Origin of the sequence: Streptomyces sp. NPDC005774, assembly GCF_042871645.1 — a bacterium.
Taxonomy (GTDB): Bacteria; Actinomycetota; Actinomycetes; order Streptomycetales; family Streptomycetaceae; genus Streptomyces; species Streptomyces pratens.
Genome location: NZ_JBIAIV010000003.1, coordinates 1 through 225,631, shown reverse-complemented (window position 1 = coordinate 225,631; position 225,631 = coordinate 1). Strand labels below are relative to the sequence as shown.

The following is a 225,631-nucleotide window of genomic DNA, read 5'->3' as shown; positions in this document are numbered from 1 at the left end:
GAGCCTGTTTTCAGCTGACGCCGCCATGTCCTTTCCCTTGGCGCGCGCGCTGCACCGAGAGGTAGAAGACTCAATTTTCCGAACGTGGGACGCCAGGCGCAAGTGGCTAAACGCTGCTTTCGACATCAACGTATCCGGAGATAAAGCTTCTCAGGACTTTGATGCAGTCATCGACCTACGAAATAGCATCGTGCATGGCGACGGCCAACTTACCGATCTACAGGTAAGTAAGTTTAAGGATCTTTTTCGCTTGAAAGAACAGTACTCGCGTGTCCTATCCGCCCAAGTGAACGGAAGGATAATCACCTTTTCTTCCGAAGTGGCGGTCAGGTCTGCTATTGTGTCGCGAGATTTCGTCCTACATTTCGACAAGGTATTACTGACCAAGTTTCCAACTATTGCGGTTCCCGTGTCCTGACGCCTAAAGGGAACTCGCCGCAATCAACGAAGCCGGTTACCATTCCGGAAGAAGCTCTACCTGTCCACCCGCGCCAAAAATGCTAATGGGAATGGTGTCCTCACTTACGATCGTCCATCCACTACTGCTCATGATTCGGTAATCGATAGAGTCTGTTCGACTCCTCCATTCTGCGAAGCCTTCGTCGTCGAGGCCTGCGTCATCTATTGCTCTACTGCCGTGCCGCAGGGAATACAGCAGAGCGTCGAAACAGGCTCCAAGAACATCGGCTGTACCCGCAGAATCATCGACGGAGCTGAAGGTAAATTCCACATGATGAGGATGACTTACGAGCATGTGAACAATTAGAGGGCGGATTCCTCGAAGTTCATTCCACAGGTGACGAACATCAACCGCGCGGTCTCGCGAGTAGAAGTCTGCATGCCAGAACAGTCCCTCGGCGTTCTCAAGGTCTTCCGGCCACGATGCCCACGGGCGCCGGCTAACTCTTACTTCTAGACCTACCCCATACTGAATATCTGCGTGCCGAATGAGGCGTTGCGCAGTAGAATGCTCTCCTGCAATCCATCCGGCCGTCATGGCATCTCTGAACTTTTCCGGACTCGGCAGGATGCGTTTATTGTATGCATCGCAAGCGATAAAAGCGCCCCGCTCTAGATCGCGAAGAGTCTGCTCAATGCGACCCAGGTCATCCCTATGCGGTTTGCGAATATGGCCAATCCGGTGGCGCACCCTCTTCAACTCCTCTTGGCGCCCACTCCAAGAGCCACTTTCCAGTAGCGCATACTCAAACTGCCCCCAATGATTTTCGATAACCTGCAAAAGTTGACTATAGTCAAGATAGGCGAGCGGGTTTTCACTATCGGCAGTTGGCATGTGTTTGTATGCTGCGTCTTGCGCCTGTCGGCCTGACGCAGCCCGCAATTTATCAAGCCAATTCGCGCCATACAGAGCACGTAGCTCTACATAGATGAGTTCCCGCAGCCACGCTTCCAACTGCCACCACCGGGCGTAGAGAGCCAAGGACTGCGCAGGCATAACGCTGGGAACGACAGCACGCAAGGCGTCGTAGCTGTCCGAGCCGAGCCAACTTTCCAGCTGTCGACGTTGTTCTTCGATCGGGTATCCGGCACTCATAGCATGTTTCTACTACACAACTACGGCCGATGTGCGCTGTTTTGACCGACGCGATCGATCATAGGCGGCTCCAGACACGTCAGTTCATGGGTTCAAGAGTGCAGCCAGCCCCTACAGTCCGGCGGCCCGGTGCTCTACAAGCTGGAGGACGTCGGCCGGCGCACCTGTCGGTCGCTGTGGAACTGTGCCGAACGGCACCTCTGGTGGACGTGGGCAGACCGGCCACCCGAACCGTTGGAGGTCTGCCCGGTCCCCAGCCTGTTCCGATGACATCCAGCGCTGACGCCAACGAGGGCGGACGGCGGCGGCTATCGCACCCAGCGCTGCCTCCACTGTGGTGCAGCTCAACGGCTGTTCCCGCGCTACCGTGTTGAGATGGCTGTATGCCTGGGTTGGGCTGGGGAAGAGGGGGAGCATGCCGCAGAGCGCCGGTAGCAAGAAGATCAACCCGCGTGCCTACATAGCACTGGCCGACGCACTAACGGTGATCTTCTGGAACAAGCCGCCCTTTGAACGGTACCTGCGGGGGATGCTGCAAGAACACAGCGAGTTGTTGGCGCGGCTCGACTTCAGCACTACCAAGCGGGAGACGTCCGGCCACCTCGTCGACCTCCTCCGGGTCAATGAAGCCAGGTACCGCGATCTGACCATCAAGCTCATGCTCGACGTCGCGGAGATGAAACGGTTCCCGAACCTGGAGCAGCAGGTAGATCGGGATGAGATGGTGGCCCGTGCTGAAGCGGCCGTGGCCGATCTGCGCGAGTGGACTGAACACCAACGGTCAGTCATCCAGGAGCACGAGGAGCACGCCGCCACCATCGCAGACAGCGCCAGGCAGGCTGAGCAAGCCCGGCTGTTCAATGCCGATCACGAGGCCCTGCAACTGCGCTTCTTCGAGATGCACGCTGCCGCCGACCCGCACAAACGTGGTACCGACTTTGAGCGCTTCATCAACAAGCTGTTTGGTCTCTACGACCTTGAGCCCCGGGCGTCCTACAGCCTTGACCATGAGCAAATCGACGGGGCCTTCACCTACGCCACCGACCACTACGTCCTTGAAGCCAAGTGGTGGAAGGAACCCATCGGCCGCTCCATGCTGGACATCTTCAAGAACAACATCGAGCGCAAGGGCAAGAACACGCTGGGCCTGTACATCAGTATGAGTGGCTTCACCTCCGATGCCCTGGCCGTCTACAGCTACAGCACACCCTTCATCACGATGGACGGCAGCGACTTCATGGCGGTACTGGAGCAGCGCATCCGCTTGGACGACCTGATCGCCCGGAAGCGGCAGCACGCCAGCCAGACCGGCCACTGCTACTTGCCGGTGTCGGCCATCTTCTCCGGCACGGACTGAGCCAGCAGCCCAGCGTGGTGGGAAGCCGCGCGGAGCTGGCGCACCACAAACGCACCAGATCGAGCGGGGAACCACGGTGAAAGCAGCGGTGCCAGGCCGAGCCCCTTGTCGAGCGTTCGCCCAGGCCAGCGCTCGAACCGGCCACGAATGATCGCAGCTTCCCAAGCTGAGGGCTCAAAGCTGTCGGCACGGGCCTGCCCTGCGGCTTGCTCTGGTCCGCGAGCACAACGGTCACAAACGTCATGCCCAGGGGGGGCGTTGCGCACTAGTCTCCGACTATGGCAAGCACGACATGCGGATGGTGCGGACGGCTGGCTCACATGAGACCGGTCGGCGGTGCCGAAGTGGTCCCCGATCAGGACAGCCGTCTCAACATGGGATTCGAAGCCTATCGATGTGCCAACTGCCACCGGCTGGTCCTCGCCTACGGGTGGACCGACTTCAAGCCTACGAATGATTGGGACGACGCATCTTCTGATCTCTGGGACCATCCTCAGGCCCAGCAGCCACGATGGCTTCCCCCGGCGAAGTCCAACAGGACGTTCCCAGATGTCCCCGCAGCAATCGAGTCGCTCGCGGTTGAAGCGCACGACTGTCTCAGCATCAAGGCTGACCGAGCTGCCGTGGCACTTGCCCGTGCAGTGGTCGAGGCGTCCGCGAAGGAAAAGGGTGTCATCAGAGGGAGCCTGATCGCGAAGATCGACGAGCTCCACCAACTAGGGCTGCTACGCGGGCACATCAAGGAAGCAGCACACGAGGTGCGCTTCGGCGGCAATGAGGTAGCCCATGGCGATCTCACCCCCGTTGATCACGAGGCGGCCGAAGAAATCTTGACACTCATGGATGAGGTGCTGAACGACCTGTTTCAGTCCCCGGCTCGCGTGGCCCGTGCCCGTCAGCGGCGCCTGGAACGGTCCCAAGCAGGCCCTGCATCGGTGAACACCACCGCGTCAGAAGGACAGCCCAGCACCTGAGCTCTTGACGCAGCACTCACGGCAAGTTTCCACGGACCATCGCAGCCGCTCAGTGGTGCATCTCGTCGCGAAGAGGTCGCGTGCCACAACCGTGCCAGATGCAGGGGTCAGCCACGGTCAACACCGGTGCTTCATGAGCGAGTACCCGCCCGCTTCCTGGCCCGGTGAAGTCGCAGCTCAGGAGGGAAATCACCCAGCCTCTCTCCTAAAGCGGGTGTCAAGGCCCGACGTCATTCCGCGCGGTGCTGAGCGAATACCTGCTGCTGCTCGTCCCGCCAGCTCCAGGTGGCCGGCCGGGAGAAGGGCAGGCTTCGGGCAAGGCCGGAGAACTGGTCGGACGGCTCCCGGCTGGCCTTGTTCACCACGATCGCCGAGAGCATCGGTGCTCGTCCGTCCTCGTTGCGGTGGAGGCAGACATCCTTGAGCAGGTAGGTCATGACTCCGCGGTGAGGCGGGACGGAGTCGAAGCCCTGTGCCGCCAACTCGGCGCTCAGCTCCCCGTACGTGATGGTCTGTCCCTGCCGGGCCCGCTTCCGCAGGATCTCCACAGCCGCTTCGACCGCTGCCGGGTACTCCGGGTCCTTGATCCTCATTGCCCCTCTCCCATCGCGTGGACACTGCCCAGCCCGCGCATGGTACCGACCAGGCACCGCCCCGTACTGCTGGAAGCGGACGAAGAGCTCGTGCCAGACCGTGCAGGGAACCATGGGGGAATGGCGGGGACCAGGGCGCCAGCCAGTCAAGCCCCAGGGCCGCTCCATCACAGGTCGGCTCAGCAACCACTCACGGACAACCCAAGCTTCCCAAGAACAGAGGCCGTCGCTGCCGATAGCCTGGGCTTGTGCCGGTAGATCAGGCGCAGATGGGCGCCTTCCAGTTGCAGTGGGACCTTGTGGGGCATGGTTGGGCGAGGTGTTACCTGGCCGATGACTCCAACCATGTATCACTGACGGTCAGTTACTGCACCGACGCGTTGGCCGATCTCGTGGCAGCGACAAGCGGGTTGTACGGGCAGGGACGTTCATCCCGGTTCTTCTTCGACGCCGAGCCGCAGGAGTTCCGCTGGGTTCTCCGCCAAGCCGAGGAAGCCATCGGCGTGACCATCTACAAGTTCCCTGATGTCGCGGTGAGCCCCGACCTACCAGACTCCGACGGCACGGTGATCTGGGAATCAGCGTATCCGCGTCGCGTGTTCTCCCACGCCGTCCTGGACGCCGCCCAGAACGTGCTTTCGGAGCACGGTGAAGCCGGCTATCGCGCAAAGTGGGTACTCCATCCCTTCCCCATCGGCCTGGTCCAGGACCTCCGCAGATTGCACCTTCGCGACGACGTCTGCGACCTGCCCCATGACCTGGCGCGACCCTAGGCGACCGTACGACCGTCATACGCTGCGCTCATAGGGCTGCAGCACCCTGGAGCGCAGAGTTGCCCCGACTGCCGCACCACAACCGCACCAGATCGAGCGGGGAACAGCGGGGAACCACGGTGAAAGCAACCGGGCCCGACGAGGCTGCATAACAGCCGTTCGCCCAGGTCAGTGCCCAAACCGGCCGCGATTGATCGCAGCTTCCCAAGCTGAGGGCTCAGGAAGCGTCGTCAAGGGCTGGCCATCCTGGCTTGCTGTGGTCGACGGCAGCGCCAGCGCGGTGCAGGCCGGTGGGGGTGCAGCGAGACATACGCGTGCGTGGTCGGTCGGCGCACCCGCCGTCGTGGCTGACTGTCGTCGACTGAGGGTGCGGACGGGTCATATCGAAGTGCCGACCGTCAGCCGAGCGCGCCGAAGCTGGGCCGTCTCTGGGCCGTCCGAGGCCGCTCGGCAGTGGCCAATGACGACCACCAAGCGCACGGGCCCACCGTCTCTGAGCAGGGAAGACGCAGGTCGCCAAGATCCCCGACAAGACCCAGGGCAAGAAGACACCTGTGAGAGAAGAACCTTGCCCACGTGTGACCGCGCAGGTCACGAGCGGCTGTCCAACGGCACAGCGTGTGCATCATGAGGCATGGGGATTGATCTGGAGCTGCACTCATCACGGCCGGCACGCAAGAACTGGCGCGCGACACTCCTGCAGAGCTCCTACGGGCATGGCGACGCTCTGGCCGACGCCCTCGGCTCGCTTCAGTTCCTCGGAGTACCCGGGAGGCTCACTGCCGTCGATCTGTACGGGGATACGTTGATGAACGAGCAGGAGGCCGCAGCCGCCGTCCGCGAGATTCGCGATCTGAAGCAACGATGCGGTGACGAGCGTCAGCTCGCCGCATTGGACGACCTCGCAAGGATGCTGAGTGAGTGCGCAGCTACTCGAGGCAGTTACCTGTGGTTCGCGGGCGACTGAAGCTCACCTCACGCCTGCCGGAAGACTGTCTAACTGCGTGACAACGCCGACGGACGGCGGCGGACAAGCGCGGACACCTGCGGACCATCGGATCAGGTGAGAGGCACACCGACCTGAGTCAGACGCCTACCCAAGTTACTTCGGGACGAAGAGGGCGTGGGTTCACGTATCAGCGTAGAGGCTTCCTGCGCAGCTTGGGGAGGGGCTTGGCGGGACCGAACTGCCAGTCGAGACGGCTGCCAGGATTCTTCTCGACCTTCAGCATGACCGACTGGGAAGCGGAGAACTTGAGGACAAGTCCAGCGCGGAACCTTCCATCTGCTTGCCTGTCCCAGACAAGATCACTGTTTGTCCTGGCCCACACCGCCGCATCCACGAACCGTGAGAGCAAGGGTGGTAGCTCGGCGTCCTTCTTCTTGTCCTCGTCCATCAACTCTTCCCCCACGCTTCTGAAAGATCGGCACCTTGACGATCTCAACGTTCGTACGTCTCTCGGCTTCCAGCTCCCGCTTCCTGGTCTCGGACGCGCTCGCACTCTAGGACACGACAGACCGGACCCGCTGACGATTCCGGGCAGTTCCGCTCTACCGTGGACTTGTCCACGTTGTCGACGAGTTGGCTGCCCTCCTGGTCGGCGAGCAGGAGCCTGATAGCGAGCCTCGCTGGGCCGTGACGACGGACAGCCCGATCGCGGTGTGTTCGTCGACCCACAGCCCCCGCCACATTCCGCTCGCCCTCGGTATCACACTAGGCCAAGCCTGGTCCCTCGCGGACGCGCTTAGCCGACGTGGTTGACATCCCCGGCTGACATCAACGACGACATACGTGTGTACTCCGGGGCGGCCACTCGTGGTCGTCCCGTCCTGGGGGTGCCCCGGGCTTACTGGCCGCAGATCGAACTCCTAATGCGGTGGTCACGCATACCTGCGGCCTGCCGTTCGTCCGGGCTGCGGCGCTGGGGCGCCGGTCCCGGCCGAGCGGCAGGCCGAGGGACGCATCGAGAGGCGCAAGGACAGCGACGAGCCCCTTGCGGCAGTGCCAGGGCACAATGCCGCAAGGGGCCAGATCTTCTGATCGCGGGCCTGCGTTCGAATCGCGCCCACCAGGCGTCCGAGGTGCAGCTCAGGCCGCAGGTGCTTCCCGCCGGGTGGTCATAGATGCTTCGGCCGCCGTGCCGCATCGCTCAGCTTCCAGTCCTACCATGATCAGCTTTGCCAACATTTCCGCTGCCTCAGGGCGAACTGTACCGAGTTGCACCAGGCCGTCACCGAAGACGTTCACGTCGGCGACCAGACCGGGGAAGTCGGTGTCTAACCCGAGCAGCACCAGCTGATCGGCCAGAGTGCCGGCGCTTCGCCGGGCACGGTTCCAGCCGCGGACATACGACACGCCGGGTGAGAGATCTTCCGCGCGCCGGGCCACCACTCCTCGCCGGTCGGTCATGACGTCAATTCCTTTCCTCGTGTTCGTTGGTGGCAGTCGGCGTGTGCCCAGGGTCCTCACGGTCCACGCGGAAGCCGCTTGCGAGCGCCAGGCGCAGGAGTTCTGCGAGGCGTTCGGCCGTGCCGGGGGATACCCGGCCCAGCTCGACGAGGCCGTGTCCGAAGGCGTTCAGGTCCGCCCGCAGGTAGGGGAAGTCCTTCTCCAGGCCCGCGCGGACGAGGGCGTCCCGTAGTGCGGTGGTCGCGTTGCGGGCCGCGTACCATCCGTCGCTGTCGAGGGGCGACCAGGTGGCAGCGTCGTGCCCGCTGGTCGGCTCACCCTGCATCGGTGGTCGGCTCCTCGGGGAGCGCAGCGACTGCCGCGTACGGAGTCGGGTACTGCTCGTCGAAACGGTCAAGCCTGGCGAGGAGTTCTGCGGAAGCCACCAGCGCAGTCGCCATGGCGACCGGTCGCAACGGGTTGGCTTCCGGTCGGCGCATCGGTGCGCGGAGCCACTGGTAGCGGTCGCCGGACAACGGGATCGGGCCGGGCACGACGACGGCGCACCCCTGGCCGAGGTACCGGTAGGCCGGCGGGGAGGAGGTCTCTCGTGCGAGGTAGTGCGTGAAGGACTCGTGGCTCTTCGAGCCGAGGAAGAAGCCGACGCGCTGTGCCTTGCGGTCGATGACCGAGGGCCCGAACGGCAAGCCGCTGCGCATGAGCCGGTCGAACATCTCCAGCCCGAGGCGCTGTTCCACGCTCACCACGTCGAAGAAGCGGCCGGTTGCCAGCAGGCAGGGCGTTCGCGGGTCGTCCGCCCACATTTCTCGGCACGCCGCCGGATCGTCCGCCGCCGCAGACAGCCACTCGATGCCCCGCCTGGTCATCCTCTGCACGTTGTCTCACCCTCAGTAGGACTACGGTGCGGCCCTGGTGCCGCTGTGCGTCCAGATTCGTGGGCCAGCCCTTGACCTGGGCAGATGACGAGAGGTGACGGGGGATGACGCGGATGGGCATGACGCGTCACCCCCTGTCCTCCCCGTTCCTCGCAGAGGATCCCTGGTTACTGCCTGCACGAAGCGATGGCCAGCACGTACAGTCAGTGACGGAATCCCGAGTCGTCACACCGGCATCACGCGAGGAGTGAAGGCCGCCTTGAAGCCGACCAGTGTCCGCTTACGTGAAGCTCGCACGGGCCGGGGCTGGAGTCAGCCGCGGTTGGTCAGGGAGTTACGTCAGGCCGCTGCCCAGCGTGGCCACCAACTCCCGTCGGACGCCAGTGTGAAGCGGCGTATCGCGAGTTGGGAGAACGGCCACAGCGCCCCGGACGACTTCTACGGCCCGTTGCTGTGCGACGCGTTCGCCGCCAGTGCCGTCGAACTCGGCTTGAGCCACGGCCAGCCCCAGGACAGCGCCCTACTTGATGCCGCGTATCCCGCCAGCCCGGACGACGCCATCCAGACGGTGCGCCAACTGTGGCGTGCCGACCTCAACCAGTACGACCCGTTGCTCACGGCGGAGCCGTCCGAGCCGGCGTGGAATGAGGCATCCCTGCGGTGGCTGGTCGCGCCCGAGCCCGGCGTACCCCGGCAGCGGACCGAAGGCACCCGGGTCAGTCTCGGCGACGTGGCAGCCATAAAGACCACCGCGGACATGTTCGCCCAGCTCGACGACCAGTTCGGCGGAGACCACGCGCGTCATGCGGTGATCCAGTACCTCAGCAACGACGTGGCCCCACTCCTACGGGGCCGATACACCGAGCAAGTGGGCAAGGCCCTGTTCTCCACCGTGGCGGAGGCGACCCTCCTTGCCGGGTGGATGTCCTACGACGCCTGTCACCACGGACTCGCCCAGCGGTATTTCCTCCAGGCCCTCCGGCTCGCCCAGGACGCCAACGACCGCCGGCTCGCGGGAAGCATCCTCTCCGCGATGAGCCATCAGGCGACGTTCCTGGGGCGGTATACCCAGGCCGCCACCCTCGCCCGTGCCGCTCTCATGGGGATCTCTCCGGTAGCCACGCCGACGTTGCGTGCGCAGTTCCACGCGATGGAAGCCCGCGCACTCGCGCGTACCGGTGACGTCGCCGCCTGCGAGGCCGCCCTGAGCGCGGCGACCAAGGCTCTCGAAAGCCGGAACAACGAGGACGAGCCGGAGTGGATCAGCTACTTCGACGATGCCGAGCTTGCCGCTGAGGCCGCCCACTGCTTCCGGGACGTCAACAGCGCCCGCCGAGCCGTCGTCCACGCAGAGAACGCCATGAGCGGCAGCCACGTACGGAGCGACTTCTTCGCGACCATGGTCCTGGCGGATGCCCATCTGCGGGCCGGGGACGTCGAGGAGGCGTGCCGGGTGGCACTCGATGCGCTGGATCTCGGGGAACAGCTCAAGTCGGCGCGATGCGTCAGCTACCTTGCCGAGTTCCGCCGGAACCTGAACGCCTCCGGCCAGAGCAGCGCAGCCCGTGACCTTGCAGAGCAGGCCGGAGAGAACAGGTTATGGACTGCTGCGGGGTGATAGGGCCGCGCCGCACCAGAGCTACCGATCACGCCGGGAGTGACAGCCGCTCCTCAGAAAGGGCCCCACTCCTTACGTCCCTCTCCCGTCCGCAGAGAGCGGACCCGTCGAGCAAACTCGGCCGCAGAGCGCTCACTCACGCCGACCTGGTGACCGAGCCACGCCACCATCATCAGTTCCCGGAGGTCGGCCAAGGTCTCGTAGCCGGGCCAGTTCATGAGGTCGAAGCCGTACCGGTGCACGAAGTCGGTGTACTCCGCCACCGTGTGCCAGCCGTACCGGTCGTAGAAGAGCGGGGTCTGGATCAGGTCCCACTCGCGTGGAGCGAGGGCGAATCCGTCCAGGTCGATGAGGACGGCGTGACCGTCCCGGTGACGAAGGATGTTCCCGATGCTGGCATCCCCGTGGATCATCCCGTAGGGGAGCACGAAGTCCAGCCGGTCGTACTCCTTGCCGAGCCTCGCCGTCCGCTCCTCCAGGAAGGAGCGGTCTCCTTCGGAGACGGCATCCAGGCCGTCCAGCGAGGCGGACAACTTGGCCATAGGGTCGAAGTACGGCAGGCCCAGCGACTCGGGTTCCTCCAACCAGTGCAGTCGGCGGAGCAGGCCCGCCAGCTCGCCGACCGTCGCGTACTCCTCGCGCTCCTGGACGCTCTCCCAGAAAGTGACGACCAGGCCGCGGACGACGATGGGCTGAGCCATATCGGCCGGTACCCGGGTGGCGGGGAAGTCGACCGTTTCCAACCAGCGCGCCACGGCCACGGCCCGTTCCATCTCCGGCAGGACGGCGGGATCACGGGCGATACGGACGATGATCGGTAAGGAGGCCAGTCGGTAGACCGCGTTGGAGCCCAGTCGCAGCAACTCCGCCCCGGTCGCGTCTAGTCCGGCCGCCTCGCACGCCTCGCGCAGGACGACTGCCACGCCCTCCGCCGTGAACTCCATACCGCCGCCGACCGGTCCCCCGCTACTGCCCGAGATCATGCCTCCGACGATACGGCGCAGCCGCACCCCCGGACAGGGCGCCCGCGTAATAGGGACGTAATGATCTTGAGCGGGGCGGCGCTTATCTCCCGCTCCCCCGCAGGTCAGCGCACCCGGAGCCCTTCGCACTCCCCTGGCCTCCGGAGCCGTGTGCGCAGGTTCGAATCCTGCCGGGGGCACCTTGCATGAGGCGCCCAAAGACCCCGTCACCAGCGGAAACGCTGAGGCCGGGGTCTTCGCGTTTGTGCAGGCGGATGCCGCCCGGCTCTGGCGCTTCTGCACAGTCCGATAGACAGCAGGCCCGACTAAGTGGTCGGCTCCGGAAATCCTTCGGGGGTTGATCAGGCGGCCAGGGCAACAGAGGATTCTTCTGGCCGGTCGGCGGGTGCGTGCCGGTCGAGTCGGGCCAGCAGATCGTCCAGGTCGGTGGTGGTGAACTTCCACTGGAACGGCTGTGCCGTGGCGTTGTAGCGGTCTTCGAAGGCGCGAAGACGGTTCCGGACCTGGGACAGGTCCGTGAAGTCGTTGGGTTGGACGACCTTTCTCTGGACGATGGAGAAGAAGATCTCTATCTGGTTAGTCCAGGAGGCGTGTACGGGGGTGTGGACCATGACTGCGTTCGGAAAGGCCGTGGTGAGACGGTCGATGGCCTTCTTCCCCCGGTGGGAGGAGCCGTTGTCGACGATCCAGAAGACACGTCTGGCGCTCGCGTAGGGCTCCTGGGCCATGACCTGGGTGACCAGGGTCATGAAGGGCACGACTCCGGTTTTCGGCTCGCAGCGGCCGAAGACCTTCGCGCGGTGGACGTCGTAGGCAGCCAGGTAGGCCAGCGCACCGCCGCGGCCGTACTCGTGGTTGACCCGCATCGCCCGGGCCTGCCCCGGGGCCAGCGTCGGATGGCAGCGGCAGCGGGCTTGGACGGAGGTCTTCTCGTCGCTGGAGATGACGTACTCGTTCGGCCCGAGCGGGACACCCTCGAACGTACGGGCGTACAGGTCAAGGACACGCCGGGCCTTCGCGCGGAAGTCCGGGTCACGGATGAAGATCCAGGACCGGTACTGCCAGGGCTTGAGCACGTCCTCGCGCAGCCAGCGGCGGACCGTGGACGCGGAGACGGTGTCGGTGATCCCGCGCGCGGTCAGCTCGGCGGCCAGTTCCGGGCAGGACCAGCGCGACAGCGGCACACCGGTCTCGGCGGGTAACTGGCAGGCCAGCGCCTTGGTCTCGGCGATCTGCACGGGGGTGAAGCGAGCCGGGCGTCCTGAGCGTTTACGGTCGGCCAGGGCCGACAGGCCGCCGTGGGCGAACCGGCCGCGCCAGGCACGAACCGTGTCCAGGTGCAGGCCGGTCTCGTGGGCGATGCGCGCGTTGGAGCGTCCCCGTGCCGCGTGCAGGACGATCTGCGCACGGCACCGCAGCCGGTGTTCGGTCTTGTGGCCATAGGCCAACTTCTTCAATCGCTCGCGCTCGGCAACGGTCAGGACGATCGGGCAGGCCGATGCAACGGGCATGTCAGACGGGCCGATCGGGAGAAGCGGAAGACGACGGGTCGCGGCTCTCCGGGCCTGCGCCAACAGCCAACAGAACTCAGCTTTCCGCGACCGCCGACTCGAGCAGGGACAGCGTTTGGTTGTCCGCGTCCACGTCTGCGCGGACGCCGAGAGGCAGCGGCAGGTTCGGCGAGGTGTGGCCGAAGTCGACCTGGGCGAGGACGGGGATGTCACGCTGCGCCAGAACGTCGAGCACAACGTCGCGCAGACCCACCTGGTCTCCGCCGCCCTCGTAGGGCGTGACCTCTCTCGGGATGCCGACCACCATGCCCGCGATCCGGTCCAGCACCCCGGACAGCCGCAAGACATGCAGGTCGTTCCAGATCCGCGTGACCGGCCGCTGTAGCTCTTCCCAGAACAAGACGGCGCCGTCGAACCGTTCGGCGGGCAGAGCGAACGGTGTCGCCTGCAGCTGGACCAGGCGGTTCAGCAAGCCGCCGACCAGTGGTCCCTGCGCGCGGCCCGGCCGCCAGGTTTCCCAAGCCTCCCTTGCCGGCAGCGCGCCCGGCGCCTCGGCCTTGGTGAGCACACGGGCGTAGAGGTCGACGAGTTCGGACCGACGGGCCTCGTCGCCCAACGTGTACCAATCGCTGCCGAAACCGTGGGTGACGATGTCGGCGTGGAAGCCGACGAGGCCGGTCTTGGCGTACAACGCCATGTGCAGCACCGAGATGTCGCTATAGCCGAGGATCGGCTTCGGGTCGGCCCGGATCGCGTCCAGATCGATCAAATCGAGATAGCCGATGGTCGCCTGTCCACCGGTATGCGCGACGATGGCCCGCACCTCCGGGTCACGGAGTAGACCATTGAGCTCGGCGGCCTGCTCCGCCGGAGTGCCCGACGCCCACCAGCGATTCTGCGCTGGGTCGACCATTGGGCTGACTCGCACGCGGAAACCCATCCGCTCCAATATCGCCACACCGCGGGCGAGCAGTGGTTCCTCACCCGGCTCAAGCTGGCCCGAGGGCGCGGTAACGACCACGAGGTCGCCGGAACGTAGCGTGCGGGGCCGAAGGATCACAGACATGGGGCCTCCTTGTTGATCAACGATGGCGAGCAACAAGGCCAGTGCCGCCGATATTCCGCCTCCCCGACGTGATCAAAGCCCCGGAACCCGGCTGGGCCCACCGACCGCCTCCACGCGGACACCTTCGACTGTGCCTGACAGCCCCACTTCGCCACCCCAGACACAACGGACTGATGTGGAATCGCGCCCCGATGTCAACCCCCGAAGGATTTCCGGAGCCGACCACTAAGCTTCGCTTTTATCCCTGAGGGTGGTGGGTCGCGGGTCTTGCGGCTGTTTTGACTGCGGGATGGCGGGCTGACGGACCACTGAGGCGTGCACTCGCCCGGGACCCGCAGCACGTCCACGCCCACGACGGACGCCGTCAGCGCCGGCGAAGTTCCTCAAACCAGCCCTGAAGCTGGTCGGTGAGGGCGAACTTGTCGCCGCAGGCGACTGTCTGCAGGAGCATGGCAAACACGGTCGCTGCGGCAGGGAGGCCGGCCGGGCTGCCCAGGACGGGGAAGACGATGCGGACGCGGTTGGCGACGTTCGGCTGGAGCAGTGTGTAGGCAGTAGTGCATGCCGGCATCGAAGCCCCGCGGAGCTCGGCCCCTCCCCTCCCAGTCATCGCCTGAGCCTGCCGAGTCCCGTCTGGAGGCTGTTTGGACTCAGCCGCCGCTCTTTCGGCGGAACGACCGCTGGCTCGCGGCCGGGCCGCGCGCGCCGTGGACCTTCGACTTGCCGGTGTTCGCAGCGAGGTCGGCGGCGTCCGCCTGCAGACCACGCTTGCGCGCCAGGGCCTCCCGAAACTTGCGCTTCAAGTCGTGCTGGCCGTCGTCGTCGGGCGTAAGGGCAGGGCTCTCGCCGTCGACCGGCTCCGTACCTTCGGGCGATGGAGACTCTGCAGCCATGGTGACCTCCTGAGGCCGGGCAGTGGAAAGCACAGCTTGTCATGCCGGGCACTGCTCGAGACACCCGCGTCAGGTGATGCGGTGGGTGTCGACGTGGGCCTTCTGCAGTTGGGGCAGGACGTTCATACGCCGCACCACTTCCAGGCGGTGCCGCGGATGTCGATGGGGTAGCCGCCACCGTGCACGGTGCCCGCCCTCTCGACGACGGTGACGTCGAAGCCTTAAGCCGCCTGTTCCCGTAGAGCGTCGATGGCCTCCGCGATGTCCCTGACCACGATGTCGGGCTCGCGGAGGTCACTCGCCCAGCTCCGACCCGTGCTCACCCACATCAGTTCGCAATCCCACCTCTCGCGCCCCTTCAATGAGCGACTCTGTCGGGGATCTTGGGACTTGGGTTCATTTCCCTTGCCGCCACCAGCATTCCCAGGTCAGGGTCTGTCAAACGAACGGCTCTGTCTCACATGCGGTGGTAACGGCAAGTGGCTGCCGTGGCCGGCAGTAACACTCCCAGACCAGCACGGGTGACGCGACCGTGGACACCGTGCCCGTCCCGCTCGACGGCGCGTCTGCCACTGCTCTCCTCGGAGCTCGGACCAGGCACATCAGCGATGACGCTCTGTCACCACCGCGTGTGGGACAGAGCCGAACATTTTACAGTCCCTGTGCGGGGATGCAGCCGAGGCCGCGTTGCACCGTGCAGGGTTCGAGACGCACTCATTCGACACGAAGGCGGAGGTGTATCACGCCGCGTTCATTGCCCTGTCCAAGGCTGAAAATGTCCATGCCGGCCGGGCCCCTCGCACGCGCCACGCTCGGCGTTCTCAGCGCAGACCCGCTGCGGTGCTCCGACGTGATTCGCACCCGTGGCCGCGCTCCCTTCACCTACGAGACCACCGTCCCCCTTACCGGTCCCGGGACACGCCTTGCCATGGCCGCTCGTCATGCCGCGCGCGATGGCCACCGCATCTGCCGTCAGGTTCAGCGGAGACGAGCAGTGGCACGAAGCCGCCAGCCTCATGGTGGAGGCCGTCTGGTACATGAGTGTGGCCGCTGGGCTCCCATCGCTGCACAACCGTCGCGGATACCGGGAGTTCCATTCGTCCCACATGGACGGCTCACTCCCCACATAGTCCTGACTCCTGCAGCAGGGGCGCAGGCGGCGGCAAGACCCCGGAGCCGTGTGCGCAGGTTCGAATCCTGCCGGGGGCACCTTGCATGAGGTGCCCAAAGACCCCGCCATCAGCGCTTTCGCTGAGGACGGGGTCTTCGCGTATGTGCGGGCGGACGCGGCTCGATATCGCGCCCGCCGCCTACGGCCCGCCTTCGAAGAAGCCGGACTTCAGGTCCCCGATGACGGCATCGAGTGGATGCCCACTGACGATCAACGGTCCGCTCCAGGGCGCGCTGAGTGCGAAGAGCAACGCCAGGCTCAGCCCGACCACACTCGCCACACCCACGACGAGCAGTGACGTTCGCAGGCTGCTGCGGAAGACCAGTGCGCCGGAGTTCACGATCAAGGCCAGTCCGCTGACCAGAAGCGTGACGACGTAGAGCGTGGGAACGTCGCGCGAGGCGGCCGCGATGCGGGCGCGACGACTATCGGTGACACCGTCCAGGGAAACCACCAGCTCCGTGCCTGTCGTGCTTCCCACCTCGGGCCGGGCTGCCTCGGTGCGCACGCTCCGCTCCAGCCGTGCGATCGCGCGAGCGGTGGCCGGGTCGTCACCGGACGCCGCTGCTGGACTCTTCCATTCCTTGGCACGCGTGGTCTGCAAGTAGTCCAGCAGCGCCGCATGGACCGGCTCCGACTGGACTCGCGGACTTGTCGCCGCCCATGCCAGGCGGGAGGCCGCGGCCGCCTCGTCGCTCACCAGCCCCTCGGCTGCGCGCAGGTAGCCGGCCTCGCTGGCCAGTGAGAGTGCCGCAAAGATCGCGAAGGCAGCGCCGAGTGTCGGCATCAGGGGCGTGGCGATCTGCGGCACCCGGTCCCGTTCCTCGACCGGTACGAGCATCCGGACGCCGATCCGCGCCACGGCCGCGACCAGTAAGGCAAGTAAGAGCCCGCCCACAACCAGCACCACCGCCGGCAGCGAGGTCAACCAGTCCACCACATCACCTCCAGCACGTTTCCACGAGCACCCCACGCGGCGACACATCGGCCCCCGTGGTCTGGAGCTCCTCGTCGATCACTTTTGATGAACGCTCCATGGTCACAGGTCGAAGGTCTTCGACGCTCGCGACGCCCGGCACGGCATCTCGCTTCGTCGGCCAAACAGCCGAGTACGGCCCAGTACGAGGCTGTACTGACAACGACCGCCGCGCCCGTCTCACTTTCCGTCTCATTCAGCCTGGCTCACCGTCGTTCGGCCGAGACCGGAAGCCGGTCCCCATCCGGTGGCGAGCCGCCCATGAACGCAGGTGAACGCCCCCGTACACACACCCACACCCAGCCAGCACAGTTGGAAAGGGCTGCGTCGGCTGATCCTCGCACCCCTTCATCGGCTGTCACGGCAGCTGCAGTTCCTGCTCGCCTGCCCGTTCGTGCTGGTTGACTGGGTGCGAAGGTGGCTCCGGGCGCGGAAACGGCCACCGCGACGATGACCGTTTGTGAAGACGGATCAGGACGTGGTGGCCGTGGAGGTCACGGTAGCCGGTGCGGCGTGGCGCGGTGGCGCGAGTGCCTCGGGGCGGTGGCGGCCGCGGTGGCCGGCTGTTTCCCCCGACGGGAGTCCCGGCTGTGGGCACGGGAGTTGGCCGAGGCCATGGCCATGGACCTGGGCCTGGACCTGGACCTGGACCTGGACACCCGCAACTGCTGGACGCTCCCGGAGACACTGGGACATGCCGGCCCGTCCCCGGCTGCAGCGTTCATGGCGCGAAGGCCCTGCGGCGGCGGGTGCGCCTCCCACCGCCGCAACGAAGGGGAGGGCCGGACGGTCCGGCCCTCCCCCTGTGTGTGCCGGGAGTTACTCGGTGACCTCGTGGTCGTGGCCCTCGTGCAGGCCGCCGCCACTGCCCGCCGAACCCTTGGTGTTCCGCGGCGCCACCGGCTTGCTCAGAAGACCGGTGTCCCAGGCGTACTGGCCCGCCGCGTTGGCAATGACGTCGATGTTGACGTCGAACGCCTTCATGTTGATGTTCTTCAGGTTGTCGCAGGCGGCGTGGTAGCAGGCGTCGTACGCGACACCGGCCTTGCCGCCGTACACCTTTTTCTGCTCGGCCGTCTTGACGCCCTCGGCGCCGGTGAAGGTGCCGCCCGAGGGGATGCCCACCTCGATGAACGGCCCGTAGTCCGACCGGCCGGTGAAGTCGGTGCCCTCGTGCGGGGTGCGCCGGCTGTCCAGGTAGTCGGTGATCTGCCGCTCCAGCTGCGCCGAGCCCTCCGGGCCGGGGCCGGCACCGACCTGGTCGGAGTCGTCGCCGTCGTAGACGAACTGGGCGTAGTTCGGCGAGGCGATCATGTCGAAGTTCAGGTACAGCTTGACCTTCGCGAGGTCCGCCGCCGAGAGGCTGTTGACGTACGCCTCCGAGCCCAGCAGGCCGAACTCCTCAGCCGACCACCAGGCGAAGCGCACCTTGTTCTTGGTCTTCTCGTGGGCGAGGTTCAGGGCCACCTCGAGGATGCCGGCGGAGCCGGAGCCGTTGTCGTTGATGCCCGGGCCGTCCGCCACCGAGTCCAGGTGGGCGCCGAACATCACCACGTTGTCGGCTGCGCCGCCCTTGGTCTCGGCGATCACGTTGTAGGTGCGCCGGGTCTCCGAGAAGGTGCGGACCTCCAGGTTGACGGTCACTGCGCCGGCGGCGGCCTTGGCCGCGAGCGCCTCGCCGTCCGCCTGCGTGACGCCGCCTGTCGGGATCTTGGCGACGGACGGGTCTCCCAGGGTGCCGCTGAGCGCGCCCTCGGTGTTGTTGTAGATGATCGCGCCGACCGCGCCCGCACCGGCGGCGGTCTCCTGCTTCTCCGCGAAGGTGCAGCCGCCGCGTTTGATCAGCGCGATCTTGCCGGTGAAGGTCTCGGAGGCGTAGTCCCCCGGCTCGCAGCCGGTGGTGTCGTCGACCGGCACCACCGCGACCGGGGCGGTGATGCCGCCGACCGGACTGTTGGCGGAGTACGTCATGGCGGTCACCGGGACGTCCTGCTGCTGCGGCGACACCACCCGCAGGCTCTGCGCCAGCGTCTCGGTGAACGGGAAGTCGAACGCGTTCCGGGTCACCGAGTACCCGGCCTTCCGCAGCAGGCCTTCGACGTACTCGGCCGACTTCCGGTGCCCCTCCGACCCGGCCACCCGGGTGTTCCCGTTCTTGTCGGCTATCCGCTGGAACTGCTTCAGATGCTCGTAGGCATCCTTGGCGTCGCTCTTCTTGACGAGCTTCTTCGCGAGCTTGGCAGCCTCCTTGGCAGGGTCGCTGTGGGCGGAGGCGGTGCCCGAACCGATCAGCAGCAGCGGCGTTATGAGCCCTGCGACGGATACGGCGACTACCGTGGTGCGGCGGTTCCGAGCGTTCAAAGCGCTTCCTTTCGGCGGTCCATGAGAGAGGGGCGTAAAAACCGAAAACAGGCCGAACGACGTGCAGCGGTACTCCGGGCAGGCAGGCAGGGATGGCTGGATCGCTCTGTCCCCTGCCACCGGCAAGGAGAAAGGTATCTGCTCACTAAACGCTTGGTAATGGGTTGACGGGAATCTTCGGCGTCGCCGCCACCCGTGCGCACCGATCGGCCGCCGACCCGACGAAGTTGACTGGGAGTCACCGGTGCTGACCAGTGCCGCATCGGGCAACGTTCGCCCCGTGGTGATGTGTCGCCCGGTTGCCGTGCCGGGTGGTGCCGGACGGCCGGAATGATCACGTCGCTGAACATGTGTGGGTGGCGACCACGACGATCACGGTGCTCGCCATGACGACGGTCTCGCCCAGCGGCATGCGCTTGAGGGGCTCGGGCCGGATGGAGTGCCGGTCGAAGGTGGCCACCGACACCATGGCTATGACCATGACGGCGACGAGGGTGACCATGGGGACGTCGGAGACGACGGACGCCCGAAGACGATGCGCAGCACCGTAGAAGGCGCCGACGAGGAACGTGGACAGGCGGGTCCGGGCGCCTGAGCCGCTCCGGACGCCGCACCCTGTGCCCTGTGCCCTGCGGAGAGGTCTGTCAGGCCGCCCCGGCGGCGGTGAGCACCTCGTCCGCCAGCGGCTTGTCGAGGGCCGCGTGGACCAGGCCGTCCGCCAGCCGCGGCATCTCGCGGGCGGGGACGAGACTGCTCAGCCTGTCGGGTGAGGTCGGCAGCCCGAGCCGTCGGGCGCCGTCCAGGGCTTTGCGGTCGATGTACGGCGCGTACTCCGGCCACACGCCCTGCACATCACGCAGGAAGATGTCGGCCCCGGTGGGCCCGATCCCGGGTATGTCCAACAGGGCCTTCTTCGGGTCGGGTTCCTCACGCAGTCGGCGCAGATCGCCGCCGTAGCGCTCCCACAGCAGTTCGGCTCCCTTGCCCAGCATCGTGGAGGTCCGCTCGTCGTAACGCCGATAGCCGCCCTCGCCGAGTGCGTCGACGCGCTGCTGCCAGGACGCGTCCGCCATCGCCCGCGGGGTGCGCATTCCGGCGTCGAACAGCGCCCTGGCCGCTGCCACAGCGGTGTCGGACCTGATGGGAGCGCTGAGGAGCACCGCGAGCACGAGCGTCTGGTACAGCGGCGCGGGGGTGTTGCGCAGTCGGATGCCCGCCTGCGCCGCATAGGTCCGCCGCTGTCGGTCGAGCAGTGCGCGCGCCACTGCTTCGTCCGTCGCGCCGGTCGTCTTTTTGCCGGCCTTCCCCGTGGTTTTCGTCGTCATAGCCTGGTCACCTATTCGACAGTTCAACGGTTCACCTGTTCGACGGTTCACCGGTTTTCCCATGCGAGGCATCACCCACCTTGTTCGAGTACCCCACCTCGTTCGATGAGTTCCGGCCGGGTCGCGGGTCTGTTCCGGTGACCGTCACAGGACGTCGTACGACGGCGTCCGGCACGAGAGACCCCGGAGGACACCATGACGACCACACCGAGTGACCCGGCCACCGCGCTGCAGTGGCTGCTGGCCCAGCGGGTCCGGCGGGCCCAGGAGTTGCTGGAGACCACTGACGACAGCGTGGGCACCGCGACGACGCTGCGCCGGCACTTCAACCGCACCGTCGGGGTCCCTCCGGACACCTACCGCCGCGCCTTCCACAGCGCACGGTCCGGCGGGGAGCACGCCGGCGGGGAACATTTCGGCTCCGCGCCGCGCTGACCATGATGTCCGGCCGGATATCACGGACAGGACACACTCATTGGGCACAGCGGACAGGACACCAGCCGGAGTTACCGGGCCGGCCGGCGCGAAGGAGTGCGAGACGGATGACGACGACAGGGAGTGACCTGCCCACCGCGACCGAGAACCCCTCGTTCGTGACGGCGTGCGGGCGCAGGATCGCGGTGCGGTGTCTGCGGCTCGCACCCGCGGACCGTCCTATCAGCAGGGTCACCCTGGACGTCGGTCAGTACCAGGGGGGCGAGCCGGGGACATGGGCGGCGCTCACCGCCGACGAGGCGCGTGCCCTGGCCCGTCTGCTTCTCCGGCACGCCGGACTCGCCGAGCGGGGCGACGGCGCCATGGAGCCGTCGCGGCAGGGTGTCGTCTCCTCCTGATTCCAGGACGTCGCCTCCCGGGGAACCGGCGGCGCGCGCACGCGGCCCGGCGGTCGGCGCGGGGCGGGCGAACACGCTCAGGCCACGGTGACCACGGCTTTGCCGCGGGCGTGGCCCCGCTCCACATGGCGCACCCCCTCGGCCGCGTCGGCCAGGGGGTAGCTCCGGTCGACCACCGGGGTGAGCGTGCCGGCCTCGATGAGCGCGGTGACGGCGAGCAGGTCCTCCTGGGTCGGCCCGGCCGGAGCCGCCGGGAGGATCGGACGCAGCCGCTGCCGGACGAACGCGTCGACCGTGCTCACCTGCAGCAGGAAGCCGACGGCTCCGAACACGCGGCCGGGTGATCCTCCCCCGTTGGCCACCAGGGTCCCCGTCGGGGTGAGCGTTCGGCGCAGGCGGCTCAGTGGGCGGTTGCCCACGTTGTCCAGGATCACGTCGTAGCGTGCGCGGCCGTCGGTGAAGTCCTCGCGGGTGTGGTCGACGACGTGTGCGGCACCCAGTGAGCGCACCAGCTCGACGTTGCGGGTGCCGCACACCCCGGTGACCTCCGCACCCAGAGCCGCGGCGATCTGCACGGCGAACGTGCCCACGCCGCCGGCGGCCCCGTTGACCAGTACCCGCTGCCCCGCCTGCGCCCGGCCCACGGTCCGGATGCCGCGCAGGGCGGTCACCGCGCCCATGGGCACGGCCGCGGCCTGCTCGAAGGTCAGGCTCGCCGGCTTGGGCACCAGCAGGTCCGCCGTGGTGCGCGCGTACTCGGCGAAGGAGCCCGCGCAGAAGCCCAGCACCTCGTCGCCGGGGCGGAGCCCGCGCACGCCTGCGCCGACCGCCTCCACCTGTCCGGCCGCGTCGATCCCGGCGATCCGGGACTTCGGGCGGGTCAGTCCCACACCTCCCAACAGCCGTGCCACGTACGGGTCGCCGCGCAGCATGTGCCAGTCGTAGGGGTTGAGCGCGGCCGCGCGCACGCGCACCAGCACCTGACCGGTCCCGATCTCGGGCCGGTCGGTCTCCGCCAGTCGCAGGATGTCCGGCGGGCCGAACCGCTCCTGAACGATCGCTCGCATCGGGTCTCCCCCACTCCCCATCACCTGGTGATCGATCACGGTTCACCGTCCTCGTCGGGTACGACGCCGGACGACCAGCGGTGAGCATCAGCGACGGCACCAGGGATGACATCAGAGGTGTACGGCGTACACCTTGGGCGCACCATAGGTGTACGCCGTACACCCGTCAAGGAGGAAGGGGAGACCTGCGGCGAAGCGCGTCGCGCGGGCGGCCGTCGACACGGACGGACGGACTGACCCCGCCGGCAGGTGCCGCAGGGCCCTTCGGCGATGGGTCAGGAAGCGTCCCGGAGCCGGAGCCGCTCGAGACCGTCCAGCGTCAGGTCCAGAGCGAACTCGAACTCGAACTGGTCGTCGCAGCCGGCGCCGACGACGGACTCCTGGTCGTGGGCGACCGCCCTGGCCAGTGCCGTGATGTGGGGGTAGCGGGCGGCCATGTCCTCGGGCGGCATCGCGTCCGGATCCGGCTCGCGGCCGGGGGTGCCCTCGAACAGCTCCTGGGAGAAGCCCAGCAGGCGGCTGCCCATGACGTGCATCGTGTGATGGACCAGGTCGATCGAGAAGCCACCGGTCCGGAAGATCCCGATCATCGAGTCCAGGTACTCCATCACCGCCGGGGTCGGGGTGGCCCGCGCCTTCGTCCGTGACTCGATGACCGCGGGCGCCCACGGGTGGCGCAGCAGCATGCGGCGGGCCGACAGTACCCGGTGGCGGACGGCGGTCTTCCAGTCGGCGTGACCGGCCGGCGGGTCGATCTCACCGACGAGGACGTCGATCATGCCGTCCAGCAGCTCGTTCTTGTTGGCCACGTGCTTGTACAGCGCCATGGGCACGACCCCGAGCGCCTGCGCGATCCTGCGCATGCTGAGCGCGTCGACCCCGCCCTCGTCGGCGAGGGCGACGGCGGTGCCCAGAATCCGTTCCCTGCTCAAGGGGGTGCGCTGCCGTGCGGGGGCGTCGGCCTGCGTGCTCGTCTCCACCATTCCCTCTCGTGCGGGCAAGGCCCGGAGCCGGGCCGTCCTCCCCCATGGGGACGGGTACGGCGTACGCCGCGCACCCTTTCCTCCGCCCGCGTTCGAGTCCACAGGGACGGACACCGGGACGGACGGCGCGCGGCCATGGTAGCTCCCGGCCGCCACGACGATGCCCGGCGACCGTGTGCCGTCCCGTCAGGAGGTGTGACGGCCGAGGTGGACGAGTTCCCGGTTCAGTTCGGCGAGGAAGCGGGTCACTGTCGTCAGTTCCTCGCGGGTGAAGCGGGAGCGGGCGGTTTCGGTGCTCCGGGCCAAGGGGCGGAAGAAGTCTCCGGCGACGACTCTGGCCGCCTCCTCGTAGTGCAGATGGACCACACGGCGGTCACCCAGGGCGCGTACGCGGCGGAGGTGGCCCGCTTTTTCGAGGCGGTCGATGCACGCCGTCACCGCGCCCGAGGTGAGGTCGAGCCGGTCGCGCAGTCGACCGGGAGTCATGGGGCCTTCGGACGGGTCGGCGTCCAGGATCGCGACCAGTGCCTGGACATCGGTGAGGTGGAGGCCCTGTTCCTGGGCGAACTCGTGGGCGATGCGGTTGAACTCGGTGTTCATCCGGCGCAGCAGCACCGCGAACGCCTGCATCCCGGTGGGGTCGTCTCCCGGAAAGGACGAGGAGGGGGTTTCGGTGCCGGACATGCGGTCAGTATATATTCATTCAACCATTGAGATACTTGATGGTTGAGGTTTACTTTCCCGTTCTGTTCCGTTCTGTTCCGTTCCGATGCTGCTTGGGGATTCGATGAGAACCACACCACGCTGGGGCCGGTGGCTCGTGCCGCTCGTCCTGCTGATCGTCTGGCTGGGTGTGGGCGGCATGCTCGGCCCCTACGCGGGCAAGCTGGGCGAGGTCTCCACCAACGACCAGGCCGCGTTCCTGCCGCAGAGCGCCGAGTCGACCAAGGTGCTCGAAGCGGGTGAGTCGTTCGAGCAGGCCGGGGCGTCGCGGACGGTCCCCGCCATCGTGGTGTGGACGGTCGACAAGGGCGGGGACGGCACGGTCACCGAGGCGCAGCAGGAGGCGGCCACCCGGGCGGTCGGCAAGCTCGCCGGGCGGCCCGGGTTCGTCGGGGCTCCGTCGCCCGCCCTCGTCTCCGACGACAAGCAGGCCATGCAGTCCGTCGTCCCGCTGAAGCCCGACCTCGAGGACGACCTGTCCAAGGTCCTGGACGAGATCCGGGAGGCGGCGAACAGCGTGCCGGGGACCACGGCGCAGATCGCGGGGCCGGCGGCGAGCCAGGCCGATCTGTCGGACGCGTTCGCCGGGATCGACGGACTGCTGCTGGGCGTGGCGCTCGCCGCGGTGCTGGTGATCCTTCTGCTGGTCTACCGGAGCGTCCTGCTGCCGTTCCTGATCATCCTCGGGTCCGTCTTCGCCCTCGCCCTCGCGTGCGCGGTCGTGTACGCGCTGGCCGACCGGGACGTCGTCCGGGTGGACGGCCAGGTACAGGGCATTCTCTCCATCCTCGTGATCGGCGCCGCCACGGACTACGCGCTGCTGCTGACCGCGCGCTTCCGCGAGGAACTCGCCGCGCGCGGGGACCGGGTCGCGGCCGCGGCGGCCGCGGTGCGCCGCTCGTTCGGGGCGATCACGGCCAGCGCCGCGACCGTGGCGCTCGGCCTGCTGGCCCTGCTCGCCAGTGACCTCACCAACAACCGCGCTCTCGGGCCGGTCGGCGCCATCGGCATCATGTGCTCCGTGCTCTCCACGCTCACCTTCCTGCCGGCCGTGCTGGCCCTGCTGGGGCGCAGTGCCTTCTGGCCCTCCCGGCCGAAGGAGGCCGACAGCGCGCCCTCCGTGGACGGCTCCGTGGACGGCTCCGTGGAGAAGCCCGGTGTGTGGCAGCGGGTCGCCGCGACCGTGGACCGGCGGCCGCGTGCGACGTGGGTGGTGACCGCGTTGGTGCTCGCCGTCTTCGCGGCCTTCTCCCCGGCCCTCTCCTCGAAGGGCGTCCCGCTCGACGAGATCTTCGTCGGCGAGGCCTCCTCGGTCTCCGCCCAGGAGACGCTCGGCAAGCACTTTCCCGGCGGCTCCGGCAATCCCGCCGTCATCGTCGCCGACGCCGACCGTGCCGCTCAGGTGACGGCCGCGGCCGAGAAGACCGAGGGCGTGGCGTCGGCCGCCACGATCTCCGCCTCGGGGCGCCCCGGGGGCGAGCCGCTCGTCGCCGACGGCCGCGTCCAGATCTCCGCCACCCTCGAGGCCGGGGCCGACAGCGACGCCGCCAAGGAGACCGTCGAACGGCTCCGCGAGAACGTGCACGCGGTCTCGGGGGCCGACGCGCTGGTCGGCGGCTACACGGCACAGCAGTACGACACCCAGGAGACCGCCGCCCGGGACCGTACGGTGATCGTGCCGATCGTGCTCGCCATCATTCTGCTGATCCTCGTCCTGCTGCTGCGCTCGCTGCTCGTACCGGTGCTGCTGGTGGCGACCGTGGGACTCAACTTCCTGGCGACGCTCGGGGTCTCGGCACTCGTCTTCGAGCATCTCCTCGGGTTCTCGGGCACGGACGCCTCGGTACCGCTGTACGGGTTCGTGTTCCTGGTGGCGCTGGGCGTCGACTACAACATCTTCCTGATGTCCCGGGTCCGGGAGGAGGCGCTCACGCACGGCAGCCGGCAGGGCGTGCTGCGCGGGCTCACCACGACCGGCGGGGTCATCACCTCGGCGGGTGTCGTCCTCGCGGCGACGTTCGCGGCCCTGATGGTGATTCCCCTGGCCTTCCTGGTCCAGATCGCGTTCATCGTGGCCTTCGGCGTCCTGCTCGACACCCTTGTGGTCCGCTCGCTCCTGGTGCCCGCGCTGGTGATCGACATCGGTCCGCGGGCGTGGTGGCCGAGCGTCCTGGCCCGCAAGGGCGACGCGGGGGCCGGTGCGGGCTCCGGGACCGGAGCCGGAGTCGGTGCCGGTCCCGTCTCCGACGCCGGATCCGGTTCCCGGTCCGGCTGAACGGGCGCGGACACCGCGCTGCCGCCATGATCGGACGAGAGGAAGCGGAAAGCGGCCTCGGGCGAGCGCGGAGGAGACGGACGTGGGCACCGACGCGGGGATGAACGCGGGTAGGGACGCGGGCTCGGACGGACAGCGGGACGGGGGCGACGCCGAGCGGTTGCACTGCCTGGTCACCGGCGCCTCCGGATACGTCGGCGGGCGACTCGTACCGGAGCTGCTGCGGGCCGGCCACCGGGTGCGGTGCCTCGCCCGCACCCCCGGCAAGCTCCGCGACCATCCCTGGGCGGGCGACGTCGAGACCGTCCGGGGCGACGTCACGGATCCCGGTTCGGTCGCCACGGCCCTGCGCGGGATCGATGTCGCCTACTACCTGGTGCACGCCCTCGGAACCGGCTCCGGGTTCGAGGAGACCGACCGGCAGGCGGCCCGGACCTTCACGGAGGAGGCCCGGGCCGCCGGCGTACGGCGCATCGTCTACCTGGGCGGGCTGACCCCGCGCGGTGTCCCGGAGCGGTCCCTGTCCCCGCATCTGCGCTCCCGCGCCGAGGTGGGGCGGATCTTCCTCGACGGGCCGGTGCCCGCCACCGTGCTGCGGGCCGCGGTCGTCATCGGGTCGGGGTCGGCGTCGTTCGAGATGCTGCGCTATCTGACCGAGCGGCTGCCGGCCATGGTGACCCCCAGCTGGGTGCACACCCGGATCCAGCCGGTCGCAATACGCGATGTGCTGCGGTACCTCGTCGGCTCGGCCGGCATGCCCGCAGAAGTCGACCGGGCGTTCGACATCGGGGGGCCGGACGTCCTCACCTACCTCGAGATGATGCGGCGGTACGCCGTCGTGGCCGGACTGCGGCGGCGGCTCGTCGTGTCGGTGCCGGTGCTCACGCCGGGGCTGTCCAGCCACTGGATCGGGCTCGTCACCCCCGTACCCGCCTCTCTGGCCCGGCCGTTGACGGAATCGCTGCGCCACGAGGTCGTCTGCCACGAGCACGACATCGCCCGGTACGTGCCCGACGCGCCGGGCAGTCCGCTGCCGTTCGACGAGGCGCTGGCCCTGGCGCTGCGGAGGGTGCGGGAGGCGCAGGTCGCCACACGCTGGTCGTCCGCGAGCCTGCCGGGGGCGCCCAGCGACCCGCTGCCCACCGACCCCGACTGGGCCGGCGGCAGTCTCTACCAGGACGAGCGCCAGATGCCGGTCGAGGCATCCGTGGAGTCGCTGTGGAAGGTGATCGAGGGCATCGGCGGGGACAACGGCTGGTACTCCTTCCCCCTCGCCTGGGCCGTACGGGGCTGGCTGGACCGGTTCGTCGGCGGTGTCGGCCTGCGGCGCGGACGGCGCGACGCCGAGCGGCTGCGGGTCGGGGACTCGCTGGACTTCTGGCGGGTCGAGGAGATCGAGCCCGGCCGGCTGCTGCGGTTGCGGGCCGAGATGCGGCTGCCGGGCCTGGCATGGCTGGAGATGTACGCCGGCACGGACGACGAGGGCCGCACCCATTACCGGCAACGCGCCCTGTTCCACCCGCGGGGGCTGCCGGGCCACGCCTACTGGTGGTCCGTCGCCCCGTTCCACGCCGTCGTCTTCGGCGGCATGGCCCGCAACATCACCCAGGCGGCCGCGAAGGGCATGAGCGCGCACGGGGCCGATGCGCGCAGGGGACGCCGCGAAAGCCACGAGCCCGCACGGGGCGTACGGGGCGTACGGCGCGCCCGGCGCCTGCGCCGCGGGTGACGAGTCCGGCGGCAGCGTGCCCGGCTCCGCATCCATGGGCCGGGAACAGCCCGAAGGGACGACGGGAAAACAAACAAGGCCTCATGCACGACCAGGAGCAGCCCCATGACCGTCGCGGTCGTCCTGTTCACCTCGGATCTGCGTCTGCACGATCACCCGCCGCTGCGCGCCGCGCTCGCCGCGGCCGACGAGGTGGTGCCGCTCTTCGTGCGCGACCCCGGTGTCCACGCGGCCGGCTTCGACGCGCCGAACCGCGCCGCCTTCCTCGCCGACTGTCTGCGGGATCTCGACGCCTCACTGCGCCGGCGCGGCGGCCGGCTGGTCGTGCGTACGGGGCCGGTGGTCCGGGAGGTCGGCGCGGTCGCCGCGGAGTGCGGGGCCGCGGAGGTGCACATGGCGGCGGGCGTCAGCGGCTACGCCCAGCGGCGGGAGGAGCGGCTGCGGGAGGACCTCGGCCGGCGCGGGGTGGCGCTGCGGGTGCACGACGCCGTGATCACCGCCGTCGCCGCCGGGGCCGTGACGCCCGCCGGGTCCGACCACTACGCCGTGTTCACCCCCTACTTCCGCCGCTGGTCGCAGGAGCGGCTGCGGGGAAGCTGCCCGGCGCCGCGCACCGTGCGGGTCCCCGAGGCGGTGCGCGGCGAGCCGTTGCCCTCCCGTGACGGTCTGCCCGGCCTCTCGCCCGGCCTCCCCACCGGGGGCGAGACGCGGGGGCGTGAACGGTTCGCCCGATGGGCCCGGTCCCGGATGCCGGCGTACGAGGAGGGGCACGACGATCTGGCGGGCGACGCGACCTCCCGGCTCTCGCCCTACCTCCACTTCGGGGCCCTCTCGCCGGTGGAACTCGTCCAGCGGGCCCGCTCGCGGGGTGGAGCCGGGGCGGAGGCGTTCGTACGCCAGTTGTGCTGGCGCGACTTCCACCACCAGGTTCTGGCGGCGCGGCCCGAGGCGTCCTGGCGGGACTACCGCCCCCGGCACGACCGGTGGCGGACCGAGGACGAGGCGGCCGAGGACGTCGCCGCGTGGCGGGAGGGCCGTACCGGCTATCCGGTCGTGGACGCGGCGATGCGCCAACTGCTCCACGAGGGCTGGATGCACAACCGGGCACGGCTGCTGGCGGCGAGCTTCCTGACCAAGACGCTGTACGTGGACTGGCGGGTCGGCGCCCGGCACTTCCTGGACCTGCTCGTGGACGGCGACCTCGTCAACAACCAGCTCAACTGGCAGTGGGTCGCCGGGACCGGCAACGACACCCGCCCGAACCGCGTCCTCAACCCCGTTCGCCAGGGCCGGCGTTACGACCCGGGCGGCGCCTACGTACGGCGCTGGGTACCCGAACTGAAAGACGTGGACGAGCGGAACGTGCACGAGCCCTGGCGACTGCCGGAGGACCGGCGTGCCGCCCTGGACTACCCCGCTCCGCTGATCGGTCTCGCCGACGGGCTGACCCGCTTCGCACACGCCCGCGGCCTCGACTGAGCCCGGGCTCCGTACTCCGCGCCTCGGGGTGAGGACTCGGAAACGGGGCGTTCACCGCGCGGGGAATCCCGGGGGCAAGGGATTCCCCGCGTCTGCAAGCGCGGACGGGCCGATCGAGCGGGGCGACGGCGGTCGCTTCGTCCCCCTCCCGGCCTCGTCCGGCCGAGGACCTCTGCGAACTCCGGATCACCCTGGAGCCGGGCGGTTTCTCCGGCGCGATCGAGGATCCCTCCGTACGGCACGATCCGGCGGTCGTCGCCACCGGACCGGAGCGCCGGTACGCGCTGCGCGAGCGGCCGTCGGCGCCGGATCCGCGTGTCACGGTCCAGGACGAGCGGTTCCACGCCTCGGCCTGGTGGGTGTTCACGATCCGGTTGTCGCCCATGTGTCCATGGTGGCGCACAGGGCTTCCGACCGGACCGTGCCGCCCCGATGGCACCTCGCTCCCACCCCCTGCTCGCACCTCGCTCGCACCCCCGCTCGCCCCGCCGTCGGCACGACCGATTGATCGCCGATCACACCCTGACGGTTCATGTATATAAATGCTGTTCACTGTCTTGATGAGGTGGGCTGTCTGTGCGTAGAGTCCGGTCACCTCGCCCGTACGCACTGGACGGAGCCACTCGTGTCCAAGCAACTCCGTAAGCCAAGAGGAGGGCGGCAGGCCGGCGTTCTCGCCGCCGTTCTCGCCGTGACCGCTGCCACCGCCACCGCTTGTTCCTCGGGCGGCACAGCCCAGCAGGACGACTCCCAGCCCTTGGAGGTCTGGATCCGGCAGGACGCCGGGAGTCCCGCCGCGGAGTCGGCCGAGACCCTCACCAAGGCCTTCACCAAGGAGAGCGGCATCGAGGCGAAGCTGGTCGCCGTCGGTGTGACGGACTTCGAGACCAAGCTTCAGCAGCGCACCGCGCAGAAGGACCTGCCGGACGTCGTCATCAACGACACGGGCCAGCTGGGCAACCTGGTGACCCAGGGGCTGGTCCGCGAGGTCGACCGCGAGGGTGTGGCCGGGAGCGCCGATCTCGCCGACCGCGCCTGGGAGGCCGCGCAGGGCTACGACGGCAAGTACTACGGCGTGCCCTTCAACTCGCAGGCCTTCGCGCTGCTGGTGCGCAAGGACTGGCGGGAGGCCGTGGGCGCCGACGTTCCCAAAACCTGGGACGAACTCACCGAACTGGCCGTGAAGTTCACCGACGACGACCCGGACGGCAACGGCAAGAACGACACCGCCGGCATGGTGATACCCGGGAGCACCACCCGCGGCTATCTGACCTGGTGGTTCTCGACCATGCTGTGGTCCGGGGGCGGCGACTTCGTCAAGGAGCGGGGCGAGGGCTACGTTGCCGCGATCGACGAGCCCGCGTCGGTCGCGGCGGTCGAGAAGCTCCAGGCGATGTTCTGCGACTCCAAGGTCGCGCAGCCGGGCGCCAGTACCGCCGACTCCTCGGCCACACACACCTTCTTCGAGAGCGGCAGGGGCGGCATCTACCTGACCGGCCCGTACATGCTGCCGCGCTTCGACGGGTCGCTCGGCAAGGACAAGTACGAGGTGATCGCGCCGCCGCCGGGTGCCGGCGGCGAGGCCGTCCTGGCGGAGGGCGAGAACGTCTACATGATGGCCGGCTCCGGCAACGAGAAGGGCCAGCAGGCGTACGCCGAGTTCGCCGCCTCCCCGGCCGGCCAGAAGATCGGTCTCGGCGTCGACAACGGCGGCATCATCGTCCGGCTGCCGGTCAACACCACGGTCGACGGGGCCGCCGAGCGGAAGGACCCGCGCTGGGAGACCTTCCAGGAGGTCTACAACGAGTCCGGACGCAACGCGCCGGCCCTGCCCAACTGGTCCGCCGTCCGGCAGATGTCGTCCGAGGGCCTGAACGGCGTCGTCTCCACATGCTCGCGCGACGCGGGCAAGGCGATGGGCGAACTGGCGGGCGAGCTGGACGCCGAGCTCGAGAAGCAGGGGGCCAAGGGCGAATGACGGTGCCCGAGGCACGGACGTCACCAGGTCCGGACACTCGGCGTCCGCTCCGCGCGGGCCCGTCGGCGAAGGTGCGGCTGCGACGGGCCGCGACACCGTGGCTCTTCCTGGCCCCGGCCCTGCTGCTCTTCGTGTACTTCAAGTTCATCCCCATGGCACAGGCCGTGCGGATGAGCTTCGAGGAGGTCCGTCCGTTCCTCGGCAACACCTATGTCGGCGGCGCGAACTACACCGAGATCGCGGGAAGTTCCGACTTCGGCGCGGCGGTGTGGCACACCCTGGTCCTGGCCGCGGCGACCACCGCCGGGTCGATCGTGCTCGGCCTCGCGTTGGCGCTGCTGCTGGAGGGGCAGACCCGGAGCCTGTGGTTCGTCCGGTCGGCGATCTTCCTGCCGGTGGTCACGGCCATGGCGGTGGTGGCCGAGGTGTGGCGGGTCATGTACTACCCGGCCGAGGGCGGGGCGCTGAACTCGGTGCTGTCCGTCTTCGGCCTGGGGCCGAGCGAGTTCCTCAACTCACCGGACAGCTCACTGGCGTCCATCGCCTTCGTCGGTGTCTGGCGGGGCGCCCCCTACGACATGATGATCTTCCTGGCGGGGCTGGCCGGTGTGGACCGGGTGCTGTACGAGGCGTCGGCGGTCGACGGCGCCTCGCGCTTCCGCCGGATCTGGCACGTCACGCTGCCCGGTCTGCGGCCGGTGTTCGCGATCCTGCTGACCCTGGCGGCGATCCGGGGCCTGCGGATCTTCACCGAGGTGTTCCTGCTCACCAACGGCGGGCCGGACGGCTCGACGGAGGTGCTGCTGACGCTGACGTACAAGCTCGGACTCGAACGCAACGAGCTGGGTGTGGCGGCGGCCGGAACCGTGCTGCTGTTCCTGGTTCTGCTGGTGCTGACCGTCGCGTCGCGACTGCGCAGGAGGGAGGCCCGATGAGGAACGAGACCGCGCTCGGCCTGCAGGAGGCGCGCGGGCCATGGGCCCGGGCCGCCCGGTTCGTCCTGTACACCGTCCTTTTCGTGATCTTCGCGGGGCCGTTGCTGGCGCTGATGATCGGCGCCTTCACCCCGACCGTGGACCCGACGCAGTTCACCCTGTTCCCCGACCGGCTGTCGCTCGACAACCTGGAACGGGCGATCGACCGGGGCGTCCTGGACTACCTCCTCAACTCCTTCATCGTGGTCGGCGGCGGCCTGGCCCTGCAGGTCCTGGTCAGCGTCTTCGCCGGCTACGCCCTGGCCCGTAAGCGCTTCCGCGGTTCGGCGACGGTGCTGGTGATCGTCCTGGCGACGATGATGCTGCCGGAGGAGGTGCTGGCCGTACCGCTGTCGGTGCTGCTGGCGGATCTGCCGGTGGTGCACATCAGCCTGGTCGGCTCGCTGGCCGGCATGATCGTGCCGGTGGCGGCGTGGGGCTTCTCCATCCTGGTCATGACCGAGTTCATGAAGGAGATCCCCAGGGAGCTGGAGGAGTCGGCGAAGCTGGACGGCGCGGGCGAGTTCCGCATCTTCTGGCAGGTCGTGCTGCCCCTGTGCCGCCCCGCGCTGGGCGTCATCGGCATCTTCGGTTTCACCATGATCTGGGACCAGTACATGCTCCCCCTGCTGGTCGCCACCGATCCGGCCCAGTACACCCTGCCGCTGGCCCTGCGCTCCATGCGCTCGGACGACCAGGTGGGCATCGGCGTACTGCTCGTGGGCGCGTTCCTGGCCATGCTGCCGTCGGTACTCGCCTTCCTGGCCCTCCAGCGCTCGTTCATCCGGGGGCTGACGTCGGGGGCGGTCAAGGGGTAGGGGGAGGGGGGAGGGACGGTCGGGGGCCGTCCCTCCCCCCTCCCCCACGCAGGGCGGGCCGGCGCGCTCCCGCTCCCCGGCCCGCACAGGTGCTCCGGGAGAACCTGGGCATGGCATCGGTGGTCTCCCGGGAGGAGGGTGCCGAACGGCGCACCGCGCGTCGCCGCAACGCCCCCGGGCCAAAGACCGCTGTCGGCGCGGTGGGTGACCGGGATCGGGAGCGGAGGGACATGAGCGAGTGGCAGGTGAGCGGAAGGTTCGCCGGTTCGGCCGGGGAAGTGCGCTGGGGATCGTGGGGCGAACCGGGTCAAGATCCCGTGGTGTTGCTGCACGGGACGCCCTGATCCCGCACGCACGCTGGGAGAACCGATCGCCGGCGCCGGGCATCTCGTCCAGGAGGACGCCCCGCCGGACTCACCGTCATCCTCAGCTCGTTCCTCCGAGAGGTGGTCCGCTGACCCGGTTCCGGGTCCGGTCAGGTCCGTGACCGGAAGGTTGCGGTTCCGGGTCCGGTTTCGGGAGCCGGCCCGGTCGGGTTCGACATCGGGGCGGGCGGGGCCGGGGTGGTCGTGGAGGCGATCTCGACGTGTTCGCCCTGCCGGATGCGGGTGTAGAACCATCGCGCGTCGCTGACGCTCAGGCCCAGCCAGCCCGTTCTGGCGTCGAGGGCGCCGAGGGATCTGGTGTCGAAGGCGAGGGCGCCCGCGTAGACCGGCGGCCGGTCGCCGGTGCGCAGCTCCACCACGTACGGGACCTTGGCCTCGTAGCGGTTCTCGGCGCTCACGTCGCCCCGCAGCAGCATGACCTCGTGCTTGGCCCGCACGGTCAGTTCGCGGCCGGGTGTCAGGAGGGTGGCGAAGGAGCGCGAGTCGACGCGCATGACACGGCCGTCGAACGTGAGGGTGTGACGGCCCAGATCCAGGACGGCCTCCTCTGTGCCGGCCGGCCGGTCGGTCGCCGCCTCAGGGGCCCGAGGGCTGGACGTCGGCGTGCCGATCGTCGCGGACTCGGCCGAGGTGCGCGGGTCGCGGCCGGGTTCCTCCGCGTGCACGGTCAGTCCGACCGTCGCCAGCATGCCGGCCACCGAGGTCGCCAGGCCGAGGCGGACGGTGGTCCGGCGACGGCGGGAGCGGCGTCGCGCCCGGGCGCGGACCTCGGCGGCCGGTACGGGCGGCGGAGCCTCATGCGCCTCCGCCAACTCGCGCAATACTGCGGCGAGTTCATCCGACACGGCCGCCCTCCCTCCAGGCCGGCTCCTCGGCCTCGTCCACCGCCAGCTGTTTGGCCAGTGCCGCCCGTCCCCGGGACAGCCTGGCCTTGACCGTTCCCACGGGTGCACCGGTCTCGGAGGCTACCTGTTCGACACTGAGGTCGCACAGATGGTGAAGGACGACCGCCATGCGCTGGTGCTCGGGCAGTTCGCGCAACGCGGCGACCAGCGCGGCGCGTTCGGGGCCGGGACCGGGGGTCGTTTCCGGCGGCGCGGAATGGCGCACCAGTTCCACCCAGCGTCGCGCGCGGCGCCAGCGGCTGACCGCGAGACGCATGGCGACCGTGCGTACCCACGCCTCGGGCGCCCCGTCGGCCTGAAGCTTGTGGCGTCGGTCCCAGGCCCGTACGAACGCCTCCTGGACCACGTCCTGAGCCTCGCCCAAGTCCCCGGTGAAGGCGAAGAGCTGCCCGGTCAGACGGGGGAACGCGGCCGCGTAGAAAGCGTCGAACTCGTCCTCGGTCATGCCCTCCACCGGTGTCCGTGAATGTGCTTACGACCGGCCGCCCCTGACATGCACACAGGTCCAACAGATCACGCACATGGAAGCACAGCCCTGGAGGAAGACGCGGAACACGGGTCCCGGGATCCATCAACCGCCATACGGGTGAATATCGTTTCCCTGTCCCGCAACCGTCCATGACCGTGGGCGACCGTCCATGACCGTGGGCGACCGTCCATGACCGTGGGCAGCCGTCCACGGTCGTCTGCCGCCGGGCCCGTCCGCCCGCTCAGCCCGCCCGCTCAGCCCGCCCGGCCCACCCCGCTCAAAGCCGGGCCCACGTCTTCCGGTCCCGCGCCATCGCGTGCAGGGCCTCCACGTCGGCCGGCTTCAGTGCGCCCCCCGGATCACCCAGACGCTCCACCTCGTCGTCCGTCAGGACGCACACCTCGCGCGGTGGGGTCCTCACCGTCACGCGTGACGCTCCGACCAGGACGAGCACCGGGCGGACCTCCGCGGTCAGGGCGTACGAGACCCGGTCGGCGTCGGCGCGGACGCGGCGCAGCACGGGGTACGGCTCGCGGCGGCCGAGGGTGACCAGCGGGTCGGCGACCGTCACCCGCTGTCTACGGGCGTACACGGCGTGTACGGCGTACAGGCCGCCGGGCCCGATCGCCAGGTGATGGACGCGGTCGCCGCCGGGGAGCGGAATCGAGTGCAGGACGCGTAGCCCCAGGCCGTCCATGCGGTCCAGGGCCTCGCCCACCGTCCGCTCCGCCTCGAGGGCCCGGTGACGCGGGTCGGGGCGGAGGCGGTGGGCGAGGCCGGGGTCGTGGTCGCGGTCGCGGTCGAGAGCGACCAGAAGAGCCTCGCCGGGGCGGTTCGGGGCGAGGTCGTCGTCGGGGTGGAGGGTGAGTCGCGCCAGCTCGGCGGGGGTGGGGACCGGGGGCGGGCCGACCGCGACCGGGCCGGTGAGGAAGGGGCCGAGCGCTTCGAGCACCTCCGCCTCGCGGTCCTCGCCGAGCAGGTTGACCCTGGCCGCGTCACGGTCGTACCAGGCGACGTTCCTGCCGTCCGGGAGGCAGACGTACAGCCGCTCCTGGCCGTGCCGCCAGGTCGGTACGACGCGCAGACCGTTCATGCACCAATCACCCCACCCTCCATGGGAACAGGCGGGGTGCTCCAGGGGCAAGAACACGGCTATTTTGAGAGGACTTGGGCGGTGACGCTGGGGAGGCACCGTTGCATACCCGCAGGAAGCAACCCGACGTACCCGCACCGGGTACTCCATGGGACGAGATCGTGCCCGGTCTGTGGATGGGAGGGCACGAGTTCAGGGGCCGGGCCGGACAGCTGGAGCTCGCGGCGGTGCGCCAGGAGTTCGATCTTGTACAGACGCTGCTGCGGCTGCCGGGGCACGGACCGGCCCCCGGGGTCGAGCACCACGTGTGGCCGATCCCGGACGGGCCGCTCGACGGGACCCAGCTCCTGGGGGTCATCCGGCTCGCCGAAGCGGCGTGCGAGGCGCTGGACGACGGCCGCAAGGTCCTCGTGCGCTGCTATCACGGATACAACCGCTCCGGTCTGGTCGTCGCACACGCGCTGATACGCCGGGGCAGCTCCGCCGAGGAGGCGATCCGGCTGATCCGGGCCCGCCGCTCGGTCTGGGCCCTGCACAACGAACTGTTCGTCGACTACCTGCGGACCGGGCTGACGACGGCCAGGCTGCTGGAAGAGCTGTCGGAGTAGGGGGCGGGACGCCGTGGGGTGTACGCGTCACGCCGGCAACCCTGGCGTTCCCTCAGCACGAGGCTGTCACCAGCGGTGATACGCGGCGACCCGGACGGCCGTCCCCGATGGCGCACCAAGGCGGGCGAGGGCGGAGGGCTGCTCCTAGTGTGGCGATTGATCACCTTGGACACTTTCGCCCACATATGGAGGTGCTTCATGTCACGGCCCTCCCCGCACTCACCGCGCGCGTCGCGCTCCCTCCTTCTCCGCCGCCTGCCGATGACACCGGCCGCCGGCGCCCTGGCCCTCGCGACCGCCGTCGCCCCCGCCGCCGCGAGCGACGCGCCGGACGACGGCGACCCGTCGGGCTGGAGCCAGCAGGGCGGCAACGGCGACGGCGGCACCGGCGAGGGGAACCATGACGGGGTCGGCGGCAACGACGGCGGCAACGACGGCCACCAGGCCGGCGGCAACCACGGCGACCACGGCCGGTACAAGGATGTCGGCACCGCCCAGTCGCTCGCCCTGCGCACCTCGCCGGACCGCGGCGCGAAGGTCATCCGGTACGCCCACAAGGGCGATGTCGCGTCGATCTACTGCAAGGTCGGCGGGGACGACGTCCAGGGCAATCCGCTCTGGTACCTGCTCACCGACGGCACCTGGGCCTGGGGCGCCGCCCGCCACATCGACAACATCGGGCCCGCGCCACGCTGGCGCTGACGGGCACAGCACGCAAGAGGGCGCATGTGGGTAAGTTCCGGACATGAGCAAGGCCGGAATCTCCCTGGCGACGGCTGATCCGCCCACGCCCACCGCTCCCCTCCCCCGGCGCCGTGGCGTCGAACTCGCCCTCATCGTCCTGGCCGTCCTGCTGTCGGTGTACGGCTACTGCGCCGCCGGCTTCGCCAGGAACGGCTCCGTCCCGCCCGGCGCCGCCGGTTACGGCGCCGGGCTCGGCGTGCTCGCGCTGGTCGCGCATCTGGCGGTGCGCCTCCGGGCACCCTGGGCCGACCCGCTCCTGCTCCCCATCGCCGTCCTGCTCAACGGGCTCGGCCTGGTGCTGATCTACCGGCTCGATCTGGAGACACCGGGCGACGAGGCCGCCCCGACCCAGTTGGTGTGGTCGACGCTGGGCGTGGCGCTGTTCATCGCGGTCGTCCTGCTGCTGCGCGACCACCGGGTGCTGCGGCGCTTCACCCGCGTGTGCGCCGCCTCGGGGCTCGTCCTGCTCACGGCGCCGATCCTCTTCCCTCCGGTGAACGGGGCCCGTATCTGGATCCGGGTCGCCGGGTTCTCCATCCAGCCGGGAGAGTTCACGAAGGTGCTGCTCGCGGTGTTCTTCGCGGCGTACCTGGCGGAGAACCGCGGTGCGCTCACCTACGCCGGCCGCCGGTTCTGGCGGCTGCAACTGCCCACCGGGCGGGTGCTGGGACCGATCGTCGCCGTGTGGCTGGTGAGCGTGGTCGTGCTGGTACTGGAACGGGATCTCGGCACGTCGCTGCTGTTCTTCGGTCTGTTCGTCGTCGTGCTGTACGTCGCCACCGGCCGTACCGGCTGGCTCGCCGTCGGCCTGCTGCTGGCGTCACTGGGCGCGGTGGCCGTGGGCCGGCTGGAACCGCATGTGCACAGCAGGATCGAGACCTGGCTGAATCCGTTCGCCTCGATCGAGGCGGGTGAGGGCCCGAACCAGCTGGCGCAGTCGCTGTTCGCCTTCGCGGAGGGCGGACTGCTCGGCACCGGGCTGGGGCTCGGGCATTCCGTGCTCATCGGCTTCGCGGTCAAGTCCGACTTCATCCTGGCCACGGCTGGTGAGGAGCTGGGTCTCGTCGGGCTCTCCGCGATCTTCCTGCTGTACGGGCTGCTGGTGGAACGCGGCTACCGGACCGGCCTCGCGCTGCGCGACCCGTTCGGCCGGCTGCTCGCCGTGGGGCTGGCCGCGATCGTGGCCCTCCAGGTGTTCGTGATCGCGGGCGGGGTGACGGGGCTGATCCCGCTGACCGGAATGGCCATACCGTTCCTGGCGCAGGGGGGTTCGTCGGTGGTCACCAACTGGGCGATCGTGGCGCTGCTGGTCCGGCTGAGCGATTCGGCACGCCGCCGGGGGGACGGATGGCCTGTGCCCGACGGGTCGGGCGGGGGCGCGGGTTCATGACGCGGCACATCCGGCGGGCCGCCGTGTTCTGCGCGCTGCTGCTGTTCGCCCTGCTGGTGAACGCCGCCCGCGTCCAGGTGCTGCACGCCGATGCCTACGACGACAACCCGGCCAACCGCCGCGACACCATCGCCCGTTACCACCAGCCGCGCGGGGACATCCTGGTCGACGGCCGCCCGGTCACCGGCGCGCGGGACACCGGGGAGCATCTGCGCTACGAACGGACTTACACCGAAGGCCCGTTGTACGCGCCGGTGACCGGCTTCGCCTCGCAGGAGTACGGGACGACCCTGCTGGAGCACACGGAGGACGGACTGCTGGCGGGCACCGACCCGCTGCTTCAGCCGCTGCCGCTGTGGAACGACTTCACCCGCTCCCGCAACGCGGGCGGCGACGTCGTCACGACGATCCACCCGGCCGCCCAGCGGGCCGCGTACGAAGGGCTGCGCTCGCGCAAGGGCGCGGTGGCGGCGGTGGAGCCGTCGACCGGGCGGATCCTGGTGCTGGTGTCCGTCCCGTCCTACGACCCGGAGCTGTTGTCCGGGAACGGAGCGGCGGCACGGCGGGCCTGGGCCCGGCTGAACGCCGATCCGGACAAACCGATGCTGAACCGGGCCGTACGGCAGACGTATCCGCCGGGTTCGACGTTCAAGGTGGTCACCGCGGCGGCGGCGCTGGACGCGGGCACGGTCACCGACCTGGACGCGCCGACGGACTCCCCCGACCCGTACACCCTGCCGGGGACGACGACACGGCTGACGAACGCGTCCCGGGGCTGCGCGGACGCCTCGGTGCGGGAGGCGTTCACCTGGTCCTGCAACACCGTGTTCGCCAAGCTGGGGGTGGCCACGGGGCTGACGGACCTGACGGCCACGGCGGAGGGCTTCGGGTTCAACGAGGAAGGGCTGCGGGTGCCGTTCCCGGTGGCGCACAGCACCTTCGACACCACGATGGACCGGGCGCAGCTCGCACTGTCGTCGATCGGTCAGTACAACACGCGGGCCACTCCCCTGCAGATGGCGATGGTCGCGGCGGCCGTCGCCGACAACGGGCACGTGCGGGAGCCGTATCTGGTGGAGCGCACGACCCGGGCGAGCGGCGGCACGGTGTCGGCGGCCGGCCTTGGGCAGTCCCGGCAGGCCATGTACCCGTCGACGGCGCAGCGGATGCGGGACCTGATGCGGGGTGTGGTGGAGGAGGGCACGGGCACGAACGCCGCGATCCGCGGCGCCGTGGTCGGCGGCAAGACCGGCACCGCCCAGCACGGCATCGGCAACTCCGGTACACCGTACGCCTGGTTCGTGTCCTGGGCGCAGGGCGACGGGGACGCGGAGGCGAAGGTCGCGGTGGCGGTCGTGGTGGAGGACGCGGCGGCCGGCCGCCGGGAGATCAGCGGCGGCGGCACGGCGGCACCGATCGCCCGGGCGGTGATGGAGGCGGTGCTGAGGTCGTAGGCATCGCCGTGCGGATCACCTGTTGAGATGAGGACTGCCGAACCCGCCCCTCCCCGTCTACCGTTCGGCCCATGACGGAAGCCACCACCGCGCACGAACTCGCCCAGGTCGACATCGCCCGGCTCAAGTCCCCACTGGATTCCCCGCAGTTGAAGGACTTCGTCGACAACCTCGACCCGGTGAACGCGGACGCCGAGGCCGCCGAAGGCTTCCTCTGGCGGCTGCTCAGCGAGGGCGGCAACGCCACCGACGTGTCCGTCTTCGGCGACCCGTGGCTGATCGTGAACATGTCGGTGTGGCGGGACACCGACACCCTGACGGCTTTCATGTACCAGGGGCGGCACCGGGAGATGCTGGAGCGGCGCAGGGTGGGGGTCTCCCCACGCCCTTGAGGCAGTGGGGGAGGTTCGAGCAGGTGCGGGAGGCGATGACGACTCTGTGGTGGGTCCCGGAGGGCCACCGCCCCACGGTGGCGGAGGCGCGGCTGTTGCACCTGCGCGCCCACGGCCCGACGCCCTACGCGTTCACGCTCCGGACGTCGTTCCCGCAGGGAAGTGCGGAGCCCGTCCCTGGCGAGGTGCCGGACGGGCCGGGCTGCCCGGTTTGGCGCGGCCTAGCGACGACGGTCGACGGCGGTGAGGTCGATGTCGACGGGGAAGGGAACGGTCAGCTTGAGGCGGTTGCGGAAGATGCCCGTGGGTACGTACGACGTGGTCGCCGGGTCCAGCTCGTAGACGTAGACGACGGGGAGGCCGTCGTTCTCCTCGACACGCCAGAAGTGCGTGATACCCGCGGCGGCGTACTTGCGGGGCTTGGTCTCGCGATCGCGGTCGACCGAGTCCTCGGAGACCACCTCGACGGCCAGGATGACCTCCTCGGGCAGGAGCCGGGTCCGTTTGGGCCCGGTGTCGGCACCGGCACGGGCCACCAGCACATCGGGCTCCGGACGGTTCCGTTTACCGAGCGTCACCGTGAATTCGCGGTAGACCTCGAATTCGTCCGGCACCTGCTCGAAGAGTGAATTGTCCAGCAGGCGGATCGTGCGCATGTGGAAGATGGTCTGCGGACTCGTCAAGACGAGGTTCCCGTCAATCAGCTCCGTGTGCGGAGGCAGGTGGGGAAGCTCGTCGAGGTCGTCCGCCGTCCAGCCGCCCTGGGGCGGGCGCGGCCACTGGTAGTCGTCGTCCAGGTCGGAGTCGCGTACGGCGCTCATCATTGCTCCCATGCGCTGGAGTCTGACCGGCACCGTCAGCGTACCCAGGGCGAACGCCGATACGGCGCTCCATGAGGTGATCCGGCGGGTGCGCCATTGACGCCCGCGCGCGGGAGCGTCCGCCGACAAGTCGCGCGCAGGGGATTGACGGGCTTGCTGACAAGCAGTCTCATAAGTGACGTGACCCGCCGGTAACCCGCTACGCCCACGAGGTGGAACCGCCATGACGACCCAGCCGCTGACGGATGCCGACGCCCTCGACGGGCTGCGCGACGCGCTCGGCCTGCTCAAGGACCGGGAGCAGGTGGCCGAGCGGCTGCTCGACGCCTCCGCCAAGCACTCCTTCGACCCGGACAAGGAGCTGGACTGGGACGCGCCCTTCGCGGAGCGCCTGTGGTTCTGGCCGCCGGAGCTGGTCTCGCTGTACGGCACCCCGCTGTGGAAGCGGATGAGCGAGGAGCAGCGCGTCCTGCTGTCGCAGCACGAGGCGGCGGCGCTCGCCTCGCTCGGCATCTGGTTCGAGCTGATCCTGATGCAGCTGCTCGTGCGGCACATCTACGACAAGGCGGCCACGAGCGCGCATGTGCGGTACGCGCTCACCGAGATCGAGGACGAGTGCCGGCACTCCAAGATGTTCGCCCGGCTGATCACTCGCGGCGGCACCCCCTGGTACCCGGTGAGCCCGGTGCACCAGCACCTCGGACGGCTGTTCAAGACCATCTCCACCACGCCCGGCTCCTTCACCGCGACCCTGCTCGGCGAGGAGGTACTGGACTGGATGCAGCGGCTGACCTTCCCGGACGAGCGCGTCCAGCCGCTGATCCGGGGCGTCACGCGCATCCACGTCGTCGAGGAGGCCCGGCACGTGCGCTACGCCCGTGAGGAGCTGCGGCGCCAGATGGTGACCGCGCCGAAGTGGTCGCAGGAGTTCACCCGGGTCACCTCCGGCGAGTTCGCCCGCGTCTTCTCGGTGGCGTTCATCAACCCGGACGTCTACACGAACGTCGGGCTGGACAAGCGTGCGGCCGTCGCCCAGGTCAGGGCCAGCGCGCACCGGCGGGACGTGATGCAACAGGGCTCGAAGCGGCTTACCGACTTCCTGGACGACATCGGTGTGCTGCGCGGGACCGGACGGCGGCTGTGGAAGTCGTCCGGACTCCTGGCCTGAGCGCTGCCGGCACAGGCGCCGGGCGGGCGCCGGAACAGCCGTCGAGGGCGGGCGGTTACGCTGCGGGGCATGACCCCGCCGGCCCCCACCCCCGCCTACCGGCGCCTCGGCGTCGAGGAGCGGCGCAGACAGCTGCTCGACGCCGCGCTGTCCCTCTTCGCCCACCGCGCGCCCGACGAGGTGTCACTGGACGACGTGGCGGAGGCCGCCGGGGTGTCGCGGCCCCTGGTGTACCGGTACTTCCCGGGCGGCAAGCAACAGCTGTACGAAGCGGCGCTCCGGTCCGCCGCCGACGAGCTGCGGGACTGCTTCGACGAGCCCCGCGAGGGCCCGCTGCTGCCCCGGCTGGCCAGGGCGCTCGACCGGTACCTCGCCTTCGTCGACGGGCACGGCACCGGGTTCAGCGCGCTGCTGCAGGGCGGGAGCGTGGTGGAGACCTCCCGTACGACCGCCATCGTCGACGGGGTGCGCCGGGCCGCCGCCGAGCACATCCTCCGCCATCTCGGGGCCGCCGAGCCGGGGCCCCGGCTGCGGATGACCATCCGGATGTGGATCACCGCCGTGGAGGCGGCCTCGCTGATCTGGCTCGACGAGGACAGGCGGCTGCCCGTCGGTGAGCTGCGGGACTGGCTCGTGGAGCAGTTCCTGGCCGCCCTGGAGGTGACCGCGCGGCGCGACGCGGAGACCGCGGTCCTCGTCCGGGCCCTGTCGGAGGACGGCTGACCCGTCGGACGGACGGCCGGTGGACGCCCTGCGTGGGGGCATGGCCGACACTGGTGCCGTGAAAAGTCAGGACACCCCCTTCGAGGGCGGGCCCATGGACGGGCGCGTTCTGCCCGTGCTGCTGGGCATCACCGGGCACCCGCCCAAGACGTACCGCATCCCCGTCCCGGCCCCGGACTGCGGCCCGCCCACGGTGCTGGTCTACCGGCGCGTGCCCCTGAGGCAGAGCGGCCGGCTCGGGCTGCCCCAGGGGTGGAAGTACCTGTACGACCCGGACGGGGCGGCGACGGCCGACCGCCCGAGGTGGCCGTGGTCCGGGCGCACCCGCGATCCGGCCGCCGATCCAGACGCCACGCCGCGTGGCAAGCCGGACGACGCCGACGGGTGACGTCGTTGCGCCGAACCGCGCACATCCGGCGAGCGGACCCGGCCGGGCCGCCGGATGCTCACGGTGCGGAGCGGAGGAGCCGCCCGCGTCGGAGGTGATGACGTGTCAGGAATGCTTCTACGTCTGGCGTGTACGGCGGCGGTCGCGGTCGGCACCGTTCTCGCACCCGGGCCCGCGACGGCCCTTCCCCAGCCGCCGGGGAGGACCGCGGCGGATTTTTCCGGGGACAGTGCGGCCGCCACCGGGGCGACACCGCCCGCCGACCGGTCCGTCGCCGAACTGCTGACGGACCTTCAGCGGCTGTACCACGAGGCCGGGAAGGCCACCGAGGCCTACAACGCCACCGAGGAGCGGCTGGCGAAGCAGCGCGCCGAGACACGACGGCTGGACCGTGCCCTCGCCGCCGCCCGGCTCTCCCTGCACGACAGCCGGGGTGCCGCCGGGCGGCTGGCCCGGCAGCAGTACCAGAACAGCACCGGGCTCTCCCCGTACGTACGGCTGCTGCTGGCCCGCGATCCGCAGCACGCGCTCGACCAGGGGCATGTGATCGGGCGGCTGGCACGCAACCGCGCGGACACGGTGGGCCGGCTGACCGGCAACGAGCAGCGGGCCGCGGCGCTCGCCCGGCAGGCCCGCAAGGCGCTCGACGACCGGCTCGTCCTCGCCGAACGGCGCGGGAAGCAGCGCGACGCGGTGCGCGAGCGGCTCGACGAGGTCGAGGAACTGCTCGCCTCGCTCACCCCGGGCCAACTGGCGGCGCTCGCCGAGCTGGAGCGGACCGAAACGGCCGAGGACCAGGCGGAGTTCATGGCTTCCGGAGCCCTCGGCGCGCCGAGCCCTCCGGGCACTCCGGGCACTCCGGGTGCTCCGGGTGCTCCGGGTGCTCCGGGTGCTCCGGGTGCTCCGGGTGCTCCGGGTGCTCCGGGCGTTTCGGGTGCTCCCGGTGTTCCCGGTGTTCCCGGTGGCGGGCGCACGCCCTCCGCGGTGGGCGACCGGGCCCTGCGGTACGCGGTGGAGCAGATCGGGAAGCCGTACGAGTGGGGCGCCGAGGGCCCCGAGGCGTACGACTGCTCGGGGCTGACCTCCGAGGCGTGGCGGGCGGCCGGGACGCCGGTGCCCCGGACCAGTCAGGAGCAGTGGGCGCGGCTGGACCGGGTACCGCTGGACGGACTGCGGCCGGGTGACCTCGTCGTGTACTTCCCCGACGCCACGCACGTCGCCCTCTACCTCGGCGACGGGATGGTGGTGCAGGCGCCGCGTCCCGGCGCACGGGTGAAGGTCTCCCCGATCGCGGCCAACCCGGTCCTGGGCGCCGTACGCCCCGACCCGGACGTGGAGCCCTTGCGGCACTATGTGCCGCCCGAGCTTCCCGAGGGGGCGACGGAGGGACCCGACCAGGGGGACGCGCCCGGTTAAGCTCCCACGGCCCCCGAGACCTCCGCCAGGTAGGCACCGGCCTTGTCCGGGTCGTAGAAGAAGTTCTCGAGGTCGGCCGGGTCGTCGAAGCAGTTGACGAACCGGTCGGCGACGGGCTGGAGCCCGCCGGCGGCGCCGAGGACGTCGAGGACGTGCTCGGGCGGCGGGGCCAGCATGGCGTTGGTCCACTTGGTGACGTGCTGGGCGGTGTCCCAGTACCGGTCGAAGGTCTGCCGCATCCACGCCTCGTCGAACGGCGCCTCGCCGCGCTCGACGATGGAGGCGAGGTAGGAGGCGGCGCACTTGGACGCGGAGTTGGAGCCCTGACCGGTGATCGGGTCGTTGGCCACGACCACGTCGGCGACGCCGAGGACCAGGCCGCCGCCGGGCAGCGTGCCGACGGGGTTGCGGACGGTCGGGGCGTAGCGGCCGGCGAGGGTGCCGCCGGCGTCGGTCAGTTCGACCTTGGTGGCCCGCGCGTACTCCCAGGGGAGAAACGTCTCCATGAGTTCCAGGGTCAGGGAGAGGTGCTCCGCCGGGTCCTTGACCTCCTTGAAGGCGTCCAGCGGGCCGCCGGGTATGCCCTCCCAGAACAGGATGTCGGCGCGGCCCGACGTGGTGAGCGTCGGCATGATGAACATCTCGCCGACGCCGGGGACGATGTTGCAGCGGACCGCCTCGGTGTCCGGGTGCTCCGGACGCGGGTCCATCCCGTGGACGTAGGCCACCGCGAGGGCACGCTGCGGCTCGGCGTACGGGGAGCGCGAGGCGTCGCGGCCGAACATCTGCACGAGCTCGCCCTTGCCCGCGGCGACGAGCACGAGGTCGTACGTACGGGAGAAGTAGTCCAGGTCGCCGACGGCCGCGCCGTGGATGACCAGCTGGCCGCCGCGCTGCGCGAACGTGTCCATCCAGCCCGCCATCTTCACCCGCTGGTCGACCGACTGCGCGAACCCGTCGAGCCTGCCCAGCCAGTTGATCGCGCGCTGCGTCGGGCCCGGGTCGTGCGAGCCGGGGGCCGCGACCGAGACACCGAGCCCCTGGATCTTCGGGGCCTGGGACTCCCAGAAGTTCAGCTGGAGATCGCGCTCGTGCTGCAGGGCCGTGTGGAACATGCACTGCGTCGACATCACCCGGCCGGTGCGGATCTCGTCCGCGGTCCGGTTGGACATCAGGGTGACCTCGTACCCGTGCGACTGAAGGCCGAGGGCGAGCTGGAGACCGGACTGGCCGGCTCCGACGACGAGTATCTTCCGCATACGGGGTTCTCCTGGCTGGACGAGGGCTTCCGGTGACCGGGCGGGGTTCCCCGGCTGCCGGGCGAGGGCTTCCGGCAGCCGGACGGGACTTCCGGCTGCCGGGCGGGACTTCCGGGCTACTCCGGGGTTTCCTCGAGCGCGTGACCCACCAGGGACAGGAGGGTCTCGATGACCGAGATCCGGCGCCGCGCATCCATGATCATGACAGGTATGCGGGAGGGGATGGTAAGCGCCTCCCGCACGTCGTCCGGCTCGAACAGCTCGGTCTCGTCGAAGTGGTTGACCGCGACGACGTACGGCAGTCCGCAGCTCTCGAAGTAGTCGAGTGCCGGGAAGCAGTCCTTGAGCCGGCGGGTGTCGGCCATGACGACCGCGCCGATCGCACCGCGCACCAGGTCGTCCCACATGAACCAGAACCGCTGCTGACCGGGGGTGCCGAAGACGTAGAGCACCAGGTCGTCGTCGAGCGTGATCCGGCCGAAGTCCATCGCCACGGTGGTGGTGAGCTTGTCCGGCGTGGCGGTGAGGTCGTCGGTCTCCGCGCTCGCCTCGGTCATCAACGCCTCGGTCTCCAGAGGCCTGATCTCCGAGACGGTCCTGACCAGCGTGGTCTTGCCGACACCGAAACCGCCGGCCACCACTATCTTCGTGGCGATCGGGGCGCGGGTACGGTCCGTCTGCCAGGGCAGCAACGGTTCGTCGCCCTCGTCGAGCGGAGTGACGCCTTGAACGGCCTCAGAGACGGCGGAGTCCACTCAGCACCCTTTCCAGCAACGCGCGGTCCGGGCGGCCCGTGCCGTGGCCGGTTCCCGTTCCGTAGACACGGATCTTTCCCTGGTCCGCGAGGTCGCTCAGGAGCACGCGGACCACGCCGAGCGGCATCTTCAGCAGCGCGGCGATCTCGGCCACCGTTCGCATACGGCGGCACAGTTCGACGATGGCCCGCAGCTCCGGCATCAACGTCGACTTCAGCGAGCCCTTCGGCAGCTCCTTGCGCTCCTCGGCGGCCTCCAGCTCGGCGGTGCTCGCCACGAAGGTCTCGACGAGGAGCACATGCCCGAAGCGGGTACGGCCGCCGGTGAACGAATAGGGGCGGACCCTCGCGGGTTTGCGGTCGCCGCCACGGACCGGGAGGTTCTTCCTGGGCTTACCGCTCAACGGGGACTCCCGGTGGACTCGTTCTCCAGGGCTGTGTTCTCCATGGCTGTGTTCTCCATGGAGATGCGCAGTTCGCTGCGGAGCTCGGGGGTCAGGACATGGCCGGCCCTGCCCACGAACAGCGCCATGTGGTACGCCACCACGCTCATGTCGACGTCCGCGGAGCCGTGCACACCGAGCAGCGAGCCGTCACTGATCGACATCACGAACAGACTGCCCTCGTCCATCGCCACCATGGTGTGCCGGACCTGGCCGTAGTCCATCAGCTTGGCGGCGCCGATGGTGAGGCTGCAGATACCCGAGACGACGGTGGCCAGATCGGCGGCGGAGCCGCGCGGGCCGGTGCGCTTCCCCGCCCGCACTCCGGGCGCCCCGGCGGTCCGGGCGCCCTCTCCCGAATCCGCCCGGGTCTTCGCATGATCTGGGTCCGAGGAAAGCAGCAGCAGGCCGTCGGAGGAGACCACCGCGACCGAGAGGATGCCGGGAACCTCCTCGACGAGATTGGTCAGCAGCCAGTGCAGGTTGCGGGCTTCACTGCTCAGTCCGAAGGTACTTGGCGCGGTCAACTCGTTGCCTCCTCGACGGTGCCCCCCGTGGCTTCTTCGGATGTGGCGGCGTCCGCGGTGGACGGCGGTCGGTGCGGGCCCGTCTCCTCGGTGATCTCCACCTCGACGTCCCGGCGTCCGGCGTCCGCCCCCCGGCGGAAGCCGCCGAGACGGCGGCGCAGGGCTTCGGCGTCCACCGAGCCGCTGCGCTGCCGGGGTGTCTCGACGGGTGCGGTGATCTTCGGTGTGCGCTTGGGCAGGCCCTTGTCGGTGACCGGTTCCGGGGCGTCGGACACGCGCGTGTGCTCGGCGACGGGGGCCGGTGCGGAGTCACGCGCGGGTACCGGTGCGGGCCTGGTCGGCGGCACCGGAGCGGGCCCGGACCCGGGTTCCGGCGTGGGCTCCGGCCGGGCGGCGGGAGCGGGGACGGCCGCGGCCTGCGGGTCGGCCGTGAGGTCGACGGCCACGGGGGCGTCGTCGACCGGGTGGCCGGGGTGGGCGGCCGGGGTGTCGGCGCCGGGGACCGCTGCGGTCCCGGCAGGCCTGGAGGCCCCGGCGGCCGGCCGTGCGGGCTGCTCGTCGGCCGCCTGCGCGGGCGCCGGGATCAGCAGCTCCATGGTGATCTCGGCGGGCCGTTCGTGCGTCGCGTCCAGGCCTTCGGCGGTGCCGTCGACGGCTTCGGCCGCGTCAGCCGTCACGGAGGCGGTCCCAGGGGCAGTCCCGGAGGGGGGCCGGGAGGGCGTCGGCTCCGTGGCGTCGTCCGTCGCGGGCTCCGCGGACCGCTCCCCGGCGCGCTCGTCCGCGGGCTCGTCCGCGGCAGGTTCCTTCGCCTCGGCTTCTTTCGCCGCGGCTTCCTTCGCCTCGGCTTCCCGCGAGGCGGGCCGCTCCCCCGTGGCGGGTTCCTCCGCCGCGGGCTGCTCCTGCCGTCGTACCGTCTGCTCCGCCAGGGCGACCAGCGGGTCGCCCTCCTCCGTGCGGCCGTGCAGGACGTTGGAGTTGGCCTCGGCGTCCGCGCCGGGCAGGGAGACACGGGGTGAGCCGTCTGCGACGGGACCGGAGGCCGGTACGGCTCCCGGGGTGGCGGCGGCCAGCAGGGTCATGGGCAGGACCACGACCGCGGCGACACCGCCCTGCTTCTGCTCCCGCAGCTGCACCCGTACCCCGTGCCGCTGGGCGAGCCGGGCGACGACGTACAGGCCGAGCCCGAGGCCGTCCTCGCCCTCCTTCTCGTAGGGTGCCTTCGGGTCGAAGTCGGACAGGCGGGCGTTGAGCCGCTCCAGCCGCTCCCCGGTCATGCCGATGCCCTCGTCCTGCACGGAGAGCATGACCTCGCCGCTCTCGAGGAGCCAGCCGGAGACTTCGACGGGCAGGTCGGGCGGGCAGAACGAGGTCGCGTTCTCCATGAGCTCGGCGAGCAGATGGCTGACGTCGTCGGCGGCGAACCCGGCGATGTGCGCGTGCGGCGGCAGCGAGGCGATGCGGACCCGCTCGTAGCGCTCGATCTCGCTGACCGCGGCCCGTACGACGTCGACGAGCGGTACCGGACCCGCCGAGTGCTGGACGTGTTCGGTACCGGCGAGGACGAGGAGGTTCTCGCTGTGCCGGCGCATCACCGTGGCGAAGTGGTCGAGCTTGAACAGGGTGGCCAGGCGGTCCGGGTCGTCCTCGCGCTCCTCCAGGCCCTCGATGACGCCGAGTTGCCGTTCGACCAGGCCGAGGGTGCGCAGCGCCAGGCTGACGAAGGTGCCGCCGATGCTGCTGCGCAGCTGCTCCAGGTGGGCGGCTGACTCGGTGACCTGGGTGCGCAGTTCCTCGCGGGCGTCGGCCATCCGCTGTCGCTGCGCGACGAGATGCTTGCGGTCGGCCTCCAGCGTGCTGATCCGCCCGGTGAGCTGTGCGGCGTGCGCGTGCAGGGCGTTGACGGAGCGGACGACCTGGGCGAACTCGTCGTTGCGCCCGGTGAACGCGACCGGTTCCTCGCCGACGGGGTTCTCCGCACCGGCGAGCCGGGCGGAACCGCGGCGCAGCACGGACAGCGGACGGGTGAGGGTGCGGGCCATGGCGGTGGCGACGCCGACCGTGAGCAGCATGAGAGCGCCGAGGAGGGCGACGCGGATCTCGAGCGCGGTGACATCGTCGTCGCGCAGCTGGGCGAGGTCCTTGGTGCGCTGGTCGAAGAGGGCGGACTCGACTCCGCGCATCGCCTCGACGCGGGCGGTGAGTGCGGCCGCCAGTTTTTTGGAGCTGGTGGCGAGTTCCTCGTCGGAGAGGGTCGGCTCGTCGGTGAGGTTCTTGAGGTACTTCTCGGCGGCGTCGACCTCGGGGCCGGTGACCGTGGAGTCGTACGAGGCGCGGGTGGCCTTGGGCGCCGTCTCGCGGAAGCCGGCGAGCGCGGCGTCGGAGCGCACGCGGGCCTGGAGGGCGGCCGCGGTCAGTGCGTCGCGCCGCTCGGCGTCGGCGTCCGACGTGGAGGTGGCCGTGATGGGCAGACCGGTGATGGGGTCGATCACGGTCTGGGTGGTGCTCGGCACGTTGAGGGCGGCGAGCAGCAGCCCGCGGGTGGCGGCGGCCTGCTGGACGGCGGTGTCCAGCTCGGCGAGCGCGTAGGAGCCGGAGCCGGCCCGGGGCGGGGTCTCCTCCGCGAGCTGCTCGGCGAGCCGGTGCAGCTGGGTGATGGCGGTGGAGTACGCCTGGTGCGCCTCGATCGCGCTGCTCTTGCCGGTGAGTGCGGCCCTGCGCAGGGCCGCGATGGCCTCGAGGTCGTCGCGCATCGCGGCCGGGGTGCCGGGGTCGGCGCGCAGTTCCTCGACCTGCCGGTCGACGCGGGCGCTGTGCTGCTCGGCGGGTGCCTTGGCCTTGGGGCGGCCGGCCGCGATGTAGGACGTCACGTCGTCCCGCTCGTCGGCGAGCGAGTGGGCGAGGGCGAGGGCGTCCTGGGTCTGCTCGGCCCGGGTCACCAGGTTCTGGGAATCGCTCAGCTGCCCGGAGGCGGTGAGCAGGGAGGGCGCCCCGGCGCCGGCGATCGCCGCGGCCACGACCGCGACGGCCACGATGAGCCGGTTGCGCACGTGGGTGGGGCGGCCCCGGCCGACGGTGGGCTTCTGCTCAGCGTCCCCCGCGGGGGACGTCTGCTTGCCTGTGCGACGAGGCCGCGTCTTCTGCACCGGTGCTCGCATTCCTGACTCGTGTACCCGGGGGTCGGGGTGACGTTCCGTCAACAGGTGCCTACGCCCTGCCCGTGTCGAGGGCATACGCCCCGGCGGACGGCCGGTCGCGTTCGGGCAGCGAGACGCCCCCGTCGCTCCCCGACCCTCCCAGTGCCCATGGGCACCGCACGCGCATCACCTGACCCGCCACTCGAAGGAGTGAACATCGGAGGTGAGTTGGGGAGCAAGTCGCGCGACCTCTCGCAGCGGCCCTTCGCAGCACGCCGGTTGGACGTCTGCGGCGGCCGGTGGCAGGATTCGCCGCCACGCGCTTGCGGAGCACTGCAATCCCACCCAAACGCGGCGTCTGACCTGCACGACTGCCGGTATTCGGCGAGCAGTGGGGGCCTTTGGGGTCCCTTGTGGAGGGGTCGTGCAGACTGGCCGGATGCGTACGGAACTTGTCTCGGAGCCCAGTGACGCGGCCCGCCCCAACGAGGACTTCGCGAGCGTCGGGCTTCCGGCCTCCGGGCAGGGCGGTTCACTGGTTCTGCTGGACGGGGTCACGCCGCCACGGGACGGCGCGGGGTGCCGGCATTCGGTCCCCTGGTTCACCGCGCGTCTCGGCGGGGCGCTGGCCGAACTGACCGTTTCCCTCCAAGATGTCCCCCTGGCGGACCTGCTGTCCCGGGCCGTTTCCCGTACGGCCGCGGCACACGCGAAAACCTGTGACCTTTCTCACCCCCGTACGCCCCAGGCGACGGTGGTGCTGGCGCGCTGGTCACCGGAGTCGGTCGAGTACCTGGTCCTTTCCGACTCGGCCCTGCTCGTCGAGTCCCCGGGCGGCACGGTCACCGCACTGCTGGACGACCGGCTGGCCCGGCTGCCCCGCTCGGCGCTGGCCACGGACACGCTGGTGGACTCCACCCTGCGCAACAGGGAAGGCGGCTTCTTCACCGCGGCGGCCGATCCGTCGGTCGCGGTGCGCGCGGTCACGGGGACGCTGCCGCGCGCCGAGGTGCGCGCCCTGGCCGCGCTGACGGACGGGGCCACCCGATGGGTGGAGAGGTTCCGCGAGGGCGACTGGGCGGACTGTCTCGCCCTCGTCCGCAAGGAGGGGCCGCAGGCGCTGGTGGACCGCGTCCGGGCCCTGGAGCGGGCGGACACGGACCGGGTGGTGCTCGGCCGGAGCAAGACGCACGACGACGCGACGGTCGTGTACGTGGAGTTCTGAGCCCCGGCTTCGCGGGAGCTCCCCCCTTTCTCCCGCTCCCTCACCCGGCCTCCGCTACTTCTCCATTCCCCGGTTCAGCTGGTGCAGCAGCCGGGCGAGTTCCGTGACCTCGCCCGGGTCCCAGTCGGCGAGGCCGCGGGCGTAGCGCGCGCGGCGGGCCTCGCGGACCCTGCTCGTCCGGCTCCGGCCCTCCGGGGTGAGGTCGACCAGCCAGGCGCGGCCGTCGGCGGGGTCCGGTTCGCGGGTGACGAGCCCGAGTTCCTCCAGCGCGTGCAGCTGGCGCGACATGGTCGCCTTGCCGACTCCGATGAAGGCGGCGAGTTCGGTGGCCCGCTGCTTGCCGCACTCGTCCAGACGGACGAGCAGCCCGTACGCGGACGGCTCCAGGTCCGGGTGGACCGCGCGGGACATCTCGCCCTGGCTGGCCCTGGCGCGGCGCAGCAGAACCGTCAACTCCCGTTCCAGGGCGAGGAAACCAGGCTGGTCCACACCGCTGTCGGGCACCTGGGACGAGGTGTCCTCGCCGCCGCTGTTTCCGCCTTCGTGCACGTCAGTCCCTGCCTCGGTTTCACCGGTCGTCCATGTCTGCGCCAGGTGGCGATGCCACTGGGGTTCCGCAAGTATTTCGCAGACGTGGGTTGCGGCAGGACATCGCGGCCGGCCACCGCCTCGTCACCGGGACGGCCGACCGGGCGGGGGCACCGGCCGATGTCCGTGCCCCGCGCCGTCGTCCGGGCTGCCGCACGGCGACGGCCCGGATCCCGTGAGGGAGGTCCGGGCCGCCGCCCGTCCGGTGACGCCGTCACACCGCCACCGGAACCTCCGGCGCCGCGCCGTTCGTCGCCGGCGAGAGCGCCAGCTCCAGGACCTGGCGGACGTCGGTCACGGCGTGGACGTCGAGCCCGTCCAGCACGTGAGCGGGGACGTCGTCCAGGTCGGGTTCGTTGCGCTTGGGGATGATCACGGTGGTGATCCCCGCCCGGTGCGCCGCGAGCAGCTTCTGCTTCACCCCGCCGATCGGCAGCACCCGGCCGGTCAGCGAGACCTCACCGGTCATCGCCACGTCCGTACGGACCAGGCGGCCGGAGAGCAGCGAGGCCAGGGCGGTGGTCATCGTGACGCCGGCGCTCGGGCCGTCCTTGGGCACCGCGCCCGCCGGGAAGTGGATGTGCGCACCCCGCTCCTTCAGGTCGCCGACCGGAAGCTCCAGTTCGGCGCCGTGGGACCGCAGGAAGCTCAGCGCGATCTGCGCCGACTCCTTCATCACGTCGCCCAGCTGACCGGTCAGGGTCAGTCCGGCGGCGCCCGTCTCCGGGTCGGCCAGGGACGCCTCCACATAGAGGACGTCACCGCCGGCGCCGGTCACCGCGAGCCCGGTGGCGACACCGGGGACGGCGGTGCGGCGCTCGGCCGGTTCCTGGGCGGACTCGGGCACGTGGTGCGGCCGTCCGATCAGAGCGCGCAGATCACCGTCCCCGATGGTGAGGGGCAGCTCCCGCTCGCCCAGTTCGTGCTGGGCCGCGACCTTGCGCAGCAGCCGCGCGATGGACCGCTCCAGGGTGCGGACGCCCGCCTCGCGCGTGTACTCACCGGCGAGTCTGCGCAGCGCGCCCTCGTCGAGGGTGACCTCGTCGGGGGCGAGCCCGGCGCGCTCCAGCTGGCGCGGGAGCAGGTGGTCGCGTGCGATGACGACCTTCTCGTCCTCGGTGTAACCGTCCAGACGGACGATCTCCATCCGGTCCGCCAGCGCCTCCGGGATGGCCTCCAGGACGTTGGCGGTGGCCAGGAAGACGACGTCCGAGAGGTCCAGCTCTACCTCCAGGTAGTGGTCGCGGAAGGTGTGGTTCTGCGCCGGGTCCAGCACTTCGAGGAGGGCGGCGGACGGGTCGCCCCGGAAGTCCGACCCCACCTTGTCGATCTCGTCGAGCAGCACCACCGGGTTCATCGACCCGGCCTCCTTGACGGCCCGCACGATCCTGCCGGGCAGCGCGCCGACGTACGTACGCCGGTGGCCGCGGATCTCGGCCTCGTCGCGGACGCCGCCGAGGGCGACCCGGACGAACTTGCGGCCCATCGCGTGGGCGACGGATTCTCCGAGGCTCGTCTTGCCGACGCCGGGCGGGCCGACGAGGGCGAGCACGGCTCCGCCGCGGCGGCCGCCGACGACCCCGAGCCCGCGCTCGGCACGCCGCTTGCGCACCGCCAGGTACTCGGTGATGCGCTCCTTCACATCCGTCAGACCCGCGTGCTCGGCGTCGAGCACGGCCCGGGCGCCCTGGATGTCGTACGCGTCCTCGGTGCGCTCGTTCCACGGCATCTCGAGCACCGTGTCGAGCCAGGTGCGGATCCACGAGCCCTCGGGCGACTGGTCGGAGGAGCGCTCCAGCTTGTCGACCTCCTTGAGCGCGGCCTCGCGCACCTTCTCCGGCAGGTCCGCGGCCTCGACGCGGCTCCGGTAGTCGTCGGACTCCTCGCCCTCCTGTTCGCCGTTCAGCTCACGCAGTTCCTTGCGTACGGCTTCCAGTTGGCGGCGCAGCAGGAACTCGCGCTGCTGCTTGTCGACGCCGTCCTGGACGTCCTTGGCGATGGACTCGGCGACGTCCTGCTCGGCGAGGTGGTCGCGCAACTGCTGGGTGGCGAGCTTCAGCCGGGCCACCGGGTCGGCGGTCTCCAGCAGGGCCAGCTTCTGTTCGGTGGACAGGAACGGTGAGTAACCGGAGTTGTCGGCGAGGGCGGAGACGTCGTCGATGGCCTGGACGCGGTCGACGACCTGCCATGCGCCGCGCTTGCGCAGCCAGGCGGTGGCGAGCGCCTTGTACTCGGTGACCAGCTCGGCCACCTGGCCGGGGTAGGGAGCTCCCTTGTTCGAGCGAGGTGAGGAACCAGGGGAGGGCTCCGGCACGGTCTCGTCGATCCGGGTGCCCTCCACCCACAGCGCGGCACCCGGTCCGGTCGTCCCGGCGCCGATCCGCACCCGGTCCCGGCCCCGGATCAGGGCGCCCGGGTCGCCGTCGGCCAGCCTGCCGACCTGCTCGACCGTGCCCAGGACGCCGGTGGCGGCGTAGGTCCCGTCGATGCGTGGCACCAGCAGGACCCTGGGCTTCCCGGGCTCCGACGTGGCGGCGGCCTGGGCGGCCTCCACCGCGGCGCGCACCTCGGAATCATTCAGGTCCAGCGGGACCACCATCCCGGGCAGCACGACCTCGTCGTCGAGCGGCAGCACGGGCAGGGCGAGCGATGTGGACTCAGTAGCCATGATCTCCCCTTCGGCAGTCAAGTTGAGTTATACCGACTCAATGGTCCTGAGCCCTTGATTGTTCCCGGGCCGCGCGCGGTCGCGTTCGCTCTCAGCGATCATCCGGCGGCATCCGGCGGCCGGGAAGCGAGGAGCGCCCCTTCGGACTCCCGGGGACCGCCGGGCGCCGCCCGGGACCGCTGGGCGCCGCCCGGAATACCCCGGAACGACGGGGGGCGTCCGGCTGGACGAGGAGTGCTGCCAGGATGAACGCATGTCCACCCCCTACGACATTCCCGAAGTCCTGGACCGCCGCGAGGGCCCGTACGGGGAGGTGGTGCTCCGCCGGCACGGCGGCCTGCTGCAGATCATCGCGAACGGCTGCTTCCTGATGGACACCTCCGACGGCCGCTCGGAGCGCCGGCTGGTCGACGCCGCCCTGACCGCGCTCGATGCCGCCGACACTCACGCGGGGCGCGGTCCGCGAGAGGACCCGCACGTCCTCATCGGCGGACTCGGCGTCGGCTTCTCCCTCGCGCACGCCGCCGCCGCACCCCGCTGGGGCCGCATCACGGTGGTGGAGCGCGAACCCGCCGTCATCGACTGGCACCGCGCGGGTCCCCTGGCCGAACTCTCCGCGCGTGCTCTCGCCGACCCCCGCGCGAAGATCGTCGAGGTCGATCTGGTGACGTACGTCCACGAAACGTCCGACACGTTCGACGTGCTGTGTCTCGACATCGACAACGGCCCCGACTGGACCGTCACCGAGGGCAACGACGGGCTCTACGCCCCCACCGGACTCCGGGACTGCGCGAGGGTGCTGACCCCCGGCGGAGTACTCGCGGTGTGGTCCGCCCGGCCGTCCACCGATTTCGAGGGAACCTTGCGGAATGCCGGGTTCCAGCAGGTGCGTACCGAAGAGATCCCCGTTGCCCGGGGCGTTCCTGACGTCGTGCACCTCGGCGTCCGCCCTGGATAGCAAAGCCGCGATGACTCCCCGTACGCTGCTGCACGGACGCGGATCATTCAAGCGTCAGTCGCAGTCATGCGCAGAGACGGATTCACCCCACGGATTCCGGAAAGCACACTTCAGGGGCGGGCGATGGAGCAGACACACACCTCCCACAACGGCACGGCGGCGGCCACACCGGGCGCACAGCGCCGGGTCCTGGTGGTCGAGGACGACGCGACGATCGTGGACGCCATCGCGACCCGCCTTCGTGCCGAGGGATTCCTGGTGCAGACGGCGGGCGACGGTCCGTCCGCCGTCGACACGGCGGAGGCCTGGCAGCCCGACCTGCTGATCCTCGACATCATGCTGCCGGGCTTCGACGGCCTGGAGGTCTGCCGGCGCGTGCAGGCCCAGCGGCCGGTGCCGGTGATGATGCTGACCGCGCGCGACGACGAGACCGACATGCTGGTCGGGCTGGGCGTCGGCGCCGACGACTACATGACCAAGCCGTTCTCCATGCGGGAACTCGCGGCACGCGTGCATGTGCTGCTGCGCCGTATGGAGCGGGCGGCCCTGGCGGCCTCCACCCCGCGCAGCGGCATCCTGCGCCTGGGCGAACTGGAGATCGACCACGCTCAGCGCAGGGTGCGGGTACGCAGCGAGGACGTTCATCTGACGCCCACCGAGTTCGACCTCCTGGTATGCCTGGCGAACACGCCCCGCGCGGTGCTCTCCCGGGAGCAGTTGCTCGCCGAGGTCTGGGACTGGGCGGACGCCTCCGGCACCCGGACCGTCGACAGCCACATCAAGGCGCTGCGCCGGAAGATCGGTGCCGAGCGCATCCGTACCGTGCACGGCGTGGGCTACGCCCTGGAGACGCCGACGCCATGAGCGACGGGCCGGCCGCACGGAGAGGCCCCGGGGACCCCGGCCCCTGGGGCGGCGTCCGCCCGTTCTCCATCAAGACCAAGCTGGGTGCGCTGGTCGTCATCTCGGTACTGATCACCACCGGGCTGTCGATGATCGCGGTGCAGACCAAGACGGAACTGCGCTTCATCACGATCTTCTCGATGATCGCCACCCTGCTCATCACGCAGTTCGTGGCGCACTCGCTCACCGCGCCGCTGGACGACATGAACGCGGTGGCCCGGTCCATCTCGCACGGCGACTACACGCGCCGGGTGCGCGAGCACCGCCGGGACGAACTGGGCGACCTGGCCCAGACCATCAATGTCATGGCCGACGAGCTGGAGGCCCAGGACCATCAGCGCAAGGAGCTGGTGGCCAACGTCTCGCACGAGCTGCGCACTCCCATCGCGGGTCTGCGCGCGGTGCTGGAGAACATCGTCGACGGCGTCACCGAGGCCGACCCCGAGACCATGCGCACGGCGCTGAAGCAGACCGAGCGGCTGGGACGTCTCGTGGAGACGCTTCTCGACCTGTCCCGCCTGGACAACGGGGTCGTCCCGCTGCGGCGGCAGCGGTTCGAGGTGTGGCCGTACCTGTCCGGCGTACTCAAGGAGGCCAACATGGTCGCCTCAGCGCGCGCGGGCATGACCACCGGCTCCGGCGGCCATACACGCACGGACGTCCACCTGAGCCTCGACGTCAGGCCGCCGGAGCTCACCGCGTACGTCGACCCGGAGCGCATCCACCAGGTCGTCGCCAACCTCATCGACAACGCGGTCAAGCACAGCCCGCCGCACGGCCGGGTGACGGTCAAGGCACGGCCCGGCCCGCAGCCGGACTCGCTTCGGCTGGAGATCCTGGACGAGGGGCCCGGCATTCCGCGGACCGAGTGGCACCGCATCTTCGAGCGGTTCAACCGCGGCAGCGTCAATCTGCCGCACGGTCCGGGCAGTGACGGGGGCACCGGTCTCGGCCTGGCGATCGCCCGCTGGGCCGTCGATCTCCACGGCGGACGGATCGGGGTGGCCGAATCCGAGCGGGGATGCCGAATTCTTATCACTCTTCCGGGAGTCTCTCCCTCGTCAGGTTGACGTAAGGTGCCAAGCGGAGCCGCAAGATCCATCTGTGTTCGCGCTGCGTTCGCGCTGATGGACACGTGTGATCAGGCTCGGATGCGAGCACAGGCCCGTGGAGCGAGTGCGCCGGGTCGCGGCCGACCTGTTCCCGATGCGCCCCGACCGTGCGGAACCACGTTTGTTTCCCGCCATTTCCTGCGCCGAAACACCCTCCGAGATGTGACTTGCGCGACGTTGAACGGGCCTGGCCTGACCTTCTCGGTCGGGGAGGCGTAGCCTTAATTTCCGCTGTCCATCATCTTGTGAAGCGGAAGAGGGCGGTTGACGCCGTGTCGCCACAGTCCCCCAATAACTCGAGCATTTCGACCGACACCGATCACGCGGGCAAGAACCCTGCCGCGGCCTTCGGTGCCAACGAATGGCTCGTCGACGAGATCTACCAGCAGTACCTCCAGGACCCGAACTCGGTCGACCGGGCCTGGTGGGACTTCTTCGCCGACTACAAGCCGGGCGCCCCTCAGGCCTCGGCTCCGGTGAACAACGCGGTGCCGGGGACCGCTGGCACGACGACGGCCGCGCCGGTCACTCCGGCCCGGCCCGCCGCCACGCCCGCGCCCGCTGCACCGCAGCCGGCCGCCGCACCGCCGGCTGCCCAGCCGGCAGCGAAGGCCCCGGCGCCCGCCCCGGCGAAGGCCGCTCCGGCCGCCGCCAAGCCGACCGCCGCGAAGTCCCAGGCCCCCAAGGCGCAGCCCGCCGGCGGAGCCAAGCAAGGCACCGAGCAGGTGACGCTGCGCGGTCCGTCCGCGGCCGTCGCGAAGAACATGGACGCCTCCCTGGAGGTGCCCACGGCCACGTCCGTGCGCGCGCTCCCGGTGAAGCTGCTGTTCGACAACCGCATCGTCATCAACAACCACCTCAAGCGTGCCCGCGGCGGGAAGATCTCCTTCACGCACCTCATCGGCTACGCGATGGTCCAGGCCATCAAGGCGATGCCGTCGATGAACTGGCACTACGCGAAGGTGGACGGCAAGCCCACCTTGGTGAAGCCGGAGCACATCAAGTTCGGCCTCGCCATCGACCTGGTCAAGCCGAACGGCGACCGCCAGCTGGTCGTCGCGGGCATCGAGAAGGCCGAGACGCTGAACTTCTTCGAGTTCTGGCAGGCCTACGAGGACATCGTCCGTCGCGCCCGCGACAACAAGCTGACGATGGCCGACTTCACGGGCGTCACGGTCTCGCTGACCAACCCCGGCGGCCTGGGCACCGTCCACTCCGTGCCGCGCCTGATGCAGAACCAGTCGGTGATCCTGGGCGTCGGCTCCATGGACTACCCGGCGGAGTTCCAGGGCACCAGCCAGGACACCCTGAACAAGCTCGGCATCTCGAAGGTCATGACGCTCACGTCGACCTACGACCACCGGGTGATCCAGGGTGCCGCCTCCGGCGAGTTCCTGCGCGCCCTGGCGAACCTGCTGCTCGGCCAGGGTGGCTTCTACGACGACATCTTCGAGGCGCTGCGCATCCCCTACGAGCCGGTCCGCTGGCTCAAGGACATCGACGCGTCCCACGACGACGACGTCACCAAGGCCGCCCGTGTCTTCGAGCTGATCCACTCCTACCGGGTCCGCGGCCACGTCATGGCCGACACCGACCCGCTGGAGTACCGCCAGCGCAAGCACCCCGACCTGGACATCACCGAGCACGGGCTCACCCTGTGGGACCTGGAGCGCGAGTTCGCGGTCGGCGGTTTCTCGGGCAAGACCCTGATGAAGCTGCGCGACATCCTGGGTGTGCTGCGCGACTCGTACTGCCGCACCACCGGCATCGAGTTCATGCACATCCAGGACCCGAAGCAGCGCAAGTGGATCCAGGACCGCGTGGAGCGCGCGCACTCCAACCTGGAGCGCGAGGAGCAGCTGCGCATCCTGCGCCGGCTGAACGCGGCGGAGGCCTTCGAGACCTTCCTGCAGACCAAGTACGTCGGCCAGAAGCGCTTCTCCCTGGAGGGCGGCGAGTCCGTCATCCCGCTGCTCGACGCCGTGCTGGACTCGGCCGCCGAGTCCCGTCTCGACGAGGTCGTCATCGGCATGGCCCACCGCGGCCGGCTGAACGTGCTGGCCAACGTCGTGGGCAAGTCGTACGCACAGATCTTCCGCGAGTTCGAGGGCAACCTCGACCCGAAGTCGATGCACGGCTCCGGCGACGTGAAGTACCACCTGGGCGCCGAGGGCACCTTCACCGGTCTCGACGGCGATCAGATCAGGGTCTCCCTGGTCGCCAACCCCTCCCACCTGGAGGCGGTGGACCCGGTCCTGGAGGGCGTCGCGCGCGCCAAGCAGGACATCATCAACAAGGGCGGCACGGACTTCACCGTCCTGCCGGTGGCGATCCACGGCGACGCGGCCTTCGCGGGCCAGGGCGTGGTGGCCGAGACCCTGAACATGTCGCAGCTGCGCGGCTACCGCACCGGTGGCACCGTCCACGTCGTCATCAACAACCAGGTCGGCTTCACCGCCGCGCCCGAGTCCTCGCGCTCGTCGATGTACGCGACGGACGTGGCCCGCATGATCGAGGCCCCGATCTTCCACGTGAACGGCGACGACCCGGAGGCCGTGGTCCGCGTCGCGCGGCTGGCCTTCGAGTTCCGCCAGGCGTTCAACAAGGACGTGGTGATCGACCTCATCTGCTACCGCCGCCGCGGTCACAACGAGTCGGACAACCCGGCGTTCACGCAGCCGCTGATGTACGACCTGATCGACAAGAAGCGCTCGGTGCGCAAGCTGTACACCGAGTCCCTCATCGGTCGCGGCGACATCACCCTGGAAGAGGCCGAGCAGGCGCTGCAGGACTACCAGGGCCAGCTGGAGAAGGTCTTCACCGAGGTCCGCGAGGCGGCGTCGCAGCCGACGGCCGTGGAGCCCTCGGAGCCGCAGGCCCAGTTCCCGGTGGCCGTCGAGACGGCGGTCACCTCGGAGGTCGTCAAGCGGATCGCCGAGTCGCAGGTCAACATCCCCGACCACGTCACCATCCACCCGCGTCTGCTGCCGCAGCTGCAGCGCCGGGCGGCGATGGTCGAGGACGGCACGATCGACTGGGGCATGGGCGAGACCCTCGCGGTCGGCTCGCTGCTCCTGGAGGGTGTCCCGGTCCGGCTGTCCGGCCAGGACTCGCAGCGCGGCACCTTCGGCCAGCGCCACGCGGTCGTCATCGACCGTGAGACGGGCGCCGAGTTCACGCCGCTGCTGTACCTGTCCGAGGAGCAGTCGCGGTACAACGTCTACAACTCCCTGCTCTCCGAGTACGCGGCGATGGGCTTCGAGTACGGCTACTCGCTGGCCCGCCCCGACGCGCTGGTGATGTGGGAGGCGCAGTTCGGCGACTTCGTCAACGGCGCGCAGACGGTCGTGGACGAGTTCATCTCGTCGGCCGAGCAGAAGTGGGCCCAGACCTCCGGTGTGACCCTGCTCCTGCCGCACGGCTACGAGGGCCAGGGCCCGGACCACTCCTCGGCCCGCCCGGAGCGGTTCCTGCAGCTCTGCGCGCAGAACAACATGACGGTCGCGATGCCGACCTCGCCGTCGAACTACTTCCACCTCCTGCGGTGGCAGGTGCACAACCCGCACCACAAGCCGCTGGTCGTCTTCACCCCGAAGTCGATGCTGCGCCTGAAGGCCGCGGCCTCGAAGGCGGAGGAGTTCACCACGGGCCAGTTCCGCCCGGTCATCGGCGACGACTCGGTCGACCCGGCCGCGGTCAAGAAGGTCGTCTTCTGCACCGGCAAGGTCTACTACGACCTCGAGGCCGAGCGGAAGAAGCGCGGCGTGACGGACACGGCGATCCTCCGCATCGAGCGCCTGTACCCGCTGCCGGGTACCGAGCTCCAGGCGGAGATCAAGAAGTACCCGAACGCCGAGAAGTACCTGTGGGCCCAGGAGGAGCCGGCGAACCAGGGTGCCTGGCCGTTCATCGCGCTCAACCTGATCGACCACCTCGACCTGGCGGTCGGCGCCGACGTCCCGCACGGCGAGCGTCTGCGTCGCATCTCGCGCCCGCACGGCTCGTCCCCGGCCGTCGGTTCCGCCAAGCGGCACCAGGCCGAGCAGGAGCAGCTGGTGCGTGAGGTGTTCGAAGCCTGACGGGCTTCTGCCCGACGGGCCTTCACCCGACGGGCTTCTGAGCGACGCCGTCACGGGTCCCGCGTGACCGGGCCGCATTCCCACTCCGGGGGTGCGGCCCGGTCACGTTTTCACGCTCCGGGCCGGCCCGGGCCGGCCCGGGCCGGCGCCCACATATTCTTGTCCTCATGTACTTCACGGACCGTGGCATCGAGGAACTGGAGAAGCGGCGCGGCGAGGAGGAGGTCACCTTCGAGTGGCTCGCCGAGCAGTTGCGGACGTTCGTCGACCTCAACCCCGACTTCGAGGTGCCGGTGGAGCGCCTGGCAACGTGGCTGGCCCGGCTGGACGACGACGAGGACGAGGAGTAGGAGGAGGCCCGGCGGGTGTGCCGCGTGGGCGGGTGCGCCCTCGCCGCGCGCGGGTCCAGTCGCGCGAGGCCGCCTGTCGTGTGGGTTCAGTCGCGCGGGTGGGTGAGGGTGTGGCTCGCCAGTGCGAGGGCGCCGTGGGCCAGCAGAAGCGTCCCCGCGACGATCCAGCCGCCGCTGTGGTGCCGTAGGCCCCAGACGGCCAGCGGCAGGCCCGCGGCCATCTGGGCGAGGGCCAGGGCGGGCACGGCGGGCACGGACGACGGGCTGCCCGCGCGGGAGGGCCACAGCACGGGATGCCTGGCGTCGGTGGTGCCCTCCGGCCGGTCCGCCTCCCTCGCTTCGTATTCCCTCTGCTGCTTCTGTTCCCGGGTCTGTTCCTGGGCCTGTTCCCGGGTCTGTTCCTGGGCCTGGCCCCCGCGCTCGTCCTCGCCCGCAGCGCTCTTCTCGCCCGCCGCGCTCCTCCCTCCGCTCCCGTCCGCCTCGATCCGGTGGGTGTCCGGCTGGAGCCGGGCCGCTTCGAGCAGTCCGTCGGCGTTCTCACCGGGGACGAGTCCCGGGGGCAGGGATACGCCCGCGCGAGTGAGAACGGCGAGGACTGCGCTCAGCCGCGCGGAGGCGTCGGCGGCGGAATCGGGCTTGGTCAGCTCTTCCAGGGCCTGCATGTCCAGGACCGGGTCGAGGCCGAGCCGGCCCGCGAAGGTGCGCATGGCCTCCTCCATGCCGGCCGGTGTGCCGTCGGCCAGCCACACATAGCCGACCGGGCGGCGGAAGCCGGCGGCGAGCGTGAACCCGGCCCGTTCGCCGTCCCACCACAGGGCCAGCACCGGCCAGGAGACGCCGACGGTGAGCGCGACGGCCCAGCCGTTGGCCACCCGGTCCACCGGGTCCGTGCCGGACCGCCAGGGCCCGCCCTCGGGGACGAGCACGCTCCAGTCATCGCCGGCCCGAGCGAGCAGCATGCGTTCGTGCAGCAGCCGGGCGGCGGGAATGACGGAGCCGGGCTCCGCGCGGCACAGCAGCAGAGCTCCCGATACGGGACGGGCCCGGCCGGCGACCTGGGATGGTTCCGTCGACATAGTCACACCGTAGGACAATTCACCCGACGCGCATGGCGACCGATCACCGAAACGAGCGTCTTGACTTTCATCGACCGCGATATATCGTGAATTACGCGAGACGCGATATGGCGCGTTGGGGTACGCGTGCGGCCATGTGCCGTACTCCTCGTCCCGTCATTTCGCCCTCCGGCAGTCAGACAAGACAGTCCCGGCAGCCCGGCCCAGGAGGTTCCACCATGTTCGAAAGGTCCGTCTCGGGGCCCGAGAAGCTCACTTTCGACGACCCGGTGGCCGAGCTCCACGTCCGCATCGTCAACGGAACGGTGAACGTGGTGGGCACGGACGAAGGTTCCGCCCGGCTGGAGGTCTCCGAGACCGAGGGACCGCCCCTGGTGGTGACCCAGCGGGACGGCGTCCTCACGGTGGCCTACGAGGACCTGCCCTGGAAGGGCTTCCTCAAGTGGCTGGACCGCAAGGGCTGGCGCCGCAGCGCGGTGGTCTCCCTGGCCGTTCCGGCGCATACGCGGGTCGAGGTGGGTGTGGTCGGCGCCGGTGCCGTCGTCTCCGGGGTCAAGGGGCCGACCGTGGTGAAGGGCGTCACGGGCGACGCGACCCTGGTCGCCCTCTCCGGCCCGGTCCGCGCGGACACGGTGTCCGGGAACGTCGAGGCCCAGTCCGTCACCGGCGACCTCCGCTTCAACTCCGTCTCCGGCGACCTCACCGTGGTCGACGGCTCCGGTTCCACCGTGCGCGCGGACTCGGTCAGTGGCTCCATGATCGTGGACCTCGCTCCCGACGGCCCCACCGATATCCGGCTGACCAGCGTCTCCGGTGAGATCGCGATCCGACTGCCCGATCCGGCGGATGCCGAGGTCGAGGCCAACACGGCGAGCGGCGCCGTCTCCAACACCTTCGACGGCCTGCGGGTTCACGGCCAGTGGGGCGCCCACAAGATCACCGGCCGGCTGGGCGCGGGCACCGGCAAGCTGCGGGCCACCACCGTCTCCGGCTCCATCGCCCTGCTGCGCCGCCCGCCCCACGAGGAGGAGAGCGAGCCGTGGGACGCGCCGCCCGCCGCCGGAGGCGGACCGGACACACCCGCGGATACGCCCGTGGAGGGACCTGCGGACCCGGGCGGCCCTGGGAGCCGGCCACGGGACAACCCGGGGGACGATTCCGTCCCCGCTCCGGACCCCGGCTCCACCGACGCCACACCCGGCGGCTCCACCGGCGGCCCCACCGACAAGAAGGTGTTCTGACATGCCTCCCGTCTTCGCCCACGGACGCCTCCGCCTGTACCTGCTGAAGCTGCTGGACGAGGCCCCGCGCCACGGCTACGAGGTGATCCGTCTGCTCGAGGAGCGCTTCCAGGGGCTCTACGCGCCGTCGGCGGGCACGGTCTACCCGCGCCTGGCCAAGCTGGAGGCGGAGGGCCTGGTCACCCACACCACCGAGGGCGGCCGCAAGGTGTACTCGATCACGGACGCCGGCCGTGCCGAACTGGCCGACCGCAGCGGCGAACTGATCGACCTGGAGCTGGAGATCCGGGAGTCGGTCGCCGAGCTGGCCGCCGAGATCCGGGCCGACGTCCGCGGTGCGGCGGGTGACCTGCGCCGCGAGATGCGCGCCGCCGCTGGCCAGGCCCGCAAGGGCGGCCATGACGCGGGGGCGCCGGGCGAAGCCGATGCGGGGACAGGCGATTTCACGGGCCTCGGCGAGAAGGAGGCCTGGCGTGCCGCGAAGGAGGAGATGCGCCGCGCCAAGCAGGAGTGGAAGGAACAGGCCCGGCGCGCGAAGGACGAGAGCCGCCGCGCCCGCGACGAGGCGCAGCATGCCCGCCGTCAGGCCAAGGAGGCCCAGGACCGGGCCGCCGCCCAGGCCCAGGAGGAAGTGCAGCGCATCGCTCGGCGGGTCCAGGAGCAGGTGCAGGACCACTTCTCACGGGGCGACTGGCCGACGGGCCTGCGTGAGGGCCTGGGTGAGCTGGCCAAGGAGGTGGGCGAGTTCGGCAAGGACTTCGCCTTCGGCCGTACCGGCACGGAGAGCGCCACCCCGGAGCCCGGACCGCCTTACTCCCGGACCCCGGAGGACTTCCCCGCCGACTACACCCCGGACTGGGCGCACGAGGGCGCCACGGAGGACTCCACCGGCGACCCCGCGCGCGACCTGGACCGTCTGCTGGACCGCTTCAGGGACGACATTCGCGACGCGACCCGCGACCACGGCGTCACCCCGGACCAGCTCCGCGAAGCCCGCCGCCACCTGTCCACGGCCGCAGCCCGGATCGGAGCTCTCCTGCACACCCCGAAGCCCTGACGAGGATCTCCGGCGAGCCGGCCAGGACATCGCCGGGACCGGCCGGACGCCGACGGGCCCCGGTCGTGGGCCGGGCAGGCCCGGTCCCGCCCGGCCCACGACCGCAGGCAACCCGGCCCACCTCGGCCACCATGCAGGTGCACACCTCGACCGGCTCCACGACGCCCCCTGCCCGCCACCACCCGTCCACGGCGGAACTCATGGCTGGGCCCATGTCGGCGTCCTGACGGGCGGCCGGGACCCATCCGCCGGTCCGGCGGTCCGACGGTCCGGACCCGACGGTCCGCCGGCCCGGCCCCGATGGCCGCTCAGCCCGCCTTGGCCTCCCCGGCGCCGTATAGGACCCTCGTCAGGGACTCGTACGTGACGCCGTGATCCGCGAGGGCTTCTGCCGGGACGCCGGGGCGGACGGTCAGCGCCAGCAGGAGGTGTTCGTCGCCGATGTGGCGGTCGTGACGGTCGGTGGCGACCCGCAGGGAGCCCGCCAGGGCGTCCTTGGCCTCCCGGGTGAAGGGCCGGTGCCCCGAGCGCCACCGGCCGGCGCTCCTCCCGTCGCGGGACATGGCTCCGGGGCCGTGCACGTCCTCCACCCTGGCGACGATCTCCGTGACATCGATGCCGAGCCCGGCCAGCGCGTCGGTCTCGGCCTGGGTCAGTCCGGCCCTCCGCCGCGCCTCCCCCACCGCGGCCCGCACCGAGTCCCGTCGCTCGGCGAGTCCGAGAGCGGCCAGCGCGAACGAAGCCCGGCTGCCCTCCCGGTCGATCAGGGCCAGCAGCAGATGGTCGGCACCGACATACCGTGCTCCGGCCTCCTCGGCCTGCTCGACCGCTCCCTTCACCACGGCGCGGGCATCCTTCGTGAACCGTTCGAACATCAATGCCTCCCGTACTTCTTGTGCGCGGCCTGCCTGCTCACTCCGAGCTCGTTGGCGATCTCCTGCCACGACCAGCCGTGGTTGCGCGCGTTGCGCACCTGCACGGCCTCCAACTGCTCCAGCAGTCTGCGCAGCGCGGCGACGGCCCGCAGGCCGACCCGCGGATCACGGTCACCCGCCCGCTCGGCAAGATCGGTTGCTTCGGTCATACCGTCAACGTATGTTGACAATACGCCGCGCGTCAACCTTGATTGACAGGTAGACAGACAGACAGACAGACAAACGACCGGCCCGGAAACCGGACTGGCCGTGAACACCCACCACCAGAGACGGCAGGACTGAGTGGTGTACCGCCGCGCGATTACGGAGCAGTGAGCACGATCTTCCCGAACTGCCCGCCCGTCTCCATGCGCTCGAACCCTTCCCGGGCCCGGTCCATGGGCAGCACCTCGTCGATGACGGGCCGCACACCGGCGGCGGCGCAGAAGGCGAGCAGGTCCTCCAGTTCGTCCTTGCCGCCCATCGTCGACCCGACGACCTTGAGTTCCAGGAAGAAGATCCGGGTCAGCTCGGCGTGCGAGGGCCGGTCGCCGCTGGTGGCACCGGAGATCACCAGCGTGCCGCCGGGCCGCAGCGACTTCACCGAGTGGGACCAGGTCGCGGCCCCCACCGTCTCGATGACCGCATCGACCCGCTGCGGCAGCCGCGCCCCGGGCTCCAGCACCTCCACCGCGCCCAGTTCCAGGGCCCGCTTCCGTTTCGCCTCGTCCCGGCTGGTGGCGAACACCCGCAGCCCCGCGGCCCTGCCCAGCACGATCGCGGCGGTGGCGACGCCCCCGCCGGCGCCCTGCACCAGGACGGAGTCGCCGGGCCGCACCCCGGCGTTGGTGAACAGCATCCGGTAGGCGGTCAGCCAGGCCGTGGGCAGGCAGGCCGCCTCCTCGAAGGACAGTTCCTTCGGTTTGGGCAGGATGTTCCAGGTGGGCACGGCGACCTGCTCGGCGAACGTGCCGGGGTAGCGCTCCGTCAGGATCGACCGGGGCTCCCCGGGGCCCACCCCGTGGCCGGTCTGTCCGATCACGGAGTGCAGGACGACCTCATTGCCGTCCTCGTCGATCCCGGCGGCGTCGCAGCCGAGGATCATCGGCAGCCGGTCCTCCGGGAGGCCGACGCCCCGTAGGGACCACAGGTCATGGTGATTGAGGGAGGCGGCCTTCACAGTCACGGTGCTCCAGCCGGGACGGGCCTCGGGAGCCGGACGCTCCCCCAGCTCCAGACCGGAAAGCGGCTGGTCACGGTCGATTCGGGCGGCATAGACAGAGAACATGACCTTGACGATAGGTCGCCCGCCCCCCTGACGGAACAACGCGGCGCTGTGAGACACGCCTTCTTGCCGGTGCGCCCCGGCACGCCCCGGCACGGCCCGGCACGGCCCACCCCGGCGCTCCGGCCGGCGGCCCCGGCACCGGCCCTCAAGCCCCAAGCCCTCGCCCGGCGAGCACCCCCACAAGGGAATCGGCCCCGTCCACCCGAGGACGAGGCCGACACCGACACACCTTCGCGCGCCTCAGCGGCGGGCGACGCCCTCCGCACGGGCCGCCGCGGCGACTGCCGCGGTCACCGCCGGCGCGACCCGCTCGTCGAACGGGGACGGGATGACGTAGTCGGGCGCGAGATCGTCCCCCACCACCGCCGCCAGCGCCTCGGCCGCCGCCAGCTTCATCCCCTCGGTGATCCGCGAGGCCCGCACCTGCAGCGCCCCGGCGAAGATGCCGGGGAACGCCAGCACGTTGTTGATCTGGTTCGGGAAGTCCGACCGCCCGGTGGCCACGACCGCCGCGTACTTGTGCGCGATCTCCGGGTGCACCTCGGGCTCCGGGTTGGCCATGGCGAAGACGAAGGCGCCCTTCGCCATCGACGCCACCGCCGCCTCCGGGACCGTACCGCCGGAGACGCCGATGAAGACGTCGGCCCCGGCCAGCGCGTCCTCGAGCGATCCGGACAGGCCCGCCTTGTTGGTGAACGCCGCCAGTTCGCGCTTGATCGGTGTGAGGTCCTCCCGGTCCCGCGAGACGACGCCCTTGCGGTCGGCCACCGCGACATCGCCGACGCCGGCCTCGACCAGCATCTTCGCGATGGCGACACCGGCCGCTCCGGCGCCCGAGATCACGGCCCGCAGCTCGCCCAGGGTCCGCCCGCTCAGCCGCGCCGCGTTCCGCAGCGCCGCCAGCGACACGATCGCGGTGCCGTGCTGGTCGTCGTGGAAGACCGGGATGTCCAGCCGCTCCTGCAGACGCTGTTCGATCTCGAAGCACCGGGGTGCCGAGATGTCCTCCAGGTTCACGCCGCCGAAGGACGGGGCGAGCCGGACCACGGTCTCGATGATCTCGTCCACGTCGGTGCAGTTCAGAGCGAGCGGGATCGCGTCCACGCCGCCGAACTGCTTGAAGAGGATCGCCTTGCCCTCCATCACCGGGAGGGAGGCCTCGGGTCCGATGTCACCGAGTCCCAGCACGGCCGTACCGTCGGTGACGACGGCGACGACCGAGGACTTCCAGGTGTAGTCGTGGACGAGGTCCGGCTGCTCGGCGATCGCGCTGCACACTTTCGCGACGCCGGGTGTGTACGCCAGGGACAGATCGTCCCGGTCACGGAGCGGCACGGTGGCCTGCACAGCCATCTTGCCGCCGCGGTGCAGCGCGAATGCCGGGTCGAAGGAGTCGAGGGGCTCCGCCCCGCCGTCCTGCTCGGTATGACCGGTTCGGCCTTCGCTGTCGCTGCGAGGATTCACAATCTCCGCTGCCACTTGGTTGTACCCCTTAATCGATCATGGTTTGAGGGTTGCCGCTCCGGGTGAGGAGCGGGCGGGACCGCGCAGAGCCCGGTGGGTGGATGCGTCGGGCTCGGACGCGACGGGCGCGCCGCACACGCGCCCTGATCCCCGGATGAGGGGTGTAAAACACCTTCTTACCGGACCGACGCCTTCAGCGACGAGTCCATAACGCAAAGGTCACATGCGGGCGCCAGGACCCATCGACCAATTTCAGGACAAGACCAGGACGAACACTCGGCAAGTGCTCAAGGTCCGGCAAGTCCGGCGGCCGACCGCTCCATACCCCCTCTACGACCGGAGATCTTCCGGCCGTAATGGTGTAATCCCGCAGGCTGTCCGGCCATGGTGGAGCGGATGCGTGCGGTTCGAGCGTCACCTGTTATCCGATTTTGACATGGCGAGCCCACTGGACGGCGCAGTCCGAATGGCAAGATGCGGTAATCACACGAGGTCGCGACACTCGAAGACGTGTGCTCCCGTCGACCTGCGGCACTGCCGATCCCCATCAGCAGTGGCCGACCCCATCGGCATCCCACCCTTCCGCCGGAGGAACCACCATGACCGCACGTATCACCCGTCGCTCCCTCGCCGCCAAGTCCCGACTGGCAGCGGTGGGCGCGATCGCGGTCGCAGGCTCCCTGCTCGTCACCGGCTGCGGTGACCAGACCAAGGACAACGGCTCGGACAGCGGCGACACCGCGTCCAGCAGCACCGCCCCGCTGGCCGACAAGCTGCCCAAGTCGATACGCGACAAGGGCGTCATCAAGGTCGGTTCGGACATCGCGTACGCCCCGGTCGAGTTCAAGGACGACTCCGGCAACACGGTCGGCATCGACCCGGACCTCGCGAACGCCATGAGCAAGGAGCTCGGCGTGAAGTTCGAGTTCCAGAACGGCACGTTCGACACCCTCGTGGGCGGTCTCGCGTCCAAGCGCTACGACATCGCGATGTCGGCCATGACCGACACCAAGGAGCGGCAGGAGGGCATCGACGCCGACACCGGCAAGAAGGTCGGTGCCGGCGTCGACTTCGTCGACTACTTCACCGCGGGCGTTTCGCTCTACACCAACAAGGGCGACGACCAGGGCATCAAGACCTGGGACGACCTGTGCGGCAAGACCATGGCGGTCCAGCGCAACACCTTCTCCCACGACCTCGCCAAGGACCAGGCGAAGAAGTGCGAGGAGGACGGCAAGAAGACGCTGAAGATCGAGGACTTCGCGACCAACCCCGAGGCCGAGACCCGGATGCGTTCCAAGGGCGCGAACGTCGTCTCCGCCGACTTCCCGATCGCCGCTTACTCCGTGAAGAACTCCGGCGGCGGCAAGTACTTCGAGATCGTCGGCGACCAGGTCGAGGCGGGCCCGTACGGCATCGCCGTCGCCAAGGACAACACCGAGCTGCGCGACGCCCTGCAGGCGGCCCTCCAGGCGGTCATCGACAGCGGCGAGTACAAGAAGATCGTCGAGAAGTGGGGCGTCGAAGACGGCGCGATCACCGAGGCCAAGATCAACGGCGGCTCCTGAACCGGCCCGTTCGACGCGGCTCTGAAAGGCTCCATTCGTGACTGCTGACGTCAACAAGACGGCCGGTCCCGACGCGACGCCCCCCGCCGGGCCGGAGGCCATCAAGGCCGTTCCGGTCCGGCACCCGGGGCGGTACGTGTCCGCGGCCGTCGCGCTCTTCCTTCTGGGCGCGGTCATCTACGCCTTCGCGCAAGGCAAGATCAACTGGGATGCGATCCCCGAGTACTTCTTCGACCACCGCATCATCGACGGCGTCCTGAACACCCTGCTGCTCACGGTGCTGTCGATGGTGATCGGCATCGCCGGCGGCATCCTGCTCGCCGTGATGCGCCTGTCGAAGAACCCGGTGACGTCGTCGATCGCGTGGTTCTACATCTGGTTCTTCCGCGGCACACCGGTCCTGGTCCAGCTCTTCGTCTGGTTCAACCTCGGCCTGGTGTTCGAGTACATCAACCTGGGCCCGGTCTACAAGGACTACTGGTCGTCCTTCATGACGCCGCTGCTGGCGGCGCTGCTCGGCCTGGGGCTCAACGAGGCCGCCTACATGGCCGAGATCTGCCGCGCCGGCCTGCTCTCGGTCGACGAGGGACAGACCGAGGCGTCGCACGCCCTGGGCATGAGCCACACGAAGACCCTCCGCCGGATCGTCATCCCGCAGGCCATGCGCGTCATCGTGCCGCCGACCGGCAACGAAGTGATCAACATGCTGAAGACGACCTCGCTCGTCTCGGCGGTGCAGTTCTACGACCTCTTCAAGGAGGCGCAGGACATCGGCCAGAACGCGGGCTCGCCGGTGGAGATGTACTTCCTGGCCGCCGCCTGGTACCTGATCATGACCTCGATCCTGAGCGTCGGGCAGTACTACGTCGAGCGGTACTACGCCCGCGGTTCGAGCCATTCCCTGCCTCCGACACCGCTGCAGCGCTTCAAGGCCGCGGTGCTTCCCACGCGCCGCCCGAAGGGAGTCGCGGTATGAACCAGTCCTCCCCCGCCATGGTCAAGGCCGAGGGCGTCCACAAGTCCTTCGGCCTCGTGGAGGTCCTCAAGGGCATCGACCTGGAGGTGAAGTCCGGCGAGGTGTTCTGCCTCATCGGCCCCTCCGGCTCCGGCAAGTCCACCTTCCTGAGGTGTATCAACCACCTCGAGAAGGTCAACGCGGGACGTCTGTACGTCGACGGGGAGCTGGTCGGTTACCGCCAGAAGGGCGACAAGCTGCACGAGCTCAAGGACGGCGAGGTCGCGCTGAAGCGCCGGGACATCGGCATGGTCTTCCAGCGCTTCAACCTGTTCCCGCACATGACCGCGCTGCAGAACATCATGGAGGCGCCGGTCCAGGTGAAGGGCGTGAGCAAGGCGCAGGCCCGGGAGCGCGCGGGGCAGCTGCTGGAGCGCGTGGGCCTGGCCGACAAGGCCGCGAGCTACCCCTCGCAGCTCTCCGGCGGCCAGCAGCAGCGGGTGGCGATCGCGCGGGCGCTCGCCATGGACCCGAAGCTGATGCTGTTCGACGAGCCGACCTCGGCCCTCGACCCGGAGCTGGTCGGTGACGTCCTCGACGTCATGCGCGACCTGGCCGAGTCGGGCATGACGATGGTCGTCGTCACCCACGAGATGGGCTTCGCCCGTGAGGTGGGCGACAGCCTGGTCTTCATGGACGGCGGTGTGGTGGTCGAGTCCGGCCTCCCTCGGGACGTACTGACCGACCCGCAGCACGAGCGGACGAAGTCGTTCCTGTCCAAGGTGCTCTGACGCCGCGCGGGGCACATCGCACGCGAGGCGCATCACATGCGGGGCTCAGGGCGCAGGGGCGGTACGGAGGTCATCCGTACCGCCCCTGCCCATGTGGTCCCTGGGTGCGGCCGGCCTCACTTCAGCGCGAGCAGCAGGGTGTCCGAGGGCGAGCACCACACGGGGCGGGCCTCGGCGAACCCCTTCTCGCGCAACACCCGGGCCTGCCACGCGGCGGACGGCATGTCGCCGTCGGCGTGCTCGCCGTAGATCTCGAAGCGGCGGGCGGTGGGCTCGGCGAGGACGGGGTCCGCGGCCGCGGCCTTCCACCATTCGGCCCAGTCGAGGACGCCGTCCCGCTTGGCCTGGCCCATGTGCGCGTGACGCAGGACGCGCTCGGCCGCGTTGATCCGGGGGGTCGTCTCGTCGATCATGCGGTCCGCGTTCATGAAGACACCGCCGGGGCGGACCAGCCGCGCCACCTGTCCGTAGAGGTCCGCGAGGGGTTCGCTGTGCAGCCAGTGGAGGGCGGTCGCGGTCAGTACGGCGTCATAGGAGTCGTGGGGAAGCTCGGCGGGCCAGTCGGGGTCCTTGAGGTCGGCCGTGACGAAGGAGACCCGCTCGTCGCCCGCGAAGGTGCCCTCGGCGATGGTGAGCAGCGCCGGGTCCAGGTCGACTCCGGTGCTGGTGGCGTCCGGGAACCGGGCGAGCAGCCGGGCGGTGATGGTCCCCGTGCCGCAGGCGAGGTCCAGGACGCGCGGGGAGGTGCCGACGACGGCCTCCACCATGTCGAGCATGACCCGCAGCCGCTCCTCGCGGTCGGGCATGTACCACTCCTGCTGCCGGTCCCAGCTCTCCTGCCAGGTCTGCCAGTCGACCGTGGACGTACTGGTGTTCGCGGCCATGGTGAAACCCCTCCCGCATCGCGAAACGTAATACCCTTTAACTGTGATCGCCTGTTACCTGATCACGGGTACGACCATAGACCTCCGGAGTAAGGACTACAAGTGCAACTGGCCTATTACTCGGACTATGCCGTGCGCCTCGTCAACACCGAGGAACCGGCCCGGGGCACGGACACCCTGACCTCGGTGGAGGCCGTCCGCGGCCTGTTCGGCGCCAACCAGTCCGCGGCACGGCGCGCGACCGAGGCGGACGTGACCCGGTTCCGTTCCGTCCGGGCCCGGCTGCGCGCGGTCTTCGAGGCGGCGGACGCGGGCGACGAGACGCTCGGCGTCGACCTGCTGAACTCGCTGCTGCTGGAGTTCCCGGTGAGCCCGCAGATCTCCGGACACGACTTCCGCGACGACGACGGCCGCCCGCTGTGGCACATGCACCTGGCCGACCATCCGTCCAACGCGACCGCCGGCTACGCCGCCATCGCCGCGATGGGCCTGGCCTTCCACCTCACCGAGCACGGCGTGGACCGCCTCGGCCTGTGCGAGGCGCCGCCCTGCCGCAACGCCTATCTCGACACGTCGACCAACCGCTCCCGGCGCTACTGCTCGGACCGCTGCGCCACCCGCGCCAACGTGGCCGCCTACCGCGCCCGCAAACGCCTGGAGGCCGAGCGGACGGAGAACACCGGCCGGGCCGCCGACAGCGCCCAGCCCACCACGGCCAGCGGTGACCGCTGATCCGGTGTGCGCGGCCGGTAGCGCAGGCGGACCCGGCCGAGCACCAGTTCGTCGGGCACCACCCCGTAGTCGGTGCTGTCGCCGCCGGCGTGCCGGTTGTCCCCCAGCACCCACCAGCCGCCCTCGCGCCGCTCGGCGGCCCGTTTGACCACGAGCAGATCCTGCTGGAACGGGTGCCGCAGCACGATGACGCACCCCGGCCCGACCCGGGCCCCGTAGTGCACCAGGAGCCGGTCCCCGTGGTACAGCGTGGGCACCATGGACGGTCCCGTCACCTCGGCCACCCCGAAGGGCAGCGGCGCCCCCGCCCGCCCGACGTCCTGCGACAGCTCCGGCATCACCCGGCACCTCCCCGGTTCTTCCTCCACCAGTCCCAGTCTGACCCCGGACTTTTGTCCTAAGCCCCCGGGGGCACTCGCGAAATCCACTCCCCCACGGAGTAATGTCCCCTGTGAGAAGACGATCACGAGGAAGGATGCTCCATGCTTTCCCGCCTGTTTGCCCCCAAGGTCAAGGTCAGCGCTCACTGCGACCTCCCCTGCGGCGTGTACGACCCGGCCCAGGCCCGCATCGAGGCAGAGTCGGTGAAGGCCGTCCAGGAGAAGATGGCCGGCAACGACGACCCTCACTTCCAGGCCCGCGCCACCGTCATCAAGGAGCAGCGCGCCGAGCTGGCGAAGCACCACGTCTCCGTCCTGTGGAGCGACTACTTCAAGCCCCCGCACTTCGAGAAGTACCCGGAGCTGCACCAGCTGGTCAACGACGCCCTGAAGGCTCTGTCGGCCGCCAAGGCTTCGACCGACCCGGCCACCGGCCAGAAGGCGCTGGACTACATCGCCCAGATCGACAAGATCTTCTGGGAGACCAAGAAGGCTTGATCTTCGATCATGCTGCTTGACCTGCGATTCCACTGGTCGCCTGGTCCACCTGTCCGCACCCGGCCCGCAGACCGCCGAACACGGCGTCCATGACGGTCCGGGTGCGGTCGTCTCCGGCGACGGTGGACAGGGACGGGAGCCGTCCCCCGCACGGCAGACGCCGGCTCATGAATAGCCTGCGGCCTCATGACGCGTGCGTGGATTCTGCCCATGCTGCTGGTGCCCAGTGGCTCAGTCGTGGCGACTTCGCCCGCCCTCAAGGGGAAACCCGGCTCAGCCGTGGCACTCCTCCTGCTGTTCGCACTGCTCGCGGGCGTGAACTCGCCGCTGGTCCTCCCGAGGTCGATCAGCGCGCTGCAGGCGCAACGCCGCAGCGAGGCAGACGGCCGGCCGGTCGTCTTCTGGCGGCCGGGCTGCGCCTACTGTCTGCGTCTGCGCCTGCGGTTGGGCCGCGGCGCCCGGCGGCTGCACTGGGTCGACATCTGGCGCGACCCCGCCGGCGCGGCAGCTGTGAGGGCCGCCAACGGCGGCAACGAGACCGTGCCCACGGTCGTCGTGGCAGGCCGGCCTCACGTCAATCCCGACCCCGAGTGGGTACGGGAACAGCTCACGCGTTCCGCGTGATCGGGAGCCGTTCTCGCCTGCCCGGGGTCAGCCCGGGCCCGCTTCCGGTGCGGGGGCCGTGCTGCCGGTGTGCTCGGACCGGGGGGAACCGGCGGGTTCGCGGTCGGGGTTCTTGTCGCAGTCCGAGGTGCCGCACGGTCCTGGGACCCAGGTCGGGACCCAGGCGCCCAGCGTCTTGTGACGCCGGACGACCGTCTCCGCCGGCTGTCCGCAGGAGGGACAGATCGATTCGGCGCTGCCCATAACCCCCAGGGTGGGCCCGGCTCCGGTTCAGCGCTTCCTGCTGTACGTGCGCACCAGCACCCCGTTCTTGAACGTACGCACCGACTCGAGGGCGAACTCCGTCACCGAGAAGCCCGCGCCGAACATCGGCATGCCGGCGCCCTGCACGATCGGGTACGTCTTGATGACCAGCTCGTCGATTTCGTCGAGCAGCTCACCGGCGAGCACGGAGCCGCCGCACAGGTAGATGCCGAGCTCGCCGTCCTCGGCCTTCAGCTCCCTGACCCGGCTCACCAGGTCGTCGGCGATGATCTCGACGTTCGGGTCGGGCGACTCCTTCAGCGTGCGCGAGGCGACGTACTCGCGCAGGTGGGCGTATGGGCTGGTGATGCCGCCCTTCAGCACGATGTCGTAGCTGGCGCGGCCCTGGACGACCGTGTCGAACCGCCGGTTCGGCAGATCGTCGATGCCGAGCGGGCGGCGGCCGTGGGTCGGGAGGGTCTCCGGGTATTCCGTCTTGAGGAACGCGAAGAACTCCTCGTCGACGAAGCGCATCATCGCCGACGCGTCGCCCTCCGGATCCCCGATGAAGCCGTCGATGGAGCAGGCGATGAAGTAGGTGAGCTTTCGCAACGCGGTCTCTTTCCGTAGGCTGCCTCGTCCGTGAACCACTCCAGTTGTAGTACTTCAGTTGTAGTGGTTGCAAGGGATTTACCGCCGCGGGCCGGAGGTCGAATCAAGTGAGGAAAGGGATTCCACATGGTCGCCAACCCTGAACGCCGCACGGCCCTGGTCGATGCCGGGGTCGAGGTGCTCGCCCGCGAAGGGGCCCGGGGACTGACGTTCCGCGCGGTGGACGCGCAGGCCGGGGTGCCGGTGGGGACCGCCTCCAACTACTTCGGCGGACGGGACGACCTGCTGCGCCAGATCGACGCCCGGCTGCACATACGGCTCGCGCCCGACCCCGCGATCGTCGCCGAGCTGTTGGCCCGGCCGCGGGACCGCTCACTCGTCGCCGCGTTCATGCACGACCTGATGGCTCGTGCGACCGGTGACCGCACGAGCTGGCTGGCCCTGCTGGAGATGCGGCTGGAGGCCACCCGGCGCCCCGGGCTGCTCGCCTCCTACACCGCCTCGGTCCGTGGCGACCTCGTGGAGGGCATGGAGTTCCAGCGGGCCGCCGGGCTTCCGGGCGGCGACGAGACGGTGGCGGTGCTGTACCTGGCCATGCTCGGGCTGATCCTGGAGCACCTGACGCTGCCGGGCGTCCTGGACGGCGTACTGCCCGGGGTGAGCGTGCCGGACGGGCTCGTGGAACGGATCGTGGCGACGATCGTGCCGGAGGCGGCGGAGAAACGGGTGGGGGAACGGACTCAGGAATAGTGCGTGCCGGGCGGTTCCGCGGCCTCCCTGACGGGGAGGGCGGCGGGAGGGGCGGGTATGGCCTCTCCCGCCCCGCGTTCGGCTCCCGTGGGCCACACGACCTCCACGGGGATGCCCCGGGCTCGGGCGTACGTCACCAAGTGGGCGGTGGCATCACGGCCGTTGGACGGGGACCCGTCCCAGACCGCCAGGAGCAGGCCGCTGGTGGCGATCATCCGCTCGTCCGCGCCGACGCAGGAATCCCGGTGGTTCGGGTCGTACGACAGGAGCCTCGCCTGGTCGGCGAGGTTCAGCAGTTCACCGGTGGCCATCCGGTCGCGCCGGGGCGGCATGGCGGGGACACCGTTGTGTGTGGGGATGACCACGACCAGGCGGTGGCCCGACGCACTCGCCGCCCGGCCGAACGCCAGCGGCGCTCCCGCACCGCAGCGCACCATGACCGGCCCCGGCTCGACGTGCCGTTCCCGTCGCTCCAGCCGCTCCAGCCGCTCCAGCCGCTCCAGGAACGCGGACTCCACCAGCGCGAGTGCGTGCGGGGTCAGGTCGGCGTGCCCGACCGCCGCGATCTCCCGGCCCGCCGCCCCGCCGCCCGGCACCTGGTCGCCTGCCGCCCCGTTGTCGCGTGCCGTTGTGCTCATCTCGCCCCTGACAGTCCTCGCCGACCGGTCCTCGCGAGAGCCAGTGAAGCGGGGACGCACGCCGGCAGCCAGGGCCGAACGTCCCTGATGGGACGGAAAACCGACTCGACCGGGCGCGGGCGTGCTCAGCCTGGCCCGGGCGGGCGCGGGCGGGGCGCCGGCCGGTCACGGGGTGCGGGGTTCTCGCCACATCGGCCACATGTGGGGGCCGTCCGGGAGTGGCAGAGGCTCGCCGGCGGGGACGAAACCGAGGCGTTCGTACAACAGGCGGCTGCGGGCACTGCTCGCCTCCAGATAGGCGGGCAGCCCCTCACGGTCGCAGCGGTCGAGGACCGAACCGATGAGCGCGGTGCCGAGCCCCTCGCCCTGACGGCCGGGCGCCACGCCGATCATCCACAGGTACTCGTGGGCCCGCCCGGTGGGGTGGACGTCCGCCGTCAGCCGGCCGATCATCTCCACCCGCTCGTTCTCCGGGTCGACGGCCCGGCGCACCTGCGCCGGCCCCTCGTCGTCCGCCGGGTCCCCGGCGCCGTGGTCGTCCGCCGGCATCGACATCCACAGCGCGCACGCCGAGCCGTCCTCCGTGACGTCGATGCGTCCCCCGGCGAGCACGATGTCGGTGAAGGCTCCCATCAGCCTGTGGTGCGTCGTACGGCGGTACTCCGTGCCCGGGAAGACCCAGCCACTGACCGGGTCGTCCTGGAACGCCTCGTCCAGGAGCCGGACCAACAGCTCCCGGTCCCCGTCCCCGGCCGTCCGGATCGCCACACCCATGTCCGCCCCTCCGTCTCAACCCTCGCCTACCGTACGGGGGTTGACCCTATCGGGACGACGATCCCCGAAGGGAGGACGGCTACGGCCGCCCGCCGGAAGCCCTCTGCCCTGCCGCGACAGGGCAGAGCCAGAAGACGCCGCAGGGCCCCGCACACCGTGGGGAAGTGCGGGGCGCCGCGGCCCGGGCCGCCTAGGTGGTGCGCCGTGTCACGAACTCGGCGAGGGCCAGCAGTCCGCCCGCCGCTTCCGGGTCCGGCACCGCACGGGCGAGTTCCTGCATCACCCGGGCCATACGGTCGGCGGCCTGGGCCTGCGCCCAGTCGCGGCCGCCCGCCCGTTCCACGGTCAGGGCGATGTGCTCCAGGTCCTCCTCCGCGTGCGGGGCCGCGTACAGCGCGGCGAGTTCGGACGCCGCCGGGGTGCCGGAGGTGAGCGCGGCGACCACCGGCAGGGACTTCTTGCGGGCGGCCAGATCCGCGCCGGCGGGCTTGCCGGTACGGCGCGGGTCCCCCCATATGCCGATCACGTCGTCGATCAACTGGAAGGCCAGCCCCGCCTCACGGCCGAACGCGTCCAGTGCTGCCACGTCCGCCGCCCCGGCATCCGCGTACAGCGCGCCGAGCGCGCAGGCGCAGCCGAGCAGCGCGCCCGTTTTCGCCTCGGCCATGGCCAGCGTCTCGTCGAGGGTGACCTCGTCGGGAGCGCGCCCTTCCATGGCTGTGTCCACCTGTTGTCCCGCGCACAGTTCCACGACGCAGTCCGCGAGCCGGGCCACCGCGGCCGGGGCCGACGGGTGCGCGTCCTGCGCGAGCAGCCGCAGGGCGAGGGCGTGGAGGGCGTCCCCTGCGAGGATCGCGTCGGCATCGCCGAACACGGTCCATACGGTGGGCCGGTGGCGCCGGGTGGTGTCCCGGTCCATCACGTCGTCGTGCAGCAACGTGAAGTTGTGCACCAGTTCCACCGCGGCGGCTGCCCGGACGGCCGTCGCCCGTGCCGCGGGACCGCCGAGAGCGGAGGCCGCGGCGAGAACCAGGGCGGGGCGGATCGCCTTGCCGGAACCACCGGTGGCCGGGGTCCCGTCCGCGTGCTCCCAGCCGAAGTGGTAGCGGGCGATCCGGCGCAGCGGGCCGGGCAGCGAGCCGATGGCGGCCCGGAGCACCGGGTCGACCTCGGCCCGCGCCCGCTCGAGCAGAAGCGTCGCCTCGTGGCCCTCGACGGGAGAGTGCTCGTCCTCCGTCTCCGTTGTGAGCCCGGTCACGGACTCCGTCATGAACTCACCTCTGGACGCGTCTCGGAGGATGGCCGGAGGTGGCGCTTCCGCCGGCGTCGCGCGCGTACCCCCGGGGTGTACCCGCCCGGACGGGCGGGGACACGGCGTGCGAGCCGAGAGATCCCTGAAGGTCACCGCCAGCGACCGATCTCGACGTTCTCCAGGACGCCGAGCGCGTCCGGCACCAGGACCGCGGCCGAGTAGTAGGCCGTGACCAGGTACTTGATGATGGCCTGTTCGTTGATGCCCATGAACCTCACGGAGAGGCTCGGCTCGATCTCGTCGGGGATGCCGGAGGCCCGCAGACCGATGACGCCTTGCTCCTCCTCACCGGTACGCAGGGCGATGATGGAGGTCGTACGCTCTTCGGTGACCGGGATCTTGTTGCACGGGAAGATGGGCACGCCCCGCCAGGTGGGGATGCGGTTGCCGGCCATGTCGATGGTCTCCGGGACCAGTCCCCGCTTGTTGAGTTCGCGGCCGATGGCGGAGATCGCGCGCGGGTGGGCGAGGAGCAGCTTGGTGCCGCGCCGCCTGCTGAGCAGTTCGTCCAGGTCGTCGGGGGCGGGTACGCCGTCGTGCGGCTGGATCCGCTGGTCGTACTCGCAGTTGTGCAGCAGGCCGAAACTCCGGTTGTTGACGAGTTCGTGCTCCTGGCGCTCCTTCAACGCCTCGACGGTCAGCCTGATCTGCTGCTCCGTCTGGTTCATGGGCTGGTTGTAGAGGTCGGCCACGCGTGAGTGGATGCGCAGCACGGTCTGGGCGACGCTCAGTTCGTACTCGCGGGGCCTGGCCTCGTAGTCGACGAAGGTGTGCGGGATGTCCGGCTCCCCGCTGTGGTCGGCCGCGAGGTCGATCTCCTTCTCGCCGTACTTGTTGGTGCGTTGGCTGGGGACGGAGCGCTGCTGCTGGAGGTGCCCGCGCAGGGTCTCGGACCGCTCGGCGACCTGCTCGACGGCGTCACGCGGCAGCACGAGCACGGTGCAGGCGGTCAGGGTGCGGGTGGTGTATTCCCAGATGGCGCCCTCGTCCAGCAACGCCTGGTCGCCGAAGTAGGCGCCGTCGGCGAGGACTCCGAGGGATTCGTCGTCGCCGTAGGGGCCGGTCCCCACCTTCTCGACCCGGCCGTGCGCCAGCAGGAACACCTCGTCGGCCGGGCTGCCGAACGAGGCGATCACCTGGCCGGCCTCGATCTCCCGCTGCCGGCAGCGGGCGGCCAGCTCCGAGAGCACCTCCTCGTCCTCGTACGACCGCAGGGCCGGCAACTCGCCCAGCTCGGCCGGGATGACCTCGACGCGGTCGCCGGTCTTCACGAACGTCACGCGTCCGTCGCCGACGGCGTACGTCAGCCGCCGGTTCACCCGGTACGTCCCGCCCTGCACGTCCGCCCAGGGCAGCATGCGCAGCAGCCAGCGCGAGCTGATCTCCTGCATCTGCGGTACGGACTTGGTGGTGGTGGCCAGGTTCCGCGCCGCGGCCGTGCCGAGGCTCTGCTGCTGCCGGGTCTGCTCGGTGCGGACCTCTTCGCCTACCGACATAAAGAATTGCCCTCCCAGTTGTGACCGGCGCCCATCCGTGCCGGGCGTCGGTCTCCGCGGCAAAGCTTTCCTCACGGAACGTGCCCGCGGTATTACCCGAATGAGCGGGAATGGATCTTCGCCTGTGTGGGCATTCATGGGGATTCCGTTCAGCGGCGCTCCCGTGGCCGGACATTGTCCGGATCGGCTCGCACAGGGACCGAACGATTGGTTGCGTTCGCTCCGTTTAGGTACAAGCACCGGTACGAGGCGGCTGCGACCGGCAGTCGTCGCGCTGCGAGAAGGAGGCGCGGCTCATGGCCCCACCCATGTCCGCGAGCGCGTTCCTGAGCGCTCTGAAGGCGGAGGGTCTCACGGTCGTCCAGGTCGGCGACTGGCGCGATCACAACCGCAATCACAAGGGTCCCTGGGGGCCGGTGCACGGCGTGATGATCCACCACACGGTCACCCAGGGCAGCGCCCGGACCGTGGACCTGTGCCGCAAGGGCTACTCGGGCCTGCCGGGGCCCCTGTGCCACGGCGTCATCACCAAGGACGGCAGGGTTCACCTCGTCGGCTACGGTCGCGCCAACCACGCCGGCCTGGGCGACGACGACGTCCTGCGCGCGGTGATCGCGGAGAAGGGGCTGCCCGCGGACAACGAGCAGAACACCGACGGCAACCGGTACTTCTACGGCTTCGAGTGCGAGAACCTGGGCGACGGGAAGGATCCCTGGCCCGCGGCGCAACTGGAGGCCATCGAGAGAGCCGCCGCCGCGGTCTGCCGCCGCCACGGCTGGAACGAGCGGTCGGTGATCGGGCACCTGGAGTGGCAGCCCGGAAAGGTGGACCCGCGCGGATTCACGATGGCGTCGATGCGGGAGCGGATCCGCGACCGGCTCAAGTGACGCACACGGGCCCACCCGCGTACGGGAGGAGGAGGGCCGGGACCGGGCCGGCGACAATCCGTCGGAAACTGTCGCCCGGCCCCCTGGGGACGCGGCGCACACGCTTCTAGCGTGGTGAGTCGTCCCAGGTCCTCCCAGGTAAAGGCCCCGCCATGCAGTACGTCGCCCCCGTGGTCATCGGTGTTCTCTACGCACTGCTGATGTCCTTCGTCCGCGAGCCGCACCGGCGGCGCCTGAACGCCGTCATGCTCGCCGGTGCGGGCGCCGCCTACCTCAGCGGGGGCGGCCTGGGCGGCTGGGAGTTCGCCTTCACCGCGCTGATCACCTACATGGCGTTCCGCGGCCTGGACTCGTGGACGTTCATCGGCATCGGCTGGCTGCTGCACACCACATGGGACGTCGTCCACCACCTCAAGGGCAACCCCATCATCCCGTTCGCCCACACCTCGTCGCTGGGCTGCGCGATCTGCGACCCGGTGATCGCCCTGTGGTGTCTTGGGGGAGGCCCGTCCCTGATCGGCCTCGTCCGCCGTCGACGGCGCGGGCATCGCCCCGGCACCGGGCAATCCACACCCGCCGGGCACCCCGGCACCGGCGCGCCGGCCCCGAGCGGCAGTTCGGGCTGACGGCGCACATCGGCCACGCGTTCGCCCGGGTCCGGGTCGACAACGGCGAAATCCGGCCATGCTCGCTCCCCGGTCCGACCCACCCGGCGCCCCGCCGCCCCCACCCGGCGCCCCGCCGCCCCCGCCGGGCGACAATGACCCCGTGACCAGCCCGGACATCCCCGATCCCGACACCGGCCCGACGCCGGACACCCGCACCGCCCCCGATCCCGCAGCCTCCGCCGCCCCGGCCTCCGCATCCTTCGCCGCCCCCGCCGGTCACGGAGGTCTCGCGGGCCTGCGCCCCCGGCTGCCCTCGCCGGTGCAGGACGTCGTGGACGAACGGTTCGAGCGGCGCGGGGTCCGGCTGGTACTGAAGCGGGACGATCTGATCCACCCGGAGCTGATCGGGAACAAGTGGCGCAAACTCGCGCCGAACCTGTCGGCGGCGACCGGACGGACGGTGCTCACCTTCGGCGGCGCCTACTCCAACCATCTGCGGGCCACCGCCGCCGCCGGACGGCTGCTGGGGCTGCCCACGGTCGGCGTGGTGCGCGGCGAGGAACTCGCCGGCCGCCCCCTCAACGCCTCGCTGGCCCGGTGCGTGGCCGACGGCATGCGGCTGCACTTCGTCGACCGGGCGACCTACCGCGGCAAGACCGCGTCGGCGGCCCTCGCGGTCATGCTGCGCGAGGCGGACGCCGAGGACGCGTACGTCGTCCCCGAGGGCGGCAGCAACGCCCTCGCCGTGCGCGGCTGCCAGGTGCTCGGGGAGGAACTGGCCGGCCGGGCGGACGTGGTCGCGACGGCGTGCGGCACCGGCGGGACGCTCGCCGGGCTGGCCTCCGGACTCGGCCCGGACGGGCGCGCGCTGGGCGTTCCGGTGCTCAAGGGCGGCTTCCTGGCCGCCGGGATACGGGGACTGCAGGCCGAGGCGTTCGGCGGTCCGCGCGGCGACTGGAGTCTGGACGATCGCTTTCACTTCGGCGGCTACGCCCGGACCACCCCGGAACTCGACGCGTTCGCCGCGGACTTCGAGCACCGTCACGGCGTACCCGTCGAACGTGTCTATGTCGCCAAGTTGCTTTACGCCCTTGTCGCCCTGGCGGAGGAAAACGCGTTCCCGCGCGGGAGCACGGTCGCGGCCGTCGTCACCGGGCGCCCTTTCCCGTGAGCAGGCGAGCCTGTGGGCAAGGGCTTCCGGACGTCTTCCGATATGCCCCCGAGAGGACTCCGGTACCGGACGGTTCGACCGTCTGACGTCTGGGTACGTCAATCCGGCGCGCGCTCTTCCCATTCGGGCCCACAGACCCCTAGCCACGGAACGTATCCATAGCTTTACTATGGGTAATCACATCGGGTCGGGGTCCCGGGGACAGGACCATCCGGAGCGCGGTAGCGTCACCGCTGAACCACGTATCGCGTTATCCGGGGGCGACCCCGATCCTGAACGCTTGTACCACCTTGGAGGTGAGGGTGTCCCAGATCGCAGGCGAGCCCGCGACCCAGGACTTCGTGGAAGTCCGGCTGCCGGCCGCGGGGGCCTACCTGTCGGTGCTGCGTACGGCCACGGCCGGCCTCGCGGCCCGTTTGGACTTCACCCTCGACGAGATCGAGGACCTGCGCATCGCGGTCGACGAGGCCTGCGCGATCCTGCTTCAGCAGGCCGTGCCGGGTTCGGTGCTCAGTTGTTTCTTCCGCCTCGTCGACGACTCGCTCGAGGTCACCGTCTCGGCGCCCACCACGGACGGCCACGCCCCTGCGCGTGACACCTTCGCGTGGACCGTGCTGTCCGCTCTCGCGGGCAAGGTCTCCTCCGCCGTGGACGAGGACAAAACCGTTTCGATCAGCCTCTACAAACAGCGCGGCGCGGGACCCGGGCCGGCGTGAGGAACGAGGACGGGCCGGTGCGGGACGAAGAACGCGGCACGCGCGAACTGCCGGCCGAGCGGATTCCGGATGGCATCGACGGCATCGACGCCATCCCGGAACAGGCCCGGCCGCATCCGGAGGACGACTCCGCGGTGGCCGGTGCTCCGGACGGCGGGCAGCACGACGCCGCCGCGCGGAGCAGGCCCGGTGCCGGGTGGCCCGGTGCCTCCCCCGGCCACAGGAGAGACCGGGCGCGTGCGGAGCCGACGGCGGGGGACGAGGCGAGCGCTCGGGGAAGGGCGACGGGCGGAACGATGAACGAGCACGAGCGACACGCCGAGAGTGAGGTGCCGCGGACGCCGGGCGCGCCGGGCGCACGGCGCACGCCGGACTCCCCGGGCACGCACGGCGCGCAGCGCGACCCGCAGGACCGCAGCGGGGCGCGTGCTCTGTTCCTCGAGCTGCGCACATTGCAGGACGGCACTCCGGAGTACGCGGAGCTGCGCAACCGGCTGGTCCGCATGCATCTGCCGCTCGTCGAGCATCTCGCGCGCCGCTTCCGCAACCGCGGAGAGCCGTTGGACGACCTCACCCAGGTCGCCACCATCGGCCTGATCAAGTCGGTCGACCGCTTCGACCCGGACCGTGGCGTGGAGTTCTCGACGTACGCGACCCCGACGGTCGTCGGCGAGATCAAGCGGCACTTCCGCGACAAGGGCTGGGCGGTACGCGTCCCCCGCAGACTGCAGGAGCTGCGGCTGGCGCTGACGACGGCGACGGCCGAGCTCTCGCAGCAGCACGGCCGCTCCCCCACGGTCCACGAACTCGCCGAGAAGCTGGCGATCTCCGAGGAGGAGGTCCTGGAAGGCCTGGAGTCCGCCAACGCGTACTCCACGCTGTCCCTGGACGTTCCCGACACCGACGACGAGTCCCCGGCGGTCGCGGACACCCTGGGCTCGGAGGACGAGGCGCTGGAGGGGGTGGAGTACCGCGAGTCGCTGAAGCCGCTGCTCGAGGACCTGCCTCCGCGCGAGAAGCGGATTCTGCTGCTGCGCTTCTTCGGCAACATGACCCAGTCGCAGATCGCCCAGGAGGTGGGCATCTCCCAGATGCACGTCTCCCGGCTGCTGGCCCGCACGCTGGCCCAGTTGCGGGAGAAGCTGCTCGTGGAGGAGTGAGTCCCGAGAGGCGGCCCGGGCCGTGCCCCGGGCCGTGGGGCGTTACTTCTCTGCGTTCCCGGGGCCCCGGATACCGAGGGCCCGGGTCGTCTCGGGGTTCAGCAGCAGAACCAGGGCCGTGACGGCCACCACCGCGAGCACGATCCCCGCCGGGATGGCCACGCTGTCGGACTGCAGCAGGTTGTAGGCCACCGGCAGGGCCAGGAGTTGGGTGATGACGGCCGGGCCGCGGCTCCAGCCGCGGCGGCCGAGCAGCCCGCGCGCGGCAAGCAGCGGCAGCAGGGCGAGAGCCGCGAGCGTCACTCCGCCGGTGACGGCCTGCTGCCGGTCGTCCGGCTCTCCCATGAGCCCGAAGACCAGCATCCAGACCCCGCCGATCAGCAGAGCCAGCCCTTCCAGGGCGGCGAGCCCCGCGGCGTACGTCAGGCGGCGCGGGCGGGGGCCGGCGGGGGCCGGGGCGGTGGTGGGGGTCTGCTCGCTGCTCACCCCTGAAGGGTAGCCCTCGCCCCGCGCGCCCCCGTGTCGAGGTTCACGCCCCTCCTCCGTCCGTGCCGTCCCTGACTCCGTCCCCGGTTCCCCCGGCCCTGTCCCGGTTCGTCCCGGACCCGTCGCTGGTCGCGTCTCCGGGCCCGCCCTGTCCCCGCTCCCGACCTCACCTCGGGCTGGGCCCCGGTACCACCCAGTAGGTACCCTGCAACGCATGCGTGCACTTCTCGTGGTCAATCCGGCGGCAACCACCACAAGTGCGCGCACGCGCGATGTGCTGATCCACGCCCTCGCCAGCGAGATGAAGCTGGAGGCGGTCACCACCGAGTACCGCGGCCACGCGCACGACCTGGGCCGGCAGGCGGCGGAGAGCGACGACATCGACCTGGTGGTGGCTCTCGGCGGCGACGGTACGGTCAACGAGGTTGTCAACGGCCTGCTGCACGCCGGCCCCGACCCGGAGCAGCTGCCCGGTCTCGCCGTGGTCCCCGGCGGCTCCACCAACGTCTTCGCCCGTGCCCTGGACCTGCCCAACCACCCCGTGGAGGCCACCGGCGCCCTGCTGGACGCCCTGCGCGAGGGCCGCGAACGCACCGTCGGCCTGGGCCTGACGTCGGGCACACCGGGAACGGACGACGAAGGCGTGCCACCCCGCTGGTTCACCTTCAACGCGGGGCTGGGCTTCGACGCCGGGGTGGTCGGCCGGGTGGAACAGCACCGGGAGCGCGGCAAGAAGTCCACTCACGCGCTGTACATGCGTCAGGTCGCGCGTCAGCTGATCGGTGAACCGCACCGCCTGCACGGCGTGATAACGCTCGAGCAGCCGGGTGAGGAACCGGTCAGGGACCTGGCGCTCTCCATAGTCTCGAACGCCTCCCCGTGGACGTTTCTCGGCAATCGCCCGATCTACGCGTCACCTAAGGCCTCGTTCGATACTGGCCTCGACATCTTCGGTCTGAAGCGGCTGTCCGCCTCCGCCCTTGCCCGGTATGGCACCCAGTTGCTCACTTCGTCCCCCGAGCGCGGACCCCGGGGCAGGCATGTGACCGCGAGGCACGATCTGACCCAGTTCACCTTGCATTCGAAGGTGCCACTGCCCCTCCAGATGGACGGTGACCACCTCGGACTGCGAACCAGCGTGACGTTCACAGGCGTTCGCCGTGCACTGCGTGTGATTGTGTGAGCGGAAAACGCTAAAGTCCTTTCACTCGAACGTTTAGGCCAGGATCCACCCCATGGAAGTACGGCTGTGACCTAGTCGACACCGATGAATCAAAAAAAACTTTCCGGAAGGGGTTGTATCCGTCGCCGAGGTTTGCGAGTCTCTACATGGCGATCGGGACGGCCCGCAACACCAGCCTCCACAGATCACCGGAACCCCTCTTCAATCCCAAGGACCACGCCAGGGAACCTGGCGTTCGGCCCTTCACTTGTTGGGGGATTCGTGAAAGCGTTCACATTCACAAGCCACATGTAGTTCATACCAAGGAGAGGTAGCAGCCATGGACTGGCGTCACAACGCCGTTTGCCGCGAGGAAGACCCCGAGCTCTTCTTCCCCATCGGCAACACCGGTCCTGCGCTGCTGCAGATCGAGGAAGCCAAGGCCGTCTGCCGTCGCTGCCCGGTGATCGAGAGCTGCCTTCAGTGGGCACTCGAGTCCGGTCAGGACTCCGGCGTCTGGGGTGGTCTCAGCGAGGACGAGCGCCGCGCAATGAAGCGCCGCGCCGCCCGCAACCGGGCCCGTCAGGCCTCCGCCTGACAACCCACCCCTGCTGACAGCCTGAGCTTGGCGGCGCGTACAGCGCGTACGCATATCCCGCCCCCGAGCCGCAGCACGCAGTCCCCCGGTGCTCCCCGAGTCCCGGCTCATCTCGAGCCGGAGGGGAACCCATCAGTCAAGCAAGAGCCCCGGACGGGTACCCGTCCGGGGCTCTTCGCTGCTCGCCGACATCACGGACCCACGTCACCCACCCATGTCCGTGGCCCGTCTCGGCGGTCCACGCCACCGGTCCACATCACTGGCGCACGTCACTCTTCGTTACTTGTCCATGGCCACCGGCACGTCCAGGATCACCCGCGCGCCCCCGTCCGGGGCCGTCACCATGTCGAAAGTGCCGCCCAACTCACCCTCGACCAAGGTCCGTACGATGTGCAGCCCCAGGTTTCCGGCGGTGTGCGGGTCGAAGTCCTCGGGCAGGCCGACGCCGTCGTCCTGGACGGTGACCAGCAGGCGAGCCTCCTTGGTGGTGCCGCCGCGGACCGCGGTCACCTCGACCGTGCCGGTGTCACCCTCACGGAAGCCGTGCTCCAGGGCGTTCTGCAGAACCTCCGTCAGCACCATCGACAGCGGGGTGGCGACCTCCGCGTCGAGTATGCCGAAGCGGCCGGTGCGCCGGCCGGTGACCTTGCCCGGTGAGATCTCGGCGACCATCGCCAGGACACGGTCGGCGATCTCGTCGAACTCCACCCGCTCGTCCAGGTTCTGGGAGAGCGTCTCGTGCACGATCGCGATGGAACCGACCCGGCGCACCGCCTCCTCCAGCGCCGCGCGGCCGCGCTCGGAGCCGATCCGCCGGGCCTGGAGGCGCAACAGTGCCGCCACCGTCTGGAGGTTGTTCTTCACCCGGTGGTGTATCTCCCGGATGGTCGCGTCCTTGGTGATCAACTCCCGTTCACGGCGGCGAAGTTCGGTGACGTCCCGGAGCAGGACCAGCGAACCGATGCGGGTTCCCTTCGGCTTGAGCGGGATCGCCCGGAACTGGATCACCCCGCCGGGCGCCTCGATCTCGAACTCGCGCGGCGCCCAGCCGCTGGCGACCTTCTCCAGCGCCTCGTCCACCGGCCCACGGGAAGGCGCCAGTTCGGCGGTGGTCCGGCCGAGGTGGTGGCCGACCAGGTCGGCCGCCAGACCCATCCGGTGGTAGGCGGACAGGGCGTTCGGCGAGGCGTACTGGACGACCCCCTCGGCGTCGAGCCGGATCAGTCCGTCCCCCACACGGGGCAGCGCGTCCATGTCGAGCTGCTGGTTCGCGAACGGGAAGGCACCGGCCGCGATCATCTGCGCGAGGTCGGAGGCGCTCTGGAGGTAGGTGAGCTCCAGCCGGCTGGGAGTACGCACGGTGAGCAGGTTGGTGTTGCGCGCGATGACCCCGAGTACGCGACCCTCCCGCCGTACGGGAATGGACTCGACACGGACCGGCACCTCCTCGCGCCACTCCGGGTCGCCCTCGCGCACGATCCGCCCCTCGTCCAGGGCCGCGTCCAGCATGGGGCGGCGACCGCGCGGGACGAGATGGCCGACCATGTCGTCCTGGTACGAGGTCGGGCCGGTGTTGGGCCTCATCTGGGCGACGGAGACATAGCGGGTGCCGTCACGGGTGGGGACCCACAGGACCAGGTCGGCGAAGGAGAGGTCGGAGAGCAGCTGCCACTCCGAGACCAGCAGATGGAGCCACTCGAGATCGGATTCGTCGAGAGCGGTGTGCTGGTGTACGAGTTCGTTCATGGAGGGCACGTCAGCGAGCGTACCCGGGACGTCGCACCCTCCCCCGGAAGCACCCGCGGGCCGCGGCGCCTGAGAGGGACCCTCAGCCCTCCCGGCACCGCAGCCCGGAGCGACATCGGCCGCGGGGTGTGCGGTCCCGTTCGGCCGAGGGATGAGGATCCGGGGCAGTCAGGGCAGAGAGCTCCGGGTCCTCGGTCCACCTTCCTGTGCGGGGAAGGCAGGCTTGCGTGCGCTGTACTGTTACGCATTGTGGACTAGACCACTACCCGTGTCCACGTGTCGGGGACTGTTCATTGTTGTCTTTTTTCGTGATCACGCGATCGTGTGATCACATGCTCACACGCCCATCGGGGAAACGGATGAGCGGAACAACGGATGAGCGGGCATAAGGGCATCCGCCACGCACCCTATCCCGCAAGCGTGCGCCGGGGAACGGAATCGCATGGTCATTCCGGTCGGCGGGCCGCGACCGCCCGCGCCGGGACGCCGAGAAGAGGCCGGGAGCGGACTCCCACGGGAAACGCCGCCACCTTCGCCCGGGAGCGGACTCTCCGCTCTGCTAGATTGAGATTGGTCTAAACCACATGGCTGCCCCGCTCCCCTCCGGGGCCGGCCCCAGACGATTCCCCTCCCAGAACGGCAGGCTCAGCGTGGAAGTTGTCATCGTTCCGGACGCCAAGGCCGGCGGCGCACTCATCGCCGGGGCCATGGCGGATCTCCTGCGGCGTACCCCCGACGCCCTGCTCGGCGTGGCCACCGGCTCAACACCCCTGCCCGTCTACGAGGCACTGACGGCCCAGGTGCGCTCCGGCGCCGTGGACACCTCCCGGGCAAGGATCGCCCAGCTCGACGAGTACGTGGGGCTGCCCGCCGACCACCCCGAGTCCTACCGCTCGGTGCTCCGGCGCGAGGTCCTGGAACCGCTCGGCATCGGCACGGACGCCTTCATGAGCCCCGACGGCACGTCCGAGGACGTACTGGCCTCGTGCGAGGCGTACGACAGGGGGCTGGCCGAGGCCGGCGGCGTCGACCTGCAACTGCTCGGCATCGGCACGGACGGGCACATCGGGTTCAACGAGCCGTGCTCCTCGCTCGTCTCGCGCACCCGGATCAAGACACTGACCGAGCAGACCCGGGTGGACAACGCGCGCTTCTTCGGCGACGACATCGACCAGGTCCCGCACCACGTCATCACCCAGGGCATCGGCACCATCCTGGAGGCCCGCCACCTGGTCCTGCTCGCCACCGGTGAGGGCAAGGCGGACGCGGTCGCCGCGACCGTCGAGGGCCCGCTGGCCGCGGTGTGCCCGGCGTCCGCGCTGCAGTTGCACCCGCACGCCACGGTCGTCGTCGACGAGGCCGCCGCGACCAAGCTCAAGCTCGCGGACTACTTCCGGCGCACCTACGCCGGCAAGCCGGACTGGCAGGGGATCTGACCGGAAGCCCCGGGCACTCCCCGCTCCGCTCCCCGGCCCCGGGCCGCCCCGTGGCCGCCACGCCCCCGGGCGGCCACGGTGGACTAGACCAACCCCCGGCTCGGCGGTATACAGAGGGGATCACGGAGCGTACGGGGAACATCCCCGGCCGCGGTCGTGCCACGATGTGGGCCGGGACCGATGGGGTGTCGGCCGTTCGGCACTCGGAGCCGGGAAGGCAGAGCATGAGCACCGACGTCAGCAGTACGGAGAACGAGGGCGGGGCCACGGTCCGTACGGCGCGCGTGCCCAAGTACTACCGGTTGAAGAAGCATCTGCTCGACATCACGGAGACGGCTCCTCCCGGTACCCCGGTCCCGCCCGAGCGCACCCTGGCGGCGGATTTCGACACCTCGCGCACCACCGTGCGCCAGGCGCTCCAGGAGCTGGTGGTCGAGGGGCGTCTGGAGCGCATCCAGGGCAAGGGCACCTTCGTCGCCAAGCCCAAGGTCTCGCAGGCGCTGCAACTCACCTCGTACACCGAGGACATGCGGGCACAAGGTCTTGAACCCACCTCGCAACTGCTGGACGTCGGCTACATCACCGCCGACGACGGGCTCGCCTCACTGCTCGACATCACCGCCGGCGGGCGGGTGCTGCGTATCGAGCGGCTGCGCATGGCGAACGGCGAGCCGATGGCCATCGAGATCACCCACCTCAGCGCGAAGCGCTTCCCGGCACTGCGCCGCAGCCTGGTCAAGTACACCTCCCTCTACACCGCGCTCGCCGAGGTGTACGACGTCCATCTGGCGGAGGCCGAGGAGACCATCGAGACCTCCCTGGCCACCCCGCGCGAGGCCGGCCTGCTCGGCACCGATGTGGGGCTGCCGATGCTGATGCTCTCCCGGCACTCGCTGGACCGGGCCGGGCAGCCGGTGGAATGGGTGCGCTCGGTGTACCGCGGCGACCGGTACAAGTTCGTGGCCCGGCTGAAGCGCCCGCAGGACTGAGCCCGAAGCCGGACCCCACCCACCGCCGAATCTCACCGCCGGCCCCCGCAGCCGGACCCCGCAGTCCGGAGCACCCGGAGAGGCGGTGGCGAGTCGTGGGCGGAACAGCACAAGCCGGACGGTTGATGGAGAATCCACCGCTCTTGAGTCAGCCTTCCGTGGAGTTTAAGTACGCAATCCCCACGAGGGGTTCCGCCCCGCTCCGGCGCTGACCTAGATTTCCTGCGCATTGCGCAGCGCAGGCGATCAGCGAGGGGACGGAGTCGTTCGATGTCGCAAGCCCCAGAATCCAGCAGAGGTCCGGTGGTGACGCCCACGCGCGTCGTCATCGGCGTCTGCCTTTTAGCACCGTTCGTGGCCATGCTGTGGGTCGGCTCGTACGCGAAGACCGACCCCGCCTTCATCGGCATCCCGTTCTTCTACTGGTACCAGATGCTGTGGGTGCTGATCTCCACCGCACTGACGGTGATCGCGTACAAGCTGTGGCAGCGTGATCAGCGCGCCCGCGCGGCGGCGAAGGGCGGTGCCGAGCGATGAACGACGGCGTGAACGGCGTGGCGCTCGCCGTCTTCATCTTCTTCTTCGTCCTCGTGACGGCGATGGGCTTCCTGGCCGCCCGCTGGCGCAAGGCGGCGAACGAGCACAGCCTCGACGAATGGGGCCTGGGCGGAAGGTCGTTCGGCACCTGGGTCACCTGGTTCCTGCTCGGCGGCGACCTGTACACCGCGTACACCTTCGTGGCCGTACCGGCGGCGATCTACGCGGCGGGAGCGGCGGGCTTCTTCGCCGTGCCGTACACCATCCTCGTCTACCCGCTGATCTTCACCTTCCTGCCCCGGCTGTGGTCGGTTTCGCACAAGCACGGCTATGTGACGACGTCCGACTTCGTGCGCGGCCGGTTCGGCTCGAAGGGGCTGTCGCTGGCGGTGGCGGTCACCGGCATCCTGGCGACGATGCCGTACATCGCACTCCAGCTGGTCGGCATCCAGGCCGTGCTGGACGTGATGGGCGTCGGCGGCGGCGAGGACACCAACTGGTTCGTCAAGGACCTGCCGCTGCTGATCGCCTTCGGTGTGCTGGCGGCGTACACGTACTCGTCGGGTCTGCGGGCCCCCGCGCTGATCGCGTTCGTGAAGGACACGCTGATCTACCTCGTGATCGCGGTGGCGATCATCTACATCCCGATCAAGCTGGGCGGCTTCGACGACATCTTCGCCAAAGCGAGCGAGGCGTACAGCGAGACCAACCCGGCCACGGGCGCGCCGCGCGGTTCGCTGGTGCCGGGCGAGGCGGGGCAGTGGACCTACGCCACGCTGGCGTTGGGCTCGGCGCTCGCGCTGTTCATGTACCCGCACTCGATCACCGCGACGCTGTCCTCGCGCAGCCGTGAGGTGATCCGCCGCAACACCACGCTCCTGCCGCTGTACTCGCTGATGCTGGGCCTGCTGGCGCTGCTCGGCTTCATGGCGATCGCGGCCGGGGTCGAGGTCAGCAACGGGCAGCTGGCGATCCCGCAGTTGTTCGAGAACATGTTCCCGGCCTGGTTCGCCGGCGTGGCCTTCGCCGCCATCGGCATCGGGGCGCTGGTGCCGGCGGCGATCATGTCGATCGCGGCCGCGAACCTGTTCACCCGCAACATCTACAAGGACTTCATCAAGCCCGACGCGACACCCGCGCAGGAGACCAAGGTCTCCAAGGTGGTCTCGCTGCTCGTGAAGGTGGGTGCGCTGGCCTTCGTCCTCACCATGGACAAGACGGTCGCCATCAACTTCCAGCTCCTTGGCGGCATCTGGATCCTGCAGACCTTCCCCGCCCTGGTGGGCGGCCTGTTCACCCGCTGGTTCCACCGCTGGGCGCTGCTCGCGGGCTGGGCGGTCGGCATGGTCTACGGCACGGTCGCGGCGTACGGGGTGGCCTCGCCGACGCAGAAGCACTTCGGTGGCTCGTCGGGGGAGATCCCGGGTATCGGCGAGATCGGCTACATCGGCCTCACCGCCTTCGTGATCAATGCCCTGGTCACGATCGGCCTGACCTTCGTCCTGAAGGCCGTCAAGGCTCCCGAGGGCATCGACGAGACCCGGCCGCAGGACTACACGGCGGACGCGGGCGCTCCGGGCGTCAGCACCGAACTGCCCCTGGACACGGCCGACACCGCCGACACGGCCGCCGACGGCAAGCACTGACGCGGTACGCGGGTACGACAACGGGCCGCCGGACGTCTCCGGCGGCCCGTTGTCGTACCCGTGGGGCACACTCGCCCCACGGACATCGTCATCCGGCCGGTGGAGCCGTACGAGTTCGAGGAGCTCGGCGAGATCACCGCGCAGGCCTACCTGCGTGACGGGCTGCTCGACTTCGGGGAGAGCGGCGCGTACCTCGGTGAGCTCAGGAACGTCGCCGGGCGGGCCGCGGCCGCCGAGGTACTGGTCGCCGTGGAGGGGACCGGGTCGCTTGCCGGGGCAGCGGACGGCACGGCGGAGGCGAACGACGCGGGGAGAGTGCTGGGCGGGGTGACGTTCGTACCGCGCGGCGGGCCGATGGCCGACATCGCCGGCCCCGGCGAGGCGGAGATCCGGATGCTCGCGGTCGCCCGCGCCGCCCGGCGCCGGGGTGTCGGGGAGGCCCTCGTCCGCGCCTGTGCCGACCGGGCACGGGCCACGGAGGGATGCGTACGGCCCACCGCGTCTACGAGCGTCTCGGTTTCGTCCGCTCTCCCGGGCGGGACCGGAACCCTGTTCCGCACCTGGACGACATCACGCTGCTCACCTACGAGCTGACGCTCTGACACCACGGTGGCTCTGCGCCGCAGCACCCACCGAGACACAAGATATGGGCATGCCGAAAGCGCCCGGCACAAGATGTATGCTCATGCTCGCTGTCGCCGCAGGGGAATCCGGTGCGAATCCGGAACTGTCCCGCAACGGTGTACTTGTGCGTGTTCGCGTTTTCCGCGTGCCCGCACGGGCTTCAGTCCGAGGACCTGCCGACAGTGCGCCCGGCCGTCCGGTCCGGGTGCCTGACGTCCGGGCCTCGCGGAATGGGCCGGTGGACGCGAGGCCCGTTCGCGTGCCCGTGTGCTGCCCCCTGCCCTCGCCGAGGCCCCGTGCCGAGCGAGGGAGAGCCCCACGTGACCATCGCGCCAGCCGATCCTGCTTCAGCGGTCGCCGTGACCGACATGAGCGACGCGAACGACGTGAGCGACGGCCCCGGTGCCGCGCTGCTGCGGACCCTGACCGAGCTGACCGCCGACCTCCCCGGCGCCGACCCCGGCCGGGTCGCCGCCGCCGCGCTGCGCGGCCGGTCCGCCCATGCGGACGAGGCCGAACTGCGGGAGCTGGCCACCGAAGCGGCGGCCGGGCTCATCTCCGAGGACCCCGTCTACTCCCGGCTCGCCGCCCGGCTGCTGACCCTCGGCCTCCGCGCCGAGGCCGCCTCGCAGGGGGTCACGTCGTTCACCTCGTCGATCGCCGCCGGGCACCGCGAGGGCCTCATCGCGGACCGGACCGCCGAGTTCGTCCGGCTGCACCCGGACCGTCTGGACGCCCTGATCGACCCCCGCGCGGACGACCGCTTCGGCTACTTCGGGCTGCGCACCCTGTACAGCCGCTATCTGCTGCGGCATCCGGTCACCCGCAAGGTCGTCGAGGCGCCGCAGCACTTCCTGCTGCGGGTCGCCGCCGGTCTCGCCGAGGACGGCACCCCCCGCTCGGTGGACGAGGTCGCCTCTCTGTACGGCCTGATGAGCCGCCTGGAGTACCTGCCCTCCTCCCCCACCCTGTTCAACTCCGGTACCCGGCACCCCCAGATGTCCTCCTGCTACCTCCTCGACTCCCCCAAGGACGAGCTGGACTCCCTCTACGACCGCTACCACCAGGTGGCCCGCCTCTCCAAGCACGCCGGCGGCATCGGCCTGGCCTACTCCCGCATCCGCTCCCGGGGCTCGCTGATCCGCGGCACCAACGGGCACTCCAACGGCATCGTCCCGTTCCTGAAGACCCTGGACGCCTCCGTCGCCGCCGTGAACCAGGGCGGCCGGCGCAAGGGCGCGGCGGCGGTCTACCTGGAGACCTGGCACTCGGACATCGAGGAGTTCCTGGAGCTGCGCGACAACACCGGTGAGGACGCCCGCCGTACGCACAACCTGAACCTCGCGCACTGGGTGCCGGACGAGTTCATGCGCCGGGTCGACGCCGACGCCGCCTGGTCGCTGTTCTCCCCGTCCGACGTCCCGGACCTGGTCGACCTGTGGGGCGAGGAGTTCGACGCGGCCTACCGGGCCGCCGAGGCCGCGGGCCTGGCGCGCAAGACCATCCCCGCCCGGGAGCTGTACGGGCGCATGATGCGGACCCTCGCCCAGACCGGCAACGGCTGGATGACGTTCAAGGACGCCGCCAACCGCACCGCCAACCAGACCGCCGAGCCCGGCCACGTCGTCCACTCGTCCAACCTGTGCACCGAGATCCTCGAGGTCACCAGCGACGGGGAGACGGCGGTGTGCAACCTGGGCTCGGTCAATCTCGGCGCGCTCGTCGACCCGGCGGCCGACGACCTGGACTGGGAGCGGCTGGACGCGACCGTGCGCACGGCCGTCACCTTCCTCGACCGGGTCGTGGACATCAACTTCTACCCGACCGAGCAGGCGGGCCGTTCCAACGCGCGCTGGCGCCCGGTGGGGCTGGGAGTGATGGGCCTCCAGGACGTCTTCTTCGCCCTGCGCCTGCCCTTCGACTCGCCCGGGGCCCGGCGGCTCTCCACCCGGATCGCCGAGCGCATCATGCTCGCCGCGTACGAGACCTCCGCCGACCTCGCCGCACGCCCCCGAACGCCCGCGACGGACTCCGGGGCAGGATCCGGGGCGGACTCCGAAGCAGCGGGGACCCCCGTCGGCCCCCTGCCGGCCTGGGAGCTGACGCGTACCGCCCGGGGCGTGCTGCACCCCGACCACTACGACACCGAACTCGTCTGGCCCGAGCGCTGGGCGGCGCTGCGCGAACGTATCGCCTCCGTCGGCATGCGCAACTCGCTGCTGCTGGCGATCGCGCCGACCGCCACCATCGCGTCCATCGCCGGCGTGTACGAGTGCATCGAGCCTCAGGTGTCCAACCTGTTCAAGCGCGAGACGCTGTCCGGTGAGTTCCTCCAGGTCAACTCGTACCTGGTGAACGACCTGAAGCGGCTGGGCGTGTGGGACGCGCGGACCCGCGAGGCGCTGCGCGAGGCGGGCGGCTCGGTGCAGGGCTTCACCTGGATCCCCGAGGAGGTGCGCGGCCTGTACCGGACCGCGTGGGAGATCCCGCAGCGCGGCCTGATCGACATGGCCGCCGACCGCACCCCGTTCCTGGACCAGTCGCAGTCGCTGAACCTGTTCATGGAGACGCCGACCATCGGCAAGCTCTCCTCGATGTACGCCTACGCCTGGAAGCGGGGCCTGAAGACCACGTACTACCTGCGCTCCCGGCCGGCGACCCGCATCGCCCGCGCGGCCCGGGCGCAGCCCACCGCCGCCACCGGCCCCGCCCCCGCCCCTGTCCCCACCCCGCAGCCGGCCGCCGACCCCGAGGCCGTCGCCTGCTCCCTTGAGAACCCCGAGTCCTGCGAGGCCTGCCAGTAATGACCACCGCTCCCCGTACCCGGAACCTGCTCGACCCGGGTTTCGAACTCACCCTGCGCCCCATGCGGTACCCCGACTTCTACGAGCGCTACCGGGACGCGATCAAGAACACCTGGACCGTGGAGGAGGTCGACCTCCACTCGGACGTCACCGACCTCGCGAAGATGAGTCCCGCCGAACAGCATCTGATCGGCCGTCTGGTGGCCTTCTTCGCCACCGGCGACTCGATCGTGGCCAACAACCTGGTGCTCACCCTCTACAAGCACATCAACTCCCCGGAGGCGCGGCTGTACCTGTCGCGGCAGCTCTTCGAGGAGGCGGTGCACGTCCAGTTCTATCTGACCCTGCTGGACACCTACCTGCCCGATCCGGAGGACCGGACGGCCGCGTTCGCGGCGGTGGAGAACATCCCGTCCATCCGGGAGAAGGCCGAGTTCTGCTTCAGGTGGATGGACTCGGTGGAGAAGCTCGACCGGCTGGAGACGCGGGCCGACCGCCGTCGCTTCCTCCTCAACCTGATCTGCTTCGCCGCGTGCATCGAGGGCCTGTTCTTCTACGGGGCGTTCGCCTACGTGTACTGGTTCCGCAGCCGGGGCCTGCTGCACGGTCTCGCGACCGGCACCAACTGGGTGTTCCGGGACGAGACGATGCACATGTCCTTCGCCTTCGACGTGGTCGACACCGTCCGCAAGGAGGAGCCGGACCTGTTCGACGACGAGCTTCAGCAGCAGGTGACGGACATGCTGCGCGAGGCGGTCGAGGCGGAGCTGCAGTTCGGGCGCGACCTGTGCGGTGACGGGCTGCCGGGCATGAACACCGAGTCGATGCGGCAGTACCTGGAGTGCGTGGCCGACCAGCGGCTCACCCGGCTGGGCTTCGCTCCGGTGTACGGCTCGGACAATCCGTTCTCGTTCATGGAGCTCCAGGGGGTCCAGGAGCTGACGAACTTCTTCGAGCGGCGTCCGTCCGCGTACCAGGTCGCGGTGGAGGGCACGGTCGACCTGGACGAGGAGTTCTAGAGCCGGTCCGGCCCGGGGAGCTCTCTCCTCCCCGGGCCGGCCGCCCGGGTGCCGCCCCGCCGGTTCCCGCGCCTCACGCCGCGCGTGCGGTGCGGTGCGGGGCGGCACTCCGCGCGGGGCAGGACCCCGGCATCCGCTCCGGCCGGGACGGCCCGGCGGGGGCGTGACGCCGCTCTGCCGCGGCGCGGTCGGTCCCGGCCCGCTTCAGCTGCCGGTCGATCCTCCGCTCGTGCGCGATGCCGACGGCGGCGGGGAGGGCCATCAGGACGAGCAGTCCGAGAACGGTCAGCATTCCGATCAGCGCTTCCACGTATGTCGTCTCCATGGACACCACTGTCGCGCCGGACACTCCTTACCGAACAGTGGCAGGACTGCCGCACACCCTCGATTTACTGCCAGCGACGGTGCACACTGGAGCCATGCTCCGCAATGTTGCCGCCGTCCTGCTCGACCACGTGAACCCCTTCGAACTCGGCGTCGTCTGCGAGGTCTTCGGCGTCGACCGCAGTGACGACGGCCTGCCCGTCTACGACTTCGCGGTCGCCTCCGCCGAAGGCACCTCGCTGCGCAGCAACACGGGCTTCTCGCTCCAGGTCGAGCACGGCCTGGAGCGGCTGGAGGCCGCGGACCTCATCGCCGTGCCCGCCGGGTCGTGCTATGAGACGCGGGACTTCCCTCCCGAGCTGCTGGACGCGCTGCGCCGGGGCGTGGACCGCGGGGCCAGGGTGCTCAGCGTCTGCTCCGGCGTGTTCGTCCTCGCCGCCGCCGGTCTCCTCGACGGCCGGCGCGCCGCCGCCCACTGGCGCCACGCGGACGCGCTGACCAGGAGGTACCCCCACCTGACCGTCGAACCGGATGTGCTCTACGTCGACGAGGACCCGGTGATCACCTCCGCGGGCACCGCCGCCGGGATCGACGCCTGTCTGCATCTGGTGCGCAAGGAACAGGGTCCCGAGGTCGCCAACCGGATCGCCCGGCGCATGGTGGTGCCCCCGCACCGCGACGGGGGCCAGGCCCAGTACATCGAGCGCCCGCTGCCGTTGCCCGGCGGCGACACCGTGTCCGAGGTGCTGGTGTGGATGGAGCGGCATCTCGACGAGGAGGTGACCGTCGAGCAACTCGCGGCCCGCGCCCACATGTCCCCGCGCACGTTCGCCCGCCGCTTCCAGCAGGAGACCGGCACCACGCCGTACCGCTGGATCCTGCGCCAGCGGGTGCTGCTCGCCCAGCGTCTGCTGGAGGGGACCGACGAGACCGTGGACGCGGTCGCGGGCCGTACGGGATTCGGCAACGCGGCCGCGCTGCGCCACCACTTCGTACGCGCCGTGGGGACGACCCCGAACGCCTACCGGCGGACGTTCAGGGGCCCGGAGGCCGCCCGAACGTCCGCCGCGTGGCCGGTCAGCGGGGCAGTGCCCGCAGCATCAGCCGGCGCGGCCGGAGGGTGATGCCGATCCGGGGCCGGGTGTCGGAACCGGGCTCGTGCTCGAACCGGTAGGCGGAGGCGACCGCCGCGGTGATGAGCGTGAGCTCGGCCATCGAGAAGTGGTCACTGGGGCATTTCCGGTTGCCCACGCTGAACGGGCTCATCGCGTGCCTGGGCACGTCCTTGGCCCGCTCCGGAAGCCAGCGGTCCGGGTCGAACTCCTCGTTCCGCTCGTACGACCGCCCATCGCGCTGGATGGCGTACGGACTGTAGATGAGGTCCGCCCCCCGGGGAATGCGGTATCCGCCGAGTTCCGTGTCGGCCACCGCCCGGCGCGTCAATATCCATACGGCCGGATACAGCCGCAGGGTCTCGGTGACGACATTCGCGGTGTACGTCAGCTTTCGGACGTCCTCGAATGCGACGGGGCGGTCACCGACGACGGTTTTCACCTCGTCGCGGATCTTGTCGCCGAGTTCCGGGTGCTCGGTGAGAACCAGGAAGAGCGACATGACGGTGGCGCCGATGGTTTCACTGCCGGGGGTGAGGATGGCGATGACCTGATCGTGGATCTCCTGTTCCCCTATGGACTCTCCATTCTCGTCCTTCGCCTCAAGCAAAGCCGTCAGCAAATCGTCCGGTTTTTGACCGCTTGCCCGTCGGTCGGCGACGATCTCGTCGACCAGGACGTGCAAATCGGCCAGCGCCCGGTTGAATTCGCGGTTGGCCGGAAGCGGCACCTTATAAAGCGGTCCGAGCGGTACCACCATGCGTTGGTACATACCGCTGAACAGCGTGGCGAGGTCGATGCAGATGCGCTCGGTCCGCGCGTCCATGTAGCTGCCGCGCATCAGGCAGCGGGCAGCGATCCGTACGGCCACGCGGAAGGACTCCGCCGTGACGTCCAGTACCTCGCCGGAGCGCCAGCGCTCCACGAGCGCGTACGACTCCTCCGCCATGATCGGCCCGTACGCGGGGAGCGCATCGAGCCGGAACGCGGGCTGGATGGTGCGGCGCTGGCGCCGGTGCAGCGGGCCGTTGGCGGTGGCGACGCCCTCCTCGCCGAGCAGGTCCTCCAGGGACTCCCACAGTGGCCCGGCGATGATGTAGTCGGGGCTCAGCGCCACCGCCCCGGTGAGGGCGGGGGTGGTGACGGCGTACACCGTCTTCGGTCCGAGCTTGATGCGCACGACGTCGCCGTGATCGCGCAGTTGGGCCATGAAGGCCAGCGGATCGCGCGCCAGTTTCCAGCCGTGGCCCAGGAGGGGGACACCTCCGCCGGCCAAGGGCGGCTCGCGCAGCGCGGTCGCCGCGGACGCTCCGGGTTCCACCGACTCGACGGTCATTTCTCACCTGCCGCTTCGTTGTCGACGTACGGGGGCGTGGACCGGTCGTCCCAACTGTCGACCATGTACCGGCCGGACTCGTGGTGGAACCAGTAGACGGAACTGAACCAGTTCCGCATGTTTCCGAGGCAGGACCGCACGGCCGCGCCCCGTTCCTTTCCTCCTACCGTGCCGTCGTCGAGACCGTCGGCGAAACGTAAGGTTTCCTTTTCTGCGTCGAGGAATTCGTTGATGCATTTCTCGACACGGCACCTCACATCGACGAGCGCCTCTTCAAGGGTCAGCCCTTCGTGGACGATGAGACTGATTCCGAGATTGTGCACCTCGTTGCCCGCCAATTCCTTCGGGAGTGAGCAGAGGTCGTTGTACCAGGCGGCGAATTCCTGACTCAGCAGGGCCGCCTTCCGATAGGACGGGTCCTTCCGTACGGCGTCCGGAAGTTCACAGCCCGCGCTCGGCTCCAGGAGATCGGTCCAGATCCAGTGTGCGAAGGTGAGCCGGCGCAGTTCCAGATATTCCTCGACGGTGGGGACGATCCCCTCCGTGCGATTGCGGAATTCCCGGTCGTACGCCTCGATCACCGTGTGGAAGTGCCGGGCGAACCGGGCGTTCCACGTGTCCGGAAGGAACGAGTACAGCCGCCGCACACTGTCCGCGAACCCTGCCACCAGTGCGTCCTCGTGACGCAGGTGGTCCGTGGGCCTGTCGAGGGCCGTGTGCAGATGGTCCTTCAGCCGCTGCCAGGCGTCGGGGCGGCCGTGCACGATGTCGCGGTCGTGCCGGTCGTCCCAGACGAAGAACCACGCGCTGTAGTCCGCTATCGCCTGGAGGACCTCGTCGGCGGCGCCTGTGTAGTAGCCCGCCATGAGGTCCGTATAGCACAGTCCATCGGCATATTCCTCCACCTTGTCCGCGGGCATGAGCCGCTTTTCGAGCAGCCACGCACGGGTTTCCTCCTGGAGCTTCGGCCAATACGGATGGAGTTGCCGGGGAAACGCCGCCTCGATCACCGGAAGAGACAGCGCCGGTGGAACTGCGATGGTGGTCGGTTTCGATGTGGTGCCGTGTGACAAATCATGCACGAACAATCCCCTCTCAGCCGCCAGTCGGCGTGCGCCCCTTCCCCCGTACCGGGCGCACGCCCGTGCGTATCCCCACCCCACCATTCAGCACTACAACTGACCCTTCTGGGAACGCATTTGCCTCTTTCGCTACCCCACGGTGCCGAAATCCTCCCCTTACGTGTCCGATTTCGCACGAACAACCCGTCGAGGGATCGAACGTCTGACGAAAGGACGAACGGCGCCCGTTCCGGAGGGGGTACCGGAACAGGCGCCGTGCGCGAGGGAGTTCTGCGAACCATGGGGCCGAAGAACCCTGGCGGTCATGAGGGTGACAGGAGGTCAGTCGTTGGCGACCACGGGATAGCGCGACTCGTTCTCGGCCATCTGCCGCAGCGCGTCCTTGCGTTCCCGCTTGGAGAGCCGGTCGATGTACAGGTAGCCGTAGAGATGATCCGTCTCGTGCTGCAAACACCGTGCGAAGTAGCCGGTGCCGCGCACCTTGACCGGGTTGCCCAGCTCGTCCTGACCGGTCACCTCGGCATAGTCGGGGCGGGCCAGCGGCGCGTACGCGGTGGGGACCGACAGGCAGCCCTCGTTGGAGTCGTCCAGCCGGCGATCCTCGGCGGGCAGTTCGACCAGCTTGGGATTGCAGACCACGCCGACGTGGCGCGCGCCGTCGTCGTCCGGGCAGTCGTAGACGAAGACCTTCAGGTCGACGCCGATCTGGTTGGCGGCCAGGCCCACGCCCTCGGCGGTGCGCTGGCTGGCGAACATGTCCGCGACCAGCTGCTGGAAGTCCGGGCCGAAGTCGGTGACGTCCCGGCACTCCTTGTGCAGCACCGGGTTGCCGACCACGGTGATCGGCCGCGAGGTGCCGCGCTCGACCCAGGCGGCCTCGCGCTCCGCGCAGCCCTCCGTGTCGATGACGTACCCCTCCTCGTCGAGGGGGAGCACGCCCGCGTGCTGCTGATCGGTGTCCTGCTGAGCCATGACCGACGTACGCCTTCCTGGAAAACATGGGGTGTGGTGCTGTTACAGGGTACGGCGAACGGCCTGCCCGCCGACCGGTCCGTGTCCTGCCCGCCGACCGGCCCGGAAAATGGCCTAGCAGACCTCTTCGAGGTCCCGCCAGTCCCGCGAGTCCGGGCTGTCCGCGACCCATCCGTCCAGCAGGCCGCGGACCAGTGAGGGCGGCGCGGCGAGTCCGCACTCGCGCTCCGGCACCCACAACTGCCCGTCGGTGCGGTGGCCGAGCGGCCCGGGATGTCCCGGCTCGCTGTGGTCGTGCGGGTCGAGATGCTCGCCCTCGCCCTCGTCGGACGGCATCCGGGACTCCGAGCACATCCGGCACAGCAGCCGCACCGACGACGACCAGTCCTCGGCGGCGAACCCGGCGTCCGCGGCCAGCTGCTCCAGGGCGTCCCGGTCGGCCTCGCTCGCGGCCTCCAGCAGCACCACCCAGGTCGGCACCGGCGAGGGCGCCCACAACTCGATCTCGTCGAACACCGGGTAGGTGTGCCCGGCTGCCGTGCTCCGCTCACCGTGCGGCACCCCGTCGTGCAGGACGACCTCGCCCCAGCGGCGGCCGGAGGACGGCAGCGGAATGGACAGCACCTCGATCCGGGCGGGGTCCAGCCGCCGTCCCCAGACGACCTCGGCCTCCCCCTCCGGAGACAGCCGTACCGCCGCACTGCCCAGGTCCATGCCGAGCGGCTCGCCGGAGTCGGTGGGGTTCCCGGGCACCTTCAGCCCGTAGGCCTGCCAGGCGCGGCGGGCCAGCGGCCAGTCCTGCAGGGCGGTGGCGGCGATGCCGACGTTCCACCAGTCCGGCGCCCCGGAGTCCCGGTCGAGCAGGGCCACGGCCCTGAGGCCCGCCGCCCGCGCCTGCTCCCAGTCGTGCCGGAACTTGTGCAGCAGCGCGAGGTTGAACCAGGACTCCGACAGCCAGGGCTCCAGATCGGCGGCCCGGGTGAGCAGCGCGCCCGCGTCCTCGTAACGGCCGTCGCCGATGAGTGTGAACGCGCGGTCGGTGGCCTGCCGCCAGGAGGCGGAGGGCCTGTTCCGTCCCTTGCCGAAGATCCTCACGATTCCCGCCTGCCAGTTCCGTGCGGTGGGCGGCCTAGCCCCCGGACACCGTCTCCTTCGCATCCAACCACGTACGGCTGGAAGGTCGCTCATTACTCATGGGTTACCCCGGACCCGCCCGGGTCAGACCGTCCCGTTCGCGGCTCTCGCCGCGCTCGGGCGCCTCTCCTCACGCCGGTCCTCGCGCCCCTCCTCCCGGCGTTTCCCCAAGGCGTCCTCATCCCCTGTTCCCCAGGTCGTCCTCATCCTCACATTCCGGCCCCCGCACCGCCCCGGCGGCCTCCCACTGCCTCACGACCCGCCACCTCCCTCGTCGTACCCGTCTCCGTGCGCCCTTGCCCCGGCTGCCCTGGACAGCACCCGGGCCAGGGATTCGACGACCTGGGGCGCGTACTCGCCGGCGGTGCCGAGGCGCAGTTCCTCCAGTGCCGTCAGGGGCCCGCCGGGGCCTCCTGCCCGGGACTTCTCGTCGTACGCGTTCACCACCCGGACGATCCGCGCGGCCAGCGGCTGCTCCTGGTGGGGTTCGGCCTGCCGCTCCACGATCCCGGCCACCTTCGGGTCCACCCCGGTCCGGCGGACCACGGCGCCACCGAGCAGGGCGATCCGCCGCTGTTCCGGGGCCGGCAGGGCGGCGGTGGCACCCGCCGGCACCGGGTCGACAAGGCTGAGCTGGCCGATGTCGTGCATCAGGGCCGCGTACTCCAGCACCATCAGGTCCGGCTCGCTCAGCCCCAGGTCCCGGCCCACCGACCGGCTGAGGTCGGCGACCCTGCGGGCATGCCCGGCCGGAGTGCAGCCGGCGATCTCGGTGGCCCGCGCGAGGGAGGCGATGGTCTGCCGGTAGGTGGCCCGGACGGCCGCGTACCGCCGGTAGGACAACTGCGCGAGCAGCAAGGGCACGGAGAGCAGGGGCAGCGCCCACAGCCCCACGACCGCGACGCCGAGCGCCATCACCGCACCCGTCGCGACGACTGCGGCCCCGATGCCGGGCAGCGCCCGCAGTTCGTCGCGCAGCACCGGGGGGAAGGGCCAGCCGGTGCGGGAATGGGCCAGCGCGGCGGCGAGCACGGCGTCGCACAGTGCGGACAGCGACAGCAGGGCGAGCAGCAGCAGCGCGTGGGCGGGGCCGCCCCAGTCGTCGAGCGTCCCCCGGCCGTACAGCGGCTGGAAGCACACGGCGACGAACCCGACGGTGAGGGTCCGGCGGGCCAGCCGGTCGCGGGTGGGACCGCGCCCACGCCCGATGTGCGGCACGCTGCCGAGCAGCGAGGCGGCGAGGACCACGGCGACGACCTGGGCCGCGCCGTGGTGGCTGGGCCGCCCGCCGGCCTCGCCGAGCAGCGCGTACGCCAGTGACCCGGCGGCGGCGAGCGGCGCGGCCTGCCGGATCCGCGGTCCGTCGCGGGGCTGTGTTCCGGCGCCAGGCGGCGCTCCTGCGCCGGGCTGCCGTCCGTCGCGGGGCCGCGGTCCGTGGTGCCGGGTGAGTTCGCCGAGGGCGACGAGGACGCCGAAGGCGAGGGCGGCACCGCGTTCCGCGATGCCGTGCCACAGGGTGGCGCCGAGACAGCCGGCGGCGAGCGCGGCGGCGCAGGCGTGCACGAGGGTGTGCGGCCGGAGGGTCATCGGCGTACCCCGGGCGGATCGGCGACCGGAGCGGCGGCCCGATCGACAAGCGGCTCGTCGACGGGCTCGGCGACCGGCGGGACGGGCTGCGGGACGGGAAGGACGGGAGGCTGCCGGACGTCCTCGGCCGTCACCGCGGGATGCCAGCCGGCCCGGCCGATCGCCCGTACCAGCGCTTCCACCATCCGCGGGTCGAAGTGGTCGCCCGCACACCGCTGGAGCTCGTCCAGCGCCACGGGCACCGGCCGGGCCCTGCTGTAGGACCGGTTGGAGGTCATCGCGTCGAAGGCGTCGGCGACCGCCACCACCCGCGCGGACTCCGGAATCTGACCGCCCGCCAGCCCGTAGGGGTAGCCGCTGCCGTCCAGCCGCTCGTGATGGTGCAGCACCGCCGCGCGGGCCTCGCCCAGGAAGGAGATCCCGCGCACCATCTCGTGCCCGTACTCGGGGTGCAGTTCGATCACCCGCCGCTCCTCGGGGGTCAGCGGCCCGTCCTTGGTGAGCAGCCGGGTGGGCACCCCGAGCTTGCCGACGTCGTGCAGAATGCCCGCGAAGCGCAGCACCTCGGTCCGCTCGTCGTCCATGCCGAGCTCACGCGCGATCATCGTGGAGGCCTGACCGACCCGCTCGCTGTGCCCGCGCGTGTACCCGTCCTTGATGTCGACGGCCTGCACGAGCGCGCGGATCGTCGCCTGATGGGCGGCCCGCTCCCGGTGGTACTGGGCGAACGCCCACCACGAGACACACATCGGCAGCAGCACGAGGAGCGCGGCCACCGGCCCGTAGGGGCTGCGCCACAGCAGGGCCATCATCAGTCCGGCGAGTCCGTGCACGGTGACCGGTGCGAGCGACCGCAGGAACAGCCGCCACCAGGTCGTCTGCCGGGTCTTCCGCCGGGTTGCCCGCGGGGTCCTCCGCCAGGTCGTCCGCCGGGGCCCCGGACCGGACGCCCGGTTCCCGTTCCCTCGCCGAAACGGCACGCCGCCCGCCAGCGCCAGGATGCCGCGGTCCAGCAGCGTGAGTATCAGGCAGAACACCAGCACCGAGGCCCCGGCTGCGCCCAGGGCCGCCGCAACGTCGCCGTCCGCGACCGCTCCCCGGCCGCCGGCCGCGAGGTGCGTCCGGCTCGCGGCCCACACGGCGAGGGTCAGTTGTCCGGCCCGCCAGATCCGCCGCGCGAGGAACGGCCGCTGCTCCACGGGGGCGAGCAGCGCGCCGGGCAGCGCGACCAGCGCGGCGGCGGACGGCGGCAGCAGAAAGGCCGCGGCGAGCAGCACGGGGTGGAAGGTGCCGCCCGGGTTCGGGGCACCGAGGTGCCGGGACCGGGCCAGGCGTTCGCAGCCGGCGTACAGCACGGCGAGCGATGCGACGGCCCCCCAGGGGGCATCGGGACCGGCCGCGGCCGACAGCGGCCATATCCGTGGCAGCGGCGCCGCAGGCAGGGGCATTGCCGGCAGCAGACAGAGCAGGCCCGCCACGGCGACACCGGTCACGTACATGCGGGCCCGTGCCGGTAACGCCTCCATGAGCCCCTCCCCCGACCGTGCGGACCGCGCTCGGCCTGCCGCCTGTCAGGGTCTGGAGCCTAGGGGAACGAACGGCGCCTCCGCGGGCCCACGATCCGTGGATTAGCACGTACGAGTGACGACGCTCCCCTTTCGGGGGGTGCCTTCCGGGGCAACCGTTCGCAGGATGTTCGAACAGCGGGAATCAGAGACTCAGAGACTCAGAGGCCTCAGAGGCTCAGGACTCCTGCGGCGCCGGAGCGGCCTGAGGCTGTTCGGCCGTCTCGGAGACAGCGACGTCCTGGTCGGGAACGGCCTGCCCCGAGCGGATCACGTCGATCCGGCCCATGACCTTCGCGCGCAGGTCGCTCGGCACGTCGTCCTGCCCGCAGCACCGCTTGACCAGCTTCTTCACCGCCTGCTCGAGCCCGTACTTCTCGAGGCAGGGCGAGCATTCCTCGAAGTGGTGCTCGAACTTCGCGCAGTCGGAATCCGGCATCTCACGGTCGAGGAACTCGTAGAGATGATCGAGGATTTCGCTGCAATCCGTCTCATGCGGCTCTCCGCAGCTCATGACCTCGAGCCTTTCGCTTCGTTCGACTCTCCGGCACCCGCCGGAACCAGTCCGCGCTCGCGCGCGTAGTCCTCGAGCATGCCGCGCAGTTGGCGACGGCCACGGTGCAGCCGGGACATCACGGTACCGATGGGTGTGCCCATGATGTCGGCGATCTCCTTGTAGGCAAAGCCCTCGACATCCGCGAGGTACACGGCAATGCGGAACTCCTCGGGAATCGCCTGGAGCGCTTCCTTGACGTCCGAGTCGGGAAGGTGGTCCAGTGCCTGCGACTCCGCGGAACGCAGACCGGTCGACATGTGCGACGCGGCACGCGCGATCTGCCAGTCCTCGATCTCCTCGGCCCCGCTGCGCTGCGGTTCCCGCTGCTTCTTGCGGTACGAGTTGATGAACGTGTTGGTGAGAATCCGGTACAGCCACGCCTTGAGGTTGGTGCCCTCGCGGAACTGGTGGAAGGACGCGTACGCCTTGGCGTACGTCTCCTGGACCAGGTCCTCCGCGTCCGCCGGGTTGCGCGTCATGCGCAGGGCGGCCGAGTACATCTGGTCGAGGAACCCGAGCGCGTCCCGCTCGAAGCGCGCGCTGCGCTCGGCGGCCGATTCCGCCCGCTTGTCGCCCTGGCCCTCGGGCTGCTCCGCCTGGCCGTGATCGGTCCCTGCGTCGGTACCGGGAACCGGACCCACCTCCTCCGTTGTCGTGAGACCAGGAACGGCCTCACTCGAATCGGAGGATAGACGACGATCCGGTCCGTCCGCCGCCCGAAGAGGGACGGTCCTGGCCGTGTGCAGCACCGTCCAGTCCAGGTCGGTGCGGCCCTTGCGGCTCGGGCAGAAGGTCGAACCCATGCGGCGGACTTCCTCTCCTACGACTACGACGGCTGTGCCGGAGACCGGCGGACACGTCGGCGTCAACAGCGGAGGGCATCCGAACATTCCCGAAGCTTTACCCGGGCGGGCCGGGCGGCCGCCGCCGGGGGAGAGAGGCGACCCACTACTGCGGGAGGGAGCCGACCCACCGCACGACGGCGTCCGTGACGACCGTCAGAGCCTCCTCCTGCGTGATGTCCGCCCGCTTGGGAACGGCGAGGCCGTGATCGCCGTGCGCCACCTCCACCAGTTCGTACGCCCACCCGTCTCCCGCCACCGCCCTTGCACCGACGCTCCCCCAGAGCTGAACGCCAGGGGGGACCCCCATCGCGCGGCCCCTCCTGTACTCGGGGAACTCGCCGGGCCTGCCGAAGGGGTCGTTGCCGCCCTGTACGACGAGGGTGGGCACCCCGGCCCCGAGCAGCTCGTCGGCGCGGGACTTCTCGGGCCTGCCCGGCGGGTGCAGGGGGAAGCCGAGGGCCAGCACGGCATGAGCACCCAGTTCACCGGCGGTCCGGCAGGCGACACGGGCTCCGGCGCTGCGCCCGCCGGAGATCACCGGCAGACCCGGCTGCGTCAGCGCGGGCCAGAGGCCGCGCCAGCCGGTGTCCAGGGTCTTCGGCGCGGGGGCCACCTTCTTGCCGGCCACCCTCCAGGGTTGCTCCACCAGCGCCACGGTCACGCCGTGCGCGGGCAGCACGGTGGCCAGGGCCTTCAGGTCCCGCGCCTCGATGCCGCCACCGGCGCCGTGACCCAGCGCGAGGACGAGGCGCGCGGCGGGCCGGGCGGGGTGCCAGGTGATGCGGGCGGGGCCCGCGTCCGTCTCCACGGTCTCGGCCGACGGTTCCGCCGTGCCGGCGGCAGCAGGGGTGTTCTTCCCGCTCTTCGTATTCTTCGCGCTCTTCGCGTTCCTCACATGCGTCACGTCAGAAGAGTGTGCTCTCTTCCGGTGCTTCCAGTTCCTTCAGCAGGTCCGGACCGTTGTTGCGGACGTTGCTGACCGCCGTGGAGACCGGGAAGGCGCGCATCAGACCGGAGGGCGGCGGTGCGAGCAGCCCGCGCAGCTCCTCGGTGTCCGTGCGGGCGGGGTCGAGCCAGGCGTCCCAGCGGTCCGGTGTGAGCATCAGCGGCATCCGCGGGTGGATGTCGGCCAGGGTCGTCGGGCCGTCCGCCGGCGCCACCGCGAGCGGCGTGGTCTCCGCCTCGGTGGTGATGACGGAGCACGTCGCCCACCAGGCCCGCGGATGGTCGTCCGGCAGGGTCCGGTCCCGCCAGAACTCGTACAGACCCGCCATCGCGAACACCGAGCCGTCGGCCGGTGTCACGAAGTACGGCTGCTTGCGGGGACGCTTCCGCTTGCCCTCGACCTCCAGGTCCCGCTCCTGCGTGCCGGTGACCCACTCGTAGTAGCCGTCGGCGGGCAGGACGCAGCGCCGGGTGGCGAAGGCGCGACGGAAGGACGGCTTCTCGTGGACGGTCTCCGCGCGGGCGTTGATCATCCGGGCTCCGCCCTCGGGTGTCTTGGCCCAGGACGGCACGAGGCCCCACTTCAGCTTCCGCAGCTGCCGAACCGGCCGCGGGTCGTCCGTGTCCCTCAGCGCACGGTCGAGTACGGCGAAGACCTCTTTGGTGGGCGCCACGTTGTAATCGGGCTCCAGGGCCTCTTCCGGCTCCCACCGCTGTATCTCAAAGACTTCTGCGAGCTCCTCGGGCCTGCGACTCGCTGCATAACGTCCGCACATACGTGCAACACTGCCAGGCCCACCCGTCTCCCGGCCACCGCCCCTGTCAATGAGGCGCTTCGCGCCGCCCCCTCGGTTCGCGACCACGAGGAGCCCCCTCCGACCATGGACAGCACCGCATCCGCCTCGCTCGCCTCCCTCTGGGACGAGGTCACGGGCACCCAGCCCGACCCCGACCTGTGGGTGGTGATCGCCACCCTGGCCGCCGCGCTCGTCGTCGTCACGCCGCACGGGCTGTGGAGGCTCTCGCGCAATGCCATCACCATCGCCCACGAGGGCGGCCACGGCATCGTGGCGTTGTTCACCGGCCGCACCCTCACGGGGATACGCCTCCACTCGGACACCAGCGGCCTGACCGTCAGCCGGGGCAAGCCGACCGGTATCGGCATGATCCTCACCGCCGCGGCCGGCTACACCGCTCCCCCGCTGCTGGGCCTCGGCGGGGCGGCGCTGCTGGGCGCCGGGCGCATCACGCTGCTGCTGTGGCTGGCCACGGTGCTGCTCGTGGCGATGCTGGTGATGATCCGCAATGCGTACGGGGCGCTGACGGTGCTGCTCACCGGCGGCATGTTCGTCCTCGTGTCCTGGTTGGCCGGCCCGCAGGTCCAAGCGGCGTTCGCGTACGCCGTGGTGTGGTTCCTGCTGCTCGGTGGGGTGCGCCCGGCGTTCGAGCTCCAGGCCAAGCGGGCGCGCGGGGGCGCGGGCGACTCGGACGCGGACCAGTTGTCCCGGCTGACGCACGTACCGGCGGGGCTGTGGTTCTTCCTGTTCCACGCGGTGTCGCTGTGCTCGCTGCTCGGCGGAGGACGCTGGCTGCTGGGGCTGTGACGCCGCAGGGGTGACCCGGGGACGGTGGTTGTTGACACCTCAACAGGGATGCACACGCGCGGAACCCCACCCGTGCTCCGCCGAGGACACCCGGTGGAATGGCTCGACCAGGAGGGCGGCGGGCCTGCGGCCCGGTCCGCCGGGCGGTCCCGGGCACGCCCGGCGGACCGGGCCGCCACTAAAGTGGTGCACATGACCGCTAATTCCGCGCCCGTCCCCCTCTGGCCCGCCCCGCACGCGAGCGGAGCCGTCGACGCGACGGTCCATGTGCCGGGGTCGAAGTCGGTCACCAACCGTGCCCTCGTGCTCGCCGCGCTCGCCTCCGAGCCCGGCTGGCTGCGCCGCCCGCTCCGCTCGCGCGACACACTGCTGATGGCCGGCGCGCTGCGGGCCATGGGTATCGAGATCGAGGAGGGCGTGGGCCCCGACGGCACCGGTGAGGCGTGGCGGGTGCTGCCCACCGGCCTGCGCGGACCGGCCACCGTCGATGTCGGCAACGCCGGCACGGTGATGCGGTTCCTCCCCCCGGTCGCCGCCCTGGCCGACGGTCCCATCCGTTTCGACGGCGACCCGCGGTCGTACGAGCGTCCGCTGAACGGCGTCATCGACGCGCTGCGTCACCTCGGTGCCCGGATCGACGACGACGGCCGGGGCGCACTGCCGCTGACCGTGCACGGCGGCGGTGCCCTGGAGGGCGGCACCGTGTCGGTGGACGCCTCCTCGTCGTCGCAGTTCGTCAGCGCGCTGCTGCTGTCCGCGCCGCGTTTCAACCAGGGCGTCGAGGTCCGGCACACCGGCGCGACACTGCCCTCCCTGCCGCACATCCGGATGACCGTCGACATGCTCCGCGCGGTGGGCGCCCAGGTGGACAGCCCGGAGTCGGGCGGCGAGCCCAACGTCTGGCGGGTCACCCCGGGGGCCCTGCTCGGACGGGACCTCACCATCGAGCCCGATCTGTCCAACGCCCAGCCCTTCCTGGCGGCGGCGCTGGTGACCGGCGGCCGGGTCGTCGTCCCGGACTGGCCGGCCCGTACCACCCAGCCCGGCGACCGGCTGCGGGAGATCTTCACCGAGATGGGTGGTTCCTGCGAGCTGACCGAGCAGGGGCTGGTGTTCACCGGTTCGGGGTCGGTCCACGGCATCGACGTGGACCTCGGTGAGGTCGGTGAGCTGACGCCGGGCATCGCGGCCGTCGCGGCGCTCGCGGACTCTCCGTCCACGCTGCGCAATGTGGCCCATCTCCGGCTGCACGAGACGGACCGTCTGGCCGCGCTCACCAAGGAGATCAACGAACTCGGCGGCGACGTCACCGAGACCGCCGACGGCCTGCACATCCGCCCGCGCCGGCTGCACGGCGGCGTCTTCCACACCTACGAGGACCACCGCATGGCCACCGCGGGCACGGTCATCGGCCTCGGGGTGGAGGGCGTGCGGATCGAGAACGTGGCGACCACGGCGAAGACACTCCCGGACTTCCCCGAACTGTGGGCCGGGATGCTCGGGGCCTAGGACCAAGACGATGCGCCGCTACGGCAAGCACACCGACGAGGACGACATCCGCTCCCGCCCGAACCGCAAGGGCAACCGGCCGCGCACCCACATCCGGCCCAAGCACGAGGACGCCGCCGAGGGCATGGTCCTCACCGTCGACCGGGGCAGGCTGACCTGCCTCGTCGAGGACCGCACGGTGTTCGCCATGAAGGCCCGTGAGCTGGGACGCAAGGCGGCGGTGGTCGGCGACCGGGTGGCGATCGTGGGCGACCTGTCCGGCCAGAAGGACACCCTCGCGCGGATCGTCCGCATCGAGAAGCGGACATCGGTGCTGCGCCGTACCGCGGACGATGACGACCCCTACGAGCGGGTCGTCGTCGCCAACGCCGGCCAGTTGGCCGTCGTCACCGCCCTCGCCGACCCCGAGCCCCGCCCTCGTCTGATCGACCGCTGCCTGGTCGCGGCGTACGACGGCGGACTGACCCCGCTGCTCGTCCTGACGAAGTCGGACCTCGCGCCGCCGGACAAGCTGTTGGAGCTGTACGGCGACCTCGACATCCCGTACGTCGTCACCAGCCGTGAGGAACTGGAGAACGGCACGGCGGCCGACCGGGTGCGGGAGCAACTGGCGGGCCGGGTCACGGCGTTCGTGGGGCACTCCGGGGTCGGCAAGACGACGCTGGTGAACGCGCTGGTGCCCGAGGAGCGGCGGCGGACGACCGGGCATGTCAACGCGGTGACGGGGCGGGGGCGTCATACGACGACGTCCGCGCTGGCGCTGCCGCTGGCGGGCGCCGAGGGGTGGGTGGTCGACACGCCCGGGTTGCGGTCGTTCGGCCTCGCCCATGTCGACCCGTCTCGGGTCATCCACGCCTTCCCCGACCTCCAGCCGGGTACGGAGGGCTGCCCTCGCGCGTGCAGCCACGACGAACCGGACTGCGCGCTGGACGCGTGGACCGCCGAGGGACACGCGGACCCGGCGCGGCTGTACTCGCTGCGGCGGCTGCTGTCGACCCGGGAGCGCACGGAAGGCGACTGACCCGGAGCGGCCCGGCAGCAGCCCCGGAGCGGCCGGGCCCGGGGGCCCTGACGCAGGATCGTCGGCCCTCGCGTGTTTGTCATGGCCCGCGGGCGGTAAGTGCATAATCGCACCGAGCCGGATCCGAAGCCGCCGAACCAGGCGAAACAGCCACTGCGCGTGAAAGCGGTCACTGCACGTGGGGACAACGGAAGGACGACACATGGCGTGGCTGCTGGTCGTGGTGGCCGGGTTGCTCGAGACCGGTTTCGCCGTGTGCCTGAAGCTGTCCCACGGCTTCACGCGGCTCTGGCCGACGGTCGCCTTCTGCGTGTTCGCGCTGGGCAGCTTCGGCCTGCTCACTCTGGCCCTGAAGAAGCTGGACGTCGGGCCCGCGTACGCCGTGTGGACGGGGATCGGGGCCGCGGGCACGGCGATCTACGGGATGGTGTTCCTGGGCGACCTGGTGTCGACGCTGAAGATCGTCTCGATCACCTTCGTGATCGTCGGCGTGATCGGGCTGCAACTGTCGGGGTCTGCGCAGTGAGCACTGCCTGCCGGTGAGCGCGGGGACGCTACGGCACCGGCCGACGGTGCAGGGCACTGCGGATCAGGTCGGCGACACCGCCCTCGGCCGGTGGCGCGGCGACGCAGGACAGGGCGAGGCGCACCACCAGTTCACAGGCGCGGGTCAGCTCCGCGGTGTCGGCCGCCCCTGGCACACCGGGGCCGGTCAGGACGGCCACCGCGCGGTCGCGGACGAGCACGACGAGGTCGCCGGGCGAGGGCAGCGGACCGTCGGCGCGGCGCTGGGCGGGGACGGCGGAGCCGGACCGGACCGGTGTCAGGGCCGGGGAGGGCAGGCGCTCACTCCAGCAGCCGGTGAGCATGGCCCGGACGAGGGCGTTCTGGCGGGCGGCGGCGGCGGTCCACTCGGCCGCCGCCGTGAGCCGGTCGCGGGGATCGTCGTGGACCGCGAGGGCGCGGTCGACCCCGGCGAGGTAGCCGTCGGTTTCCCTGCGCACCAGAGCCCTGGCCAGCCCCTCCTTGCTGCCGAACTCGTTGTAGAGCGTCTGTCGGGACACTCCGGCCGTCGCGGCCACGTCCACCATCCGTACCGCGGACCACGGGTGGCGCGCGAGTGCCACGCAAGCGGCGTCCAGCAGAGATTCCCGCGCTGCAGGCATCAACGCCTCCCTCGGGGCGGGCGAGCGGCTCTGCGCTTCAGATTTGACGCGCCGTCGGGCACTGTCAAGGGTTCGCGTGGGGTGCGGATTCCCGGTGCCCGCGCGGTGTGGGGGCTTTCGGCCCGCGCACGGGCCGAAAGCCCCCTGTGGCCCTGGCCCCACCTCGGCAGATACGGTTCGTTGCATGCCCGACTACCTTGACGACCTGCGTCTCGCCCACGTCCTCGCGGACGCCGCCGACGCCGCGACGATGGACCGGTTCAAGGCCCTCGACCTCAAGGTGGAGACCAAACCCGACATGACGCCGGTGACCGAGGCGGACAAGGGTGCGGAGGACGTCGTCCGAGGCCACCTGAGGCGTGCCCGCCCGAGGGACGCGGTCCTCGGCGAGGAGTACGGGGTGGAGGGCACCGGACCGCGGCGCTGGGTGATCGACCCGATCGACGGCACCAAGAACTACGTGCGCGGCGTCCCTGTCTGGGCCACACTGATCTCCCTGATGGAGGCCGGTGAGGGGGGCTTCCAGCCCGTCGTCGGCCTCGTCTCGGCTCCGGCGCTGGGCCGCCGCTGGTGGGCGGCGAAGGGCCACGGCGCCTACAGCGGCCGCAGCCTGACCTCGGCCTCCCGGCTCCAGGCCTCCCGGGTCTCCAAACTCGCCGACGCCTCGTTCGCGTACTCCTCGCTCAGCGGCTGGGAGGAGCAGGGGCGCCTGGACGGCTTCCTGGATCTCACGCGTGAGGTGTGGCGTACGCGCGCGTACGGCGACTTCTGGCCGTACATGATGGTCGCCGAGGGGTCGGTCGACATGTGCGCCGAGCCGGAGCTGTCGCTCTGGGACATGGCCGCCCCCGCGATCATCGTCACCGAGGCCGGCGGCAGTTTCACCGGACTCGACGGTCACCCCGGACCGCACAGCGGCAACGCGGCCGCCTCGAACGGCCTACTGCACGACGAGCTGCTGGGCTACCTCAACCAGCGTTACTAGCATTGTCGGGGTCACCGACGACAGCACTGTCGGGGTCCCGGGACGCACAAGGGCGCGCACGAGGCCCGCGCGCGCCCTCGATCGACACACACGCCCTCTTGTTGACCCGGGCTTTACCTGCGATTCTGAGGACCCACCCACTTGTGAACTTGTGAAACCGTGAACCAGTGGACCGCTCCGGCGTCCGACGGCACGGTTTCCGGTAGGAGGTGGCTCCATCCCATGCTCGTCCGCGACGCCATGAGCACGGTGGTCCTCACCATCGGCCCCGCCCACACCCTCCGCCAGGCCGCCGCCCTGATGTCCACCCGCCACGTCGGAGCGGCCGTGGTCCTCGACCCCGACGGCACCGGCATCGGCATTCTCACCGAACGGGACGTCCTCAACTCCCTGGGCCTGGGACAGGACCCGGACTCCGAGCGCGCCCACGCCCACACCACCACCGATGTCGTCTTCGCCACACCCTCCTGGACACTCGAGGACGCCGCTCAGGCCATGACCCACGGCGGCTTCCGTCATCTGATCGTCCTGGAGCGGGGCGAGCCCGTGGGCATCGTCTCGGTGCGTGACATCATCCGCTGCTGGGTTCCCGTACGGCGACAGGCCGCCCAGCACACACCGGCGTGACCGCCGCGCCATGACCTGTTCGGCACACGAAACGGGCCGGACTCCCCGTGAGGGAGTCCGGCCCGTCGCCACGACAAGCGGTCCAGCGCTGGAATCAGCCGCGAAGGGCCTGGACCGCGACCTCCAGCCGCTTGCCGAAGTCCTCGTCCGCCTGGCGAAAGTTGCCGATCGTGCGCTCGGCGATGCCGTCGCGCGTGACCCCGGAGATGGCACCCGCCAGGTTATGGACAACGTCTAAGTTAAGCAAGACTCCAAAGTCGCACTCGTTCGAACTTGTCTCCTTCTAGCTGTTAGGCTGGTGTTCATGAGCGACCTTCTGGAACGACTGCGCGGACGTGGCTGGCGGATGACCGCGCAGCGTCGTGTGGTGGCCGAGGTCCTCGACGGCGATCACGTCCACCTGACGGCCGACGAGGTGCACGCCCGAGCCGTCACCAAGCTGCCCGAGATCTCCCGCGCGACCGTCTACAACACGCTGGGTGAACTGGTCACGATCGGCGAGGTGCTGGAAGTCTCCACGGACAAGCGGGCCAAGCGCTACGACCCGAACGCCCACCGGCCGCATCACCACTTGGTGTGCGGGCAGTGCGGCGCCATCCGTGACGTACATCCGGTCGGCAACCCACTGGCCGACCTCCCCGACACCGAGCGCTTCGGCTTCACGATCTCGGGCGTCGAGATGACGTACCGCGGCGTCTGCCCGAACTGCGCGACGACATAACGACGGCGGATCCGGCAGCACCCCCGCCCTTTCGCACATCACGCGACGAAGCCCCGACACCATGGTGTCGGGGCTTCGTCGCGTGATGTGCGAATGCGTGAAAGTGTAGATGCACGCATACACCGAGGGCCGGAACCCTTTCGGATTCCGGCCCTCGGTCTTCAGTAGCGGGGACAGGATTTGAACCTGCGACCTCTGGGTTATGAGCCCAGCGAGCTACCGAGCTGCTCCACCCCGCGGCGATGAATGCAACATTACGTCAAGGATGCGGACGGAGGCAAATCCCTTCCGGGGCGGCCCCGTACCCGGCGGAGATCCGGCGTCACGGCCGGCCCCGCCCTGGTCACGGGTCGCGCGATCACGAATCACGGGTCACGGGTCACGGGTCACGGGTCACGGGTCACGGGTCACGGGTCACGCGGAGAGCTCCTCGCGGAGGGCGTCGCGCAGGCGGATCGCGCGCTCCGTCACCGCCGCCGGGCCCAGTGCCGCCGCGCGATCGGCCCAGCTCTGGCCCTCGGCGAGCTCGCCCCGGCGCGCGTAGACCAGGGCGAGCCGCAGGGCGGCGCGCCCGTGCCCGGCGTCGGCCGCACGGGCCCACCACACGGCCGCCTCGGGCTCACTGCCCTCCCGGGCCAGCAGCAGGCCCAAGTTGAACGCGCCGTTGCGGGAGCCGGCCTCGGCCGCCTCCCGGTACCAGTGGGCCGCCTCGACCACGTCGCCACGGGCCGCGGCGAGCATGCCGACCCGCACCTGTGCGCGCCGGTGGCCCTGCAGGGCGGCGCGCTCGTACCACTCCTCGCACTCGCTGCGCCGGTTCACCGGCTCGCCCAGCTCGTGCGCCGGCTCCGGAGGGCGGCGGGCGTCCAGCACGGCCGCCAGGCGGTAGGCGGCCTCGGCGCTGCCTCCGCCCGCCGCGCACCGCAGGAACCGCTCCGCCTCGCCCTCGTCTCCGTCGCGCAGCCGGGCCATGCCGACCTGGAGCGCGGCCTCCGTGTGCCCGGCACCCGCCGCCCGCTCGTACCAGCACAGCGCGGCCGTCTCCTCGTCCCGGCCCGCGTACAGGATGCCGAGGTTGAAGGCGGCGTCCACGCTGCCCGCCTCCGCCGCCTTGGAGAACCAGGGCTCCGCACCCTTCTCGTCGCCGGCCGTCAGCAGCAGGATCGCCAGCGCGTTGGCCGCCTCGCGGTGACCGGCGTAGGCGGCGCGGCGGTACCACTGCTCGGCCGGTAGAGTCCGGCCCTGTTCGGCGCAGAGCAGCCCGAGGTTGTACGCACCGTTGACGTCGCCCGCGTCCATCGCGGCCCGGTACCAGCGTTCGGCGGTCTGGTTCTCGCCGCGCTCGGCGTGCAGGGCGCCCAGCGCGTTGGCGGCGTTGCCGTCGCCGTCCTGGGCGGCGCGCAGCCACCACACGGCGGCGTTCTCGGTGTCGCCGGCGTCGCGCAGCAGGAACCCGAGCGCACAGGCAGCCCGTGGCTCCCCGTCCTTGGCGGACATCAGGTACCAGCGGCCGGCCTCCTTGAGTTCGCCGCGCTTCTCCAGGATCGCGCCGAGGTGCAGCGCGGCCCTGCGGTGCCCCCGCGCGGCGGCCTGCCGGTACCACTGCTCGGCCTCCTCCAGGAACGGGACGGCGGCCTCGCCGGCCCCCCGTGCGGCCTTCCGGTCCAGCGTCCTCGCCAGCCGGTAGGCCGCTTCCCGGTGTCCCCGCTCGGCGGCCGCCCGCATCCAGCGCTCGGCACCGGCCGCGTCCCCGCGGTGTTCCAGCAGGTCGGCGAGTGCGTAGGCGCCCAGGGCGTGGTCCTGCTCGGCGGACTGGCGCAGCCAGTACTCGGCGGCGGGTTCGTCGCCGCGCTCGCGGTGGTGCCGGCCGAGCGCGTGCGCTGCCGGGGCCGAACCGGCGACGGCGGCGATCCGCCACCATCCCGCGGCCTCCTCCGGGTAGCCGCGCTGGAACAGGAGGACACCCAGGTTGTTGGCGGCGGCACGGTCGCCCGCGGCGGTGGCGGCGCGCAGATGGGGTTCGGCTCCGGCGAGGTCACCGCGGCGCAGCAGCATGGCACCGAGGACGCTCATCGCCTCGACGTCGCCGGCCTCGGCAGCCAGCCGCCGGCGCAGCTCCTCGGCCGCCTCGTCGGCGGCCTCCGCGGTTTCGTCGCGAGGTTCCTCCCGAGGGGAGGGCTGCTCAATACGTCCTGTCTCGAACAGAGTTGTCCTGTCCCCCATAACATCCATCGTCGCACCACCTGCAACCTGGGTACACCTGGTATGCCGCAGTCAGTGAGGTCACTTCAGCGTTTTGTCGACATGCCCACAGAGAGACAAGTGAAACACAGATCCGCCAACTCCCGTCGTCGGCGCGGCCGTCACACGTCCCGGCACATGCGTTCGCACATCACAAAGGCCCGGATTCCTTGAGGAATCCGGGCCTTTGCTGTCGCCGACTTCGCGACTTCAGTAGCGGGGACAGGATTTGAACCTGCGACCTCTGGGTTATGAGCCCAGCGAGCTACCGAGCTGCTCCACCCCGCGCCGTTGTGTGTAGAACATTACCACGGCGCGAGGTGGGCCTTTGACCAGCCGACCTGCTAACTGCTCGGGCTCGCGTCGGGGCTGGGGCTGCCGTCCGCCGCGCCCGAGCCGCCTCCGCCGTCACCGGATTGGGCCTTCTCGGCCTTGCGCAAGGCCTCCTCGAGGTCCTTCTGCGCCCGGCCGTAGGCTTCCCAGTCGTTCTTCTTCAGGGCTTCCTGGCCGGTCTCGAAGGCCTTTTGGGCGTCGTTCAGGGCCTCTTGGACCGTCGGGTTCTCGGATGACGGCGGCTGTTCGGTGCCTTCGTCCTCGCCCTTCGGTGGCTCGGTGGCCGGGCCCTCCGCTCCGAAGACCTTGTCGAGAGCCTGCTCCAGGGTGTCCTCGAAGGCGGTCTGGCCTCCGTAGGTCACCAGCACCTTCCGCAGCAGCGGGTACTTGAGATCGCCACCGCGTACGTAGACGGGTTCCACGTACAGCAGTCCGCCGTCGAGCGGGACGGCCAGCAGGTTGCCGTACTCGACTTCGGAGTCGCCACCTCTCAGCAGCCTGATCGACTCGGCGATGTCCTGTTCGGAGTTGAACTGGCTCTGGACCTGCTTGGGTCCGGCGGCCGTGGTGCTCGTCGGCAGCTTCAGGACTCTGATCTTGCCGTACCCCTCGCTGCCCGCCTCGGCGTCGACCGCCATGAACGCGCTGAGGTTGTCACGGCCGTTCGGAGTGAACGTCGTGGTGAGCGAGAAGGCCTGTTCCTTCTGGTCGGGCATCTTCATGCTCTGGTAGTACGGGGGCACCGCGTCGCCCGTCTTGTTCGTCGGGTCGGCCGGCACCTGCCACACCTCGCTGCCACTGAGGAAGGTCGTGGCGTCCTTCACGTGGTAGCGGGTCAGCAGTTCGCGCTGCACCTTGAACAGGTCCTGCGGATACCGCAGATGATCCATCAGGCCCTGGGAGATCTCGCTCCTCGGCTCCACCGTGTCCGGGAACGCCTTCATCCACGTCTTCAGGACGGGATCCTTGGTGTCCCACTGGTAGAGCTTGACCTCGCCGCTGTACGCGTCGACGGTCGCCTTCACCGAGTTGCGGATGTAGTTGACCCGGTTCTCCTGGGCCACCACCGCGCGGTTGTCGTTGGTGGCGGTCAGCGAGTCGGCCGTGGTGTCACCGAGGGTCGTCCGCGACGCGTACGGATAGCCGTTGCTGGTCGTGTAGGCGTCGACGATCCACTGGATCTGGCCGTCCACCACCGCGGGGTAGGCGTCGCCGTCGATGGTCAGCCACGGGGCGACCGCCTCGACACGCTCCTTGGGTGTGCGGTTGTACAGAATCCGCGAGCCCTCGCCGATGGCACCGGAGTACAGGATCTGCGGCTCGCTGAACGCCGCGGCGTAGGCGGCCCGGTTGATCGGGTTGGCGAGGTTGACCCCGCTGTCACCCTTGTAGCTGGTCGTCTTCTCGCCGCTGTCGTCGGAGTAGTCGATCTCCTTCTGAGGACCGCCGACGATCGAGTACGTCGTCGTCCGCTCGCCGTAGTAGACGCGCTGCTCGTACGTACCGAGGTCACCCTTGGACGGCAGGTCGGACTCGGTGAACACCGGACGGCCGTCGTCGGCGCTGGTGCCCTTGGCGGCAACAGCACCGTATCCGTGGGTGTACCGGAAGTGGTCGTTGATCCAGTTCCGCTTCGGGATGCCGTTGAGGTTGATCTCGCGCAGACCGATGACGGTGTCCTGCTCCGCGCCGGTCTTGGGGTCGGGATAGCGGTCCACGTCCAGGTTGGTCGGGAACGCGTAGTAGTTCCTGATCTGCTGGAGTTGCTGGAACGTCGGCGAGACGATGTTCGGGTCCATGATCCGGATGCTCGCCGTCTTGGAGACATCGTCCCGGAGCTTGGTCTTGTCCTCGGTCTGGCTGGTCCCCGGGTACTCGTCGACCTGGGCGTCGTCGATGCCGTAGGCCTCACGCGTCGCCTTGAGGTTCTTCTCGACGTACGGCGCTTCCTTGGCCTGCTCGTTCGGCTGCACCTGGAACTTCTGCACGATCGCCGGGTACAGACCGCCGATGAGGATCGCCGACAGCACCATCAGGCCGAAGCCGATCACGGGCAGCTGCCAGGTGCGCCGCCACAGGGTGGCGAAGAACAGCAACGCGCAGATGACGGCGATGCAGAACAGGATCGTCTTCGCCGGCAGATAGGCGTTGGCGTCGACGTACCGCAGGCCGGTCCAGTTGTCGGTCGCCTTGAAGTCGCTGGACTTGACCGCCAGGCCGTACCGGTCGAGCCAGTACGCGACCGCCTTCAGGGCGACGAAGACGCCGAGGAGCACCGACAGATGCCCGGTGGCAGCGGCCGTGGCGCGCGCACCGGGGCTGGTGACCCGCAGACCGCCGTACAGGTAATGGGTGAGTGCGGCGGCGATCAGCGACAGGACGGTGGCCGCGAAGCCGAACCCGAGCAGGAACCGGTACCAGGGCAGGTCGAAGGCGTAGAACGCGACATCGAGCTTGAACTGCGGGTCCTTCTGGCCGAACGGCACACCGTTGACCCACATCAGCCAGGTGCGCCACTGGCCCGAGGCCGAGGCACCGGCGATCAGCCCCAGCAGCGCGGTGATACCGAGAAGCAGCCACTTCTTGTACGGGGCGATGCCCATCCGGTACCGGTCGAGGTTCTGCTGCTCCATCGACATGGCGCTCAGCGGCGGCCTCATCCGGTGCGCCAGCCAGATGTTGAAGCCGACCGCGAGGGCCATCAGCAGACCGAAGACGAAGAAGAGTCCGATCTTGGTCCACAGGGTCGTCGTGAAGACCGACGAATAGTCGACCGAGCGATACCACAGCCAGTCGGTCCAGAACCCCGCGAACATGGTGAACACCATGCCGAGGACGGCCAGGACGCCCAGTGTCATGAGCAGGGTCCGGACCCGCCGGGACGGGCGGCCCACTCTCATCCGTGGCCCTGTCGGGCCTCCGCCACGGTCCGGCATCTGGAAAGCCAAGGTAGGCACCTCGAAGTTCGGTGTCGATTCGTCAGGTCCGCGAGTTCGTGGACCGTGTGTGGGCCCCCTTGTTCACGGGCCCACACCTATGCAACTTACTCACCCTTTACTCGGTTCCCGATTTCGGCCCTCAACGAGAGAGGATTGTGACCATGTCCAACACACCCATGGCGGCGAGCCCGCTCACCCGGGCCGTGCTCGAGATCGACGAGTACGTCTCCGGCCTCGGCTGGGACCAGCCTGCCCGTCTCTTCGCCCTCGTAGACACCGCACGGCTGCGTGCCGAGCAGCCCTCCCTCGCAAACCGGCTCGGTCCGGGCGACGAAAAGGAGACAACGGCCCTCACCCCGATCGAGCAGGACGCAATTCCAACGGGCAAGCCGCTCGACGAGTTCCTGGGCACCATCGCCTGGCCCGACTCGGTGGCCGGCTGCGCCCTGACCGTGGAGCGTCTGATGCTGCCGCCGTCCGCGGAGGCCCAGGTTCCGCAGGATCTGGACGAGGCCGCGCTGGCGGCATGGGTGGCGGAGCACCCGGAGCGCCAGGAGGTCCGCATGACGGTCGCGGTGCTGCGTGACGGTGCCCGCGATTCCGCCTTGCGGCTGCGGGCGAAGGACTCACCGACGGAGGTCCTCACCGGATCCGCCCTGGTGCCAGGCCTGGCGGAGGCCCTGACGGCGACGTTCGAGGCGTAGTTCGGGGCGTAGTTCGGGGCGTAGTTCGGGGCGTAGTTCGGGGCGTAGCCGTCAGGAGCTGCGGCGAGTGGTCCGGCCGCTCAGGAAGCCGTGCACGTCGGCAGGTCGGCGGTGTCACCGGAGACCAGGTCCTTCATGGCGCCGAGGGCGTCGTGGATGGTGTCCACCTTGATGAGCGTGAGGCCCTCGGGGGTGTCCGCGGCGGCGGCCGCGCAGTTGTCGGCGGGTGTGAGGAAGTACTCGGCGCCCTTGGCACGCGCGCCGACCGTCTTCATCTCGATGCCGCCGATCGGCCCGACCTTGCCGGCGTCGTCGATGGTGCCGGTGCCGGCGACGAACTCGCCGCCGGTCAGGCTGCCCGGGGTGAGCTTGTCGTAGATGCCGAGCGCGAACATCAGACCGGCGCTCGGTCCGCCGACGTCGGCGAGCTCGATGTCGATGGTGAACGGGAAGGTGTGGTCGGTTCCGGCGGCGATCCCGACGACGGCGCGCTCGTCCCCGGCGTCGTCGGAGGCCGTGGTGGTGATCGTGATCTCCTCGGTCCGCTTCGGTGTCCGGTTCTCCTTCTCGGCGGCGGCCTGCTCCTTGGCGGGCACGATCGTGAAGTCGACGTCCTCGCCGGGCTTGTGCTTGGTCACCAGCTCGGCGACGTCGGCCGGCTCGCGCACCACGCTGCCGTCGACGCTCCTGATCACATCACCGGCGTGCAGCTTGCCCTCGGCGGGCGAGTCCTTGACGACCGTGGAGACGATCACCCAGGCCTTCACCGGGACGTCGAGCTCCTTCAGGGCCGCGACCTTGGCACTCTCCTGGGACTGGCTGAACTCCTCAGCGTTCTCCTGGGTGGACTGCTCCTCCGTCTTGCCGTCGGGGTAGAGCGTGTCGTGCGGCACGACCTTGTTGTCGTGCGCGAGCCATCCGTAGACGGCCTCGACCATGTTCATCCGGTAGTCGGCGCTCGTGACCCGCACCGTGGTCATGTTGAGGTGGCCGTCGGTCGGATAGGTCTTGCGCCCGTCGATCCGCAGCACCGGCTCGCCGTCGTGGTCGCCCAGAGTGTTCACCGTCGGCCCCGGGGACATCTCCGCGTACGGCACGGGGATGAACACACCCGCGCACAGAAGCACGATCAGCATGAGGGTGGAAGCGAGCATCGTCGCGGTGCGGCGTGGCATGCACCGACAGTACGGGACCGGCCTGTCAGCGCACTGTCAGGGCCGCCCGTCCGGGCAGCCCTGACCTTGTCCTACACCGGTGACCTGCTATTTCGACCCTAGGGCCGAAGCTCTTCCTCCGATGGCCGAGGCCTCTCCATGGCCTCGCGGAACCGGGCGTAACCGATGAGCTCGGGGCCGTCGCTCCGTGCCCGGCGGGTCCGATTGGCCCAACTGCCCCACAGTCCCGCGCCGACCGCGGCCATAAACGGAATCAGCAACCAGGCAAGTGCCGCCATGCCGACCTCCCATCCCCATGAGCGTCCGCGACTGACTGATCAGCAGATTAACCATCCGCAGTGACAACGCTCATACCCGGGGTGCGGTTACGCAAGCGGAGTGGAGCGGGAACAGAATTCCGAGCACGGAACGGTACGACGGATTCCGGGGACGTCCGGTCAGCGGCCCTCCACCCGTCCCCCACGACGCCGCTACGCGCCGACCCGCCCTCCCGCCGCCCGACCACCACCCCCCAACGACGCCGCTACGCGCCGACCCGCCCTCCCGCCGCCCGACCACCACCCCCCAACGACGCCGCTACGCGCCGACCCATCCTTCTGTACCGTCGGAGAACTTCTGGTGCTTCCAGATGGGCACCTCGTGCTTGAGGTCGTCGATCAGCTTCCGGCAGGCCTCGAAGGCCTCGCCCCGGTGCGCGCACGACACGCCGACGACGACGGCGAGATCCCCGACCTCGAGATCCCCCACCCGGTGCACGGCCGCCAGCGCCCGCACGGGGTACTCGGCGACGACCTTCTCGGCGATCCGCCGCATCTCGTCCTCGGCACTCGGGTGACACGAATACCCCAGCTCGTCGACGTCGGTCCCGCCGTCGTGATTGCGCACGGTCCCCACGAACAGTGCCGTCCCGCCGGCCGCGTCGTCGCCGACGGCCCGGAAGACCTCGTCCACGGACAGCGGCGCGTCCCGGAGCGCGATCAGCTTGATCGGGTCCTGCGCGGCCTGCTCACCGGGGTGACCTTTCGTGGATGCCATGTCCTCCATCGTGCCCCACGACCACGGCAGCGCGGAAGCGGCCCCGGGGCTCCACAGCGCTCCCGTCGCCGAGGGGGCCCTCCCCCGTGCTCAGATCCGCCGCCGGGCCTTCCGCGCCCGCCGTACCACCGCGGCCGCGCCCAGCAGGGCCACGGTCGCTCCCGCGGCGCCCGCCGCCGTCGCGTCCTTGCGTCCGAGCCGCCGTCCGACGACCGTGTGCCGGCCGGAGACCTCCTCCAGGAGCTCGGCCAGCACCTGCTCGTTGGTGTAGGCGGGCCGCCACCCGGCGTCGTGCAGCCGGCTCCCGCTGACCACCCAGGGATGCATCGTGTACGCCAGGTCCCCGGCCGGGGAGGGGGTGAGCCCGATCCGGTGCAGCCGGGCCGCCGCGCCCAGCGCGACCGCCGACGGCAGCTCCATCCGCCGGATCCCGCTGAGCTCCTCGACCTCCTCCTGCTCCAGCCATCCGTCGCACCCGACGGCCAGCTCTCCGTCGACTTCTTCCCGGACCGCATACTCCAGGGCGCTGCACAGATCGTCGACGTGGCAGAACTGCCACGCGGGCCGTGATCCGGCCACCACGAGCAGCCGGGGTGACTCGAAGTACCTGGTCAGCGCGGTGTCGGTGCCGCCGACGAGGACAGCGGGCCGTACGACCGTGACATTGAGCCCGGGGTGCGCGCGGGGTGCCCTGCGCGCGAGCCGCTCGATCTCCAGGAGGTCGCCCACGCCCGTGGCCTCGGCGGTGGCCCGCAGCTCCGCGTCCTCGGACAGCGGCAGCTCGTTGTCCGGGAGCGCCCCGTAGACCATCGTCGAGGTGCACAGCACGACCCGGTGCACTCCGGCCGCCGCGGCGGCGGTCAGCACGGTCTGCGTCCCACGGACGTTGTAGGCCGTCCGGGCGACGGCGTCGCTCTCCAGGTCGAGGTCGAGCGCCAGATGCACCACGACGTCGGCCCCGCGCAGTCGCTCCGCGATGGCTGGATCCCGCACGTCCAGGATGTGCCACTGCGCCTCGGCGCAGTCGCCGCGGCGCTCGTCGATGGCGATGACCTGCTTGATCTCCTCCGAGGCGGCGAGCCGCTCGGTGAGCAGCGCGCCGACCCCGGAGGCGGCGCCGGTGACCACGACGACGGGCCCCCGCGCGGGCGACGAGCGGGTTGACCGGTTTCGCGCTGCGCGAACCTGTGGATCTGGGGAACTCACCGGGCGTCTCCAGCGGTTGTCTTCAGTACGAGCGCATGCGAAGCATGTGTACCAGGTGGCATCCATCCTGCCGCAGGCCTTCTGTCGGCGAAGCATCGAGGCTCGAACCGCCTCAGGTGTCTACGCTGGGTGGTGTTGTCGGGCAGCCGTGCCGCCGGAAAGAACCGGTGGCCCTATCAGCCGAGGAATCCCGTGAGTGACACCCCATTCGGATTCGGCCTTCCGCCGGAGGAGCCGGACGACGGCGACGAGGGCAAGAAGAAGGACCAGCAGAGCGGTGGTGGTCAGGACCCGGCCAACCCGTTCGGTTTCGGTATGCCCGGAGCCGGCGGCTTCGGCGCTCCCGGGGCGGACAATCCGTTCGCCGCGATGTTCGGTTCCCTGAACCCCAACGACCTGGGCGCCGCGTTCCAGCAGCTCGGCCAGATGCTCTCCTACGAGGGTGGTCCGGTGAACTGGGACATGGCCAAGCAGATCGCCCGCCAGACGGTGTCCCAGGGCACCGCCGACGGCACTAAGGACGCGAGCGTCGGCCCCGCCGAGCGCAGGGCCGTCGACGAGGCCGTCCGGCTGGCCGACCTGTGGCTGGACGACGCCACCTCGCTGCCGTCCGGTGCGGTCTCCTCGGTGGCATGGAGCCGCGCGGAGTGGGTCGAGGCGACGCTGCCGGCGTGGAAGGAGCTCGTGGACCCGGTCGCCGAGCGTGTAGGCGCCGCGATGGGCGACGTGCTGCCGGAGGAGATGCAGGCCATGGCGGGCCCGCTGATCGGCATGATGCGTTCGATGGGCGGTGCCATGTTCGGTACGCAGATCGGCCAGGCGGTCGGCGTACTGGCCGGTGAGGTCGTCGGCTCCACCGACATCGGCCTGCCGCTCGGCCCAGCGGGCAAGGCCGCGCTGCTGCCGGTGAACGTCGCGGCGTTCGGCAAGGACCTGGGCGTCGCACAGGAGGAGGTGCGGCTGTATCTCGCCCTGCGCGAGGCCGCCCATCAGCGCCTGTTCGCACATGTGCCGTGGCTGCGCTCACACCTGTTCGGTGCCGTCGACGGTTATGCGCGCGGGATCAAGGTCGACACCGCCAAGCTGGAGGACGTGGTCGGCCAGTTCGACCCGCAGAACCCGGAGCAGCTCCAGGAAGCTCTTCAGCAGGGCATGTTCCAGCCGGAGGACACCCCGCAGCAGAAGGCGGCGCTGGCCCGTCTCGAGACGGCGCTGGCCCTCGTCGAGGGCTGGGTGGACGCCGTGGTGCACGCGGCGGCGAAGCCCCGCCTGTCGTCGGCGGACGCGCTGCGCGAGACGCTGCGCCGTCGCCGCGCCTCGGGCGGCCCCGCGGAGCAGACGTTCGCCACGCTGATCGGCCTGGAGCTGCGCCCTCGCCGACTGCGCGACGCCTCGCGGCTGTGGGCCTCGCTCACGGACGCGCGCGGTGTCGACGGGCGGGACGCCCTGTGGGCCCACCCGGACATGCTGCCGACGGCCACCGACCTGGACGACCCGGACGGCTTCGTGCACCGCGAGCAGATCGACTTCTCCGAGCTGGACAAGATGCTCGGCGAGGCGGCCGGCAAGCACGACCTCGGCAAGCGGAGCAAGGACGAGGACACCACCGGGGACGGCGGCGAGGGAAAGAACGACGGCGGCAAGGACGACGACCGCAAGGGTGACGGCGCCGAGTGAGTCTGCACGACGACGCGGTTCTCGTGCTCAAGGGGTACAAGGACCAGCCGGAGCTGCGCCAGGCCTACCTGGACCACCTCGCCGCGCATCCGGACGGCATGTGGAAGGCTTGCCACGTGGGCCATCTCACCGCCAGCGCCCTGGTGGTCGACCCCGGGCGCGGCCGGGTGCTGCTGACCCTGCACCGGAAGCTGCGGATGTGGCTGCAGATGGGCGGTCACTGCGAGCCGGGCGACCCGTCGCTGACGGCGGCGGCTCTGCGGGAGGCCACCGAGGAGTCGGGCATCGCGGGGCTGACCCTCCTGGCGGGCGGGCCGGTGCGCCTGGACCGGCATGCGATCCCTTCACCCTGCAACTGGCACTTCGACGTCCAGTACGCGGCCGTGGCCGCTCCCGATGCCGCGCACACCATCAGCGAGGAGTCGCTCGACCTGCGCTGGTTCCCGTACGCCGAGGTGGCGGAGGTGGCGGATGCCTCGGTCGTCCGTCTGCTGGAGGCGACCCTGACGCGGCTGGGCGACTGATCTGCGGGGGCGGGCCGGGCCGGCACCCTGTGTTCTACGGACACGGGCAGGAGACCGGCACCCGGCTGTTCCACGGATACCCGTGAGGGGCGACCGCCAAGCCTGTCGCCCCTCACACGTTGTGTCTGCGGACGCCGCTCAGCTCCAGACGTTGCCCTGGTTCTGCCCGCGGGCACCCTGCTGTCCCATGCCGTAATGCGCGGCGATGCCGGATCCGATCCGGGCGTTCTGCGGCGGCAGCAGCTCGCTGGGCTGAACGAGCGCGAAGCCGCTGCCCATGAAGCTGAGCTCCCAGCCCTCGCCGGTGTTGCCGCGGCGCCGCCACACTCCGGAGGAATGCGTCTGGGCCTGCAGTTGCACGCGCAGCCCCATGGACCAGGCGACGATCGCGTCGGCGTCGCAATTGACGTACTTGTCCGGCGTCACCTGCATCAGCAACGGCATGCCGGAAGTCATCAGGGCAACCTTGCCCTGACCGGTGATGTTGAGCTGGTACTTTCCGGAGCCGGAGATGCCGTACAGGCTGTCGACGGCGATGACCTCGTGATGCAGCGAGGAGTCCATGGCAAGCACGTAGCTGCTGTCGACGGTCAGCCCCTCATGATCCACGTCCATGACATGGATGTGCTGGGCGAGGTTGGCGAGGTAGACCGTGCCCTGCCCGTGGCAGCGCATCAGGTCCAGTCCCTCACCGGTGCGCGAACGGCTGCGTGCCTGGCCGCGGCTCTGGTACTCGGCGTCGAACTCGACGAGTCCCTGGTAGGCGATCATGCTGCCCTTGCGGGCGAGGATGTCGTCGTGCCCTCCCAGAGCGACCCGGAGCATCTGCTTGTTCTGCAGGCTCCAGCGTTCCTGGGTCTGCTGGTCGTTGAAGGCGAAAAGCGGACTCTGCATGGTGTGGTTGCTCCCCCTCAGCCCCGGACCCGGAGACGGTCGGTGCTGTCCTCACTGGGCTGGACGACGACGATGCCCTGACCGGAGAACGCCATCTGGTAGGCCTCGCCGCTGCCGCGGCCGATCAGCGACTGCGCCCGGAAGCTGCGCTTGCCCTTCACCTTGAGGTTCGGGGACCAGGCGACCAGGGCGTCCGGGTCGACGTACGTCTCGTCGTCACCGCCGCCGCAGTCGACGACGATCGGCTTGCCCCGGGAGGTCAGCGCGACCCAGCCCTGCCCGGAGATCTTGGTGTTCCACAGGCCCTGACCGGCGAACTTCGCCAGACCCTTCACCCGTTCCACGCCCCATGTCAGGCCGGCGTCGAAGGCGAGCAGGTTGGTGGCGTTGACGGAGATGCCTTCGCCGTTGAGGTTGAGCACGACGACGTTCGCACCGTAGTCGGCGAGGTAGAGCAGTCCGTCACCGGAGCACTTCATCAGCGGGGCGCCCTCCCCGGTGGCCCAGTCCCGGGCGATCTGGCGCACGGCCGGCGGGTTGGGCTCGTACTGGATGAACCCTTCGTAGGCGATCATCGACCCGACGCGCGCGAGGAGGTCGTTCCCCGTTTGCATGGCGACCTTGAGCATGTGGTCGCCGTGGTTCTCCATACGCGCGGTGACCGGTGCGGGGGCGTAGCCCGCGAGTGGCTGGTTCATGACGGGCTCCCTCAGATCTCGTACGGCTGGACGACGATGAAGTTGCCGGGCGCGCCCCGGAACTGGAGGTTGACGCTCTCCCCGGTATCACCGGGGTAGGAGTTGCGGCGCATCCGCACCTGGCTGGAAACGATCACCTGGGAGGCGGCCGACCAGGCGACCACGGCGTTGGCGTCGGCGAACGTGGTGGGTGTCACCGGCAGGACCACGGGCACACCGTGCGTCTTGACGACGATGGTGCCGGTCCCCTGGAACTGCATCGTGAACAGCGCGCCGCCGGGGATGCCGTGTCCCTCGATGCGGCGGACCTCGTACTGGAGGCTCTCGTCGAAGGCGAGGACGCTCTCGGCGGAGACACACACGGCGTCTCCCTGGAGCTCGATCGGGTGCAGCATCGTGGCGTCCTCGGCGAAGAACACCTGGCCCTGGCCCGTGCAGCGCATCAGCTGCATCTCCTGGCCGGTCGCGTTGCCGACAATCCGGCCGCTGAACCCGGCGCCCTTGTAACTGAAGTCGACCTTGCCCTGGTAGAGCACCATGCTGCCCTGACGGGCCAGCACGGACTGTCCCCCCATGCCGAGGTCGGCGCGGACCAGCTTCGGGTTCTGCTGGGTCCAGCGCTGTCCGGTGGGCGTCTCCTTGAACATCTGGAGCGCGCCGAGCACACCCGGGCTCTGCGGCGCTCCCTGAGGTGCGCCCTGCGGTGCCCCGTAGGGCGCCGGCTGACCCGGCATCCGACCCGGCGGCATCTGTCCGGGCGGCGTCGGCTGGCCGTAACCCGGCGGGGGCGTCGGCTGGCCGTAACCGGGTGGCGGGGCGGGGGCATGCGGCGCATGCGGTGCGTGCGGCTGCGCGCCGTAGCCAGGGGGCGGCGGGGCGCTCGGGGCGGGTGGCTGCTGACCGGGCCGGTCGAAGGCGGGCGCCGGAGACGGTGGCGGCACCGGGGAACCGCCGGGCGGAGTGTGCAAGGGCGCGACGATCGTCGGCGCGGCGTGCATCGACGGCGCGGGGGCCGGCGGCGCGGGGGCCGGCGGGGTGACGCCGGGCGGAGGGGCGAACCCCTGCGCGGCGGGCTGAGGCACCGGTGCGGGAGCAGGGGCCGAGACGGGCGCGGGAGCCGGCGCGGGGGTGCCGGGGACACCGAACGCGGGCGGGGCGAAGCCCGGGACAGTACCTCCCGCCTGCGGCTGAGGCTGCGGCGGGGCGGCGGGCTCTTCCTCCGCCACCTCACCGCCGAAGTTCTTCAGCAGCGCGTCGAGCCCGCCGTCGAAGCCCTGTCCGACAGCGGCGAACCGCCACACGTCCTTGAAGTAGAAGTCACCCAGCATCACCGCCCGCTCGGTGGAGAACTCCGAGCCGCTGAAGGGATAGCGAGCCACTTCCTCGCCACCCGCGACGATGCGGATGTATCCGGGACCGATCTGGGACATCTGCCCGGCGCCGTCGAGCGTCGCCGTGAAGGACAGCTTCTTGATCTGCTGCGGGATGCCGTCCAGCGTCACGCGGAAGGACTCCGTGTCGCCCGCCTGGGGGCCCAGCAGCTGAAGGGACTCCTCGGGGGACTTCGGCTGGTTGAAGAAGATGAAGTACCGGTCGTCCGAGAGCCGTTCATCGGCATCGAGACCGAAGCAGCTGATGTCGAAGGTGAGCCCGGGGCCGGAGATCTGCACGCCTACGTACAGATCCGTACCCGCGGTGAGGTCACTGATCCTGGCCTTGTGGCCGCGTTGGAATTCCCTGGCCATGCGTACGACCGTCCCCCATCCCGAATGTGAGTGCGTCGCGCCAGGCTAACCGCAAACTCGGACATCGGGTGAAGTCGGTACAGGCCCGGTACACAATGCGCGGGTGCCTCTACGGGGCACTCACGTCGGGCGGCATTCACTGGTTGCGGGTCCCCGGCAGATGGGGCAACCGCTCGGCCGCGACCACTCCTTCGAGGTAGCCCCGGGCCCGTTCCGTCTTCGGATACGCCTCCAGCAGACGCCAGAAGCCGGGCCCGTGTCCGGGCACGAGCAGGTGAGCCAGTTCGTGGCAGAGGACATAGTCGACCACGTACTCGGGCATGCCCTGCAGTCGGTGCGACAGGCGGATGCTGCCCTCGGACGGCGTGCACGAACCCCAGCGCGTGTTCTGGTTGGTCACCCAGCGTACGGAGCGGGGCTGGGCCCGCCCGTTGAAGTACTGGGCCGACAGCCGCTCGGCGCGCTCGGCCAGTTCGGTGTCCCCGAGTGCCCGCCTGCTCTCCTGGGCCGCCAGCTTGTCGAGCATGACGTTCACCCAGCGCTGCTCCTCCGCCTCGGACATCCGGGCGGGAATGAGCACCACGGTGCGATCGCCCTCGCGGTACGCGGAGACCGTTCTGCGCCGGCGGGCGCTCCTGCGGACCTCGATCGCGCTCGCCCGTGAGCCGCTCGTCGGCTGACTCGTCGTGCTGCGCTGAGGATGTGTGGCGCTGTGCAGTGGGTCGGCGGGCACGCCCCGACGTTACCCGCTGCACACGGGGAAGTCCCGGCTCCGGGACTCTTCGATATCGATCCCCCCGCCATGCGTCGGATTTATATGATTAATTGCCCTGCCTGTGGACAAATTTCGGCAAGCCACTCCGAATCCGGGCATGCTGGCACTCGTCGACCGGCCCACGGGTGGGCGGCGATACCACGGCAGTCATTCGAGCGGCAGCCGTTCACGGAGACGCGGGGGACCTGACATGCATCCGATGGTGAAGCCGGCGCTCCGGCGCGGCTGGCGCGACCTCAACACCGTGCAGTTCGGGATGACACCCGCGCACGCATTGACCCTGGGGCCGGTGGACACGGCGACGGGCAGCTTCCTCGATCTACTCAACGGCACCCGTGGGCTCGATCGCCTGCGTGAGGAGGGCCGACGGATGGATCTGCCCGACGGTCATGTCGACCGGCTCGTGGCCCGGCTGTCCCGGGCCGGGCTCCTCGACGACTCCCGGGGCGGCGGCCCGGCCGCCGACGCCCTGCGCGAGAAACGGGAGGTCCTCGACCGGCTGCGCCCCGATCTGGCCTCGCTGGCCCTGACCACCTCCGCGCCGGGCGACGCACTCGGCCGGCTCGCGGCGCGCCGCGGAGCCCGGGTGCAGGTGAGGGGCGCGGGCCGGGTGGGCTCGACGCTGGCGGCACTGCTGTCCGGGGCCGGCGTGGGTGAGGTCGACGTCCGCGACATCGGCCGGGTCGAGCCCTGGGACGTCGCACCGGGCGGCCTGCCCCCGGAAGCCGTCGGTGATCGCAGACACGAGGCGGCCCGCCGTGTTGTGCGCCGGGCCGCGCCGGACCGGTCGCCGCGCCGGACCGCTCAGCGCCCGCCGGAGGAGGGTGCTCCCGGTTTCTCCCTGGTGATCGTCGCTTCGCGGGACGACGTCGCCGTGCACACCCCGGACCCGGCGGGGACCGAGCCTCTGATGGCCTCGGGAACACCCCACCTCTACGTCGGCGTGGTGGAGGGAACCGGTGTCGTCGGCCCGCTCGTCCTGCCCGGTGAGACAGGCTGCGCGGGCTGTCTCCAGGAAGACAGGACCGACCGGGATCCGACCTGGCCGCGTATGGTCGCCCAGTGGCGTTCCGGACAGCAGCGCCGGGTGGGAGCCTGCGATCTGTCACTGGCCGCGACCGTGGCCGGACTGGCCGGTGCCCACACGCTCGCCTTCCTGGACGGTCATGTTCCGTCCAGTGCCGGTGCCCGCTGGGAGGCTTCGCTCCCGGGTCTGCACTGGCATGCTCGGCCGGTCTGGGCGCATCCCGGGTGTCCGTGCGGAGCGGCAGGCCGGAACGCGGAGAAAACGGAGTCGGAGCACACCGCCGAACACGGCCGGACGCACGAGACAATGGGCTCGCACGGGCCGTCGAGGAAGTTGTGCCGTCAGGCGGACGCGGAGCGGCCGGCAGGGACTTGGAGGGCTCATGTCTGATCTTCCCCGGAAGGCTGTCACCAGGACCGCCAAACTGGCCGCGCTCCCGCTCGGCTTCGCCGGGCGGGCGACCTGGGGGCTCGGCAAGCGAATCGTGGGCGAGTCCGCGGAGATCGTCGGCCGCGAGTTGCAGCAGCGCACCGCGGAGCAGCTGTTCAAGGTGCTCGGCGAGCTCAAGGGCGGCGCGATGAAGTTCGGCCAGGCCCTGTCGGTCTTCGAGTCGGCCCTGCCGGAGGAGGTCGCCGGGCCCTACCGTGCGGCGCTGACGAAACTCCAGGAGGCGGCTCCGCCGATGCCTGTCCGGACCGTGCACACGGTGCTGGAGGAGCGGCTCGGCGAGGACTGGCCCGACCTGTTCCTGGAGTTCGAGGACAAGCCGTCCGCCGCGGCCTCGATCGGCCAGGTACACCGTGGGGTGTGGCACGACGGCCGTGAGGTGGCGGTCAAGGTGCAGTACCCGGGCGCCGGGGAGGCCTTGCTGTCCGACCTGAACCAGTTGAGCCGGTTCGCCCGGCTGCTGGGCCCACTGGTTCCCGGAATGGATGTCAAGCCGCTGATCACTGAGCTCAAGGACCGGGTCGCGGAGGAACTGGACTACGGCCTGGAGGCCCAGGCCCAGCGGGCCCACGCCGAGGAGTTCGCGGACGACCCCGATGTCGTCGTACCGGCGGTGGTCCACCAGTGCGAGCAGGTGCTGGTCACCGAGTGGATGGACGGCGTACCGCTGTCGGAGATCATCTCGGGCGGTACGGAGGGACAGCGGGACCGGGCCGGCCAACTCCTCGCTCGTTTCCTGTTCTCCGGGCCGGCCCGCACCGGACTACTGCACGCCGACCCGCACCCGGGCAACTTCCGTCTGCTGCCCGGCGGCCCGGACGGCGAGGACGACTGGCGTCTGGGTGTGCTGGACTTCGGCACGGTCGACCGGTTGCCGGGTGGGCTGCCCGCTCCCATCGGCGAGGCACTGCGGATGACGCTGGACGGCGAGGCGGAGGCCGTCTACGCGATGCTGTGCGCGGAGGGGTTCATCAGGGAGACCATCGAGTTGGATCCCGACGCGGTCCTCGAGTATCTCCTGCCGATCATCGAGCCGGCGCAGGCCGAGGCGTTCACATTCACCCGTGGCTGGATGCGCGGCCAGGCCGCCCGCATCGGCGACCCTCGTTCCCCCGCCTACCAACTGGCCAAGCAGCTCAACCTTCCCCCGGCGTATCTGCTGATCCACCGGGTGACCCTGAGCACGATCGGCGTGCTGTGCCAGCTGGGCGGGACGGTACGGCTGCGCGACGAACTGCGGGAGTGGCTGCCGGGGTTCGTCCTGGAAGAGAAGGAAGAAGCGGAGCCAGGGACAACGGGGGCAGAGACAACAGGGAGAACAGAAGGAGCAGGGGAACTGGTACCGAGGCAAGCGGTGGACGAGACCCTGGTGAAGGAGCCCTCGGAGGCGAAACCCGCCGGACGGAAGTCCGCCGAGCAGAAGTACATGAAGCGGAAGCCCGCGAAGGGGAAGCCCGCGGCGAGGAAGGCTACGGAGGGGAAGTCTTCGGCGGTGACCGCCGGGGACGAGGCGCTCGGTGACGAGGCGGCCGAACCGGCCGAGGAGGCGTCGGCGGCGCAGGCGTGAGAGACACCGCCCCGGACCGCGCCCGCTGTCACCACCACTGCGCGTCCGGGCGGCCCTCGATCGCCCGTGGGCGCTGCCGGGACCAGGCCTCGCAGTAGTACCGCCGGATGCCGTTCCCCACTGAAAGGGTCCAGGTCGGCAGCGGGCCCTCGGACGTCACACCACAGCGGGCGCGCGCCTGGGGCGTCTGTTCCGCGGCCGAGCGGTCGTCACCGCCATCGCCACCGTCACCATCTTCAAAATGGCTCGTCATCCGGTGACGACAACGCCGTACCGGACGGCTCGCTCGGCGCAACGCGCCGTGGGGGCCGGCCCGTTCGGCACGGACCGGCCCCCACGGAAGAGCCACGACGGGCTGGATCGACTCGAAGGACGAATCGACCCGATCGGTTGGATCGGTTACTGCATGACGGCCATGGCGAGTGCGCGGCGGGCACGCTGGGAGGCGCGCTCGGCCCGGCGCTGCATCCGACGAGCGGTCACCAGGCGTACCGCCCGACGCTCCCGCTCGGCCTCGTGCAGGCGCTCGTGCATATGCGCACGGGCCAGGGCTTCTGGAATGAGTTGCATCTCACGGGTCCTGTTCTGGCGCGAGTCGTTCGCACCACGGGTGGTGAAGTCTTCGGTCGCGGAGCCTGCGGGCTCGTCGGCGGTCGGCATCATCGGGGCCTGTTTCCGGGGGTCGTGCGTGAGGGGGCGGTCGATCGTTCCTGGGGTGTTCATGCCGTGACCGGGTTCTTCCGCGGACGGCCACGCGGCCGCTTCCGGGCGACAACGACGCCCTGGACGAACAGCTCGCCGCCCCAGACGCCCCACGGCTCACGCCGCTCCTTGGCGCCGGCGAGGCAGGCCTCCATCAGCGGGCAGGTGCGGCAGAGGGACTTGGCGTACTCGACGTCCGCCGGCGACTCGGCGAAGAAGACCTCCGGGTCGTAGGAACGGCAGGGGACGGGTACGCCGAGGTTCTCGATGGCGTCGTCGAGCGCGGTGAGCGCGGTGAGCGGAGTCAAGGTCGGGTCCTCCGTGGAGCCGGGCTTGGGGATCGTGTCGGAAGGCGGTACGGACGGGGCGTGCGCTTCGAGTTGCACGGTTCGTCTTCCTCGTCTGGTCGTTTCCGGCCGGTGGGCCGGGTGGCGGCTGGTACCGGGTTCTTGTCCTGTCCCGAGGCGCTTCGGTCCGCCGTCCCTGTTCGGGGACAAACAGAAGGGCCGCGGATCCCGGGTGGGGTTCCGCGGCCCTGAAGGCGCCGGCCTGATCGAATCAGGCTGGATCACTCCAGGGTTCTGGCCCACGGAAGGCCCACATCAGGTGGTGCTGCGTCGTCTGCTCCCGGAATCCGGCACCGGCCGCCGCAAAGGCATAGGCCTTCGCCTGTGCCTCTACCGCTTCCAGTGCCTTGATCGGTCGCTCATCACGCTCACGGACGACAAGGCCCGCGGGAGCAACGGAGGACGCCGGACGTGCGGCAGGGATGCCGGACAGAGCGGTGCCCTGATTCGAGACGCCGAGAATGCACAGGGAGACGGCCGAGCGATCGGTCATTTTGACGACGGAGCTGGTGTTGATGTTGATCACAGGACTCGCCTCCTCTCGGCGCATCGGGGGACCGGGGTCAGCCGGTCCGACGGATATGCAAGTACAGCACGGAATCAGGGCCTCCGAGAAGGCCGCTGCTCTCGTGTCTAAGAACCTATGGGGATTCCTGGGGCATGCGCAAACTATTTTCTCGACGAGTTGGAATCAGTCCTGATCTTTGCCCTGCGCTCCGTCCCTGCCTGCGCAGATCGCCAGTACGTCCGCCCCGTAACGGTCCAGCTTGCGCTTGCCCACGCCGGGGATGCGGGCGAGCCCCGGCGGGTCCTCGGGGATGGCCTCGGCGATGGCCACCAGCGTCTTGTCGGTGAAGACGCAGAAGGCGGGCTGCCCACTGCGCCGCGCCTGCTCACCACGCCAGTCGTGCAACCGCTCGTAGACGCCCTCGTCCATGTCGGAGGGGCAGTCCTCGCAGCGCATCAGTTTCATCTCGCCCGCGTCCGTCAGCGTGCGGCCGCAGACCCGGCAGCGGGCGGGGCCGCGCTGCCTGCGTCTTGGTTCCGGGGCCACGGAGACGGCGGTCGCCCTCCCGGACACACCATGCTCCACACCCCCCGTGGCTCCGCTGCCGGCCGCGCCGCCGCGGCCTGACGGCGAGCCTGAACGCAGCCCGTCGAGGAAACGGCTGGGCCGGCGGTTCGCCCGCCCGCCGGGCGAGCGGGCGAGCGACCAGGAGACGTGGAGCCGCTCCCGTGCCCGGGTGACACCTACATAGAGGAGGCGGCGCTCCTCCTCGATCTGTTCGTCGGTCTTCGCGTAGGTGATCGGCATCATGCCCTCGGCGACACCGACCAGGAAGACCACGTCCCACTCCAGGCCCTTGGCCGAGTGCAGCGACGCGAGGGTGACGCCCTGCACGGTCGGGGCGTGCTGGGCGCCTGCCCGCTCGTCGAGTTCGGCGACGAGATCGGCGAGGGTGGCGTCCGGCTTCGCGGTGACGAAGTCCTGGGCGAGGTTCACCAGAGCGGCCAGGGACTCCCAGCGCTCCCGTACCGCCCCCGAGCCCGCCGGCGGCTGTGCCGTCCAGCCTTCGCCCGACAACACGGCACGTACCTGGGAGGGCAGGTCCACCACGTCGTCGAGGAGGCTGTCGTTGCCGCCGAAGCGGGCCGCCGCGCGCAGGGCGCTGCCCGCCTTGCGCACTTCCGGACGGTCGAAGAAACGCTCGGCGCCACGCAGCTGGTACGGCACTCCGGCGTCCGCGAGGGCCTGTTCGTAGGTCTCGGACTGGGAGTTCGTGCGGAACAGAACGGCGATCTCGCTGGCCCGGACACCGGAGCCGATCAGTTCACCGATCCGGCGCGCGGCGCCCTCGGCCTCCGCGGGTTCGTCGGTGTACTCCGTGAAGACGGGGTCGGGTCCCGGGCCGCGCTGGGAGACGAGTTCCAGCCGGTGATCGGCGGCACGGCCGTGCGCCTGGGCGAGCAGTCCGTTGGCGAGGCGGACCACCTGGGGGGTCGAGCGGTAGTCGCGGACCAGTTTCACGACGGTGGCACCGGGGTGCTTGGTGCGGAAGTCGAGCAGGTGGTCGGGCGTTGCGCCCGTGAACGAGTAGATCGTCTGGCTGGCGTCGCCGACCACGCACAGGTCCTCCCGGTCGCCGAGCCAGAGTTCCAGCAGCCGCTGTTGGAGCGGGCTGACGTCCTGGTATTCGTCGACGACGAAGTGCTGGTACTGGGCGCGGACCTGTTCCGCGATGTCCTGGCGGTCCTGGAGCACGGCCACGGTGAGCAGCAGCACGTCCTCGAAGTCGATGACCCCCCGCTCCCGCTTGAGGTCCTCGTAGGCGGCGTAGAGCTGGGCGATCTCGGCGGGGTCGCGGGTCGCCTCACGCGCGGCCTTGGCGGCGGCGGGCGGGTAGTCGGCCGGGACGGTCTGGGTGACCTTGGCCCACTCGATCTCGGCGGTGACGTCCCGCAGCTCGCCCCGGTCGAGCCGGATGCGGCAGGTGGCGGCCGCGTCGGCGACGAGCTGGATCTTGCGGTCGACCAGCCGGGGCAGGGAGCCACCGACCGCTTTCGGCCAGAAGTACTGGAGTTGGCGGAGCGCCGCCGAGTGGAAGGTGCGGGCCTGGACCCCCACGGCACCGAGCTGGCGCAGCCGCCCGCGCATCTCCCCGGCGGCGCGGTTGGTGAAGGTGACGGCGAGCACGCTGGAGGGCTGGAGGATCCCGGCGCGCACCCCGTAGGCGATCCGGTGGGTGATCGCCCTGGTCTTGCCGGTGCCGGCGCCTGCCAGCACACACACCGGACCGTGCAGGGCGGTGGCGACCTCACGCTGCTCGGGGTCGAGCCCTTCGAGTACCGCGTCGGCCGAGTCCGGTACCTGCGGGAAGAGAGGGGAGTGCGTTGCTGCTGTCACACAGCCATGCTGCCAGGTCACCGGAGACGGCTGAGCCGGTTGTCCACAGGCGGACCCTCGCAGTCGTACTGATGCGGCAGGCATCACGTCCTCGTGCGGCAGGCATCGCGTCACGCGGATGAGGCGGACATCACGTCACGCGGGTGGGCGGCCACGGCCCCCGGGAATGGTGGCGCTTTCAAGTATGTTCCTCCCTCAGCGAGAACTTCCCGAGTTGCCGAAGGAGCGCGAGAGACATGCCGGGCACTGTGACGATGTACAGCACCACCTGGTGCGGATACTGCCGCCGTCTGAAGGGTCAGATGGACCGCGAGGGCATCGCGTACACCGAGATCAACATCGAGCAGGACCCGGACTCCGCGGCCTTCGTGGAGAAGGCGAACGGCGGGAACCAGACGGTCCCGACCGTACTCTTCGAGGACGGCTCGACGCTCACCAACCCGTCGTTGGCGCAGGTGAAGCAGAAGGTCGGCGTCTGAGCGAGCGGTTCCCCGGAGCGGGGTGGGCGTTCCTGACCGAGGGCCTGATCAAGGCCTGGTCGTGGGACGCCCACCCCGCTCTGTCGTTGTACGGCGGGTACCGCGGGGCGAAGGCGGTACGGCGCGGAAGGCGCCGCGGGTCAGAAGGCGCCGCGGGTCAGAAGGCGCCGCGGGTCAGAAGGCGCTGCGGGTCGGGAGGGGCTTGCCGTACCAGCGTTCGATCAGACGGGCCGCGATCGAGATGCCGTAGGGCGGGAGCACCTCGCCGGACTCGAAAGCGGCGCCCAGTTGGTCCCGGGAGAACCAACGGGCCTCGTGGATCTCGTCGCCGTCGACGTCGATCTCGGTCGAGGTGGCGCGGGCGACGAAGCCCAGCATGAGGCTGGAGGGGAACGGCCAGGGCTGGCTGGCGATGTACTCGACCTCGCCGACGCTGATGCCGACCTCCTCGTGAACCTCGCGTCGCACCGACTGCTCAATGGACTCCCCCGGCTCGACGAAGCCGGCGAGCGTCGAGAAGCGGCCCTCGGGCCAGTGGACCTGGCGGCCGAGCAGGATGCGGTCCTGGTCGTCGACGACGGACATGATCACCGCGGGGTCGGTACGCGGGTAGTGCTCGGCGCCGCAGGCCGGGCAGCGGCGAATGTGGCCGGCCGCGGCGATGACGGTGCGCTCTCCGCAGCGGGAGCAGAAGCGGTGCAGCCGCTGCCAGTTCTCCAGGGCGACCGCGTGCACCATCAGACCCGCGTCACGGGGTGACAGGAGCAGGCCCGCCTCGCGCAGGCCGGCCGGCCGGGCGGAGTCGTCCATGCGGCCGGGCAGAGCGTCCTTCTGCAGGGCGAAGTAGCTGACGCCGTCCTCGTCGGTGCCCAGGAAATAACGGTGTGCTTCGGTGAGCGGTGCCTCGAAGGGGGGCGTCATGACGAGTTCGGTGCGGCCGTCGGCCGTCTCGTCGATGAGGACCTGGCCGCCGGAGACCACGAAGCAGCGCGTCGAAGGGTGGCTCCAGGCCGCCGCGAGCCATGCTTCGTCGAGCCGGTGGTGGGCGGCGCGGTTGATGCCGCTCGGGGCGGTGAGCGAGACGGGGCGGTCGGTGGTGTGGTCGGTCCAGGTGGTCACGGGTGCTTCCAACTCCCCCGGTGAAACGGATGGGATCGGCGGTCGGTTCGGCGGGTCGTACGGGCGGGAGGCGACCGGGCCCGTCGGCGCGCGCGGTGGCGGGGTGCTTCCAGTGTGCCCTGCGCGTCCGGCCCGGGCCGGACGGCCTGAGAGCGTTCAGGGCACGCGCCGCCAGTGCTCGGCGAGGTCGTCCCAGAGGTGTGCGGCGGCCTCGGCGCCCTTGAGGAGCAGGTCCAGTTCGACCTTCTCGTCGGGGGCGTGCCATCCGTCGGACGGGACGGAGATGCCGAGGAAGAGCACGGGGGCGCCGAGCACGTCCTGGAGGTCGGCGGCCGGTCCGGAACCGCCCTCGCGCGTGAAGCGGACGGGTGTGCCGAAGGCCCTGCCCATGGCGCGGGCCACGGACTTGAGGGCCGGGTGGTCCAGCGGGGTCAGGCACGGGCGGGTGGCGGGGCTGAAGGCGATCTCGCACCGGATGCCGTCGGGAATCCGTCCGGCCACCCAGTCGCGGACGGCCTTCTCGATGTGGTCGGGGTCTTGTCCTGCGACCAGCCGGAAGGACAGTTTGACCATGGCGGAGGACGGGATGACCGTCTTGCTGCCGGGGCCCTGGTAGCCGCCGCCGATGCCGTTGACCTCCGCGGTGGGGCGGGCCCAGACACGCTCCAGGGTGCTGTATCCGGCCTCGCCGCCGGTCGCGTGGGAGGAGGCGGCGCGCAGCCACTCCCGCTCGTCGAAGGGCAGCTCGGCGAAGAGTTCGCGTTCGCGGTCGGTGAGCTCGACGACGCCGTCGTAGAAGCCGGGGACCGCCACGCGCGCGTGCTCGTCGTGCAGCGCGGCGACCAGCCGGGCGACGGCGGTGGCCGGGTTGGGCACCGCGCCGCCGAAGGAACCGGAGTGGATGTCCTGGTCGGGACCGTGCAGGCGGATCTCGCACTCGACAAGGCCGCGCATGCCGGTACACACGGTGGGGGTGTCCTCGGACCACATCCCGGTGTCGGAGACGATCACCACGTCGGCGGCGAGCCGGTCCGCGTGCCGCTCGACGAGGGTCCGGAAGTGGGGTGAGCCGGATTCCTCCTCGCCCTCGATCAGCAGCTTCAGGTGCACTGCCGGAGCGGTACGGCCGGTCGTGGCGAGGTGCGCCCGGACGCCGAGGGTGTGGAAGAACACCTGGCCCTTGTCGTCGGCCGCCCCGCGCGCGTACATCCGGTTGTCCCGGACGAGGGGCTCGAAGGGCTCGCTGTGCCAGCCGTCCTCCCGGGCGGCGGGCTGCACGTCGTGGTGGCCGTAGACCAGGACGGTGGGCGCCCCGGGGTCCGAGGAGGGCCATTCGGCGTAGACGGCGGGTGCGCCCCGGGTCGGCCAGACCTCGGCGGTCGGGAAGCCGGTCGCGGTGAGTGCGGCGGCGAGCCAGTCGGCGCTGCGGCGCACGTCGGGTGCGTGATCGGGCTGGGCCGACACCGACGGGATGCGCAGCCACTCGGTGAGGTCGTCGAGGAAGGTGGCTCGGTGCTGTTCGATGTACGTGCGGACGGCGCTGACGGCACTGTCAACGGGCTGGCTCATGGACTCGAGCCTATCGGCCCGTGGGGGTGTCCTCGGAGTGCGGTATCTCACCGGACGGTTCTTCCAGCAGCAGCCGTTCGATGGCTGCGCGGTCCGGCAGCGCCTCGGGGCGTACGACCTCGCCGGTGCGTACGTACAGGAAGGCGGCGCTGACCGACTCCAGGGGGACGCCCTGCTGCTCGGCCCAGGCGAGCCGGTAGACGGCGAGCTGGAGCGGGTCGGCGGTGCGGCCGCGGCCGGTCTTCCAGTCGACGATCTCGTACGTCGTCCCGGCGCCGGAGTCAGTACCGCCCCTGGCTCCGGCACTGTCGCCGTCGCCGTCCCTGGTCCCGGTCCCGCCCGCATCGCTGCCGTCCTGCCGGTAGACGGCGTCGATGCGGCCGCGGACGACCCGGCCGGCGATCTCCAGCTGGAAGGGGGTCTCCACGCGGTAGGGCGTGCGGTGGGCGTACGCGGTGCGTTCGAAGGCCTCCTTGAGGGCGGCGAGGTCCTGCTCGTCGGCGATCTCGGCCTCGCTGCCGGGGAGGTCGTCCGGTTCGAGCAGGGGCAGTGTCAGTTCCTCGAAACGGGCCTCGACCCAGGCGTGGAAGCGGGTGCCGCGGCGGGCGGCCGGTTGCGGCGGGCGGGGCATGGGGCGGGCCAGCTCCCGCGCGAAGCCGCCCGGGTCCTCGGCCAGCCACAGCAGCTGGGACGCGGTGAGCGACGGGGGCAGCAGGACCTCGGTGACGCTGTCACGGGCGCGCAGCAGTTCGCCGGTGAGGGCGTCGAGGTCACGGTCCCAGGAGGCGACGGTACGGGCCTCCTCCGGCGTGAGACGGGGCGTGACGGGCTCCGGGGCGTCGGGGAGGCCGGTGGGCTCAGGGGCACCGGTGGGCCCTGTGGGCTCAGGGGCCGTCGCTTGTTGCGGGATGGTGGGGCGGCGGTCGACGGAACGGCGGTCGACGGGAGGGTCGGCCGGAAGACTGCCGGTGGGGCGGTCGGCGGTCCAGGAGTCCCAGTCGCCCTCGCCGGACGCGTCGTCGGCGAAGGGGTCGACGTCGTCGGGCGGGAGGCCCTCGTCCTCGGGCAGCAGGTCCTCGTCGTCCGGGGGCAGGGGCCAGTCCGGGGCGTCGTACGTGTCCGGGGCGTGTACGGCCGGGGGAAGATCGTCGGGGTGGCCGGCGAGGCTCTCGAGGTGGGCCAGGACGGTGTCGGCGGCGGCGCGGCGGCGGGCGAGGGCTTCGTCGTCCAGCGGGAGGGGCCACACCTGGTCCTGGGTGGCCCGGCTCAGGGCGGGGTTCTCGTCATCCTCTGCGGGCTCGTCGGCCCATGCCTCGATCTCGCCGTACCCGGCGGCACAGTGGTCGTGGAGGGCCTGGAGGAACGCGGACGGCCCGCGCGGCTTCTTCTGGGAGGGCCCCCACCAGTGGCCGGAGCCGAGCAGCAGCGAGCGGGGACGGGTGAAGGCGACGTAGCCGAGGCGGAGCTCCTCGGTGTGCTGGTGGTCCTTCATCGCCTCGTGGAAGGCCTTCAGGCCCCGGGAGTCCCAGGATTCGATGTCGGGCAGGGTGTCGGCGTCGCCGCGCAGCCCGTGCGGCAGGACCTTGCCCTGCGCGGTCCACTTCTCGCGGCCCTGGCCACTGGGGAAGGTGCCGGTGACCAGTCCGGGGACGACCACGACGTCCCACTCCAGGCCCTTGGACTTGTGCGCGGTGAGCACCTTGACGGTGTTCTCGCCGCCGGGCAGCGCGTTGTCGAGGCCCTTCTCGTACTGGGCGGCGGTGCGCAGGAAGCCGAGGAAGGCGAGCAGGCCGGCCTCGGCGTCCCCGGCGGCGAAGGAGGCGGCGATGTCGAGGAAGTTGGAGAGGGTCTCGCGGCGGCGGGCGGCCAGGGCGTGCGGGGACGCCGACAGTTCGATCTCCAGGCCGGTGACGGCGAGGACGCGGTGCAGGACGTCCATCAGCGGGTCGGCCAGGGAGCGGCGCAGGTCGCGCAGTTCGGCGGCCAGCCGGGCGAACCGCACGCGCGCGTCCGGTGAGAAGGGCAGCCCGTCGTCGTCCCCGTGGCCGTCCAGCGGGGTCTCCAGGAACGTGTCGAGGGCGTCGGCGAGCGAGATCACCTCGGACGGGTCGATGCCCTCTACGGCCTCGGCGAGACGGCGGTCGGGGTCGTCCTCGCCGTCCACGCGCGCGTGGGACACGAGCAGGCGCGCGCGGCGGCCGAGGAGGGCGAGGTCGCGCGGGCCGATGCGCCAGCGGGGGCCGGTCAGCAGACGGACGAGCGAGGCGTTGGCGCCGGGGTCCTGGAGGACCTCGCAGACGGCGACCAGGTCGGCGATCTCGGGCAGGTGCAGCAGCCCGGACAGGCCGACGACCTCGACGGGTACGTCCCGGGCGACGAGGGCGCTCTGGATCTCGGCGAAGTCGGTCGCGGTGCGGCACAGGACTGCGATCTCGCCGGGCTCCTTGCCGATGCGTACGAGGTGGGCGACGGAGTCGGCGATCCAGTCGAGTTCCTCGGCGTGGGTGGACAGCAGGGCGCAGCGGACGGTGCCGTCCCGCTCGGCTCCAGGGGCCGGGCGGAGGGCTTCCACGCCCGCGTGCATGGCCCGCAGGGGCTCGGCGAGGCCGTTGGCGAGGTCCAGTAGGAGGCCTCCGCTGCGGCGGTTCTCGCTGAGCGACTGGCGGGTGGCGGGGCCGCCGTCGGCCCGCGCGAAGTGTTCGGGGAAGTCGTCGAGGTTCGCGACGGAGGCGCCGCGCCAGCCGTAGATCGCCTGGCAGGGGTCGCCGACGGCGGTGACCGGGTGGCCGGTGCCGCCGCCGAACAGGCCGGCGAGGAGGACGCGCTGGGCGACCGAGGTGTCCTGGTACTCGTCGAGGAGGACGACGCGGAACTCGTCGCGCAGGACGCGGCCCACCTCGGGGATCCGGGCGAGCTGGGCCGAGAGGGCGATCTGGTCGCCGAAGTCGAGCAGGTCGCGTTCGCGTTTGGCGGCCCGGTAGCGCAGGACGAGGTCGGCGAGTTCGCGCCGCGCGGCGGCCGCTTCGGGCACTTTGCGCAGGTCGGCGTTGGTGAGCTTGGTGTTCTCCAGGGTGCGCAGCAGTTCGGTGTCGTGGCCGCGCAGGTCCTCGGGCCGTACGAGGTGCTCGGAGAGTTCACCGTCGAGGGTGAGAAGGTCCCCGACCAGGTCGGGGAAGGAACGGGTGAGGGCGGGGTAGTGGCCGGGGGCCTCGCGCAGCACCCGTGCGGCGAGCTGGTAGCGGGTGGCGTCGGCGAGGAGGCGGGAGGTCGGTTCGAGGCCGAGGCGCAGCCCGTGGTCGGTCAGGAGGCGGCCCGCGAAGGCGTGGTAGGTGGAGATCACCGGTTCGCCCGGCGGATTGTCCGGGTCGATGGTGTCCGGATCGGTGACGCCCGCCTTGATCAGCGCCTTGCGGACGCGTTCGGCGAGTTCACCGGCGGCCTTGTTGGTGAAGGTGAGGCCGAGCACCTGTTCCGGGGCGACCTGGCCGGTGCCGACCAGCCACACCACGCGCGCCGCCATCACCGTCGTCTTGCCGGAGCCTGCTCCGGCCACGATCACCTGAGGAGCGGGCGGCGCGATGATGCAGGCCGTCTGCTCGGGAGTGAAAGGGATCCCGAGGAGCTCCTTGAGCTGCTCGGGATCGCTGATGCGCGTATGCACATGCAGAGGCTAGCGGCGGCCGCTGACAAAAAGGCCGTACCACCCCTCAGTGGCCGGAGAACCGCAGGTCGGAACGGGTGGTGCGATGCGTCACGCCGGTCGCCGACGCACTGCCCGGGCCGCACGTCCCATCAGGCCGTGTACACCATCGGGTCGTATGTCCCATCAGGCCGTGTGCCCCGGGTCGTGCACCGCGCCCTCATGCGCCTCGCGAGGTCGTGGGCACCACCGCAATGGTCCGCCCCGGTCACTCGACCACGTGCCGGCCCTCGGGGCGGGCGCTGCACGAGGCGCGGAAGGCGCAGTGGGTGCAGTGCTGCCCCGCGCTCGGGGTGAAGCGTTCGTCGAGGACCTTTCCGGCGGCCGTGGCGAGCAGGTCGCCGACCCACTCCCCCTGCTCCCTCCGCTCCCCCTCCAGCGGCTCCTGGGCCTGCACCTTGGGCAGGGTCTCTCCGCCGTCCCGCTTGGCGGCCGGCCGGCGCAGCTGGACCAGTTCGGCGCCGCCCGTCTCGGGGCGTGCGCCGTCGAACACCTCGTCGACGGCGCCTTCCTGCACGGCGAGCTGGTAGACGGCGAGCTGGGGGTGGCGGGCCACCTCGGCGGAGCTGGGGGCGTGCTTGCCGGTCTTGAAGTCGACGACGTAGGCGCGGCCCTCGCCGTCGGCTTCGACGCGGTCCATCTGGCCGCGGATGCGGACCTCGTAGTCACCGGCTTCGAGCCGGACGTCGAAGTCGTGCTCGCTGGCCACCGGGGTGCGGCCGGCGCGGTCCATGACGTGCCACTTCAAAAAGCGTTCGAGTGCCACGCGCGCGTTCTGCTTCTCCTGCTGGGACTTCCAGGGCGCGTCGAAGGCGAGTGCGTTCCACACGGAGTCGAGCCGTTCCATGAGGACGGCGAGGTCGGCCGGGGTGTGCCCGGAGGCCACCTCGTCGGCGAGGGCGTGCACCACGTTGCCGAAGCCCTGGGCGGCGGTCGCGGGGGCGTCGGCCTTCACCTCCCGGCCGAGGAACCACTGCAGGGCGCAGGTGTTGGCGAGCTGGTCGAGGGCGCTGCCGGAGAGCACGACGGGCTGGTCGCGGCTGCGCAGCGGCACCTTGCTCCGGGTGGGTTCGTACATGCCCCACCAGCGGTACGGGTGGGCGGACGGCACCAGGGGGCGGCCGTCCTCGTCGGCGAGGGCGGCGAGCCGGGCGAGCCGGCGGGCCGCGGCCTCCCTGAGGGTGTCGGAGACGCGCGGGTCGACAGTGGTGGCACGCATTTCGGCGACGAGCGCGGCGACGGACAGCGGACGGCGCGGGCGCCCGGTGACGTCCTTGGGCTCGACGCCGAGTTCGCTCAGGAAGCGGGATGGCTGGTCGCCGTCGTCGGCGGGGGCCTTCACGGCCGTCACGACAAGCCGTTCACGCGCGCGGGTGGCGGCGACGTAGAACAGGCGGCGTTCCTCGGCGAGGAGCGCACCGGGGGTGAGCGGTTCGGCGAGCCCGTCGCGGCCGATACGGTCGGCCTCCAGCAGGGAGCCGCGGCGGCGCAGGTCGGGCCACAGGCCCTCCTGGACACCGGCCACGACGACCAGCCGCCACTCCAGACCCTTGGCGCGGTGCGCGGTCATCAGGCGTACGGCGTCGGGGCGTACGGCGCGGCGGGTGAGGGTGTCCGCGGCGATGTCCTCGGCGTCGATCTCCTCCAGGAAGTTCAGGGCGCCGCGGCCTCCGGTGCGCTCCTCCGCGCGGGCGGCGGTCGCGAACAGGGCGCACACCGCGTCGAGGTCCCGGTCGGCGTTGCGTCCGGCCGCACCGCCGCGGTGGGCGGAGCGTTCCAGTCGCGCGGGCCACGGGGTGCCGTCCCACAGGTCCCACAGCGCCTCCTCGGCGGTACCGCCGCTCGCCAGGCGCTCACGTGCCGTGCGCAGCAGCGCGCCGAGCCGCTGGGCTCCGCGCGCGTAGGCGGGGTCGTGCACGACCAGCCGCTCGGGTTCGGCCAGCGCCCGCGCGAGGAGTTCGTCCGAGGGCGGCGGCAGCACGTTGCCCGCGGCCCGCTCCTCCTCGCGCAGGGCCCGGCCGAGACGGCGCAGGTCGGCGGCGTCCATGCCGGCGAGGGGGGAGGTGAGCAGGGTGAACGCGGTCTCGGTGTCGAGCCAGCAGGGCCGCTCCGGCTCCTCCCCCCGTTTCTGCCCCTGGTCCTGGTCCTGCTCCTGCCCCTGCCCCTGCCCCTGCCCCTGCCCCTGATCCTGTCCCTCCCCCGGAGCCTGCGGCTCCGACTGCGGCTCCGGCCCGTCGGCCGCCTCCGCCGTCGCCACCGCGCGCAGGGCCGTGAGCAGCGGGGCCACCGCCGGTTCGTGGCGCAGGGGAAGGTCGTTGCCGTCGACGTCCACCGGGACGCCCGCCGAGGCGAGGGCGCGGCGGACGACGGGAAGGGTGCGGGAGCCGGCCCGCACCAGGACGGCCATGTCGTTCCAGGCGACGCCGTCCTCCAAATGGGCCCTGCGCAGGATGTCGGCGATGTTGTCCAGTTCCGTGCCGGAGGTCGGGTACGTGTAGGCCTCGGCCCGGCCGCCGCCCCGTGCCGGGGTGAGCTCCCGGTGGGCGCGGACCTTCTCGGCGGGCAGGCGGGGCAGGGGCATGCGCTGGGTGACCAGGCGGGTGGCGGCCAGCAGGTCCGCGCCGGAGCGACGTGCGACGCGCAGCACCTCGACCGGGGCCGGTCGGCCGTCCGCGCGGGGGAACGCGTCGGGGAAGTCCAGGATGCCGTTCACGTCCGCGCCCCGGAAGGCGTAGATCGACTGGTCCGGGTCGCCGAGGGCGACCAGGGTGCGTCCGCCGCCGGCCAGCACCTGCAGTAGCCGTACCTGGGCCGGGTCGGTGTCCTGGTACTCGTCCACGTACACGGCGTCGTAGCGCGCGGCGAGCTGCCGGGCGGTCTCGGGGCGGCGGGCGAGGAGCACCGCGCGGTGGACCAGTTCGGCGTAGTCGAGGACGCCCTGCAGGTCGAGAACGTCGAGATACTCGGCGAGGAAGGCGGACGCGGCACGCCAGTCGGGGCGTCCTATGCGGCGGGCGAAGGCGTCCAGGGCGTCGGGGGCGAGGCCCAGCTCGCGGCTGCGGGCGAGCACCGCGCGGACCTCGTCGGCGAAGCCGCGGGTGGTCAGGCAGGCGCGCAGTTCGTCCGGCCAGCGCACATGCGCCAGGCCGAGGCGTTCCAGGTCGACCTGGCCCGCGAGCAGCTCACGGACGGTGACGTCCTGCTCGGGGCCCGACAGCAGCCGCAGCGGCTCGACGAAGAGGTCGCTGTCCTGGTGGGCGCGGACCAGGGCGTAGCACAGGGAGTGGAACGTGGTCGCCCGGGGCGCGTGCGCGGCCCCTGTGCGCAGGGCCATGCGGTCGCGCAGCTCGACCGCCGCCCTGCGGCTGAACGTCAGCACGAGGATGCGTTCGGGATCACCCCCGCGGGCGATGCGCTCGGCCACCGACTCGACCAGTGTGGTCGTTTTCCCGGTGCCCGGACCTGCGAGGACGAGCATCGGTCCGGTCCCGTGGTCAACCACGGAGCGTTGGGAGGCGTCCAGCCGAGGGGGGGATGTACGGGCCGGTGGGGTACGAACCAGTCGATGAACGCCACGGTTCCCCCGCCGCACCCGGGGGTGCGACAGGCCATTGGTGGAGAAAGGGGAGCTCACGTGGTTCGCCGGTCCTGGTGGGTGTGCTGGTTGCCGTTCCACCGCGTGTGGGGGGCGGTGGCCGCGGGGTCGAGGGGGACACGTGCGGTTGACGCTACGCCGACAGAAAGTATGGAAGCAGAGCTTCCGCTTCTTCCCTCCCGCCACATGCGCCACTCGTGCCACCCGCCTCACGAACGTACGTCATGTCACGGCCGTGCCCCGTTTCCCCCGTACGGATCACAGGTCGTACGGCGGTACGTCCGATGGCGGAAGCCTGCTGAGGTGACCTCCCGCATGCCCGCCTCCTCCCGCATGCCCGCCTCCTCCCGCATGCCCGCCTCCTCCCGCATGCCCGCCTCCCCTCGCGTGTCCGTCGGCGTCCGCGTGTCCGTCGGCGTCCGCGTGCCCGCCGCCGTCCCACCGCGCGCGCTTCATCTCGAGGCGTGGCAGATGCCCATCGGCGGCCCGGCTCGCCTCCTTCAGGGGAGTTCCCTCCGCGCGGTAGTGGTCGAGGGCTCTCAGCTCGTGGCCCGGCAGCAGCGCCCCGTCCGCGCGGACGACCCGCCACCACGGGACGGCTCCCCCGTAGAGCGCCATCACACGCCCGACCTGCCGGGGGCCGCCCTCCTCCAGCCATTCGGCCACGTCGCCGTACGTCATGACGCGGCCCGGCGGGATCCGCTCGGCCGCGTCGAGGACCCGCTCGGCATACTCGGGCAGGGTGCCCGCATGCTCCGGGCCGGTGTCGGACGGAAGGCGCTGCTGGCTCATCCGGCCCATCCTGCACCACCCCACCGACAATGCGACCGGCGATGTGATGCGCACCGCGGCGTGCGTACGCCTCGCCCGGGAATCGTACTTCGGGCAGACTGTGCGACCCCGCACGTCGACCCTGCTGCCCGCGTGCGGCGGTGCGGCATGCCACCATCGTGCGGGCGGTGACTGGTGATACGAGATCAAGAAGAGGCAATGACGGAGCAGGGTGCGCACCCCGGGGACACGGAGGGCACCCCTGACGCTCCGTCGCACCCGGACACCGGTCGCACCGATCCACAGACCGCCGACACCAAGGACGCCGGCACCGAGGCGGCCGGGAAGCAGGCTGCTCTGGACGCCCACCGCGCCGACGGCACGGACGGCAACGATCCGGCGCGCATCGAGGAGGTCGAGGGCGACGAACCCCTGCTCCCCGCGCGCGTGCACCGTCCGTCCGATCTCATGCGGCTCCTGGTGGGGGTGCTCGCCATCGTGGTGCTGCTGGCGGTCGCCGCGTTCGCCCACGGCACCACGTCGGGGCTGGAACAGGACATCACCAAGGGCACCGGTCAGGCGCCCGACCTGCTCATCAAGATCGCCGGTCTGGCCTCCAGCATCGCGATCCTCCTGGTGCCGGTCGCCTTCGCCATCGAACGGCTGATCAAACGGGACGGGCTGCGGATCGCCGACGGTGTGCTCGCCGCCGTTCTCGCGCACGGAGTGACACTCGCCACCGATCTGTGGGTCGCTCGGGCGGCTCCCGGCTCGATCCAGGAGGCGCTGACCCAGCCCTCCCCCGGCGATATCCACGCCCTCACCGATCCGGTGCACGGCTATCTGGCACCCGTCATCGCCTACATGACGGCCGTCGGTATGTCCCGCAGACCCAGATGGCGCACGGTGCTGTGGGTCGTGCTGCTCCTCGATGCCTTCTCGATGCTGGTCACCGGGTACACGACTCCGTTCTCGGTCATCCTGACGGTACTGCTCGGCTGGACCGTCGCGTACGGCACCCTCTACGCGGTCGGGTCGCCCAATGTGCGCCCCACCGGGCAGACCCTGATGGCGGGCCTGCGGACCGTCGGCTTCCTTCCGGTGAGCGCCTCCCGCCAGGAGGCGCAGGACGCCGTCGAGGCCGGGGACCGGGGCCGCCGGTACTTCGTCACCCTGGAGGACGGTCCGCCGCTGGACGTGACCGTGGTCGACCGCGAACAGCAGGCGCAGGGCTTCTTCTACCGTGCGTGGCGCAATCTGACCCTGCGCGGCTTCGCCACCCGCAGAAGTCTCCAGTCCCTGCGCCAGGCGCTCGAGCAGGAGGCGCTGCTGGCGTACGCGGCCATCGCGGCCGGCGCCAACGCGCCGAAGCTGATCGCGATGTCCGAGCTCGGCCCCGACGCGGTGATGCTCGTCTACGAGCACAGTGGCGGGCTCACCCTCGACTCGCTGCCGGACGAGGAGATCACCGACGCGCTGCTGCGCGACACCTGGCGTCAGGTACAGGCGTTGCAGTCCCGCCGGATCGCGCACCGCAGGCTGGTCGGCGACGCGATCCTGGTGGATCCTTCCGGCACGGTGATCCTCACCGATCTGCGGGTCGGGGAGATCGCGGCCGGCGAAGTGCTGTTGCGCATGGACGTATCCCAGCTGCTGGTGACGCTGGGGCTGCGGGTGGGCGCCGAGCGTGCGGTGGCCTCGGCTCTGAGCATGCTCGGCCCCGACGCCGTGGCGGACTGTCTGCCGATGCTTCAGCCGATCGCGCTGAGCCGCTCCACGCGCGCGACGCTGCGCCGACTCGCCCGGGAGCGGTCCGAGCGCGAGCGTGAGGCGGTCCTGGAGGCCTCCCGACAGGCCAGGCAACTGCGCACGGAGCAGGCTGCGGACCACTCCGGGAAGTCCCCGGCCGACGGGCCCTCCGTAGCCGGGAAGCCCGACAAGAAGGCTGTACGCGCGGAGCAGCGGGCCGAGAAACGGGCGATCGACGAGGCTCTGGAGGAGGCCCGCGAGGAGGACCTGCTCACCCAGATCCGGCACGAGGTGCTACGGATCAGGCCGCAGGCGCCGGTCGAGCCGGTCCGCCTCGAGCGGGTGCGTCCGCGCACGCTGATCAGTTTCATCGCCGGCGCCATCGGCGGGTACTTCCTGCTGACGCAGCTCACCCACATCGAGTTCGGGCCGCTGATCGCCAACGCGGAGTGGGGCTGGGTGGCGGCGGCCGCGCTGTTCTCGGCCGCCAGCTACTTTGCCGCCGCCCTGGCACTGCTGGGGTTCGTGCCGGAGCGGGTGCCGTTCATCAGGACGGTGGCGGCGCAGGTCGCCGGCTCCTTCGTGAAGATCGTAGCCCCGGCGGCGGTGGGCGGGGTCGCCCTGAACACCCGGTTCCTCCAGCGGGCCGGGGTGCGGCCGGGGCTCGCGGTGGCGAGTGTCGGCGCGTCCCAGTTGTTCGGGCTGGGCTGCCACATCCTGATGCTGCTGGCGTTCGGTTATCTGACCGGTACCGAGAAGACGCCCTCGCTGTCGCCGTCCCGTACGGTCATCGCGGGTCTGCTGACGGTGGCGGTGCTGGTGCTGGTGGTGACCTCGGTGCCGTTCCTGCGGAAGTTCCTCTTCACCCGCGTGCGGTCGCTCTTCGCGGGCGTCGTGCCGCGGATGCTCGATGTGCTGCAACGTCCGCAGAAACTGGTCACCGGCATCGGCGGCATGCTGCTGCTGACCGCCTGCTTCGTGCTGTGCCTGTACGCCTCCGTCCAGGCGTTCGGCGACGGGACGACGTCGATCAGCCTGGCCGGTGTCGCGGTGGTCTTCCTCGCGGGCAACGCGCTGGGGTCGGCGGCTCCCACCCCGGGTGGTGTGGGAGCGGTCGAGGCGACCCTGACGGTCGGTCTGATCGCGGTCGGACTGCCCAGCGAGGTCGCTGCGCCGGCGGTGCTGCTGTTCCGGCTGCTGACCCTGTGGCTGCCGGTGCTCCCGGGATGGCTGGCCTTCAATCACCTCACCCGCAAGGAAGCGCTGTAGCTGCGGCGGGCAGCGCGAGCAGGCGGCGAACAGGCAACTAACACCACAAAACAGCAGGTCAGAGGGTTACCCACAGGCTTCCGCGGCGAACCCGGGATCTGCCTACCATGGCCTGACCGCCATCCGCCGCACGGCGTGGACGGCCCGCGAGGGGAATGGGGCACATGACGCGTTTCGCACGGTGGACGGCTCTGACGGCCTGTGCCGTGCTGCTGACGGCAGCATGCAGCGGTGGCGGCTCGGACGACCGCGACAGGAGTGGCGGGACGGCGATCGACTGGGGGCGCTGCGAGGCCTCCGGGGGCACACCCGCGCCCGGCGAGGAATGGCAGTGCGGCACACTCCGGGTGCCGCTGGACTGGTCGGAGCCGGACGGCGGGACGATCGAGCTGGCGCTGATCCGGGCGAAGGCCACCGGGAACGACCGCCTCGGGTCCCTGCTGTTCAACTTCGGCGGGCCCGGCGGCTCCGGCGTGTCCATGATGCCCTCCTACGCCACCACCGCCTCGAAGCTGCGCGAGCGGTACGACCTGGTGAGCTGGGATCCGCGCGGGGTGGCCGCCAGCGAGGGCATCCGCTGCCGGGACGACGAGGAGACCCAGGCGGCCGAGTCGGTGGACTCCACCCCGGACACCCCGGCCGAGGAACAGGCGTACCTCGCGGACGCTGCGGACTTCGGCAAGGGCTGCCAGGAGTCGGCCGGCGAGCTGCTGGCCCATGTGTCGACCACCGACACCGCCCGTGACATGGACCGCATCCGGCAGGCTCTGGGCGACGACAGGCTCAACTACTTCGGCATCTCCTACGGCACCGAACTCGGCGGCGTCTACGCCCATCTGTTCCCGAAGAGGGTGGGACGGCTGACCCTCGACGCGGTGGTCGACCCGAGCGCCGACACCGTGGGGCACGCCCAGAACCAGACCCGCGGATTCCAGCGCGCGCTGGACAACTATCTGAAGTCCACCGGCCGGGACCCCGAGCGGGGTTCGCGTGAGATAGCGGAGCTGCTGGACCGGATCGACGCCGAGCCGCTGCCGACATCCTCCAAGGGGCGGGAACTGACCCAGTCGCTGGCACTGACCGGCATCGTCCTCCCCCTGTACGGCAAGGACGGCTGGCCGGTGCTGACCAGCGCGCTGGAGGCGGCCGAGGAGGGCGACGGCTCGGAGCTGCTGGCGCTGGCCGACGGCTACAACGAACGGGACGCGTCGGGGAAATACGGCACGACGACCCACTCGCAGCGGGCCATATCGTGTCTGGACGACAAGCAGCGGATGACCGCGGCCCAGACCGGGGAACTGCTGCCGGAGTTCGAGCGGATCTCGCCGGTGTTCGGCCCCTTCCTCGGCTGGGACACGGCCGGCTGGTGCCACGACTGGCCGGTCCCCGGTCAGCACGACACCCCGGAGGTGAGCGCGCCGGGTGCCGCTCCGGTCCTGGTGATCGGCAACACCGGCGATCCCGCCACTCCGTACGAGGGCGCTCAGCGGATGGCGGACGAGCTGGGCGAGGACGTGGGGATCGTACTCACCTGGGAGGGCGAGGGCCACGGCGCGTACGGCAGTGGGAGCGACTGCGTCGACTCCACCGTGAACGCGTATCTGCTGGACGGCACGGTGCCGAAGGACGGCAAGGTCTGCTCCTGACGACGGCGGGGGCTTCCCGCACCCGTGATGCGTGAAGCCCCCGCCCGGGACCTGCCCGGGATCGCGGTGGCGACCCGGGGCCGGCCGATCGGTCAGTAGATCGGCTTCGCCGGCTCGATCTGGTTGACCCAGCCGACCACGCCGCCGCCGACGTGGACGGCGTCGGCGAAGCCCGCGGACTTCAGGACCGCGAGGACTTCCGCACTGCGGACGCCCGTCTTGCAGTTCAGGACGATCTTCTTGTCCTGCGGGAGGCTCTCCAGGGCGCTGCCCATGAGGAACTCGTTCTTCGGGATCAGCCGGGCGCCGGGGATGGAGACGATCTCGAACTCGTTCGGCTCCCGGACGTCGATGATCTCGATGTTCTCGCCCTCGTCGATCCACTCCTTGAGCTGCTTGGGAGTGATCGTGGAGTCGGCGGCCGCCGCCTGGGCCTCCTCGGAGACGACGCCGCAGAAGGCCTCGTAGTCGATGAGTTCGGTGACGGTCGGGTTCTCGCCGCAGATCGCGCAGTCGGGGTCCTTGCGGACCTTGACCTGGCGGTACTGCATCTCCAGGGCGTCGTAGATCATCAGGCGGCCGAGGAGCGGCTCACCGATGCCGGCGAGAAGCTTGATGGCCTCGTTGGCCTGGATGGAGCCGATGGACGCGCACAGCACGCCCAGAACGCCGCCCTCGGCGCAGGAGGGGACCATGCCGGGGGGCGGGGGCTCCGGGTAGAGGCAGCGGTAGCAGGGGCCGTGCTCGGACCAGAACACGGAGGCCTGGCCGTCGAAGCGGTAGATCGAGCCCCAGACGTAGGGCTTGTTCAGCAGCACGCACGCGTCGTTGACCAGGTACCGGGTCGCGAAGTTGTCCGTGCCGTCGACGATGAGGTCGTAGTCGCTGAAGATGCCCATCACGTTGTCGGACTCGAGGCGCTCCTCGTGCAGGACCACGTTCACGTAGGGGTTGATGCCCTTGATCGTGTCGCGCGCGGACTCGGCCTTGGGCCGGCCGATGTCGGCCTGGCTGTGGATGACCTGCCGCTGCAGGTTCGACTCGTCGACCTCGTCGAACTCCACGATGCCGAGCGTGCCCACGCCGGCCGCGGCCAGATACATCAGCCCCGGCGAACCCAGGCCACCGGCGCCGACGAACAGCACCTTGGCGTTCTTCAGCCGCTTCTGCCCGGCCATCCCCACGTCGGGAATGATCAGGTGGCGGGAGTACCTGCGGACCTCGTCTACGGTGAGCTCGGCGGCCGGCTCGACCAGGGGTGGCAACGACACGGGGACTCCGTTGGTCGGTCAATCACTACGGTTGTTTTTCCCCTCAACAGTGCCATGGTCTTTTTCATTCCGAGACACCCATCCCGACCTGCGAGACGACACCGTCCCAGTAGCCGGGCAGTTGCTCCCAGGGACCGATGCGGCTGTCGCGGTCGGTGCGGTCGGTGAACCAGACGGTCGCGGCACCCTGCCAGCGGGCGATGCGCAGCGCCTCCTCCAGATGCGGTCGGGACACTCCGTGGACGAAGTGGCAGAAGCGCTCGGGCGGGTGCTCGACGGTCCACTCGGCCACCTGTGACCAGCGGTATTCGTGCCACGAGCCGGAGAAGGTGACCAGTTGGTCGGCGATGTCGGCGTGGCCGGGATGCGGGTGGGTCCCGTGGCCGAGGACGATGTGGGCATCTTCACGGATCGCCCGGAGGGTACGGACCGCGCGCCGGACCGCGGGGAGCGCGGCGCGGTCCGCGGGGCAGCGGTCCAGGAGGAATCCGTCGGCCTGGTACCAGTCGAGGAACCGGTGCGCGTCCGAGATCAGTTCGCCGAGGTCCCGGAGGCCATATGCCGAGTCGAGATGGCCCAGAATACGGACACCGGCGTTGCGCAGGCGGCCGGCCGCTTCCAGGCAGCTCGGGTCGGGTTGCACTCCGGGTCCGTCGGCCACGTTCAGGACGACCCAGTGCAGAGGGCTTGCGCCTCCCGCGCGGGTGAGCGCGTTCCACTCGGCCGGGGCGAGAAGGGGGTGCGCCAGGCCGGGCACCCCGAAGCCGGTACGGCCACCGGTGCCGGTGCCGGGCCTGCTGTCGCCCGCGGCGGCCGGACGGACGGGACGAACCGGACCGCTCGAACGAACCGGACCGCTCGGATGGCTCCGGTTGATCAGATACGACATGCCGCCTCCATCCAGATGTCGGCGAGGGATTCCTCGAGATTGATCCGGGGGCGCCAGCCGAGCCGGTCGCGCGCGGTGCGCACGTCCGCCTGCTGCCAGCTGCCGCAGCCGTCCGGGTACGGGAACCCGACCGAGGCCGCGTGAGGGTCGGACTCGCCGCGAGGGTGTCCGATGGCCGACCTGAGATGCGGGGTGTGGGCGATGTGTCCCGCGTGACCGAGGTGACCGCCGTGGGAGGCGTGGGCGCCGGGCGGGCCGTCGAGCTCCTGGAGGGTGCCGCCGTATCCGGCCACGCGGGCGAGCACCGCGGCGGCGTCCCTCAGCCGGACGGCACGGCCCGAACCGATGTTGATGACCCCCTGCGCGGCGGAGAGCGAGGCCGCGTGCACGGCACGGGCCACGTCCCGGACGTCGACGAAGTCGCGCTGGACGCCGAGACCGCCGAGTTTCAGTTCGCCGTCGCCGGACTGCATGGCGCGGCGCATGGCCTCGGCGAGGCGGCCGAGCGGCGAACCTGCGGGGGTGCCGGGCCCCGCGGGCGAGAAGACCCGCAGGACCACGGCGTCCAGGCCGGAGCCGAGGACGAGTTCGGTCGCGGCGAGCTTGCTCACGCCGTACGGGCCGCCGGGGCGGGGGACCGCGTCCTCCGCCGTGGAGGAGTTGGCCTGGCTGGGTCCGTACTCGGCACTGCAGCCGAGCTGCACGAGCCGGGCGCCGCAGCCGCTGCGGCGCAGGGCCTCGCAGACGGTGGCGACGGCGACGGTGTTGTGCCGGGTGAGGTCGCGGGCTCCGCCGCGGGTGGTGCCGGCGCAGTTGACCACGACGCCGGGGTGGACGGCGTCGAGGAACCGGGTGAGTGCGCCGGGGCTGCCGGTGGCGAGATCGAAGCGGACGTCGGCGTCGTCGCCGCGGCCGAGGACGGTGAGCTGGACGGCCGGGTCCGCGAGCAGACGGTCGGCGACGAAGCGGCCGATGTACCCGTTGGCTCCGATCAGCAGGACTCTCATCGGGTGGCTCCTGTGACGGCCGAGGCTGCTGGGCGGGTGATCATGCGGGATCTCCTTGGGGTGGTGCCTCCGGCTGAGCGTGGGCCGAGGCTCGGGTGAGGGTGCGTGCTGCGTGGATCAGGAGGGTCAGGGCGGCCGCGCCGCAGGTGAGGGCGGCCACGCCACTGGGGTCCCAGGTGGTGGCCAGGGTTTCCACCGGGGCGGCCAGCGCCCCGAAGCCGGGCAGGCGGGCCGCGAAGACCGTGGCCAGGGCCGCCGTCTGGGCGAGGGCCGTGGCAGCGAGGATCACCTTCGGCGCGTGGGTGAAGCCATGGAGGGCGAGGAGGCGGGCCAGGAAGAGGAGGGCGCCCAGGGTGAGCACTTCGTGAGGGACGAAGTGCTCGTCCAGGGCCGTGGCGCAGAGGGTGGAGAGAGCGGCCAGGGCGCACAGGAAAAGGGCGAAGGATCCGAACAGCAGGGGGCGCACGGAGTCGGCGAAGTCTTCGAGGCCGCGGCTGGACACGACCTTGCGGCGGGCCCGTACGGCGAAGAACCGGGCGCTCCAGGCCCCGGGGGCGAACGCCAGGGTGAGGGCCAGGGCCGGGGCGACGGCGAGCGCCCAGTCGCCGTCGGGGCCGCCGGTGGGCGGGCTGTCGGGGCCGCCGGTGAGCGCGGTGTGGAGCAGGCCGTCGCCCAGGAGGGCGTAGCCGATGAGCCAGCAGGTCCAGGCCGCCGTGCCCCTGGTGGGCGGGGTGGAGGTCGCGGGCGTGGTGCCGAGCGGGCTGCCGCGTCGAAGGGCCGCGCGCATGGCCAGGGCGATGGCGAGAACGCCCGCGGCGACCGCGTAGACGCGGCTCTGTCCGTGGGTGAGGCGCAGGGCGGCCACCGACGCGAGACCGAGGACGCCGGGGAGCAGGGTGAGAACGACCCAGCCGGCGCGGAGCCCCGGGGCGGTCGTGGCGGCGGAGGGACGGGGGGTGTCGCCGTCGCGCGGGATCCGGGCGTACAGCTCCTCCGCGAGGGAGAAGACGTCCCGGTGCTTGAAGCGCGCGGCGGTCCGGTCGGTGACGCCGTGCGCCTCCAGGCCCGCCGCGATCTCCAGGGGGTCCACCGCGCGCTCGCACAGCTCGCGATGGCGGTGCAGCAGCGCCTTCACGGGGTCGGCGGCGCCTTGGCCGGCGCCGGGCTGCGCGGACTCGCGGTCCAGTTCGTCGAGGCCCGTCATCGTGCCGCCTCCGTCGCGGGGACCGGTGATGCGCCCGGCACCGGGTGGGTCGCCGGCCGAGCCGGAGAGGGTACGGGCCGGGCCGGGGCGGTGGCGGACCGAGCAGGGGAGGCGGCCCGTACCGGCGTGTCCGTGGCCCAGGTGGGGGCGGTGCGGGGCGGCTTGCGGGAGGCGGGGTCGGCCCAGCGGCCGGGTACGTGGGCCTCGACCGGGGCGGCGAAGGGCACGGGGTCGCCCGTGCCGTTCAGGAGGACGCGGCGGACCGGGGTGCGCGCGACGATCTCCAGGTACAGGTCGTGGAACGCGGCGACGTTCTGCTCGACGGTGAACAGTTCGAGTGCGCGGGCGCGCGCGGCGGCGCCGAGGCGCACACGCCGCTCGGAGTCGCGCAGCAGCGACACGCACGCCTCGGCGAGCGCCCGTGGATCGCGCGGCGGTACGACGAGTCCGGTACCGCCGATGACCTCGACCACCGCGCCGACGTCCGTGGACACCGTCGCGCGGCCGGCGAGCATCGCCTCGACGAGTCCGACGGGGAAGCCTTCGACAACGCTGGACAGAACGGTCACGGCGCCTGCGGCGTACACGTCGGCGGGGCCGGCGAGCCCCGGACCGCCGATCTCCTCGAAGGACACCGGACCGGTGCCGCCGGCGTGCGGGGCCCCGGCCCCGTCAGGGAAGAGCCGCGTGGCCAGTTCTCTGCAGTGCTTGAGGTAGGCGGCGCCCTCGGGACCGGCCGGGCCGCCGATGATCCGCAGGCGGGCCCCGGGCTCGGCCGTGCGGATCACGGCGAACGCGTGCAGCAGCGAAACCAGGTCCTTGGCAGGCCCCACCCGGCCGCTCCAGACGAGGGTGTGCGGATCGGCACGCTCCGGGGACTCACCCACTTCCGCGAAGGGCGCCGCGTCCATTCCGGGGTGGATTTTGCGGACCTTCGCCCCGTCGGCGCCGCAGCGCTCCTGCCAGCGGCGGGTGTGCGTGTTGCCCGGGGTGATGAAAGCTGCCCGCCGGTAGGTCTCGGCGGCGAGCCGGCCGTGGAAGGCCGCGAGGAGGGACCGGACGGCGGGCGGGGAGTCCGGCCGGGTCAGATAGTGCGTGCGCAGCCGTACGCCGTACTCCGTCACCAGCAGGGGGACGTCGAAGAAGTGGCCGGCGAGCAGGCCCGGAAGGGCGGCCGTGCCGCCGGAAGCGGCGTGGCACAGGTCGACCGCGCCGAGCCCGTTCTCCTCGTACCAGTCGAGCGAGAGGGGACGCAGGGCCTCGTGCAGGTGTGCGGCCACAGCCAGCAGGTCCGCCACCCGGGCCTCCCGCGCGGCGGGCAGCACGCGGGGCGCACGACAGGCTCGTTCCAGGGCGCGTACGGCGGTTTCGGAGCGGAGGGCGACCGCGAGACCGCCCTCGTCGCGGGCGAGTTCGGCGAGGCCGTACAGAGCTCCGGCGAAACGGTCCGCCTCGGCCGGGGCACGGGGCGCCCCTTTCCTCCCGGGGTCCGCGTCGGGGGTCGCGGGATCCGGCACCGTCGCGGGATCCGGCACCGTCACGAGGTCCGGCATCGTCGCGGTATCCGACGCGCAGAGGACGGCGGCGAGTTCGCCGTAGTGCTCGTCGAAGCGCCGGCGCGCGCGCCTGCCGTACACCACCCCGTCGTCCTCGGCCGTCCACAGCGGCGCGGTACGCACCCGTCCGACCTGCGGCGGCAGCGGCACCCAGCCGTCGTCCTCCTGGGCCTCGCTGCGACTGAACGCGTAGACGTCGAACTCGTGGTGCCCGAGTCCGCGCACGAGACGGTCGCACCAGAGTCCGGCGTCACCGCTCACATACGGATAGCCACCCTCCGTAACCAGTCCGATGCGCACGAGTGCACCCCCGATCTCCCGTATGGGGAGCCGCCGTTGACCCGGCGGCTCGCAGCGGGACGAACGTAGACGGTCAAGGTGGTGGCGTGATGGACGGTTGTCCGTCGCACCACCAAAAGGGGTGAACGGTCGTAACTTTCCGGTGCGGAGCGCGTTTGGTCGCGCTAAGAGATTCAGATGAACATGCGGACGGCGTCGGACACGGCACGGGTGCCCACAGTGCCCCGTGCCGGCACCGACGCGTCCGTCAGCTCTTCGGGTACGGCCAGGCGTTGGGCAGGCAGTTGATTCCGCCGTGGCCGAGGAACTTGGTCTGCTGCTGCATGACCGGTGCCGGCTCACCGTCCTTGTCACAGGTGAGGTGGTTGTACCCGAGGCGGTGGCCGATCTCGTGGTTGATCAGCATCTGGCGGTAGGCGAACATCTCGTCGCCGTACGTTTCGGCGCCCTGCGCCCAGCGGAACGCGTTGATCATGACGCGTTCGGTGGCGGCCGAGTCGCAGGAGACATTGTCGACCGTGGTGTCCAGGCCGGACTTGGCGCACCACTCGGCGGTCGTCCCGGGGCTGGCGAGGGTGATGACGAAGTCGGAACTGCCGGAGTGGATGCGTTCGAAGGTGCGGGCGCCGTTGTGCGCCCAGCTGCGGTTGTCGTTGAGCGTCCTGTGCACCGCCTCGGCGAAGAGCGTGCCGTCCAGACCGAGCCCCTGCTCCACGTCCACGCGATAGGTGATCTTCTGCCCCTTGCCCGGCGCGTCGGCGATGCCGGGGACCGCATCGAACTTCCCCGAGCCCTCGGCCGTGGCGCTGAGCGGGTACTTCTCGTCCATCTTCTGCGCGTACGTCAGCGGTCCGGCGGCGCGGGAGCCGCCCGGAGACGTGTTCTGCTCATCGCCCGCGCCCTCGTTCGCGCCGGGGTCCCGGGCGTCGCGCGCCGCCTGTTCGGGGGCGGACTGCGCCTGGAGGCCGTCGGAACCGTCGCCTCCGTCGGCGACCTGGCCGGCCACGACGACCGCCAGCACGGTGGTGACGGCGGCGGCCGCGATCCCGGTGAACGTGCGCCCCTTGGCGCCCTTGGCCTGCGCCGACGCCCCGCTGGGCGGCGCGGCGGCGTCGGTGCCGGCCGGGGAGCGTGCGGCCGAGGCGGTGTTCCAGTCGGTGACGGCGTCGTAGGGGTCCGCGGGATGTGCGGGGTACGCAGGGTGCGGGGAGTCCGCGGCGGAGGCCGGGCGGGGTGCTGCGGGCGGGCGGGAAGTGAAGCCGTCGTCGCCCGCGTCGAAGGCGTCGAGATAGTCCTGCCGCGGAGCCTGCCACCCTCGCGGCCCCAGTGTCCCGCGCGGTCCCTCGGGCGGTGCCTGGCGCTGTCGCGGCAGGGGTACGGCCGCCTTGCCGGCCGGCCCGGCGTACCCGGCGCCCGTGTTCCGTCCTCCCCACTCGCCCCAGCCGCCGCCGGGTTCCTGCTGCTCGGGATGGCCACCGCCGCGGGCGCGCGGTACGCCGTGCCCGGGGGTGCCGTCGGGCAGGCGGGGGGAGCCGTGGGCGGGGGTTCCGGGTCCCGCGGGCGGGCCGCCCCCCTGCGCTCCATACCCGGGTGAGCCGTACGGGCCGGGCGGGTCGGGCAGGTCGTACGCGCCGGTTCCGCCGGAAACCGCCCCCTGCCCCGGGGGCGTCGTCCCCCGCGCCGGGCGGGCGTCGCCCTTGGGTGCGGGTCCACGACGGCTGTGGCGTCCCACCTCGTGCCTCAGCCCCTCAGGTTCTCGGCGGTGGCCCCGCCCTCGACGGCCTCGTCCGCGGCGATACCGGCGGCCGATCCCGGAGCGCTCTTCGCGCCCGGCTCCAAGGTATCCCCTTCCTCCGCCGAGTTCGTTGTATCCAAAAGGAGTTCACGGAACGCGGCAGCCACCGTCTCGGGGTATTCCATCATCGCCACATGCCCCGCGTCCGGCAGGGTGACCAGTCTGGAGTCGCGGAACGCGCGGGCCGCGCGCCCGGCCATCCGGAAGCCGACGAGCCGGTCCCGGCCGCCGTACAGCAGCAGGGTCGGCGCGAGCACCCGCTCGGCCTGGCGCCACAGCCCGTACTGGCCGCTGAGGGTGTACGCGTTGACGAGTCCCCGCGCGGAACGTGCCATGGCGTCCCAGAAGTACGGCAGCCGCAGCCGTCGTTCCATCTCCTGCACCGCGTGGCGGAACGCCTCCGGCGACACCTGTCCGGGGTCCCCGTAGCAGAGCGCCACGACACCGCGGACGCGCTGTTCCGCCGACCATCCCCGGGTGAGCCGGGTGAACAGCTGGGCCACCCCGGGCAGCGCCAGCAGTCCCGTCGGCACGGCGGTGCGCTGCACACGCAACTCGGGAAGGGCCGGTGACACGAGTGTGAGCGTGCGGACGAGGTCGGGACGTACGGCGGCGACGCGGGTGGCGACCGCGCCGCCGAGCGAATTGCCGAAGAGGTGCACGGGGCCGCGCCCCGCGGCGTCGAGACAATGGATCACCGCGCGTGCGTGCGCCGAGATCGAGTAGTTGCCGTCGTCCGGGGGCGGCGAGTCGCCGAAGCCCGGAAGGTCGACGGCCTCGCTGTGGACCACGTCCTCCAGGAAGGGCATCAGCGCCGACCAGTTCTGCGACGATCCCCCGAGGCCGTGGATGTGGAGCGCGGGCGGCAGCCCTTCGCGCGTGGGCGGTCTCGACCGCACGGACAGGGTGACACCCGGGAGCACGACCGACCTGAGACGCTCGCCCTCGGCGACCCTCACGGCGGCCGCTTCGGGAAGCACGGTCGCGGGTGGCACGGGCGGCAGGCCGGTCGAAGACATGCGGCAATGTTACGAGATGATCACGCCAGGGCCCTTGTGTCGGGGGTCACAGGACGGCCCCGCCGTGTGCGCACCGTGCCACATCCCGATCGCGGATCGCATAGCGCTCGGATCGGGTGTCTCCTAGGCTCGTACCCAGGGCACCCGTATGGTCCCCGCACAACTCCGGGGACGTTCGCAGGAAGGGAGCCCAGTCATGGCCATAGACCCCACCGACCCCGAGACGTTCGAGGAAACCGACGACGCCCGCGACCGCCCGGAGTACGACGTCGAGGCACCTGAGGCCGACACGGCCGAACAGCTCACGGACCTCACCCCGGACCGCGACGACCCGCTGACCGGCGCCGACATCGACCGGGCCAACGAGGCGGACCTCGCCGAGCAGGCCAGGATCGTCTCTCTCGACGAGGACGACTACCGGTGACGGTGACGAGAGAGCCGGGGAGGCGCCGAAGGCTGTCCTCGCGGGAAGGGCACATGCGGAAGTGAGGCGTCACCTTGCCCCCTCTGGCAGCTTTTGAAACCGTTCGTACTGCTTTCGGCGTCGTCCCGTCCGTTAAATTCTGCGCTCTCACCGCGCACAGCACGGTTACCGAAAAGTACGATGACGGCGCGGCTCACACCGCACGTGGACGACAATGGGAGGCGGCGTGACAGCCATCGAGCAGACAGAGACCGTGCGCCCGAGGGGTACACGCCTGCCGCGCCGTGCCCGACGGAACCAGCTCCTGGGCGCCGCCCAGGAAGTGTTCGTCGCGCAGGGTTACCACGCGGCGGCGATGGACGACATCGCCGAGCGTGCGGGGGTCAGCAAGCCGGTGCTCTACCAGCATTTCCCGGGCAAGCTCGACCTTTACCTGGCACTGCTGGACCAGCACTGCGAGTCGCTGATCCAGTCGGTGCGCCACGCGCTCGCGTCGACGCACGACAACAAGCAGCGTGTACGGGCGACCATGGACGCCTACTTCGCGTACGTCGAGGACGACGGTGGCGCCTTCCGTCTGGTCTTCGAGTCGGACCTGACGAACGAGCCCGCCGTGCGCGAGCGTGTGGACCGGGTCACCAACGACTGCGCCGAGGCGATCTGCGACGTCATCGCCGAGGACACCGGGCTATCGCGCCAGGAATCGATGCTGCTCGCCTCGGGGCTGGGCGGGCTGGCCCAGGTGGTCGCGCGGTCCTGGCTGCACAGCGACCGCAGTGTGCCGCGCGACCAGGCGGTCCAACTGCTGACCTCGCTGGCCTGGCGGGGCATCGCCGGATTCCCGCTGCACGGCAGCGAGCAGCAGTTCTGACAGTGCCGGGCAGCGTGCGCGAGCCGGCGGGGACTGCCGTGTGTTCCCGCCGGCTGTTCGCTCTTGGCGTTGCGGGGGCTGAGCGTGCGGGTCCCCGCACCGGGCTAATGTGTGCTGGGTACGGCGCGGAAGGCCGCGCACTTCACTGACCGTCGGAGGGACATAGCCGTGGAGGTCAAGATCGGCGTGCAGCACGCGCCCCGCGAGATCGTTCTGGAGAGCGGTCAGAGCGCCGAGGAGGTCGAGCGCGCGGTGGCCGAGGCGCTGGCCGGGAAGGCTCAGCTGCTGAGCCTCGTGGACGAGCACGGTCGCAAGATCCTGGTCCCGGCCGACCGTCTCGCGTACATCGAGATCGGCGAGCCGGCCCCGCGCAAGGTGGGTTTCGGCGCGCTGTAGGCGACGACCGGCAGACGCGGAAGGGCCCGGCGGTTCGGCACCTCGAACCGCCGGGCCCTTCCGCGTCCCCGCCCCGTTCCTCTCCCTCTCCGGCTCCCCCTCTCCGGCTCCCCCTCTTCGGCTCTCTCCCGGCCGGTGCCCCCGCGCGACTCTCCGCGTCTGCTCCGTTCGGCTTCTCTCCCCTGCCGTCCCCTTTGCGCCCCCGGCTGTTCCGCCACCGCGCGCCACCGTCTCCGCCCGCACGAACGGGACACGGGACCCCTCCGGGAGAGGATTGGATTCCGCAGGTCAAGGGTAGGACGGGCTACGACCGATGTGAGCAGGCCGGCCATGTGGGAGGGACCCCGACATGCTCTTGGAAACGCTCAGTTCAGTGATCCTCGGCCTGGCTCTGGCGTGGACGGCCGCGCGCCGCCTGCCGCACCGCCTCCCCGCCCGCACCCTGGTCCTGTCGACCGGTGTCGCCGGGGCACTGTTGGGCGCGTTCCTCACGCACGGCGCACTGGACTCGGGCAACCTGCCGGCGGCCCTGTTCGGCGCGGCGATCCTCTCCGTGGCGTCACTGTCCCTGCTGCTGCGCCCCGCGGGCAGAATCCGCGGCCGGTCGGCGACCGCCTGACCGACCGCCGGCACGGGCGTCCGAGAGAGCGGGGCGGAGCCGGCGGCTCTCAGGCCGCCAGACCCAGGGCCGCCATCCGCTTGGTGTGGGCCTCGGTGATCCGGGAGAACATCCGGCCGACCTCGGCGAGGTCGAAGCCGTCCGCGACTCCGCCGACGAGCATCGTCGACAGCGCGTCCCGGTCGGCCACCACCCGCTGCGACTGGGACAGCGCCTCACCCATCAGCCGACGCGCCCACAGGGCGAGCCGCCCACCCACCCGCGGGTCCGCATCGATCGCCGCACGCACCTTCTCCACGGCGAACCCACCGTGCCCGGTGTCGTCGAGCACGGCCAGCACCAGCGCGCGGGTGTCGGAGTCCAGCCGGACCGCGACCTCCCGGTAGAAGTCACTGGCGATCGAGTCGCCGACGTATGCCTTGACGAGCCCCTCGAGCCAGTCGGAGGGCGCCGTCTGCTTGTGGAAGCCCTCGTACGCGGCGACGAACGGCTCCATCGCGACGGTCGGCTCCTCGCCGATGCCGGCCAGGCGGTCGCGCAGCCGCTCGAAGTGGTGGAACTCGGCCGACGCCATCTTCGCCAGCTCCGCCTTGTCCTCCAGCGTGGGGGCCAGCTTGGCGTCGTCCGCGAGCCGCTCGAACGCCGCCAGCTCCCCGTACGCGAGCGCGCCGAGCAGGTCCACGACGGCGGCGCGGTACTGCGGGTCGGCGGCGGCCGCCGCCCACTCCATGGCGGCGACGCCGGTCGGCGCGGCAGGGGTGTCGGCGGTGTCCGCGACGTGGTCAGGCTTGTCAGAGCTCGTCATAATCCGCACAATAGCCCGCTCGTCGCGGGCCGTAAGGTACTGGTCAACACGTGTGACGACGACTACGTGGCCAAATCGGCCATGGCGTGTGCGCGAATCCGGGGTATGGTGGTAATGCGCCTGCCGAGTACTCTGACGTAATCGACAGGGCGCATGTATGAGGATGCCCGGTCGGAGGCCCGATCGGCTCCGCCCCGACCGCTCTCCCTGACCGTACGGCACATTGCGTACGACGATCGGAGGGACCCTCAGCGGTACGAGCGCTAGAGCGTTGGCAGTGGTCCCGTGCCCTACGGCATTCCCGTAAGGCAGCCGACGTCCCCGGCACGGTCCATAGACGACCCCCGCGTTCGCCTCGCACCGCGCACACAGAAGAGGCAGCACCCTGACTACGTTCCGAGAGCTCGGGATTCTTCCCGAGACCGCCGAAGCCCTTGAAGCCGTCGGCATCATCACCCCCTTCCCCATCCAGGAGATGACGCTCCCCGTGGCCCTGTCGGGCACGGACGTCATCGGCCAGGCCAAGACCGGTACCGGCAAGACGCTGGGCTTCGGTCTTCCGCTCATCGAGCGCGTGACCGTCCCCGCGGACGTGGAGGCGGGCCGGGCGAAGCCCGAGGACCTCACCGACACACCGCAGGCGCTCGTCGTCGTACCCACCCGCGAGCTGTGCACGCAGGTCACCAACGACCTGCTGACCGCCGGCAAGGTGCGCAATGTCCGCGTCACCGCGATCTACGGCGGACGGGCCTACGAGCCGCAGGTCGAGGCCCTGAAGAAGGGTGTCGACGTGATCGTCGGCACCCCGGGCCGGCTGCTCGACCTGGCCGGGCAGAAGAAGCTGAACCTGAAGGACGTCAAGGCCCTCGTCCTCGACGAGGCCGACGAGATGCTCGACCTGGGCTTCCTGCCCGACGTCGAGAAGATCATCAACCTGCTTCCGGCCCGCCGCCAGACCATGCTGTTCTCGGCGACGATGCCGGGCGCGGTCATCGGACTGGCCCGCCGCTACATGTCGCAGCCCACGCACATCAGCGCCACCTCGCCGGACGACGCGGGCGCGACCGTCGCGAACACCACGCAGTTCATCTACCGCGCGCACAACATGGACAAGCCCGAGTTGGTCTCGCGGATACTCCAGGCGGACGGCCGGGGCCTGGTCATGGTCTTCTGCCGCACCAAGCGCACCGCCGCCGACCTCGCCGACCAGCTCAAGCAGCGCGGCTTCGCCTCCGGCGCGGTCCACGGCGACCTCGGCCAGGGCGCCCGCGAGCAGGCACTGCGCGCCTTCCGCAACGGCAAGGTGGACGTGCTCGTCTGCACCGACGTCGCCGCCCGCGGCATCGACGTCGAAGGTGTCACGCACGTCATCAACTACCAGTCCCCCGAGGACGAGAAGACGTACCTGCACCGCATCGGCCGTACCGGCCGCGCGGGGGCGAAGGGTACGGCGATCACGCTGGTCGACTGGGACGACATCCCGCGCTGGCAGCTGATCAACAAGGCACTGGACCTGGGCTTCGGCGACCCGCCGGAGACGTACTCCACCTCCCCGCACCTGTTCGCCGACCTCGGCATCCCCGAGGGTACGAAGGGCGTCCTGCCTCGCTCGGAGCGCACCCGCGCCGGACTCGACGCGGAGGAGATGGAGGACCTGGGCGAGCCGGGCGGCCGCGGTGGCCCGCGCGGACGCGGTGGCCGCAGCGAGCGGACCGACCGGAGCGAGCGGACCGACCGGGGCGAGCGGGCCGACCGGGGCGAGCGGGCCGATTCCCGTTCCGCCGACCCCGAGCGTTCGGCCCGTACGCCGCGCCGCCGTCGCCGTACGCGTGGCGGTACACCGCTGAGCAACCCGGCGCAGCAGTCGGCAGCCCCGGCCGTCGAGGACACCGGTGAGACGGAGACCGGTACGGCTCCCCACACCCCGCGTCGCCGTCGCCGTGTGCGCGGCGGAGCCCCGGCCGAGGCCACGACCGCCCCGGTGAGCACGGTCGATTCCACCGGGCCTGTCGAGTCCGCCGAGAGCGCTGTCGAGTCCGCCCTCGCGACGGCGGAGAGCACGTCCGGGGACGCTCTGGAGTACCCGGAGACCTCCGAGACCCAGTCGAAGCCGCGCCGCCGCCGTTCCCGCAGGTCCGCGGAGACGGAAACCGTCGACACCGCGGCCCCGGCCGGTTCGCCGGTCGAGGCCGCCGCTGCGGTGGCGGTCGCCGTCGCCCCGTCTGCCGAGAGCACCACGGTGACCGGGACGGCCCCGGCGACCGAGGAGCCCGAGGCACCCGCCGCCGAGCCGCGTCGCCGCCGGACCCGCAAGTCCGCGGCCGCGCCTTCGGCTGCCGAGGCGGTGGTGGACACCGTCGAGGTGACCGCCGAATCCGCACCGGAGCCGGCTCCGGCCAAGCCGCGCCGCGCCCGCAAGAGCGTGGCCGAGGCCCCCGAGGCTGCCGCGGCCGAGGCCGTGCTCGACACCGCCGAAGGTACGGAGACCAAGCCCCGTCGCCGCACCCGCAAGGCCACCGCGACCGTCGAGGCCACCGCGACCGCCGTAGGCATCCCGGCACAGGCCGCATCCGAGGCCGAGCCGGCGGAGACCGTGGCGACCAAGCCCCGCCGCACCCGCAAGGCCACCGCCAAGGCGGAGACGGCCGTGGACACGGCCGAGGCCACCGAGGCCAAGCCGCGCCGCACCCGCAAGGCGGCCACCGCCGTGCAGGAGCCGGAGGCCACGGCGGACGCCACGGCCGAGGTGAAGCCCAAGCGCACCAGGAAGACGGCGGCCGCCAAGGCCGTCGACACCACCGAGGCTGCCGAGGCCACCGAGGTCGCTGAAGCCAAGCCCCGCCGCCGTGCCCGCAAGGCCACCGCGGACACAGCCGACATCCCGGCACAGGCCGCATCCGAGGCCGAGCCGGAGACGGCCGAGGCGAAGCCCCGGGTCCGCCGCCCCCGCAAGGCCGCGGCGACGGCTCCCGCGGAGTCCACGGAGGCCTGACCCGCCTCAGAGGTACCGTTCGACGGCCCGGTCCCCCATCGGTGGGGCCGGGCCGTCGGCGTCCCCCGGCAGCGACACCCGGCGCCCCGTCCGTGCCCCGGCGCCCGCTACTCTCGCCCCGTGACCAGCCACGCCGCCCCCGCTTCCCCTTCTGTCCCTCCTCCCTCCCCCTCCCCCTCTCCCTCTCCCTCGCCTTCGCTCTCTCTCCTCTCCGCGATGCCGCCCGACGCTCGGGCGTACCGACTCCGCACCTCCCGTGGGGAGTTCGCCGTCGTCGACGTGCCGCCGGCCGGCGGGGTCGAGCCGAAGGGGGTCGTGTTGTCGCTGCCCGGGTTCACGGGGAGCAAGGAGGACTTCACGCTGGTGCACGGGCCACTCGCCGCTCGTGGGTACCGCAGCGTCGCCGTGGACGGGCGGGGGCAGTACGAGTCGGACGGGCCCGTGGACGACGAGTCCGCTTACGCGCGGGTGCAGTTGGCGCGGGACGTGCTCGCGCAGGCGGAGGCGCTCGGCACGGACGTACCGCTGCATCTGGTCGGACACTCGCTGGGCGGCCAGATCGCCCGTGCGGCGGTGCTCGAGGACCACTCCCCCTTCCGTTCGCTCACCCTGATCTCGTCCGGCCCCGCCCGGATCTCCGCCTCCCAGGAGCAGCGCGTGAAGCTGCTGCGGGACGCGCTCTCCCGGATGACGACGGCGCAGTGCTGGGAGGCGATCCTTGCTCTGGGCCCGCCGGAGGAGGTCGGCGGGCCCGCGCACGGGCTCGGTGGCCAGGAGCATCTGCGCCGCCGCTGGTTGGGCACCAGTCCCGCTCAACTACTGGCTACTGGGCGACAGTTGTGTGCAGAGCCGGACCTGGTCGCCGAACTCGCCGCCGTACCAATTCCGTTCCACGTGCTGTCGGGTGCGCACGACGACACCTGGCCGGTGCCGGACCTCGACGCCATGGCCGTACGCCTGAACGCGCACCGCACGGTCGTCGTGGGCGCCGGGCACTCCCCCGCCGCCGAACGGCCCGAGGCCACCGCGCACGCCCTCGCCACCTTCTGGGACGGCCTCCAGGGTCCCCACAACGGCACCCCCACAGCCACAGCCACAGCCACCGGCACCGGCACCCTCGCCTAGTACTGCGCCTGGAGATGGGCCCAGAAGCCGTCGCGCAGGGCGCGTCGCAGGTCGGCCTGGCCGCGCAGGGAGTACTGCAGCAGGCCCTCGGCCTCCACCAGCAGGTCCTGGTCGACCGAGCCGGGCAGATAGGGATGGCCGGGCAGCAGTTCCACCAGCGAGTCCCGCCCGCGTTCGGAGAGCCACTTCGCGGCGATCTGGGCACCGACGAAGCGGACGTCCTCGCGGGCGGGCCGTCCTGTCGTCGGCTCGTACCCGGGGGTCGTGCGCCGGGAGACGTACGGCTTGAAGAAGTCGAGGTCGAAGGTGCGCTGGCTGTCGACCTCCCAGAGCAGGGGCTCGGCCTGGTTGCGGCCCTCGGGCGCCTCGATGCCCCAGAGGTGGACGCGGGCTCCGTACCCCTGGGCGGCCTCGACCGCCGAGACCAGGTCCTCGTCGCCGCCCAGCAGGGCCGCGTCGCTGATGGCACGGTGTCGGGCCAGTGACTCCAGGTCGGAGCGGATCAGGGAGTCGACGCCCTTCTGCTGGTTGTTGGCATTGAGGTTGCCGAGGCGGACCTTGACGTCGGGGAGCTCTGCGACGGTCTGCTGCTCGGCGGTGTGGATGCGGCGTCTGGCGCCGTCGTACCAGTAGACGCGCAGCAGCCTGCTGTCCGCGAAGATGGTGCGGGCCCGGTCGATGAGCGCGTCGATGAGTCCCTCGGCGTCGAGGTCGAAGGCCCGGCGGTCCTCCGTCCCGGCCACCAGCCGCCCCGCCGCCGCGTACAGATAGCCCGCGTCGACGAAGATCGCGTGCGTGGAGGGCGTCTTCGCCACCTCGGCGAGCATGCGCTGGAGCAGCTCGTTCGTGCGGTCGATACGGGAGTTCAGGTCCGCCAGGTCGTCGTTCATCGTCTCCATTGTCCCGGCGGTCACTGTGCGAACACAACCGGTCCCGGTCGGTCTCCTCCGAAACATTTACGCGTCAACAACCCGTCAGTAATTAGCCAATCAAAGAATTTCCTTAGCGTAGGGAATGATCTCGGCAGGCGCACCGTTTATCACTGATGGAGCACGGGCCGGTCCGGCCCGTAGCCGTCCACCCAGCAGTTCTCCTTCAGGAGGATGTCCAGACGAAGGGAGAAGCCCTTGCGCTTCGAAATCATGCGACTCGACGACGTCGACGGCACCGCCGTGGACACGACCGTTGTGGACGCCGCCCTTGTTAACAGCATTGTGCAGCAGGCCGCCGCCATCGGGCAGCGCCTGTGGATCCGCCCGGCCGACACGCCGGCCTCGTAACGCAGGGCGCCGGGTCCTGTACCACTTCCGAAGCCCCCGCACTGCTTGATGGGTACGGGGGCTCCGTGCGTCCTGCGGAACGCGGGGCGGGTACCGGGCGCGGGGCGGGTCGGGTACCGGGCGGGTACGGGACGCGGGGCGGGTGCGGTCAGCTGCCCCGGACCACCTGCGTGACCCCGTTGATGATCTGCTGTACGGCGATCGCGGAGAGCATCATGCCCGCGAGCCGCGTCACCAGGACCACCCCGCCGTCCTTGATGACCCGGATGATCAGCAGCGAGTACCGCATCACCAGCCACAGCACCACGTGGATGGCGAGGATCGCCGCCCACACCGACACCTGGGCCGAGGTGCTGCCGGCCTTCTGCACCGCGAGGATGACCGACACGATCGCGCCGGGCCCGGCCAGCAGCGGCATGCCGAGCGGGACCAGAGCGACGTTGACGTCCTTGGTCTGCTGGGGCTCGTCGGCCTTGCCGGTGAGCAGGTCGAGCGCGATCAGCAGGAGCAGCAGCCCGCCCGCGATCATCAGTGCGGGCACGGACACATGCAGGTAGTCGAGGATCTGCTGCCCGATCAGTCCGAACAGGACGATCACGCCACCGGCCACGCAGACGGCCTGGAAGGCCATCCACTTCTGCACCTGGGCGGGCCGGCCCGCGGTCAGGGCCAGGAAGATCGGGGTGATCCCGGGGGGATCCATGATGACGAAGAGAGTCAGGAAGAGGGAGCCGAAGACGGCGACGTCGAACATGTCTGCCTTGCTGGGAAACGAAACGAAACGAGGGGTGAGGGAGAGCAGTGAGCAGTGGGCGGGCGGCACTCGGGAAGGCGCGCGCTCAGGGGTGCTCAACGAGGAAGCTCAGGGGGAAAGCGGGCGCCGCCCCGGCACGGGGCGGACCCGAGGAGGTACGGGCGGCTCAGGCGCCGCCGGCCCCCGGCACGGGGAACGCGCCGGTCGCGCGGCGCGTGATCTCGCCGTACACCTCGGGGTCAGTGGTGAACTCGCCGGGCACGCAACTCTTCCGGCTGCCGTGGTAGTCGCTGGACCCGGTCACGAGCAGCCCCAGTTCCTTCGCGAGGCCCCGCAGCCGCGCCCGGGTGTCGGGGTCGTGGTCCATGTGGTCGACCTCGATGCCGTCGAGACCGGCCTCGGCCAGTTCCGCGATGGCGGACTCCGGTACGGTCCGGCCGCGCTTGCTCGCGGCCGGGTGGGCGAACACCGCCACTCCGCCCGCGCCCTTGATCAGCCGGATCGCTTCGAAGGGGTCGGTCTCGTGCTTCGTCATGTGGGCCCGGCCGCCGTCCGCCAGCCACTCCCGGGTGAAGGCGTCGTTCACCGTCTCCACCACGCCCAGCTCGACGAGTGCCGTGGCGATGTGCGGGCGGCCCACCGAGCCGTCGCCGGCGATCCGGGCGACCTGCTCCCAGGTGACGGGCACCCCCAGGCCGTTCAGCTTGGCGATCATGCCCTGGGCCCGCGGCACGCGGTCGTCCCGGACCAGCTCGCGCTCGGCGAGCAGCGCCGGTTCCTCGGGGTCGAAGAGGTAGGCCAGCATGTGCATGCTGATGCCGTCGTACCGGCAGGAGAGTTCGGCGCCGGTCACCAGCGCGAGCCCCTCGGGGAGCGCGGCGAGGGCCTCGGCATGGCCGCGGGTGGTGTCGTGGTCGGTCAGCGCGACGACGTCGAGACCGGCGGCTGCGGCCGCGCGGACCAGTCCGGCCGGGGAGTCCGTACCGTCGGACGCGGTGGAGTGGGTGTGCAGATCGATACGCACGACGTGTTGCTCCAAGCGGTGACGGGCGGACGGGGGACGCTTCAGGATAACCGCACTTCCGCACGCTTCTGTCACACCCGAACCCGCCCGGCACCCCCTACACGTGTACCCCGTGCCCGCGCCCCTGCGGGCGCACTCCGCGCCGCTCCTCCGCACCGCCCCTGCGCGTCGGTCCTCCCGCCGCCCCCGTCACGGCCTCTCCATCAGCCGCGGCGACAGCGCCCCGCAGGGCACCAGCTCCGCCTCGGCCCCGGCCTCCCGGAGGTCGGTGAGGACCAGCTCGTCGTACATCAGGAGCCCGGACTGCTCGGGCCACAGCACCGCCCACAGCCACATCCCGAGCGCCTCGCCCGCGAAGACGGTCCGGTCGTCCGGTGTCCTGGAAACGTGCCAGAGCGGGGTCGGGCGGCCGGCGGCCAGCACCTTGGCGTCGGCGGGCTTCTCGACGTCCAGGTACGGCCCCGGGTCCGGGCCGTCGACGCCCGCGTACCGGGCGCCGAGCCCGACGCCGAGTTCCTCGGCCACGAGGATCAGCTCGCCCATGCCGCCGAGCGGTCCTGGTCCGGTGCACGCGACGGCGCTGGCGCGGCCGCCGCTGCGGTCGTCGCCCGCGCTGGCCACCCCGGTGAACAGCCAGCCCACCGGCAGCGGCCACGGCATCCACACCGGTACCCGGGTACGGTGCACGACGACGTCGAGTGCCTCGACGCTCGGCGGTATCACGGGCTGGACCGGATGCACCATGCCGTGCACCTCGCACTGCCAGGCATCGGAGAAGAGGCCGGGAGCCCTGACCCGGCCACCACACTTCGGGCAACTGGGTTCGCCCCTCATAGGGCCCCACGGTCCTACCCCCGACCCCCCACGTCAAGGACGATCACCCGTCTGGACCGAACCGATCACCCGGGGACCGGAAACGGTCCACACCGACCGGTTCGGACCACGGCACCGCGCATCCGGTGCCCGCGTCAGTGGCGTGCGCGCCGCCACGACCGACCGGCCCGGCCGCCCCCGGCCGACATCCGACCGCCGTCGCCGTCGCCGTCGCCCTCGCCCTCGCCCTCGCCCTCGCCCTCGCCAACCGAGTTGCCCCGAAGCATCGTTGACGGACCGGCACAGGTGAGCTTGCTCACTTCGGCGGGCGGCCGGTCACCCCGGCGGGGAGCACGTCAGTCCAGCGCGACGGAGGTGCGAGTGGGGCGCCTCAGGTCCGTCCCGCGGGTCAGCCAGCGCTCCTGCAGCTCCTGGGCGCCGTGCACCCGCTTCCAGGCGGCCTCGTTCGGCGTCATGGGCAGCAGCGGCAGGAACCGTACGGGCTCCATGGGCTCGTCGAGCTCCAGATCCTCCACCAGGCCGCCCGGTTCGGCGACCAGCACCGAGGTGAACGGGGCCCCGGGCCACAGCGGTTCGCCGACGTCGAGGGAGGCGCCGGGGGCCACGACCACGCCCTCGACCTGTGGGGACGCGGCGAGCACGGCGAGCGGGCGGAGCACCTTGTCGGTGTCGGCGAGACCGCTGCGCACCGACAGCACCAGCTCCGCGCGCGGGCCCGCGACCGGATCCGCGATCACCGCCGTGGGGTCGGCCATGGGCCGCGCGGACATACCGAGGGTGGCGTAGCGCACGATGTCACCCTCCTGAAAGCGCAGCACCTCGACGCGGTCCGTACCCAGGAAGGTGACCGCCGCGCGCGCGTCCGGCTCGCCCAGAGCCGTGACCAACCGGGCTTCGACCAGAGGAAGAACATCTGCCATGCGGCGAGCATAGAACTCATCGGCAGCAGGCGAAGCGGCGCCTTGACACAGGGGGCGGCTGCTAGTCTGGCCCGGTGGTTCGGGGCAGCACGCAGTAGGCCCTCCAGGCAACGCCCAGGCCCGGCAGGGCATTTTCGGGGCACTGGGAGAGTCCGCCTGAGCCCCGGTACCGCTATGACACTCCCCCTACGGGGGAATCCCCTCAGGGGATGAGGATCGTCCCTTACGAGGGACCGGCCGGAGGAGGTGGGGCTGGCATGGACCGAAGTCGACCGTGCAGTAGCACCCGCTCTTCCATCCGTTGATGTAGCTGCTCCGTTCCGGCTGCCACCTCGCATCATCGCGTCTTCATCGGAAGAGCATTTCGTTTCGTTCCGACTGATCTGCCCCATTAGCTGCATCAGCAACGAGACTCGCCACCGCGACGGTGCGGTGCTCCCCGCTTTGTGGACGTGCCAAACATCCCCTGCCCGGGCCTTTCCCGGAGGCCGGGTCATCTCTGGTCAGGACGTCCTCATTCCGGGTGGTTCCACCCGTTGCGCCGGCGCCTTTCGTTGCCCGTTTCGCGAAGGAGCCCGCCATGTCGATGATCCGCGACCTGCGTGCCGTGGTCCGTCCCTCCCGTGCCCCGCTGCGCAAGGAGAGCAGCGCCCCGTACGACACCACCCGCGACCCGGCGACGACCACCGCGGTCGTCGACTGCGCCATCTACCGCGACGGCCGCCGTGTGGAGACCGGGAGCCCGCTCACCCCTCAGGAGGCGATGCGCCTGGTGCGCCGGGACTCGGGCTTCGTGTGGATCGGCCTGCACGAGCCGACCGAGGACGAGTTCGCCGGTATCGCCCGCGAGTTCGGACTGCACCCGCTGGCCGTGGAGGACGCCGTCCAGGCCCACCAGCGGCCCAAGCTGGAGCGCTACGACGACTCGCTCTTCACAGTCTTCAAGACCATCCACTACCTCGACCACGACCGGCTCAACTCCAGCAGCGAGGTCGTCGAGACCGGTGAGGTGATGTGCTTCACCGGCCGGGACTTCTTCATCACCGTCCGGCACGGCGGCCAGGGTTCCCTGCGGGGCCTGCGGCACCGCCTCGAGGAGGACCCCGAGCTGCTGGCCAAGGGCCCCTCGGCGGTCCTGCACGCCATCGCCGACCACGTCGTCGACGGCTACATCGCGGTCGCCGACGCGGTGCAGGACGACATCGACGAGGTGGAGACGGAGGTGTTCTCGCCGGACCGGGGAGGCACCCCGCGCGGCACCGACGCCGGACGGATCTACCAGCTCAAGCGGGAGGTGCTGGAGTTCAAGCGGGCGGTGTCGCCCCTGCTGCGGCCCATGCAGCTGCTGAGCGAGCGGCCGATGCGGCTGATCGACCCGGAGATCCAGAAGTACTTCCGGGACGTCGCCGACCACGTGGCCCGGGTGCACGAGCAGGTGATCGGCTTCGACGAGCTGCTCAACTCCATCCTCCAGGCCAATCTCGCGCAGGCCTCCGTGGCGCAGAACGAGGACATGCGCAAGATCACTTCGTGGGCGGCCATCATCGCCGTACCGACGATGGTCTGCGGGGTGTACGGCATGAACTTCGACTACATGCCGGAGACGGACTGGAAGTACGGCTACCCGGTGATCCTCAGCGTGACCGTGGCCCTCTGCCTGGGCATCCACCGCACGCTGAAGCGCAACGGCTGGCTCTGACACCGGGACCGGGACCGGGACCGGGACCGGAGCCGGGGTCAGAGCCGGGGCGGGCTCCGGTGTCAGAGCCGGGGCGGACTCCGGGATCGGCCCCCGGACCCGGAATCCCGCTCGGAGGTCCTGGATAGGCTGGTCCCATGACAAGTGCGACCAGTGCGCTGTTCGACCGGGCCCTCGTCGAGGAGGCCACCAAGAAGTCCGGCCTCGTCTGGGTCCGGGGGTCCGGTGGCCCGGCCCGGCCGCTGTGGCACGTGTGGCACGAGGGTGCGATGTGCCTGGTCGGCGACGGTCCCGGGGAGCAGCCGCTGCCGGGGCTGGCGGACGGCGGGCCGGCCGAGGTGACGGTCCGCAGCAAGGACAAGGGCGGCCGGCTGGTCTCCTGGGCTGCGACGGTCGTGGAGTTGCCCTCCGGGTCCGAGCAGTGGGGGGCGGCGGTCGCCGTGCTCAAGGGCAAGCGGCTCAACGCGCCCGACGGCGAGGCGATGACGGAGCGCTGGGCGCGTGAGTGCCGGGTGCTGCGCCTGGAGCCGACCGGGGTGACGGCACCGCTGCCCGAAGGTTCCCTGGCCGAGCCGCCGCTGCCGACCCCGGTGACGACCCGGCACCCGGCCCCCGCGGGCCTGCCCCGGCTGCTGGTGGGGCGCGGGAAGCGCCGCTGACCGGTCGCTCCGCCCGCTCGCTCCGCCCGGTCCTGCTACGACGTCGGGAGCTGGCCCTCGTAGTCCAGCGTCTCGTCCTTGGCCGGTTGCTCCAGGGCGAAGTCGGCGCCCCAGGCCGAGAAGGTGAGGGTGCCCGCCTTGCCGGCGCGCACCAGGCGCAGCGGGTACGGCTTGCCCTCGAGGGAGACGTCCAGGGTGCCGCCGGAACCCTCGTCGCCGGTGATGCGGATGGTGCGGACGTCGCCCTGCTCGTGGTGGCCGTCGGTGGCGAGGGTGCCGTGCAGGGTCAGCAGACTGTTGAGGAGAACATCCTTGTCCGCGAACCCGATGAACTTCTTGTACGACGGGTCGCCCTCGGGCACCTTCACATACTTCTCGGCGAGCTTGCCGGCCGCCGCCGCGTCCGACGCGCCGCCCTCGCCCTTCGCGCCGTCCTCGCCGGCCCCGCCGTCCGCCTGGCCCCAGAACTTGGCGTCGGCCTTCAGGAAGAGCTGGTCGTCGACCTTCAGCAACCGGAACGTCTGCCCCCCGGCGGTGACCGATCCGATGCCGCCCTCGGGCTTGAGCCGCATGTCGAGCGTGTACGTACGCCCGCTGGTGACGACGTTTCCGTGCAGCCGCACGGTGTCGACCGACTTGGCTGCCGTCCGTGTCCTGTTCTGGATCTCGGCGGCGGACAGCCTGCCGACGCCGTTGGTGCCCTTGTTCGGGTCTTCTTCCTCGGAACATCCCGTGAGCGCCATGCCGGTCACGAGCAGCACGCACACGGCACTCGCCAGCGTGGCTGTGCGTGAACGGCCCGGGGAGATCGGAGTCACAGGTTGCGCTGCCTCTCTGACGGGGACCTGAACGGCGTACCGCAGAGTACCGGGGGCGTACCGGCCGGTCGGAGGCAGTCCGTCCGGACCGGCCGCAGGAGCATCGCTGATCGGGACGGGCTAGCCTGAAGCCGCCCGAACGGGGCATCCGGACAACCGGCTCAACGACAGACAGGACGGCACGGCAGGACGACGGCAGGACGGCAGAACCTGAGCAAGCAGCAGCACACACGCACGGCAGCACCGCCCCGTACGAAAAGGAGCCGCCGCATGGCAGCGGGCGCCCACCGGTTCTTCGTCTCCCACATCTCCGGCGTCGCCGCCTTCGATCCGGCCGGCGACCAGGTGGGGCGCGTGCGCGACCTGGTCGTCATGCTGCGGGTGGGCGGGCGTCCGCCGGGACTGCTCGGTCTGGTGGTCGAACTCCCCAGCCGGCGCCGCATCTTCCTGCCCATGAACCGGGTGACCGCCGTGCAGTCCGGCCAGGTCATCACCACCGGGGTGCTCAACGTCCGGCGCTTCGAGCAGCGGCCCACCGAACGGCTCGTCTTCGGCGAGCTCCTGGACCGCAGGGTGACGCTCGTGGAGACCGGTGAGGAGGTCACCGTCCTGGACCTGTCGGTGCATCAGCTGCCGGCCCGCCGGGGGTGGGTGATCGACCGGGTGTTCGTCCGCAAGGGCAAGAAGGGTGGAACGTTTCGGCGGGGCAAGGGGGAGACGCTGACCGTCGAATGGTCGGCGGTCAGCGGGTTCTCGCTGGAGGAGCAGGGGCAGGGCGCCGAGAGTCTGCTCGCCACGTTCGAGCAGTTGCGCCCCGCCGACCTGGCCAATGTCCTGCACCACCTCTCCGCCAAGCGCCGCGCCGAGGTGGCCGCCGCTCTGGACGACGACCGCCTCGCGGACGTCTTGGAGGAACTGCCCGAGGACGACCAGGTGGAGATCCTCGGCAAGCTGAAGGAGGAGCGCGCCGCGGACGTCCTGGAGGCCATGGACCCGGACGACGCCGCCGACCTGCTCTCCGAGCTGCCCGAGGAGGACAAGGAGCGGCTGCTGAGCCTGATGCAGCCCGATGACGCGGCCGACATGCGGCGCCTGATGGCGTACGAGGAGCACACCGCGGGCGGTCTGATGACGACCGAGCCGATCGTCATCAGGCCCGACGCGACCGTCGCCGACGCCCTGGCCCGTATCCGCAACCCGGACCTGTCCCCGGCACACGCGGCCCAGATCTATGTGTGCCGTCCGCCGGAGGAGACCCCGACCGGCAAGTACCTGGGCACGGTCCATTTCCAGCGGCTGCTGCGCGACCCCCCGTACACGCTGGTCGGCTCGATCCTCGACGAGGATCTGCAGTCGCTGGCGCCGGATGCGGCGCTGCCCGTGGTGGCCGGGTTCTTCGCCGCGTACGACATGGTGGCGGCGCCCGTGGTCGACGAGACGGGAGCGCTGCTGGGCGCGGTGACGGTCGACGACGTACTGGACCACATACTGCCGGACGACTGGCGGGAGACCGAGTTCCATCTGAACGACGAAGCCCCGGACGATGCAGGGGGCCCGGAGGGCACGAGAGGCGCGGCCGACGCGAACGGTACCGATGGCGCGAACGGCAGGGACGTCAGGGACGACGGCGAGGGGGTGGTGACCGATGGCACCTGAGCGCGACGGCATGCGCGAGCAGCGTCACCCGGCGGGCGCCACGGCCGCCGGCCGCGTGCGGACGCCACGGCTGGACCAGCCGCGCCCGCCCAGGCGCCGGCTGCTGCCCGAGTGGGACCCGGAGGCCTTCGGGCGCCTGTCGGAGCGGATCGCGCGTTTCCTGGGGACCGGCCGGTTCATCGTCTGGATGACGGTCGTCATCATCGTGTGGCTGGTGTGGAACGTCTCCGCGCCGGAGGAACTGCGGTTCGACCAGTACCCGTTCATCTTCCTGACCCTGGTGCTGTCCCTCCAGGCCTCGTACGCCGCCCCGCTGATCCTGCTGGCGCAGAACAGGCAGGACGACCGTGACCGGGTCAACCTGGAGCAGGACCGCAAGCAGGACGAGCGGGTGATCGCGGACACCGAGTATCTGACGCGGGAGATCGCCGCCCTGCGGATCGGGCTGGGGGAGGTCGCGACGCGCGACTGGATCCGCTCGGAGCTCCAGGAGAGGATGAAGGAGCTCGAGGAGCGGCAGAACGGACACCGGGACCATCACGGCTCCATCGCGGCAATGCGGGCGCAACGGTCTCCGGGACGTGACGCAGACGACCAGTAGCGGGCTTACCGGGGGATGCACGGAGCGCCGTACCATCGACACCATGGCTACGGAAGACGCGGTGCGCGAGGCACTGGCGACAGTGAACGACCCCGAGATCAACCGGCCCCTCACCGAACTCGGAATGGTCAAGTCGGTGGAGATCGGGGCGGACGGAGCGGTCTCGGTCACCGTGTACCTGACGGTCTCCGGCTGCCCGATGCGGGAGACGATCACGCAGCGGGTGACGGACGCGGTCGCCGAGGTCGAGGGCGTCACCCGCGTCGACGTCACGCTGGACGTGATGAGCGACGAGCAGCGCAAGGAGCTGGCGAACGCCCTGCGCGGCGGCCAGGCCGAGCGCGAGGTGCCCTTCGCGAAGCCGGGCAGCCTGACCCGGGTGTACGCGGTCGCCTCCGGCAAGGGCGGGGTCGGCAAGTCGTCGGTGACGGTGAACCTGGCGGCGGCGATGGCGGCCGACGGCCTGAAGGTGGGCGTCGTGGACGCCGACATCTACGGTCACTCGGTGCCGCGCATGCTGGGTGCCGACGGGCGTCCGACCCAGGTCGAGAACATGATCATGCCGCCGTCCGCGCACGGCGTGAAGGTCATCTCCATCGGCATGTTCACCCCGGGCAACGCGCCGGTGGTGTGGCGCGGCCCGATGCTGCACCGCGCGCTGCAGCAGTTCCTGGCGGACGTGTACTGGGGCGACCTGGACGTGCTGCTGCTCGACCTGCCGCCGGGCACCGGTGACATCGCGATCTCGGTCGCGCAGCTCGTGCCGAACGCCGAGATCCTGGTCGTCACCACGCCTCAGCAGGCGGCGGCCGAGGTGGCCGAGCGGGCGGGCTCCATCGCCGTGCAGACCCACCAGAAGATCGTCGGTGTGGTCGAGAACATGTCCGGTCTGCCCTGCCCCCACTGCGACGAGATGGTCGACGTCTTCGGCACCGGTGGCGGCCAGTCGGTGGCCGACGGACTGACCCGCACCACGGGGGCCAATGTCCCGGTGCTCGGTTCCATCCCCATCGACCTGCGCCTGCGCGAGGGCGGCGACGAGGGCAGGCCGGTCGTCCTGTCCGACCCGGAGTCGCCCGCGGGTTCGGCGCTCCGCTCGATCGCCGGCAAGCTCGGCGGGCGTCAGCGCGGCCTGGCGGGCCTGGCGCTGGGCATCACGCCCCGGAACAAGTTCTGAGCACTCCAGGCGCTCCAGGCGCCCGTACGGGGCCCTGAGGGCCACTGTGCCGCGTCCGGCCGGGGCGCCGTCCTTCGGGGCGGCGCCCTTCGCCGTGCAGGGACGGCGGTACTACGTTCCGCGGCTCGGACCGGGCCGCATGCTCCCCGAGCCCCATGGCTCCCCGAGCCGTACGCTCCCGTTCAGGACGCGTAGGCGGTGATGTCCTTGACCACGGCGAAGCCCAGGCCGTACGCGCTCATGCCCCGGCCGTACGCACCGACGTGCACGCCCGCCCGCGTCGATCCCGCGAGCACCCAGCCGAACTCGGACTCCCGGTAGTGGAACGGCGTCGGCACCCCGTCCACGGGAAGGGAAAGCGTCGACCAGTCCGGTCCGTCGAGGTCGTCCGCCAGCACCCAGGCCGTCTCCGTCTGCTGCTCCAGCCAGTCGTCGCGCAGGGAGTGGTCCATCTGGCCCGGCCAGGTGAACGACAGCAGCCCCACCCCGGCGAGCCAGGCCGCGGAGGACACGGAGGTGGCCTCCATGATGCCGGTGCCGTCCGCGCTACGGCGCACCGGATGGGCGGCCACCGTCACGGCGACCGCGAACTTCTCCTTGGTCTCCTGGCCGCTCTGGGCCGTGTACTCGCTGCGCACCGAGGGCTCGTCACCGTGCCCGATCGATCCGTGCTCGACGGCCCCGTCCGCCGCGGTGCCGACCTTCATCAGCCAGCGCCGCCCCGTGAACGCCTCGTCGAGGCCGTACCACGGGAAGGGCGCGCTCAGGTAGCCGTCGACCGTACGCCAGGCGGAGGGGACCGGTCGTCCGTCCTCCGCGGCCGACGCCTGCGCGACTGCCCGACTCGTCATCTCCATGTCCGGACGCCTCCTCGCTCTCGTCGGACCGGGGGCGGCCCGCCCCCCTTCGGGCGTACTCGTCCGGACCGCGCAACAACTGGGGCAGCATAGCCACCTCGTGGGCGCGTGCCCGGAAGACCGCCCGGCGCGTGGGCCGCCTGGACGTCCGGTTCGGGCCGTGCGGGCTTCGACGGAGTATGAAACGCGTCACACGCATGGGGGCGTACACCCCCACGCAGCTGACCGCGGCCGCGCCGGGCGAGGCTCAGGTGGCGTCCGAGTCGAAGGGCGGACGATCGTCGGCGGCCGCCTTCTCGGGCTTCTTCGTCATGTCGAGGCGACCACCCGAGGAGGACGCGGAGGAAGCCGGGGAGGACGGGGAGGACGGGGAGGACTCGGGGTCGCGGCCCTGGACGGCGTCCGTGACCTCGGCCATCTCCTTCTTCAGGTCAAAGCCGCTGCGGATCTCCTTGAGTCCCAGGTCGTCGTTGTCCATCTGCTTGCGGATGAACGTCCTGGGGTTGAGGTCCTCGAACTCGAAGTCCTTGAACTCCGGACCCAGTTCCTCGCGGATGTCCTGCTTGGCACTGTCCGAGAAGTCGCGGATCTTCCGGATCGTCCTGGTCACGTCCTGGATGACCTTGGGGAGCTTGTCCGGACCGAAAACGAGCACGGCGAGGATGACGAGCGTCACCAGCTCGAGCGGTCCTATGTCATTGAACACCTGAAGCTCCTTGCGATGTCCTCGGCCCTCGGTGGTCAGTGCGTCGACGCGCCCGTGCGGTCTTCCGTGGTCCGGGCCGGGTCCACGGTACCCGGCCTCCCCGCACGGCCGGTACTGTGCCGGGGCCTCCGGATGCGTGACGGGTACGGTCTTCGCCGGCTGTTCGCCTTTCCGTGCCTGCCACGCCTCCCGCGTCACCACGCTGCCGTCCCGGCCGTCGTCCCGGCCGTCGTGCCGGCCGTCGTGCCGGCCGATGTCTAGTCGCCGCCGGAGGAGCCGAGGACCAGCGAGACCTCCCGCTCCTTGCCGTCCCGTTCCAGGGTGAGCTCCAGCCGGTCTCCGGGGCGGTGTGCGCGGGTCTTGACTATGAGTTCCTCACCGGAGTGGACGCGCTGCCCGTCGACCTTCGTGATGACGTCGCCGGCCTTGATCCCGGCCTTGTCCCCGGGCCCGCCGGTGCTGACCGGGGGCCCGCCGTCGCTGCCCTCGGTGCCGACCTGGGCGCCGTCGCCGGCGTAGTCCATGTCCAGGGTGATGCCGATCACCGGGTGGGTCGCCCTGCCGGTGTTGATCAGTTCCTCGGCGACGCGCTTGCCCTGGTTGATCGGGATGGCGAAGCCGAGGCCTATGGAACCGGCCTGGCCGCCCTCGGCCTCACCGCCGCCGTCGGCTGCGGAGCGGATGGCGGAGTTGATGCCGATCACGCGGCCCTCGGCGTCGAGCAGGGGGCCGCCGGAGTTGCCGGGGTTGATCGGCGCGTCGGTCTGCAGGGCGTCGACGTACGACACGTCACTGCCGTCGCCCTGCCCACCGCCCGCCGTGATGGGGCGTTCGCGCGCGCTGATGATGCCGGCGGTGACCGTGCCTGCCAGGTCGAAGGGGGCGCCGATGGCGACGACGGGGTCGCCCACCTGCACGTTGTCCGAGTTGCCGAGGGGCAGGGGAGCCAACCCGCTGACGCCCTTGACCTTCACCACGGCGAGGTCGTAGCCGCTGTCCCGGCCGACGACCGTGGCCTCGGCGGTGTCGCCGCTGTGAAAGGTCACGGTGATCTCGCCGTCGCGTCCGGCGGGCTGCACGACGTGGTCGTTGGTGAGGATGTGTCCGCGGCCGTCGAGCACGAATCCGGTACCGGTGCCCGCCGACGCCGCCCCGCTGACGTGCAGGGTGACAACGCTGGGCAGGGCCTGCGCGGCGATCCCGGCGATGCTTCCGGGTTCCCGTCCGGCGGGCTCCTCCTCGGCCTGCGGGAGTTCCACGGCACCCACACCGCCGCCGCGTTCCAGCTGGGTGCCGACGATTCCGCCGACGCTGCCCGAGAGGAGCGCGACCAGCAGCATGAGGCCGACGAGTTTCCTCCTGGCCCGCTTGCGCCGCCCGTCCTCCGTGTCGACCACGCCCCCGGTCTGCCGCAACGGGGCACTCACCGCGGCGGCGGCCCAGGGGTCGTAACGCTGCCAGGGGTCGGCCGGCGCCTGGCTCTCCACGGCCGGAGCGCCCGGGGCCGGGAGCATGGGTGCGGGCGCGGGTTCGACCGTGGGCGCGGGTGCGGGGTGGCTCGCGTCCGGGGCGCCCGGTCCGGGGACACCGGGGGCGGGCAGGACGGGGGCAGCGGCAGCGGGTTCCGGCGCGCCGTGAACCGGCGCGCCGGGCACGGGCATTCCGTACGGCAGTGTGCTCGCCGCCGGGGACGGTGCCGGAGCGGGAACCGACATGTCCTGCGCGGGAGTTGCCGCCGGATGCTGAACGGGGGGCGCGGGCGCCCAGGGCCCCGGCTCACCGTACGGCGGGGTGCTGTAGGGATCGGGGTCGTGCAACGGCCGGGGCTGCTCGGACCGGTCTCCGAAGGAACCGGGTACGACGGACTCGGGTACGACGGACTCGGGTACGACGGACTCGGGTACGACGGACTCGGAGAACCCGGAGAACCCGGAGAACCCGGAGCGCCCGGAGCGCCCGGAGCGCCCGGAGGACTCTGCGGGCTCCGCGGGCCTTGCGGGCCTTGCGGGCTCCGTGGCCACGTCGGGCTCGCGAGGCTCGGCGGCTCCCGCGGGTGCGGCGCCCTCCGCGGGTACGCCGGCTTCCGCGGGTACGCCGGCTTCCGTCCTCTCGGCGTTCAGAGGCCGGCCCAGTTCGTAGTCGCCCCCCGTCTCGGCCGAGGAAGCTGCGGGCCGGGCGAGTTCGAAGTCGGCGTCCTTCGGTGCGTCCACCGGGGCAGGAGCCGGACCGGCACCGTCGGTGAGGTCCGCGCCGCCGGGACCGTCGGAACCGGCGTTGCCACCCGGCGGCGCCGGTCGCTCCAGCTCGAAGTCTCCGTCCCGGTCCGGCTCGACCGGCTGTTCCCGCTCCCCCGATGGGCTCGTCTTCGGGGGCTTCCCCTCGTTCATGCTCTCCCCACAGCCGGCCGCAGATCGTCGAATCGGTGGCTCCGTACGCCTCCGCGGCTCGGAGCTCCTGGTCCGGCACCCGGCTCCATGGACTCGGGCGCGCCACCTGGATTCAATCAGGTTCGCACGCCCGTGCGCAGCGGACGGGGGCGGTACGCAGACCAGTGCGCAGGCCGATGCACCGGTCTGCGGATCATGCGGGAGGGAGTGGCGGGGCGGGAGCCGCGGTCGCGCCGCCGGAGGGTGTGGAGGAAGTGGAGGAAGTGGGGGAAGTGGGGGAAGTGGGGGACGACGAGGCCGCGGCGGTGGGGAAGCCGCCGGGGGTCTTGAGCCCCGGGGTCGTCTCCCACTCGGTCAGGGACAACGGCGGTATCAGCGGGGCCGTCGAGGCGGCGTCGGCCATGACGGGGGTGGCCGCCAGGGGGCGGTGCTCCCGGGGGACGGGCGGTGGGGTCCCGGGGAGCAGCGGCGCGGACGCCTGGGTCGGGGCGGCCGGGGCGCCGCCCCGCGTGCTCTGGCCCTGCGACTGGCCCGGCAGGGGGGCGGAGCCACGGCGGCGCTGGGAATCGGGCGTCGCTGCCGCTGCGCTGCCCTGGGTGCGCAGCGGGGTCACATTGCTGCCGCTGCCCGAGCCGCGGACCTCCGCGTCGACGGGTGTGAGGGTGACGACACCACCGAGGGCGATCGCCGCGAGGGACACCGCCCCTGCCGCGGCGGCGGCGAACCGCATCCCGCGCGAGGAGGAGCGGTCCTGCTCGTGCCGGCCGACGTCATGGATACGGAAGCCCCGGTCCGCCGACACCGCGTCCGACGGAGGCAGGAGCAGGGAGGAGGGGCGCCGGGCGGGCGTGTAGGCGAACTCGAACCGCTCACCGCGCCTGCCGCCGGTCCCGAAGGCTCCGGGCAGCCGACCGAGCTGCACGGACAGGTCGCCCGGCAGCCCTGCGTCGTCCAGTGGCGAGCCGCCGCCGAGGTCTCCGCCCGCCGGAAGGCCCTGGAGGCGGGCCAGGAAACTCTCGGACGGGGGCGGGGGGGCGACTTGCGCGAAGACGTTCTTCAGGCGGCGCTGCGCGTCCAGCTCCGACTTGCACTTCGCGCAGGTGGCGACATGCGCCAGTACGCGCTCACGCGCGTCATGACCGAGCTCTCCGTCCACCAGGGCGGAAAGCCGGTCTCCCAGGTGCTCCTCTGCGAGGTGTCCCTCGGCAGGTTTCGGACGTGAACCACTCACGTGCTCGCGCCCCCTCCTCCCAGTGCGGGAACACGCGGCACGAAGGAGCGGCGCTCCGTGCGCGCCTGGGGCGAGCGGTGAGCGAGGGCCTTGCGCAGCTGGGAGCGCCCGCGGTGGATCCGGGACCGGACCGTGCCGAGTTTGACGCCGAGGGTCGCGGCGATCTCCTCGTACGACAGTCCCTCGATGTCACAGAGGACGACCGCGGCACGGAATTCGGGCGCGAGCGTGTCGAGGGCCTGCTGGACGTCCGCGTCGAAGTGAGTGTCGTTGAAGACCTGCTGGGGGGTGGGCTCCTTGCTGGGGAGCCGCTCGGCCGCGTCGTCGCCCAGCGAGTCGAAACGGATGCGCTGCTTGCGGCGCACCATGTCCAGGAAGAGGTTGGTCGTGATGCGGTGCAGCCAGCCCTCGAAGGTGCCCGGTGTGTACGTCGACAGCGAGCGGAAGACGCGGACGAAGACCTCCTGGGTGAGGTCCTCCGCGTCGTGCTGGTTACCGGTGAGACGGTAGGCGAGCCGGTAGACCCGGCCGCTGTGCATGCTGACGATCTCCTCCCACGTGGGCGGAGTCCACGCCTGCCCGTCCGCGTCGGTGGAGAAGCTCGCGGTCTGGGCCGGCTCAGCGGCGTGGCTGTGGTCAGCAGCGGTGTCGTTCACGAATTTCGGCCTGCCCGCCGATCCAAGGAAGCGCCTCAGCACTCCTCCCCGATCCATAGGCGCAGCCGCACCTCCCCTATCGGCTCTGGTGGTGTCCAGTAGAGCCCCTACCATAGCCACCTCGCCCGTTAGCTCCGGATAAGCGGTTTTACGAGAAATTGATGTGGGCTGCCACGGCTCGTGGGCCCGCGTCAGCACTTGCTCGGTGTCCCCGCTCATACGCCCACCCCCTTCACGGCACACGCCGCTCGCTCTTCCCTGTAAACGACCGGTCCCATCAGTGGGTTCCCGGCGTCAACGGATAAAGTCACGCCGAGGCAACCACGGGGACAGGAGAGGGTCATTACCGCCAACCGGCAGACGAGCTGGGCGTTTGCGGACGCCTATGTCGCCGAGGACGAGGCGCTGCACTGGGCCCGGGACCGGGCCCAGGAGGCAGGGCTGCGCTCGGTGTCGCCCGGTACGGGTGCGGCCCTGCGGTTGCTCGCGGCCACCGTGGACGCCAAGGCGGTCGCGGAGATCGGCACCGGCTGCGGCGTCTCCGGGATCCACCTGCTGCACGGGATGCGGCCGGACGGTGTGCTGACCACGGTCGACCAGGAACCGGAGCACCAGCAGTCCGCCCGCCAGGCCTTCCGCACGGCGGGCTTCGCCGCCAACAGGGCCCGTTTCATCCCCGGGCGGGCGCTGGACGTCCTGCCCCGCCTCGCGGACTCCGGCTACGACCTCGTCTTCTGCGACGGGGACCGGCTCGAGTACCAGGACTACCTCGCGGAGTCGTTGCGTCTGCTGCGCCCGGGAGGCCTGGTCGCCTTCGAAGGGGTCTTCGCGAACGGCCGGACGGTGGACTCCGGTCCGCAGCCCACCGAGGTGCTGCGGCTACGGGAACTGGTGCGGGCCCTGCGCGAGAGCCAGGAGCTGGTGTCGTCCCTGCTGCCCGTGGGTGACGGCCTGCTCTGTGTGGTGAAGCGGTAGCGGACGGCTCCGGACGCGAAACGGTGACGGACCCCTCCGTCACCGCTCCGACCTGCACAAACAGTCGCCCCGGTGCCGCATGCGGCACCGGGGCGACTGAAAGGGTATGGTCGCTCGCGCGTCAGCCGACGACCTTCTTGAGAGCGTCGCCAAGCGCGTCGGCCTCATCCGGGGTCAGCTCGACGACGAGCCGCCCGCCGCCTTCGAGCGGAACGCGCATGACGATGCCCCGCCCCTCCTTGGTCACCTCGAGCGGGCCATCACCCGTCCGCGGCTTCATGGCCGCCATGCTCGTTCCCCTTCCTGAAACCCAGCTCAACCGTCTAGCCGACGGCCCACTGAAGGGCACCTGCGGTCCTTGAAGCAGGACACACGCCACCGGCATCGAACACATTGCTTCCAGGCCATTATCCCGCATCTCAGGACCCGATGACCAACATCGGTCGGCATCGCTTGGGCAACGCGCGCGAGCAAAACCACCCAATTCGGCAATGTGGCTGCGATACTGCGCCCCCTTACGCCACTCCCCCGAAGAAAATCGGTCCGGAATTCTTTGACGCAGGTCACACGTGGACCCCGCTCCGGCGTCGGCGATCTCCGTCATGCTGTCCTGCACAGGGACGTACTGACGGGTAGGTCCACGAGCCGCGACGCGGAGGGATACACCATGGCCGACACCGTGCTCTACGAGGTGAGCGACGGACTCGCGACGATCACGCTGAACCGCCCGGAGGCGATGAACGCGCTGAACGTGGCGGCGAAGGCCGCTCTCCGGGACGCGGTCCGGGCCGCCGCGGACGACGAGGGTGTGCGGGCCGTACTGCTGACCGCCGCCGGCGACCGGGCGTTCTGCGTCGGGCAGGACCTCAAGGAGCACATCGGGCTGCTGGTCGCCGACCGGGAGGACGGCGGCGGGCGCACGATGAGCACGGTGCGCGAGCACTACAACCCGATCGTGAAGGCGCTCGCCGGGGCCGCGAAACCGGTGGTCGCCGCGGTGAACGGGGTGGCGGCCGGGGCGGGCTTCGGCTTCGCGCTGGCGGCGGACTACCGGATCGTGGCCGACACGGCGGCGTTCAACACGTCGTTCGCCGGGGTCGCGCTGACCGCGGACTCCGGGATCTCCTGGACGCTGCCGCGGGTCGTCGGCCCGAGCCGCGCCACCGACCTGCTGCTCTTCCCCCGCAGCATCACGGCCCAGGAGGCGTACGACCTCGGGATCGCGAACCGGCTGGTTCCGGCCGCCGAGCTGCGCGCGGAGGCGGAGAAGACGGCGCGGGCGCTGGCCGCGGGGCCGACGGTGGCGTACGCGGCGCTCAAGGAGTCGGTGGCGTACGGGCTCACCCACTCCCTGGAGGAGGCCCTGGAGAAGGAGGACGAGCTCCAGACCCGGGCGGGCGCCTCCGAGGACCACACGATCGCCGTGCAGGCCTTCGTCAACAAGGAGAAGCCGCAGTACCAAGGCCGCTGACTCCGGGGGCGGCAGACCCGGGAGGGGCGGGTCCAGAAGCGGCAGGCCCGGGAGCAGCAGGCCCGGGAGCAGCAGATCCAGGAGCGGCAGGCCCGGGCGGCCTGCGGCGTGGCGCGCTCGCCTTCGAGGGGTCAGGCCTGTCGGGCCGCGCAGCCCCTCAGATGGTCGTCGACCAGGCCGCAGGCCTGCATCAGCGCGTAGGCCGTGGTCGGGCCGACGAAGCGCAGGCCCTGCTTCTTCAGGGCCTTGGACAGCGCCGTCGATTCGGGGGTGATCGCGGGGACGTCGGCGAGGGTCACCGGTACCGGGCGGGCGGCCGGGTCGGGTGCGTGCGACCAGATCAAGGTGTCCAGGTCGCCGGGCGCCCACCCGGCCAGCACGCGCGCGTTGCCCAGGGTCGCGTCGATCTTGGCGCGGTTGCGGATGATGCCGGCGTCGGCCAGCAGGCGTTCCCGGTCGGCGTCGGTGTACTCCGCGACGGCCGCGATCCGGAATCCGGCGAAGGCGGTACGGAAGCCCGGACGGCGGCGCAGGATCGTGAGCCACGACAGGCCGGACTGGAAGGCCTCCAGGCTGAGGCGCTCGAACAGGGCGTCGTCCCCGTGGACCGGGCGGCCCCACTCCTCGTCGTGGTACGCGATGTAGTCCTCGGTGGACAGGGCCCAGGGGCAGCGCGGTGCGCCGTCCGGACCTGCGAGAGCGGCCCCGTCGGTCACAGCTGGTCGCCCTCCTGGCGCGCGGCGGGCTTGTCCAGGGCGAGGTGGGCCGCGACGGCACGGGCTCCGGCCAGCGCGGATTCCAGGTCGGCGATCCGGGCGTCGCGCTCGGCGAGCTCGGCGCCGAGGCGGCTCAGCGCGTCGTCCACGTCGGCCATGCGGTAGCCGCGCGCGGCGAGGGGGAAGCGAAGGCCGTCCACGTCCGCGCGGCTGACCGGGCGGTCCAGCGGCAGGGTGTCCCTCAGCCGGTCGGGGGCCGCGTCGGGCAGCGGGCCGCTCCCTCCGCCGCCCACCACGGCGAGGGTCACCGCGGCGACCACGACGGCGAGCGCGACGACCAGGAACAAGAACATAACCATCGCTGTGGTCCCCAGGGTTGGATCGAACCGGAGTCGGATGTGTGGCTCCGATCGTGCCATGCGAGTCTGACAGTCAGGGTCACAGGCGGCCGGGACGGCCGGCGGACCGCACCGACGAAGAGAGGTCTTTGGGGATGCTCAGGCTGGGCAGGCGGGAATTCGCACCGCACGAGCCGGTGATCATGGCGATCGTGAACCGGACCCCCGACTCCTTCTACGACCGGGGCGCGACCTTCCGCGACGAACCGGCACTCACGCGCGTGGAGCAGGCGGTGGCCGAGGGCGCCGCGATCATCGACATCGGCGGGGTGAAGGCCGGCCCGGGCGAGGAGGTCTCCGCCGAGGAGGAGGCGCGGCGCACGGTCGGTTTCGTCGCCGAGGTGCGGCGGCGTTTCCCGGACATCGTGATCAGCGTGGACACCTGGCGGCACGAGGTCGGCGAGGCCGTGTGCGAGGTGGGGGCGGACGTCCTGAACGATGCCTGGGGCGGGGTCGATCCGCGGCTCGCGGAGGTCGCCGCGCGGTACGGCACGGGGCTGGTGTGCACCCACGCGGGAGGCGCACTGCCGCGGACCCGGCCGCACCGGGTGGAGTACGAGGACGTGATGGCCGACATCCTCGAGCGGACGCTGGGGCTGGCGGAGCGCGCGGTGTCCCTGGGCGTGCCGCGGGAGTCGGTGATGATCGATCCCGGGCACGACTTCGGCAAGAACACCCGGCACAGTCTCGAGGCGACACGGCGGCTGGACGAGATGGTCGCCACCGGGTGGCCGGTGCTGGTGTCGCTGTCCAACAAGGACTTCGTCGGGGAGACGTTGGACCGGCCGGTCAAGGAGCGGGTGCTGGGAACGCTCGCGACGACCGCGGTGTCGGCGTGGCTGGGGGCGCGGGTGTACCGGGTGCACGAGGTGGCGGAGACGCGGCAGGTGCTGGACATGGTGGCGTCCATCGCGGGCCACCGTGCCCCTGCGGTGGCCCGGCGGGGGCTCGCGTAGGGCTCCGCCCCGGGTGACGGTTCTGCCCCTACGCCGTTTCCATGAGCGGCGCCCCTGGACCCTGGGCATGGGGCCCCGCCCCACACCCCGCCGGGGGCTCCGCCCCTGGGCCCCGGCCTTTGCCCACCCACCACCCGACTCGGTGAGTCGAAAAGTGCCCCCGGCCCGGACGGCTGCTCGGGGGACGTGAAGGACCTCCGGCCCATACGCCACCCGGTAGGCCAAGAAGACCCGGCCCGCACACCGCTCGCCGGACCGGGAAGAAGACCACCGACCCACACCCCGCTCGGTGGGCCGAGGGGGTGAGGGCCGGGGAGTCGATGGGTTCTCGCCTGCTCAGCGGCCCGCTTCCTTGGACACCAGGGCCACCGCCTCTTCCACGTCGTCCGTGACGTGGAAGAGGAGGAGGTCCTTCTCGGCTGCCTTGCTCTGGGCGATGACCGTGCCACGCAGCCAGTCGACCAGGCCGCCCCAGTAGTCGGTGCCGAACAGGACGATGGGGAACTGGGTGATCTTCTGCGTCTGGACCAGGGTCAGCGCCTCGAAGAGTTCGTCGAGGGTGCCGAGGCCACCGGGCAGGACGACGAAGCCCTGTGAGTACTTGACGAACATCAGTTTGCGGACGAAGAAGTACCGGAAGTTCAGGCCGATGTCGACGTAGCTGTTGAGCCCCTGCTCGAAGGGCAGCTCGATGCCGAGGCCGACCGAGACGCCGTTGGCCTCGCAGGCGCCCTTGTTGGCCGCCTCCATGGCGCCGGGGCCGCCGCCGGTGATGACGGCGAAGCCCGCTTCGACCAGGCCCCGGCCCAGTTGGACGCCGGCGTCGTACTCCGGTGAGTCCCCCGGTGTGCGTGCCGAGCCGAAGACGCTGATGGCGGGGGGCAGCTCGGCGAGTGTGCCGAATCCCTCGATGAACTCCGACTGGATGCGCAGCACCCGCCAGGGGTCGGTGTGCACCCAGTCCGAGGGGGCACGCCCGTCCAGCAGCCGCTGGTCCGTGGTGCTCTTCTGGACCTGGTCCCGCCTGCGGAGCACCGGGCCCAGCCGCTGCTCCTCCGGTGGGATCGGCTTGCCCTCGGGGTTACCAGTAGCCATATGTGCTCCCTCCGTTCCGGTCTCCCCGGCTCGGGAGATCGCCGAGAGGACGGGGAGAGGTCGTTCCACCTCAGCGTAGGTCCACGAGGGTTACGTCTGGGGGACGTCAGCATGTCCGCGGGACAGCGTTCCAAACGCTCCGTCGGGGTGGTGTGCTCACGCGGTCAGCCAGGACCGCAGCCGCTCCTCCCCTGCGAGGATCTTCGCCGTCTCGACGCGTTCGTCCCGCTTGTGCGCCAGGTGCGGGTTGCCGGGGCCGTAGTTGACCGCCGGGATGCCGAGGGCCGAGAAGCGGGAGACGTCCGTCCAGCCGTACTTGGGCTGGGGTGTGCCGCCGACCGCCTCGATGAAGGCGGCCGCGGCCGGGTGGGAGAGGCCGGGCAGGGCCGCGCCGCTGTGGTCGTCGACGACGAACTCGCTCACGCCGCAGTCCGCGAAGACCTCGTGGACGTGGGCGAGGGCCTCGGCCTCGGAGCGGTCGGGGGCGTAGCGGAAGTTGACGCTGACGACGCACTCGTCGGGGATGACGTTGCCGGCGACGCCTCCGGAGATGCCCACCGCGTTCAGGCCCTCGCGGTACTCCAGGCCGTCGATCACCGGGTGGCGCGGCTCGTAGGAGGCGAGGCGGGCGAGGATGGGGGATGCCGCGTGGATCGCGTTGGAGCCCATCCAGCTCCGCGCGGAGTGGGCGCGCTCGCCGGTGGTCTTCAGCAGCACCCGGAGCGTGCCCTGGCAGCCGCCCTCGACCTGGCCGTCGGAGGGCTCGAGGAGGACTGCGAAGTCGCCCTCCAGCCAGTCGGGGTGCTGTTCGGCGACGTGCTTGAGGCCGTTGAGGTCCGCGGAGACCTCCTCGTTGTCGTAGAAGACGAAGGTGAGGTCCCGGTTGGGGGCGGGGACGGTGGCCGCGATGCGCAGCTGGACGGCCACGCCCGCCTTCATGTCGCTGGTGCCGCAGCCCCACAGCACGCCGTCCTCGTCGAGCCGGGAGGGGACGTTGTCCGCGATGGGGACCGTGTCGATGTGACCGGCGAGGATCACGCGCTCCTCGCGTCCCAGGTGCGTACGGGCCACGACGTTGTTGCCGTACCGGTCGACCGTGAGGTGCGGCAGGGGTCGCAGGACGGATTCGATCGCGTCCGCGAGCGGCTTCTCGGTGCCGCTGACGGAGGGGAAGTCGACGAGCCGCGCGGTCAGGCGTGCCGCGTCCAGAGTGAGGTCAAGCGGTGTATCGGCCATGGCGACGACCCTAACGCGCTGGTCCGGGCCCACTGTCCACACCCGGAACACACGGCTCCTACTCTCCAGTACCTTGTTACGCGTGTCAGAGTCACCGCTTCCTTCCAAGCGCCGGGGCCGCCTCTTCCGTTTCGGGGCGGCCTCCGTGGTACTTCTCGGGGTCGCCGGCTACCTGGTGGTCCGGTACGACACGGGCGGCGGGACGAGCGGCCCGGGTTGCCGGGTCGTGTCCGCCAAGGACGACGGAGCCACATACGCGTTCACGCCCGAGCAGGCGGTGAACGCGGCGACGATCACCGCCGTCGGTACCGCCCGCGACCTGCCCGAGCGGGCCGTGGCGATCGCGCTGGCGACGGCCCTCCAGGAGTCGGCGCTGCGCAACATCGACTACGGCGACCGTGACTCGCTCGGCCTGTTCCAGCAGCGCCCCTCGCAGGGCTGGGGCACGCCGGAGGAGATCATGGACCCGGCGTACTCCGCGGGGAAGTTCTACGAGGGGCTGGAGGAGGTGCCGGGGTACACCCGGCTGCCGCTCACCGTCGCCGCCCAGCGGGTGCAGCTCAGCGGCTTCCCGCAGGCGTACGCCAAGCATGAGCCGGACGCCACCCTGCTGGCCGCCGCCCTGACCGGCAACTCGGAGGCCACGCTGACCTGCGAGGGCCGTCCGGGGGCGACCCGTGCAGCGGGGACGGACGCGGTACGTGACGCGCTGCTCCGGGACTTCGGACGGGACAACCTGGAACCGGCCGGCGCCGAGGTCGGCGACGCGGCGAGCCCCGGCCCCTCCACCCCCCGAAACGGCGACCCCGGCTCCGGTTCCGGCACCGGCTTCAGTTCCGACTCCGACGGGCGGACCATGACGCTGTCGGTGTCCACCGAGGCGGACCCGGGCCGGAAGGCCAGGACTCAGGGCTGGCAGCTGGCGCACTGGGCCGTGGCCAACGCCTCCGCGCTGCACATGGAGCGGGTGTCGTATGCGGGGCGGGAGTGGACCGCCGGGGACGACGGCGGCCGGTGGACCCCGGTCGACGGCGAGGGCGAGGGCGACGAGGACGGCAGGAACTCCGCGGGCGCGGACGGCGGTGCGGACTACTCCGCGGTCCGGATCACGACCGCGGAGTAGCCCGCCCGGCAGGCCGCGCAGTGGGCCGTACAGCCCTCCGCACGGTTGCCCGATGGCTCACCCTTAGAGGTTGCTCCGAGGGCCGGGACGTTGACGTGGTGAGCGGGTTTACGCGTCCTCGCCCCCGGTTCGCCGGACTCCTTGGGGCTTGGGCGCTGTAACCATTCGGCAGCCCGTCGAACGGCGTACTGTTCGTCCGCTTTTCGGCGTACCCGATAATGCGACACGTTGCCAACTCTTTACGTCGCCCCACCGCAACCTTCCCGGCCTTCGAGCGGTAGTCACTGCGTCCGGGCCCGGAGGCCGATCACCGGAGATCGACCAGATCGACGTGAGACCGACCACCCACCGGGTTCGGCTGGACGTTTCACCGTTCTCTCCCGCCGAAGGAGCACCATGTCCCTCCCCCTGACCCGTCGGATCGCCCGTGCCGCGCTGCTCGTCGCCGCCGGAGCGGCCGCCGGGGTCGGTGCGGCCGGTTCCGCCACCGCGGCCCCCGAGCTGCCGGCCACCCCGAACGTCGGCGGTCTGACCGTCCTGGACCAGGCCGGCGCGACCGGCACCGTGGACGACGCGACGCACTCCGTCACCGAGACCGCGGGCGGCACCGGCGGCCAGGCACTCGGGAAGGCCGCGCCGGTGGCGGTCCAGGCCGCCGAGGGCACGTTGCCGACCGACGCCGTCCCCCTGGACGGCGTGCCGACCGCCCGGACCCTCCCGGCCCCGGCGCTGCCGCTCGGCTGACCCGACCGGGTCCGGATCCGGACCCCCGTGGGTCCGGGCCCGGCCGGCCCGGACCGTACGGACGCCGACGGGGCCCAGGAAGAACCTGGGCCCCGTCGGCGTCCGTACGACTGCCTCGCGTCACGCCTTCAGGCGTTCCACCGCCGCCCGTACCCGCTCGTCCGTGGCGGTGAGGGCGACGCGGACGAACCGCTCGCCGGCCGGGCCGTAGAAGTCGCCCGGTGCGACCAGGATGCCGAGCTCGGCGAGGCGGGCGACGGTGTCCCAGCAGGACTCGTCGCGGGTGGCCCAGAGGTAGAGCCCGCCCTCGCTGTGCTCGATGCGGAAGCCGTGCCCCAGGAGGGCCATCCGCAGCGCGGTGCGGCGGGCCGTGTAGCGCTCGCGCTGGACGCGGACGTGTTCGTCGTCGCCCAGGGCCGCCACCACGGCCGCCTGGGTGGGCGCCGAGGTCATCATGCCGCCGTGCTTGCGGATCTGCAGCAGCGGGCCGAGGACGGCCGGGTCGCCGGCCAGGAAGGCGGCGCGGTAGCCCGCGAGGTTGGACCGCTTGGACAGCGAGTGCACGGCGACGATGCCGTCGTACGAGCCGCCGTTGACGTCCGGGTGCAGCACCGACACCGGGTCGGCGTCCCAGCCCAGTTCGAGGTAGCACTCGTCGGAGAAGACCAGGACGCCGTGCTCGCGGGCCCAGGCGACGATCCGGGTCAGCTCCGCCTTGGGAAGCACCCGGCCCGTGGGGTTGGACGGGGAGTTCAGCCAGAGGAGCTTCAGACCCGTCGGGTCCAGCTTGGTCGGGTCGTCGTACGCCTCGTACTCCGCGCGGGCCAGGCGGGCACCGACCTCGTACGTCGGATAGGCCAGGCGCGGGTACGCCACCCGGTCGCCGGGACCGAGGCCCAGCTGGGTGGGCAGCCAGGCGACCAGTTCCTTGGAGCCGACGACCGGCAGCACATGGTGGTGGGTCATCTCGCGGGCGCCCAGGCGGCGCTCCACCCAGCGGGTGAGCGCGTCACGCAGTTCCGGGGTGCCCCAGACCGTGGGATAGCCCGGGGAGTCCGCGGCGGCGGTCAGGGCCTTGCGGATCGGCTCGGGGACCGGGTCGACGGGGGTGCCGACGGAGAGGTCGACGATGCCGTCGGGGTGCGCGGCGGCCGTCTTCTTGTACGGCTCGAGCTTGTCCCAGGGGAAGGTGGGCAAGCGTTCGGAAACTGCGGACACGGTTACTGGCTCACTTTCATCCGTGCGCTGTCATCGGTGCGCTTCGGTACACGCCGGTACGGCAAACGCCTCGGTCCCGTACGATGCCGATCAGGGGCGATCAGGCCGTACGGGACCGAGGCGGCGCGGGCGCGGGCCGCCCGGGTGCTTACGCCTGCGGCGGCAGCGCGGCGATGAACGGGTGGTCGCGCTCGATCAGCCCGAGCTTGCTGGCGCCGCCGGGCGAGCCGAGGTCGTCGAAGAACTCGACGTTGGCCTTGTAGTAGTCCTTCCACTCCTCGGGAGTGTCGTCCTCGTAGAAGATGGCCTCGACCGGGCAGACCGGTTCACAGGCGCCGCAGTCGACGCATTCGTCCGGGTGGATGTACAAGGACCGCTGGCCCTCGTAGATGCAGTCGACCGGGCACTCCTCGATGCACGCCTTGTCCTTCACGTCGACACAAGGCTGCGCGATGACGTAGGTCACGCTGTCGTTCCTCCTCGATAGGGCGCTGGCGGGCCTCTCCAGGCTCCGCCGCCTGGCGCGCGGGAGCGCGGCGTCGTCGATGCCCGCCCCTAGTATCTCCGTTCTTGGGCATGATCCGAACAGGAGGGGTGTACCGACCTGTGGAAATCTCCGCCGCCGGGCGTCTCGAGGTCCGCATCACCACTACTGACGTGGGCAAACGGGTCTCCGTACGGAGCTTGATCGAACATGGCCCCCCGGGTGGGAGGTTCACCGACGTGGTCGGAGTTCTCACATCATGGGACGACGGCGTGCTGCGGATCACACGGAAGAACGGCGAGAGCGTCCTCGTCCGGGAGTCCGCGCTGGTCGCGGGCAAGGTGGTGCCGTCCGCACCGGCCCGCCGACGCGGTCCGGCCGCCTCCTACGAGGAGCTGGCGCGGGTCGCCGCGCGGGCGTGGCCACCCGTGGAGAGCGAGCGGCTGGGCGGCTGGGAGCTGAGGGCGGCGGTCGGGGAGGCGCCGCACGATGGGGGTCCCCCCGGACGTTCGGCTCCGGGGGAGCGTCCGTGGGGGGCGGCGGCCGGGCGACGGGTGGGCTTCACCCGCCGGGCCAACTCGGTGCTGCCGCTGGGCGACCCGGGCATGCCGCTGGACGAGGCGCTGACGACCGTCTGCCGCTGGTACGCCGAACGCGGGCTGCCCGCCTACGTGCAGACGGCGACCGGTGCCGAGGGCACGCAGGAGGCGCTGGGCGCGGAGCTGGAGCGGCGGGGCTGGGTGCGGGAGGTGACCGCCGAGCTGTGGGTCGGCGGACTCGCGCCGGTCGCCGACGCGGGACCGGAGCCGTCCGGCGGCGAACCGGCCGGGGTGGACGTCCTGCTGTCCCGGGAGGCCGACGAGGCGTGGCTGGCGCGTTATCAGCGCCGGGGCGTGAACGAGGTCGCCCTGAAGGTGCTGGGAGGGGGGTCCTCCCGCTCGAGCCAAGCCGAGAGTGGGGGAGGCCCGTCGGTGTGGTTCGCGACCGTGCCGGCGGGGGACGGCGGCCCCGGGGGCGGTGCTCCGGGCGGCGCCGCTCCCGCCGCGATCGGGCGGTGTGTCGTGGACGGCCGGTGGGCCGGCTTCTCCGCCGTCGAGGTGGATCCGGCGCTGCGGCGGCGCGGGCTGGCGAGCGCCGTGATGGCCGCGCTGGCCCGGCGGGCGCTCGACGAGGGCGCGTCGGCCGCCTGGCTCCAGGTCGAGGAGGACAACGCGGCGGCCCATGCCCTGTACGGCAGGATGGGTTTCGCCGCGCACCACTCCTACCACCACTACCGCGCGCCCCGGTCGTCGGCTCCGGCCGGTGACGGGTCGCCGTGAGAGGGCACGAACCGGTCATGCGCTCCCCCCATCCTCCGCCTCCGGAACGCTCCGCCGAGCTGCGGCGGCGGTTCGCCGAGGAGGCCCGGTCCGAGCGGCCGGATCTGGCCACGCTGTGCCTGCTGATCGGTGCGGTGGCGGACGGCACGCTGGACGAGGCGGGCATCGACGCCGCGCAGATCGAGCTGGACGCGCTGGCCGGCCGCCTCCCCTACCGGCCCGGCACTCCGCGCGCGTGGGCGTCGGCGCTGCGGGAGCTGCTGGGCGAGCGGTGCGGTTTCCACGGCACCCAGGGCGACTACCAGCACCTGGAGTCGTCGCTGCTGCACGAGGTGCTGCGGCGCCGGCGGGGGCTGCCGATCCTGCTGTCGGTGGTGTGGCTGGAGGTCGCCCGGCGGGCGGGGGCACCGGTGTACGGGGTCGGGCTGCCCGGTCACTTCGTGGTCGGCCTCGGGGAGGCCGGTGCGACGGCGGAGGCGAAGCCGGCAGCGGCGGAGGCGGATACGCGGGGCGAGGCCGCCCCGGAGCGGCAGGTGCTCGTCGATCCCTTCGAGGGCGGCCGGTTGCTGACCGGGGCCGATACGGAGCTGCTGGTCGCCGGGGCGACGGGGTCGCCGCTGGAGCCGTCGATGCTGGTACCGGCCGATCCGCTGAACGTCGTGCTGCGCGTCCTGAACAACATCCGGGCGTGGGCCGAGGCCCGCCCGGAGCGCTCGGACGTGTCGCTGTGGGCGCTGGACCTGTCCCTGCTGCTCCCCTCCCGGCCGGCGGAGCTGCGGTACGAACGGGCCAGGTTGCTGGTGCGGCGCGGCAATTTCCTCGAGGGCGCGGACGAGCTGGAGGCGTACGCCGAGGTGGTGGCAGCGGTGGACGAGCCGGTGGCGGACCGGATCCGCGACGAGGCCCGAGCGGCACGGGCGCTGCTCAACTGAGGCTCGTCCCGAAAGCCCCGCAGACCCTGCAGACCCCGCAGACCCCGCAAGCTCCGCAGACCCCGCAAGCTCCGCAGACCCCGCGGGCTCCGCGGGCTCCGGCGAAAGCCCGGCCGTGCGCTCCCCGTGAGATCCCCCTCACACCTCGTTTGACATAGGTATTTTTAAATACCTAATATCTACGGGTGTCCATCAACAGTGCCTCCGACCAGCGCGTCGCACGCGTGAGCTCCGAGCTCGCGGCGTGCCTTCCCGCGCTGCACCGGGCCCTGGAGCGCCGGGTGGCGAGTGAGTACCCGCACCCGAAGCCGCCTGAGGGGCAGCTGGCACTGCTGCGGTTCGTCGCACAGCACGAGGGCGCCACGGTCCGTGAGGCGGCCGAGGCGCTGCTGATGAAGCCGAACAACGTCAGCGCACTGGTCTCCCAGCTCACCGAGCGGGGAGAGCTGGAGCGCCGGCGGGACGGCGTCGACAAGCGGATCGCCCACCTCCACCTCACGGAGTCCTCGCGGCAGCGGATCGCCGAGGCCATCGCCCTCGAGGAGAGTCACCTCGGCCAGGCGATGCTGTCCCTCACCGACGGTGAGCTGGACGCGCTGGGTTCCGCTGTCGGCGCGCTGAAAGTGCTGGCCCGGAGCCTCCGCCCGGCAGCCCGCTGACGAGAGCGTCACCGGCTCGCGCATCGCGCGGGCTCCCGCGGTGAGCTCGTCCGGCGTCCCGCGCATCCGTCCCCTCCTCCTTTCCCCAGGCAGTCCCTACCGGACAGCCCTGGGCACGGCCCCGTGCGCCTCGCCCTGCCCCTGACCGGGCGGGCGGGGTCCCGGGCCGGCTGCCGGACCGCGGCCCCGCCGTGCAGTTCGTCCGTCCCCCTCAGAGAAAGAAACGGCTCCTTTCATGGCGTCCACACCCGTGGATCACTCCGCTCCCGACGCGGCCTCCCGGTCGAAGTTCGAGCGCTTCCGGGCCAATCCCTGGCTCGCGCTGATCGCCGTGTCGTTCGGCCTGCTCATGGTGCAGCTCGACGGCTCCGTCGTCGCCATCGCCAACCCGGCGATCGGCAAGCACCTCGACGCCAGCACGGCTGAGCTGCAGTGGGTCACCAACTCCTACCTGATCGCGCTCGCCGCCTCGATGATCCTCGGCGGCAAGCTCGGTGACCGGTTCGGCCGGCGCTTCTACTACCTCGCCGGCATCGGCGGGTTCATCGTCACCTCGGTCGCCATCGGCCTGGTCGGCAGCATCGAGGGCGTCATCGTCTTTCGTGCCCTGCAGGGTGTGGCGGGCGGCATCCTGATGCCCAACACCCTGGGCATCCTGCGCGCCGTCTTCCCGCCGAAGAAGTTCGCCCTCGCGGTGGGCATCTGGGGCATGGTCTCGGCCGTGTCGACGTCGCTGGGCCCGATCATCGGCGGTCTGCTCGTCGAGCACGTCAACTGGGAGTCGGTCTTCTACCTGAACGTGCCGATCGGCCTGATCGCGCTGGTGTTCAGCGCGGTGGTGCTCGCCGAGTCCAAGAACTCCGGCGGTCAGCAGCGTTTCGACATCCCCGGCGTCGTCCTGCTGGCGGCGGGCATGGTCGCGCTCGTCTTCGGCATCGTCAAGGGCGAGACGTGGGGCTGGGCCTCCGCCGGCACTCTCGGCGCCCTCGTCCTGGGTCTGGCGCTGCTGGTCGTCTTCGGCTGGTACGAGACCCGGCAGGAGCACCCGCTGCTGCCGATGCGTCTGTTCCGCAACCGCTCGCTGACCACCGGTGCGGTCATGACCCTGCTGAACTTCTTCGTGATGCTCGGCGGCATCTTCTTCATCATGCTGTACCTGCAGAACGTGCGCGGCTACACGCCGGTCGAGGCAGGTGTCAGCACACTGCCGATGTCGATCGCGTCGCTGTTCGCCTCTCCGCTCGGTTCCCAGCTGACCGCCCGCCTCGGCGCGCGGGTCACGATTCCGCTGGGTCTGCTCCTCTCGGGCGCCGGTATGTTCGGCATGCTGTCGTGGAGCATCGACTCGTCCTACGCGACGATGTGGCCGCCGTTCATCGCGATCGGCCTGGGCGTCGGCATCGTGCTGCCCGCCACCGCCGCCACGATCATCGGCAACGCGCCCATCAGGGACGGTGGTGTGGCCTCCGGCCTGCAGTCCACCATGCTGCAGATCGGTGGCGCCCTCGGTACCTCGGTGCTGATCACCGTGATCGCCGGCAAGGTCGGTTCCTCGCTGTTCGGCGAGCTGACCGGCGCGGGGGTCCCGACGGGCCTGGCGCACGGTCTGGAGCAGGCCGAGGACGCCGTCACGATGGGTATCGCCCCGGTCTCCGGTGACATGTCGGCGCAGATCAAGGCCGCCGTCATCGAGGGCAGTGGCCAGGCGTTCGTCAACGGTCTGCACGCCGCCGTCACCGTCACCGGCATCCTGTGCGTCATCGGTGCCGTGGCCTCCGCCGTCTTCATCAAGGGCCGCGCCGAGGAAGCGAAGGAAATGCGCGCCCAGGCGGAGGACGCCGAGGAGTCCGTGATGGTCGTCGCCGCTCACTGAGCGGACCACGAGACGCGCGGGCGAACGCGCACGAACGCGCGGGCGGCGCTGTCAGGACCGGAGACCGGTCCTGACAGCGCCGCTTTCGTCTGCCCGCGCGATCCCGGCCGGTCCACGGGACCCCCGTCCCCCGGGCTGCCCCCGGGTCGCCCCCTCAGAGGCTCTCGGCCGTGAGCCGCCCCGAGCGTACGGCGGCCCCGAGCTTCTTGAAGTCCCGTTCGTTGCGGTCGGCGTAGGCCTGGGCGAAGGGCGGGAGGGCGCGGTCGAAGCGGTCGCCGGAGCCCAGGTAGGCGGCGATCGCGACAGGGTCGCCGGAGCGGGCGTGGGCGCGGGCGAGGCTGCCGCCGCACCAGCCGCCGAAGAGGGCGAGCGTGCGGGGGTCCATGGCCTCCGGGCGGGCGATGCCTTTCCAGTCCCGGAGCTGGCGCACGTAGAAGTCCCGTTCCCTGCCGTCCAGGCCCAGGACGTGGGTCCAGCCGAGGAAGATGTCGCTGGAGGTCTGGATCAGGCGCTGCCCGGTCACCACGCGGCGGCCCTGGTTGTCGAAGCGTTCGCCGTCCGTGTACGGCCCGAGCACCGACTCCTGCGCCTCCTTGGCCTGGAGCAGCAGCGGGTCGTCGTCGTCGCGGCCGAGCATGAGCAGGACCCAGCAGCGGGTGCCGACGCTGCCGACGCCGACCACCTTGCGGGCCGTGTCCGCGAGCCGGTAGCGATGGAGCAGGTGCCGGCGTTCGGAGGAGAGGGTGCTCGTGTAGCTCTCGACGATGGTGCGCAGGTCGGTCTCCTCGCGGCGGTCGGGAGCGTCGGCCAGCAGGTCCCGCAGGGGGATGATCAGGGGTGGGTCCGGGGTGATCCGCCGGCCCTCGGGGGTGACCCGGGTCAGCCGGTCGACGGCCTGGATGTAGGTGCGGGTGCGGGCCTTCGCGGCGGCCCGTTCGGCTCGGTGCCGGACGGACGGGTCCAGGGAGGGGTCGAGGAGGTCGCGCATCCGGTCGACGTCGTCCTGGGCGTACCAGACGTCCAGGGTGCGCATGCCGGCGAAGCGGTGCATCCGGGCGCGGTACGCCCGGACGCAGGTGGTGACCGCCTTGTCCTGCTGCCGTGTCGAGAAGCCGTTGGCGCGGCCCGCGATGACGAGGCTGGCGGCGAGGCGTTTGACGTCCCATTCGAAGGGGCCGGGGAAGGTCTCGTCGAAGTCGTTGATGTCGAAGACGAGGTGCCGTTCCGGCGAGGCCAGCAGCCGGAAGTTCAGCAGGTGGGCGTCGCCGCACAGTTGTACCTCGAGTCCGGTGTGCGGCAGTGCCGCCAGGTCTGCGGCCATGATCGCGGCGGCTCCCCGGTAGAACCGGAACGGCGATTCCAGCATGCGTCCGTACCGGATCGGGACCAGTTCGGGCACCCGCGCGGCCGACTGGTGTACGAGCACATCGACCGGGTCGAAGCGGTCGGGGCCGGGGGCGAACAGGCCGTGCGCCGAGCGGGGCACGCGAGTGCGGGCCGTCCGGCCCCGGTCGATCCGCTCGGCCGGTGAGGATGTCGCGGAGACGGCGCTCGGTGCGGTCATGATCCGCCCTCCTGGCTTCGGCGTACGTCCGCTCTCCAGCTCACCGCGGCCCGGCCCGTCCGGGATCACCCGTCAGGGGTGAGGCCGCACGGCCGCGGCCGGGGCAGCCTGGTACGGCACGCGCCACCCCCCGCCGGACGAGGGAGAGCCATGAGCTCCGCGACCTACCTCGCATACGACTACCCCCTGCTCGGGGCCTTCTGGACGATGCTGCTGCTGTTCCTGTGGGTCATGTGGTTCGTACTGCTGTTCCGGGTCGTCGCCGACCTCTTCCGGGACGACGAGCTGAGCGGCTGGGCCAAGACCGGGTGGCTGGTCTTCGTCATCGTGCTGCCGTTCGTCGGCGTGTTCGTCTACGTCGTGGCCCGCGGCCGGAACATGGGCAGGCGGGAGACCGCGCAGGCCCGTGCGCAGCAGGAGGCGTTCGACCGCTACATCAGGGAGACCGCGACGGGCCACGGCGGGCAGACCGGCACCGCCGACGAACTGCACCGGCTGTCCGAGATCCGCTCCCGCGGCGACCTCACCGACGAGGAGTTCGACCGGGCCAAGGAACTGGTACTGAGCGGCCACGGCGCGGGACACACCCACTGACCACACGCACCCACACGACGAACCCATACGGCGAACGAATACAACGAACGAGTACGGCGAACGAGTACGGCGAACGAGTACGAGCAACCTGTACGACAAACGAAAGGGGCGGCGAAATGGCTACGGCTCACGCCCATCACACACAGGCACGTGCGCACAGTCCCTCCGCCAAGCGCGAGTGGGCCGGCGGGCTGACCGTCTTCGGCGGCGTCATGCTGATGCTCGCCGGAATCCTGAACATCGTCCGGGGTATCTCCGGGATCGCCCAGGACGATGTCTTCGTGACCACGCAGAACTACGTCTTCAAGTTCGACCTCACGTCCTGGGGCTGGATCCACCTGGTCCTGGGCGCGGTGGCCGTGCTCATCAGCGTGGGGCTGTTCCAGGCCAGTACGTGGGCACGGGTGGCCGGGGTGGCGGTCGGCGGGCTCATCATGATCGCCAACTTCATGTCCCTGCCGTACGCCCCGGTCTGGTCGGTCGTGATGATCGCCCTCTCCGGCGTCATGATCTGGGCGCTGTGCACGGTGCGGCGCGGGGACACCTGAGCCGGACGCCCTGACGCACCGGACGAACGGAGCGTGGCCGCGCCGACCCTGTCCGGGTCGGCGCGACTCCGACATCAGCCCCGGACCCGGACGCCAGGGCCCGGACCCCGGACCTCGGGCCCCTGGCTACAGCCAGCCCTTCTCCCTGGCCACCCGGGCCGCCTCCGCGCGGTTGCGGACGGCCAGTTTCTGGATGGCGGTGGAGAGGTAGTTGCGGACCGTGCCCTGGGAGAGGTGCAGGGAGAGGGCCAGTTCCGCGTTGGTGGAGCCGTCGGCGGCGGCGCGCAGGATCTCGCGTTCGCGGTCGGTGAGGGGGTTGGCCCCGTCGGCGAGGGCCGCGGCGGCGAGCGTGGGGTCGATGACCCGCTCCCCCGTCAGCACCGTGCGGATCGCGGCGGCGAGTCGGGCGGCGGGGGCGTCCTTGACCAGGAAGGCGTCGGCACCGGCTTCCATGGCGCCCCGCAGATAGCCGGGGCGGCCGAAGGTGGTGAGGACGACCAGCTTCACGCCGGGCAGTTCACGGTGCAGGGCGGCCGCCGCTTCGATGCCGGTGGCGCCGGGCATCTCGATGTCCAGCAGTGCCACGTCGACGTCGTGGGCGCGGGCCGCGTCCAGCACCTCGTCGCCGCGCGCCACTTGGGCGACGACCTCGATGTCGTCCTCCAGGCCCAGCAGCGCGGCGAGGGCTTCGCGGACCATCGCCTGGTCCTCCGCGAGCAGAATTCTGATCGTGCGATCGCTCATGCCGAAGGTTCCCTGTCCGCCGAGGCACCCACCGGGCCGCCCTGAGCGCCCTCCGGGCCGCTCGCCGTCGTGTCCGCCGGTATTTTCGCCGATGTCTCCACCGGCACCCTGGCGACCAGCCGGAAGCCGTGCCCCGTCCGGCCCGCCTCCAGCGTGCCGCCGACCTGGTGCAGCCGCTCGGTCAGACCGTTCAGACCGTTGCCGGGACCGGAGCTGCCACTACCGCCGCCGCTGCCGCTGCCGAGGGCCCGGATCCCGTTGTCCTCGACGGACAGTTCCAGCACCGGCCCGGCCAACGACCGGCGGTGCAGCAGCTCGACCGTGCAGCGCCGGGCGCCGCTGTGCCGTACGACGTTGGTGACCGCTTCGCGCAGCGCCCAGGCCAGGACGGACTCGCGCTCCTCGGTGACCTCGGCGAGGTCGTGGTCCACGGGTAGTCCGACGGGCAGTTCGGCGTGGACCTCGGCGGCGGCCAGCGTGACCCGGGCGCCGGCGATCTCGGCGTTCAGCCGGGGACGCCGGTAGCCGCTGACGGCCTCCCGTACGTCGGACATGGCCTGGCGGCTGACCTGCTCGATGTCGGCGACCTGTTGGGCCGCCCGGTCGGGGTGGTCGGGCAGCATGCGGCCGGCCAGTTCACTCTTCAGCGTGATCAGGGACAGTGAATGCCCGAGCAGGTCGTGCAGGTCACGGGCGAGGCGCAGCCGCTCCTCGTCGGCGGCGAGCAGCGCGACGGTGGCGCGGGCCCCGCGCAACGCGATGGTGGTCCGCACGAGTTCGCGTATGCCGGTCATGGCGAAGCCGCCGAGGAGTGCGGGGACCAGCAGCGCGCCCACGAACTCCCTCCCGTCCGGCACCACGAAGGCGAGTGCCGCCATCAACGCCGACGCCCCCGGGATCGTCCAGCCGGCCGGCCGCATCGGCAGGGCGGCGCCGGAGGCGATCGCCACGTACACGAACAGCACCAGCCACTCCCGGCCCAGGCTCAGGGCGAGGGCGGAGGACAGGACGGCGAGGGCGGCGAGCGAGCCGAGGACCGGGCCGTTGTCCTCCTCTCGGCCGGTGCGGAGGATCAGCAGCAGATACCCGGCGACGAAGGCGAGCAGCCCGGCCCAGCCGAGGATCCGCGCGCCCGTGCTGTGACCGCCGTCGAGCAGATCGAGGACCGGTGCGCTCAGAAAGACCAGCCAGATGCCGGTCCACAGGACCTTGATCACCCGTTGCCCGGCGTTCCCCGGGCGCTTCCCCAGGCCGACGACTCCCCCGGCCTCGGCCGGGGCGACGGGGTCGCAGGTGGTTTTCGTCGCTGTCCTCATGGCGACCATCGTGACCTGTACGGGGCCCGGAGGGCAGTGCCGGGCGTCCTGACCGTTCCTGGAAACTGAGCGGGAGTGAGTCCTGTTGCCAGAACTCATGCTCAGCCGAACGCCCCGAACGGTGTTGGGCGTTCTGGTCCACCCCCGCATGACGGATGTCATGCGGGGGTCAGGACGAGGGACCGGTGCCGGTTCAGCTCGGGTCGGTCTCGATGACTGCGACCCGGTTGGTCGTGCTGGTCAGCGCCTGGCGGAGGGCGACATAGACGTCCTGGGAAGTGACAGGTGTCTTCTCGCCGTTGCCCCGGGTGATGAGCACACCGTCGAATGCCTGGCCGTAAAGCTCCTCCAGGGCCTTCAGGTCGGGCTTGTCGACCAGCTTGCCGTTGACGGCCTCCACCCTGAGGAACTTCCACAGCGACTTCTGCGGACTCATCGGCACCGAGTGCTCCGCGTCGGTCTGCACGGTCACGTTGGCGGACATCGCCGGCTCGGCGAACTCCTTCATCATCCGGTCGACCTCGGCCTTGGACACCGTGGGTTCCTGAGTGGTGGTCGGAACCTTCACCGTGGACGAGGAACCGGTCTCCACCTGGGTCCGGTACGCCGCCTCGACCGCCTCGGTCGACTTGTCGACGTCGATGCCCGCGCCGGGCTTGCCGTAGACGGCGACGGCCTTGCCGGACTCGAACGTGATCGTGCCGTCATTGCCGGAGCCGCCGCCCGCGGCCTCCAGGGCGGCGTGCAGCTTCTCCTCGTCGACGGGGATGACGGGGTCGACGACGCGGCTGTTGCCCAAGAGGGAGCCGATGACGGAGACCGGGTTGTAGTCGCTCCGGGCCGCCGCGCCGATGGTGGCGTCGGTGTCGAGCTGGAGTCCGGCCTGGTCCGGCTCCAGTTCGACGGTCTTGTCGCCGACGGCCAGCTTGAGCGGTTCGTTCAGCCGGGCGGCGAGGGCCTTGTCGAGTGTCTTCACGGCCTCGTCGCGGGTGCCGCCGCCGATGTCGACGCCGAGCACGGTGGTGCCCTTGGGCACGTCGGAGTGGTTCATCAGCAGACCGCCGCCGTAGGCGACACCGGCGAGCAGGATCACGGCGCCGCCGAGCAGGGGCAGCTTGCTGCGGCCCTTCTTCTTCGGTGCCTTCGAGGAGGCCGCCGGGGGCGGGGTGGCCGGTTCGGGCTGCCTGGGCGGCGTGTGCGTGCCGGGGCCGCCGGCCGGGAAGCCCGCGTCGAAGGCGGCGCTCGCCGACACGACCGGGATGCCGCTGGTGCCGGTGTGCCCGGAGACGTTGTCGTGGCGGGCTCCGTAGCCCGGGGCGCCGGGTTCGGGGGCGGGGAACTGCGGGGTGAGGTTCGCGGTGTCGTCGCCCAGTCCGCCGCCGGGGTGGGAACCGCCGTGGGGGCCACCGCCGGGCGGCAGGCCCAGCGGGCCGGTCCGACCGGTGCCGGGCCCGGTCGGGGGGCCACCAAAACCACCGGGGTTGGCAGGACCACCGGGTCCGCCCTGACCGCCGTACGGCGACTGGCCGGAAGGGCCGGGCCGGCCGGGGTGCCCCGCCTGGCCGCTGCGCGCTTCGAGGTCGTCGTCGGTGAAGAACGGCATGTCGTCGAGGCGCGGTTCGCCGCCACCGCTCCCGCCCGCACCCGGGCCCGCGCCCGGACGCGTACCGCCGCTGCCGAGCGGGCCGACGGACAGCGCCTCGGTCACGTCGAAGGAACCGGTGCCGCCGCCGTGTCCGGGCGCGACCGGCCCGCCGGTCGCGCCGGAGAGTCCGGAGCCGTTGCCGGGTGCGGAACCGTTCGTGCCACCGGGACCACCGGGACCACCAGGACCGCTGAGGCCACGGGGCCGGGAGCCGCCGCCCGTCACGCTCATCCCGCCGGACACACCGGCCGGGCGTCCACCCGGACGCGCACCGCCACCGGAGGCGCCGGGCGAGCCGGCCGGTGCTGACGGGCCGGGCGTACCGGAAGTTCCCGGAGCACCGCCCGCGGGACCCGAACCGCCCGCCGGGCCCACTCCGTTGCCGGAGCCGCCGCCCGTACCGCTCTTGCCCGCACCGGACTTGCGCGGCGCGAACCAGTCGCTGGCCGGCTTCTCCGCCGGGGCCGACTGCTGCGGAACCGACTGCTGCGGGGCGGGCCGCGGGCCACCCGCGGCGCCCGTGGCAGCCGCGGCGGAGGGCTCGACGGCGCCGAGGCCGGAACCCGGTCCGGAAGCGGCGCCGCTGCCGGCCCCCAGGGCCCTGGGAGCACCGGGCGCGGGCGCCGGTGTCCGGTCCTTGGCTCCGCCCTGGGCCGCACCCCGGGTGTCGCCGGCGCCCGTCCCCTCGCCGTCCTTGACGGTCTTGCGCACGACGACCGGCGGAATGGGCCGCGAACCGGGGATGTTGATCCGGATTCTGGTCGTCAGCGTGGTCTCGGTCTTGCGTTCGTCCGCACGTGGGCCGCCCGACCGCTGGTCGCCCGGGCGCTGTTCGTCCGGCCGTGCGGCGGGCCGGCCCGCGGCCGCCGCCTCACCCGGAACCGCCGGAATTCCGTAGGGCGGGGTGCCCGACGGGTATGCGGCTCCGCCGCGCCCGTTGGGCCCGGTGGACGGAGTGTCAGTTTCACGACTCAAGGCAGGTTCTCCCGGTTGGCTCCGCCGCCCGTCACGACCTCACGGTGGGGGTCTCCCCCAACTCGGCCGGAGCCGAGAGTTCGGGGAGGCTCAGCGGCGCGCGCACCACCATACTGGCCGCATCCGGCCCGTATGGCCGGACCATGGCGGAAACACCCACCGGAACCGCAGGCACGCACCGCGGCGAAGTAGTACGTCACTTCCCAAGTCGGACAGGATCGCCCTGCGGTTGCCGCCCCGGCGCGAGGGTGGCGCACATCACAGCGACGGCGATGCCGCCGAGCAGGAAGAGGTAGGAGCCGGCTCCCGCGGCGAACAGGAAGTCGCCTTCGGGGCGGCTGGCGGAGAGCAGGAGGACGACGAGCACCCAGCCGCCGGCGGCCGACGCGGCCCCGGCGCGGCTGCGCAGCGCGAGCGCCCCGCCCAGGCAGAGCCCGGCCTCGGCGGCGAGGGCGAGCAGCAGCCCGCCCGGGAACCACGCGGGCTGCACCAGCGCCCCGGCCACGCCCACCACGGCACCGAGCAGGAACAGCCCCACGCAGGCGGCGATCCGCCCGCCGGAGGGCAGCCGCAGCGGCTGGGCCAGCGCCGACGTGTTCCCGGTCGTCCGGTCGCTCATGCCGTCTCCCCCGCCCCGGCCGCGATCCCGGCGAACAGGTCGCTCTCCCGGCCGAGGGAGCGGGCACCGCGCACCAGCTCGTAGTACTCGGTCGTGAACAGCGGCTGCGCGAGCTCGTTGGAGAGCATGAAGTACGGCGCGTACGGCTCGGCCACGGTGATCTGGGTGGCGTGGGCGCGCATCGCGGCGGCCTTGGCTGCGGCGTACGCGGTGCCGTCGATCACGGTGGTGACCTGGGCGTCGTCGACGACTCCGGGGACGTCGCCGATCTCGCCCGCCTTGTCGAACGGCAGCCCGGCCAGGTCGTCGTGCAGTCGCGCGAAGGCGGCCTCGGCGACGGAGCGGGGCACCCGGTTCCAGTAGACCTTGGGGATGTCCCATCCGTCCCGGGCGGCGAGTTCGACGGCCCGTATGGCGACGCGGTGCGCCTGGATGTGGTCGGGGTGCCCGTAGCCGCCGTTGTCGTCGTACGTGACGAGGACGTGGGGCCGGACCTCGAGGATCACCTGGGCGAGCAGACCGGCGGCCTGGTCGACGTCGGCCTGCCAGAAGCAGCCGGGGTCGTCGTTGTCGGGCAGGCCCATCATCCCGGAGTCGCTGTAGCGTCCGGCGCCGCCGAGCAGCCGGAAGTCGTCGATGCCGAGGGCGCGCATCGCCCCGGCCAGTTCACCCATACGGTGCTGTCCGAGAGCGGCGCCGCTCAGGTGGGCCAGTCCGGGCGGGACGACTTCGCCGCGCTCACCGAGCGTGCAGGTGACCAGCGTCACATGGGTGCCCTCGGCGGTGTACCGGGCCATGGTGGCGCCGTTGTTGATCGACTCGTCGTCCGGGTGGGCGTGCACCAGCATCAGCCGCCGGGCGGCGCGGGAGGGGGGTTCCCCCGGCCGCAGGCTGGGGGAGGGCAGTTCCGTCATGGGTTCCACCCTATGAGGCGCCCGGCCTCCCTCGCCCCCACCCAGGACGCCCGTCACCCGGTCCCGTGGTCCGGGTCGGTGGCTCCCTCCCTCCGCCGGCGGAGCCGTGGGGAGGCCGCTGCCACACCTGGCGCGGGGCCGGCAGGCGCGGAGAGGACGAGCCCACGGGCCACCCGAAATATCTGGCCTTTCCTCGTCGAACGCCGCACCACGGCCCGCTTCCCCTGCCCGGGGCACCCGGGCGGCATGCCCGACGCGCCGCAGGCCTGATTCCCTGCCTCAATGGTTCTCCTGGCCCCGCACGGACGGGCCAACGCTCCAGTGCCAGGAGTTCTCCCGGATGAAACCCATCGCCGTACTTGCCGGGAAAACCGCTGTCGTCGCCGTGATCGGGCTGTTCGCCGGCACCGCCGGCGGCTGTTCGAACAGCAACGGGGGCTCTTACTCGTCCTCGTCGCAGTCGGCGTCCACCGGTGCCTCCCCGTCGGCGTCGGGTACGGCGGCAGCCGCAGGAACCGTGGCCGGCGCCTCCTCCCCGCTGGGTACCGTCCTCGTCGATGGCCGGGGCCGCACCCTTCACCTCTTCGAGGCCGGCACCTCCACCGAGTCCACCTGCACCGGTACCTGCGCCTCCGCGTGGCCGCCCGTCACCGTGACCGGCGCACCGGCCGCCGGAAAGGGCGCGAAGGCAGATCTGCCGGGGACCACCGGCCGGAGCGGCGGCGAGAAGCAGATCACGTACAACGGGCACCCCCTGTACTGCTTCGGGGGCGACCAGAAGGCCGGTGACATGAACGGTCAGGGCTCCACCGCCTTCGGTGCCGCCTGGTACGTACTCGACACGTCCGGCAACAGCCTCACCGGTAAGGCCAAGCAGACCGGTGGCGGGCACTGACGCCGCGCTCCCGCCCGGCAGGGGGCGGGAGTACCGTGAAGACATCGAGAGAATCGTCGCCGTCGGCTCGTGTGACGTGGCCGCTCCCGATCGACAACAGGGCCGAAGGTGATTGCCTGTGATCATGAGACGTATGCCCGGCGAGAGGGCCCATGCCCAGCACTGACGAGTCCTCCCAGAGTCCGGTCGGAGCGATCGGAAGAATCACCGTGGGGATTCCTCCGGACGGACCGGGTGAGGTCTTGGTGGCTGTGCGCGGGGGCTCGGAGACCTACGCGGCGTGGTCGCGTACCAACACCACCCTCGCAAGAGACGCACGGGTCATCGTCGTCGACTCCATTTCGGCGCGCTCGGTGATCGTCGAGCCGCTGCCGTCCTGAACGGTCCCGCGAAGGGCCGGAAAAGTGCGTTGCGTCCCACTGCTCGACGGGAGTTCCCTCATGCTGTTCTGGCAGGTCCCCGCGCCCAATGAGGCCATGCTCATATCCGGTACGAAACGGCAGGCGCAGGCGACGCAGTTCCGTATCGTCACAGGTCACGGCAGTTTCGTACTGCCTGTGAAGCAGAAGGCCCGCATGCTGTCCCTGGCACTGCGGGAAGCGGAGATCGCGGAGGACTGCGTCACCCAGCAGGGCATCCAGCTGCGTGTGCGCGCGGTCTGCGTGTTCAAGGTCGGTGACGACGCGGTCTCGATCGCCAACGCGGCCCGCCGCTTCCTCTCCGAACAGGAACAGATGGAGGAGCTCGTCGGCCGGATCTTCGCCGGACACCTCAGGTCCATCGTCGGCGGACTGACCGTCGAACAGATCATCCGGGAACGCAACCGGGTCGCCCAGGAAGTGATGGCGGGCAGTCACAGCGAGATGGAGAAACTCGGCATCGTCGTCGACGCGCTCCAGATCCAGGAGATCGAGGACGCCACCGGATACATCAACAACCTCTCCGCTCCGCACGCCGCCGCAGTCGCCAGCCAGGCGCGCATCGCCCGGGCCAAGGCCGACCAGGAGGCGACCGAACGCGAACAGCAGGCGGCCGCCCTCAAGGCGGAGTACGAGCGGGACACCGCGATCAAACGGGCCGGGTTCCTCGCCGAGACCGAGCAGTCCAACGCCCGAGCCGCCCAGGCCGGCCCGCTCGCTCAGGCCAGGGCGTCCCACGAGGTCATCGAGGAACAGACCGCGCTCGCCCAGCGCCAGGCCGAACTGGCGGCCCAGCGCCTTGAAGGGGAGGTCAGGCGCCCGGCGGACGCTGAGGCATACCGGCTGCGCACCCTGGCCGAAGCCGCCCGGGACAGGGCCAAGTTCGAGGCGGACGGCAACGCCTACACCGAGCGCACCATCGCGCAGGCCCAGGCCGACGCGAACACCGCCCGCGCCCTCTCGCTGCGGGACGGCAACCAGGAGCTGATCGCCGCCAACCGTGTGGTGGAGAACCTGCCGGCCCTCGCCGACGCGGCCGCCCGCGGTATGTCGGGCGCCAGCCTCACCGTCCTCAACGGCACCGAGGGCGTCAACCAGATGGCCGCGGGCATGGTGGGCCAGGGTCTGGCCATTCTTGACGCGCTCCAGAACACGAAGAATCCCGCCGTCAACGGAAAGAGCAGCCTGCGGATTCCCGGCCGGACCCCGTAACGGCAGTCCTGTGGCCGGACCCGTTCACGGGCCGTGGCCGGGAGGCTTCGATCACGCACGACGCGTGCCCGCCCCGCCGCACACCGGCTGGGGCGGGCCGCCCCTCCGCCATGATCTTCACGAGCATGATCGTGGCGACGCCGGGGGCAAGCCAGGACAAGCGGCCCGGCCGAAGGTGGCCGAAACCGATGCCTCCGTTTCCGGATCACGCCCGTCGACCCCCGGCCGCCCACGCTCCGGACGGGTGCCGGCAAAACCGTGAGCACATGGCCGCACAGTGCTCACGGCCCGCTCATCCGTTCCGGCCCACACAGGCCGCCCGGACCGCCGACACAGCGAGTCCCACCCTCGCAAGGTACTGCAGAGAAAGTTACATTCCTTCTAGATTGAATGCAGAGTTCGTTACACCAGAGATGAAACAAACTCTGCAAGATTAGGTAATCTTCTCTGTATGGACCGTGCCGAGCAGCTGGTGACCTTGTCGGGTGTGGCCGCCGACCAGTGGGGGCTGGTGACCGCCGCACAGGCCAAGGCCCTCGGTCTCAGCGCCGTCCAACTCCTGCGTCTGACGGAAGCCGGACTACTGGAGAGCGTCGGCCGGGGCGTGTACGCCCTTCCGGCCGCCGGCCTGCCACAGTTCTTGGAGATCAAAGTGGCGTGGCTGCGGCTTCAGCCCCGGGTACCTGCGTGGGAGCGTCCCCTCGGTGACCGGGACTCGGGCGTCGTCTCCCACGCCTCCGCGTGCCGGTTGCACGGTCTCGGCGACATCCCCGCCCCCGGGGCGGAGATCAGCGTGCCCCGCCGGCGTACGACCACTGAACCGTTCGTGCGGCTGCGTACGACCCGTCTGGAATCGGCGGACATCACCGTGGCCGACGGCCTGCCGGTGACCACCGTGATGCGCACCATCGTCGACCTGCTGCACGCGAAAGCCGACGGCGGGCATGTCGGCGGGGTGATCGCGGACGCGGAACGCCGGGATCTGGTGGACGTCGACGCGCTGGCCGCCGCTGTTCAGCCCTACGCCCGTAAGTACGGCCTTGCCGCGTCAGCCACGGGAGAGGACCTCGTCGAGCACCTGGTCAGCCAAGCGGGGCGGATGTTGCATGCCCAGGAAGTCGCCCGTGCCGGTAAGGAAGGCCTTGCAGTCGGTGCCGAGATCGGCGCGCTCGACCGGGATACCGCAGTCCTGGCGAACTACCTTCAGAGCGAGGCGCTCGCCGCCGAAGTCCTGAAGCCGTATCTCCAAGCGGAGGCACATGCCGCCGAAGTCCTGAAGCCGTACCTTGGACAGGCAGCCGTTGCCCAGGCCCTTGCTCCCCTGCTCGACAACATCGCCGCCCAGCAGGCCTCGATCCGCGCGGCGCTCAACGACACCATGCCCCGGCTGCCGGCAGGCAACAGCGCGCTGCGGGCTTTCCGGGAGCTGCACCACTCACCGGCCTTGACCAGGGCGCTGAAGAACACCACGGCCTCCTCCGAGCTCGCGGAACTCAACGCAAGGTTGCGACAGTCCGCCCTGTCCCCGGGACAGCTCCTGCCGGCCGTGCAGGCACTGGAGTTGAACGTGCCTTCCGTGCTGTCGCCCGAAACCCAGGAAGCTCTGCGGACAGCGGCTGCCTCCGGCCCGGCGATGGCCCGAGCCGTCCGTGCCCTGCAGCACCTGGAAACCGCGTCCACCGACAGTGCGAACGAACCCGGCGAGAACGACACTCCCGAGCTTCCGGACAGAGGTCGGTAAAACGCGCCGAAAGGAACGCTTACCCCGGCTAAAGTCGTCGACGACTCCAACAGAACAGGCCGGGGGAGCAAGCCGAACGTGGGCAAGACCTATGCGACACCGACAGCGTTCCGCACCGCTCTGAAACAGGCCGCGACGAACATGTCGAAGAAGACCGGCATGAGCGTGGCCGAACTCATGAAGATCTTCTACTTCAACCGCCTCGCCGCCCGCGTCTTCACCAAGGAACCCGACGGCTGGCTCATCAAAGGCGGCCAAGCGCTCCTCGTCCGCTACCGGGGAGCCGCCCGCCTCAGCCAGGACATCGACCTGCAGTGCGCCCAGCCCGACCGCACCGCCGAAGACGCCCGGCAGCTCATCATCGACGCCGCCTCCCTCGACCTCGGCGACTACCTGCGCTACGCACCGAGCAAGTTCGAAGAACACAGCGTTGACTTCCTCCCCCTCGTGAACGAGGGGGATTCCTACGGCTCGCGCCGTGGGGGTTTCTGCTTCATCGCCGACTGCCCGCCCGGAGAACTCCGTTGAGGTCTTACACCGGCTCCACAGACAGACACGGCCAGCCCGGCCGCCAGAAGGTTCTTCGCCGCGTTCACGTCCCGGTCGTGGGTCGTGCCGCAGTCGCATGTCCAGGTGCGGACGTGCAGCGGCATCTTCTTCCGCAAGGTGCCGCAGGCGGAGCACAACTTGGAGGAGGGGAAGAAGCGGTCGACCGCGATCACTTCCCGCCCGTACCAGGTGGCCTTGTACTCCAGCATGGAGCGGAACTCGCTCCAGCTCGCGTCCGAAATAGCCCGGGCGAGCATGTGGTTCTTGACCATGTTGCGCACGGTCAGATCCTCGATCACGATCGTTTGGTTCTCACGAACGAGCCGAGTGGTCAGCTTGTGCAGGCCGTCTCGCCTGCGGTCGGTGATCCGGGCGTAGATCTTCGCGACCCTGATCCGGGCCTTGCGCCGGTTGGCTCCGTCGCCCCTGGCCTTTTTCGCGAGGTTCCGCTGGGCCTTGGCAAGACGGGTACGGTCGCGGCGTTCGTGCCTCGGGTTGGTGATCTTCTCGCCGGTGGAGAGGGTCAGAAGGTGCTCCAGGCCGACGTCGACGCCGACCGCCGTATCGGCGGCGGGCAGCGGCTTCACGGTCGGGTCCTCGCACAGCATCGACACGAACCAGCGCCCGGCCGCGTCCTGCGACACGGTCACCGTGGAGGGCGTCGCCCCCTCGGGGAGCGGACGGGACCACACGAGGTCCAGCGGCTCGGCCATTTTCGCCAGCGTCAGCTTCCCCTCGCGGAAGCGGAAACCGCTGGTGGTGTACTCGGCGGACCTGCGGGACTTCTTCCGGCTCTTGAAGCGGGGGTACTGGGACCGCTTGCCGAAGAAATGGGTGAACGCGTTCTGCAGGTGGCGCAGCGTCTGCTGCAACGGCACGGAGGACACGTCGTTGAGGTAGGCGAGTTCCTCGGTCTTCTTCCACGCGGTCAGCATCGCCGAGGTGGCGTTGTAGTTGATCCGCTCCTGTCGCGCCCATGCCTCGGTACGGGCGGCGAGGGCCAGGTTGTAGACCTTGCGCACGCAGCCGAACGTGCGCGACAGCTCGGCCGCCTGCGCATCGGTCGGATGGAAGCGGTACTTGAACGCCCGCTTCACATACGTCGAGGTCACGCTCACAAACTAGCGTCACTGCGACTTAAGCTCAAATCCGCGGGTCAGAGCACTGCAATCCGCCCTGACGGCGCATCGCAGCCCGTTGCCCTGCTCCGCAGGAACTTCGTTTCCTCCCCCGGCTGAAGCCGGGGGTATCCACGAAGGAGGCCAGATGAAGGCCGCGGCGGGGCACAGTACTTCCAAGTCTTCCTCGGGGCGAGGCAGGTCGACACCATCAAGGTCGACCTCGTCGTCGGCCGCACCCTGGCCGGCACTCCGGAGATCCGCACCCTGCAATCCGCCGTCGACCTCGAATGGCCCGTCGACTGGCCCGACGTCCGCCTCTATCCCGTCATCGACCACATCGCGGACAAGATCTGCGCCATGTACGAGCGTCATGGCACAAACGGCGCACACGGTTCCAACCGCTACCGGGACCTGGCCGACCTCCTCCTGATCAGCCAGCAGGAGGAGGTACCCGGCCTCGCCGTGTGTCAGGCCTTGCAACGGGAGGTGGACCGGCGGCGGCGAGCCGGCATCAACGTGGTGCTTCCCATCGCGTTCGAAGCCCCGGGGCCGGACTGGCGCGACGGCTACCCCAAGCAGGCCGCTCTCGTCCTCGGCCTGTGGGGCTGCCGCAACTTCTCCGAGGCGGCCGAGGCCGCCGCAGCCTTCATCGACCCCCTGCTTGGCCAGACAGCCAAGGGAACATGGAGCCCGCACCAAGCGACATGGATGTAAGCCGTCTGGTCCTTGGTAGCTGTTGTCTTTCCGGACTTGAGGACTGCGTTTCCCCTGGTCGGGCATAGGGTCGGCACCCTCGTGAGAGTGGCGGCCTGTCGTGCTGTCGCTCCCTGGGAGGTCGTGGAGGCCGTCGGTGGTTGGACTGCTGGAAGAGCGCGAGGTCGTTGCTCGCCGTCGCGTGGACGAGTTGCGGGAGAAGGCCGACAGTGTTCTTCTGCCTCATCGGCAACGAGCTGAACCTCGATTCACTGCGTGATCTCTGATCGCGCGGTGAATCGAGGTTCAGACCGGCGCCTGCAAGAACCCATTGCCCGCCCGGCGGCGAATCATTAGAAGCACTCATTGGCCACTCCTCCGATGCTGTAGGCCAGGGCAGGTATCGATGTCTCATAGCCCACTACTGCCGCCCAGGTCGAGGCTCCGCCCGTAAGCGGTGTCGTCAGCAGACCGATGGTCGACGCAATGGCACCTCCAAGAGAAAAGATGCCCATGACGACATTCTCGGAACACGAGGCGAGTCCGGTAGCGCCCGGCTCCGCGGAAGTACCACGGGGCCCTCCCCGCTCCCACCTGCGAGTAGCCCGGACGCGACCCTCGCGGACCGTCGCGAGCCAGAGGCGTCGCGACGAGGTGAGGGCCCCTCACCAACGGGCCACAGGAGTGGCATACGATGCGTGCGACCTCCATAAAGATCACATAAGAGGATGTACAAGTCGTGACAATCCGCGCCCCGTATCGTTCCCTTCGCGGTATATCCGCGGTCGCCGCCCTGCTCGCGATCGGCGCGGTGGGATGCTCGGACGTCTCCGACGCCGTCGACAGTGCCAAGGACGGCGCGAAGAAGGTGGCTCGCCAGCGCTCGGTGTTCTCGCTGGACATCGGCGACTGCTACAACCCGAACGGCAAGGCCGAGGGGGAGGCGTTCGCCATCGAGGTCGTGCCCTGCGACGAGGCCCACGAGGGCCAGGTCGTCGGCGAGTTCGCGATCGACGAGGGCAAGGAGTACCCCGGCGACGACGAGATCACGACGATCGCGGACGACCGCTGCCTGGTCGAGGCGCAGAAGTACGCCCCGGACACCTGGGCGCTCCCCCAGGGCGTCGGCCTCTCCCACTACACCCCGTCCAAGGAGAGCTGGGCGACGGGTGACCGCGCGGTGAGCTGCACCTACACCGCGGAGAAGGGCACGTTCAGCGGCCCGCTGGACACCGCGAAGTCCCTCAAGCCCGAGCAGACCACGTACCTCGAGGGTTCGAACGCGGTCTACGAGGCCCTGTGGGCGAACCAGCCCGAGAAGGACACCGTCGAGGACGACCTGGCCGGCTACAAGGCACAGGCCAAGGCCGTCGCGGCCGCCCTCGACGCACACGTCAAGGGCATGGACGGTATCGAGGGCACCGAGGTCGGCAAGCTCCACGCGACGCTGACGAAGGCCGCCGGGAACTGGGGGAAGGCCGCGGACGCCGCCGACGCCGACGCGTTCTACATCGCCTACGAGCCGGCGTTCACCGGCATCGACCCGAACAAGTCGGTCGCCGCCCGCAAGGAACTGGGCCTGGCCACCACCGTCCCGGCCGACGAGGCCGAGGTCTGGGCGGGCTGACACTCCGTCGGATCAGCGGGGCCGCGTCCGCCAAGGACCCGGTCCCGCTTCCTGGGAAGTGTCCTCAAAGCGTCACGCTCGCATAGGAACTACGCGAGGGGGACGTCTCCTTGGTAGAACTGGGCGGTGCCGCTCCGGAGCGGCACGGACGACTCCGCTGCCTGGCGGCCCCCTCCGCCCCGGCCTTCCTCCTGGAGCCCGCTTTGCCTCTGCGGACAGGTACCACCCGCCTGATACCTCTGCTCCTCTCGACCGCGCTTGCGGTCGGGACGCTCACCGGCTGCACGCTGCTGGAGCTCACCAGGGACTGCGAGGGGACCGACAACCGGGTGAAGGAGATGGCGGCGCTCGACATCCTCGACTCCCGGCCCGCCGGAGCCACCGTCGCCCGGGGCTTCGAGAAGGTCGACGCCGGCTGCTGGGCGGACAGCGGCGATGTCTCGGTGTACGCCGGCCGGACGTACGCCTTCCCCGGCACGCAGGCCGAAGTGGCCGCACACTACCGAACGGCGGCGGTACGTGACGGATGGGATCCGCACCCCAAAGCCCTGCCCGACGACCTGTGCTTCGCCAGGGAGGAAATGGCCCTGCGGATCGTCTTCCTCACCGCCGAGGGCCTCGCGGAGGACGGCCACGGAAGCCGCCCCGACCTCACCACCGGGGCCGGCTACTCGATCGACATCGACTCGTTCGTGAACAGCGGCGTCGAGGCGGGCTGCTGAGCGGCGTCTCTGAATGATCGGGCCGCGTCCGGGTGCCCCGCCTCGGGCGCGGAAGACCCCGCACCCGACCGCGGCGGGTCCGGGCCGACAAGGCGTACGCCTCCCGCAAGAAACTCGGCTCCAGCAGCGGTCGGCCGCCGACCTTCGACAAGACCGGCTACAAGGCGCGGTACGCGGCCGAGTGCGGGATCGACCGCTTCAAGAGACACCGTGCCGTGGCCACGCGCTACGACAAGCTCGCGGTCCGCTACGAGGCGACCGTCCTCGTCGTGGCCGTCAACGAGTGGCTGTGACTCTCGACCGTCACACGATGGGATCCACATTCCACGTCTCCGGCAGATCGCTGCCGCAGAAGACGCAGACGAAGTCGTCCTCGCGCACGATGTTGTGCTCCTGGCAGCCAGGACACCGTCGGAACACCACCTCATGGGTGAAGCCGGAGGGCCGCCCGATCTCTGCATCGTCCAGAGCACGAGCGACTGCCGACCAGGAGGTGACGTCCGGGCAGTATCCGGTGGACTGGTTGCTGACCTCGCCCACGGCCCACCGGCCTGCCTCGCGCACGAAACTGATCTCGCCGGCGCCCAGCACCATGTCTCCGCCGGCACACGCCACGTGCTCGCTCCTTCGCGGTGCCAGCCGAAGCACACCGTCCGTGCCGACCACGAAGGTGAACGGTTCGGCCGGCTCCGCCGCCGATCGCTCAGCGATCCAGCTGCCGAAATCAGCCGCCGAGTTGATCCGGCACCCGCCGCTGCCAGGCCGGACCGCAGCCTTCAGCTCGACCGGCCCGACGTATGGGTAACTCCGCCCTCGCGCACTCACGTCTGCCAACCTAGTGTCATGAGTCTTTGATTCGGTTCAGATATCCGGCGAGGCGTTCGAGGATCTCGTCGGCGGTCTTGGTCCAGACGAAGGGCCGGGGGTTCT

General features: G+C 70.8%; 203 protein-coding genes, 2 tRNA genes, 8 pseudogenes and 1 riboswitch (1 of these 214 cut by a window edge). Of the genes and pseudogenes, 100 read left to right on the top strand and 113 right to left on the bottom strand.

Features of this window, described 5'->3' with window-relative positions:
• Window positions 1-418: the 3' portion of a hypothetical protein gene (locus tag ACFYQA_RS04990; protein WP_388911615.1), read on the top strand. Its footprint begins 8 nt before the window's first position; 418 of the gene's 426 nt are visible here — the last part of the coding sequence; its start codon lies beyond the left edge, outside the window; it ends in the stop codon at window positions 416-418.
• A 36-nt stretch (window positions 419-454) separates the two neighbouring features.
• On the opposite strand, the gene ACFYQA_RS04985 is transcribed toward ACFYQA_RS04990, so the two are convergent.
• Window positions 455-1,555 (bottom strand): Swt1 family HEPN domain-containing protein, encoded by a 1,101-nt coding sequence (locus tag ACFYQA_RS04985; RefSeq protein WP_388911612.1) that lies wholly within the window; start codon window positions 1,553-1,555, stop codon window positions 455-457.
• A 415-nt stretch (window positions 1,556-1,970) separates the two neighbouring features.
• Here ACFYQA_RS04985 and ACFYQA_RS04980 point away from each other — a divergent pair, with 415 nt between their 5' ends.
• Together ACFYQA_RS04980 and ACFYQA_RS04975 are read left to right on the top strand one after the other, a co-directional pair.
• The gene (locus ACFYQA_RS04980) at window positions 1,971-2,912 is read left to right on the top strand and encodes a restriction endonuclease (protein WP_388911609.1); all 942 of its coding nucleotides are present in this window, start codon (window positions 1,971-1,973) and stop codon (window positions 2,910-2,912) included.
• A 278-nt stretch (window positions 2,913-3,190) separates the two neighbouring features.
• Window positions 3,191-3,886, top strand: a complete 696-nt coding sequence (locus tag ACFYQA_RS04975; RefSeq protein ID WP_388911606.1) for a DUF4145 domain-containing protein — start codon at window positions 3,191-3,193, stop codon at window positions 3,884-3,886.
• Between the two features lie 230 nt (window positions 3,887-4,116).
• Here the strand turns inward: ACFYQA_RS04975 and ACFYQA_RS04970 are convergent, their stop codons facing one another.
• Window positions 4,117-4,479 carry a hypothetical protein gene (locus ACFYQA_RS04970; protein ID WP_388911603.1) on the bottom strand — a complete coding sequence of 121 codons (363 nt, stop codon included), beginning with the start codon at window positions 4,477-4,479 and terminating at the stop codon, window positions 4,117-4,119.
• Window positions 4,480-4,727: 248 nt separating this feature from the next.
• Between ACFYQA_RS04970 and ACFYQA_RS04965 the strand changes: the two genes are divergently transcribed.
• Both ACFYQA_RS04965 and ACFYQA_RS04960 read left to right on the top strand, forming a co-directional pair.
• Window positions 4,728-5,252, top strand: a complete 525-nt coding sequence (locus ACFYQA_RS04965; protein ID WP_388911600.1) for a hypothetical protein — start codon at window positions 4,728-4,730, stop codon at window positions 5,250-5,252.
• A gap of 634 nt (window positions 5,253-5,886) precedes the next feature.
• On the top strand, window positions 5,887-6,219 hold the full coding sequence (locus ACFYQA_RS04960) for a hypothetical protein (RefSeq protein WP_388911597.1): 333 nt from the start codon (window positions 5,887-5,889) through the stop codon (window positions 6,217-6,219).
• Between the two features lie 169 nt (window positions 6,220-6,388).
• Here ACFYQA_RS04960 and ACFYQA_RS04955 read toward each other — a convergent pair whose 3' ends face one another.
• From ACFYQA_RS04955 to ACFYQA_RS04940, 4 genes are all read right to left on the bottom strand, one after another.
• Window positions 6,389-6,649 carry a hypothetical protein gene (locus tag ACFYQA_RS04955; protein WP_388911594.1) on the bottom strand — a complete coding sequence of 87 codons (261 nt, stop codon included), beginning with the start codon at window positions 6,647-6,649 and terminating at the stop codon, window positions 6,389-6,391.
• Window positions 6,650-7,341: 692 nt separating this feature from the next.
• Entirely contained in the window at window positions 7,342-7,662 is a 321-nt protein-coding gene (locus ACFYQA_RS04950; RefSeq protein WP_388911592.1) for a hypothetical protein, read from the bottom strand.
• A 4-nt stretch (window positions 7,663-7,666) separates the two neighbouring features.
• A complete protein-coding gene (locus ACFYQA_RS04945) occupies window positions 7,667-7,987 on the bottom strand; it encodes a hypothetical protein (RefSeq protein WP_388911589.1) in 321 nt (106 codons plus the stop codon).
• Window positions 7,977-8,537, bottom strand: coding sequence for a bifunctional DNA primase/polymerase (locus ACFYQA_RS04940; RefSeq protein ID WP_388911586.1), 561 nt, complete (start codon window positions 8,535-8,537; stop codon window positions 7,977-7,979). Before ACFYQA_RS04940 ends, ACFYQA_RS04945 begins: the two co-directional genes overlap by 11 nt.
• 385 nt (window positions 8,538-8,922) lie before the next feature.
• On the opposite strand from ACFYQA_RS04940, the gene ACFYQA_RS04935 reads away from it, so the two are divergent.
• Window positions 8,923-10,155, top strand: a complete 1,233-nt coding sequence (locus tag ACFYQA_RS04935) for a hypothetical protein (RefSeq protein WP_388911583.1) — start codon at window positions 8,923-8,925, stop codon at window positions 10,153-10,155.
• 53 nt (window positions 10,156-10,208) lie between these two features.
• Here ACFYQA_RS04935 and ACFYQA_RS04930 read toward each other — a convergent pair whose 3' ends face one another.
• From ACFYQA_RS04930 to ACFYQA_RS04885, 10 genes and pseudogenes are all read right to left on the bottom strand, one after another.
• Window positions 10,209-11,138, bottom strand: a complete 930-nt coding sequence (locus ACFYQA_RS04930; RefSeq protein WP_388911580.1) for a phosphotransferase family protein — start codon at window positions 11,136-11,138, stop codon at window positions 10,209-10,211.
• 341 nt (window positions 11,139-11,479) lie between these two features.
• A complete protein-coding gene (locus tag ACFYQA_RS04925) occupies window positions 11,480-12,649 on the bottom strand; it encodes an IS630 family transposase (protein ID WP_388911577.1) in 1,170 nt (389 codons plus the stop codon).
• Window positions 12,650-12,725: 76 nt separating this feature from the next.
• Entirely contained in the window at window positions 12,726-13,715 is a 990-nt protein-coding gene (locus tag ACFYQA_RS04920) for a S66 peptidase family protein (protein WP_355247585.1), read from the bottom strand.
• Window positions 13,716-14,079: 364 nt separating this feature from the next.
• Window positions 14,080-14,286, bottom strand: coding sequence for a hypothetical protein (locus ACFYQA_RS04915; protein WP_388911574.1), 207 nt, complete (start codon window positions 14,284-14,286; stop codon window positions 14,080-14,082).
• A gap of 79 nt (window positions 14,287-14,365) precedes the next feature.
• On the bottom strand, window positions 14,366-14,608 hold the full coding sequence (locus ACFYQA_RS04910; RefSeq protein WP_388911571.1) for a DUF5302 domain-containing protein: 243 nt from the start codon (window positions 14,606-14,608) through the stop codon (window positions 14,366-14,368).
• Window positions 14,609-14,680: 72 nt separating this feature from the next.
• Window positions 14,681-14,829: pseudogene (locus ACFYQA_RS04905) on the bottom strand (FAD-dependent oxidoreductase); the annotation flags it as partial.
• Window positions 14,830-15,918: 1,089 nt separating this feature from the next.
• Complete coding sequence (locus tag ACFYQA_RS04900; RefSeq protein WP_388911568.1) at window positions 15,919-16,716, bottom strand: hypothetical protein; 798 nt, start codon at window positions 16,714-16,716, stop codon at window positions 15,919-15,921.
• Window positions 16,717-17,574: 858 nt separating this feature from the next.
• The gene (locus ACFYQA_RS04895) at window positions 17,575-19,116 is read right to left on the bottom strand and encodes a M28 family metallopeptidase (RefSeq protein WP_388911565.1); all 1,542 of its coding nucleotides are present in this window, start codon (window positions 19,114-19,116) and stop codon (window positions 17,575-17,577) included.
• Between the two features lie 352 nt (window positions 19,117-19,468).
• Window positions 19,469-19,711 (bottom strand): annotated as a pseudogene (locus ACFYQA_RS04890) (sodium-independent anion transporter); the annotation flags it as partial.
• 49 nt (window positions 19,712-19,760) lie between these two features.
• Window positions 19,761-20,441, bottom strand: a complete 681-nt coding sequence (locus tag ACFYQA_RS04885) for an endonuclease (protein WP_388911562.1) — start codon at window positions 20,439-20,441, stop codon at window positions 19,761-19,763.
• Between the two features lie 222 nt (window positions 20,442-20,663).
• Here ACFYQA_RS04885 and ACFYQA_RS04880 point away from each other — a divergent pair.
• Together ACFYQA_RS04880 and ACFYQA_RS04875 are read left to right on the top strand one after the other, a co-directional pair.
• Window positions 20,664-20,876 (top strand): annotated as a pseudogene (locus tag ACFYQA_RS04880) (hypothetical protein); the annotation flags it as partial.
• A 107-nt stretch (window positions 20,877-20,983) separates the two neighbouring features.
• The gene (locus tag ACFYQA_RS04875; protein ID WP_388911559.1) at window positions 20,984-21,274 is read left to right on the top strand and encodes a hypothetical protein; all 291 of its coding nucleotides are present in this window, start codon (window positions 20,984-20,986) and stop codon (window positions 21,272-21,274) included.
• Between the two features lie 77 nt (window positions 21,275-21,351).
• Here ACFYQA_RS04875 and ACFYQA_RS04870 read toward each other — a convergent pair whose 3' ends face one another.
• The 3 genes from ACFYQA_RS04870 to ACFYQA_RS04860 all read right to left on the bottom strand — a co-directional run bounded on the left by ACFYQA_RS04870 (window position 21,352) and on the right by ACFYQA_RS04860 (window position 24,008).
• On the bottom strand, window positions 21,352-22,341 hold the full coding sequence (locus ACFYQA_RS04870) for an NAD(P)-dependent alcohol dehydrogenase (protein ID WP_388911556.1): 990 nt from the start codon (window positions 22,339-22,341) through the stop codon (window positions 21,352-21,354).
• Between the two features lie 275 nt (window positions 22,342-22,616).
• Window positions 22,617-23,324, bottom strand: a complete 708-nt coding sequence (locus ACFYQA_RS04865; protein ID WP_388911553.1) for a TetR/AcrR family transcriptional regulator — start codon at window positions 23,322-23,324, stop codon at window positions 22,617-22,619.
• Between the two features lie 186 nt (window positions 23,325-23,510).
• Window positions 23,511-24,008, bottom strand: a complete 498-nt coding sequence (locus ACFYQA_RS04860; protein WP_388911550.1) for a MarR family winged helix-turn-helix transcriptional regulator — start codon at window positions 24,006-24,008, stop codon at window positions 23,511-23,513.
• Between the two features lie 103 nt (window positions 24,009-24,111).
• Here ACFYQA_RS04860 and ACFYQA_RS04855 point away from each other — a divergent pair, with 103 nt between their 5' ends.
• From ACFYQA_RS04855 to ACFYQA_RS04830, 6 genes are all read left to right on the top strand, one after another.
• Window positions 24,112-26,322: an MMPL family transporter gene (locus ACFYQA_RS04855; RefSeq protein WP_388911547.1), complete on the top strand. Its 2,211-nt coding sequence runs from the start codon at window positions 24,112-24,114 to the stop codon at window positions 26,320-26,322.
• A gap of 100 nt (window positions 26,323-26,422) precedes the next feature.
• Window positions 26,423-28,051 carry an SDR family oxidoreductase gene (locus tag ACFYQA_RS04850; RefSeq protein WP_388911790.1) on the top strand — a complete coding sequence of 543 codons (1,629 nt, stop codon included), beginning with the start codon at window positions 26,423-26,425 and terminating at the stop codon, window positions 28,049-28,051.
• A gap of 105 nt (window positions 28,052-28,156) precedes the next feature.
• The gene (locus tag ACFYQA_RS04845; protein WP_388911544.1) at window positions 28,157-29,530 is read left to right on the top strand and encodes a cryptochrome/photolyase family protein; all 1,374 of its coding nucleotides are present in this window, start codon (window positions 28,157-28,159) and stop codon (window positions 29,528-29,530) included.
• Window positions 29,531-30,155: 625 nt separating this feature from the next.
• A complete protein-coding gene (locus ACFYQA_RS04840; protein ID WP_388911541.1) occupies window positions 30,156-31,508 on the top strand; it encodes an ABC transporter substrate-binding protein in 1,353 nt (450 codons plus the stop codon).
• Complete coding sequence (locus tag ACFYQA_RS04835; RefSeq protein WP_388911538.1) at window positions 31,505-32,443, top strand: carbohydrate ABC transporter permease; 939 nt, start codon at window positions 31,505-31,507, stop codon at window positions 32,441-32,443. The genes ACFYQA_RS04840 and ACFYQA_RS04835 overlap by 4 nt, the downstream gene beginning before the upstream one ends.
• Window positions 32,440-33,300 carry a carbohydrate ABC transporter permease gene (locus ACFYQA_RS04830; RefSeq protein WP_388911534.1) on the top strand — a complete coding sequence of 287 codons (861 nt, stop codon included), beginning with the start codon at window positions 32,440-32,442 and terminating at the stop codon, window positions 33,298-33,300. Before ACFYQA_RS04835 ends, ACFYQA_RS04830 begins: the two co-directional genes overlap by 4 nt.
• A gap of 475 nt (window positions 33,301-33,775) precedes the next feature.
• On the opposite strand, the gene ACFYQA_RS04825 is transcribed toward ACFYQA_RS04830, so the two are convergent.
• The 3 genes from ACFYQA_RS04825 to ACFYQA_RS04815 form a co-directional block, all read right to left on the bottom strand.
• A complete protein-coding gene (locus tag ACFYQA_RS04825) occupies window positions 33,776-34,531 on the bottom strand; it encodes a hypothetical protein (RefSeq protein WP_388911532.1) in 756 nt (251 codons plus the stop codon).
• On the bottom strand, window positions 34,521-35,036 hold the full coding sequence (locus tag ACFYQA_RS04820; protein ID WP_388911530.1) for a SigE family RNA polymerase sigma factor: 516 nt from the start codon (window positions 35,034-35,036) through the stop codon (window positions 34,521-34,523). The genes ACFYQA_RS04825 and ACFYQA_RS04820 overlap by 11 nt, the downstream gene beginning before the upstream one ends.
• A 301-nt stretch (window positions 35,037-35,337) precedes the next feature.
• Window positions 35,338-36,153 carry a nuclease-related domain-containing protein gene (locus ACFYQA_RS04815; RefSeq protein WP_388911528.1) on the bottom strand — a complete coding sequence of 272 codons (816 nt, stop codon included), beginning with the start codon at window positions 36,151-36,153 and terminating at the stop codon, window positions 35,338-35,340.
• 101 nt (window positions 36,154-36,254) lie between these two features.
• On the opposite strand from ACFYQA_RS04815, the gene ACFYQA_RS04810 reads away from it, so the two are divergent.
• The 5 genes and pseudogenes from ACFYQA_RS04810 to ACFYQA_RS04790 all read left to right on the top strand — a co-directional run.
• Complete coding sequence (locus tag ACFYQA_RS04810; protein WP_388911526.1) at window positions 36,255-36,761, top strand: dual specificity protein phosphatase family protein; 507 nt, start codon at window positions 36,255-36,257, stop codon at window positions 36,759-36,761.
• Between the two features lie 198 nt (window positions 36,762-36,959).
• On the top strand, window positions 36,960-37,463 hold the full coding sequence (locus ACFYQA_RS04805; RefSeq protein WP_388911524.1) for an SH3 domain-containing protein: 504 nt from the start codon (window positions 36,960-36,962) through the stop codon (window positions 37,461-37,463).
• Window positions 37,464-37,506: 43 nt separating this feature from the next.
• A complete protein-coding gene (locus tag ACFYQA_RS04800; protein ID WP_388911522.1) occupies window positions 37,507-38,895 on the top strand; it encodes an FtsW/RodA/SpoVE family cell cycle protein in 1,389 nt (462 codons plus the stop codon).
• Window positions 38,892-40,349 (top strand): penicillin-binding transpeptidase domain-containing protein, encoded by a 1,458-nt coding sequence (locus ACFYQA_RS04795; protein WP_388911520.1) that lies wholly within the window; start codon window positions 38,892-38,894, stop codon window positions 40,347-40,349. The genes ACFYQA_RS04800 and ACFYQA_RS04795 overlap by 4 nt, the downstream gene beginning before the upstream one ends.
• Window positions 40,350-40,420: 71 nt before the next feature.
• Window positions 40,421-40,953: pseudogene (locus ACFYQA_RS04790) on the top strand (DUF3291 domain-containing protein); the annotation flags it as partial.
• A gap of 9 nt (window positions 40,954-40,962) precedes the next feature.
• Here the strand turns inward: ACFYQA_RS04790 and ACFYQA_RS04785 are convergent.
• Window positions 40,963-41,562 (bottom strand): Uma2 family endonuclease, encoded by a 600-nt coding sequence (locus ACFYQA_RS04785; protein WP_388911787.1) that lies wholly within the window; start codon window positions 41,560-41,562, stop codon window positions 40,963-40,965.
• A 223-nt stretch (window positions 41,563-41,785) separates the two neighbouring features.
• Between ACFYQA_RS04785 and ACFYQA_RS04780 the strand changes: the two genes are divergently transcribed.
• The 4 genes from ACFYQA_RS04780 (at window position 41,786) to ACFYQA_RS04765 (ending at window position 45,257) form a co-directional block, all read left to right on the top strand.
• Window positions 41,786-42,730, top strand: a complete 945-nt coding sequence (locus ACFYQA_RS04780) for a diiron oxygenase (protein ID WP_388911518.1) — start codon at window positions 41,786-41,788, stop codon at window positions 42,728-42,730.
• Window positions 42,731-42,799: 69 nt separating this feature from the next.
• The gene (locus tag ACFYQA_RS04775; RefSeq protein ID WP_388911515.1) at window positions 42,800-43,453 is read left to right on the top strand and encodes a TetR/AcrR family transcriptional regulator; all 654 of its coding nucleotides are present in this window, start codon (window positions 42,800-42,802) and stop codon (window positions 43,451-43,453) included.
• A gap of 58 nt (window positions 43,454-43,511) precedes the next feature.
• A complete protein-coding gene (locus ACFYQA_RS04770) occupies window positions 43,512-43,841 on the top strand; it encodes a hypothetical protein (RefSeq protein WP_388911512.1) in 330 nt (109 codons plus the stop codon).
• Window positions 43,842-43,943: 102 nt separating this feature from the next.
• A complete protein-coding gene (locus ACFYQA_RS04765) occupies window positions 43,944-45,257 on the top strand; it encodes an NlpC/P60 family protein (RefSeq protein WP_388911509.1) in 1,314 nt (437 codons plus the stop codon).
• Here ACFYQA_RS04765 and ACFYQA_RS04760 read toward each other — a convergent pair.
• The 5 genes from ACFYQA_RS04760 to ACFYQA_RS04740 form a co-directional block, all read right to left on the bottom strand.
• Window positions 45,254-46,516: a styrene monooxygenase/indole monooxygenase family protein gene (locus tag ACFYQA_RS04760; RefSeq protein ID WP_388911506.1), complete on the bottom strand. Its 1,263-nt coding sequence runs from the start codon at window positions 46,514-46,516 to the stop codon at window positions 45,254-45,256. The genes ACFYQA_RS04765 and ACFYQA_RS04760 overlap by 4 nt on opposite strands.
• A 116-nt stretch (window positions 46,517-46,632) precedes the next feature.
• Window positions 46,633-47,271 (bottom strand): ATP/GTP-binding protein, encoded by a 639-nt coding sequence (locus ACFYQA_RS04755; protein WP_388911503.1) that lies wholly within the window; start codon window positions 47,269-47,271, stop codon window positions 46,633-46,635.
• On the bottom strand, window positions 47,252-47,674 hold the full coding sequence (locus tag ACFYQA_RS04750; RefSeq protein WP_332430601.1) for a DUF742 domain-containing protein: 423 nt from the start codon (window positions 47,672-47,674) through the stop codon (window positions 47,252-47,254). The genes ACFYQA_RS04755 and ACFYQA_RS04750 overlap by 20 nt, the downstream gene beginning before the upstream one ends.
• A complete protein-coding gene (locus ACFYQA_RS04745) occupies window positions 47,671-48,240 on the bottom strand; it encodes a roadblock/LC7 domain-containing protein (RefSeq protein WP_388911500.1) in 570 nt (189 codons plus the stop codon). The genes ACFYQA_RS04750 and ACFYQA_RS04745 overlap by 4 nt, the downstream gene beginning before the upstream one ends.
• Window positions 48,237-51,383: a nitrate- and nitrite sensing domain-containing protein gene (locus ACFYQA_RS04740; protein WP_388911498.1), complete on the bottom strand. Its 3,147-nt coding sequence runs from the start codon at window positions 51,381-51,383 to the stop codon at window positions 48,237-48,239. Before ACFYQA_RS04740 ends, ACFYQA_RS04745 begins: the two co-directional genes overlap by 4 nt.
• Before the next feature lie 430 nt (window positions 51,384-51,813).
• On the opposite strand from ACFYQA_RS04740, the gene ACFYQA_RS04735 reads away from it, so the two are divergent.
• Window positions 51,814-52,599 (top strand): protein phosphatase 2C domain-containing protein, encoded by a 786-nt coding sequence (locus tag ACFYQA_RS04735; protein ID WP_388911496.1) that lies wholly within the window; start codon window positions 51,814-51,816, stop codon window positions 52,597-52,599.
• 54 nt (window positions 52,600-52,653) lie between these two features.
• Here ACFYQA_RS04735 and ACFYQA_RS04730 read toward each other — a convergent pair whose 3' ends face one another.
• Together ACFYQA_RS04730 and lon are read right to left on the bottom strand one after the other, a co-directional pair.
• Window positions 52,654-53,148, bottom strand: coding sequence for a MarR family winged helix-turn-helix transcriptional regulator (locus ACFYQA_RS04730; protein ID WP_388911495.1), 495 nt, complete (start codon window positions 53,146-53,148; stop codon window positions 52,654-52,656).
• Window positions 53,149-53,401: 253 nt separating this feature from the next.
• On the bottom strand, window positions 53,402-55,855 hold the full coding sequence (lon, locus tag ACFYQA_RS04725) for an endopeptidase La (RefSeq protein ID WP_388911493.1): 2,454 nt from the start codon (window positions 55,853-55,855) through the stop codon (window positions 53,402-53,404).
• A gap of 253 nt (window positions 55,856-56,108) precedes the next feature.
• Between lon and ACFYQA_RS04720 the strand changes: the two genes are divergently transcribed.
• From ACFYQA_RS04720 to ACFYQA_RS04700, 5 genes are all read left to right on the top strand, one after another.
• Window positions 56,109-56,813: a spermidine synthase gene (locus tag ACFYQA_RS04720; RefSeq protein ID WP_388911490.1), complete on the top strand. Its 705-nt coding sequence runs from the start codon at window positions 56,109-56,111 to the stop codon at window positions 56,811-56,813.
• A gap of 123 nt (window positions 56,814-56,936) precedes the next feature.
• Window positions 56,937-57,677 carry a response regulator transcription factor gene (locus tag ACFYQA_RS04715; protein WP_055574061.1) on the top strand — a complete coding sequence of 247 codons (741 nt, stop codon included), beginning with the start codon at window positions 56,937-56,939 and terminating at the stop codon, window positions 57,675-57,677.
• Window positions 57,674-58,786, top strand: coding sequence for a sensor histidine kinase (locus tag ACFYQA_RS04710; protein WP_388911487.1), 1,113 nt, complete (start codon window positions 57,674-57,676; stop codon window positions 58,784-58,786). The genes ACFYQA_RS04715 and ACFYQA_RS04710 overlap by 4 nt, the downstream gene beginning before the upstream one ends.
• Window positions 58,787-59,100: 314 nt before the next feature.
• The gene (locus tag ACFYQA_RS04705; RefSeq protein WP_388911484.1) at window positions 59,101-62,907 is read left to right on the top strand and encodes a multifunctional oxoglutarate decarboxylase/oxoglutarate dehydrogenase thiamine pyrophosphate-binding subunit/dihydrolipoyllysine-residue succinyltransferase subunit; all 3,807 of its coding nucleotides are present in this window, start codon (window positions 59,101-59,103) and stop codon (window positions 62,905-62,907) included.
• Between the two features lie 167 nt (window positions 62,908-63,074).
• The gene (locus ACFYQA_RS04700; protein ID WP_018571400.1) at window positions 63,075-63,257 is read left to right on the top strand and encodes a DUF6104 family protein; all 183 of its coding nucleotides are present in this window, start codon (window positions 63,075-63,077) and stop codon (window positions 63,255-63,257) included.
• 86 nt (window positions 63,258-63,343) lie between these two features.
• Here the strand turns inward: ACFYQA_RS04700 and ACFYQA_RS04695 are convergent, their stop codons facing one another.
• Complete coding sequence (locus ACFYQA_RS04695; protein ID WP_388911481.1) at window positions 63,344-64,333, bottom strand: hypothetical protein; 990 nt, start codon at window positions 64,331-64,333, stop codon at window positions 63,344-63,346.
• A gap of 218 nt (window positions 64,334-64,551) precedes the next feature.
• On the opposite strand from ACFYQA_RS04695, the gene ACFYQA_RS04690 reads away from it, so the two are divergent.
• Window positions 64,552-65,574 (top strand): DUF4097 family beta strand repeat-containing protein, encoded by a 1,023-nt coding sequence (locus ACFYQA_RS04690; RefSeq protein WP_388911478.1) that lies wholly within the window; start codon window positions 64,552-64,554, stop codon window positions 65,572-65,574.
• A gap of 1 nt (window position 65,575) precedes the next feature.
• On the top strand, window positions 65,576-66,631 hold the full coding sequence (locus ACFYQA_RS04685) for a helix-turn-helix transcriptional regulator (protein WP_388911476.1): 1,056 nt from the start codon (window positions 65,576-65,578) through the stop codon (window positions 66,629-66,631).
• Window positions 66,632-66,939: 308 nt separating this feature from the next.
• Here ACFYQA_RS04685 and ACFYQA_RS04680 read toward each other — a convergent pair whose 3' ends face one another.
• The 4 genes from ACFYQA_RS04680 to ACFYQA_RS04665 all read right to left on the bottom strand — a co-directional run bounded on the left by ACFYQA_RS04680 (window position 66,940) and on the right by ACFYQA_RS04665 (window position 70,312).
• Window positions 66,940-67,506 carry a Clp protease N-terminal domain-containing protein gene (locus ACFYQA_RS04680; RefSeq protein WP_388911473.1) on the bottom strand — a complete coding sequence of 189 codons (567 nt, stop codon included), beginning with the start codon at window positions 67,504-67,506 and terminating at the stop codon, window positions 66,940-66,942.
• Window positions 67,506-67,715, bottom strand: coding sequence for an HTH domain-containing protein (locus tag ACFYQA_RS04675; protein ID WP_332430586.1), 210 nt, complete (start codon window positions 67,713-67,715; stop codon window positions 67,506-67,508). Before ACFYQA_RS04675 ends, ACFYQA_RS04680 begins: the two co-directional genes overlap by 1 nt.
• A gap of 152 nt (window positions 67,716-67,867) precedes the next feature.
• Complete coding sequence (locus ACFYQA_RS04670; RefSeq protein ID WP_388911470.1) at window positions 67,868-68,833, bottom strand: zinc-binding dehydrogenase; 966 nt, start codon at window positions 68,831-68,833, stop codon at window positions 67,868-67,870.
• Window positions 68,834-69,073: 240 nt separating this feature from the next.
• A complete protein-coding gene (locus ACFYQA_RS04665) occupies window positions 69,074-70,312 on the bottom strand; it encodes an NADP-dependent malic enzyme (RefSeq protein ID WP_388911467.1) in 1,239 nt (412 codons plus the stop codon).
• Between the two features lie 584 nt (window positions 70,313-70,896).
• Between ACFYQA_RS04665 and ACFYQA_RS04660 the strand changes: the two genes are divergently transcribed.
• The 3 genes from ACFYQA_RS04660 to ACFYQA_RS04650 are packed head-to-tail and all read left to right on the top strand — an operon-like array spanning window position 70,897 to window position 73,611.
• Window positions 70,897-71,865, top strand: coding sequence for an ABC transporter substrate-binding protein (locus tag ACFYQA_RS04660; RefSeq protein WP_388911464.1), 969 nt, complete (start codon window positions 70,897-70,899; stop codon window positions 71,863-71,865).
• 37 nt (window positions 71,866-71,902) lie between these two features.
• Window positions 71,903-72,841, top strand: coding sequence for an amino acid ABC transporter permease (locus tag ACFYQA_RS04655; RefSeq protein ID WP_388911461.1), 939 nt, complete (start codon window positions 71,903-71,905; stop codon window positions 72,839-72,841).
• Window positions 72,838-73,611 carry an amino acid ABC transporter ATP-binding protein gene (locus ACFYQA_RS04650; protein WP_388911458.1) on the top strand — a complete coding sequence of 258 codons (774 nt, stop codon included), beginning with the start codon at window positions 72,838-72,840 and terminating at the stop codon, window positions 73,609-73,611. Before ACFYQA_RS04655 ends, ACFYQA_RS04650 begins: the two co-directional genes overlap by 4 nt.
• A 116-nt stretch (window positions 73,612-73,727) precedes the next feature.
• Here ACFYQA_RS04650 and ACFYQA_RS04645 read toward each other — a convergent pair whose 3' ends face one another.
• Window positions 73,728-74,495, bottom strand: coding sequence for a class I SAM-dependent methyltransferase (locus tag ACFYQA_RS04645; RefSeq protein WP_388911455.1), 768 nt, complete (start codon window positions 74,493-74,495; stop codon window positions 73,728-73,730).
• 102 nt (window positions 74,496-74,597) lie between these two features.
• Between ACFYQA_RS04645 and ACFYQA_RS04640 the strand changes: the two genes are divergently transcribed.
• Window positions 74,598-75,227, top strand: coding sequence for a CGNR zinc finger domain-containing protein (locus ACFYQA_RS04640; protein WP_388911452.1), 630 nt, complete (start codon window positions 74,598-74,600; stop codon window positions 75,225-75,227).
• Here ACFYQA_RS04640 and sodX read toward each other — a convergent pair.
• Window positions 75,131-75,565, bottom strand: a complete 435-nt coding sequence (gene sodX, locus ACFYQA_RS04635; protein ID WP_388911449.1) for a nickel-type superoxide dismutase maturation protease — start codon at window positions 75,563-75,565, stop codon at window positions 75,131-75,133. The genes ACFYQA_RS04640 and sodX overlap by 97 nt on opposite strands.
• Window positions 75,566-75,709: 144 nt before the next feature.
• Here sodX and sodN point away from each other — a divergent pair, with 144 nt between their 5' ends.
• Both sodN and ACFYQA_RS04625 read left to right on the top strand, forming a co-directional pair.
• A complete protein-coding gene (gene sodN / locus ACFYQA_RS04630) occupies window positions 75,710-76,105 on the top strand; it encodes a superoxide dismutase, Ni (protein WP_023546844.1) in 396 nt (131 codons plus the stop codon).
• A gap of 186 nt (window positions 76,106-76,291) precedes the next feature.
• On the top strand, window positions 76,292-76,729 hold the full coding sequence (locus tag ACFYQA_RS04625; protein ID WP_388911446.1) for a glutaredoxin domain-containing protein: 438 nt from the start codon (window positions 76,292-76,294) through the stop codon (window positions 76,727-76,729).
• Window positions 76,730-76,756: 27 nt separating this feature from the next.
• Here ACFYQA_RS04625 and ACFYQA_RS04620 read toward each other — a convergent pair whose 3' ends face one another.
• Window positions 76,757-76,972, bottom strand: a complete 216-nt coding sequence (locus tag ACFYQA_RS04620) for a hypothetical protein (protein WP_388911443.1) — start codon at window positions 76,970-76,972, stop codon at window positions 76,757-76,759.
• Window positions 76,973-76,999: 27 nt separating this feature from the next.
• Window positions 77,000-77,584, bottom strand: coding sequence for a dihydrofolate reductase family protein (locus tag ACFYQA_RS04615; protein ID WP_388911441.1), 585 nt, complete (start codon window positions 77,582-77,584; stop codon window positions 77,000-77,002).
• 126 nt (window positions 77,585-77,710) lie between these two features.
• On the opposite strand from ACFYQA_RS04615, the gene ACFYQA_RS04610 reads away from it, so the two are divergent.
• Complete coding sequence (locus ACFYQA_RS04610) at window positions 77,711-78,334, top strand: TetR/AcrR family transcriptional regulator (RefSeq protein WP_388911438.1); 624 nt, start codon at window positions 77,711-77,713, stop codon at window positions 78,332-78,334.
• Here the strand turns inward: ACFYQA_RS04610 and ACFYQA_RS04605 are convergent.
• The 4 genes from ACFYQA_RS04605 to ACFYQA_RS04590 all read right to left on the bottom strand — a co-directional run bounded on the left by ACFYQA_RS04605 (window position 78,325) and on the right by ACFYQA_RS04590 (window position 82,554).
• The gene (locus ACFYQA_RS04605; protein WP_388911435.1) at window positions 78,325-78,972 is read right to left on the bottom strand and encodes a hypothetical protein; all 648 of its coding nucleotides are present in this window, start codon (window positions 78,970-78,972) and stop codon (window positions 78,325-78,327) included. The genes ACFYQA_RS04610 and ACFYQA_RS04605 overlap by 10 nt on opposite strands.
• A 165-nt stretch (window positions 78,973-79,137) precedes the next feature.
• Window positions 79,138-79,746, bottom strand: coding sequence for a GNAT family N-acetyltransferase (locus ACFYQA_RS04600; protein WP_386396295.1), 609 nt, complete (start codon window positions 79,744-79,746; stop codon window positions 79,138-79,140).
• A gap of 190 nt (window positions 79,747-79,936) precedes the next feature.
• A complete protein-coding gene (locus ACFYQA_RS04595) occupies window positions 79,937-81,016 on the bottom strand; it encodes a family 2 encapsulin nanocompartment cargo protein polyprenyl transferase (protein ID WP_388911432.1) in 1,080 nt (359 codons plus the stop codon).
• Window positions 81,017-81,147: 131 nt separating this feature from the next.
• Complete coding sequence (locus tag ACFYQA_RS04590; protein WP_388911429.1) at window positions 81,148-82,554, bottom strand: family 2B encapsulin nanocompartment shell protein; 1,407 nt, start codon at window positions 82,552-82,554, stop codon at window positions 81,148-81,150.
• 308 nt (window positions 82,555-82,862) lie between these two features.
• Here ACFYQA_RS04590 and ACFYQA_RS04585 point away from each other — a divergent pair, with 308 nt between their 5' ends.
• The 5 genes from ACFYQA_RS04585 to ACFYQA_RS04565 all read left to right on the top strand — a co-directional run bounded on the left by ACFYQA_RS04585 (window position 82,863) and on the right by ACFYQA_RS04565 (window position 87,096).
• Window positions 82,863-83,441 (top strand): N-acetylmuramoyl-L-alanine amidase, encoded by a 579-nt coding sequence (locus ACFYQA_RS04585; RefSeq protein WP_386396509.1) that lies wholly within the window; start codon window positions 82,863-82,865, stop codon window positions 83,439-83,441.
• A gap of 152 nt (window positions 83,442-83,593) precedes the next feature.
• The gene (locus ACFYQA_RS04580; RefSeq protein ID WP_388911426.1) at window positions 83,594-84,067 is read left to right on the top strand and encodes a DUF6010 family protein; all 474 of its coding nucleotides are present in this window, start codon (window positions 83,594-83,596) and stop codon (window positions 84,065-84,067) included.
• 142 nt (window positions 84,068-84,209) lie between these two features.
• The gene (locus ACFYQA_RS04575) at window positions 84,210-85,220 is read left to right on the top strand and encodes a 1-aminocyclopropane-1-carboxylate deaminase/D-cysteine desulfhydrase (RefSeq protein ID WP_388911423.1); all 1,011 of its coding nucleotides are present in this window, start codon (window positions 84,210-84,212) and stop codon (window positions 85,218-85,220) included.
• A 302-nt stretch (window positions 85,221-85,522) separates the two neighbouring features.
• Window positions 85,523-85,936: an anti-sigma regulatory factor gene (locus ACFYQA_RS04570; RefSeq protein WP_332430571.1), complete on the top strand. Its 414-nt coding sequence runs from the start codon at window positions 85,523-85,525 to the stop codon at window positions 85,934-85,936.
• A gap of 17 nt (window positions 85,937-85,953) precedes the next feature.
• Window positions 85,954-87,096: an RNA polymerase sigma factor SigF gene (locus tag ACFYQA_RS04565; RefSeq protein ID WP_388911420.1), complete on the top strand. Its 1,143-nt coding sequence runs from the start codon at window positions 85,954-85,956 to the stop codon at window positions 87,094-87,096.
• A gap of 42 nt (window positions 87,097-87,138) precedes the next feature.
• Here the strand turns inward: ACFYQA_RS04565 and ACFYQA_RS04560 are convergent, their stop codons facing one another.
• Window positions 87,139-87,582 carry a hypothetical protein gene (locus tag ACFYQA_RS04560; protein ID WP_386396305.1) on the bottom strand — a complete coding sequence of 148 codons (444 nt, stop codon included), beginning with the start codon at window positions 87,580-87,582 and terminating at the stop codon, window positions 87,139-87,141.
• 214 nt (window positions 87,583-87,796) lie between these two features.
• Here ACFYQA_RS04560 and ACFYQA_RS04555 point away from each other — a divergent pair, with 214 nt between their 5' ends.
• Entirely contained in the window at window positions 87,797-88,765 is a 969-nt protein-coding gene (locus ACFYQA_RS04555) for a diacylglycerol/lipid kinase family protein (protein ID WP_388911417.1), read from the top strand.
• A 319-nt stretch (window positions 88,766-89,084) separates the two neighbouring features.
• Complete coding sequence (locus ACFYQA_RS04550; protein WP_030219886.1) at window positions 89,085-89,342, top strand: WhiB family transcriptional regulator; 258 nt, start codon at window positions 89,085-89,087, stop codon at window positions 89,340-89,342.
• Window positions 89,343-89,621: 279 nt separating this feature from the next.
• On the opposite strand, the gene ACFYQA_RS04545 is transcribed toward ACFYQA_RS04550, so the two are convergent.
• Window positions 89,622-91,088: a PAS domain-containing sensor histidine kinase gene (locus ACFYQA_RS04545; RefSeq protein ID WP_388911783.1), complete on the bottom strand. Its 1,467-nt coding sequence runs from the start codon at window positions 91,086-91,088 to the stop codon at window positions 89,622-89,624.
• 650 nt (window positions 91,089-91,738) lie between these two features.
• Between ACFYQA_RS04545 and nagB the strand changes: the two genes are divergently transcribed.
• The 7 genes and pseudogenes from nagB (at window position 91,739) to ACFYQA_RS04510 (ending at window position 100,143) form a co-directional block, all read left to right on the top strand.
• Entirely contained in the window at window positions 91,739-92,524 is a 786-nt protein-coding gene (gene nagB, locus ACFYQA_RS04540; RefSeq protein ID WP_388911780.1) for a glucosamine-6-phosphate deaminase, read from the top strand.
• A 224-nt stretch (window positions 92,525-92,748) separates the two neighbouring features.
• A complete protein-coding gene (locus ACFYQA_RS04535) occupies window positions 92,749-93,513 on the top strand; it encodes a GntR family transcriptional regulator (protein WP_388911413.1) in 765 nt (254 codons plus the stop codon).
• A 270-nt stretch (window positions 93,514-93,783) separates the two neighbouring features.
• Window positions 93,784-94,050, top strand: coding sequence for a DUF3311 domain-containing protein (locus ACFYQA_RS04530; protein ID WP_388911410.1), 267 nt, complete (start codon window positions 93,784-93,786; stop codon window positions 94,048-94,050).
• Window positions 94,047-95,696 (top strand): monocarboxylate uptake permease MctP, encoded by a 1,650-nt coding sequence (gene mctP / locus ACFYQA_RS04525; RefSeq protein WP_388911407.1) that lies wholly within the window; start codon window positions 94,047-94,049, stop codon window positions 95,694-95,696. Before ACFYQA_RS04530 ends, mctP begins: the two co-directional genes overlap by 4 nt.
• A 60-nt stretch (window positions 95,697-95,756) precedes the next feature.
• Window positions 95,757-96,298, top strand: a pseudogene (locus ACFYQA_RS04520) (GNAT family N-acetyltransferase).
• 102 nt (window positions 96,299-96,400) lie between these two features.
• Window positions 96,401-96,494, top strand: a riboswitch (cobalamin riboswitch).
• A 146-nt stretch (window positions 96,495-96,640) separates the two neighbouring features.
• Window positions 96,641-99,124, top strand: a complete 2,484-nt coding sequence (locus ACFYQA_RS04515) for a ribonucleoside-diphosphate reductase subunit alpha (RefSeq protein ID WP_388911404.1) — start codon at window positions 96,641-96,643, stop codon at window positions 99,122-99,124.
• A complete protein-coding gene (locus ACFYQA_RS04510; RefSeq protein ID WP_332430559.1) occupies window positions 99,124-100,143 on the top strand; it encodes a ribonucleotide-diphosphate reductase subunit beta in 1,020 nt (339 codons plus the stop codon). The genes ACFYQA_RS04515 and ACFYQA_RS04510 overlap by 1 nt, the downstream gene beginning before the upstream one ends.
• 73 nt (window positions 100,144-100,216) lie before the next feature.
• Here ACFYQA_RS04510 and ACFYQA_RS04505 read toward each other — a convergent pair whose 3' ends face one another.
• Window positions 100,217-100,468, bottom strand: coding sequence for a hypothetical protein (locus ACFYQA_RS04505; RefSeq protein WP_388911401.1), 252 nt, complete (start codon window positions 100,466-100,468; stop codon window positions 100,217-100,219).
• A gap of 94 nt (window positions 100,469-100,562) precedes the next feature.
• Between ACFYQA_RS04505 and ACFYQA_RS04500 the strand changes: the two genes are divergently transcribed.
• Window positions 100,563-101,591 (top strand): GlxA family transcriptional regulator, encoded by a 1,029-nt coding sequence (locus ACFYQA_RS04500; RefSeq protein WP_388911398.1) that lies wholly within the window; start codon window positions 100,563-100,565, stop codon window positions 101,589-101,591.
• On the opposite strand, the gene ACFYQA_RS04495 is transcribed toward ACFYQA_RS04500, so the two are convergent.
• From ACFYQA_RS04495 to ACFYQA_RS04450, 10 genes are all read right to left on the bottom strand, one after another.
• A complete protein-coding gene (locus ACFYQA_RS04495; protein ID WP_388911395.1) occupies window positions 101,545-102,915 on the bottom strand; it encodes a cytochrome P450 in 1,371 nt (456 codons plus the stop codon). The two genes, ACFYQA_RS04500 and ACFYQA_RS04495, sit on opposite strands and share 47 nt — an antisense overlap.
• Window positions 102,912-103,997: an epi-isozizaene synthase gene (gene cyc1 / locus ACFYQA_RS04490; protein WP_388911392.1), complete on the bottom strand. Its 1,086-nt coding sequence runs from the start codon at window positions 103,995-103,997 to the stop codon at window positions 102,912-102,914. The genes ACFYQA_RS04495 and cyc1 overlap by 4 nt, the downstream gene beginning before the upstream one ends.
• Window positions 103,998-104,318: 321 nt before the next feature.
• On the bottom strand, window positions 104,319-104,969 hold the full coding sequence (def, locus tag ACFYQA_RS04485) for a peptide deformylase (protein ID WP_388911389.1): 651 nt from the start codon (window positions 104,967-104,969) through the stop codon (window positions 104,319-104,321).
• 114 nt (window positions 104,970-105,083) lie between these two features.
• A complete protein-coding gene (locus tag ACFYQA_RS04480) occupies window positions 105,084-106,064 on the bottom strand; it encodes a hypothetical protein (RefSeq protein ID WP_332430553.1) in 981 nt (326 codons plus the stop codon).
• Between the two features lie 291 nt (window positions 106,065-106,355).
• Complete coding sequence (locus tag ACFYQA_RS04475) at window positions 106,356-107,690, bottom strand: HD-GYP domain-containing protein (RefSeq protein WP_388911385.1); 1,335 nt, start codon at window positions 107,688-107,690, stop codon at window positions 106,356-106,358.
• Complete coding sequence (locus tag ACFYQA_RS04470) at window positions 107,687-109,216, bottom strand: HD-GYP domain-containing protein (protein ID WP_388911382.1); 1,530 nt, start codon at window positions 109,214-109,216, stop codon at window positions 107,687-107,689. The genes ACFYQA_RS04475 and ACFYQA_RS04470 overlap by 4 nt, the downstream gene beginning before the upstream one ends.
• 217 nt (window positions 109,217-109,433) lie before the next feature.
• A complete protein-coding gene (gene rsrA / locus ACFYQA_RS04465) occupies window positions 109,434-109,769 on the bottom strand; it encodes a mycothiol system anti-sigma-R factor (RefSeq protein ID WP_388911379.1) in 336 nt (111 codons plus the stop codon).
• Complete coding sequence (locus tag ACFYQA_RS04460; protein ID WP_388911777.1) at window positions 109,766-110,452, bottom strand: sigma-70 family RNA polymerase sigma factor; 687 nt, start codon at window positions 110,450-110,452, stop codon at window positions 109,766-109,768. The genes rsrA and ACFYQA_RS04460 overlap by 4 nt, the downstream gene beginning before the upstream one ends.
• Before the next feature lie 307 nt (window positions 110,453-110,759).
• Complete coding sequence (locus ACFYQA_RS04455; RefSeq protein ID WP_388911774.1) at window positions 110,760-111,464, bottom strand: alpha/beta family hydrolase; 705 nt, start codon at window positions 111,462-111,464, stop codon at window positions 110,760-110,762.
• A 97-nt stretch (window positions 111,465-111,561) separates the two neighbouring features.
• A complete protein-coding gene (locus tag ACFYQA_RS04450) occupies window positions 111,562-112,377 on the bottom strand; it encodes an SOS response-associated peptidase (RefSeq protein WP_388911376.1) in 816 nt (271 codons plus the stop codon).
• Between the two features lie 105 nt (window positions 112,378-112,482).
• Between ACFYQA_RS04450 and ACFYQA_RS04445 the strand changes: the two genes are divergently transcribed.
• The 4 genes from ACFYQA_RS04445 to ACFYQA_RS04430 all read left to right on the top strand — a co-directional run bounded on the left by ACFYQA_RS04445 (window position 112,483) and on the right by ACFYQA_RS04430 (window position 116,261).
• Window positions 112,483-113,205: a M50 family metallopeptidase gene (locus ACFYQA_RS04445; protein ID WP_388911373.1), complete on the top strand. Its 723-nt coding sequence runs from the start codon at window positions 112,483-112,485 to the stop codon at window positions 113,203-113,205.
• A 192-nt stretch (window positions 113,206-113,397) separates the two neighbouring features.
• Window positions 113,398-114,714, top strand: coding sequence for a 3-phosphoshikimate 1-carboxyvinyltransferase (aroA, locus tag ACFYQA_RS04440; RefSeq protein ID WP_386422215.1), 1,317 nt, complete (start codon window positions 113,398-113,400; stop codon window positions 114,712-114,714).
• A gap of 10 nt (window positions 114,715-114,724) precedes the next feature.
• Window positions 114,725-115,735, top strand: a complete 1,011-nt coding sequence (gene rsgA / locus ACFYQA_RS04435; protein WP_388911370.1) for a ribosome small subunit-dependent GTPase A — start codon at window positions 114,725-114,727, stop codon at window positions 115,733-115,735.
• A 202-nt stretch (window positions 115,736-115,937) separates the two neighbouring features.
• Window positions 115,938-116,261, top strand: coding sequence for a multidrug efflux SMR transporter (locus ACFYQA_RS04430; protein WP_332430544.1), 324 nt, complete (start codon window positions 115,938-115,940; stop codon window positions 116,259-116,261).
• Between the two features lie 28 nt (window positions 116,262-116,289).
• Here the strand turns inward: ACFYQA_RS04430 and ACFYQA_RS04425 are convergent, their stop codons facing one another.
• On the bottom strand, window positions 116,290-116,901 hold the full coding sequence (locus tag ACFYQA_RS04425; protein WP_388911367.1) for a TetR/AcrR family transcriptional regulator: 612 nt from the start codon (window positions 116,899-116,901) through the stop codon (window positions 116,290-116,292).
• Between the two features lie 184 nt (window positions 116,902-117,085).
• On the opposite strand from ACFYQA_RS04425, the gene hisN reads away from it, so the two are divergent.
• Both hisN and ACFYQA_RS04415 read left to right on the top strand, forming a co-directional pair.
• Window positions 117,086-117,886 (top strand): histidinol-phosphatase, encoded by an 801-nt coding sequence (gene hisN / locus ACFYQA_RS04420; protein ID WP_388911364.1) that lies wholly within the window; start codon window positions 117,086-117,088, stop codon window positions 117,884-117,886.
• Window positions 117,887-118,108: 222 nt separating this feature from the next.
• A complete protein-coding gene (locus ACFYQA_RS04415) occupies window positions 118,109-118,513 on the top strand; it encodes a cyclic nucleotide-binding/CBS domain-containing protein (RefSeq protein WP_388911361.1) in 405 nt (134 codons plus the stop codon).
• A gap of 94 nt (window positions 118,514-118,607) precedes the next feature.
• On the opposite strand, the pseudogene ACFYQA_RS04410 reads toward ACFYQA_RS04415, so the two are convergent.
• A pseudogene (locus ACFYQA_RS04410) lies at window positions 118,608-118,745 on the bottom strand (catalase-related domain-containing protein); the annotation flags it as partial.
• A gap of 72 nt (window positions 118,746-118,817) precedes the next feature.
• Here ACFYQA_RS04410 and ACFYQA_RS04405 point away from each other — a divergent pair.
• The gene (locus ACFYQA_RS04405; protein WP_388911359.1) at window positions 118,818-119,234 is read left to right on the top strand and encodes a Fur family transcriptional regulator; all 417 of its coding nucleotides are present in this window, start codon (window positions 118,818-118,820) and stop codon (window positions 119,232-119,234) included.
• Between the two features lie 165 nt (window positions 119,235-119,399).
• Here ACFYQA_RS04405 and ACFYQA_RS04400 read toward each other — a convergent pair.
• From ACFYQA_RS04400 to ACFYQA_RS04385, 4 genes are all read right to left on the bottom strand, one after another.
• Window positions 119,400-119,473, bottom strand: a tRNA-Met gene (locus ACFYQA_RS04400).
• A gap of 175 nt (window positions 119,474-119,648) precedes the next feature.
• Window positions 119,649-121,466, bottom strand: coding sequence for a tetratricopeptide repeat protein (locus ACFYQA_RS04395; protein WP_388911356.1), 1,818 nt, complete (start codon window positions 121,464-121,466; stop codon window positions 119,649-119,651).
• 223 nt (window positions 121,467-121,689) lie between these two features.
• Window positions 121,690-121,763: transfer RNA gene (locus ACFYQA_RS04390), tRNA-Met, on the bottom strand.
• 56 nt (window positions 121,764-121,819) lie between these two features.
• Window positions 121,820-124,744, bottom strand: a complete 2,925-nt coding sequence (locus ACFYQA_RS04385; RefSeq protein ID WP_388911771.1) for a UPF0182 family protein — start codon at window positions 124,742-124,744, stop codon at window positions 121,820-121,822.
• Window positions 124,745-124,908: 164 nt separating this feature from the next.
• Between ACFYQA_RS04385 and ACFYQA_RS04380 the strand changes: the two genes are divergently transcribed.
• The gene (locus ACFYQA_RS04380; protein WP_388911353.1) at window positions 124,909-125,451 is read left to right on the top strand and encodes a PPA1309 family protein; all 543 of its coding nucleotides are present in this window, start codon (window positions 124,909-124,911) and stop codon (window positions 125,449-125,451) included.
• A gap of 80 nt (window positions 125,452-125,531) precedes the next feature.
• Here ACFYQA_RS04380 and ACFYQA_RS04375 read toward each other — a convergent pair whose 3' ends face one another.
• The 4 genes from ACFYQA_RS04375 to ACFYQA_RS04360 all read right to left on the bottom strand — a co-directional run bounded on the left by ACFYQA_RS04375 (window position 125,532) and on the right by ACFYQA_RS04360 (window position 128,867).
• Window positions 125,532-126,626: a PDZ domain-containing protein gene (locus ACFYQA_RS04375; RefSeq protein ID WP_388911350.1), complete on the bottom strand. Its 1,095-nt coding sequence runs from the start codon at window positions 126,624-126,626 to the stop codon at window positions 125,532-125,534.
• A 98-nt stretch (window positions 126,627-126,724) separates the two neighbouring features.
• Window positions 126,725-126,904, bottom strand: a complete 180-nt coding sequence (locus tag ACFYQA_RS04370; protein ID WP_386396360.1) for a hypothetical protein — start codon at window positions 126,902-126,904, stop codon at window positions 126,725-126,727.
• A 298-nt stretch (window positions 126,905-127,202) separates the two neighbouring features.
• Window positions 127,203-127,661, bottom strand: coding sequence for a molybdenum cofactor biosynthesis protein MoaE (locus ACFYQA_RS04365; RefSeq protein WP_388911347.1), 459 nt, complete (start codon window positions 127,659-127,661; stop codon window positions 127,203-127,205).
• A gap of 90 nt (window positions 127,662-127,751) precedes the next feature.
• Window positions 127,752-128,867, bottom strand: coding sequence for an SDR family oxidoreductase (locus tag ACFYQA_RS04360; protein ID WP_388911344.1), 1,116 nt, complete (start codon window positions 128,865-128,867; stop codon window positions 127,752-127,754).
• A 192-nt stretch (window positions 128,868-129,059) separates the two neighbouring features.
• On the opposite strand from ACFYQA_RS04360, the gene ACFYQA_RS04355 reads away from it, so the two are divergent.
• Together ACFYQA_RS04355 and ACFYQA_RS04350 are read left to right on the top strand one after the other, a co-directional pair.
• The gene (locus ACFYQA_RS04355; protein ID WP_388911341.1) at window positions 129,060-130,544 is read left to right on the top strand and encodes a zinc-dependent metalloprotease; all 1,485 of its coding nucleotides are present in this window, start codon (window positions 129,060-129,062) and stop codon (window positions 130,542-130,544) included.
• Window positions 130,541-131,068: an NUDIX hydrolase gene (locus tag ACFYQA_RS04350; protein WP_388911338.1), complete on the top strand. Its 528-nt coding sequence runs from the start codon at window positions 130,541-130,543 to the stop codon at window positions 131,066-131,068. Before ACFYQA_RS04355 ends, ACFYQA_RS04350 begins: the two co-directional genes overlap by 4 nt.
• A gap of 138 nt (window positions 131,069-131,206) precedes the next feature.
• Here ACFYQA_RS04350 and ACFYQA_RS04345 read toward each other — a convergent pair whose 3' ends face one another.
• The 4 genes from ACFYQA_RS04345 to ACFYQA_RS04330 form a co-directional block, all read right to left on the bottom strand.
• Window positions 131,207-131,962 carry an AIM24 family protein gene (locus ACFYQA_RS04345; protein WP_388911335.1) on the bottom strand — a complete coding sequence of 252 codons (756 nt, stop codon included), beginning with the start codon at window positions 131,960-131,962 and terminating at the stop codon, window positions 131,207-131,209.
• 17 nt (window positions 131,963-131,979) lie between these two features.
• The gene (locus tag ACFYQA_RS04340; protein ID WP_388911332.1) at window positions 131,980-132,660 is read right to left on the bottom strand and encodes an AIM24 family protein; all 681 of its coding nucleotides are present in this window, start codon (window positions 132,658-132,660) and stop codon (window positions 131,980-131,982) included.
• Window positions 132,661-132,671: 11 nt separating this feature from the next.
• Window positions 132,672-134,405, bottom strand: a complete 1,734-nt coding sequence (locus ACFYQA_RS04335; RefSeq protein WP_388911329.1) for a TerD family protein — start codon at window positions 134,403-134,405, stop codon at window positions 132,672-132,674.
• A 136-nt stretch (window positions 134,406-134,541) separates the two neighbouring features.
• On the bottom strand, window positions 134,542-135,138 hold the full coding sequence (locus ACFYQA_RS04330) for a M48 family metallopeptidase (RefSeq protein ID WP_386396373.1): 597 nt from the start codon (window positions 135,136-135,138) through the stop codon (window positions 134,542-134,544).
• A 232-nt stretch (window positions 135,139-135,370) separates the two neighbouring features.
• Between ACFYQA_RS04330 and ACFYQA_RS04325 the strand changes: the two genes are divergently transcribed.
• On the top strand, window positions 135,371-136,597 hold the full coding sequence (locus tag ACFYQA_RS04325; protein ID WP_388911325.1) for a TOMM precursor leader peptide-binding protein: 1,227 nt from the start codon (window positions 135,371-135,373) through the stop codon (window positions 136,595-136,597).
• Window positions 136,590-137,960 (top strand): annotated as a pseudogene (locus ACFYQA_RS04320) (ABC1 kinase family protein); the annotation flags it as partial. The gene ACFYQA_RS04325 and the pseudogene ACFYQA_RS04320, both read left to right, overlap by 8 nt.
• Window positions 137,961-138,620: 660 nt before the next feature.
• Here ACFYQA_RS04320 and ACFYQA_RS04315 read toward each other — a convergent pair.
• The 4 genes from ACFYQA_RS04315 to ACFYQA_RS04300 all read right to left on the bottom strand — a co-directional run bounded on the left by ACFYQA_RS04315 (window position 138,621) and on the right by ACFYQA_RS04300 (window position 142,259).
• Window positions 138,621-138,944, bottom strand: a complete 324-nt coding sequence (locus ACFYQA_RS04315; protein ID WP_388911322.1) for a hypothetical protein — start codon at window positions 138,942-138,944, stop codon at window positions 138,621-138,623.
• The gene (locus ACFYQA_RS04310; RefSeq protein WP_055573144.1) at window positions 138,941-139,309 is read right to left on the bottom strand and encodes a WhiB family transcriptional regulator; all 369 of its coding nucleotides are present in this window, start codon (window positions 139,307-139,309) and stop codon (window positions 138,941-138,943) included. Before ACFYQA_RS04310 ends, ACFYQA_RS04315 begins: the two co-directional genes overlap by 4 nt.
• Before the next feature lie 172 nt (window positions 139,310-139,481).
• Complete coding sequence (locus ACFYQA_RS04305; RefSeq protein WP_388911319.1) at window positions 139,482-139,796, bottom strand: hypothetical protein; 315 nt, start codon at window positions 139,794-139,796, stop codon at window positions 139,482-139,484.
• A gap of 165 nt (window positions 139,797-139,961) precedes the next feature.
• The gene (locus ACFYQA_RS04300; protein ID WP_388911317.1) at window positions 139,962-142,259 is read right to left on the bottom strand and encodes an ATP-dependent DNA helicase UvrD2; all 2,298 of its coding nucleotides are present in this window, start codon (window positions 142,257-142,259) and stop codon (window positions 139,962-139,964) included.
• A gap of 152 nt (window positions 142,260-142,411) precedes the next feature.
• Here ACFYQA_RS04300 and ACFYQA_RS04295 point away from each other — a divergent pair, with 152 nt between their 5' ends.
• Window positions 142,412-142,654 (top strand): mycoredoxin, encoded by a 243-nt coding sequence (locus tag ACFYQA_RS04295; protein WP_386396386.1) that lies wholly within the window; start codon window positions 142,412-142,414, stop codon window positions 142,652-142,654.
• Between the two features lie 174 nt (window positions 142,655-142,828).
• Here the strand turns inward: ACFYQA_RS04295 and nudC are convergent, their stop codons facing one another.
• From nudC to ACFYQA_RS04270, 5 genes are all read right to left on the bottom strand, one after another.
• Entirely contained in the window at window positions 142,829-143,785 is a 957-nt protein-coding gene (gene nudC / locus ACFYQA_RS04290) for an NAD(+) diphosphatase (protein WP_388911313.1), read from the bottom strand.
• Between the two features lie 144 nt (window positions 143,786-143,929).
• Window positions 143,930-145,342 (bottom strand): dipeptidase, encoded by a 1,413-nt coding sequence (locus ACFYQA_RS04285; RefSeq protein ID WP_388911310.1) that lies wholly within the window; start codon window positions 145,340-145,342, stop codon window positions 143,930-143,932.
• 10 nt (window positions 145,343-145,352) lie between these two features.
• Window positions 145,353-149,003, bottom strand: coding sequence for a UvrD-helicase domain-containing protein (locus ACFYQA_RS04280; protein WP_388911307.1), 3,651 nt, complete (start codon window positions 149,001-149,003; stop codon window positions 145,353-145,355).
• A gap of 247 nt (window positions 149,004-149,250) precedes the next feature.
• A complete protein-coding gene (locus ACFYQA_RS04275) occupies window positions 149,251-152,676 on the bottom strand; it encodes an ATP-dependent helicase (RefSeq protein ID WP_388911304.1) in 3,426 nt (1,141 codons plus the stop codon).
• A 219-nt stretch (window positions 152,677-152,895) separates the two neighbouring features.
• The gene (locus ACFYQA_RS04270) at window positions 152,896-153,429 is read right to left on the bottom strand and encodes an MGMT family protein (RefSeq protein WP_388911301.1); all 534 of its coding nucleotides are present in this window, start codon (window positions 153,427-153,429) and stop codon (window positions 152,896-152,898) included.
• Window positions 153,430-153,627: 198 nt separating this feature from the next.
• Here ACFYQA_RS04270 and ACFYQA_RS04265 point away from each other — a divergent pair, with 198 nt between their 5' ends.
• Window positions 153,628-156,426 (top strand): lysylphosphatidylglycerol synthase domain-containing protein, encoded by a 2,799-nt coding sequence (locus tag ACFYQA_RS04265; protein ID WP_388911298.1) that lies wholly within the window; start codon window positions 153,628-153,630, stop codon window positions 156,424-156,426.
• Window positions 156,427-156,590: 164 nt separating this feature from the next.
• Complete coding sequence (locus ACFYQA_RS04260; RefSeq protein ID WP_388911295.1) at window positions 156,591-158,072, top strand: alpha/beta hydrolase; 1,482 nt, start codon at window positions 156,591-156,593, stop codon at window positions 158,070-158,072.
• Window positions 158,073-158,164: 92 nt separating this feature from the next.
• On the opposite strand, the gene moeZ is transcribed toward ACFYQA_RS04260, so the two are convergent.
• From moeZ to ACFYQA_RS04225, 7 genes are all read right to left on the bottom strand, one after another.
• Window positions 158,165-159,343, bottom strand: a complete 1,179-nt coding sequence (gene moeZ, locus ACFYQA_RS04255) for an adenylyltransferase/sulfurtransferase MoeZ (RefSeq protein WP_332430505.1) — start codon at window positions 159,341-159,343, stop codon at window positions 158,165-158,167.
• Window positions 159,344-159,407: 64 nt separating this feature from the next.
• Entirely contained in the window at window positions 159,408-160,232 is an 825-nt protein-coding gene (locus ACFYQA_RS04250) for a spherulation-specific family 4 protein (RefSeq protein WP_388911292.1), read from the bottom strand.
• Window positions 160,220-161,239 carry an NAD-dependent epimerase/dehydratase family protein gene (locus tag ACFYQA_RS04245; RefSeq protein ID WP_388911289.1) on the bottom strand — a complete coding sequence of 340 codons (1,020 nt, stop codon included), beginning with the start codon at window positions 161,237-161,239 and terminating at the stop codon, window positions 160,220-160,222. The genes ACFYQA_RS04250 and ACFYQA_RS04245 overlap by 13 nt, the downstream gene beginning before the upstream one ends.
• A gap of 40 nt (window positions 161,240-161,279) precedes the next feature.
• Window positions 161,280-162,443, bottom strand: coding sequence for a hypothetical protein (locus ACFYQA_RS04240; RefSeq protein ID WP_388911286.1), 1,164 nt, complete (start codon window positions 162,441-162,443; stop codon window positions 161,280-161,282).
• Window positions 162,440-164,299: a DUF3492 domain-containing protein gene (locus tag ACFYQA_RS04235; protein ID WP_388911283.1), complete on the bottom strand. Its 1,860-nt coding sequence runs from the start codon at window positions 164,297-164,299 to the stop codon at window positions 162,440-162,442. The genes ACFYQA_RS04240 and ACFYQA_RS04235 overlap by 4 nt, the downstream gene beginning before the upstream one ends.
• Before the next feature lie 247 nt (window positions 164,300-164,546).
• Window positions 164,547-166,031 carry a DUF3152 domain-containing protein gene (locus ACFYQA_RS04230; protein WP_388911280.1) on the bottom strand — a complete coding sequence of 495 codons (1,485 nt, stop codon included), beginning with the start codon at window positions 166,029-166,031 and terminating at the stop codon, window positions 164,547-164,549.
• A gap of 8 nt (window positions 166,032-166,039) precedes the next feature.
• A complete protein-coding gene (locus ACFYQA_RS04225) occupies window positions 166,040-167,113 on the bottom strand; it encodes an alpha/beta fold hydrolase (RefSeq protein WP_388911277.1) in 1,074 nt (357 codons plus the stop codon).
• Window positions 167,114-167,309: 196 nt separating this feature from the next.
• Between ACFYQA_RS04225 and ACFYQA_RS04220 the strand changes: the two genes are divergently transcribed.
• The 4 genes from ACFYQA_RS04220 to ACFYQA_RS04205 all read left to right on the top strand — a co-directional run bounded on the left by ACFYQA_RS04220 (window position 167,310) and on the right by ACFYQA_RS04205 (window position 169,423).
• A complete protein-coding gene (locus tag ACFYQA_RS04220) occupies window positions 167,310-167,537 on the top strand; it encodes a hypothetical protein (RefSeq protein WP_388911274.1) in 228 nt (75 codons plus the stop codon).
• Between the two features lie 226 nt (window positions 167,538-167,763).
• Window positions 167,764-168,408 (top strand): TetR/AcrR family transcriptional regulator, encoded by a 645-nt coding sequence (locus tag ACFYQA_RS04215; protein WP_042172863.1) that lies wholly within the window; start codon window positions 167,764-167,766, stop codon window positions 168,406-168,408.
• Between the two features lie 168 nt (window positions 168,409-168,576).
• Window positions 168,577-168,804 (top strand): DUF3107 domain-containing protein, encoded by a 228-nt coding sequence (locus ACFYQA_RS04210; RefSeq protein ID WP_332430496.1) that lies wholly within the window; start codon window positions 168,577-168,579, stop codon window positions 168,802-168,804.
• Window positions 168,805-169,153: 349 nt separating this feature from the next.
• A complete protein-coding gene (locus ACFYQA_RS04205; protein ID WP_388911271.1) occupies window positions 169,154-169,423 on the top strand; it encodes a hypothetical protein in 270 nt (89 codons plus the stop codon).
• Between the two features lie 49 nt (window positions 169,424-169,472).
• Here the strand turns inward: ACFYQA_RS04205 and ACFYQA_RS04200 are convergent, their stop codons facing one another.
• The gene (locus tag ACFYQA_RS04200) at window positions 169,473-170,228 is read right to left on the bottom strand and encodes a ferritin-like fold-containing protein (protein WP_388911268.1); all 756 of its coding nucleotides are present in this window, start codon (window positions 170,226-170,228) and stop codon (window positions 169,473-169,475) included.
• A gap of 475 nt (window positions 170,229-170,703) precedes the next feature.
• Here ACFYQA_RS04200 and ACFYQA_RS04195 point away from each other — a divergent pair, with 475 nt between their 5' ends.
• Both ACFYQA_RS04195 and ACFYQA_RS04190 read left to right on the top strand, forming a co-directional pair.
• Complete coding sequence (locus ACFYQA_RS04195; protein WP_388911265.1) at window positions 170,704-173,220, top strand: DEAD/DEAH box helicase; 2,517 nt, start codon at window positions 170,704-170,706, stop codon at window positions 173,218-173,220.
• A 216-nt stretch (window positions 173,221-173,436) separates the two neighbouring features.
• Window positions 173,437-174,345 (top strand): alpha/beta fold hydrolase, encoded by a 909-nt coding sequence (locus tag ACFYQA_RS04190; protein WP_388911262.1) that lies wholly within the window; start codon window positions 173,437-173,439, stop codon window positions 174,343-174,345.
• On the opposite strand, the gene ACFYQA_RS04185 is transcribed toward ACFYQA_RS04190, so the two are convergent.
• Entirely contained in the window at window positions 174,342-175,235 is an 894-nt protein-coding gene (locus tag ACFYQA_RS04185) for an NYN domain-containing protein (RefSeq protein WP_386396423.1), read from the bottom strand. The two genes, ACFYQA_RS04190 and ACFYQA_RS04185, sit on opposite strands and share 4 nt — an antisense overlap.
• Window positions 175,236-175,487: 252 nt before the next feature.
• On the opposite strand from ACFYQA_RS04185, the gene ACFYQA_RS04180 reads away from it, so the two are divergent.
• Window positions 175,488-175,625: a hypothetical protein gene (locus ACFYQA_RS04180; RefSeq protein WP_332433158.1), complete on the top strand. Its 138-nt coding sequence runs from the start codon at window positions 175,488-175,490 to the stop codon at window positions 175,623-175,625.
• A 148-nt stretch (window positions 175,626-175,773) separates the two neighbouring features.
• Here the strand turns inward: ACFYQA_RS04180 and ACFYQA_RS04175 are convergent, their stop codons facing one another.
• The 4 genes from ACFYQA_RS04175 to ACFYQA_RS04160 all read right to left on the bottom strand — a co-directional run bounded on the left by ACFYQA_RS04175 (window position 175,774) and on the right by ACFYQA_RS04160 (window position 179,157).
• Entirely contained in the window at window positions 175,774-176,379 is a 606-nt protein-coding gene (locus tag ACFYQA_RS04175; RefSeq protein WP_388911258.1) for a MarC family protein, read from the bottom strand.
• Window positions 176,380-176,545: 166 nt separating this feature from the next.
• Complete coding sequence (locus ACFYQA_RS04170) at window positions 176,546-177,403, bottom strand: PHP domain-containing protein (protein WP_388911255.1); 858 nt, start codon at window positions 177,401-177,403, stop codon at window positions 176,546-176,548.
• Window positions 177,404-177,592: 189 nt separating this feature from the next.
• Window positions 177,593-178,237 (bottom strand): DUF6758 family protein, encoded by a 645-nt coding sequence (locus ACFYQA_RS04165; protein ID WP_388911252.1) that lies wholly within the window; start codon window positions 178,235-178,237, stop codon window positions 177,593-177,595.
• A 335-nt stretch (window positions 178,238-178,572) separates the two neighbouring features.
• The gene (locus ACFYQA_RS04160) at window positions 178,573-179,157 is read right to left on the bottom strand and encodes a suppressor of fused domain protein (protein WP_388911250.1); all 585 of its coding nucleotides are present in this window, start codon (window positions 179,155-179,157) and stop codon (window positions 178,573-178,575) included.
• A gap of 580 nt (window positions 179,158-179,737) precedes the next feature.
• Here ACFYQA_RS04160 and ACFYQA_RS04155 point away from each other — a divergent pair.
• Together ACFYQA_RS04155 and ACFYQA_RS04150 are read left to right on the top strand one after the other, a co-directional pair.
• Window positions 179,738-180,856 carry a magnesium and cobalt transport protein CorA gene (locus ACFYQA_RS04155; protein ID WP_388911247.1) on the top strand — a complete coding sequence of 373 codons (1,119 nt, stop codon included), beginning with the start codon at window positions 179,738-179,740 and terminating at the stop codon, window positions 180,854-180,856.
• Window positions 180,857-180,993: 137 nt separating this feature from the next.
• Window positions 180,994-181,515 (top strand): hypothetical protein, encoded by a 522-nt coding sequence (locus tag ACFYQA_RS04150; protein ID WP_388911244.1) that lies wholly within the window; start codon window positions 180,994-180,996, stop codon window positions 181,513-181,515.
• 35 nt (window positions 181,516-181,550) lie between these two features.
• Here ACFYQA_RS04150 and ACFYQA_RS04145 read toward each other — a convergent pair whose 3' ends face one another.
• Window positions 181,551-182,333 (bottom strand): hypothetical protein, encoded by a 783-nt coding sequence (locus ACFYQA_RS04145; RefSeq protein WP_388911242.1) that lies wholly within the window; start codon window positions 182,331-182,333, stop codon window positions 181,551-181,553.
• Window positions 182,334-182,603: 270 nt separating this feature from the next.
• On the opposite strand from ACFYQA_RS04145, the gene ACFYQA_RS04140 reads away from it, so the two are divergent.
• From ACFYQA_RS04140 to ACFYQA_RS04130, 3 genes are read left to right on the top strand one after another with little or no spacing between them, the layout of a single operon-like run.
• A complete protein-coding gene (locus tag ACFYQA_RS04140) occupies window positions 182,604-183,989 on the top strand; it encodes a magnesium transporter MgtE N-terminal domain-containing protein (RefSeq protein WP_388911239.1) in 1,386 nt (461 codons plus the stop codon).
• Window positions 183,979-184,590: a DUF1003 domain-containing protein gene (locus ACFYQA_RS04135; protein ID WP_388911236.1), complete on the top strand. Its 612-nt coding sequence runs from the start codon at window positions 183,979-183,981 to the stop codon at window positions 184,588-184,590. Before ACFYQA_RS04140 ends, ACFYQA_RS04135 begins: the two co-directional genes overlap by 11 nt.
• 43 nt (window positions 184,591-184,633) lie before the next feature.
• The gene (locus ACFYQA_RS04130; RefSeq protein WP_388911233.1) at window positions 184,634-185,767 is read left to right on the top strand and encodes an Mrp/NBP35 family ATP-binding protein; all 1,134 of its coding nucleotides are present in this window, start codon (window positions 184,634-184,636) and stop codon (window positions 185,765-185,767) included.
• 182 nt (window positions 185,768-185,949) lie between these two features.
• Here ACFYQA_RS04130 and ACFYQA_RS04125 read toward each other — a convergent pair whose 3' ends face one another.
• The 5 genes from ACFYQA_RS04125 to sigE form a co-directional block, all read right to left on the bottom strand.
• Complete coding sequence (locus ACFYQA_RS04125; RefSeq protein ID WP_388911230.1) at window positions 185,950-186,624, bottom strand: hypothetical protein; 675 nt, start codon at window positions 186,622-186,624, stop codon at window positions 185,950-185,952.
• A 247-nt stretch (window positions 186,625-186,871) separates the two neighbouring features.
• Complete coding sequence (locus tag ACFYQA_RS04120) at window positions 186,872-187,330, bottom strand: sec-independent translocase (protein WP_388911227.1); 459 nt, start codon at window positions 187,328-187,330, stop codon at window positions 186,872-186,874.
• A 257-nt stretch (window positions 187,331-187,587) separates the two neighbouring features.
• Window positions 187,588-189,717: a trypsin-like peptidase domain-containing protein gene (locus ACFYQA_RS04115; protein WP_388911225.1), complete on the bottom strand. Its 2,130-nt coding sequence runs from the start codon at window positions 189,715-189,717 to the stop codon at window positions 187,588-187,590.
• A 193-nt stretch (window positions 189,718-189,910) separates the two neighbouring features.
• Window positions 189,911-190,948: a zf-HC2 domain-containing protein gene (locus ACFYQA_RS04110; RefSeq protein ID WP_388911222.1), complete on the bottom strand. Its 1,038-nt coding sequence runs from the start codon at window positions 190,946-190,948 to the stop codon at window positions 189,911-189,913.
• Window positions 190,945-191,661 carry an RNA polymerase sigma factor SigE gene (gene sigE / locus ACFYQA_RS04105; protein ID WP_388911219.1) on the bottom strand — a complete coding sequence of 239 codons (717 nt, stop codon included), beginning with the start codon at window positions 191,659-191,661 and terminating at the stop codon, window positions 190,945-190,947. Before sigE ends, ACFYQA_RS04110 begins: the two co-directional genes overlap by 4 nt.
• Window positions 191,662-191,880: 219 nt before the next feature.
• On the opposite strand from sigE, the gene ACFYQA_RS04100 reads away from it, so the two are divergent.
• Window positions 191,881-192,579 carry an O-methyltransferase gene (locus ACFYQA_RS04100; protein ID WP_388911769.1) on the top strand — a complete coding sequence of 233 codons (699 nt, stop codon included), beginning with the start codon at window positions 191,881-191,883 and terminating at the stop codon, window positions 192,577-192,579.
• Window positions 192,580-192,700: 121 nt separating this feature from the next.
• Here the strand turns inward: ACFYQA_RS04100 and ACFYQA_RS04095 are convergent, their stop codons facing one another.
• A complete protein-coding gene (locus ACFYQA_RS04095; RefSeq protein WP_003966491.1) occupies window positions 192,701-192,868 on the bottom strand; it encodes a DUF3117 domain-containing protein in 168 nt (55 codons plus the stop codon).
• A 378-nt stretch (window positions 192,869-193,246) separates the two neighbouring features.
• Here ACFYQA_RS04095 and ACFYQA_RS04090 point away from each other — a divergent pair, with 378 nt between their 5' ends.
• On the top strand, window positions 193,247-194,050 hold the full coding sequence (locus ACFYQA_RS04090; RefSeq protein WP_388911216.1) for an enoyl-CoA hydratase/isomerase family protein: 804 nt from the start codon (window positions 193,247-193,249) through the stop codon (window positions 194,048-194,050).
• A 131-nt stretch (window positions 194,051-194,181) separates the two neighbouring features.
• Here the strand turns inward: ACFYQA_RS04090 and ACFYQA_RS04085 are convergent, their stop codons facing one another.
• Window positions 194,182-194,766, bottom strand: a complete 585-nt coding sequence (locus ACFYQA_RS04085) for a DNA-3-methyladenine glycosylase I (protein WP_388911213.1) — start codon at window positions 194,764-194,766, stop codon at window positions 194,182-194,184.
• The gene (locus ACFYQA_RS04080) at window positions 194,763-195,119 is read right to left on the bottom strand and encodes a DivIVA domain-containing protein (protein ID WP_388911766.1); all 357 of its coding nucleotides are present in this window, start codon (window positions 195,117-195,119) and stop codon (window positions 194,763-194,765) included. Before ACFYQA_RS04080 ends, ACFYQA_RS04085 begins: the two co-directional genes overlap by 4 nt.
• A 140-nt stretch (window positions 195,120-195,259) precedes the next feature.
• Here ACFYQA_RS04080 and folP point away from each other — a divergent pair, with 140 nt between their 5' ends.
• Window positions 195,260-196,120 (top strand): dihydropteroate synthase, encoded by an 861-nt coding sequence (gene folP, locus ACFYQA_RS04075; RefSeq protein ID WP_386396528.1) that lies wholly within the window; start codon window positions 195,260-195,262, stop codon window positions 196,118-196,120.
• A 336-nt stretch (window positions 196,121-196,456) separates the two neighbouring features.
• Here the strand turns inward: folP and ACFYQA_RS04070 are convergent, their stop codons facing one another.
• Window positions 196,457-197,215, bottom strand: coding sequence for a TIGR00730 family Rossman fold protein (locus ACFYQA_RS04070; protein ID WP_388911210.1), 759 nt, complete (start codon window positions 197,213-197,215; stop codon window positions 196,457-196,459).
• Window positions 197,216-197,371: 156 nt separating this feature from the next.
• Window positions 197,372-198,451: a succinyl-diaminopimelate desuccinylase gene (gene dapE / locus ACFYQA_RS04065; RefSeq protein ID WP_386396462.1), complete on the bottom strand. Its 1,080-nt coding sequence runs from the start codon at window positions 198,449-198,451 to the stop codon at window positions 197,372-197,374.
• An 82-nt stretch (window positions 198,452-198,533) separates the two neighbouring features.
• Between dapE and ACFYQA_RS04060 the strand changes: the two genes are divergently transcribed.
• Both ACFYQA_RS04060 and ACFYQA_RS04055 read left to right on the top strand, forming a co-directional pair.
• Complete coding sequence (locus tag ACFYQA_RS04060) at window positions 198,534-199,574, top strand: heavy metal transporter (RefSeq protein WP_388911206.1); 1,041 nt, start codon at window positions 198,534-198,536, stop codon at window positions 199,572-199,574.
• Between the two features lie 396 nt (window positions 199,575-199,970).
• A complete protein-coding gene (locus ACFYQA_RS04055; protein WP_388911203.1) occupies window positions 199,971-200,318 on the top strand; it encodes an ATP-binding protein in 348 nt (115 codons plus the stop codon).
• A gap of 120 nt (window positions 200,319-200,438) precedes the next feature.
• On the opposite strand, the gene ACFYQA_RS04050 is transcribed toward ACFYQA_RS04055, so the two are convergent.
• Window positions 200,439-201,536 carry a bifunctional succinyldiaminopimelate transaminase/glutamate-prephenate aminotransferase gene (locus ACFYQA_RS04050; protein WP_386396469.1) on the bottom strand — a complete coding sequence of 366 codons (1,098 nt, stop codon included), beginning with the start codon at window positions 201,534-201,536 and terminating at the stop codon, window positions 200,439-200,441.
• A 148-nt stretch (window positions 201,537-201,684) separates the two neighbouring features.
• Window positions 201,685-202,002 carry a ferredoxin gene (gene fdxA / locus ACFYQA_RS04045; protein WP_055572727.1) on the bottom strand — a complete coding sequence of 106 codons (318 nt, stop codon included), beginning with the start codon at window positions 202,000-202,002 and terminating at the stop codon, window positions 201,685-201,687.
• A gap of 110 nt (window positions 202,003-202,112) precedes the next feature.
• Between fdxA and ACFYQA_RS04040 the strand changes: the two genes are divergently transcribed.
• The 4 genes from ACFYQA_RS04040 to ACFYQA_RS04025 all read left to right on the top strand — a co-directional run bounded on the left by ACFYQA_RS04040 (window position 202,113) and on the right by ACFYQA_RS04025 (window position 206,803).
• Complete coding sequence (locus ACFYQA_RS04040) at window positions 202,113-203,339, top strand: GNAT family N-acetyltransferase (RefSeq protein ID WP_388911199.1); 1,227 nt, start codon at window positions 202,113-202,115, stop codon at window positions 203,337-203,339.
• Window positions 203,340-203,356: 17 nt separating this feature from the next.
• The gene (locus ACFYQA_RS04035) at window positions 203,357-204,271 is read left to right on the top strand and encodes a tetratricopeptide repeat protein (RefSeq protein ID WP_388911196.1); all 915 of its coding nucleotides are present in this window, start codon (window positions 203,357-203,359) and stop codon (window positions 204,269-204,271) included.
• 185 nt (window positions 204,272-204,456) lie between these two features.
• Complete coding sequence (locus ACFYQA_RS04030; protein WP_388911193.1) at window positions 204,457-204,930, top strand: MarR family winged helix-turn-helix transcriptional regulator; 474 nt, start codon at window positions 204,457-204,459, stop codon at window positions 204,928-204,930.
• A 235-nt stretch (window positions 204,931-205,165) separates the two neighbouring features.
• Window positions 205,166-206,803 carry an MFS transporter gene (locus ACFYQA_RS04025; protein WP_388911190.1) on the top strand — a complete coding sequence of 546 codons (1,638 nt, stop codon included), beginning with the start codon at window positions 205,166-205,168 and terminating at the stop codon, window positions 206,801-206,803.
• 154 nt (window positions 206,804-206,957) lie between these two features.
• Here ACFYQA_RS04025 and ACFYQA_RS04020 read toward each other — a convergent pair whose 3' ends face one another.
• On the bottom strand, window positions 206,958-208,367 hold the full coding sequence (locus tag ACFYQA_RS04020; RefSeq protein ID WP_388911188.1) for a DUF2252 domain-containing protein: 1,410 nt from the start codon (window positions 208,365-208,367) through the stop codon (window positions 206,958-206,960).
• A 150-nt stretch (window positions 208,368-208,517) separates the two neighbouring features.
• Here ACFYQA_RS04020 and ACFYQA_RS04015 point away from each other — a divergent pair, with 150 nt between their 5' ends.
• Together ACFYQA_RS04015 and ACFYQA_RS04010 are read left to right on the top strand one after the other, a co-directional pair.
• A complete protein-coding gene (locus ACFYQA_RS04015; protein ID WP_388911185.1) occupies window positions 208,518-208,961 on the top strand; it encodes a PLDc N-terminal domain-containing protein in 444 nt (147 codons plus the stop codon).
• 116 nt (window positions 208,962-209,077) lie between these two features.
• Window positions 209,078-209,509, top strand: coding sequence for a hypothetical protein (locus ACFYQA_RS04010; protein ID WP_388911182.1), 432 nt, complete (start codon window positions 209,078-209,080; stop codon window positions 209,507-209,509).
• Window positions 209,510-209,635: 126 nt separating this feature from the next.
• On the opposite strand, the gene ACFYQA_RS04005 is transcribed toward ACFYQA_RS04010, so the two are convergent.
• The 5 genes from ACFYQA_RS04005 to mshB all read right to left on the bottom strand — a co-directional run bounded on the left by ACFYQA_RS04005 (window position 209,636) and on the right by mshB (window position 215,722).
• On the bottom strand, window positions 209,636-210,253 hold the full coding sequence (locus ACFYQA_RS04005) for a DNA-binding response regulator (RefSeq protein WP_388911179.1): 618 nt from the start codon (window positions 210,251-210,253) through the stop codon (window positions 209,636-209,638).
• Window positions 210,250-211,569 (bottom strand): sensor histidine kinase, encoded by a 1,320-nt coding sequence (locus ACFYQA_RS04000; protein WP_388911176.1) that lies wholly within the window; start codon window positions 211,567-211,569, stop codon window positions 210,250-210,252. The genes ACFYQA_RS04005 and ACFYQA_RS04000 overlap by 4 nt, the downstream gene beginning before the upstream one ends.
• 193 nt (window positions 211,570-211,762) lie before the next feature.
• Entirely contained in the window at window positions 211,763-214,189 is a 2,427-nt protein-coding gene (locus ACFYQA_RS03995) for a hypothetical protein (RefSeq protein WP_388911173.1), read from the bottom strand.
• A gap of 196 nt (window positions 214,190-214,385) precedes the next feature.
• Window positions 214,386-214,808: a DUF6113 family protein gene (locus ACFYQA_RS03990; protein ID WP_388911171.1), complete on the bottom strand. Its 423-nt coding sequence runs from the start codon at window positions 214,806-214,808 to the stop codon at window positions 214,386-214,388.
• Window positions 214,805-215,722, bottom strand: a complete 918-nt coding sequence (gene mshB / locus ACFYQA_RS03985) for an N-acetyl-1-D-myo-inositol-2-amino-2-deoxy-alpha-D-glucopyranoside deacetylase (protein ID WP_388911168.1) — start codon at window positions 215,720-215,722, stop codon at window positions 214,805-214,807. The genes ACFYQA_RS03990 and mshB overlap by 4 nt, the downstream gene beginning before the upstream one ends.
• 340 nt (window positions 215,723-216,062) lie before the next feature.
• Between mshB and ACFYQA_RS03980 the strand changes: the two genes are divergently transcribed.
• The 5 genes from ACFYQA_RS03980 to ACFYQA_RS03960 all read left to right on the top strand — a co-directional run bounded on the left by ACFYQA_RS03980 (window position 216,063) and on the right by ACFYQA_RS03960 (window position 220,517).
• Window positions 216,063-216,617, top strand: a complete 555-nt coding sequence (locus tag ACFYQA_RS03980; RefSeq protein WP_388911165.1) for a hypothetical protein — start codon at window positions 216,063-216,065, stop codon at window positions 216,615-216,617.
• Between the two features lie 245 nt (window positions 216,618-216,862).
• Complete coding sequence (locus tag ACFYQA_RS03975) at window positions 216,863-216,997, top strand: hypothetical protein (protein ID WP_332430459.1); 135 nt, start codon at window positions 216,863-216,865, stop codon at window positions 216,995-216,997.
• 60 nt (window positions 216,998-217,057) lie between these two features.
• Window positions 217,058-218,248: an SPFH domain-containing protein gene (locus ACFYQA_RS03970; RefSeq protein WP_388911162.1), complete on the top strand. Its 1,191-nt coding sequence runs from the start codon at window positions 217,058-217,060 to the stop codon at window positions 218,246-218,248.
• A 451-nt stretch (window positions 218,249-218,699) separates the two neighbouring features.
• Window positions 218,700-219,989 (top strand): type IV toxin-antitoxin system AbiEi family antitoxin domain-containing protein, encoded by a 1,290-nt coding sequence (locus ACFYQA_RS03965; protein WP_388911159.1) that lies wholly within the window; start codon window positions 218,700-218,702, stop codon window positions 219,987-219,989.
• A gap of 78 nt (window positions 219,990-220,067) precedes the next feature.
• Complete coding sequence (locus ACFYQA_RS03960) at window positions 220,068-220,517, top strand: nucleotidyl transferase AbiEii/AbiGii toxin family protein (protein ID WP_388911156.1); 450 nt, start codon at window positions 220,068-220,070, stop codon at window positions 220,515-220,517.
• Here ACFYQA_RS03960 and ACFYQA_RS03955 read toward each other — a convergent pair.
• A complete protein-coding gene (locus ACFYQA_RS03955) occupies window positions 220,454-221,650 on the bottom strand; it encodes an RNA-guided endonuclease InsQ/TnpB family protein (RefSeq protein WP_388911154.1) in 1,197 nt (398 codons plus the stop codon). The genes ACFYQA_RS03960 and ACFYQA_RS03955 overlap by 64 nt on opposite strands.
• 174 nt (window positions 221,651-221,824) lie before the next feature.
• Between ACFYQA_RS03955 and ACFYQA_RS03950 the strand changes: the two are divergent.
• The 4 genes and pseudogenes from ACFYQA_RS03950 to ACFYQA_RS03935 form a co-directional block, all read left to right on the top strand.
• Window positions 221,825-222,373 (top strand): annotated as a pseudogene (locus ACFYQA_RS03950) (nucleotidyl transferase AbiEii/AbiGii toxin family protein); the annotation flags it as partial.
• Window positions 222,374-223,091: 718 nt separating this feature from the next.
• Window positions 223,092-223,979 (top strand): septum formation family protein, encoded by an 888-nt coding sequence (locus tag ACFYQA_RS03945; RefSeq protein WP_388911151.1) that lies wholly within the window; start codon window positions 223,092-223,094, stop codon window positions 223,977-223,979.
• Window positions 223,980-224,182: 203 nt separating this feature from the next.
• Complete coding sequence (locus ACFYQA_RS03940) at window positions 224,183-224,701, top strand: hypothetical protein (RefSeq protein WP_388911148.1); 519 nt, start codon at window positions 224,183-224,185, stop codon at window positions 224,699-224,701.
• 32 nt (window positions 224,702-224,733) lie between these two features.
• On the top strand, window positions 224,734-224,994 hold the full coding sequence (locus tag ACFYQA_RS03935; protein WP_388911145.1) for a hypothetical protein: 261 nt from the start codon (window positions 224,734-224,736) through the stop codon (window positions 224,992-224,994).
• 10 nt (window positions 224,995-225,004) lie between these two features.
• Here ACFYQA_RS03935 and ACFYQA_RS03930 read toward each other — a convergent pair whose 3' ends face one another.
• Window positions 225,005-225,526: a hypothetical protein gene (locus ACFYQA_RS03930; protein ID WP_388911143.1), complete on the bottom strand. Its 522-nt coding sequence runs from the start codon at window positions 225,524-225,526 to the stop codon at window positions 225,005-225,007.
• Window positions 225,527-225,631 lie beyond the last annotated feature (105 nt).

Bases quoted from the DNA above. Each gene is read 5' to 3' on its own strand.
- ACFYQA_RS04915 (WP_388911574.1), bottom strand. From the start codon at position 14,286: ATGCCGGCATGCACTACTGCCTACACACTGCTCCAGCCGAACGTCGCC.
- lon (WP_388911493.1), bottom strand. From the start codon at position 55,855: ATGGCTACTGAGTCCACATCGCTCGCCCTGCCCGTGCTGCCGCTCGAC.
- ACFYQA_RS04125 (WP_388911230.1), bottom strand. From the start codon at position 186,624: ATGGAGATGACGAGTCGGGCAGTCGCGCAGGCGTCGGCCGCGGAGGAC.
- ACFYQA_RS04660 (WP_388911464.1), top strand. From the start codon at position 70,897: ATGACCGCACGTATCACCCGTCGCTCCCTCGCCGCCAAGTCCCGACTG.
- ACFYQA_RS04925 (WP_388911577.1), bottom strand. From the start codon at position 12,649: ATGCCCGTTGCATCGGCCTGCCCGATCGTCCTGACCGTTGCCGAGCGC.
- ACFYQA_RS04860 (WP_388911550.1), bottom strand. From the start codon at position 24,008: ATGTCCGGCACCGAAACCCCCTCCTCGTCCTTTCCGGGAGACGACCCC.
- ACFYQA_RS04190 (WP_388911262.1), top strand. From the start codon at position 173,437: ATGCCGCCCGACGCTCGGGCGTACCGACTCCGCACCTCCCGTGGGGAG.
- ACFYQA_RS04450 (WP_388911376.1), bottom strand. From the start codon at position 112,377: ATGTGCGGACGTTATGCAGCGAGTCGCAGGCCCGAGGAGCTCGCAGAA.
- ACFYQA_RS04505 (WP_388911401.1), bottom strand. From the start codon at position 100,468: ATGGAGACGACATACGTGGAAGCGCTGATCGGAATGCTGACCGTTCTC.
- hisN (WP_388911364.1), top strand. From the start codon at position 117,086: ATGCCCGACTACCTTGACGACCTGCGTCTCGCCCACGTCCTCGCGGAC.
- ACFYQA_RS03990 (WP_388911171.1), bottom strand. From the start codon at position 214,808: ATGAGCGACCGGACGACCGGGAACACGTCGGCGCTGGCCCAGCCGCTG.
- ACFYQA_RS04430 (WP_332430544.1), top strand. From the start codon at position 115,938: ATGGCGTGGCTGCTGGTCGTGGTGGCCGGGTTGCTCGAGACCGGTTTC.
- ACFYQA_RS04295 (WP_386396386.1), top strand. From the start codon at position 142,412: ATGCCGGGCACTGTGACGATGTACAGCACCACCTGGTGCGGATACTGC.
- ACFYQA_RS04070 (WP_388911210.1), bottom strand. From the start codon at position 197,215: ATGGCTACTGGTAACCCCGAGGGCAAGCCGATCCCACCGGAGGAGCAG.
- ACFYQA_RS04585 (WP_386396509.1), top strand. From the start codon at position 82,863: ATGTCCGCGAGCGCGTTCCTGAGCGCTCTGAAGGCGGAGGGTCTCACG.
- ACFYQA_RS04180 (WP_332433158.1), top strand. From the start codon at position 175,488: ATGCGACTCGACGACGTCGACGGCACCGCCGTGGACACGACCGTTGTG.
- sigE (WP_388911219.1), bottom strand. From the start codon at position 191,661: ATGGATCGGGGAGGAGTGCTGAGGCGCTTCCTTGGATCGGCGGGCAGG.
- ACFYQA_RS04370 (WP_386396360.1), bottom strand. From the start codon at position 126,904: ATGGCGGCACTTGCCTGGTTGCTGATTCCGTTTATGGCCGCGGTCGGC.
- ACFYQA_RS03980 (WP_388911165.1), top strand. From the start codon at position 216,063: ATGAAACCCATCGCCGTACTTGCCGGGAAAACCGCTGTCGTCGCCGTG.
- ACFYQA_RS04000 (WP_388911176.1), bottom strand. From the start codon at position 211,569: ATGAGGACAGCGACGAAAACCACCTGCGACCCCGTCGCCCCGGCCGAG.
- ACFYQA_RS04910 (WP_388911571.1), bottom strand. From the start codon at position 14,608: ATGGCTGCAGAGTCTCCATCGCCCGAAGGTACGGAGCCGGTCGACGGC.
- dapE (WP_386396462.1), bottom strand. From the start codon at position 198,451: ATGGCCGATACACCGCTTGACCTCACTCTGGACGCGGCACGCCTGACC.
- ACFYQA_RS04500 (WP_388911398.1), top strand. From the start codon at position 100,563: ATGCTCCGCAATGTTGCCGCCGTCCTGCTCGACCACGTGAACCCCTTC.
- ACFYQA_RS04690 (WP_388911478.1), top strand. From the start codon at position 64,552: ATGTTCGAAAGGTCCGTCTCGGGGCCCGAGAAGCTCACTTTCGACGAC.
- ACFYQA_RS04945 (WP_388911589.1), bottom strand. From the start codon at position 7,987: ATGCAGGGTGAGCCGACCAGCGGGCACGACGCTGCCACCTGGTCGCCC.
- ACFYQA_RS04590 (WP_388911429.1), bottom strand. From the start codon at position 82,554: ATGTCGGTAGGCGAAGAGGTCCGCACCGAGCAGACCCGGCAGCAGCAG.
- ACFYQA_RS04240 (WP_388911286.1), bottom strand. From the start codon at position 162,443: ATGACGGGCCTCGACGAACTGGACCGCGAGTCCGCGCAGCCCGGCGCC.
- ACFYQA_RS04735 (WP_388911496.1), top strand. From the start codon at position 51,814: ATGCGTACGGAACTTGTCTCGGAGCCCAGTGACGCGGCCCGCCCCAAC.
- ACFYQA_RS04470 (WP_388911382.1), bottom strand. From the start codon at position 109,216: ATGGAGGCGTTACCGGCACGGGCCCGCATGTACGTGACCGGTGTCGCC.
- sodN (WP_023546844.1), top strand. From the start codon at position 75,710: ATGCTTTCCCGCCTGTTTGCCCCCAAGGTCAAGGTCAGCGCTCACTGC.
- ACFYQA_RS04395 (WP_388911356.1), bottom strand. From the start codon at position 121,466: ATGGATGTTATGGGGGACAGGACAACTCTGTTCGAGACAGGACGTATT.
- ACFYQA_RS04020 (WP_388911188.1), bottom strand. From the start codon at position 208,367: ATGACCGCACCGAGCGCCGTCTCCGCGACATCCTCACCGGCCGAGCGG.
- ACFYQA_RS04195 (WP_388911265.1), top strand. From the start codon at position 170,704: ATGACGCTCCCCGTGGCCCTGTCGGGCACGGACGTCATCGGCCAGGCC.
- ACFYQA_RS04920 (WP_355247585.1), bottom strand. From the start codon at position 13,715: ATGTCTGTGATCCTTCGGCCCCGCACGCTACGTTCCGGCGACCTCGTG.
- ACFYQA_RS04265 (WP_388911298.1), top strand. From the start codon at position 153,628: ATGACGGAGCAGGGTGCGCACCCCGGGGACACGGAGGGCACCCCTGAC.
- mctP (WP_388911407.1), top strand. From the start codon at position 94,047: ATGAACGACGGCGTGAACGGCGTGGCGCTCGCCGTCTTCATCTTCTTC.
- ACFYQA_RS04535 (WP_388911413.1), top strand. From the start codon at position 92,749: ATGAGCACCGACGTCAGCAGTACGGAGAACGAGGGCGGGGCCACGGTC.
- ACFYQA_RS04135 (WP_388911236.1), top strand. From the start codon at position 183,979: ATGGCACCTGAGCGCGACGGCATGCGCGAGCAGCGTCACCCGGCGGGC.
- ACFYQA_RS04415 (WP_388911361.1), top strand. From the start codon at position 118,109: ATGCTCGTCCGCGACGCCATGAGCACGGTGGTCCTCACCATCGGCCCC.
- ACFYQA_RS04040 (WP_388911199.1), top strand. From the start codon at position 202,113: ATGATCCGAACAGGAGGGGTGTACCGACCTGTGGAAATCTCCGCCGCC.
- ACFYQA_RS04975 (WP_388911606.1), top strand. From the start codon at position 3,191: ATGGCAAGCACGACATGCGGATGGTGCGGACGGCTGGCTCACATGAGA.
- ACFYQA_RS04095 (WP_003966491.1), bottom strand. From the start codon at position 192,868: ATGGCGGCCATGAAGCCGCGGACGGGTGATGGCCCGCTCGAGGTGACC.
- ACFYQA_RS04405 (WP_388911359.1), top strand. From the start codon at position 118,818: ATGAGCGACCTTCTGGAACGACTGCGCGGACGTGGCTGGCGGATGACC.
- ACFYQA_RS04445 (WP_388911373.1), top strand. From the start codon at position 112,483: ATGGACAGCACCGCATCCGCCTCGCTCGCCTCCCTCTGGGACGAGGTC.
- ACFYQA_RS04625 (WP_388911446.1), top strand. From the start codon at position 76,292: ATGACGCGTGCGTGGATTCTGCCCATGCTGCTGGTGCCCAGTGGCTCA.
- ACFYQA_RS04225 (WP_388911277.1), bottom strand. From the start codon at position 167,113: ATGTCTTCGACCGGCCTGCCGCCCGTGCCACCCGCGACCGTGCTTCCC.
- ACFYQA_RS04005 (WP_388911179.1), bottom strand. From the start codon at position 210,253: ATGAGCGATCGCACGATCAGAATTCTGCTCGCGGAGGACCAGGCGATG.
- ACFYQA_RS04335 (WP_388911329.1), bottom strand. From the start codon at position 134,405: ATGGCCAGGGAATTCCAACGCGGCCACAAGGCCAGGATCAGTGACCTC.
- ACFYQA_RS04475 (WP_388911385.1), bottom strand. From the start codon at position 107,690: ATGACCCTCCGGCCGCACACCCTCGTGCACGCCTGCGCCGCCGCGCTC.
- ACFYQA_RS03970 (WP_388911162.1), top strand. From the start codon at position 217,058: ATGCTGTTCTGGCAGGTCCCCGCGCCCAATGAGGCCATGCTCATATCC.
- ACFYQA_RS04870 (WP_388911556.1), bottom strand. From the start codon at position 22,341: ATGCGAGCGATCGTTCAGGAGCGGTTCGGCCCGCCGGACATCCTGCGA.
- ACFYQA_RS04960 (WP_388911597.1), top strand. From the start codon at position 5,887: ATGGGGATTGATCTGGAGCTGCACTCATCACGGCCGGCACGCAAGAAC.
- rsgA (WP_388911370.1), top strand. From the start codon at position 114,725: ATGCGCCGCTACGGCAAGCACACCGACGAGGACGACATCCGCTCCCGC.
- ACFYQA_RS04080 (WP_388911766.1), bottom strand. From the start codon at position 195,119: ATGTTCTTGTTCCTGGTCGTCGCGCTCGCCGTCGTGGTCGCCGCGGTG.
- ACFYQA_RS04885 (WP_388911562.1), bottom strand. From the start codon at position 20,441: ATGACGACGAAAACCACGGGGAAGGCCGGCAAAAAGACGACCGGCGCG.
- ACFYQA_RS04260 (WP_388911295.1), top strand. From the start codon at position 156,591: ATGACGCGTTTCGCACGGTGGACGGCTCTGACGGCCTGTGCCGTGCTG.
- ACFYQA_RS04835 (WP_388911538.1), top strand. From the start codon at position 31,505: ATGACGGTGCCCGAGGCACGGACGTCACCAGGTCCGGACACTCGGCGT.
- ACFYQA_RS04985 (WP_388911612.1), bottom strand. From the start codon at position 1,555: ATGAGTGCCGGATACCCGATCGAAGAACAACGTCGACAGCTGGAAAGT.
- ACFYQA_RS04055 (WP_388911203.1), top strand. From the start codon at position 199,971: ATGTCCCTCCCCCTGACCCGTCGGATCGCCCGTGCCGCGCTGCTCGTC.
- ACFYQA_RS04675 (WP_332430586.1), bottom strand. From the start codon at position 67,715: ATGACCGAAGCAACCGATCTTGCCGAGCGGGCGGGTGACCGTGATCCG.
- ACFYQA_RS04795 (WP_388911520.1), top strand. From the start codon at position 38,892: ATGACGCGGCACATCCGGCGGGCCGCCGTGTTCTGCGCGCTGCTGCTG.
- ACFYQA_RS04970 (WP_388911603.1), bottom strand. From the start codon at position 4,479: ATGAGGATCAAGGACCCGGAGTACCCGGCAGCGGTCGAAGCGGCTGTG.
- ACFYQA_RS04785 (WP_388911787.1), bottom strand. From the start codon at position 41,562: ATGAGCGCCGTACGCGACTCCGACCTGGACGACGACTACCAGTGGCCG.
- ACFYQA_RS04340 (WP_388911332.1), bottom strand. From the start codon at position 132,660: ATGAACCAGCCACTCGCGGGCTACGCCCCCGCACCGGTCACCGCGCGT.
- ACFYQA_RS04865 (WP_388911553.1), bottom strand. From the start codon at position 23,324: ATGGTGGAGACGAGCACGCAGGCCGACGCCCCCGCACGGCAGCGCACC.
- ACFYQA_RS04115 (WP_388911225.1), bottom strand. From the start codon at position 189,717: ATGAACGAGGGGAAGCCCCCGAAGACGAGCCCATCGGGGGAGCGGGAA.
- ACFYQA_RS04205 (WP_388911271.1), top strand. From the start codon at position 169,154: ATGCTCTTGGAAACGCTCAGTTCAGTGATCCTCGGCCTGGCTCTGGCG.
- ACFYQA_RS04385 (WP_388911771.1), bottom strand. From the start codon at position 124,744: ATGCCGGACCGTGGCGGAGGCCCGACAGGGCCACGGATGAGAGTGGGC.
- ACFYQA_RS04800 (WP_388911522.1), top strand. From the start codon at position 37,507: ATGAGCAAGGCCGGAATCTCCCTGGCGACGGCTGATCCGCCCACGCCC.
- ACFYQA_RS04250 (WP_388911292.1), bottom strand. From the start codon at position 160,232: ATGTCGTATCTGATCAACCGGAGCCATCCGAGCGGTCCGGTTCGTTCG.
- ACFYQA_RS04150 (WP_388911244.1), top strand. From the start codon at position 180,994: ATGACAAGTGCGACCAGTGCGCTGTTCGACCGGGCCCTCGTCGAGGAG.
- ACFYQA_RS04175 (WP_388911258.1), bottom strand. From the start codon at position 176,379: ATGTTCGACGTCGCCGTCTTCGGCTCCCTCTTCCTGACTCTCTTCGTC.
- ACFYQA_RS04955 (WP_388911594.1), bottom strand. From the start codon at position 6,649: ATGGACGAGGACAAGAAGAAGGACGCCGAGCTACCACCCTTGCTCTCA.
- ACFYQA_RS04285 (WP_388911310.1), bottom strand. From the start codon at position 145,342: ATGAGCCAGCCCGTTGACAGTGCCGTCAGCGCCGTCCGCACGTACATC.
- ACFYQA_RS04680 (WP_388911473.1), bottom strand. From the start codon at position 67,506: ATGTTCGAACGGTTCACGAAGGATGCCCGCGCCGTGGTGAAGGGAGCG.
- ACFYQA_RS04365 (WP_388911347.1), bottom strand. From the start codon at position 127,661: ATGGCATCCACGAAAGGTCACCCCGGTGAGCAGGCCGCGCAGGACCCG.
- ACFYQA_RS04600 (WP_386396295.1), bottom strand. From the start codon at position 79,746: ATGGGTGTGGCGATCCGGACGGCCGGGGACGGGGACCGGGAGCTGTTG.
- sodX (WP_388911449.1), bottom strand. From the start codon at position 75,565: ATGCCGGAGCTGTCGCAGGACGTCGGGCGGGCGGGGGCGCCGCTGCCC.
- ACFYQA_RS04325 (WP_388911325.1), top strand. From the start codon at position 135,371: ATGCATCCGATGGTGAAGCCGGCGCTCCGGCGCGGCTGGCGCGACCTC.
- rsrA (WP_388911379.1), bottom strand. From the start codon at position 109,769: ATGAGCTGCGGAGAGCCGCATGAGACGGATTGCAGCGAAATCCTCGAT.
- ACFYQA_RS04650 (WP_388911458.1), top strand. From the start codon at position 72,838: ATGAACCAGTCCTCCCCCGCCATGGTCAAGGCCGAGGGCGTCCACAAG.
- ACFYQA_RS04930 (WP_388911580.1), bottom strand. From the start codon at position 11,138: ATGATCTCGGGCAGTAGCGGGGGACCGGTCGGCGGCGGTATGGAGTTC.
- ACFYQA_RS04815 (WP_388911528.1), bottom strand. From the start codon at position 36,153: ATGAACGGTCTGCGCGTCGTACCGACCTGGCGGCACGGCCAGGAGCGG.
- ACFYQA_RS04820 (WP_388911530.1), bottom strand. From the start codon at position 35,036: ATGACCGAGGACGAGTTCGACGCTTTCTACGCGGCCGCGTTCCCCCGT.
- ACFYQA_RS04530 (WP_388911410.1), top strand. From the start codon at position 93,784: ATGTCGCAAGCCCCAGAATCCAGCAGAGGTCCGGTGGTGACGCCCACG.
- ACFYQA_RS04010 (WP_388911182.1), top strand. From the start codon at position 209,078: ATGGCTACGGCTCACGCCCATCACACACAGGCACGTGCGCACAGTCCC.
- ACFYQA_RS04345 (WP_388911335.1), bottom strand. From the start codon at position 131,962: ATGCAGAGTCCGCTTTTCGCCTTCAACGACCAGCAGACCCAGGAACGC.
- ACFYQA_RS04700 (WP_018571400.1), top strand. From the start codon at position 63,075: ATGTACTTCACGGACCGTGGCATCGAGGAACTGGAGAAGCGGCGCGGC.
- aroA (WP_386422215.1), top strand. From the start codon at position 113,398: ATGACCGCTAATTCCGCGCCCGTCCCCCTCTGGCCCGCCCCGCACGCG.
- ACFYQA_RS04025 (WP_388911190.1), top strand. From the start codon at position 205,166: ATGGCGTCCACACCCGTGGATCACTCCGCTCCCGACGCGGCCTCCCGG.
- ACFYQA_RS04605 (WP_388911435.1), bottom strand. From the start codon at position 78,972: ATGAGCACAACGGCACGCGACAACGGGGCGGCAGGCGACCAGGTGCCG.
- ACFYQA_RS04315 (WP_388911322.1), bottom strand. From the start codon at position 138,944: ATGAACACCCCAGGAACGATCGACCGCCCCCTCACGCACGACCCCCGG.
- ACFYQA_RS04090 (WP_388911216.1), top strand. From the start codon at position 193,247: ATGGCCGACACCGTGCTCTACGAGGTGAGCGACGGACTCGCGACGATC.
- ACFYQA_RS04495 (WP_388911395.1), bottom strand. From the start codon at position 102,915: ATGACCGTCGAGTCGGTGGAACCCGGAGCGTCCGCGGCGACCGCGCTG.
- ACFYQA_RS04645 (WP_388911455.1), bottom strand. From the start codon at position 74,495: ATGGCCGCGAACACCAGTACGTCCACGGTCGACTGGCAGACCTGGCAG.
- ACFYQA_RS04375 (WP_388911350.1), bottom strand. From the start codon at position 126,626: ATGCCACGCCGCACCGCGACGATGCTCGCTTCCACCCTCATGCTGATC.
- ACFYQA_RS04580 (WP_388911426.1), top strand. From the start codon at position 83,594: ATGCAGTACGTCGCCCCCGTGGTCATCGGTGTTCTCTACGCACTGCTG.
- ACFYQA_RS04855 (WP_388911547.1), top strand. From the start codon at position 24,112: ATGAGAACCACACCACGCTGGGGCCGGTGGCTCGTGCCGCTCGTCCTG.
- ACFYQA_RS04220 (WP_388911274.1), top strand. From the start codon at position 167,310: ATGGCCATAGACCCCACCGACCCCGAGACGTTCGAGGAAACCGACGAC.
- ACFYQA_RS04775 (WP_388911515.1), top strand. From the start codon at position 42,800: ATGACCCCGCCGGCCCCCACCCCCGCCTACCGGCGCCTCGGCGTCGAG.
- ACFYQA_RS04160 (WP_388911250.1), bottom strand. From the start codon at position 179,157: ATGGCAGATGTTCTTCCTCTGGTCGAAGCCCGGTTGGTCACGGCTCTG.
- ACFYQA_RS04780 (WP_388911518.1), top strand. From the start codon at position 41,786: ATGACGACCCAGCCGCTGACGGATGCCGACGCCCTCGACGGGCTGCGC.
- ACFYQA_RS04720 (WP_388911490.1), top strand. From the start codon at position 56,109: ATGTCCACCCCCTACGACATTCCCGAAGTCCTGGACCGCCGCGAGGGC.
- ACFYQA_RS04140 (WP_388911239.1), top strand. From the start codon at position 182,604: ATGGCAGCGGGCGCCCACCGGTTCTTCGTCTCCCACATCTCCGGCGTC.
- ACFYQA_RS04555 (WP_388911417.1), top strand. From the start codon at position 87,797: ATGCGTGCACTTCTCGTGGTCAATCCGGCGGCAACCACCACAAGTGCG.
- ACFYQA_RS04595 (WP_388911432.1), bottom strand. From the start codon at position 81,016: ATGACGGAGTCCGTGACCGGGCTCACAACGGAGACGGAGGACGAGCAC.
- folP (WP_386396528.1), top strand. From the start codon at position 195,260: ATGCTCAGGCTGGGCAGGCGGGAATTCGCACCGCACGAGCCGGTGATC.
- ACFYQA_RS04695 (WP_388911481.1), bottom strand. From the start codon at position 64,333: ATGTCGACGGAACCATCCCAGGTCGCCGGCCGGGCCCGTCCCGTATCG.
- ACFYQA_RS04550 (WP_030219886.1), top strand. From the start codon at position 89,085: ATGGACTGGCGTCACAACGCCGTTTGCCGCGAGGAAGACCCCGAGCTC.
- ACFYQA_RS04380 (WP_388911353.1), top strand. From the start codon at position 124,909: ATGTCCAACACACCCATGGCGGCGAGCCCGCTCACCCGGGCCGTGCTC.
- ACFYQA_RS04130 (WP_388911233.1), top strand. From the start codon at position 184,634: ATGGCTACGGAAGACGCGGTGCGCGAGGCACTGGCGACAGTGAACGAC.
- ACFYQA_RS04620 (WP_388911443.1), bottom strand. From the start codon at position 76,972: ATGGGCAGCGCCGAATCGATCTGTCCCTCCTGCGGACAGCCGGCGGAG.
- ACFYQA_RS04545 (WP_388911783.1), bottom strand. From the start codon at position 91,088: ATGAACGAACTCGTACACCAGCACACCGCTCTCGACGAATCCGATCTC.
- ACFYQA_RS04165 (WP_388911252.1), bottom strand. From the start codon at position 178,237: ATGAGGGGCGAACCCAGTTGCCCGAAGTGTGGTGGCCGGGTCAGGGCT.
- ACFYQA_RS04845 (WP_388911544.1), top strand. From the start codon at position 28,157: ATGACCGTCGCGGTCGTCCTGTTCACCTCGGATCTGCGTCTGCACGAT.
- ACFYQA_RS04200 (WP_388911268.1), bottom strand. From the start codon at position 170,228: ATGACGAGCTCTGACAAGCCTGACCACGTCGCGGACACCGCCGACACC.
- ACFYQA_RS04950 (WP_388911592.1), bottom strand. From the start codon at position 7,662: ATGACCGACCGGCGAGGAGTGGTGGCCCGGCGCGCGGAAGATCTCTCA.
- ACFYQA_RS04830 (WP_388911534.1), top strand. From the start codon at position 32,440: ATGAGGAACGAGACCGCGCTCGGCCTGCAGGAGGCGCGCGGGCCATGG.
- ACFYQA_RS04980 (WP_388911609.1), top strand. From the start codon at position 1,971: ATGCCGCAGAGCGCCGGTAGCAAGAAGATCAACCCGCGTGCCTACATA.
- ACFYQA_RS04015 (WP_388911185.1), top strand. From the start codon at position 208,518: ATGAGCTCCGCGACCTACCTCGCATACGACTACCCCCTGCTCGGGGCC.
- ACFYQA_RS04715 (WP_055574061.1), top strand. From the start codon at position 56,937: ATGGAGCAGACACACACCTCCCACAACGGCACGGCGGCGGCCACACCG.
- ACFYQA_RS04805 (WP_388911524.1), top strand. From the start codon at position 36,960: ATGTCACGGCCCTCCCCGCACTCACCGCGCGCGTCGCGCTCCCTCCTT.
- def (WP_388911389.1), bottom strand. From the start codon at position 104,969: ATGGCTCAGCAGGACACCGATCAGCAGCACGCGGGCGTGCTCCCCCTC.
- mshB (WP_388911168.1), bottom strand. From the start codon at position 215,722: ATGACGGAACTGCCCTCCCCCAGCCTGCGGCCGGGGGAACCCCCCTCC.
- ACFYQA_RS03965 (WP_388911159.1), top strand. From the start codon at position 218,700: ATGGACCGTGCCGAGCAGCTGGTGACCTTGTCGGGTGTGGCCGCCGAC.
- ACFYQA_RS04685 (WP_388911476.1), top strand. From the start codon at position 65,576: ATGCCTCCCGTCTTCGCCCACGGACGCCTCCGCCTGTACCTGCTGAAG.
- ACFYQA_RS04185 (WP_386396423.1), bottom strand. From the start codon at position 175,235: ATGAACGACGACCTGGCGGACCTGAACTCCCGTATCGACCGCACGAAC.
- ACFYQA_RS04270 (WP_388911301.1), bottom strand. From the start codon at position 153,429: ATGAGCCAGCAGCGCCTTCCGTCCGACACCGGCCCGGAGCATGCGGGC.
- ACFYQA_RS04850 (WP_388911790.1), top strand. From the start codon at position 26,423: ATGAACGCGGGTAGGGACGCGGGCTCGGACGGACAGCGGGACGGGGGC.
- ACFYQA_RS04875 (WP_388911559.1), top strand. From the start codon at position 20,984: ATGACGACGACAGGGAGTGACCTGCCCACCGCGACCGAGAACCCCTCG.
- ACFYQA_RS04710 (WP_388911487.1), top strand. From the start codon at position 57,674: ATGAGCGACGGGCCGGCCGCACGGAGAGGCCCCGGGGACCCCGGCCCC.
- ACFYQA_RS04035 (WP_388911196.1), top strand. From the start codon at position 203,357: ATGCGCTCCCCCCATCCTCCGCCTCCGGAACGCTCCGCCGAGCTGCGG.
- ACFYQA_RS04300 (WP_388911317.1), bottom strand. From the start codon at position 142,259: ATGCCTGCCGCATCAGTACGACTGCGAGGGTCCGCCTGTGGACAACCG.
- ACFYQA_RS04155 (WP_388911247.1), top strand. From the start codon at position 179,738: ATGTCGATGATCCGCGACCTGCGTGCCGTGGTCCGTCCCTCCCGTGCC.
- ACFYQA_RS04760 (WP_388911506.1), bottom strand. From the start codon at position 46,516: ATGCGGAAGATACTCGTCGTCGGAGCCGGCCAGTCCGGTCTCCAGCTC.
- ACFYQA_RS04670 (WP_388911470.1), bottom strand. From the start codon at position 68,833: ATGTTCTCTGTCTATGCCGCCCGAATCGACCGTGACCAGCCGCTTTCC.
- ACFYQA_RS04510 (WP_332430559.1), top strand. From the start codon at position 99,124: ATGACCACCGCTCCCCGTACCCGGAACCTGCTCGACCCGGGTTTCGAA.
- ACFYQA_RS04245 (WP_388911289.1), bottom strand. From the start codon at position 161,239: ATGAGAGTCCTGCTGATCGGAGCCAACGGGTACATCGGCCGCTTCGTC.
- ACFYQA_RS04425 (WP_388911367.1), bottom strand. From the start codon at position 116,901: ATGCCTGCAGCGCGGGAATCTCTGCTGGACGCCGCTTGCGTGGCACTC.
- ACFYQA_RS04610 (WP_388911438.1), top strand. From the start codon at position 77,711: ATGGTCGCCAACCCTGAACGCCGCACGGCCCTGGTCGATGCCGGGGTC.